At 71.4% G+C, this 226,009-nt stretch carries 208 protein-coding genes, 12 tRNA genes and 5 pseudogenes (1 of these 225 cut by a window edge); 102 read left to right on the top strand and 123 right to left on the bottom strand.

Translation table 11 applies throughout. The features are described 5' to 3' along the window. Together ACZ3II_RS17165 and ACZ3II_RS17160 are read left to right on the top strand one after the other, a co-directional pair. Positions 1 to 492, top strand: partial view of a GNAT family N-acetyltransferase gene (locus tag ACZ3II_RS17165; protein ID WP_465518614.1) — the 3' end only. 528 nt of this gene lie to the left of the window's left edge; 492 of the gene's 1,020 nt are visible here — the last part of the coding sequence; the start codon falls outside the window, past its left edge; its stop codon occupies positions 490 to 492. A gap of 21 nt (positions 493 to 513) precedes the next feature. After that, entirely contained in the window at positions 514 to 2,442 is a 1,929-nt protein-coding gene (locus ACZ3II_RS17160; protein WP_465518613.1) for a metallophosphoesterase, read from the top strand. Positions 2,443 to 2,456: 14 nt separating this feature from the next. Here ACZ3II_RS17160 and ACZ3II_RS17155 read toward each other — a convergent pair whose 3' ends face one another. Beyond that, positions 2,457 to 2,801 (bottom strand): MerR family transcriptional regulator, encoded by a 345-nt coding sequence (locus ACZ3II_RS17155; protein ID WP_465518612.1) that lies wholly within the window; start codon positions 2,799 to 2,801, stop codon positions 2,457 to 2,459. A 58-nt stretch (positions 2,802 to 2,859) separates the two neighbouring features. On the opposite strand from ACZ3II_RS17155, the gene ACZ3II_RS17150 reads away from it, so the two are divergent. Both ACZ3II_RS17150 and ACZ3II_RS17145 read left to right on the top strand, forming a co-directional pair. Continuing rightward, a complete protein-coding gene (locus ACZ3II_RS17150; RefSeq protein WP_465518611.1) occupies positions 2,860 to 3,879 on the top strand; it encodes an oxidoreductase in 1,020 nt (339 codons plus the stop codon). Between the two features lie 594 nt (positions 3,880 to 4,473). Beyond that, positions 4,474 to 5,271 (top strand): intradiol ring-cleavage dioxygenase, encoded by a 798-nt coding sequence (locus ACZ3II_RS17145; protein WP_465518610.1) that lies wholly within the window; start codon positions 4,474 to 4,476, stop codon positions 5,269 to 5,271. A gap of 39 nt (positions 5,272 to 5,310) precedes the next feature. On the opposite strand, the gene fdhA is transcribed toward ACZ3II_RS17145, so the two are convergent. After that, entirely contained in the window at positions 5,311 to 6,546 is a 1,236-nt protein-coding gene (fdhA, locus tag ACZ3II_RS17140) for a formaldehyde dehydrogenase, glutathione-independent (RefSeq protein ID WP_465518609.1), read from the bottom strand. Between the two features lie 137 nt (positions 6,547 to 6,683). Between fdhA and ACZ3II_RS17135 the strand changes: the two genes are divergently transcribed. Both ACZ3II_RS17135 and ACZ3II_RS17130 read left to right on the top strand, forming a co-directional pair. Continuing rightward, positions 6,684 to 7,787, top strand: a complete 1,104-nt coding sequence (locus tag ACZ3II_RS17135; RefSeq protein ID WP_465518608.1) for a sensor histidine kinase — start codon at positions 6,684 to 6,686, stop codon at positions 7,785 to 7,787. Then, positions 7,784 to 8,437, top strand: coding sequence for a response regulator transcription factor (locus tag ACZ3II_RS17130; RefSeq protein ID WP_465518924.1), 654 nt, complete (start codon positions 7,784 to 7,786; stop codon positions 8,435 to 8,437). The genes ACZ3II_RS17135 and ACZ3II_RS17130 overlap by 4 nt, the downstream gene beginning before the upstream one ends. 3 nt (positions 8,438 to 8,440) lie before the next feature. Here ACZ3II_RS17130 and ACZ3II_RS17125 read toward each other — a convergent pair whose 3' ends face one another. From ACZ3II_RS17125 to ACZ3II_RS17095, 7 genes are all read right to left on the bottom strand, one after another. Then, positions 8,441 to 8,923, bottom strand: a complete 483-nt coding sequence (locus tag ACZ3II_RS17125; RefSeq protein ID WP_465518607.1) for a DoxX family protein — start codon at positions 8,921 to 8,923, stop codon at positions 8,441 to 8,443. A gap of 801 nt (positions 8,924 to 9,724) precedes the next feature. Next, a complete protein-coding gene (locus tag ACZ3II_RS17120) occupies positions 9,725 to 10,144 on the bottom strand; it encodes a hypothetical protein (protein WP_465518606.1) in 420 nt (139 codons plus the stop codon). A gap of 294 nt (positions 10,145 to 10,438) precedes the next feature. Next, positions 10,439 to 11,656: a hypothetical protein gene (locus tag ACZ3II_RS17115; RefSeq protein ID WP_465518605.1), complete on the bottom strand. Its 1,218-nt coding sequence runs from the start codon at positions 11,654 to 11,656 to the stop codon at positions 10,439 to 10,441. Between the two features lie 55 nt (positions 11,657 to 11,711). Further along, positions 11,712 to 12,794, bottom strand: coding sequence for a hypothetical protein (locus ACZ3II_RS17110; RefSeq protein ID WP_465518604.1), 1,083 nt, complete (start codon positions 12,792 to 12,794; stop codon positions 11,712 to 11,714). Next, positions 12,784 to 13,437: a sugar transferase gene (locus ACZ3II_RS17105; RefSeq protein ID WP_465518603.1), complete on the bottom strand. Its 654-nt coding sequence runs from the start codon at positions 13,435 to 13,437 to the stop codon at positions 12,784 to 12,786. Before ACZ3II_RS17105 ends, ACZ3II_RS17110 begins: the two co-directional genes overlap by 11 nt. 14 nt (positions 13,438 to 13,451) lie before the next feature. Next, positions 13,452 to 14,708 (bottom strand): nucleotide sugar dehydrogenase, encoded by a 1,257-nt coding sequence (locus ACZ3II_RS17100; protein ID WP_465518602.1) that lies wholly within the window; start codon positions 14,706 to 14,708, stop codon positions 13,452 to 13,454. 53 nt (positions 14,709 to 14,761) lie between these two features. Continuing rightward, positions 14,762 to 16,714 carry a polysaccharide biosynthesis protein gene (locus tag ACZ3II_RS17095; RefSeq protein WP_465518601.1) on the bottom strand — a complete coding sequence of 651 codons (1,953 nt, stop codon included), beginning with the start codon at positions 16,712 to 16,714 and terminating at the stop codon, positions 14,762 to 14,764. 396 nt (positions 16,715 to 17,110) lie between these two features. Here ACZ3II_RS17095 and ACZ3II_RS17090 point away from each other — a divergent pair, with 396 nt between their 5' ends. Next, on the top strand, positions 17,111 to 18,289 hold the full coding sequence (locus ACZ3II_RS17090; RefSeq protein ID WP_465518600.1) for a glycosyltransferase: 1,179 nt from the start codon (positions 17,111 to 17,113) through the stop codon (positions 18,287 to 18,289). On the opposite strand, the gene ACZ3II_RS17085 is transcribed toward ACZ3II_RS17090, so the two are convergent. Further along, entirely contained in the window at positions 18,204 to 18,785 is a 582-nt protein-coding gene (locus ACZ3II_RS17085; protein ID WP_465518599.1) for a VanZ family protein, read from the bottom strand. The genes ACZ3II_RS17090 and ACZ3II_RS17085 overlap by 86 nt on opposite strands. Positions 18,786 to 18,841: 56 nt before the next feature. After that, positions 18,842 to 19,447 carry a response regulator transcription factor gene (locus tag ACZ3II_RS17080; protein ID WP_465518598.1) on the bottom strand — a complete coding sequence of 202 codons (606 nt, stop codon included), beginning with the start codon at positions 19,445 to 19,447 and terminating at the stop codon, positions 18,842 to 18,844. A gap of 644 nt (positions 19,448 to 20,091) precedes the next feature. Here ACZ3II_RS17080 and ACZ3II_RS17075 point away from each other — a divergent pair. From ACZ3II_RS17075 to ACZ3II_RS17060, 4 genes are all read left to right on the top strand, one after another. Next, positions 20,092 to 21,528, top strand: coding sequence for a hypothetical protein (locus tag ACZ3II_RS17075; RefSeq protein ID WP_465518597.1), 1,437 nt, complete (start codon positions 20,092 to 20,094; stop codon positions 21,526 to 21,528). 437 nt (positions 21,529 to 21,965) lie between these two features. Next, positions 21,966 to 23,135 (top strand): AAA family ATPase, encoded by a 1,170-nt coding sequence (locus tag ACZ3II_RS17070; protein WP_465518596.1) that lies wholly within the window; start codon positions 21,966 to 21,968, stop codon positions 23,133 to 23,135. After that, complete coding sequence (locus ACZ3II_RS17065; RefSeq protein ID WP_465518595.1) at positions 23,132 to 24,370, top strand: vWA domain-containing protein; 1,239 nt, start codon at positions 23,132 to 23,134, stop codon at positions 24,368 to 24,370. The genes ACZ3II_RS17070 and ACZ3II_RS17065 overlap by 4 nt, the downstream gene beginning before the upstream one ends. A gap of 248 nt (positions 24,371 to 24,618) precedes the next feature. Further along, the gene (locus ACZ3II_RS17060) at positions 24,619 to 25,434 is read left to right on the top strand and encodes an alpha/beta fold hydrolase (protein ID WP_465518594.1); all 816 of its coding nucleotides are present in this window, start codon (positions 24,619 to 24,621) and stop codon (positions 25,432 to 25,434) included. Between the two features lie 87 nt (positions 25,435 to 25,521). Here the strand turns inward: ACZ3II_RS17060 and ACZ3II_RS17055 are convergent, their stop codons facing one another. Both ACZ3II_RS17055 and ACZ3II_RS17050 read right to left on the bottom strand, forming a co-directional pair. After that, on the bottom strand, positions 25,522 to 27,096 hold the full coding sequence (locus ACZ3II_RS17055; RefSeq protein ID WP_465518593.1) for a DHA2 family efflux MFS transporter permease subunit: 1,575 nt from the start codon (positions 27,094 to 27,096) through the stop codon (positions 25,522 to 25,524). 58 nt (positions 27,097 to 27,154) lie between these two features. Continuing rightward, positions 27,155 to 27,754, bottom strand: coding sequence for a lysostaphin resistance A-like protein (locus tag ACZ3II_RS17050; protein ID WP_465518592.1), 600 nt, complete (start codon positions 27,752 to 27,754; stop codon positions 27,155 to 27,157). Between the two features lie 236 nt (positions 27,755 to 27,990). On the opposite strand from ACZ3II_RS17050, the gene fusA reads away from it, so the two are divergent. Next, positions 27,991 to 29,895: an elongation factor G gene (gene fusA, locus ACZ3II_RS17045; protein WP_465518591.1), complete on the top strand. Its 1,905-nt coding sequence runs from the start codon at positions 27,991 to 27,993 to the stop codon at positions 29,893 to 29,895. Here the strand turns inward: fusA and ACZ3II_RS17040 are convergent. Next, on the bottom strand, positions 29,877 to 31,319 hold the full coding sequence (locus ACZ3II_RS17040; protein WP_465518590.1) for a nucleotidyl transferase AbiEii/AbiGii toxin family protein: 1,443 nt from the start codon (positions 31,317 to 31,319) through the stop codon (positions 29,877 to 29,879). The genes fusA and ACZ3II_RS17040 overlap by 19 nt on opposite strands. A gap of 59 nt (positions 31,320 to 31,378) precedes the next feature. On the opposite strand from ACZ3II_RS17040, the gene ACZ3II_RS17035 reads away from it, so the two are divergent. Both ACZ3II_RS17035 and ACZ3II_RS17030 read left to right on the top strand, forming a co-directional pair. Then, positions 31,379 to 31,519 carry a hypothetical protein gene (locus ACZ3II_RS17035; RefSeq protein ID WP_465518589.1) on the top strand — a complete coding sequence of 47 codons (141 nt, stop codon included), beginning with the start codon at positions 31,379 to 31,381 and terminating at the stop codon, positions 31,517 to 31,519. 31 nt (positions 31,520 to 31,550) lie between these two features. Continuing rightward, on the top strand, positions 31,551 to 33,110 hold the full coding sequence (locus ACZ3II_RS17030) for an MFS transporter (protein WP_465518588.1): 1,560 nt from the start codon (positions 31,551 to 31,553) through the stop codon (positions 33,108 to 33,110). Here ACZ3II_RS17030 and ACZ3II_RS17025 read toward each other — a convergent pair. The 12 genes from ACZ3II_RS17025 to ACZ3II_RS16970 form a co-directional block, all read right to left on the bottom strand. Further along, on the bottom strand, positions 33,107 to 33,694 hold the full coding sequence (locus ACZ3II_RS17025; protein ID WP_465518587.1) for a dihydrofolate reductase family protein: 588 nt from the start codon (positions 33,692 to 33,694) through the stop codon (positions 33,107 to 33,109). The genes ACZ3II_RS17030 and ACZ3II_RS17025 overlap by 4 nt on opposite strands. Positions 33,695 to 33,855: 161 nt before the next feature. Continuing rightward, positions 33,856 to 33,942, bottom strand: a tRNA-OTHER gene (locus tag ACZ3II_RS17020). Positions 33,943 to 33,955: 13 nt separating this feature from the next. Further along, a tRNA-Lys gene (locus ACZ3II_RS17015) sits at positions 33,956 to 34,028 on the bottom strand. Positions 34,029 to 34,040: 12 nt separating this feature from the next. Continuing rightward, positions 34,041 to 34,129 (bottom strand) — tRNA-Ser (locus ACZ3II_RS17010). Between the two features lie 13 nt (positions 34,130 to 34,142). After that, a tRNA-Pro gene (locus ACZ3II_RS17005) sits at positions 34,143 to 34,217 on the bottom strand. 19 nt (positions 34,218 to 34,236) lie between these two features. Further along, positions 34,237 to 34,310, bottom strand: a tRNA-Met gene (locus ACZ3II_RS17000). Between the two features lie 5 nt (positions 34,311 to 34,315). After that, positions 34,316 to 34,405 (bottom strand) — tRNA-Ser (locus tag ACZ3II_RS16995). Between the two features lie 4 nt (positions 34,406 to 34,409). Beyond that, positions 34,410 to 34,482 (bottom strand) — tRNA-Ala (locus ACZ3II_RS16990). Between the two features lie 4 nt (positions 34,483 to 34,486). Further along, positions 34,487 to 34,560, bottom strand: a tRNA-Leu gene (locus tag ACZ3II_RS16985). Between the two features lie 11 nt (positions 34,561 to 34,571). Next, positions 34,572 to 34,646 (bottom strand) — tRNA-Leu (locus ACZ3II_RS16980). A 7-nt stretch (positions 34,647 to 34,653) separates the two neighbouring features. Continuing rightward, positions 34,654 to 34,726: transfer RNA gene (locus ACZ3II_RS16975), tRNA-Arg, on the bottom strand. A 41-nt stretch (positions 34,727 to 34,767) separates the two neighbouring features. Next, positions 34,768 to 34,840: transfer RNA gene (locus ACZ3II_RS16970), tRNA-Trp, on the bottom strand. Between the two features lie 256 nt (positions 34,841 to 35,096). Between ACZ3II_RS16970 and ACZ3II_RS16965 the strand changes: the two genes are divergently transcribed. Next, positions 35,097 to 35,462 carry a DUF2784 domain-containing protein gene (locus ACZ3II_RS16965; RefSeq protein WP_465518586.1) on the top strand — a complete coding sequence of 122 codons (366 nt, stop codon included), beginning with the start codon at positions 35,097 to 35,099 and terminating at the stop codon, positions 35,460 to 35,462. A 31-nt stretch (positions 35,463 to 35,493) separates the two neighbouring features. Here the strand turns inward: ACZ3II_RS16965 and ACZ3II_RS16960 are convergent, their stop codons facing one another. Genes ACZ3II_RS16960 through ACZ3II_RS16950 form a run of 3 tightly spaced genes read right to left on the bottom strand, consistent with a single transcriptional unit; the run spans position 35,494 to position 39,139 of the window. Continuing rightward, positions 35,494 to 36,903, bottom strand: a complete 1,410-nt coding sequence (locus ACZ3II_RS16960) for a glucose-6-phosphate dehydrogenase (RefSeq protein WP_465518585.1) — start codon at positions 36,901 to 36,903, stop codon at positions 35,494 to 35,496. Further along, complete coding sequence (locus ACZ3II_RS16955; RefSeq protein WP_465518584.1) at positions 36,900 to 37,595, bottom strand: response regulator; 696 nt, start codon at positions 37,593 to 37,595, stop codon at positions 36,900 to 36,902. Before ACZ3II_RS16955 ends, ACZ3II_RS16960 begins: the two co-directional genes overlap by 4 nt. Next, the gene (locus tag ACZ3II_RS16950) at positions 37,592 to 39,139 is read right to left on the bottom strand and encodes a sensor histidine kinase (RefSeq protein WP_465518583.1); all 1,548 of its coding nucleotides are present in this window, start codon (positions 39,137 to 39,139) and stop codon (positions 37,592 to 37,594) included. Before ACZ3II_RS16950 ends, ACZ3II_RS16955 begins: the two co-directional genes overlap by 4 nt. An 83-nt stretch (positions 39,140 to 39,222) precedes the next feature. On the opposite strand from ACZ3II_RS16950, the gene ACZ3II_RS16945 reads away from it, so the two are divergent. The 3 genes from ACZ3II_RS16945 to ACZ3II_RS16935 all read left to right on the top strand — a co-directional run bounded on the left by ACZ3II_RS16945 (position 39,223) and on the right by ACZ3II_RS16935 (position 42,632). Next, positions 39,223 to 40,593: a cation:dicarboxylate symporter family transporter gene (locus ACZ3II_RS16945; protein WP_465518582.1), complete on the top strand. Its 1,371-nt coding sequence runs from the start codon at positions 39,223 to 39,225 to the stop codon at positions 40,591 to 40,593. 297 nt (positions 40,594 to 40,890) lie between these two features. Next, positions 40,891 to 41,865 (top strand): ATP-binding cassette domain-containing protein, encoded by a 975-nt coding sequence (locus ACZ3II_RS16940; protein WP_465518581.1) that lies wholly within the window; start codon positions 40,891 to 40,893, stop codon positions 41,863 to 41,865. After that, positions 41,862 to 42,632, top strand: a complete 771-nt coding sequence (locus ACZ3II_RS16935; protein ID WP_465518580.1) for an ABC transporter permease — start codon at positions 41,862 to 41,864, stop codon at positions 42,630 to 42,632. The genes ACZ3II_RS16940 and ACZ3II_RS16935 overlap by 4 nt, the downstream gene beginning before the upstream one ends. On the opposite strand, the gene ACZ3II_RS16930 is transcribed toward ACZ3II_RS16935, so the two are convergent. The 4 genes from ACZ3II_RS16930 to ACZ3II_RS16915 form a co-directional block, all read right to left on the bottom strand. Continuing rightward, positions 42,614 to 45,928, bottom strand: a complete 3,315-nt coding sequence (locus ACZ3II_RS16930) for an AfsR/SARP family transcriptional regulator (RefSeq protein WP_465518579.1) — start codon at positions 45,926 to 45,928, stop codon at positions 42,614 to 42,616. The genes ACZ3II_RS16935 and ACZ3II_RS16930 overlap by 19 nt on opposite strands. Before the next feature lie 161 nt (positions 45,929 to 46,089). After that, the gene (locus ACZ3II_RS16925; protein ID WP_465518578.1) at positions 46,090 to 46,761 is read right to left on the bottom strand and encodes a potassium channel family protein; all 672 of its coding nucleotides are present in this window, start codon (positions 46,759 to 46,761) and stop codon (positions 46,090 to 46,092) included. Beyond that, positions 46,754 to 48,088 carry a TrkH family potassium uptake protein gene (locus tag ACZ3II_RS16920; protein WP_465518577.1) on the bottom strand — a complete coding sequence of 445 codons (1,335 nt, stop codon included), beginning with the start codon at positions 48,086 to 48,088 and terminating at the stop codon, positions 46,754 to 46,756. Before ACZ3II_RS16920 ends, ACZ3II_RS16925 begins: the two co-directional genes overlap by 8 nt. Before the next feature lie 12 nt (positions 48,089 to 48,100). Further along, on the bottom strand, positions 48,101 to 48,586 hold the full coding sequence (locus ACZ3II_RS16915; RefSeq protein ID WP_465518576.1) for an anthrone oxygenase family protein: 486 nt from the start codon (positions 48,584 to 48,586) through the stop codon (positions 48,101 to 48,103). 186 nt (positions 48,587 to 48,772) lie between these two features. On the opposite strand from ACZ3II_RS16915, the gene ACZ3II_RS16910 reads away from it, so the two are divergent. Then, a complete protein-coding gene (locus tag ACZ3II_RS16910) occupies positions 48,773 to 50,260 on the top strand; it encodes a hypothetical protein (protein ID WP_465518575.1) in 1,488 nt (495 codons plus the stop codon). Here ACZ3II_RS16910 and ACZ3II_RS16905 read toward each other — a convergent pair. From ACZ3II_RS16905 to ACZ3II_RS16870, 8 genes are all read right to left on the bottom strand, one after another. Continuing rightward, positions 50,247 to 52,616 (bottom strand): NACHT domain-containing protein, encoded by a 2,370-nt coding sequence (locus tag ACZ3II_RS16905; RefSeq protein ID WP_465518923.1) that lies wholly within the window; start codon positions 52,614 to 52,616, stop codon positions 50,247 to 50,249. The genes ACZ3II_RS16910 and ACZ3II_RS16905 overlap by 14 nt on opposite strands. A 175-nt stretch (positions 52,617 to 52,791) precedes the next feature. Further along, positions 52,792 to 53,610 carry an NACHT N-terminal helical domain 7-containing protein gene (locus ACZ3II_RS16900; protein WP_465518574.1) on the bottom strand — a complete coding sequence of 273 codons (819 nt, stop codon included), beginning with the start codon at positions 53,608 to 53,610 and terminating at the stop codon, positions 52,792 to 52,794. Between the two features lie 125 nt (positions 53,611 to 53,735). Next, complete coding sequence (locus ACZ3II_RS16895; RefSeq protein WP_465518573.1) at positions 53,736 to 54,176, bottom strand: carbohydrate-binding module family 20 domain-containing protein; 441 nt, start codon at positions 54,174 to 54,176, stop codon at positions 53,736 to 53,738. A 232-nt stretch (positions 54,177 to 54,408) separates the two neighbouring features. After that, positions 54,409 to 54,810 (bottom strand): hypothetical protein, encoded by a 402-nt coding sequence (locus tag ACZ3II_RS16890; RefSeq protein ID WP_465518572.1) that lies wholly within the window; start codon positions 54,808 to 54,810, stop codon positions 54,409 to 54,411. 127 nt (positions 54,811 to 54,937) lie between these two features. Then, on the bottom strand, positions 54,938 to 56,557 hold the full coding sequence (locus ACZ3II_RS16885; protein WP_465518571.1) for an alpha/beta hydrolase: 1,620 nt from the start codon (positions 56,555 to 56,557) through the stop codon (positions 54,938 to 54,940). Next, on the bottom strand, positions 56,557 to 57,051 hold the full coding sequence (locus ACZ3II_RS16880) for a hypothetical protein (RefSeq protein ID WP_465518570.1): 495 nt from the start codon (positions 57,049 to 57,051) through the stop codon (positions 56,557 to 56,559). The genes ACZ3II_RS16885 and ACZ3II_RS16880 overlap by 1 nt, the downstream gene beginning before the upstream one ends. A 52-nt stretch (positions 57,052 to 57,103) precedes the next feature. After that, the gene (locus tag ACZ3II_RS16875; RefSeq protein WP_465518569.1) at positions 57,104 to 58,135 is read right to left on the bottom strand and encodes an LLM class F420-dependent oxidoreductase; all 1,032 of its coding nucleotides are present in this window, start codon (positions 58,133 to 58,135) and stop codon (positions 57,104 to 57,106) included. Continuing rightward, entirely contained in the window at positions 58,135 to 59,214 is a 1,080-nt protein-coding gene (locus ACZ3II_RS16870) for an alcohol dehydrogenase catalytic domain-containing protein (RefSeq protein ID WP_465518568.1), read from the bottom strand. Before ACZ3II_RS16870 ends, ACZ3II_RS16875 begins: the two co-directional genes overlap by 1 nt. Before the next feature lie 76 nt (positions 59,215 to 59,290). On the opposite strand from ACZ3II_RS16870, the gene ACZ3II_RS16865 reads away from it, so the two are divergent. The 6 genes from ACZ3II_RS16865 (at position 59,291) to ACZ3II_RS16840 (ending at position 63,555) form a co-directional block, all read left to right on the top strand. Beyond that, positions 59,291 to 59,881 (top strand): TetR/AcrR family transcriptional regulator, encoded by a 591-nt coding sequence (locus ACZ3II_RS16865; RefSeq protein ID WP_465518567.1) that lies wholly within the window; start codon positions 59,291 to 59,293, stop codon positions 59,879 to 59,881. A 203-nt stretch (positions 59,882 to 60,084) separates the two neighbouring features. After that, the gene (locus ACZ3II_RS16860) at positions 60,085 to 60,846 is read left to right on the top strand and encodes a glucose 1-dehydrogenase (RefSeq protein ID WP_465518566.1); all 762 of its coding nucleotides are present in this window, start codon (positions 60,085 to 60,087) and stop codon (positions 60,844 to 60,846) included. A gap of 2 nt (positions 60,847 to 60,848) precedes the next feature. Then, positions 60,849 to 61,757 (top strand): SDR family NAD(P)-dependent oxidoreductase, encoded by a 909-nt coding sequence (locus tag ACZ3II_RS16855; RefSeq protein ID WP_465518565.1) that lies wholly within the window; start codon positions 60,849 to 60,851, stop codon positions 61,755 to 61,757. Next, positions 61,754 to 62,206 (top strand): pyridoxamine 5'-phosphate oxidase family protein, encoded by a 453-nt coding sequence (locus ACZ3II_RS16850; protein WP_465518564.1) that lies wholly within the window; start codon positions 61,754 to 61,756, stop codon positions 62,204 to 62,206. Before ACZ3II_RS16855 ends, ACZ3II_RS16850 begins: the two co-directional genes overlap by 4 nt. 44 nt (positions 62,207 to 62,250) lie before the next feature. Then, positions 62,251 to 62,910 carry a lipoprotein gene (locus tag ACZ3II_RS16845; RefSeq protein ID WP_465518563.1) on the top strand — a complete coding sequence of 220 codons (660 nt, stop codon included), beginning with the start codon at positions 62,251 to 62,253 and terminating at the stop codon, positions 62,908 to 62,910. A gap of 33 nt (positions 62,911 to 62,943) precedes the next feature. Then, positions 62,944 to 63,555 (top strand): TetR/AcrR family transcriptional regulator, encoded by a 612-nt coding sequence (locus tag ACZ3II_RS16840; RefSeq protein WP_465518562.1) that lies wholly within the window; start codon positions 62,944 to 62,946, stop codon positions 63,553 to 63,555. A gap of 155 nt (positions 63,556 to 63,710) precedes the next feature. On the opposite strand, the gene ACZ3II_RS16835 is transcribed toward ACZ3II_RS16840, so the two are convergent. Next, positions 63,711 to 64,748 carry an MBL fold metallo-hydrolase gene (locus ACZ3II_RS16835; RefSeq protein ID WP_465518561.1) on the bottom strand — a complete coding sequence of 346 codons (1,038 nt, stop codon included), beginning with the start codon at positions 64,746 to 64,748 and terminating at the stop codon, positions 63,711 to 63,713. A 245-nt stretch (positions 64,749 to 64,993) separates the two neighbouring features. Between ACZ3II_RS16835 and ACZ3II_RS16830 the strand changes: the two genes are divergently transcribed. After that, positions 64,994 to 65,671 (top strand): hypothetical protein, encoded by a 678-nt coding sequence (locus ACZ3II_RS16830; protein WP_465518560.1) that lies wholly within the window; start codon positions 64,994 to 64,996, stop codon positions 65,669 to 65,671. Positions 65,672 to 65,870: 199 nt separating this feature from the next. Here ACZ3II_RS16830 and ACZ3II_RS16825 read toward each other — a convergent pair whose 3' ends face one another. Next, the gene (locus ACZ3II_RS16825) at positions 65,871 to 67,379 is read right to left on the bottom strand and encodes an aldehyde dehydrogenase family protein (protein WP_465518559.1); all 1,509 of its coding nucleotides are present in this window, start codon (positions 67,377 to 67,379) and stop codon (positions 65,871 to 65,873) included. A 98-nt stretch (positions 67,380 to 67,477) separates the two neighbouring features. Continuing rightward, positions 67,478 to 68,212: an SDR family oxidoreductase gene (locus tag ACZ3II_RS16820; protein ID WP_465518558.1), complete on the bottom strand. Its 735-nt coding sequence runs from the start codon at positions 68,210 to 68,212 to the stop codon at positions 67,478 to 67,480. A 48-nt stretch (positions 68,213 to 68,260) separates the two neighbouring features. On the opposite strand from ACZ3II_RS16820, the gene ACZ3II_RS16815 reads away from it, so the two are divergent. Genes ACZ3II_RS16815 through ACZ3II_RS16800 form a run of 4 tightly spaced genes read left to right on the top strand, consistent with a single transcriptional unit; the run spans position 68,261 to position 71,558 of the window. Continuing rightward, positions 68,261 to 68,998 (top strand): enoyl-CoA hydratase family protein, encoded by a 738-nt coding sequence (locus tag ACZ3II_RS16815; RefSeq protein WP_465518557.1) that lies wholly within the window; start codon positions 68,261 to 68,263, stop codon positions 68,996 to 68,998. A gap of 3 nt (positions 68,999 to 69,001) precedes the next feature. Then, positions 69,002 to 69,823, top strand: a complete 822-nt coding sequence (locus ACZ3II_RS16810) for a CoA transferase subunit A (RefSeq protein ID WP_465518556.1) — start codon at positions 69,002 to 69,004, stop codon at positions 69,821 to 69,823. Further along, entirely contained in the window at positions 69,820 to 70,512 is a 693-nt protein-coding gene (locus ACZ3II_RS16805) for a CoA-transferase subunit beta (protein ID WP_465518555.1), read from the top strand. Before ACZ3II_RS16810 ends, ACZ3II_RS16805 begins: the two co-directional genes overlap by 4 nt. Next, positions 70,509 to 71,558, top strand: coding sequence for an NAD(P)H-dependent flavin oxidoreductase (locus ACZ3II_RS16800; protein WP_465518554.1), 1,050 nt, complete (start codon positions 70,509 to 70,511; stop codon positions 71,556 to 71,558). The genes ACZ3II_RS16805 and ACZ3II_RS16800 overlap by 4 nt, the downstream gene beginning before the upstream one ends. Here the strand turns inward: ACZ3II_RS16800 and ACZ3II_RS16795 are convergent. Then, the gene (locus tag ACZ3II_RS16795) at positions 71,542 to 72,663 is read right to left on the bottom strand and encodes an acetyl-CoA C-acetyltransferase (protein WP_465518553.1); all 1,122 of its coding nucleotides are present in this window, start codon (positions 72,661 to 72,663) and stop codon (positions 71,542 to 71,544) included. The genes ACZ3II_RS16800 and ACZ3II_RS16795 overlap by 17 nt on opposite strands. Positions 72,664 to 72,727: 64 nt before the next feature. On the opposite strand from ACZ3II_RS16795, the gene ACZ3II_RS16790 reads away from it, so the two are divergent. From ACZ3II_RS16790 to ACZ3II_RS16775, 4 genes are all read left to right on the top strand, one after another. Next, the gene (locus ACZ3II_RS16790) at positions 72,728 to 73,861 is read left to right on the top strand and encodes an acyl-CoA dehydrogenase family protein (RefSeq protein ID WP_465518552.1); all 1,134 of its coding nucleotides are present in this window, start codon (positions 72,728 to 72,730) and stop codon (positions 73,859 to 73,861) included. A gap of 9 nt (positions 73,862 to 73,870) precedes the next feature. Further along, positions 73,871 to 74,773 carry an acyl-CoA dehydrogenase family protein gene (locus tag ACZ3II_RS16785; protein WP_465518551.1) on the top strand — a complete coding sequence of 301 codons (903 nt, stop codon included), beginning with the start codon at positions 73,871 to 73,873 and terminating at the stop codon, positions 74,771 to 74,773. Next, positions 74,774 to 75,634: a TIGR03619 family F420-dependent LLM class oxidoreductase gene (locus ACZ3II_RS16780; RefSeq protein WP_465518550.1), complete on the top strand. Its 861-nt coding sequence runs from the start codon at positions 74,774 to 74,776 to the stop codon at positions 75,632 to 75,634. An 84-nt stretch (positions 75,635 to 75,718) separates the two neighbouring features. Continuing rightward, on the top strand, positions 75,719 to 76,180 hold the full coding sequence (locus ACZ3II_RS16775; RefSeq protein WP_465518549.1) for a hypothetical protein: 462 nt from the start codon (positions 75,719 to 75,721) through the stop codon (positions 76,178 to 76,180). 57 nt (positions 76,181 to 76,237) lie between these two features. Here the strand turns inward: ACZ3II_RS16775 and ACZ3II_RS16770 are convergent, their stop codons facing one another. Next, the gene (locus ACZ3II_RS16770) at positions 76,238 to 76,732 is read right to left on the bottom strand and encodes a hypothetical protein (protein ID WP_465518548.1); all 495 of its coding nucleotides are present in this window, start codon (positions 76,730 to 76,732) and stop codon (positions 76,238 to 76,240) included. Between the two features lie 117 nt (positions 76,733 to 76,849). Further along, positions 76,850 to 77,827, bottom strand: coding sequence for an alcohol dehydrogenase catalytic domain-containing protein (locus ACZ3II_RS16765; RefSeq protein ID WP_465518547.1), 978 nt, complete (start codon positions 77,825 to 77,827; stop codon positions 76,850 to 76,852). Between the two features lie 80 nt (positions 77,828 to 77,907). Between ACZ3II_RS16765 and ACZ3II_RS16760 the strand changes: the two genes are divergently transcribed. The 8 genes from ACZ3II_RS16760 (at position 77,908) to ACZ3II_RS16725 (ending at position 85,519) form a co-directional block, all read left to right on the top strand. Next, on the top strand, positions 77,908 to 79,038 hold the full coding sequence (locus ACZ3II_RS16760; RefSeq protein WP_465518546.1) for a hypothetical protein: 1,131 nt from the start codon (positions 77,908 to 77,910) through the stop codon (positions 79,036 to 79,038). Between the two features lie 4 nt (positions 79,039 to 79,042). Continuing rightward, positions 79,043 to 79,810, top strand: coding sequence for an SDR family oxidoreductase (locus ACZ3II_RS16755; RefSeq protein WP_465518545.1), 768 nt, complete (start codon positions 79,043 to 79,045; stop codon positions 79,808 to 79,810). Next, on the top strand, positions 79,807 to 80,928 hold the full coding sequence (locus ACZ3II_RS16750; RefSeq protein WP_465518544.1) for a sulfotransferase family protein: 1,122 nt from the start codon (positions 79,807 to 79,809) through the stop codon (positions 80,926 to 80,928). The genes ACZ3II_RS16755 and ACZ3II_RS16750 overlap by 4 nt, the downstream gene beginning before the upstream one ends. 23 nt (positions 80,929 to 80,951) lie before the next feature. Then, positions 80,952 to 81,752, top strand: coding sequence for a hypothetical protein (locus tag ACZ3II_RS16745; protein WP_465518543.1), 801 nt, complete (start codon positions 80,952 to 80,954; stop codon positions 81,750 to 81,752). Positions 81,753 to 81,970: 218 nt separating this feature from the next. Continuing rightward, positions 81,971 to 82,951, top strand: coding sequence for a polysaccharide deacetylase family protein (locus tag ACZ3II_RS16740; protein ID WP_465518542.1), 981 nt, complete (start codon positions 81,971 to 81,973; stop codon positions 82,949 to 82,951). A 116-nt stretch (positions 82,952 to 83,067) separates the two neighbouring features. Next, the gene (locus ACZ3II_RS16735) at positions 83,068 to 83,319 is read left to right on the top strand and encodes a hypothetical protein (RefSeq protein ID WP_465518541.1); all 252 of its coding nucleotides are present in this window, start codon (positions 83,068 to 83,070) and stop codon (positions 83,317 to 83,319) included. A 35-nt stretch (positions 83,320 to 83,354) separates the two neighbouring features. Next, entirely contained in the window at positions 83,355 to 83,576 is a 222-nt protein-coding gene (locus tag ACZ3II_RS16730; RefSeq protein WP_465518540.1) for a hypothetical protein, read from the top strand. Between the two features lie 56 nt (positions 83,577 to 83,632). Continuing rightward, the gene (locus tag ACZ3II_RS16725; RefSeq protein WP_465518539.1) at positions 83,633 to 85,519 is read left to right on the top strand and encodes an ABC transporter ATP-binding protein; all 1,887 of its coding nucleotides are present in this window, start codon (positions 83,633 to 83,635) and stop codon (positions 85,517 to 85,519) included. On the opposite strand, the gene ACZ3II_RS16720 is transcribed toward ACZ3II_RS16725, so the two are convergent. Then, positions 85,482 to 86,069 (bottom strand): hypothetical protein, encoded by a 588-nt coding sequence (locus ACZ3II_RS16720; RefSeq protein WP_465518538.1) that lies wholly within the window; start codon positions 86,067 to 86,069, stop codon positions 85,482 to 85,484. The genes ACZ3II_RS16725 and ACZ3II_RS16720 overlap by 38 nt on opposite strands. A gap of 259 nt (positions 86,070 to 86,328) precedes the next feature. Here ACZ3II_RS16720 and ACZ3II_RS16715 point away from each other — a divergent pair, with 259 nt between their 5' ends. From ACZ3II_RS16715 to ACZ3II_RS16700, 4 genes are all read left to right on the top strand, one after another. Continuing rightward, complete coding sequence (locus ACZ3II_RS16715; protein WP_043525583.1) at positions 86,329 to 86,532, top strand: cold-shock protein; 204 nt, start codon at positions 86,329 to 86,331, stop codon at positions 86,530 to 86,532. Positions 86,533 to 86,668: 136 nt separating this feature from the next. After that, on the top strand, positions 86,669 to 87,244 hold the full coding sequence (locus ACZ3II_RS16710; RefSeq protein ID WP_465518537.1) for a TIGR03086 family metal-binding protein: 576 nt from the start codon (positions 86,669 to 86,671) through the stop codon (positions 87,242 to 87,244). A gap of 22 nt (positions 87,245 to 87,266) precedes the next feature. Further along, positions 87,267 to 87,848, top strand: coding sequence for a cadmium resistance transporter (locus ACZ3II_RS16705; protein WP_465518536.1), 582 nt, complete (start codon positions 87,267 to 87,269; stop codon positions 87,846 to 87,848). Positions 87,849 to 87,923: 75 nt separating this feature from the next. Beyond that, positions 87,924 to 88,436, top strand: coding sequence for a hypothetical protein (locus ACZ3II_RS16700; protein WP_465518535.1), 513 nt, complete (start codon positions 87,924 to 87,926; stop codon positions 88,434 to 88,436). A gap of 22 nt (positions 88,437 to 88,458) precedes the next feature. On the opposite strand, the gene ACZ3II_RS16695 is transcribed toward ACZ3II_RS16700, so the two are convergent. Together ACZ3II_RS16695 and ACZ3II_RS16690 are read right to left on the bottom strand one after the other, a co-directional pair. After that, positions 88,459 to 89,541: an NAD(P)H-dependent flavin oxidoreductase gene (locus tag ACZ3II_RS16695; RefSeq protein ID WP_465518534.1), complete on the bottom strand. Its 1,083-nt coding sequence runs from the start codon at positions 89,539 to 89,541 to the stop codon at positions 88,459 to 88,461. After that, positions 89,531 to 91,114 (bottom strand): acyl-CoA synthetase, encoded by a 1,584-nt coding sequence (locus ACZ3II_RS16690; protein WP_465518533.1) that lies wholly within the window; start codon positions 91,112 to 91,114, stop codon positions 89,531 to 89,533. Before ACZ3II_RS16690 ends, ACZ3II_RS16695 begins: the two co-directional genes overlap by 11 nt. A 63-nt stretch (positions 91,115 to 91,177) precedes the next feature. Between ACZ3II_RS16690 and ACZ3II_RS16685 the strand changes: the two genes are divergently transcribed. Next, positions 91,178 to 91,957 (top strand): crotonase/enoyl-CoA hydratase family protein, encoded by a 780-nt coding sequence (locus ACZ3II_RS16685; RefSeq protein ID WP_465518532.1) that lies wholly within the window; start codon positions 91,178 to 91,180, stop codon positions 91,955 to 91,957. A gap of 273 nt (positions 91,958 to 92,230) precedes the next feature. Here the strand turns inward: ACZ3II_RS16685 and ACZ3II_RS16680 are convergent, their stop codons facing one another. Further along, the gene (locus tag ACZ3II_RS16680; RefSeq protein ID WP_465518531.1) at positions 92,231 to 93,778 is read right to left on the bottom strand and encodes an acyl-CoA synthetase; all 1,548 of its coding nucleotides are present in this window, start codon (positions 93,776 to 93,778) and stop codon (positions 92,231 to 92,233) included. A gap of 90 nt (positions 93,779 to 93,868) precedes the next feature. On the opposite strand from ACZ3II_RS16680, the gene ACZ3II_RS16675 reads away from it, so the two are divergent. From ACZ3II_RS16675 to ACZ3II_RS16645, 7 genes are all read left to right on the top strand, one after another. Next, positions 93,869 to 94,885: a Zn-ribbon domain-containing OB-fold protein gene (locus ACZ3II_RS16675; RefSeq protein WP_465518530.1), complete on the top strand. Its 1,017-nt coding sequence runs from the start codon at positions 93,869 to 93,871 to the stop codon at positions 94,883 to 94,885. After that, positions 94,882 to 95,820, top strand: a complete 939-nt coding sequence (locus tag ACZ3II_RS16670) for a lipid-transfer protein (RefSeq protein WP_465518529.1) — start codon at positions 94,882 to 94,884, stop codon at positions 95,818 to 95,820. The genes ACZ3II_RS16675 and ACZ3II_RS16670 overlap by 4 nt, the downstream gene beginning before the upstream one ends. After that, complete coding sequence (locus ACZ3II_RS16665; RefSeq protein ID WP_465518528.1) at positions 95,817 to 96,968, top strand: thiolase domain-containing protein; 1,152 nt, start codon at positions 95,817 to 95,819, stop codon at positions 96,966 to 96,968. Before ACZ3II_RS16670 ends, ACZ3II_RS16665 begins: the two co-directional genes overlap by 4 nt. After that, positions 96,965 to 98,554 carry a GMC family oxidoreductase N-terminal domain-containing protein gene (locus ACZ3II_RS16660; protein ID WP_465518527.1) on the top strand — a complete coding sequence of 530 codons (1,590 nt, stop codon included), beginning with the start codon at positions 96,965 to 96,967 and terminating at the stop codon, positions 98,552 to 98,554. Before ACZ3II_RS16665 ends, ACZ3II_RS16660 begins: the two co-directional genes overlap by 4 nt. Positions 98,555 to 98,701: 147 nt before the next feature. After that, positions 98,702 to 100,483, top strand: coding sequence for a cellulose-binding protein (locus tag ACZ3II_RS16655; protein ID WP_465518526.1), 1,782 nt, complete (start codon positions 98,702 to 98,704; stop codon positions 100,481 to 100,483). A 154-nt stretch (positions 100,484 to 100,637) separates the two neighbouring features. Continuing rightward, on the top strand, positions 100,638 to 101,066 hold the full coding sequence (locus ACZ3II_RS16650) for a helix-turn-helix domain-containing protein (protein ID WP_465518525.1): 429 nt from the start codon (positions 100,638 to 100,640) through the stop codon (positions 101,064 to 101,066). A 163-nt stretch (positions 101,067 to 101,229) separates the two neighbouring features. Next, positions 101,230 to 101,499: a zinc ribbon domain-containing protein gene (locus ACZ3II_RS16645; RefSeq protein ID WP_465518524.1), complete on the top strand. Its 270-nt coding sequence runs from the start codon at positions 101,230 to 101,232 to the stop codon at positions 101,497 to 101,499. A 13-nt stretch (positions 101,500 to 101,512) separates the two neighbouring features. Here ACZ3II_RS16645 and ACZ3II_RS16640 read toward each other — a convergent pair whose 3' ends face one another. Beyond that, complete coding sequence (locus ACZ3II_RS16640; RefSeq protein ID WP_465518523.1) at positions 101,513 to 102,070, bottom strand: hypothetical protein; 558 nt, start codon at positions 102,068 to 102,070, stop codon at positions 101,513 to 101,515. A gap of 122 nt (positions 102,071 to 102,192) precedes the next feature. Here ACZ3II_RS16640 and ACZ3II_RS16635 point away from each other — a divergent pair, with 122 nt between their 5' ends. After that, a complete protein-coding gene (locus tag ACZ3II_RS16635; protein WP_465518522.1) occupies positions 102,193 to 102,708 on the top strand; it encodes a hypothetical protein in 516 nt (171 codons plus the stop codon). A gap of 3 nt (positions 102,709 to 102,711) precedes the next feature. On the opposite strand, the gene ACZ3II_RS16630 is transcribed toward ACZ3II_RS16635, so the two are convergent. Next, the gene (locus tag ACZ3II_RS16630; protein WP_465518521.1) at positions 102,712 to 103,233 is read right to left on the bottom strand and encodes a hypothetical protein; all 522 of its coding nucleotides are present in this window, start codon (positions 103,231 to 103,233) and stop codon (positions 102,712 to 102,714) included. Between the two features lie 53 nt (positions 103,234 to 103,286). Between ACZ3II_RS16630 and ACZ3II_RS16625 the strand changes: the two genes are divergently transcribed. The 3 genes from ACZ3II_RS16625 to ACZ3II_RS16615 are packed head-to-tail and all read left to right on the top strand — an operon-like array spanning position 103,287 to position 105,584. Further along, positions 103,287 to 103,787, top strand: a complete 501-nt coding sequence (locus tag ACZ3II_RS16625) for a MarR family winged helix-turn-helix transcriptional regulator (protein ID WP_465518520.1) — start codon at positions 103,287 to 103,289, stop codon at positions 103,785 to 103,787. Beyond that, positions 103,778 to 104,989 (top strand): MFS transporter, encoded by a 1,212-nt coding sequence (locus ACZ3II_RS16620; RefSeq protein WP_465518519.1) that lies wholly within the window; start codon positions 103,778 to 103,780, stop codon positions 104,987 to 104,989. Before ACZ3II_RS16625 ends, ACZ3II_RS16620 begins: the two co-directional genes overlap by 10 nt. A 25-nt stretch (positions 104,990 to 105,014) precedes the next feature. Then, positions 105,015 to 105,584, top strand: a complete 570-nt coding sequence (locus ACZ3II_RS16615) for an HD domain-containing protein (protein ID WP_465518518.1) — start codon at positions 105,015 to 105,017, stop codon at positions 105,582 to 105,584. 121 nt (positions 105,585 to 105,705) lie between these two features. On the opposite strand, the gene ACZ3II_RS16610 is transcribed toward ACZ3II_RS16615, so the two are convergent. Then, positions 105,706 to 106,929, bottom strand: coding sequence for a cytochrome P450 (locus tag ACZ3II_RS16610; RefSeq protein ID WP_465518517.1), 1,224 nt, complete (start codon positions 106,927 to 106,929; stop codon positions 105,706 to 105,708). A gap of 95 nt (positions 106,930 to 107,024) precedes the next feature. Here ACZ3II_RS16610 and ACZ3II_RS16605 point away from each other — a divergent pair, with 95 nt between their 5' ends. Then, positions 107,025 to 108,128: a steroid 3-ketoacyl-CoA thiolase gene (locus tag ACZ3II_RS16605; RefSeq protein WP_465518516.1), complete on the top strand. Its 1,104-nt coding sequence runs from the start codon at positions 107,025 to 107,027 to the stop codon at positions 108,126 to 108,128. An 18-nt stretch (positions 108,129 to 108,146) separates the two neighbouring features. Beyond that, positions 108,147 to 108,314 (top strand): hypothetical protein, encoded by a 168-nt coding sequence (locus ACZ3II_RS16600; protein ID WP_465518515.1) that lies wholly within the window; start codon positions 108,147 to 108,149, stop codon positions 108,312 to 108,314. Positions 108,315 to 108,328: 14 nt separating this feature from the next. Here the strand turns inward: ACZ3II_RS16600 and pgfA are convergent, their stop codons facing one another. The 3 genes from pgfA to ACZ3II_RS16585 all read right to left on the bottom strand — a co-directional run bounded on the left by pgfA (position 108,329) and on the right by ACZ3II_RS16585 (position 111,363). After that, on the bottom strand, positions 108,329 to 109,345 hold the full coding sequence (gene pgfA, locus ACZ3II_RS16595; RefSeq protein WP_465518514.1) for a cell envelope lipid trafficking protein PgfA: 1,017 nt from the start codon (positions 109,343 to 109,345) through the stop codon (positions 108,329 to 108,331). 69 nt (positions 109,346 to 109,414) lie between these two features. Beyond that, the gene (locus tag ACZ3II_RS16590) at positions 109,415 to 110,185 is read right to left on the bottom strand and encodes an SDR family oxidoreductase (RefSeq protein ID WP_465518513.1); all 771 of its coding nucleotides are present in this window, start codon (positions 110,183 to 110,185) and stop codon (positions 109,415 to 109,417) included. Further along, positions 110,182 to 111,363, bottom strand: a complete 1,182-nt coding sequence (locus ACZ3II_RS16585) for an acyl-CoA dehydrogenase family protein (protein WP_465518512.1) — start codon at positions 111,361 to 111,363, stop codon at positions 110,182 to 110,184. The genes ACZ3II_RS16590 and ACZ3II_RS16585 overlap by 4 nt, the downstream gene beginning before the upstream one ends. Before the next feature lie 60 nt (positions 111,364 to 111,423). Between ACZ3II_RS16585 and ACZ3II_RS16580 the strand changes: the two genes are divergently transcribed. From ACZ3II_RS16580 to ACZ3II_RS16550, 7 genes and pseudogenes are all read left to right on the top strand, one after another. Further along, complete coding sequence (locus ACZ3II_RS16580; RefSeq protein ID WP_465518511.1) at positions 111,424 to 112,893, top strand: FadD3 family acyl-CoA ligase; 1,470 nt, start codon at positions 111,424 to 111,426, stop codon at positions 112,891 to 112,893. Beyond that, a complete protein-coding gene (locus ACZ3II_RS16575; RefSeq protein WP_465518510.1) occupies positions 112,890 to 113,729 on the top strand; it encodes an enoyl-CoA hydratase in 840 nt (279 codons plus the stop codon). The genes ACZ3II_RS16580 and ACZ3II_RS16575 overlap by 4 nt, the downstream gene beginning before the upstream one ends. Further along, a pseudogene (locus ACZ3II_RS16570) lies at positions 113,726 to 114,781 on the top strand (acyl-CoA dehydrogenase family protein); the annotation flags it as partial. The gene ACZ3II_RS16575 and the pseudogene ACZ3II_RS16570, both read left to right, overlap by 4 nt. A 42-nt stretch (positions 114,782 to 114,823) precedes the next feature. Beyond that, entirely contained in the window at positions 114,824 to 115,663 is an 840-nt protein-coding gene (locus tag ACZ3II_RS16565) for an acyl-CoA dehydrogenase family protein (RefSeq protein ID WP_465518922.1), read from the top strand. Beyond that, positions 115,647 to 116,552 carry an acyl-CoA dehydrogenase family protein gene (locus tag ACZ3II_RS16560; protein ID WP_465518509.1) on the top strand — a complete coding sequence of 302 codons (906 nt, stop codon included), beginning with the start codon at positions 115,647 to 115,649 and terminating at the stop codon, positions 116,550 to 116,552. The genes ACZ3II_RS16565 and ACZ3II_RS16560 overlap by 17 nt, the downstream gene beginning before the upstream one ends. 9 nt (positions 116,553 to 116,561) lie before the next feature. Continuing rightward, on the top strand, positions 116,562 to 118,619 hold the full coding sequence (locus tag ACZ3II_RS16555) for a serine/threonine-protein kinase (RefSeq protein WP_465518508.1): 2,058 nt from the start codon (positions 116,562 to 116,564) through the stop codon (positions 118,617 to 118,619). A 652-nt stretch (positions 118,620 to 119,271) separates the two neighbouring features. Next, a complete protein-coding gene (locus ACZ3II_RS16550; protein WP_465518507.1) occupies positions 119,272 to 119,772 on the top strand; it encodes a hypothetical protein in 501 nt (166 codons plus the stop codon). 63 nt (positions 119,773 to 119,835) lie between these two features. On the opposite strand, the gene ACZ3II_RS16545 is transcribed toward ACZ3II_RS16550, so the two are convergent. Further along, a complete protein-coding gene (locus ACZ3II_RS16545) occupies positions 119,836 to 120,258 on the bottom strand; it encodes a hypothetical protein (RefSeq protein ID WP_465518506.1) in 423 nt (140 codons plus the stop codon). 209 nt (positions 120,259 to 120,467) lie between these two features. Here ACZ3II_RS16545 and ACZ3II_RS16540 point away from each other — a divergent pair, with 209 nt between their 5' ends. Continuing rightward, positions 120,468 to 120,791, top strand: a complete 324-nt coding sequence (locus ACZ3II_RS16540) for a hypothetical protein (protein ID WP_465518505.1) — start codon at positions 120,468 to 120,470, stop codon at positions 120,789 to 120,791. Positions 120,792 to 120,805: 14 nt separating this feature from the next. Here the strand turns inward: ACZ3II_RS16540 and ACZ3II_RS16535 are convergent, their stop codons facing one another. The 7 genes and pseudogenes from ACZ3II_RS16535 to hsaA form a co-directional block, all read right to left on the bottom strand. Further along, positions 120,806 to 121,651, bottom strand: coding sequence for a helix-turn-helix domain-containing protein (locus tag ACZ3II_RS16535; RefSeq protein ID WP_465518504.1), 846 nt, complete (start codon positions 121,649 to 121,651; stop codon positions 120,806 to 120,808). 264 nt (positions 121,652 to 121,915) lie between these two features. Further along, positions 121,916 to 122,206, bottom strand: a complete 291-nt coding sequence (locus tag ACZ3II_RS16530; RefSeq protein WP_465518934.1) for a hypothetical protein — start codon at positions 122,204 to 122,206, stop codon at positions 121,916 to 121,918. 25 nt (positions 122,207 to 122,231) lie between these two features. Further along, positions 122,232 to 122,510: pseudogene (locus ACZ3II_RS16525) on the bottom strand (Uma2 family endonuclease); the annotation flags it as partial. Positions 122,511 to 122,614: 104 nt separating this feature from the next. After that, positions 122,615 to 123,184 (bottom strand): 3-hydroxy-9,10-secoandrosta-1,3,5(10)-triene-9,17-dione monooxygenase reductase subunit, encoded by a 570-nt coding sequence (gene hsaB / locus ACZ3II_RS16520; RefSeq protein WP_465518503.1) that lies wholly within the window; start codon positions 123,182 to 123,184, stop codon positions 122,615 to 122,617. Beyond that, entirely contained in the window at positions 123,181 to 124,089 is a 909-nt protein-coding gene (hsaC, locus tag ACZ3II_RS16515) for an iron-dependent extradiol dioxygenase HsaC (RefSeq protein WP_465518502.1), read from the bottom strand. Before hsaC ends, hsaB begins: the two co-directional genes overlap by 4 nt. 83 nt (positions 124,090 to 124,172) lie before the next feature. Then, complete coding sequence (gene hsaD / locus ACZ3II_RS16510) at positions 124,173 to 124,976, bottom strand: 4,5:9,10-diseco-3-hydroxy-5,9,17-trioxoandrosta-1(10),2-diene-4-oate hydrolase (RefSeq protein ID WP_465518501.1); 804 nt, start codon at positions 124,974 to 124,976, stop codon at positions 124,173 to 124,175. Between the two features lies 1 nt (position 124,977). Further along, on the bottom strand, positions 124,978 to 126,144 hold the full coding sequence (gene hsaA / locus ACZ3II_RS16505; protein ID WP_465518500.1) for a 3-hydroxy-9,10-secoandrosta-1,3,5(10)-triene-9,17-dione monooxygenase oxygenase subunit: 1,167 nt from the start codon (positions 126,142 to 126,144) through the stop codon (positions 124,978 to 124,980). Between the two features lie 87 nt (positions 126,145 to 126,231). On the opposite strand from hsaA, the gene ACZ3II_RS16500 reads away from it, so the two are divergent. Genes ACZ3II_RS16500 through ACZ3II_RS16485 form a run of 4 tightly spaced genes read left to right on the top strand, consistent with a single transcriptional unit; the run spans position 126,232 to position 129,734 of the window. After that, a complete protein-coding gene (locus tag ACZ3II_RS16500; RefSeq protein WP_465518499.1) occupies positions 126,232 to 127,359 on the top strand; it encodes a Rieske 2Fe-2S domain-containing protein in 1,128 nt (375 codons plus the stop codon). After that, positions 127,356 to 127,613 (top strand): hypothetical protein, encoded by a 258-nt coding sequence (locus ACZ3II_RS16495; protein WP_465518498.1) that lies wholly within the window; start codon positions 127,356 to 127,358, stop codon positions 127,611 to 127,613. Before ACZ3II_RS16500 ends, ACZ3II_RS16495 begins: the two co-directional genes overlap by 4 nt. After that, the gene (locus tag ACZ3II_RS16490) at positions 127,613 to 128,536 is read left to right on the top strand and encodes a 2Fe-2S iron-sulfur cluster-binding protein (protein ID WP_465518497.1); all 924 of its coding nucleotides are present in this window, start codon (positions 127,613 to 127,615) and stop codon (positions 128,534 to 128,536) included. Before ACZ3II_RS16495 ends, ACZ3II_RS16490 begins: the two co-directional genes overlap by 1 nt. Before the next feature lie 22 nt (positions 128,537 to 128,558). Then, on the top strand, positions 128,559 to 129,734 hold the full coding sequence (locus tag ACZ3II_RS16485) for a TolB-like translocation protein (protein ID WP_465518496.1): 1,176 nt from the start codon (positions 128,559 to 128,561) through the stop codon (positions 129,732 to 129,734). Here the strand turns inward: ACZ3II_RS16485 and dmpG are convergent. The 4 genes and pseudogenes from dmpG to ACZ3II_RS16465 all read right to left on the bottom strand — a co-directional run. Then, entirely contained in the window at positions 129,721 to 130,764 is a 1,044-nt protein-coding gene (gene dmpG, locus ACZ3II_RS16480) for a 4-hydroxy-2-oxovalerate aldolase (protein WP_465518921.1), read from the bottom strand. The genes ACZ3II_RS16485 and dmpG overlap by 14 nt on opposite strands. Before the next feature lie 19 nt (positions 130,765 to 130,783). After that, a complete protein-coding gene (locus ACZ3II_RS16475) occupies positions 130,784 to 131,650 on the bottom strand; it encodes an acetaldehyde dehydrogenase (acetylating) (RefSeq protein WP_465518495.1) in 867 nt (288 codons plus the stop codon). Further along, positions 131,647 to 132,432 carry a 2-keto-4-pentenoate hydratase gene (locus ACZ3II_RS16470; RefSeq protein WP_465518494.1) on the bottom strand — a complete coding sequence of 262 codons (786 nt, stop codon included), beginning with the start codon at positions 132,430 to 132,432 and terminating at the stop codon, positions 131,647 to 131,649. The genes ACZ3II_RS16475 and ACZ3II_RS16470 overlap by 4 nt, the downstream gene beginning before the upstream one ends. Before the next feature lie 100 nt (positions 132,433 to 132,532). Continuing rightward, positions 132,533 to 134,245: pseudogene (locus tag ACZ3II_RS16465) on the bottom strand (FAD-dependent oxidoreductase); the annotation flags it as partial. 120 nt (positions 134,246 to 134,365) lie between these two features. Here ACZ3II_RS16465 and ACZ3II_RS16460 point away from each other — a divergent pair. From ACZ3II_RS16460 to ACZ3II_RS16440, 5 genes are all read left to right on the top strand, one after another. Further along, positions 134,366 to 135,880, top strand: a complete 1,515-nt coding sequence (locus ACZ3II_RS16460) for an FAD-binding protein (RefSeq protein ID WP_465518920.1) — start codon at positions 134,366 to 134,368, stop codon at positions 135,878 to 135,880. Between the two features lie 111 nt (positions 135,881 to 135,991). Then, complete coding sequence (locus tag ACZ3II_RS16455) at positions 135,992 to 137,314, top strand: hypothetical protein (protein ID WP_465518493.1); 1,323 nt, start codon at positions 135,992 to 135,994, stop codon at positions 137,312 to 137,314. After that, entirely contained in the window at positions 137,311 to 138,306 is a 996-nt protein-coding gene (locus ACZ3II_RS16450) for a glutamate ABC transporter substrate-binding protein (protein ID WP_465518492.1), read from the top strand. Before ACZ3II_RS16455 ends, ACZ3II_RS16450 begins: the two co-directional genes overlap by 4 nt. Positions 138,307 to 138,379: 73 nt before the next feature. Beyond that, the gene (locus ACZ3II_RS16445) at positions 138,380 to 138,898 is read left to right on the top strand and encodes an NfeD family protein (protein ID WP_465518491.1); all 519 of its coding nucleotides are present in this window, start codon (positions 138,380 to 138,382) and stop codon (positions 138,896 to 138,898) included. A gap of 13 nt (positions 138,899 to 138,911) precedes the next feature. Next, positions 138,912 to 140,423 carry a flotillin family protein gene (locus ACZ3II_RS16440; RefSeq protein WP_465518490.1) on the top strand — a complete coding sequence of 504 codons (1,512 nt, stop codon included), beginning with the start codon at positions 138,912 to 138,914 and terminating at the stop codon, positions 140,421 to 140,423. Positions 140,424 to 140,430: 7 nt separating this feature from the next. Here the strand turns inward: ACZ3II_RS16440 and ACZ3II_RS16435 are convergent, their stop codons facing one another. The 7 genes and pseudogenes from ACZ3II_RS16435 to ACZ3II_RS16405 form a co-directional block, all read right to left on the bottom strand. Then, positions 140,431 to 141,222, bottom strand: coding sequence for a hypothetical protein (locus ACZ3II_RS16435; protein ID WP_465518489.1), 792 nt, complete (start codon positions 141,220 to 141,222; stop codon positions 140,431 to 140,433). A gap of 5 nt (positions 141,223 to 141,227) precedes the next feature. After that, on the bottom strand, positions 141,228 to 141,776 hold the full coding sequence (locus ACZ3II_RS16430; RefSeq protein WP_465518488.1) for a hypothetical protein: 549 nt from the start codon (positions 141,774 to 141,776) through the stop codon (positions 141,228 to 141,230). Positions 141,777 to 141,839: 63 nt separating this feature from the next. Continuing rightward, positions 141,840 to 142,997: a lipid-transfer protein gene (locus tag ACZ3II_RS16425; RefSeq protein WP_465518487.1), complete on the bottom strand. Its 1,158-nt coding sequence runs from the start codon at positions 142,995 to 142,997 to the stop codon at positions 141,840 to 141,842. Continuing rightward, entirely contained in the window at positions 142,994 to 143,347 is a 354-nt protein-coding gene (locus ACZ3II_RS16420; RefSeq protein WP_465518919.1) for a hotdog family protein, read from the bottom strand. The genes ACZ3II_RS16425 and ACZ3II_RS16420 overlap by 4 nt, the downstream gene beginning before the upstream one ends. Before the next feature lie 6 nt (positions 143,348 to 143,353). Further along, positions 143,354 to 144,193 (bottom strand): annotated as a pseudogene (locus tag ACZ3II_RS16415) (bifunctional MaoC family dehydratase N-terminal/OB-fold nucleic acid binding domain-containing protein); the annotation flags it as partial. 5 nt (positions 144,194 to 144,198) lie between these two features. Then, positions 144,199 to 145,341, bottom strand: coding sequence for an acyl-CoA dehydrogenase family protein (locus tag ACZ3II_RS16410; RefSeq protein WP_465518486.1), 1,143 nt, complete (start codon positions 145,339 to 145,341; stop codon positions 144,199 to 144,201). After that, on the bottom strand, positions 145,322 to 146,299 hold the full coding sequence (locus ACZ3II_RS16405; protein ID WP_465518485.1) for an acyl-CoA dehydrogenase family protein: 978 nt from the start codon (positions 146,297 to 146,299) through the stop codon (positions 145,322 to 145,324). Before ACZ3II_RS16405 ends, ACZ3II_RS16410 begins: the two co-directional genes overlap by 20 nt. Positions 146,300 to 146,401: 102 nt before the next feature. Between ACZ3II_RS16405 and kstR the strand changes: the two genes are divergently transcribed. Further along, entirely contained in the window at positions 146,402 to 147,031 is a 630-nt protein-coding gene (gene kstR / locus ACZ3II_RS16400) for a cholesterol catabolism transcriptional regulator KstR (protein WP_465518484.1), read from the top strand. A 56-nt stretch (positions 147,032 to 147,087) separates the two neighbouring features. On the opposite strand, the gene ACZ3II_RS16395 is transcribed toward kstR, so the two are convergent. Together ACZ3II_RS16395 and kstD are read right to left on the bottom strand one after the other, a co-directional pair. Continuing rightward, a complete protein-coding gene (locus ACZ3II_RS16395; RefSeq protein ID WP_465518483.1) occupies positions 147,088 to 147,519 on the bottom strand; it encodes a type II toxin-antitoxin system Rv0910 family toxin in 432 nt (143 codons plus the stop codon). A gap of 14 nt (positions 147,520 to 147,533) precedes the next feature. Next, a complete protein-coding gene (gene kstD / locus ACZ3II_RS16390) occupies positions 147,534 to 149,177 on the bottom strand; it encodes a 3-oxosteroid 1-dehydrogenase (RefSeq protein WP_465518482.1) in 1,644 nt (547 codons plus the stop codon). A 110-nt stretch (positions 149,178 to 149,287) separates the two neighbouring features. Here kstD and ACZ3II_RS16385 point away from each other — a divergent pair, with 110 nt between their 5' ends. Then, positions 149,288 to 149,983: a PaaI family thioesterase gene (locus ACZ3II_RS16385; RefSeq protein ID WP_465518481.1), complete on the top strand. Its 696-nt coding sequence runs from the start codon at positions 149,288 to 149,290 to the stop codon at positions 149,981 to 149,983. Here the strand turns inward: ACZ3II_RS16385 and ACZ3II_RS16380 are convergent. The 3 genes from ACZ3II_RS16380 to ACZ3II_RS16370 all read right to left on the bottom strand — a co-directional run bounded on the left by ACZ3II_RS16380 (position 149,949) and on the right by ACZ3II_RS16370 (position 152,583). Continuing rightward, positions 149,949 to 150,704: a hypothetical protein gene (locus tag ACZ3II_RS16380; protein WP_465518480.1), complete on the bottom strand. Its 756-nt coding sequence runs from the start codon at positions 150,702 to 150,704 to the stop codon at positions 149,949 to 149,951. The two genes, ACZ3II_RS16385 and ACZ3II_RS16380, sit on opposite strands and share 35 nt — an antisense overlap. A gap of 58 nt (positions 150,705 to 150,762) precedes the next feature. Further along, positions 150,763 to 151,821 (bottom strand): pectinesterase family protein, encoded by a 1,059-nt coding sequence (locus ACZ3II_RS16375; RefSeq protein ID WP_465518479.1) that lies wholly within the window; start codon positions 151,819 to 151,821, stop codon positions 150,763 to 150,765. 87 nt (positions 151,822 to 151,908) lie between these two features. After that, positions 151,909 to 152,583, bottom strand: coding sequence for an enhanced serine sensitivity protein SseB C-terminal domain-containing protein (locus ACZ3II_RS16370; RefSeq protein WP_465518478.1), 675 nt, complete (start codon positions 152,581 to 152,583; stop codon positions 151,909 to 151,911). A 108-nt stretch (positions 152,584 to 152,691) separates the two neighbouring features. Between ACZ3II_RS16370 and ACZ3II_RS16365 the strand changes: the two genes are divergently transcribed. Further along, positions 152,692 to 154,221 (top strand): serine hydrolase domain-containing protein, encoded by a 1,530-nt coding sequence (locus ACZ3II_RS16365; RefSeq protein WP_465518477.1) that lies wholly within the window; start codon positions 152,692 to 152,694, stop codon positions 154,219 to 154,221. Between the two features lie 151 nt (positions 154,222 to 154,372). Here the strand turns inward: ACZ3II_RS16365 and ACZ3II_RS16360 are convergent, their stop codons facing one another. Continuing rightward, entirely contained in the window at positions 154,373 to 154,699 is a 327-nt protein-coding gene (locus tag ACZ3II_RS16360; protein ID WP_465518476.1) for a hypothetical protein, read from the bottom strand. Between the two features lie 342 nt (positions 154,700 to 155,041). Here ACZ3II_RS16360 and ACZ3II_RS16355 point away from each other — a divergent pair, with 342 nt between their 5' ends. Beyond that, positions 155,042 to 156,406 carry a cellulase family glycosylhydrolase gene (locus ACZ3II_RS16355; RefSeq protein ID WP_465518475.1) on the top strand — a complete coding sequence of 455 codons (1,365 nt, stop codon included), beginning with the start codon at positions 155,042 to 155,044 and terminating at the stop codon, positions 156,404 to 156,406. Positions 156,407 to 156,488: 82 nt separating this feature from the next. After that, positions 156,489 to 157,985 (top strand): diguanylate cyclase domain-containing protein, encoded by a 1,497-nt coding sequence (locus ACZ3II_RS16350; protein ID WP_465518474.1) that lies wholly within the window; start codon positions 156,489 to 156,491, stop codon positions 157,983 to 157,985. An 84-nt stretch (positions 157,986 to 158,069) separates the two neighbouring features. Here ACZ3II_RS16350 and lexA read toward each other — a convergent pair whose 3' ends face one another. Continuing rightward, on the bottom strand, positions 158,070 to 158,735 hold the full coding sequence (gene lexA / locus ACZ3II_RS16345; protein ID WP_465518473.1) for a transcriptional repressor LexA: 666 nt from the start codon (positions 158,733 to 158,735) through the stop codon (positions 158,070 to 158,072). Between the two features lie 126 nt (positions 158,736 to 158,861). On the opposite strand from lexA, the gene ACZ3II_RS16340 reads away from it, so the two are divergent. Next, a complete protein-coding gene (locus ACZ3II_RS16340; protein WP_465518472.1) occupies positions 158,862 to 159,368 on the top strand; it encodes a hypothetical protein in 507 nt (168 codons plus the stop codon). Positions 159,369 to 160,049: 681 nt separating this feature from the next. Here the strand turns inward: ACZ3II_RS16340 and ACZ3II_RS16335 are convergent. From ACZ3II_RS16335 to ACZ3II_RS16325, 3 genes are read right to left on the bottom strand one after another with little or no spacing between them, the layout of a single operon-like run. Further along, a complete protein-coding gene (locus tag ACZ3II_RS16335) occupies positions 160,050 to 161,285 on the bottom strand; it encodes a hypothetical protein (RefSeq protein ID WP_465518471.1) in 1,236 nt (411 codons plus the stop codon). After that, complete coding sequence (locus tag ACZ3II_RS16330; RefSeq protein ID WP_465518470.1) at positions 161,282 to 162,178, bottom strand: hypothetical protein; 897 nt, start codon at positions 162,176 to 162,178, stop codon at positions 161,282 to 161,284. The genes ACZ3II_RS16335 and ACZ3II_RS16330 overlap by 4 nt, the downstream gene beginning before the upstream one ends. Next, positions 162,175 to 163,236: a hypothetical protein gene (locus ACZ3II_RS16325; RefSeq protein ID WP_465518469.1), complete on the bottom strand. Its 1,062-nt coding sequence runs from the start codon at positions 163,234 to 163,236 to the stop codon at positions 162,175 to 162,177. Before ACZ3II_RS16325 ends, ACZ3II_RS16330 begins: the two co-directional genes overlap by 4 nt. Before the next feature lie 144 nt (positions 163,237 to 163,380). Here ACZ3II_RS16325 and ACZ3II_RS16320 point away from each other — a divergent pair, with 144 nt between their 5' ends. Continuing rightward, positions 163,381 to 164,214, top strand: a complete 834-nt coding sequence (locus ACZ3II_RS16320; RefSeq protein ID WP_465518468.1) for a rhamnogalacturonan acetylesterase — start codon at positions 163,381 to 163,383, stop codon at positions 164,212 to 164,214. Between the two features lie 20 nt (positions 164,215 to 164,234). After that, positions 164,235 to 165,092 (top strand): alpha/beta fold hydrolase, encoded by an 858-nt coding sequence (locus ACZ3II_RS16315; RefSeq protein ID WP_465518467.1) that lies wholly within the window; start codon positions 164,235 to 164,237, stop codon positions 165,090 to 165,092. Positions 165,093 to 165,389: 297 nt separating this feature from the next. Here the strand turns inward: ACZ3II_RS16315 and ACZ3II_RS16310 are convergent, their stop codons facing one another. The 5 genes from ACZ3II_RS16310 to ACZ3II_RS16290 form a co-directional block, all read right to left on the bottom strand. Further along, positions 165,390 to 166,412: a branched-chain amino acid ABC transporter permease gene (locus ACZ3II_RS16310; protein ID WP_465518466.1), complete on the bottom strand. Its 1,023-nt coding sequence runs from the start codon at positions 166,410 to 166,412 to the stop codon at positions 165,390 to 165,392. Next, complete coding sequence (locus ACZ3II_RS16305; RefSeq protein WP_465518465.1) at positions 166,409 to 167,269, bottom strand: branched-chain amino acid ABC transporter permease; 861 nt, start codon at positions 167,267 to 167,269, stop codon at positions 166,409 to 166,411. The genes ACZ3II_RS16310 and ACZ3II_RS16305 overlap by 4 nt, the downstream gene beginning before the upstream one ends. A 151-nt stretch (positions 167,270 to 167,420) precedes the next feature. Beyond that, a complete protein-coding gene (locus ACZ3II_RS16300; RefSeq protein WP_465518464.1) occupies positions 167,421 to 168,104 on the bottom strand; it encodes an ABC transporter ATP-binding protein in 684 nt (227 codons plus the stop codon). Beyond that, complete coding sequence (locus tag ACZ3II_RS16295; protein WP_465518463.1) at positions 168,101 to 168,883, bottom strand: ABC transporter ATP-binding protein; 783 nt, start codon at positions 168,881 to 168,883, stop codon at positions 168,101 to 168,103. The genes ACZ3II_RS16300 and ACZ3II_RS16295 overlap by 4 nt, the downstream gene beginning before the upstream one ends. Next, positions 168,880 to 170,040 (bottom strand): ABC transporter substrate-binding protein, encoded by a 1,161-nt coding sequence (locus ACZ3II_RS16290; protein ID WP_465518462.1) that lies wholly within the window; start codon positions 170,038 to 170,040, stop codon positions 168,880 to 168,882. Before ACZ3II_RS16290 ends, ACZ3II_RS16295 begins: the two co-directional genes overlap by 4 nt. 78 nt (positions 170,041 to 170,118) lie before the next feature. Here ACZ3II_RS16290 and ACZ3II_RS16285 point away from each other — a divergent pair, with 78 nt between their 5' ends. Continuing rightward, positions 170,119 to 170,922 carry a PaaX family transcriptional regulator gene (locus ACZ3II_RS16285; RefSeq protein WP_465518461.1) on the top strand — a complete coding sequence of 268 codons (804 nt, stop codon included), beginning with the start codon at positions 170,119 to 170,121 and terminating at the stop codon, positions 170,920 to 170,922. Here ACZ3II_RS16285 and ACZ3II_RS16280 read toward each other — a convergent pair. The 10 genes from ACZ3II_RS16280 to ACZ3II_RS16235 form a co-directional block, all read right to left on the bottom strand. Beyond that, on the bottom strand, positions 170,882 to 171,406 hold the full coding sequence (locus ACZ3II_RS16280) for an SUKH-4 family immunity protein (protein WP_465518460.1): 525 nt from the start codon (positions 171,404 to 171,406) through the stop codon (positions 170,882 to 170,884). The genes ACZ3II_RS16285 and ACZ3II_RS16280 overlap by 41 nt on opposite strands. 317 nt (positions 171,407 to 171,723) lie before the next feature. After that, the gene (locus ACZ3II_RS16275; RefSeq protein ID WP_465518459.1) at positions 171,724 to 172,407 is read right to left on the bottom strand and encodes an HAD family hydrolase; all 684 of its coding nucleotides are present in this window, start codon (positions 172,405 to 172,407) and stop codon (positions 171,724 to 171,726) included. Positions 172,408 to 172,586: 179 nt separating this feature from the next. Continuing rightward, a complete protein-coding gene (gene wecB, locus ACZ3II_RS16270; protein WP_465518458.1) occupies positions 172,587 to 173,732 on the bottom strand; it encodes a non-hydrolyzing UDP-N-acetylglucosamine 2-epimerase in 1,146 nt (381 codons plus the stop codon). Continuing rightward, the gene (locus ACZ3II_RS16265) at positions 173,729 to 175,849 is read right to left on the bottom strand and encodes an ATP-grasp domain-containing protein (RefSeq protein ID WP_465518457.1); all 2,121 of its coding nucleotides are present in this window, start codon (positions 175,847 to 175,849) and stop codon (positions 173,729 to 173,731) included. The genes wecB and ACZ3II_RS16265 overlap by 4 nt, the downstream gene beginning before the upstream one ends. Further along, the gene (locus ACZ3II_RS16260) at positions 175,846 to 177,207 is read right to left on the bottom strand and encodes a glycosyltransferase family 2 protein (RefSeq protein WP_465518456.1); all 1,362 of its coding nucleotides are present in this window, start codon (positions 177,205 to 177,207) and stop codon (positions 175,846 to 175,848) included. The genes ACZ3II_RS16265 and ACZ3II_RS16260 overlap by 4 nt, the downstream gene beginning before the upstream one ends. Next, positions 177,204 to 177,875: a PIG-L deacetylase family protein gene (locus tag ACZ3II_RS16255; protein WP_465518455.1), complete on the bottom strand. Its 672-nt coding sequence runs from the start codon at positions 177,873 to 177,875 to the stop codon at positions 177,204 to 177,206. The genes ACZ3II_RS16260 and ACZ3II_RS16255 overlap by 4 nt, the downstream gene beginning before the upstream one ends. Continuing rightward, entirely contained in the window at positions 177,875 to 178,420 is a 546-nt protein-coding gene (locus ACZ3II_RS16250) for a hypothetical protein (protein WP_465518454.1), read from the bottom strand. The genes ACZ3II_RS16255 and ACZ3II_RS16250 overlap by 1 nt, the downstream gene beginning before the upstream one ends. A gap of 90 nt (positions 178,421 to 178,510) precedes the next feature. After that, positions 178,511 to 179,311 (bottom strand): slipin family protein, encoded by an 801-nt coding sequence (locus ACZ3II_RS16245; RefSeq protein ID WP_465518453.1) that lies wholly within the window; start codon positions 179,309 to 179,311, stop codon positions 178,511 to 178,513. A 191-nt stretch (positions 179,312 to 179,502) separates the two neighbouring features. After that, complete coding sequence (locus ACZ3II_RS16240; protein ID WP_465518452.1) at positions 179,503 to 179,934, bottom strand: PPOX class F420-dependent oxidoreductase; 432 nt, start codon at positions 179,932 to 179,934, stop codon at positions 179,503 to 179,505. Between the two features lie 36 nt (positions 179,935 to 179,970). Then, entirely contained in the window at positions 179,971 to 183,696 is a 3,726-nt protein-coding gene (locus ACZ3II_RS16235) for a HEAT repeat domain-containing protein (RefSeq protein ID WP_465518451.1), read from the bottom strand. 104 nt (positions 183,697 to 183,800) lie between these two features. Here ACZ3II_RS16235 and ACZ3II_RS16230 point away from each other — a divergent pair, with 104 nt between their 5' ends. From ACZ3II_RS16230 to ACZ3II_RS16220, 3 genes are all read left to right on the top strand, one after another. Next, positions 183,801 to 183,968: a hypothetical protein gene (locus ACZ3II_RS16230; RefSeq protein WP_465518450.1), complete on the top strand. Its 168-nt coding sequence runs from the start codon at positions 183,801 to 183,803 to the stop codon at positions 183,966 to 183,968. Positions 183,969 to 184,219: 251 nt separating this feature from the next. Next, positions 184,220 to 185,803: an FAD-dependent oxidoreductase gene (locus ACZ3II_RS16225; RefSeq protein WP_465518449.1), complete on the top strand. Its 1,584-nt coding sequence runs from the start codon at positions 184,220 to 184,222 to the stop codon at positions 185,801 to 185,803. Next, positions 185,803 to 186,162 (top strand): 4Fe-4S dicluster domain-containing protein, encoded by a 360-nt coding sequence (locus tag ACZ3II_RS16220; RefSeq protein ID WP_465518448.1) that lies wholly within the window; start codon positions 185,803 to 185,805, stop codon positions 186,160 to 186,162. The genes ACZ3II_RS16225 and ACZ3II_RS16220 overlap by 1 nt, the downstream gene beginning before the upstream one ends. Before the next feature lie 392 nt (positions 186,163 to 186,554). Here ACZ3II_RS16220 and ACZ3II_RS16215 read toward each other — a convergent pair whose 3' ends face one another. From ACZ3II_RS16215 to ACZ3II_RS16185, 7 genes and pseudogenes are all read right to left on the bottom strand, one after another. Beyond that, positions 186,555 to 186,917, bottom strand: a complete 363-nt coding sequence (locus tag ACZ3II_RS16215) for a hypothetical protein (RefSeq protein WP_465518447.1) — start codon at positions 186,915 to 186,917, stop codon at positions 186,555 to 186,557. After that, a complete protein-coding gene (locus tag ACZ3II_RS16210; RefSeq protein WP_465518446.1) occupies positions 186,914 to 189,268 on the bottom strand; it encodes a transglutaminase TgpA family protein in 2,355 nt (784 codons plus the stop codon). The genes ACZ3II_RS16215 and ACZ3II_RS16210 overlap by 4 nt, the downstream gene beginning before the upstream one ends. After that, positions 189,262 to 190,389: a DUF58 domain-containing protein gene (locus ACZ3II_RS16205; RefSeq protein ID WP_465518445.1), complete on the bottom strand. Its 1,128-nt coding sequence runs from the start codon at positions 190,387 to 190,389 to the stop codon at positions 189,262 to 189,264. The genes ACZ3II_RS16210 and ACZ3II_RS16205 overlap by 7 nt, the downstream gene beginning before the upstream one ends. A 4-nt stretch (positions 190,390 to 190,393) precedes the next feature. Then, on the bottom strand, positions 190,394 to 191,365 hold the full coding sequence (locus ACZ3II_RS16200; RefSeq protein WP_465518444.1) for an AAA family ATPase: 972 nt from the start codon (positions 191,363 to 191,365) through the stop codon (positions 190,394 to 190,396). Then, on the bottom strand, positions 191,359 to 193,893 hold the full coding sequence (locus ACZ3II_RS16195) for a fibronectin type III domain-containing protein (protein ID WP_465518918.1): 2,535 nt from the start codon (positions 193,891 to 193,893) through the stop codon (positions 191,359 to 191,361). Before ACZ3II_RS16195 ends, ACZ3II_RS16200 begins: the two co-directional genes overlap by 7 nt. Before the next feature lie 169 nt (positions 193,894 to 194,062). Continuing rightward, the gene (locus ACZ3II_RS16190) at positions 194,063 to 194,410 is read right to left on the bottom strand and encodes a fibronectin type III domain-containing protein (RefSeq protein ID WP_465518933.1); all 348 of its coding nucleotides are present in this window, start codon (positions 194,408 to 194,410) and stop codon (positions 194,063 to 194,065) included. Between the two features lie 1,164 nt (positions 194,411 to 195,574). After that, positions 195,575 to 195,754 (bottom strand): annotated as a pseudogene (locus ACZ3II_RS16185) (hypothetical protein); the annotation flags it as partial. A gap of 175 nt (positions 195,755 to 195,929) precedes the next feature. Between ACZ3II_RS16185 and ACZ3II_RS16180 the strand changes: the two are divergent. After that, positions 195,930 to 196,017: transfer RNA gene (locus ACZ3II_RS16180), tRNA-Leu, on the top strand. On the opposite strand, the gene ACZ3II_RS16175 is transcribed toward ACZ3II_RS16180, so the two are convergent. The 4 genes from ACZ3II_RS16175 to ACZ3II_RS16160 all read right to left on the bottom strand — a co-directional run bounded on the left by ACZ3II_RS16175 (position 195,979) and on the right by ACZ3II_RS16160 (position 200,290). Further along, on the bottom strand, positions 195,979 to 197,673 hold the full coding sequence (locus tag ACZ3II_RS16175) for a recombinase family protein (RefSeq protein WP_465518443.1): 1,695 nt from the start codon (positions 197,671 to 197,673) through the stop codon (positions 195,979 to 195,981). The two genes, ACZ3II_RS16180 and ACZ3II_RS16175, sit on opposite strands and share 39 nt — an antisense overlap. Before the next feature lie 289 nt (positions 197,674 to 197,962). Continuing rightward, positions 197,963 to 199,705, bottom strand: coding sequence for an FtsK/SpoIIIE domain-containing protein (locus ACZ3II_RS16170; protein WP_465518442.1), 1,743 nt, complete (start codon positions 199,703 to 199,705; stop codon positions 197,963 to 197,965). Continuing rightward, entirely contained in the window at positions 199,702 to 200,055 is a 354-nt protein-coding gene (locus ACZ3II_RS16165; protein WP_465518441.1) for a hypothetical protein, read from the bottom strand. Before ACZ3II_RS16165 ends, ACZ3II_RS16170 begins: the two co-directional genes overlap by 4 nt. Positions 200,056 to 200,095: 40 nt before the next feature. After that, positions 200,096 to 200,290, bottom strand: a complete 195-nt coding sequence (locus ACZ3II_RS16160) for a hypothetical protein (protein ID WP_465518440.1) — start codon at positions 200,288 to 200,290, stop codon at positions 200,096 to 200,098. Between the two features lie 418 nt (positions 200,291 to 200,708). Here ACZ3II_RS16160 and ACZ3II_RS16155 point away from each other — a divergent pair, with 418 nt between their 5' ends. The 3 genes from ACZ3II_RS16155 to ACZ3II_RS16145 are packed head-to-tail and all read left to right on the top strand — an operon-like array spanning position 200,709 to position 202,313. Next, complete coding sequence (locus ACZ3II_RS16155; RefSeq protein ID WP_465518439.1) at positions 200,709 to 201,377, top strand: XRE family transcriptional regulator; 669 nt, start codon at positions 200,709 to 200,711, stop codon at positions 201,375 to 201,377. A gap of 8 nt (positions 201,378 to 201,385) precedes the next feature. Continuing rightward, entirely contained in the window at positions 201,386 to 201,862 is a 477-nt protein-coding gene (locus ACZ3II_RS16150) for an NUDIX hydrolase (protein WP_465518438.1), read from the top strand. Next, complete coding sequence (locus tag ACZ3II_RS16145; protein WP_465518437.1) at positions 201,855 to 202,313, top strand: hypothetical protein; 459 nt, start codon at positions 201,855 to 201,857, stop codon at positions 202,311 to 202,313. Before ACZ3II_RS16150 ends, ACZ3II_RS16145 begins: the two co-directional genes overlap by 8 nt. Here ACZ3II_RS16145 and ACZ3II_RS16140 read toward each other — a convergent pair. Further along, positions 202,310 to 202,858 carry an HD domain-containing protein gene (locus ACZ3II_RS16140; RefSeq protein WP_465518436.1) on the bottom strand — a complete coding sequence of 183 codons (549 nt, stop codon included), beginning with the start codon at positions 202,856 to 202,858 and terminating at the stop codon, positions 202,310 to 202,312. The two genes, ACZ3II_RS16145 and ACZ3II_RS16140, sit on opposite strands and share 4 nt — an antisense overlap. A 420-nt stretch (positions 202,859 to 203,278) precedes the next feature. Between ACZ3II_RS16140 and ACZ3II_RS16135 the strand changes: the two genes are divergently transcribed. Continuing rightward, positions 203,279 to 204,010 carry an XRE family transcriptional regulator gene (locus ACZ3II_RS16135; protein WP_465518435.1) on the top strand — a complete coding sequence of 244 codons (732 nt, stop codon included), beginning with the start codon at positions 203,279 to 203,281 and terminating at the stop codon, positions 204,008 to 204,010. 884 nt (positions 204,011 to 204,894) lie between these two features. Here the strand turns inward: ACZ3II_RS16135 and ACZ3II_RS16130 are convergent. The 3 genes from ACZ3II_RS16130 to ACZ3II_RS16120 all read right to left on the bottom strand — a co-directional run bounded on the left by ACZ3II_RS16130 (position 204,895) and on the right by ACZ3II_RS16120 (position 210,854). Further along, positions 204,895 to 208,167 carry an NACHT domain-containing protein gene (locus ACZ3II_RS16130; RefSeq protein ID WP_465518434.1) on the bottom strand — a complete coding sequence of 1,091 codons (3,273 nt, stop codon included), beginning with the start codon at positions 208,165 to 208,167 and terminating at the stop codon, positions 204,895 to 204,897. A gap of 461 nt (positions 208,168 to 208,628) precedes the next feature. After that, the gene (locus ACZ3II_RS16125; protein ID WP_465518433.1) at positions 208,629 to 209,000 is read right to left on the bottom strand and encodes a hypothetical protein; all 372 of its coding nucleotides are present in this window, start codon (positions 208,998 to 209,000) and stop codon (positions 208,629 to 208,631) included. 483 nt (positions 209,001 to 209,483) lie between these two features. Further along, positions 209,484 to 210,854 carry an MFS transporter gene (locus tag ACZ3II_RS16120; RefSeq protein WP_465518432.1) on the bottom strand — a complete coding sequence of 457 codons (1,371 nt, stop codon included), beginning with the start codon at positions 210,852 to 210,854 and terminating at the stop codon, positions 209,484 to 209,486. Positions 210,855 to 210,911: 57 nt separating this feature from the next. Between ACZ3II_RS16120 and ACZ3II_RS16115 the strand changes: the two genes are divergently transcribed. The 7 genes from ACZ3II_RS16115 (at position 210,912) to ACZ3II_RS16085 (ending at position 216,839) form a co-directional block, all read left to right on the top strand. Then, entirely contained in the window at positions 210,912 to 211,610 is a 699-nt protein-coding gene (locus tag ACZ3II_RS16115; protein ID WP_465518431.1) for a TetR/AcrR family transcriptional regulator, read from the top strand. A gap of 275 nt (positions 211,611 to 211,885) precedes the next feature. Beyond that, a complete protein-coding gene (locus ACZ3II_RS16110) occupies positions 211,886 to 212,998 on the top strand; it encodes a MinD/ParA family ATP-binding protein (protein WP_465518430.1) in 1,113 nt (370 codons plus the stop codon). 66 nt (positions 212,999 to 213,064) lie between these two features. Continuing rightward, complete coding sequence (locus ACZ3II_RS16105; protein WP_465518429.1) at positions 213,065 to 213,583, top strand: carboxymuconolactone decarboxylase family protein; 519 nt, start codon at positions 213,065 to 213,067, stop codon at positions 213,581 to 213,583. Next, on the top strand, positions 213,580 to 214,449 hold the full coding sequence (locus ACZ3II_RS16100; protein ID WP_465518428.1) for an aminoglycoside phosphotransferase family protein: 870 nt from the start codon (positions 213,580 to 213,582) through the stop codon (positions 214,447 to 214,449). Before ACZ3II_RS16105 ends, ACZ3II_RS16100 begins: the two co-directional genes overlap by 4 nt. A gap of 196 nt (positions 214,450 to 214,645) precedes the next feature. Then, on the top strand, positions 214,646 to 216,064 hold the full coding sequence (locus ACZ3II_RS16095; RefSeq protein WP_465518427.1) for a DUF1996 domain-containing protein: 1,419 nt from the start codon (positions 214,646 to 214,648) through the stop codon (positions 216,062 to 216,064). Between the two features lie 37 nt (positions 216,065 to 216,101). Continuing rightward, complete coding sequence (locus ACZ3II_RS16090) at positions 216,102 to 216,608, top strand: DUF305 domain-containing protein (RefSeq protein ID WP_465518426.1); 507 nt, start codon at positions 216,102 to 216,104, stop codon at positions 216,606 to 216,608. A 72-nt stretch (positions 216,609 to 216,680) separates the two neighbouring features. Further along, entirely contained in the window at positions 216,681 to 216,839 is a 159-nt protein-coding gene (locus ACZ3II_RS16085; RefSeq protein ID WP_465518425.1) for a hypothetical protein, read from the top strand. Between the two features lie 272 nt (positions 216,840 to 217,111). Here ACZ3II_RS16085 and ACZ3II_RS16080 read toward each other — a convergent pair whose 3' ends face one another. Continuing rightward, the gene (locus ACZ3II_RS16080) at positions 217,112 to 217,294 is read right to left on the bottom strand and encodes a hypothetical protein (protein ID WP_465518424.1); all 183 of its coding nucleotides are present in this window, start codon (positions 217,292 to 217,294) and stop codon (positions 217,112 to 217,114) included. Positions 217,295 to 217,375: 81 nt separating this feature from the next. Further along, entirely contained in the window at positions 217,376 to 218,566 is a 1,191-nt protein-coding gene (gene metK / locus ACZ3II_RS16075; protein ID WP_465518423.1) for a methionine adenosyltransferase, read from the bottom strand. A 143-nt stretch (positions 218,567 to 218,709) separates the two neighbouring features. On the opposite strand from metK, the gene ACZ3II_RS16070 reads away from it, so the two are divergent. Continuing rightward, positions 218,710 to 219,480 carry a response regulator transcription factor gene (locus tag ACZ3II_RS16070; RefSeq protein ID WP_465518422.1) on the top strand — a complete coding sequence of 257 codons (771 nt, stop codon included), beginning with the start codon at positions 218,710 to 218,712 and terminating at the stop codon, positions 219,478 to 219,480. Here the strand turns inward: ACZ3II_RS16070 and ACZ3II_RS16065 are convergent. The 5 genes from ACZ3II_RS16065 to ACZ3II_RS16045 form a co-directional block, all read right to left on the bottom strand. Continuing rightward, the gene (locus ACZ3II_RS16065; protein WP_465518421.1) at positions 219,458 to 220,753 is read right to left on the bottom strand and encodes an aminotransferase-like domain-containing protein; all 1,296 of its coding nucleotides are present in this window, start codon (positions 220,751 to 220,753) and stop codon (positions 219,458 to 219,460) included. The two genes, ACZ3II_RS16070 and ACZ3II_RS16065, sit on opposite strands and share 23 nt — an antisense overlap. Beyond that, positions 220,750 to 221,796, bottom strand: a complete 1,047-nt coding sequence (hppD, locus tag ACZ3II_RS16060; protein ID WP_465518420.1) for a 4-hydroxyphenylpyruvate dioxygenase — start codon at positions 221,794 to 221,796, stop codon at positions 220,750 to 220,752. Before hppD ends, ACZ3II_RS16065 begins: the two co-directional genes overlap by 4 nt. 15 nt (positions 221,797 to 221,811) lie before the next feature. Next, positions 221,812 to 222,804, bottom strand: coding sequence for a methyltransferase (locus tag ACZ3II_RS16055; protein WP_465518419.1), 993 nt, complete (start codon positions 222,802 to 222,804; stop codon positions 221,812 to 221,814). Beyond that, entirely contained in the window at positions 222,797 to 223,024 is a 228-nt protein-coding gene (locus ACZ3II_RS16050) for an MbtH family protein (RefSeq protein WP_465518418.1), read from the bottom strand. Before ACZ3II_RS16050 ends, ACZ3II_RS16055 begins: the two co-directional genes overlap by 8 nt. Positions 223,025 to 223,060: 36 nt before the next feature. Continuing rightward, on the bottom strand, positions 223,061 to 226,009 hold a 2,949-nt coding region (locus tag ACZ3II_RS16045), incomplete at its 5' end, for a non-ribosomal peptide synthetase (protein ID WP_465518417.1).

The following is a 226,009-nucleotide window of genomic DNA, read 5'->3' as shown; positions in this document are numbered from 1 at the left end:
GTCGACGACTGGGACCTGCTCGAGGAGTGGGTGGGCACGTATCACGCGACGATGCGGCGGGTCGGGGCGACCGGTTTCTACTTCTTCGGCCTGGACTACTTCCGGGAGCTGCGGGCCGCGGTCGGCGAGAGCGTGCACCTGGCGGCGGCGGTCCGGGACGGCGAGGTGCTGGGCGGGAACCTGTTCTTCGCCTACCACGGGATCATGCAGACGCATCTGCAGTCCACCCGGGACGGGCAGATCTGGTGGGCGGACAAGCTGCTCTACCACGAGGTACGGCTGTGGGGGCGCGAGCGCGGGCACCTGGTCCACCACATCGGCGGCGGGGTGGGCGGGGCGGACGACTCGCTGTTCCGCTACAAGGCCGGGTTCGCCACGGGCCGGCAGGACTTCCACACCTGGCGGGTGGTGAGCGACCCGATCGCGTTCGAGAAGCTCGCGGGTACGCCCACCGCCGAAATGATGTCGGGACGATTCCCTCCGTACCGGTGAAATTGCCGTATTTTCCTCTTCATGGGACCGAACACCGTTGACGAGTACGCCGAGCGGAACACCCGGCTGCTGGACCGGCACCGGATCAGCCGCCGCTCGGCGTTGCGGGCGGTCACCGCGGGCGCCGGCGGCCTGGCCTTCGCGCAGTTCCGGCGCGCCGACGCCGCGTTCGCCGCCGCCGGGGGCCGGCAGGGCAGGGCCGGCGTGGTCGTCTCCGGGCGGCACCTGTCGTTCGTGCCGGGCCGTGACGGCGGGCTGCGTGCCGCGATGGCCGTCACCGCGCAGCTGGTCAGCCGCACCGGCAGCCTCCCGAAGAAGCTGCGCGCGGTCGTCGAGGTGGGCCGGGCGCCCGGCGAGTACGGCACCCGGCACGACGCCGAGATCCGGCACCTGAGCGGCTCGGACGCCATCGCGGGCGGGCCGGTGTGCAGCCAGTTCTACGTCAAGGCGGTGCTCGGCGACCTGACACCGGGAGCCGTGCACCACTACCGGATCCGGCTGTCCGACGGCACCGTCACCGGCGACGCCCACTTCACCGCCGCGCCGGCCGCCGCCGTCGCCGGGCCGTTCACCTTCACCGCGTTCGCCGACGTCGGCACACACACCGCGCCCACCGACCCGAAGCACTCCTGGCACCAGCAGCCGGCCGCGGTGCTGCGCGACGGCGGGAAGTGGCCGGCCGGAGTCTTCGACAACAACTCCTACCTCGGCAGCGACCCGGTGGCCGGGACGCTCGGCACCGACCCGTGGCCGGCCGCCACCCAGGTCACCCTGATAGGCGCCCAGAAGCCGGTGTTCACACTGCTCGCCGGGGACATCTGCTACGCCAACCCGTCCGGCTCCGGCCTGCCCGCCGACGACACCCTCGCCATGACCCGGACCGCGCCGGCCGGACGGAACCTGTTCAACCCGTACGTCTGGGACGTCTTCCTGAACCAGATCGAACCGCAGGCCGCCTACACGCCGTGGATGTTCGCCACCGGCAACCACGACATGGAGCCCATTCACGGGTCGCACGGCTACGGAGGCCATGTGACCAGGCTCGACATGCCCGGCAACGGGCCGTCCGGCTGCCCGTCGGTCTACCGGTTCACCTACGCCAACGTCGGGTTCGTCTCGATCGACGCCAACGAGCTGTCGGCCGAGCTGCAGACCAACACCGGGTACTCGGGCGGGTCACAGGTGCGATGGGTGGAGGCGGCGCTCAAGGAGTGGCGGTCCGGGACGGCTGTCGACTTCATCGTCGCGTTCTTCCACCACTGCGCGTACGCGACGTCGCACAACCACGCCTCCGACGGCGGGGTACGGGACACGCTCGACCCGCTGTTCTCCCGGTACCGGGTCGACCTGGCCGTGCAGGGGCACAACCACCAGTTCGAGCGGACCGACCCGATCCGGTTCGGGAAGAAGACCAGGTCGGCGCCGGACGGGGCGACGATCCGGCCGGCCGAGGACGGGGTCACCTACATCTGCGCCGGATCGGGCGGGCGGCCGCGCTACCCGTTCCGGCCGGCGCCCGGCCCCGAGGCGCCCGCCCCGCGCGGGGTGAAACCGACCGGGATGCAGGCCCTCCCCGAGGGGGAACGGTATCGCGGCCACCGGCCCGCGGCGCCGGAGAACACCAGCGACACCGTCGCCAACAGTTACGTCTGGGCGGCGTCACCGGCGAAAACCGGCAAAGGCGGGCAGGTCAACGGGACGCGGGTGCCGGAGTCGGTGGACTGGTCGCAGGTCCGCTACGACGCGTACGCGTTCCTCGCCGTCGACGTGACACCCGCCGCGCCGGGTTCGACGACGACGATGACGATCCGCACGCTGGCCGATGCGCTGCCCGGGACGAAGCAGCCGTACACCGAGATCGACCGGATCACCCTGACCCGCACCGTCGGCCGCGGCCGCCTCACCGACGGCCAGACCAGTGTGTTGAGTTCGGCCGTCAGGGACGCCTGAACTCGACACACCGATCAGTCGACGGCGTAACTCTCGACCAGGTCCGCCAGGATGTCGTGGGTGCGGCGCAGCTCGGCCAGCTGCGCCTCCACCCGCTGCAGCTCCGCGGTGAGCCGTTCGGCCAGCCACGGCGTCCGGATCGCCTCGTCCGACACGCACGGCAGCACGTCCCGGATCGTCGCCGTCGACAGTCCCGCGGTGAGCAGCGTGCGGATCAGCGCGACCCGGCCGATCGCCGCGTCCGGGTAGTGCCGCTGGCCGCTCGTACCCCGCACGCTTTCCAAAAGCCCCTGCTGTTCGTAGTAGCGCAGCGACCGCGCGCTGGCGCCCGTCGCCGCACTGAGATCCCCGATCCGCATGTCTCCCCGATCACAACCCTTGCCCCTGACATCAGTGTCAAGTCTTAGCGTCTGGCGCATGACGACGACAACCACCGTCCTCGATCTCTCCACCCCGTTCACTCTCCGCGGGCTGGAGCTCGCGAACCGGTTCGTGATGGCCCCCATGACCCGGTTCCACTCCCCCGGCGGCGTGCCCACGCCCGAGGTCGCCGCCTACTACCAGCGGCGCGCTGCCGGTGGCATCGGTCTGATCATCACCGAGGGCGCCCTCGTCGGCCATCCGAGCGCGAGCCACGAGACCACCGTCCCGACCATGACGGCCGGCGCCGCGGAAACCGGCTGGCGCGCCGTCACCGACGCCGTGCACGCCGCCGGCGGCAGGATCGCCGCCCAGCTCTGGCACCTCGGCAGCGAACGCCGGCCGGTCGACGGCATCCCCTCCTGGACCCCGTCCACCATGACCCACGCCGACATCGACACGATCGTCGCCGCGTTCGCCGAGTCCGCCCGGGTCGCGGCCCGCGCCGGTTTCGACGCCGTCGAGATCCACGCCGCGCACGGCTACCTGCTCGACGAATTCCTGTGGCCCGCCACGAACCGCCGCACCGACGCCTTCGGCGGCACCCCCACCCGCCGCGCCGCCTTCCCGGCCGAGGTCATCCGCGCGGTCCGGGGCGAACTTCCCGTGATCGTACGGTTCTCCCAGTTCAAAGAACGCTCCTACGACGCCCGCATCGCCGAGTCACCCACCGAACTGGACGCCATCCTGTCCGTGCTCGCCGCCGCCGGCGCCGACGCCCTCCACGCCTCCCAGCGCCGCTTCTGGGAACCCGCTTTCCCCGGCTCCGGCCTCAACCTGGCCGGCTGGTCCAAGAAGCTGACCGGCCTCCCGTCGATCACCGTCGGCTCCGTAGCCCTGACCCGCGACCTCCCGCACCTCCCCCGCCTGCTGTCCGGCCTCACCATCGGCGAATACGACCTGGTCGCCCTGGGCCGCATCCTGCTCGCCAACCCCTCCTGGGCGAACCTGGTCACCACCGGCCGCTCCACCGAGATCCACGACTACGCCAAGCCCCACGAACACACCTACTTCTGAGCCCGGCCACCCCCACCACGTAACCAGCCGTCGCCCCTTTCACCGGCCCCCCACCGGCCTGCACGACGGCCAACCTCGCCAGCCGTCGCCCACACCCCCTTCCGCAACCCCATAACCGGCCCGAACGACGGCCGACGCAGCCAGCCGTCGCCCACACCCCCTTCCGTACCCGCATAACCGGCCCGAACGACGGCCGACGCAGCCAGCCGTCGCCCACACCCCCTTCCGCAACCCCATAACCGGCCTGCACGACGGCCGACGCAGCCAGCCGTCGCCCACACCGCCTTCGGCGACCGGAGAGCCGGTCTGAGCGACGGCCGGTGTGGGGGTGCCCGGCCTGCTGTGGGCTGGTTCCCGTCCGGACGGACCGGCTGAGCGCGGGCGGCCTGAACCGGGAGGGGCCGCTTCGCCCGTGAGGCGCGGGTCGGCCGGGAGGGGAGGCCTGCGTCGCGATGACAGACACGGGACCCTTTGCCAGGTCGTACCAGAAATTTCGGGATGACCCAACCGGTATGTGCCCGGGGAGATCAACCACAGCCTATTCATAGACTTCGATGTTTCGATGCGGTTTCCCCCAAGGCAGAAGGAGGAGACATGCAGGACAACGACGCGTTCGTGCGGGAAGTGCACGACAAGGGGCTCGCCTATGACCTGCCCGTCATGACGCGGCGGCGGATGCTGACCGCGATCGGTGGGGCCGGGGCCCTCGCCGTCGCCGGTGGCGCGCTGCTCGGCGGGAACGCGCGGGCAGCGGACGCGGCCTGTGCGGCGGAGGTGGACTCGGAGACGGCGGGACCGTACCCGGCGGACGGCTCGAACGGGCCGAACGTGCGCGTGCTGTCCGGGATCGTGCGCGGTGACATCCGGTCGTCGTTCGGCACGTCGACGACGACGGCGCCGGGTGTGCCGCTGCGGTTCTCGCTGACCGTGCTGAACGCCGCGTGCACGCCGACCGCCGGCGCGGCCGTCTACGCCTGGCACTGCGACCGGGCCGGCCGGTACTCGCTCTACTCCGCGGGGGTGACGAACCAGAACTACCTGCGCGGCATCCAGGTCACCAACTCCTCCGGGACCGTGACGTTCACCAGCATCTATCCGGGCTGCTATGCCGGGCGCTGGCCGCACATCCATTTCGAGGTGTACTCGTCGCTCGCGGCGGCGACCAGCGCGACCGGGCTGATCAGGAAGACGTCGCAGATCGCGTTGCCGGAGAGCGTCTCGCGGACGGTCTACGCGAGCGCGACCGGCTATGCACAGAGCGTCACGAACCTGAGCCGGATCACCCTGGCCCGGGACATGGTGTTCGGTGACGACCTGGCCGCGACCCAGATGGCCACGGTGACCGGCTCGGTGCCGGCGGGTTACGTGGCGAACCTGACGATCACGGTGTGAACGAGGGCCGGGGGCCTTCGGAAGGCCCCCGGCCGTTCTTCACCGCCGCACGTAGCCGTGCGGGTCGAGCACGTACTTGCGGGCCGTGCCCTGGTCGAACTCCTGGTAGCCGCGCGGGGCCTCGTCCAGCGGGATCGCCGTGGCGTTGACGTTGCGGGCGATGTGCACCCGGTCGTGCAGGATCGCCATCATCAGCTGGTGGTTGTACTTCATCACCGGGCACTGGCCGGTGACGAACGAGTGCGACTTCGCCCAGCCGAGGCCGAGCCGCAGCGACAGCGCGCCGACCTTCGCCGCCTCGTCGACGCCGCCCGGGTCGCCGGTGACGTACAGGCCGGGGATGCCGATCGCGCCGCCCGCCCGGGTCACGTCCATCAGCGAGTTCAGCACGGTCGCCGGCATCTCGGTGCCGGAGTCCCGGCCGTGCCCGCGGGCCTCGAACCCGACCGCGTCGACTGCCGCGTCGACCAGCGGCTGCCCGATCGCGGGAGCCGACCGGCCGAGGATCTGCTGCACCTGCTCGGCGGGGTCGCCCTGGGACACGTTGATCGTCTCGCAGCCGAAGCTGCGGGCCTGGGCGAGCCGTTCGTCGTTGAGGTCGCCGACGATCACGACGGCGGCGCCGAGCAGGAACGCCGAGGTGGCGGCGGCCAGTCCGACCGGTCCGGCGCCGGCGATGTAGACGGTGGAGCCGGTGGTCACGCCCGCGCTGACACAGCCGTGGTAGCCGGTCGGGAAGATGTCGCTCAGCATGGCGAGGTCGAGGATCTTCTCGAGGGCCTGGTCCCGGTCGGGGAAGCGGAGCAGGTTCCAGTCGGCGTACGGGACCATCACGTACTCGGCCTGCCCGCCGACCCAGCCGCCCATGTCGACGTAGCCGTACGCCGACCCGGGCCGGTCCGGGTTCACGTTGAGGCAGACGCCGGTCTTGCGTTCCTTGCAGTTGCGGCACCTGCCGCAGGAGATGTTGAACGGCACCGACACGATGTCGCCGGTCCGCACGTACTCGACGTCCGGCCCGACGTCGATCACCTCGCCGGTGATCTCGTGGCCGAGCACCAGGCCCGCCGGGGCGGTGGTGCGCCCGCGGACCATGTGCTGGTCGCTGCCGCAGATGTTGCTGACGACGGTCTTCAGGATCGCGCCGTGCGGGGTGCGGCGGCCGACGTTCATCTTGTTGACGCCGGGCCCGTCCTTCATCTCGTAGCCGGGGTAGTCGATGTCACGGACCTCGACGCGTCCAGGCCCCTGATAGACAACCGCTCTGTTGCCCATGAGTGCCTCCTTCCGGTCCCGGCCAGTCTTCACCGCAGGGTGACAGGCTGAGAACCGTCAGTAGTGTCGAATAATGCATATCCCAACTACGTCCCCGGGAGTATGAAGCGGGCCCCCGGATGGGACAGAGTGGAACGATGCCCCGCCTCCGCGACGTGTCGAGCGCGCTGCTGCTCTGCGTGCTCCTGCTCGCCTGGACCCGGTGGGTCGCCCCGCACCTGGTCGCGGCCCGCGCCATCGACACGCTCGCCTACATGCTGGTCGCCGTCAACGCGCTCGCGCTGACCTGGCGCCGGGCCGCCCCGCGCCGGGTGCTCGCGGTGACCGCGGTGGTGAGCCTGGCGTACATGTGGCGCGGATACCCGTACGGCCCGGCGCTCCTGCCGTTCGCCGTCGCCGTCTACACCGTCGCCCGTCACCTGCCGTGGCGGCCCGCCGCGATCGCCGCCGCCGCCGCCCTGCCGGCGCTGTCCGCGCACGCCCTCAGCGACGGCCCCGACGCCGGTGACCTGCTCGCCGTGTTCCCGGCGACCGGGTGGGTGGCGGTGCCGTTCGCGATCGGCAGCGTGCTCGCCGTACACCGCGAGTCGGTCGGCCGGGAACGCCGCGAGGCCATCGAACGCGGCGTCCAGGAGGAGCGGCTGCGGATGGCGCAGGAGGTGCACGACATCGTCGGCCACGGCCTCGCCGCGATCAAGATGCAGGCCGACATCGCCCTGCACGTGCTGGTCAAGAAGCCGGAGGTGGCACGGCCGACGCTGGAGGCGATCAGCGGCACCAGCGCGCACGCCCTGGACGAGCTGCGGACCACGCTGCGGATGCTGCGCTCGGCCGCCGAGTCGCAGGCCTCCACCCCCGGCATCGGCGATCTCGACGCCCTCTATCAGCGGATGACTTCGGCCGGGCTGCGGATCCGGCTGCGCAGCTACGGGTCACCCGAGCCGGTGCCGCCGGAGTTCGCGCTGGTCGCCTACCGGACGGTCCAGGAGTCGCTCACCAACGTGCTGAAACACGCGAACCCGAAAGAGGCCGACATCGTGCTGGAGAACGAGCCCGGCGCTCTGCGGATCAGGGTGACCAGCGCCTTCGTCGAGATGAGCCCGCGGGACGGCGGCATGGGCCTGGCCGGCATGCGCGAGCGGGTCACCGCCCTCGGCGGCCGGGTCACCGCCGGTCCGGCGCCCGGCGCCACATTCATCGTGGACGCGTGGCTTCCGCTCTCCGGCCGGGTCGCGGCATGATCTCGGTGCTGCTTGCGGACGACCAGGATCTGGTACGGCTGGGCCTGCGCACCCTGCTGACCAGCGAGGACGACTTCCGGATCGCCGGCGAGGCGGCGGACGGGCTGGCCGCTGTCGAGATCACCGAGCGGGTACGCCCCGACGTCGTGCTGATGGACGTCCGGATGCCCGGCATCGACGGCCTGGAGGCGACCCGGCGGATCATGAACCGGCCGTACCTGAACGCGACCCGCGTCATCGTGCTCACCACGTTCGAACGCGACGAGTACGTCTTCGAGGCCCTGCGCCTGGGCGCCAGCGGGTTCCTGCTCAAGGACACCCCGCCGGTGGCGCTGCTCGACGCGATCCGCACGGTCGCCGACGGCGGGGCGCTGCTGTCGCCGTCGGTGACCCGTACCCTCATCCGCGAATTCGTCACGAAAGGCCCCCGCCGGCTGGTCCCGCACCCGAACCTGGACCAGCTCACCGACCGGGAACGCGAAGTCGTCGCCCTGGCCGCCGAAGGCCTGACCAACCACGAGATCGCCGCCCGCCTGGTGGTGAGCCCGGCGACCGCCCGCACCCACGTGAGCCGGGCGATGGTGAAGCTGGGCGCTCGAGACCGCGCCCAGCTCGTCGTCTTCGCCTTCCAGTCCGGCCTCGCCACCTGAGTCTCAGCGCCTGCCCGCCGGGCCGGTCAGACGGCCACCATGAGCGCAGACGATGAGAACACCCGCGACCGCGACGAAGACGATGTCCTTGAGGATGTACTGGGCCTCCAGCGTCGGCGCGGCGCCCCGGAACAGGTCAGCGGGGAACAGCATCAGCGGCGACATCATCCCGGCCAGCACGGGCAGCAGCAGAACCAGCCCGGCCCGCAGCCACACCCCGGTGATCAGCACGAGCCCCAGCGCCACCTCAACCACCGCCGTGCCCACCACCGCGAGCCGGCCGTCGATCAGCCCGAACGTCAGCAGGTCCACGGTCCGCATGACCAGCGCCTCCGCCGGAGACGCCCCCGGGACGAACTTCAGCGCGCCGAACCCGGCCAGCACCAGCCCCAGACTCACCCGCAGCGCGGCGGCACCATGCCCGGCGAGCCAGGCGACGAGGCGGTCCCTTCGTTGATCGATTCGTACCATCTCACCGACGGACATGATGTCCTCCCCCGATTCCGGGCACGCCAGCCGCGCCCTGCCCCGAACTCTCCGCCGATCCGCCCGCGCTCGAATCCGCCCGGGAACGGCCTCCGCACTGCGCTCCCCACCGCCTACCGCGCCGCCGCTCCTACGCCCCCCGCCGTACCCCCTGTCCCCACCGCCCCGCCGTACCCCCGCTCCTACGCCACCCGCCATCCCCGCCACAGATCTTGGGTGGCTGGTTCTGGTGGCTGTCTCCTCGCCGCCGAGACAGCCACCAGAACCAGCCGAGGGTTTCCGGCTGGCCTTCAGTGCCGTCTCGGCGGCTCGGAGACAGCACTGAGGGCCAGCCGGACCGGGCAGTGCTGAACGGCACGCCCGGAGCGGGCCGCACGGTCAGATCGCCAGCCGTCACTCACGCCGGTTATCCGCAGCCGATGACCGGCGTCAGCGACGGCCGACCGCCCCAGCCGTCGCACACACCCGCCACCCGAAGCCGATCACCAGCCCCAACGACGGCCGACCGCCCCAGCCGTCGCACACACTCCCCACCCAAAGCCGATGACCGGCGTCAGCGACGGCCGACCTCGTCAGCCGTCGCACACACCCGCCACCCAGGGCCGATGACCGGCGTCAGCGACGGCCGGCCCCGCCAGCCGTCGCACACACCCGCCACCCAGGGCCGATGACCGGCCTCAGCGACGGCTGACGAATGAGGCCCGGCCAGGAGCCGAACGCCGGGGACGGGACCTGGCGGAAAAGACGTCCCCGGCCGCTGAGGGCCGGGGACGTAGGGCGGGGCGAGGGTTCTGGCTGCGGCTAGGTGGTGACACCACCCGCTGTGGGCACGGGCTCGGCCACCGCCAGGGTGGCGTGGGCCCGGACCGGTTCGCGGGGGATCTCGGCGGCGCCCGCTCCGGCGACGGGCCGGGGCCGGCGTGGCACGAGGCGGCCCGCACTGCCGCCCCGGCCGGGATAGATCAGCAGGCCGTTGACCGGATCGGGCACGGCGTCCAGTGCGGCGCGAACGGCTGGCAGCTCACGGAAGGAGACCCATTCCGACTCGTCGGCAAACGCTATCTCGAACAGGACTCCCCAGGAGAACAGCCGCCAGTCCCAGTCGCGGGCGCCGAACGCGATGGCCGCGGAGACCAGCATCTCCTGGTGAGACTCCCGCCAGCGGGCCGCAGAGGAGCGTGTCCCGTCGAGAACCTCGATCGACCACCACCGCAGATCCATATCGACCACCATCGCCGCTTCCAGGTGCCCCGATGATACTGCTAGATCGTGATCAATCGGCCAGATTCGGCACATCCCGCCGCACGTTGGCATCAACGATCGATGATTGCCGATAGGTGGGGGCCGCCGGGGACGGCGGCGAAATGAAAGGCCGGCGCGCGGACGGCAGAGAAAGCGGCCCAGGCGGCAAACGTGCGACGGGCGGGGGCATCGAGCGGGGGCAACGGGTGGCGAGCGGAAGGCAGCAGGTGGCGAGCGGGAGGCAGCGAGCGGCAGGAGAAGAGGAAACAGGGCTCAGGCGGCGGACGAACGGCGGGCGGCGGGCAGAGCGGCCGGGGACGCCGCAGGCAGGGCCGCGTGCCGGCGGGCGGGGAGGCGGCGCGAACGGCGCAGGCCGGTGCGGGAGGCGCCCGCCGTCCGGGCTTCGGGCAGCTGTGGGCCGGCCCACGCCGGGATGGCGCCGGGCGGGCTGAGGGTACGGTCGGGCGGGATCCACAGGGGCTGCGGGGTGATCGGCGAGCCCCACCACATGATCGTCCCGTACCCCCGGACCAGTGGTGGCTGCAGTGCCGGCCAGTGCGCCTCCGCCGGGATGTCCAGCCGCCACGTCTCGGCGGGCACGAGCGCGACCCCGGCCCGCGGCGGCGGCACCATGACGACACCGCCGGTGGTGGCCGGTTCGGCGCCGGCGGGGGTGACGGCCGCGGGGGCGGATGCGAGGACGACGGCGGAGCCGACGGTGACGGCGCCGGCGGCGAGGGCGGCCCATTCCCAGCCGGGTTTGACGGTGTCGCCGATCAGGGTGAGCGCGATGATCGACGGCAGGACCACTTCGCCGGTCCAGTGGACGGCGGTGACCCGGCCGACCTCGCCGCCCTGGAGGGCGCTCGCGTACAGCAGCATGCCGGTCAGCGCGAACGCGATCATGGTCCAGGTGACCGGTTCGGTGACGACGGCGACGACGGCGGTGGCCGTCTGCCGCATCTCCTCCTCGGGGAACTGCAGGGCCCGCCCGGAGATGGCGGCGCCGCCGAGTGAGAACCCGCCGATGAGCGCGATCAGCCCGGGCCGCCCGGTCTTCGTCGCGCCCCAGCCGAGCACCCAGAGTGTGAGCAGCGCGGAGACGAGGCCGAGCCGGACGGTCATGGACGGCAGCATCTCGTGCTGCTGGCCGGCGGAGAGGGCGAGCACCCCGAGCGCGCAGGTGGTGCAGACGATCGCGGCGACGTCGCGGCGGCGCAGCCGGGAGCCGAGGAACAGCCAGGCGGCGACGGCGGTGACGGCGAGCGATCCGGCGAGCACCGATTCGACGACGTAGACGGCGAGGTGCTGCAGGGCGACGACGGCGCCGACCCAGGCGACGATGTCGAAGCCGATGCCGATCAGGTAGAGCGGATGGCCGAGGGTGCTGGCCGTGCTGTGGCTGCGCTTGGCGCCGATGGCCTGCAGGATCGAGCCGGTCGCGTAGCTGAACGCGCCGAACACCGCCATCCCGAGCGCGAACCAGCTCATGGAGGTCATCACACGCCTCCTACATGATCACGCTCGGTGGATCGATCGATCACGCTCAGATCATATGACCTGAAAGAGATCCTTTCGACCCCGCGCTGACCACCTCAGCGATACGCCGCAGATCTCCCGGCCCGCATCGATGATCGACAGGCAGCGTCAGCATCCGGTCGCCGAGGTCGGCGGCGGCCTCGTCGCCGCTCCAGAACCCGGCCCGGTCCTGCCGCCAGTGCACCGGCGCGAAGATCCGGTTCTCCGCGAGGAACGCCAGCAGCCGGTCGCGCGCCGCCTGCGACGGGCACAGCAGCTGCACCCGGAAACCTCCACCCCCCAAGATCTCAAACCCTTGCGGTGTACGCCCACCGAGCGCTGCCGCCACCTCCGCGGCGTTCCGGGCGCTCGTTCCCCGTACCGCAGCGAGGTCCAGAAGCGGCAGCAACGCCGCGGTGACCGCACTCGCCGGCCCCGCACTCCCCAGCAGTTGACTCTCGCCCCGCTGCTGCAGCTCCCGGAAGTGCTCCTTGGGCACCGGGCGGCCGTCCAGCCAGGCGGCCTTGAGCAGCATCGCCGCGAGTTTCAGGTCGGCGCCGCCGGCGGCGGGACCGGACGGGACCGGCAGGTCGAGGCCGCGCGGTGACCACAGCAGACCGCCGTCCGGCAGCGGCAGCGTCTTGCGCAGCGACGCGACGGCGTAGTGGGCGGTGCTGGCGCAGGCCCACGCGCTGAACGGGTCGTGCGAGTGGTCCTCGATCACGGTGATCCCGGGGTGTGCCCGCATCCAGGTGTCCCAGCCGCCGGGGTCGTCGCGGCCGAAGAGGTTCTGGGCGAGCACGACGTCGCCGGGTGCGGGCCGCAGCGTCGCCCAGTACGGTCCGTGGCCGTCCGGCAGGTGCCGGTACCAGCCGATCGGCGCCTGTGGAGCGAGGAATGCGGCGACGCCCATGCAGAAGTACGTGGGGACGTGCAGCCGCCCGGCCGGCGCGAGCAGGCGCAGCAGTGAACCGAGCGCCCCGGCCCCGGTGGCGAACAGCGCCCGCCGGAACGGCAGCCATCCGGGCAGACCGCCCTGCTCCTCGTCGAGCAGGGCGGCCGCGTCCCAGTGGAACTCCGACCCGATCTCGCGGGGCGGTTCAGGCGGCACGGCTGACTTCCGCATCGGCCGGCCCGGTCTTCTGCCGGGCGATGTTGAGCTGGTCGACGTGGACCGGCGGCTCGCCACGGTTCAGGCTGATCGCCGTACGCCAGAGGATCCTGAGGTCGAGGGTGGGCGACCAGTTGTCGACGTACCAGCGGTCCAGGATGAACCGCTGCGGCCAGTCGATGTCGTCGCGCCCGTTGATCTGCGCCCAGCCGGTGATGCCCGGTTTGACCTCGAGGCGGCGGGCGTCCTCCGGGGAGTAGTTGGCGACCTGCGGCAGCACGTCGGGGCGCGGGCCGACCAGGTTCATCCGGCCGGTCACCACGTTGAGCAGCTGGGGCAGCTCGTCCAGGCTGGTCCGCCGCAGGAACCGGCCGCACCGGGTGATCCGCGGATCGTTCTCGACCAGCCCGAACGGGTCGTCGATGCCGAGCTTCGCGCTGAGGGCCACCGAGTCGTGCACCATGGACCGGAACTTCAGCATCCGGAACGGGACGCCGTCCTTTCCGGCCCGGTCCTGGACGAAGAGGACGCCCTTGCCGTCGGCGATCCGGATCCAGGCGGCGATCGCCAGGATCAGCGGGGCGAGCAGCAGGACCATGAGGAGGGCGGTCAGCCGGTTGACGCCGTTCCAGAGGACTCGCACGGTTACCTCTTCCCTTACAGGCTCTCGACGGCTCCGCCGGTGAGGCGGTGCCGGGTGTCCAGGACGTAGGGCGCGTGCTGCACGACCAGGTCGAGGTCGAACGCCTCGTGGTCGGCGAGCAGCACCACGGCGTCGGCGGAGGCGGCCTGCTCGGCGGTGAGCTGGACGCGTTCCACCCGGCTGTCGACGTGGGCGTCCTCGACGACGTGCGGGTCGGCGGCCCGGACGGTCGCGCCCATCTCCAGCAGCAGCGCCGCGACCCGGCGGGCCGGCGACTCCCGGGCGTCGCCGCTGTTCCGCTTGTAGGCGAGGCCGAGCAGCAGGATCGTCGACCCGTTGACCGATTTACGGCGCTGGTTCAGGGCGGCGACCAGACGGCGTACCACGTAGTCGGGCATGTGGTTGTTGATGTCGTTGGCCAGCTCGACGAACCGGAAACTCTGGCCGAGGGTCCGCTGCACCCGCCAGGACAGGTAGGACGGGTCGATCGGCAGGCAGTGCCCACCGACGCCGGGGCCCGGCACGAACCGCATGTAGCCGAACGGTTTGCTGCTGGCGGCGTCGATCGCCTCCCAGACGTCGATGCCGAGTTCGTGGGCGTACACCGCCAGCTCGTTGACGAGGGCGATGTTGACGTGCCGGAACGTGTTCTCGAGGAGCTTCGCCAGCTCGGCGACCTTCGGGTCGGATACCGGCACGGTGTGCTCGACCACCGACGCGTAGAACGCCCGGACCGACGCGAGGGAGGCCGGGTCGATCCCGGACACCACCTTCGGCGTGGTGACCAGGTTGAACTGGCGGTTGCCCGGGTCGATGCGCTCCGGGCTGTACCCGAGGTGGAAGTCGACCCCGGCGATCAGGCCGGACCCCTCCTCCAGGATCGGCGCGACCAGTTCGGAGGTGGTGCCGGGATAGGTGGTCGACTCCAGCGCGACGGTCGCGCCCGGCCGCAGGTAGCGGGCCAGGGTGCGGGCCGAGTCCTCGATGTAGGTGAGGTCCGGGCTGCCCTCCCGCAGCGGGGTCGGCACCGCGATCACCGCGACGTCGAACCCGGCGCAGGACCGTGGGTCCGACGACGGGTGGAACGATCCGGCGGCGAGGACCTTCTGCAGGTCGGCGGAGGAGACGTCGTCGACGTACGACTCACCGGCGGCGAGCCGTTTGATCCGGTCGTCGTCGACGTCGAAGCCGACGACGGTGTGCCCGACCTCGGCGGCGCGGACCGCGAGCGGCAGCCCCACGTAGCCCTGACCGGCGATGACGACCCGCATGGGGGTTCTCTCCTCAATCTTCGGGATGATCCGGGGTTTGGGCCGGCGGCGGTTCACGAGCGCCGGGCCGGTGGGACGGCGGCCGACTCGGGACGGCGCTGCTTGGTGGTGACGACCGGGTGCGGCGTCTTGGACAGGGCCGGGCTCTCGGCGAGCCAGCGCAGCACGGCGATCAGGTCCTCCCGGGGCGCCGACGCGTCGAGCAGCGACAGCACCGCGCCGTCCAGCGGCGGCACCGGCGCCTGCGAGATCAGCGGATGGTTCGGCCGGTGGTCCGGTTCGTCCGGCCCGAGCAGCACCTCGGCGAGCTTCTCGGCCGGCCGCAGCCCGGTGTAGACGATCTGGATGTGCTGTTCGGCCGCGTCGGCGATCCGCTTGGCGACGTCGGCGATCCGGACCGGCTCGCCCATGTCGAGGACCAGCACCTCGCCCTCGCTCTCGAGCGCCCCGGCCTGGATGACCAGCCGGACCGCCTCCTGCACGGTCATGAAGTAGCGGGTCACGTCCGGGTGGGTGACGGTGATCGGGCCGCCGGCCTCGACCTGCGCGGCGAACGCGGTCAGCACCGAGCCGCGGGAGCCGAGCACGTTGCCGAACCGGACGCTGCAGTAGGTGCCGGTCGCGGTGGCGTCGGCGGCGGCGGTGAGCCGTTCGGTGATCCGCTTGGAGTACCCGAGGACGCTGCACGGGTCGGCGGCCTTGTCGGTGGAGATGTTGACGAGCCGGTCGACGTTGTGCCGGATCGCGGTCTGCAGGATCTGGTACGTGCCGATGATGTTGGTCTTGAGCGCCTCGGACGGGTGCATCTCCAGCAGCGGCAGGTGCTTGAGGGCCGCGGCGTGGAACACCACGTGCGGCTTGTGCTCGGCGAACACCTCGTCGAGGCGCTGCTGGTCCCGGATGTCGGCGACGACCAGGTTGCGGTCGTCGAGCTGGCCGCGGCCGTCGATGGACAGCTGCACCGCGTGCAGGCCGGACTCGTCGCGGTCCAGCATCACCAGGGTGGCCGGGTGGAACCGGGCGAGCTGCCGGCACAGCTCCGAGCCGATCGAGCCACCGGCGCCGGTGACCAGCACCCGGCGGCCCTCGAGATAGCCGGCGACGGCGGCCAGGTCGATGCCGACCTCGCGGCGCCCGAGCAGGTCCTCGTGGCTGACCGGCCGGATGTCCTCGACCCGGACGGTCCGCCCGAACAACTCCACCACCGGCGGGACGACCTTCAGGTCGACGTTGAGCGGCTGGGCCAAAGCGGTCAGCGCCCGGATCAGGTCGGCGCTGGCGCTCGGGATCGCGATGACCACCGCCTCGGCGTTGAAGCGGCGGACCACGTCGGCCATGTCGGCGCGGGTGCCGCGGACCGGGACGCCCATCACCCGGAAGGTGCGTTTGGCCGGGTCGTCGTCGAGCAGGGCGACCGGGACGTACGGGCTGCGCGGGCTGCGCAGCATCGCCCGGATCACCTGGGTGGCGCCCTCCCCCGCGCCCATCACGACGACCCGGGTTCCGTGTTCCGGCGACGGCCGCAGCCGGCTGTCCTGCAGCAGGCGCACGGCGTAGCGGACGCCGGCGGTGAACACCAGCGCGATCAGCCCGGCGCCGATGACCGCCGAACGGGGTGTCAGGTACGACAGGCTGTCCAGGACGAACACCGCGCCGGTGGTGACCGCGGCGGTCTTCACCAGCGCGGCGATCTCGTCGAAACAGCCGTACGACCAGCGGCCGGTGTAGAGGCCGAAATGGATGCCGGCCACGGTGTGCACGATCGCGGCGATCGCGGCGAGTGTCACCAGGCCGGGGAAGTCGATGTGACCGACGTGGCCGTCGTGCCGCAGCAACGTCGCTATCAGCAGCGCGGCGCCCAGGGCCAGCGCGTCGGTGGCAGCGCGTGCGGCGCGGCCGGGCAGGGCTCGGCGGTGCCACGGAACCGGGTGCCGACCCGGGCCGCGCCAGTCGCCGGGCGTCGCGTCGGCGCTGATTCCGCCGGGCGCTCGTCGCCGTACCTGCATGGATTCCCCCTCGTACGATGCCGGCGCGGCCGGCCGCGGATCCTCCCCGGACAAGGAAGAACGAGCACGGGACAAACGCATTTCCGGACAGGAGAAATGCGAGCCTCAGCTCGTCTGCGCCCTTTCGCAAAATCAGAGTTGCAGCCTGGCAGGGCGGTTCACAGTAGCAATTGTCATGGGCTACGTGAGAAGCTTTCACATTCACTGATCGGCATTTCCGCCGGATACTTTCAGCCCTGGCCGGATGGCCATTCGGCGGAGGATGTCATATCCACAGTGAGAACGTCTCGTCTTAGGCGTGACATCTGCGACTTCCGTTGCCGCCATAATTCCGGCAGCGTCTTTACGGCGGGTGAGGCAAGCGTTCTGTCGAGAATGCGACCGGGGGACACACAGATGCGGGTGCTGCATGTGATCGGCACGCTGGAGCCGGGGGCGGCCGGTCACCAATTGCGATTGCTGGTGCGCCGGCTGCCGTACGAGAACGAGATCGTCTCGCTCTCCGGCGGCGACCTGCCCGGCACCCGGGTCCACCACGTCGCCAGCGCCGGCGACCGGGACCCGGCCGCGATCCGGCGCCTGCGGCAGCTCATCCGCTCCGGCCGCTACGACCTGGTGCACACCCACCAGTACCGGGCCTGCGTGCAGGGCCGGATCGCCGCCCGCCTGGCCGGGGTGCCGACCATCGTCGCCACCGAGCACCAGCTCGGCACCGAGGTCGTCGAGGGCCGCCGGGTGTCCCGCGGGGTCCGGGCCCTCTACCTGGCCGCGGAACGCCTCGGCCAGGTCACCATCGCCCCGTCCCCGGCGGTCGCCGGCCGGCTCCGCGCGTGGGGCGTGCCGGACCGGCGGATCACCGTGATCCCCAAGGCGATCGACCCGCGCGAGTTCCGGTTCGACGCGGGCCTGCGGGCCGCCGCCCGCGGCCGGCTCGGCGTCGAACCGGGCGTGCCCCTGATCGGTGCCGTCGGCCGGCTGGACCCGGGCAAACGGTTCGACCTGCTGATCCGGGCCGTCACCGAGGTGCCGGACGCGGTGCTGCTGCTGGTCGGCGACGGACCGGCCCGCCGCGCCCTGGAACGCCTGGCGATCATCGAGGGCGTCGCCGACCGGGTGCTGTTCGCCGGAACGGTCGCCCACCCGCGCGAGATGCTCTGCGCGATGGACGTCTTCGCCTCACCGGACACGACCAGTTTCGGACTCGCCACCCTGGAGGCCCTCGCCGCCGGCCTGCCCGCCGTCTACGGCTCCTGCCCGCCGCTGGAGGAACGCTCGGCAGCCCGCGCCCCGGTCCGCGGCACGTTCCGGCTGTCGGCCGACCGCGAGTCACTGCCCCGGGCGTTGCGCGCGGAGCTGCTGTGCCTCGACGAGCGGCGCGGCGCGCGGTTGCCGTCCCGGACCGCGGGCGTACGGTACGACGCGGACCACCTGGCCGCCTCGGTCGGTGACCTCTACCAGCGGATCTCGGCGCGGCCCGGGCGGCGCCGGGTCATCGCGCCACTGCTGGCGTACCGCGGGCGGTTCGGGCGAAAGAGCAGCTTTCCACTACCCGGCTCCAGCGTGCGGAACGCATGAGCCAGCGGAACGCCAGATAGCCCAGCCAGGTGCCGAGCGTGTTCGACAGCACGTCGTGCACGTCCGCCCAGCGCTGGCCGTGCAGGGTGAGCAGCAGGGTCAGCTGGCTCATCTCGATGGCGAAACTGATCAGGAAACCGATGCCCACCACGCGCCGCACCCCGCGCACCCCGAAGATCATGTGGAGCAGGGCGCCGAGCGGCACGGTCATCATCGCGTTCAGCACGAAGTCACGGCGGCGCATGTCGACGATCGGCACCCAGAGGATCCGGTAGAGGTCCGGGTCGCCGACGCCCGGCCCCCAGGACAGCCGCATCGGCAGCATCGTCGCGCCGATCACGGCCACCGCATACCACCCGGCGAACCAGGCGACCGCGAGACGGCCCGGCGTCAGCATCCCGCGGCGGTGCAGAAACCACGCCGAGAAGATCATCAGGGCGACGCCCAGAGGCACCAGTACGGGCAGGGCCGGGATGTCGATGTGATGGGTTGGCATCCGTTCCTACGCTACCCGGTCGCCGCTCCCCGCCTTCCACCTTCCCACCGCTCCTCTCAGCGCAGCCAGCCCTCTTTGCGGGCGATCCTGATCGCGTCGAGGCGGTTGCGGGCGCCGGTCTTGGAGATGATCGCGGAGAGGTAGTTCCGGACCGTGCCACCGGACAGATAGAGCCGCCCGGCGATCTCCTTCACCGAGTCACCCTCCGCGGCCAGCCCCAGAACCTCCAGCTCACGGGTGCTCAACCCGCGGTCGGTGTTCAGCGAGGCGGCCTGCAGCATCGGCGAGACCACCCGCTCGCCACGGGCCAGGCGCCGCACGGTGTCCGCCAGCATCGCCGGCGACGAGTCCTTGACCAGGAAGTTGAGCCCGCCGTTCCATCGGCGGGGCGGGAGCATGCCGCGTTTCGACGGGTCGCAGAGCAGCAGCATCGAGCAGGACGGGATGGCGGTGTGCAGCTCGTCGGCGATCGGCAGGACCTGACTCACCATGTACTCCGTGTCGATCACGACGACGGCGGGCCACAGCTGGGCCGCGCGTGGGGCCAGATCGCCGCTGATCGGCAGGGTGTCGACGTAGTGCATGTCCGGTTCGGTTTCGAGGAAGGTCCGCACCGGGACACCGAAATATCCCTCGTCTCTCACCACAACGACCCGGATCATCACACCACCCTCGTCGATGGACGCCCGGCCCAGCCGGTTCGCCGCCCCCGTCAGGAACGCTGATGCACATACCTTTCTATCGCCCCGTGTCCATTCGGAGGACCCCGGGTCGACAGATCTTCCATTGATCCGGGAAATCGGTCCTATCCCCAGCTCAATGCTGATGCGTGCCAATGGCGATCACCACCTGACACGTACTTAACGTAACGGCCCGGAGCACTCTGCGCACCTAGCCGTAGCCGATCGAACGAGTCAGGTATGCCGGATCAACGAAACGGGCGGCCGAAATGACCAGGACATGGATCATTTACCCACCGGAAACCTAGGCGATGTCCTGCTTTTTCTGGACCAAAGGTACAGCAAACTGATCGATTATCGCCATTCCGATCACTCGAAGGTGATAATGAATCCCTCTCCACGACCGCACCGTTATACCGCAATGCAAGATCAGTCTCGAAAGCGAAACCCCTTCAAAGGTCCGAAAAGGATTACCCCTCCCTCGTACGGGTGAAGCCCTCCCCGCCGCCCCTCGGCCGCTCCCGCGAGGTTCCCGGCTGACAGATGGGCGATGGGGTTGTAGGCTCCGCGGCGATGATTACCTTCGTGCATGGATCGGGGGTCTCGTTCGCGCCAGGTGAGTGCTGATGCGCTCCTTGAACGCGGACGGGCAGACCCGTCTTCTCCACTGGCGGCGCGTGCGGGAGTTCGCCGTGCCGCCCTCGATGATCGAGATCGCCACCACCCGACGACTCGCCGGCGACTGGGCCGGAGCGTGCGCCGCCGCGCACGTCGACGTGGACCTCGACCTCCGTACCGTCACACGGACCCGCGGCCACGACCTCGCCGCGCTCGTCCGTGCCGACCTCCGACGTCTCGCCCCCGACCTGCTGCGCTGGCACCTGCCCCGCACCATCGCGGACGGCCTGCTGCGGCCGGGCCTGACCATGTCCCTGACCCGCTACCGGCAACCCACCGGCGACGTGCACCTGGTAGCCCGAACCCCACCCGGCTGGGCCGCCGCCGGCCAGCGGATCAGCCTCGCCCTGTGGGACCCGGCCACCACCGGCACGTGCCCGCATCCCCACCCCCGCCCCGACAACCGGTACCGCCTCGACCTCCACCCACATCTGTGGGCCGCCGACCGCTCCCCCGACCTGCTCACCCGCTCCGGCGCCACCGAATGGCCGTCCCTGCCGCAAGAGCACAGCGGTCACGCCGTACATCGATGGATCGCCGAGGCGGCGATCCTCCGGGAGGCCGACGGGTATGCGGGCCCGGTCACCGTCCGCCTCGGAAACGGGCGGCGGCTCCGGCTCGGCGAGAACCGTCCCGGCACTCCCTTCCGCAGAGGCCGTGGGGGTACGGGTGACCCCGTCCTCCCCTACGCCGCCACCTGGATACCGCCCGACGTGGAACTACTCCACTCCGGGATGATCAGCCCGGACCGGTTGCACCCGCTGGTGGCCCGAGCGCTGACACCACATCCACCGTCCCCGGCCACCCCAGAACGTGCGGCACCGAACTATTCAACGCCGAACTATGCAACGCCGAACTATTGGACCCCGCACTATTCGGCGCCACACTGCTCGGTACCGAACTATTCGGCGTCGAACCATCAGGCCCCGGACGATCGGCTGGTCGAGTGCTGTGGCGAGATGCATCGCGTGGGCCTGGTCGGTGGAGTTCTGGTGCCGCTCGATCATGACGACGCCGAACTCGCCCGGGAGTCGATGCTGACGGCTCTCGGCGGGCCGCCTCTGCCGTGTCTTCGGACGATCGATACCGCCCTCCGGAACCCGGCCAACCTCGACGAGATCCGTACCCGGCTGGACCACGGCGATCATGAGGGTGCGACAGCTCTGGTCACCGCATTGCTCGGCCCCGACGCCGAACCCGAGGGTGAACTCGGTGAAGCGCTCGCAGAGGCTACCCAGGCCCGGATCGAGCACGGCCTCTACCGCGCCGGCCTGGCCGCCCACGCTCCAGGCCGGATGACTGTCCCGGCCGGACCTCGCAAGGACCGGGCCGGCCGCCGGGGCCGCCACCACCGTCTCCCGAAGCGGATCACCACTCCCCGTTGACGCCCTTCCCGCCCCGACCATTCGCCTCGCTCGACCCTTCGATGAAGGTAAGCGCATGCGTAACGATCTCGAACAGTCGACCAGCAATCTTGTGCAACTCGCTCCGGCACCACCTGCCCAAGATCGGCAAGGCTCGCGATCTTGGGCAGGCAGAACCGGATTTCCGCAGCTCAGCGCACAAGAAGGGGCAGGAATTCGATCTTGTGCGCCCGGCTCCGGCACCGGGTCCACAAGATCGGGAACCGGTCCGGGAGCCCCGGCCGTAGCCGTGACGGCATCGCCCGGACAGGAATCGGCTGCTCGCCCCGCAGCGGCCCAGAGGAAGGCGCAGCACACGGCGAAACCGCGAGCTGCGACACGAGAACCGGTTCGCGTACGGCGTACCGCAGAAATCGGCCGCGCAGCGGCCCCGACGACCCCCAAGGTGATCGAATCTGATGCTTGACGTCTCTGCCGACCTTCTCGCCCTGCTCACCGCGACCGGCACCGAACCCCGGCCGGACAGCCAACTGGAAGCCCTCGCCCTCGCCGTCGCCGCGGACCTGCCGGTGCTGCTGTGGGGTGAGCCGGGAATCGGGAAGACCGCCACGCTCACCCAGCTCGCCGACGGGCTCGGCCTGCCGCTGACCACGGTGATCGCGAGTGTGCACGAGCCGTCCGACTTCGCCGGGCTGCCGGTGGTCGGCGACGATCCGGCGGTGCAGGGGGTGCCGATGGCGCCGCCGGACTGGGCGGTACGGCTGGTCCGCGCCGGGAAGGGCCTGCTGTTCCTGGACGAGTTGTCGACGGCGCCGCCGGCGGTGCAGGCGGCGCTGCTGCGGGTGGTGCTGGAACGCCGGGTGGGCGCGTTGCGGCTGCCGCCGGGCGTACGGATCGTGGCCGCCGCGAACCCCCGCTCGTCGGCCGCCGACGGGTGGGAGCTGAGCCCGCCGCTGGCGAACCGGTTCGTGCATGTGCAGTGGTCGTACGAGCACGAGGTGGTGGTCCGGGGCCTCGGCGGGGTGTGGCCGCGGGCGACGATGCCGCGGCTCGAGGAGGATCTGCTGCCGGCGTCGGTGGCGCGAGCCCGCCGGGCGGTGTGCGGTTTCCTGGAGGCGCGGCCGGCGCTGGTGCACCGGTTGCCGGACAGCGAGGCGCGCCGGGGCGGTCCGTGGCCGTCGCCGCGCAGCTGGGAAATGACGTTGCGGCTGGTGGCTTTCGCGGCGGCGGCGGGCGCGTCGCGGGAGGTGCTGTCGATGCTGGTACGGGGCACGGTCGGTGACGGCCCGGGCCTGGAGCTGCTGGCGTTCGTGGACCGTCTCGACCTGCCGGATCCGGAGGCGCTCCTGGCCGATCCGTCGTCGGCGGTGCTCCCGGAACGCGGTGACCTGCGCCAGGCGACGCTCGACGGGGTGGTCGAGGCGGTCCGGAAGCGCCCGGACCGGTCCCGCTGGGAGGCGGCGTGGGCGGTGCTCGCCCGGGCGCTCGACACGGGCGCGCCGGACGTGGTGGTGGTGCCGGCCTCGACGCTGGCCTCGCTGCGCCGCGACGACTGGCCGGTCCCGGCGGGCATCGAGCGCATCGCCCCGGTGATCGAGCTGCGGCGCCGGGTGGCCGCGACCCGATGACCACGGTACGGGCGGAGTTCACCGCCGAGGAGACCGCGAAGCTGTACGCGGCCCGCCTGCTCGCCGTCGAGGCCCGCCCTTATCTGGCGACGGCGTTGTACGCGCTGAAGCCGGTCCTGTCGTGGCGGGTGCCGACGATGGCCGTCGACCGGTACTGGCGCTGCTACGTCTCGCCCGCCTTCGTGGCCGCCACCCCGGTCGGCGAACTGGCCGGCGTCTGGGTGCACGAGGTCTCCCACCTGCTGCGCGACCATCACGGCCGCGGCGAGAGGCTGGCGACGGCGAGGGATCTGGGCGGGCCGGGCGACCGGTTGCGGATGAACATCGCCGCCGATTTCGAGATCAACGACGATGTGTACGGGCACGGCCTGCCCCGGCCGCGCAACGCGATCCTGCCGCGGATGCTGGGCCTGAGGACCGGCGAGCTGATGGAGGAGTACCTCGATCAGATCTCGCTGGGCCCGTACTGCCGGGACCTGACCTGGCTGGACTGCGGCGGTGGCGCGGACGGCCTGGACCGCCCGTGGGAGCTCGGCCCGGACGGCGCGGACGGCCTGTCCGAGCAGGAACGGGCGCTCGTCCGGTACCGGGTGGCGCAGGGCATCACCGGCGCCCCCGGCAGTTCCCCGGCGGGTTGGCAGCGCTGGGCGGAGAAGGTCGTGCACCCGCCGCAGCCGTGGCGTGAGCTGCTCGGCAACGCGGTCCGGTCGGCCGCGTCGGCGCCGGGGGTCGGCGCGGACTACGTCTACAGCCGGCCGTCTCGCCGGTCGTCGAGCGTGCCCGGCGTGGTGCTGCCGAGTCTGCGCCGCCGCCCGCCGCGGGTCACCGTGGTCATCGACACCTCCGGGTCGGTGAGCGACACCGAACTGGGCAGCGCTCTCCTGGAGGTCGCCGCGATGGCCCGGGCGGTCGGTGGCCGCCGGGATCTGGTGCGGGTGCTGTCGTGTGACGCCGCCGCGCACGTCAGCGGCCCGATCTGCGAGTCGGAAGGCCTCGCGCTGCTCGGTGGCGGCGGCACGGACCTGCGGGAGGGTTTCGCGACGGCGCTGGCCGGCCGCCCGTCCCCGGACGTCATCGTGGTCCTGACCGACGGCCAGACCCCGTGGCCGGATCGCCGCCCACCCTGCCGCACGGTGATCGGCCTGTTCCCTCGCCCCTCCGCCGTGCACGAGGGCGATCCCGACTACGAGCCGGACCTGCCGCCGGCCTGGGCCCGGGTGGTGACCATCGGCTGACTCCCGGCCTGCCGGTAGCGACGCGGCACCGGGCCCGCGCCGCCCGCATCAGCGTCGCGTTCACTTCCTGCTCATTGCAACGTGGATGGGTAACGTTGCATTACCTTCAGGGCCAATGCAGCACTTAAGAGCCTCTGAGCAGGAAAACCTCTGTCCGAAAGCAACGGGCGCGTTGCCATATCCGTGAAGGCAACGTAGCTTTTCTCTTGTCGGAAACAAGAGGACCCGGACAGGAACAGGTGGAAGCGATGTCGAAGAACAGCAACCCGCTGACGGAGCCGGCGTGGTCCGGGATGGTGCCGGTCGAGGACACGGCGCTGGCCGTCACCGACACCGGTGGCGCCGGCGTTCCCGTGGTCTATCTCAACGGGCAGTTCGCCACCCAGGGGTACTGGCGGCGGGTCATCGCCGAGCTGGGGACCGGGTGGCGGCACATCACCTACGACGAGCGGGCCCGCGGCCGGTCGGACCGCTCGGCGGACTACTCCTTCGAAGCCGCGGTCCGGGACGTCGACGCGGTCCTGGCGGCCCGGGGCGTGGACCGGGCCCTGCTGGTGGGCTGGTCCTACGGAGCGGTGGTCGCCGCACACTGGGCCCACCGGCACCCGGACCGCGCCATCGGGGCGATCATGGTCGACGGCGCCTTCCCGTCGGACTGGCTCGACGAGGCCATGGAGGAGCGGATCCGGAAGCTGTTCCGGCGCATGAGCTGGTTCCTCCCGCTCCTGCGCCCGACCGGTCTCGCCCCCCGGATGACCGCCGCGCAACAGGCCGACAGCAACATCGAACTGGGCAGGCTCTCCCGGGAAAGCGAACTGGGGCCCGTGCTCGAGGGCGTCACGGTCCCCACCCGGTACGTGGTGGCGTCGGGGAAATCCTTCGGGAGCCGCGGTGACGAGCAGGAACGGATCCGGGGCGCCCTGGACACGCTGACCGTCCGCAACCCGAACATCCGGATCCATGCGAAGGTCGCCAGCAACCACGGCGCGCTGCTGAAGAAGGACTTCCCGGTCATCGCCGAGGCCGTCCGCGAGGTCGCCGCCCTCGACCTCAGCCGGCGCTGACGACGCCGGTGCGGCCGGGAGCCCGCGTGTGGACTTCGGGCGCGCTGCGCGCTCGAAGTCCACACGCCAGGCGGTGGAACGACGGGCTCAGTGCAGGACGACGGGGGCGGCGGCCTTCTCGTCGTCGGCCAGGTGGGACACCTCGCGCTTGCGGGGCAGGAACAGCGCCGGGATCAGGGTCAGCGCCGTCAGCACGAACGCGACGGTGAACGTCGTGGCGAAGGCGTCGGCGGCGAAGTCCAGACCGCGTGCGAGCAGGCCGGGGTCGGGGAAGTTGGCGACCGCCTCGGGTTTCATCTGGCCGAGGGTGGCCAGGTCGGCCTCGGTCAGCGGCTCCTGGGTCTGCGGGTTGACCGCGCCGGGCACCACCGGCGACTTGTTGAGCTGCGCGGTCAGGATCACCGAGAAGATCGCGCCGCCGATCGAGCCGGCGATCTGCTGCAGGATGTTGAGCAGCGTGGAGCCGCGAGCCACCTCGTGGTTGGTGAGGGTGCGCAGCGCCGACGTCATGATCGGCATCATCGTGCCGCCCATGCCGAGACCCATCACGAACAGCGAGCCGCACAGCAGAACGTACGACGTGTCGGTGCCGACCTGGGTGAACGCGAAGAACCCGGCCGCGATCAGGAGCAGCGCGAACGGCACGGTGCGGCCGACCGGCACCTTGTCGGCGAGCATGCCGGCGATCGGCATGGTGACCATCGCACCGATGCCCTGCGGCGCCATCAGCAGGCCCGCGTGGAGCGTGGACTCGCCGTGGATCTGCAGGAAGTAGCTCGGGAAGAGCAGGCCGGCGCCCATGAACGCGACGGTGAACACGGCCAGCGTGATCGACGCGACGGTCAGGTTGCGGTTGCGCAGCAGGCGCAGGTCGAGCAGCGGGTGCTGGGGCTTGAACGAGTAGAACACGAACCCGATCACCAGCAGCGCGCCGATCAGCATGGGGATCCACACCTTGTCGGCGGTGACGGTCTCCTCCTCGGGCAGCGAGGAGACGCCGAAGAGGAACAGCGCGAGACCGGGCGACAGCATCAGCATGCCGATGAAGTCGAACGACTCGGACGGCTCGGGCCGGTCCTTCGGCAGGACGATCTGGGCGTAGATCAGGGCGATCGCGCCGATCGGCAGGTTGATCAGGAAGATCCAGTGCCAGCTGTACGAGTCGATCAGCCAGCCGCCGATGATCGGGCCACCGATCGGGCCGAGCAGCATCGGGATGCCGAGGACGGCCATCAGCCGGCCGATCCGCTCCGGGCCGGCCGCCCGCGTCATGATCGTCATGCCGAGCGGCATGAGCATGCCGCCGCCGAGGCCCTGCAGCACCCGGAAGGCGACGAGCTGGTTGATGCCGTCAGCGGTCGCGCACAGGCCGGAGCCGAGGGTGAACAGCAGCAGGGCCGTCATGTAGAGCCGTTTGGTGCCGAACCGGTCGGCGGCCCATCCGGTCAGCGGGATGACGGTGGCGAGGGCCAGCGTGTAGCCGGTCATCGTCCAGGCGACCTCGGCGTACGTGGCGCCGAAGTCTTCCATGAAGGTAGGGATCGCGACGCTGACCACTGTCACGTCGAGAATTGACATGATGGCGCCGAGGACGACGACCCCGGCGATCTTGAGAACGGCGCCGTCCAGCTTCGCCGGCGCCGCCACAGGTTGAGAACTCACAACATCTCCACAGGTTGGGCGGCATTCCGGAGCGTAGTGAACAGGTACGACAGGTTTCTCAGGATTTCCCGGTGCCGCCGTCGTCGCCCGGACCGGATCTTCGCACCCATGCCGAAGCGAGAATGCCCAGGCCATTAGCGGTCCAGTGCAGGACGAACGGGGCGAGGACCCCGCCGCCGAGCACCCGTAGAACGCTGAGAAGTACCCCCGCGAGGGTGGTGAACGCCACTTCTCCACGGTCGGGAAGATGCCAGAGACCGAACAGCACCGCGGTGATCACGGTGGCCCAGCCCGGCCCGTGGCCGGCGGCGATCAGTCCCCACAGCACACCGCGGAAGGCCACCTCCTCGAAGATCACGGTGGAGAGCGGGACGCCGAGGAGCGCCTTGCGGACCGGGTTCGGGTAGTGCCGGGCGGCCAGGGCCCGCCGGCCGGCCGGGACGAGCAGGAGCACCCCGTACCCCGCCGCGACGGCCAGGGCCGCGCTCACGGCGTACCCCCAGCCGGAAAGGGTGAGGCCCGCCTCGGCGGGAGGGAGACCGGAGACCGCGACCAGGGCGAACGCCGCGAGAGGCCCGGTGAGGGGCTGCGCGCGGGCCGGGCCGCGGCGGTTCCAGACGCGGACCGCCGCCATGAACAGGAGAACGACGATCAGCATCGATCCAGGTTATTCGGTCGACGCCGGTTGCGGATCTCTCCTACTGTGGCGGCACCACTGCGACAGCGAGAGGAGCACGGCCATGCGTTACCGCACCGCCGTCGTCATCCCCGTGTCGCGTTTCGAGCTGATTCTCGTGTCTGGTGTGGCCGGCTCCGGCTGCGCCACCGGAGCTGGTCGCTGCCTGTGACAGGCGCAGTCCGTCCACCCGATCAGACTCGAAAGAATCAACCATCATGCATGTCCGGAACATCGGCATCCTTGCGCACGTCGACGCCGGTAAGACCACCCTCACCGAGCGGATCCTGTACGCCACCGGCGCCACCTACAAGACCGGCGAGGTGCACGACGGCACCACCGTCACCGACTTCGATCCTCAGGAGCGGGATCGTGGCATCACCATCTTCGCCGCGGCGGTCAGCTGCGACTGGGCCGGTCACCGGCTCAACCTGATCGACACGCCCGGCCACGTCGACTTCTCCGACGAGGTCGAGCGGTCGCTGCGGGTGCTCGACGGCGCCGTGGCCGTGTTCGACGGTGTCGCGGGTGTCGAGCCGCAGAGCGAGACGGTGTGGCGGACCGCCGACCGGTACGCCGTGCCGCGCATCGCCTTCGTCAACAAGCTCGACCGTCCCGGCGCCGACCTGGACGCGGCGGTCGCCTCGATCCGCGACAAGCTCGAGGTGACGCCGCTGGTCGTCCAGGTGCCGATCGGCCGCGAGGGCGATTTCGAGGGCGTCGTCGACCTGGTCGGGATGCGCACGCTGACCTGGCCGGGCGGGGTTCTGCACGTGACGCCGGCGACGGACGCGAACGCGCGCGATCATCGACGGCGGCTGGAGGAGGCCGTCGCCGAGCTGCACGCCGGAGCCCTGGACGAATTAGGCGACATGTCGGATATAACGCTCAAGTCGGCGCTCCGGGATCTCACTCGCACGCAAGAGGCCGTCGTCGTCCTGTGCGGCTCAGCCTACCGGGACAAAGGTGTCGAGCCGCTGCTCGACGCCGTCGTCGACTACCTGCCCGCCCCGAACGGCGACGCGGCCACGGACCCGGTCGCGCTCGTCTTCAAACGGCGGGACCGGCTCGCCTACCTGCGCGTCTACCAAGGAACGATCACGAAGGGAGACACCGTGTGGGACGCGGGCGCAGGCCGTACCGAAAGAATCGCCCGGATCCTGCGGGTCCACGCCGACAAGCACACCGACATCGACCGGGCGGTGGCCGGCGACATCGTCGCCGTCGCCGGACTGAAGGCCGTCCGCACCGGCGCGACCCTCTCCACCAGGCAGCATCCGGTGGTGCTGGAGGCCGCGCGGGTCGCCGAGCCGCTGGTGTCGGTGGCGGTGGAGGCGCGCACCCGGGCCGACGCCCAGCGCCTGCCGAGCGCGCTCGCCGCGCTCGCTTCCGAAGACCCGTCCCTGAGCGTACGCACGGACACGGAAACCGGTCAGGTCCTGCTGTCCGGGCTGGGCGAACTGCATCTGGAGGTGACAGTGGAGAAACTGCGGCAGACCACCGGCCTGCAGCTGACCACCGGCCGTCCGCAGGTCGCCTTCCGTGAGGCGGTGACCGGCGGCGTCACCGGCTTCGTGTACCGGCATGTCAAACAGGACGGTGGCGCGGGCCAGTTCGCGCACGTCGTCCTGGACGTCGAGCCGGCCGACGGCACGGGTTTCGCCTTCGCGTCGGCGGTGACCGGCGGGCGGGTGCCGGCCGAGTTCGTCCGGGCGGTCGAGGCCGGCTGCCGGGAGGCCCTCGCCGACGGCCCGCTCGGCGGCAACCCGGTCGTCGGGCTGCGGGTCACGCTCACCGACGGTCAGACACACGTCAAGGACTCGTCGGAGATGGCGTTCCGGGCGGCCGGCCGGTTCGGGCTCCGCGAGGCGCTGCGCGCCTGCACTCTCGCGCTGCTCGAGCCGGTCGCCGAGGTCACGGTCAGCGCGCCGTCCGACACGCTGGGCGCGGTGCTCGGCGACCTCGCGGCACGTCGTGCCCAGGTCACCGATTCTTCGGTACGCACGGTGACCGCCACGGTGCCGCTGGCTGAGCTGTTCGGGTACGCGACCCGGCTGCGCAGCCGCACCCACGGCCGGGGCACGTTCACCAGCCGGCCCGCCGGTTACCGTCCGGCGGCGTGAGTGACGGGCCGGCCCTCGCTCCTCTCCAGAGCGAGGGCCAGCCTGCGCAGCCACTGTTGCAGCGTTCCCCGTACCTCCGGGAATTCGTCCTGGAAGTTGGCCCAGTCCACGTCCTGCCAGCTCAGCACGGTCGCGGCGGTGAACGAGCCGGCCTCGGCGCCGAGTTCCGGCAGCATCAGCTCACGGACCAGCGCGAGGTCCACCGAGGTGTACTCGGCGAGCAGCACCGCGTCGTACAGATCCTTGCCCTGCGGGTAGCAGTCGGTGCTCAGCCACAGCAGCTTCCACGCCAGCGACAGCTCGGCGGTCGCCGCGAGCACCGGCGCCCCGATCCCCGGCAGGGCCATCCGCTCCGGGCCGAGCGGCAGCTGCTCACCGAACACCACGTCGATCTGCACGCTGTCGTCCGGCGCCCCGGCCACCTCGAACGGGATGACGAGCCGGCGGCCGTCGGCACGCTCATAAGTCCAGATCCCGGACTCCGCGACGCCACCGGGCTGCAGACCCGCGCCGTCCGCCGCCGCGATGATCCCGTCGAGCAGCTCACGGGCCTCCCGGCTGACACTGGTGACGTCGGCGGGAACCACCACGAAGTCCAGGTCACCCGGCGGCCGGGCGGCGTCGCCCACCCAGGCCCGCATCACCGCGCTGCCACGCAGCATCAGATGCTCCGCCCAGCGGCTCCGGCCGATCGCCGTGATCAGGTGGTTCATCGCGGCCTCCCGGGCCGCCTGCCACCGATGCGCGGCCACCGGGTCGGCGAACGTGGGCTCCCCCGGCCGGTACGCGTTCCCGTACTGCTTCAGCGCCGGGTCGAACACGTACCGCTGCTTGATGCCCTTGCCCGGCGGCACCGGCCGGAACGTCGCCGGAAAATCCCTCGTCCCCTGGTGAATCAGATTCCCCCGACCTGCCGGCCGCTTCGTGAACAGCCAACCCTCGTCCTGGTCCGGATCGCTGTCGTGCTTGATGTGCCAGCTCTCCACCGCGAGCACCTCGTGACCGGCCGCCCGCAGCCCGGCCAGCAGCAGCTCCCGCCGCTCGACCGCCCCCGCCCGGGCCGCCCCGGGGCAGCGCTGCACCACCAGCCGCCGCGGATCCCGGCACAGACCGGCCCCGTGCGACTCGGCCAGCTCGGCGAGCGCCACCATCGCCGAGGCACCCATCGGCACGTCCCGCAGCTCGATGTGGTGCTCGAAGTCCCGCCTGCCCTCCTCCGCCGGCACCAGGAACCGGGACCGGGCCACGTAGCCCCGCCGCTCCCACTCGCGGATGACCGACCGCTCGCCCCGCAGCACGATCGTCGGCACCGGATTCATGGCACCCTGGTCCAGGCGAACCAGGCGGAGTTCGCCACCGTGTTCGGCCACCATCCCGGCCAGATGCTCGGCGCTGTAACCGCGCATGGTCAGCTGAATCAGCATGATGTGATCATGCGGGGCGATCGGGCGTACCGAAAGCGAGTAAATGGCATCATGCCCGCATGCGCGCAACGGTGGAGGCAGTGCACGACGTCGTGACCAGGCTCGAACCCGGCGACGACCTGGAGGCCGAACACCGGTCGCACGTTCGGCCTCAGCACCGCGCCGAACCGGAGAAGCTGCTCATCCCCGACGGAGGATGACGACCGGCCGAACCGTGAGCACGCTGCATCCATGGCACAACAGAGACGACTCGCCGTCCTCCTGTCGGCGGCCATGTTCGTCCTGGTCGTCGACACCTCGCTGATGAACGTCTCGATCTCCGCGGTGGTGCGCGACCTGGACACCACCGCCAGCAGCGTCCAATCGGCGATCGCCCTGGAAGCGCTGGTCTCGGCCGCGTTCATCCTGATCGGCGGCAAGGTCGGCGACCTGATCGGGCGCAAGCGGGCGTACGTGCTCGGCCTGCTCGGCTACGCCGTCGGCGCCCTGGCCATGACGATCGCCGACACCCTGCTCCCGATCGTCATCTGCTGGGCGCTGATCGGCGGCATCGGCGCGTCCCTGCTGCTCCCGGCGATGCAGTCGCTGATCCACGGCAACTTCGAAGGCGCCGGACAACGCCGGGTCTACGCCATGGTCGGCGCGGCCGCCGCCATCGCCGCCGCGGTCGGCCCCCTGCTCGGCGGGTTCATCACCACGTTCCTGTCCTGGCGGGTCGGCTTCGCCCTGGAGGTCGTCATCATCGCCGTCGTCCTCTCCGGCATCGGCCTGGTCCGCAACGTCGAATACCACGGGCCCCGGCACATCGACCTGGTCGGCGCCGCCCTCTCGGTCGTCGGCATGGGCGGGGTGGTCCTCGGCATCCTGGTCTGGGAGGAGGACGGCAGCGCCGTCCTCGCCCTGATCGCCCTCGGCATCGCCGGGCTGGCCGGCCTCGCGTACTGGCTGGTCCACCGCAAACGGACCGGCCGTCCCGCCCTGCTCGACCCGGAACTGTTCCGATCCGGGCTGTTCCGGGCCGGCATCACCGGGCAGATGCTCCAGCAGATCGCGCTCGGCGGCCTGATGATCGCCCTGCCGATCTACCTGCAGATGGTCCTCGGCTACAACGCCCTGCAGGCCGGGCTCTCCCTCGCCCCGCTGTCGCTGAGCATGTTCGCCGTCGCCCTGCTCGCCGGGCGCCGCGCCGGCCGCCGCCGTCCCGCTTTCGTCATCCGGGCCGGTTTCCTGCTGCTCACCCTCGGCACCCTGGTCCTCGTCCCGCTGGTGCCGGACGCCGGTTTCGGCTGGCAACTGCTGATCCCGCTCGCCATCGCCGGCTCCGGGCTGGGACTGCTGGTGTCACAGCTCAACAACTACACCCTCTCCCCGATCGAGGAGGAACGCGTCAGCGAAGCCGCCGCCGTCAACTCCGCCGGCGGATCCTTCGGCCTCTCGTTCGGCCTCGCCACCGCCGGGGCGATCATGCTGGCCACTCTCACCCTCTCGTTCACCAGCCACGCCGACGACAGCACCGTCCTCGACCCGGCCGAGAAACAGGAGGTCGCCGTCGCCCTGGACCGCAACGCCGAGGTGATGACCAACGAGCACCTCGACAGTCTTCTGACCGGCAGACCTCCTGAGGTACGGGAGGAGATCCTGCGCATCAACACCGAGGCCCGCCCGATCGCCCTGCAGGCCGCCCTGCTCCTGCCGCTGCTCGCCGGTCTCCTCGGGCTGCTCAACTCGTTCCGGATGACCCGGCTCCCCGACCCGGAACCGTCCACCAGCGACGACAACCTGCTCGGTTAACGCACCACCCGATACGTCAGATGGGTGACGTCGCGTCCCTCGATCACCTCCGGGTCACCGAGCCGCACCGGCGTCACCACCAGCGTCTCGAACAGCCGGGTCCCCGCACCGAGCAGAATCGGCACCAGCGACACGGTGATCTCGTCGAGCAGCCCCGCGTCCAGGTACTGCCGGGTCAGCGTCGGCGTCGACACCCCCACCACCCGGTCCCCCGCCACCTTCTGCGCCGCCTCCAGCGCCGAGATCGCATCCGACCAGAACGTCGTCTCCGGATCGTCCCGCGGCCACCACCCCGGCACCCCGTGACTCACCACGAACACCGGGCACCCCGCCGGATGCCTGCCACCCCACCCATCGGTACGGTCGAACAGCCGCCGCCCGCACACCAGCGCCCCGGCGTTGCCCAGCAACGGTTTAAGGAACCGTGCGCTCGCCTCGGTCACATGGAACGTCCGCCGTGGATCAGCGGTCGGCACCTCGACGTCCCCGTTCTGGTACCACCCGAACAACTCGCCCACACTGTCGTTCTCATCAGCGACGAACCCGTCCACCGACATGGACAGGGCAGCGACGACCTTGCCCATGGCAGGCCTCCTCACGCGCATCCCTTTCCCGCAGGTTTCCCCTTCCGAGGGATTCACGCAAGTTGTTCATTCCGGCGTTCTCGCAGCTCAGGCCTCCACGCGCAGGCCTCCGAGGCGAGTCCCCAGCGGATGACAGGCTCGACCTCGTCACTGCTTCACCGCGGAGGAGGTGGGATTCGAACCCACGGGGCCCCTCACGGGGCCCACGCCGTTTCCAGCGGCGTTCCCGAAGCCAGGCCGGCTCCTCCCATACCCTGCGAGTGCGCCGCCGGGGACTCGAACCCCGAACCCACCGGTTAAGAGCCGGTTGCTCTACCCATTGAGCTAGCAGCGCGTGATGTGAAAGCGGTGACGAAGGGAGTCGAACCCCTACGAGGCGGTCAAGCCTCCCACCGCTTTCGAAGCGGCGGCCGGCGCCGATCGGCTGGCGTCACCCTTGTGGAACCCGTCGGGTCGGCGGGATTCGAACCCGCGACATCTCGCTCCCAAAGCGAGCGCGCTGACCAAGCTGCGCCACGACCCGTGGTTGGTGCTGTACTGCGTATCGCCGGGTGGTTTCGAACCACCGCCCTCCGCGTCATGAGCGCGGCGCTCTGGGCCTCTGAGCTACGGCGACGTGCGCGGAGGACGAGAGATTCGAACTCTCGACAGGAGTACTACCCCTGCTGCGGATTAGCAATCCGCCGCCTTGGACCGCTCGGCCAGTCCTCCATCGTGGACCCGGCCGGACTCGAACCGGCCACCTTCTGTGTGCAAGACAGACGCTCTCCCTGATGAGCTACGAGCCCCACGTACCCGGGAGGGGATTCGAACCCCTAACCTCTGCGACCTGAACGCAGCGCCTCTGCCAGTTGGGCCACCCGGGCTTGATCGAACGTGCTTCCGGCGCGAGTCGAACGCGCACATGACCGCCCCCTCAAGACGGCGCCTCTGCCAGTTGGGCTACGGAAGCGAGACAGCGTCCCCGGAGAGATTCGAACTCCCGACACCCGGATCCGTAATCCGGTGCTCTATCCGCTGAGCTACGGGGACAATGATCAAACTGTCATCCGCTGTGGAATTGTCAAGGAAAGCACGGGCAGCAGGAGTCGAACCCGCATCTGCCGGATTTGGAATCCAGTGCTCTACCGGTTGAGCTACACCCGTATACGAAGAAGCCGCCCGGTTCCGTCTGCGGAAGGGCGGCGCTGGGATCGCTAGCGGTTCGCTAGCTGCGCCACCGGGCCAGGAGTCGGCTCAGACTCCGGGCGGGGGAACTCGGCATGGCCGGCCACAGGCGCTTGGCGGACATCGTCTCCTCCTCTCCGGATCTGCCGGGCTGTTCGGCCCGGTCGGTGTTGAAGACCAACTTAGGCGCGGCCGCGGCGCCCGTCCAACGAATTAATCGAGGAGAATCGGCGGCATGGGTTTCCGGGTCCTGGCCGAGGTCACGATGGTCGTGCACTTCCTGTTCATCGCATTCGTGGTGCTCGGTGGTTTCGTCGCCTGGCGCTGGCCGAAAGCGATCTGGCTGCACCTGGCGGCGGCCGGCTGGGGCCTGTGCATCGTGCTGTTCGACCTGAACTGCCCACTGACGTACGTGGAGGACCGGGCGCGGGAGCGGGCCGGGCAGTCGGGGCTGGCACGCGGTTTCATCGACACGTACCTGACCGGCGTGATGTACCCGGAGCGCCATCTGAACGAGGTGCGCCTGTTGATCGCCGTGGCGGTCGTCGTCTCGTACGCCGGTTTGATCCATCGCCGGAGGCGCGCTCTCGACAAGGGATGATGGGCGGCGCCGGCGTACGAGACGGTGGAGGTCACCGCAACCAGAGGCTGGGACCGGCGCTGCCGGCGGGGTACTCGCGCAGCGGCACCTTCCCGGCCCGCCACGCCTCGGTGACCGGCTCGACGATGCGCCAGCACTGCTCGGCGGTGTCGGCCCGGACGCTCAGGGTCGGGTCGTCGTCGAACACACCGCGCAGCACCTCCCCGTACGGCGGAAGGTCTCCGGCACCGAAGTCGGCCTCCAGGCTGACCGGATCGAGTTCGAACGGATCACCCGGGCCGTTGATGTTGAAGTCGATGGCCAGGTGGTCCGGGCCGAACCCGATCCGCAGCCGGTCCGGCTGGTCGACGCCGGTCAGCCCGTCCGGCACCCGGGGCGGCCGCTTGAAGGTGATCACGGCCTCCTTGCGGCTGTCGCCGACGGCCTTGCCGGACCGCAGCCGGAACGGCACCCCGGCCCACCGCCAGGTGTCCACGGTGAGGACGAGCTCGGCGAGGGTCTCGGTGCCGCGGGCCGGGTCGACGCCGGGCTCGTCGGCGTACGACGGCAGGTCGCGCCCGTCGAGGGACCCGGCGGTGTACCGGGCCCGCAGGCTGCACTGCTCCGGGTCCTCGGAGAACAACCGGGTGGCCCGCAGCACGTCGGCCTTGCGGTCCCGGAACTCCCCCGCGGCCATGCTGAACGGCGCCTCCATGGCGAGCAGGGCGAGGATCTGCAGCAGGTGGCTCTGGATCATGTCGGCGAGCGCGCCGGCGTGGTCGTAGTAGCCGGCCCGGCCTTCGAGGGCGAGGTTCTCGTCGAAGACGATGTCGACGCTCGCCACGTGCCCGGCGTTCAGGATCGGTTCGAAGATCCGGTTGGCGAACCGCAGGCCGAGGATGTTGAGCACCGTCGACTTGCCGAGGAAGTGGTCGACCCGGTGCACGCGTTCCTCCGGGACGAGCCGCCGGATCAGCGCGTTCAGTTCGGCGGCGGCGGCGCTGCCGGTGCCGAACGGCTTCTCCAGCACCAGGCGGGTGCCGTCCGGCAGGTCGACGTCGAGCAGCGCCTCGCAGGCCTTGGCGGCGACGGCGGGCGGCAGGGCGAAGAAGATCGCCACCGAGTCGCCGGCCTCGGCGAGCAGCCGCCGCAGGTCGCCGCTGTCGGTGACGTCGGTGCGCAGGTAGCGGGCCCGGTCGGCGACCTGCGAGGCGGCCGTGGAGCTGTCGGTCTCCGGCGTCGCCTCCCCCGAGGACGCGGAGGCGGCGGCCGCGCCGTGGGCGCCGAACGACTCGTGGACGCGGGCCCGCCACTTGTCGTCGTCCCAGTCGTCGGTGGCGGCGCCGATCAGGGTGAGGCCGGGCACGTGGCCGGCGGTGAGCAGCGCGCCGAGGCCGGGCAGCAGCAGGCGGGCGGTGAGATCGCCGGTGGCGCCCAGGATGATCAGGGTCTGGTCGGTCATGGACTGCTGGTACCCGTCGATGCGGGGCGGTACTCGACCTCGGGGCGGCCCGGTCCGCCGTACCGGGGACTGCGCACCACCTGCCCGTTGTCGGCGAAGTGTTCCAGGTAGCGGCGGGCGGTGACCCGGGAGGTGCCGGTGCGGGCGGCGACCTCGGCGGCGGACAGGCCGGCCGGCGCGACGGCGCGCAGGGCGGCCGAGATCAGGTCGAAGGTGGCCCTGTCGAGTCCCTTGGGGAGGGTGTCCGGCGGGGCGCCGCGCAGGGTGGCGAACACCCGGTCCACCTCGTGCTGGGCGGCCACCTCGGCGGATTCGGCGAGCTGCCGGCGGTACCGGGCGTACCGTTCGAGCTTGTCCCGGAACGCCGCGAAGGTGAACGGTTTCAGCAGGTAGTGGGTCACCCCGAGGGCGACGGCCTGGCGGATCATGGCGATGTCGCGGTTGGAGGTGACGGCCAGGACGTCGGTGCCGCTGCCGGACGCCCGCAACGCCCGGGCGATCTCCAGGCCGTGCCTGTCCGGCAGGTTCAGGTCCAGCAGCACGAGGTCGACGGGGTGGGCGCGGAGACGGCTCATCGCCTCCCGCGCGGTCAGCGCGACACCGGCGACCTGAAAACCCCCGACCCTTGCGGTGTACGCGGCGTGCGCCTCGGCGATCAGCGGCTCGTCGTCGACCACCAGCACGGAGATCATGCGGGCACCGGCAGGCGTACGGTCAGCTCGGCCCCGCCGCCCGGAGCGTCCCGGATGCCGTACGTTCCCCCGTACCGCTGAGCAACCTGCCGCACCAGGGACAACCCGATGCCGTGCCCGTCTCCCTTGGTGGACCATCCGCGCCGGAAGGCGTCGGCGGCCTGGTCCGGGCGCAGACCCGGGCCGTTGTCGGTGACCCGGACCAGCACCTCGCCGTCCTCCTCGCGGACCAGCACGCCGACCCGGCGCGGTGACGGGGTGCCGGCGACCGCTTCGAGGGCGTTGTCGATCAGGTTGCCGACCACGGTGATCAGGTCGCGGCCGGGCAGCGGCGACGCGCTGAGCCGGGACCCGGCGTCGACGGTGAGCTCCACCCCGCGTTCCCCGGCCTGCGCGGACTTGCCGAGCAGCAGCGCCGCCAGGGCGGGTTCCTCGACGGCGCCGACGACCTGGTCGGTGAGTTGCTGGGCCAGTTCCAGTTCGGCGGTGGCGAGCTGGATCGCCTCGCCGGTCCGCCCCAGCTCGACCATGGTGAGCACGGTGTGCAGCCGGTTCGCGGCCTCGTGGGCCTGCGCGCGCAACGCTTCGGTGAGCCCGCGGACCGAGTCCAGCTCCCCGGTCAGCTCCCGCAGCTCGGTGTGGTCGCGCAAGGTCAGCACGGTGCCGAGGACCCGCCCGTCGAAGCGGGTCTCCCGGCGGCTGGCGACCAGCACCCGGTCGCCGATCAGCACCGGCTCGTCCACGGTGGGCCGCTGCTCGGCGATCAGCGCGGCCACCTCGGGCGGCAGGTCCGCCGGCCCGTCGCCGGCGCCGAGCAGCCGCCGCGCCTCGTCGTTGATCAGCTCGATCCGGCCGTCCCGGCCGACGACCACGAGACCCTCCCGGACGGCGTGCAGGACCGCGTCGTAGTACTCGTACATCCGGGTCATCTCGGCCGGCCCGAGCCCGTGGGTCTGCCGGCGCAGGCGGCGGCTGAGCAGCCACGACCCGCCCGCGGCCAGCAGCAGGGCGACGCCGGTCGCGGCGCCGACCACGGGCAGCCGGCCGAGCAGCTCCCGGTTGATCGCGTCGGTGGTGATGCCGACCGAGACCAGCCCGACGATCGCGCCGCCCGGGGCGCGGACCGGGACGACGGTGCGTACCGAGTCGCCGAGGCTGCCCCGGTACTCCTCGATGACCCGGCCGCCGCGCAGCGCCTCGTCGACCGATCCGGCGAACGGCTGCCCGATCAGCGCCGCGGTGCGATGGCTGTAGCGGGTGCGGTCGGGCGCCATCACCACGATGAAATCGGTGCCGGTGGCGATCCGGACGGCTTCGGCGTACGGCTGGAGGACGTCCGCCGGATCCGCGCTCCCCAGCGCGGCGGCGACGGTGGGCTCCCGCGCGATGGTCTCCGCCACCGCGATCACCTCGTCGGTCGCGGCGTCCCGGGCGTCCTGATGGGCCAGCAGCACCGCTCCGGTGGTGCCGACCGCCACGAGCAGCGTCACCACCAGCACCTGCAGCGCGAAGAGCTGCCGGGCGATACTCCAGCGCCGTGCCAAACCTGGGCCTCTGTTTCTTTCGTACGGGTGAACAGAATGACCGTAACGGTGTTTCGAGCTGAGACCCAGGCCACATTCACCGCATGACTTCCGCTACCCCGCCGGTCAGACGTGACCGCACCCACTACCTGTACCTGGCGGTCATCGCGGCCGTCCTGCTCGGCATCGCCGTGGGCCTGATCTGGCCGGATGCCGCGGTGGAGCTGAAACCCATCGGCACCGGCTTCGTCGACCTGATCAAGATGATGATCGCCCCGGTCATCTTCTGCACCATCGTCCTCGGGGTCGGCTCGATCCGGCAGGCCGCCCAGGTCGGCAAGGTCGGCGGCCTGGCCCTGGGCTACTTCCTGTCGATGTCGACGGTGGCGCTCGGCATCGGCCTGGTCGTCGGCAACCTCATCCACCCGGGCTCCGGGATGAGCCTGGACGCCTCGACCGCCGCGGCCGGGCAGAAGGCGGTCGGCAGCGAACCGGCCAAGAGCACCGCCGACTTCCTGCTCGGCGTCATCCCGGACAGCCTGCTCGCCCCGCTGGCCAACGGCAACGTGCTGCAGACCCTCCTCGTGGCGCTGCTGACCGGGTTCGCGCTGCAGACCCTCGGCGAGCGGTCCGAGCCGGTGCTACGGGCGATCGGGGTGTTCCAGCGGCTGGTGTTCCGGATCCTGGCGATGCTGATGTGGCTGGCCCCGCTCGGCGCGTTCGGCGCGATCGCGGCGGTGGTCGGCGAGACCGGCACCGATGCGCTGATCAGCCTGGTCCAGATCATGGCCGGCTTCTACGCCACCTGTGTGCTGTTCGTGTTCGTGGTGCTCGGGGCGCTCCTGTGGCTGGTCGCCCGGATCAACATCTTCAGCCTGCTCACGTACCTGGGCCGGGAGTTCCTGCTGATCCTGTCCACGTCGTCGTCGGAGTCGGCGCTGCCCCGCCTGATCGCGAAGATGGAACACGTCGGCGTCGCCCGGCCGGTCGTCGGGATCACGGTCCCCACCGGGTACTCGTTCAACCTGGACGGCACGGCCATCTACCTGACCATGGCGTCGCTGTTCGTGGCCCAGGCGATGGGCGACCCGCTGTCGGTGAGCGAGCAGGTCTCGCTGCTCCTGTTCATGATCATCGCGTCGAAGGGCGCGGCCGGGGTCACCGGGGCGGGCCTGGCCACCCTCGCCGGCGGCCTGCAGAGCCACCGCCCGGACCTGGTCGACGGGGTCGGCCTGATCGTCGGCATCGACCGGTTCATGTCGGAGGCGCGGGCGCTGACCAACTTCGCCGGGAACGCGGTCGCCACCGTGCTGGTCGGGGTGTGGGTCCGCGGGTTCGACCGGGACCGCGCGAAGCTGGTGCTGTCCGGCGGCGACCCGTTCGACGAGCGCACCATGGTCGACGACGACCACGCCCCCGCGCCCACCGACCCGCCCGCCCCGGTTCGCGAGCCGTCGCCCACGCCGGCTACGTGACAGGTGTCAGCGACGGCCGGCTTCGCCGGCCGTCGCTGACACCGCCCACCGCCACCCGTTAACCGGCCTGCACGACGGCCCACGAAACCCAGCCGTCGCTGACACCGCTCACGCCCACCCGAAAACCGGCCTGCACGACGGCCGGCGAACACCGGCCGTCGCCCAGCCCGGCCACGGCCACCCGATGACCGGCCTGGGCGACGGCTCGCGCGCTTCGGCCCGCATGACAGGGCCGTGTGCGGGGCGTGCCAGGCGCGTGTGCGGCCGGTGCCAGCACGGCCCGGCAGTCTCGGCGGCATGACGGACGATCTGGTGGTGCGCGCCGAAGGGCTGCGCAAACGATTCGGGAAGACGCAGGCCCTCGACGGCGTGGACCTGTCGATGCGCCGCGGAACGGTGCTCGGGGTGCTCGGGCCCAACGGGGCGGGCAAGACCACCGCCGTACGGGTCCTCGCCACCCTCCTGAAACCGGACGCCGGCCGGGCCTTCGTGGCCGGGATCGACGTCCTCAAGGACCCCGCGAAGGTACGCCGCAGGATCGGGCTCACCGGCCAGTACGCCTCCGTGGACGAGGACCTGACGGGCGTACAGAACCTGGTGTTGATCGGCCGCCTCCTGGACATGACCGGACGCGACGCCCGGCGCCGGGCCGGGGAGCTGCTGAACTGGTTCGACCTGACGGAAGCCGCGCAACGGCCCGCGAAGACCTACTCCGGCGGCATGCGCCGCCGCCTCGACCTGGCCGCCAGCCTCGTCGGCCGCCCCGAGGTGATCTTCCTGGACGAGCCGACCACCGGCCTCGACCCGGCCAAGCGCGAGGACATGTGGGGTGTGGTCCGCACCCAGGTGGCCAGCGGCGCGAGCGTGCTGCTGACCACCCAGTACCTGGAGGAGGCGGACGCCCTCGCCGACGAGATCGTGGTGGTGGACCACGGCCGGGTCATCGCCCAGGACACCCCGGACGGGCTCAAGCGCACCACCGGCGGGCAGACGCTGCGGGTCCGCCCGGCCGACCCGGGCCGCCTGCCGGACGTGCTGCGGCTGCTCGACCTGATCGCCGCGCCCGGCACGTCGGCGAGCCTGGACGAGGCCGCCGGCGCCCGCCCGGGAGCCGCCTCGGCGCCGGTCAGCGGCGACGAGGTGCTGGACAAGCTGATCCCGGCGCTGCGCGCGGAGCGGATCGAGGTCACCGAGCTGGCGCTGCACCTGCCCAGCCTCGACGAGGTGTTCCACGCCCTGACCGGGCGGGTCAAGAAGGAGGAACTGGTATGAGCACGATGGCCATCGCCCGGCACAGCACGTCCCTGGCCCAGCGCAGCCTGATCAAGACGCTGCGTACGCCGGAGGCCCTGATCGACGTCACCATTCAGCCGATCATCTTCCTGGTGCTGTTCACCTACCTGTTCGGCGGCGCCATCGCGGACGGGGACCGGCACGCGTACCTGCAGTTCGTGCTGCCCGGCATGCTCGCGCAGTCCCTCGCCATGGGCGGCATGGCGCTCGGCCAGAACCTGAACGCCGACATCGAGAAGGGCGTCTTCGACCGGTTCCGGTCGCTGCCGATCTCCCGCGCCGCGCCACTGGTCGGGGCGGTCCTCGCCGACGTCGTCCGCTACCTGTCGGTGTGCGTGGCGATCCTCGGCTTCGGCACCGTCGTGATGGGCTTCCGGGTGGAGACCGGCGTGGTCCCGGCGCTGGCCGCGGTCGGCCTGTCGATCGCGTTCGGGCTGTGCTTCTGCTGGATCTCGGTGTGGGTCGGCATGCTCGCCCGGACCCCCGGCGCCGTGCAGGGCATCATGTTCCTGCTGATCCTGCCGCTCACCTTCGGCAGCAACGTGTACGTGCCGACCGGCACGCTGCCCGGGTTCGTGCAGGCGTTCGTGTCGGTCAACCCGATCACCCCGCTGGTCGCGACGATCCGCGGGCTGCTGATCGGCGGGCCGGTGGCCGGGCCGCTGACCACCACCCTGCTGTGGATGGCCGGCCTGCTGGTGGTCTTCGTGCCCCTCGCCCTGCGCGGTTACGCCAGACGGGCCTGAGGCAGCTCGCGCCGCGCGGGGTCGATCAGGCTCCGCGCGGCCTGTCTTTCCAGGGACCACCCCGCGGCGTACGCCTCCCCGAACCCCTCCTCCCCCAGCACCCGCCGCGCCTGCGCGGACACCGCCACCACGTTGAGGTCGGTGTGGTCGTGGGCGCCGCGCAGCCGTGCCGCCGCGCCGAGCAGAGCCGCCGCGTCCCGGGCGTGCCCGCGGGCGAGGGCCACCCCACCGGCGGCGACCGCGACCATGGCCAGGATCGGCGAATCCTTGGTCTGCACCGCCGCCGGATAGGCCATGGCGATCGCCTTCTCCGCGGTGTCCGGTTCACCCCGCCGGACGGCGACGGCGGCCCGGATCGCTCCGACGATGGCGCACCCGTGGTCGCCGCCCATCATCGGCATCTCGTGGCTTTCCACACCCAGCCCGGCGGCGGCCCGATCGATGAGCGCGGCGGCCCGGTCCAGTTCGCCGGTCCACAGCACGATGCCCGCCTCCAGGGCGTCCACCAGCAGTCTCAGCTCCCGTGACGAGGAGCGGTCGGCGCGGGCCCGGGCGGCAGCGAGCGCTGTCATCGCCTCGTCCGGTTCGCCGCGGCGCATGTGCAGGTCGGCCCAGCGCAGGTCGATGAAGATCTCGTCGCCGATGTCGAGCGACCCGAACTCGGCGGCGAACGCCCGGGCGGCCCGCAGGTCGGCGAGCGCGCCGTCGAGGTCGCCCTCGTACTGGCGGCACAGGGCCCGGAGCGGCAGCACCGTCGCCTGCCCCCACCGGTCGCCGATGGCCCGGAAACCTTCGATGGCCGCGGACACACTCGCCCGGAGCCGTTCCACGTCACCGTCGTTCTCGGCGATCTGCGCCCGGAACAGGTAGGACAGTGCGGCGAGCCACGGATCAGGCCCGTCGATGTACCGGTCGATCCGGGCGTCGGCGAGCTCCCGTTCCCCGGCGAAGTACAGGGTGACGGCGGCGACCGCCCCCGCCGGGCCGGGCAGGTCCGGGTACCCGGCGAGGCGCAGCGACAGGCGCCGCACCCGGTCGTCGCCGACGGCGGGCGGCCGGGTGTCGTTGCGGTTGAGCAGCAGGACGACCTCGGCGCAGTCGGCCGCCACCGGATCCCGCTCGCCGGGCACCGCGAGCGCCTCCGTCAGCCAGAACCCGGCGTCGGCGTTGCGGCCGAACATCTGCCAGTACCAGCAGAGGTCCAGGGCGAGCGTGACCGCGGCCCGGGCGTCGCCGGAGTCGCAGAAGTGGCGCAGGGCGGCGAGCGCGTTGTCGTACTCGGCGCGCAGCATGCCCAGCGCGGTCAACTGCCCGGCGGTGCGCAGCAGCGGATCCTGCACGGCGACGAACCGGGCCAGGTGCCGGGCGGCACGATCCCGGACGGCCTCGAGGACGCCCTGTTCGGCGAGGCGCTCGATGCCGTACTCGCGCAAGGTCTCCAGCATCCGGTACCGCCCGCCCGGCGCCAACTGCAGCAGCGACCTGTCGACCAGGGCGGCGAGCAGGGCGGCGATGTCCGCGGAGCCGTCGCTGACCGCTGCCGCCGCCGCCACGTCGACGCCGCCCGGGTAGACGGCGACCCGTTCGGCGAGGGACCGTTCCGCCCCGGACAGCAGGTCCCAGCTCCAGGCGATGACCGCGCGCAGCGTCCGGTGCCGGGGCTGGGCGGTCCGGCTGCCGCTGGTCAGCAGCCGGAACCGGTCGGACAGCCCGGCCGCCAGCTCCGGCAGCCCGAGCGTGCGCAGCCGGGCGGCGGCCAGTTCCAGCGCGAGCGGCAGCCCGTCCAGCCCGCGCACCACCTGGACGACGTCGCCGCACGTCCGGTCGTCGACCCGGAACCCGGGGCGCACCGCGGCGGCCCGCTCCGCGAACAGCCGCACCGCCGGGGAACGTTCCACATCGGCCGGCGCCGCGCCCGGCTCGGGCAGGCCCAGCGGCCCCAGCGGCACCAGCGCCTCACCGTCGATGGCCAGCGGCTCCCGGCTGGTCGCCACGATCCGCAGTTGCGGGCAGCGCGCCAGCAGCGCGTCCACCAGGTGCGCGACCGCGTCGACGAGATGTTCGCAGTTGTCGACGACGAGCAGCATCTCCCGCCCGTTCAGCCGGCCGGCGAGCACGTCCACGTCGGTGCGCCCGTCCGCCGCCGGCCGGGTCACGGTCTCGAACAGCGCCGACCCGCGCAGCCCCGCCGCGGCCACCACCGCCGCCCCGACCTTCGCCGGCTCGGTCACCGACGTGAGGTCCACCAGCCAGGTCCCGTCCCGGTACTCCCCGGCCCGCCGCCACGCCGCCTCCAGCGCCAGCCGCGTCTTCCCCGCTCCCCCCGGCCCGAGCACCGTCACCAGCCGGCCACCGCGCAGCAGCGCGTCGATCCGCGCGAGATCGTCCTCCCGCCCGACGAAACTGGTCACCGCCGCCGGCAGGTTCGTCGGCGGCTGCGCCGGCCTCTCCGGCGTTTCGCTCACGGTCGGCGGTGCCTGCGCTTCCCGCTTCGGGGGTACGGCGTCCCGCCCGTCCCCGTCGTCCAACGCCCGCGGACCGCCCCTCGCATGGGGCCCGCGGAGCAGGCGCAGATGCCGTTCCCGCAGTGCCGCGCCGGGGTCCGCGCCGAACCGGTCGGCCAGGTCCTCCCGGATCCGCTCGTAGACGGCGAGGGCGTCGGCCTGCCTCCCCTGCCCGGCGAGCGCGTCGATCAGCAGTGTCGCGAGCCGTTCGCTGACCGGATGCTGGGCGAGCAGCGCCGTCAGCCGCCCGGCCGCGAGCGCTGTCTCGCCGAGCGCCAGTTCCGCCTCGGCCAGATCCGCGCCGGTCTCGACGACCGCCTGGGTGAGCCGGGTCGCATGGGCCGGCGCCACGTCCGCGACCTCCACCGCTACCGAGCCCCGGACCAGCGCCACCGCCTCGGTGAGCAGTTTCGCCGCGCCCGCCGGATCGCCGGCCCGCAGCCGCTCCCGCCCCTGCGCGGCCAGCCGCTCGAACCGCACGGCGTCCACATCGTCCGGCCGTACCGCCAGCCGGTATCCGCCTTCGCCCTGGGTGACCGTGTCGCCGCCGCCGAGCAGCCGCCGCAGCCGCGACACCAGCGAGTGCAGGGCGTTCACCGGATCCGACGGCCCGTCGTCGGGCCACAGCGCCGCGCTGAGCGCCGTTGCCGTCACCTGACGTCCGCCGGCACAGGCCAGCCGCACCAGCAGCCCGCGCAGCCGCGCCCCGGGAACCGGCACGTCGGCGTCTCCCCGGCGAACCGACAGCTCCCCGAGCACCCGGACGCTCAGGCGGCCCCCGTCCTCACTCACGCCCCGATCCTCCCCCGCCCGCGCCACCCTCCCCAACCTAACCCCACGGCTCGCCTCCACCGCCGCCTCAAACCCCCCGGAACCAGCCACCCAAGATCAACCCCGAGCTGGCTCTCATGGCTGTCTCGCGGGACGTGGGACAGCCATGAGGACCAGCCGGGTCAGTTCTCGGCGGCGTAGGCCTCGACCTTGGCGGTGTCGCCGGCGACGATCAGGACCGCGTTCTCCGGGACGGCGGTCTCCGGGCGGGCGTACACGAAATCCTCACCCGGCCGTTTGGTGCCGACCACCGTCACCCCCCACTTCGTCCGCAGCCCCAGCTCGCTCAGCGTGCGGCCGGCGGAGCCGTGCGGCGCCCGGACCTTCGCGATGGCGAAGCCGTCGTCGAACTCGATGTAGTCGAGCATCCGGCCGGTGATCAGGTGGGCGACCCGTTCCCCCATCTCGGTCTCGGGGAAGACGACGTGCTGGGCGCCGACCGACGACAAGATCTTGCCGTGTTTGACGCTGGTGGCCTTGGCCCAGATCTCCGGCACGCCGATCTCGCTGAGGGTGAGCACGGTGAGGACGCTGGTCTCCAGGTTGGTGCCGATGCCGCAGACGGCCCGGTCGAACTCGTGCACGCCGAGCTGGCGAAGCGCGTCCTCGTCGGTGGAGTCGGCTTCGGCGACGTGGGTGAGCCGGTCGGCCCAGTCCTGGACGATGCGCGGGTCGGAGTCGATGCCGAGGACGTCGTAGCCGAGGTCGAGCAGGGACTCGGCGACCGAGCCGCCGAACCGGCCGAGGCCGATCACCGCGACGTGGCCGCTCTGGGACGGTTTCCGGTCAGCCAACGAGGGGTCTCTCCTCCGGGTAGCGGTACTGGCGGCGCCGGGTGTTCAGCGCGATCGCGGTGCCGACGGCGATGGTGCCGACGCGGCCCACGTACATCAGGATGACCAGCACGATCTGGGCGGACGGCGGCAGGGTCGGGGTGACGCCGGTGCTCAGGCCGACGGTGGCGAAGGCCGAGGTGACCTCGAACAGCGCCCGGTCGAACGGGATGTCGTCGGTGAGGGCGTCGAGCGCGATGGTACCGGCTGCGACCAGGGCGACGCCGAGCAGGGCCACGGTGACGGCCTGCCGCTGGGTCTCCTCGGCGATCCGGCGGCGGCGGATGACCACGTCCGGCTCACCGCGGAGTTCGGCCCAGATCACGTACGCCAGCAGCATGAACGTGGTCAGTTTGATGCCGCCGGCGGTGCTGGCGCTGCCCCCGCCGATGAACATCAGCCCGTTGGTCACGGCGATCGTCTCGCTGTTCATCTTGCCCAGGTCGACGCTGTTGAAGCCGCCGGAGCGGGTCATCACGTCCTGGGTGAAGGCGGCGAGGATCTTGCCGGGCGTGTTCAGCGGGCCGAGCGTGCCGGGGTTGCTCCATTCGAAGGTCAGGAAGACCAGGAACCCGAAGACCGAGAACAGCAGCGTTCCGGTCACCGTCAGCCAGGTGTGGGTGCTCCAGCAGCCGGGGGTACGCCACTCGCGCGCGAGCTCGAACCACACCGGGAAGCCGATCGCCCCGGCCATCACGCCGAACGCCAGCGGCAGGCAGATCCACGGGTCGGTGACGAACCCGACGAGGCTGTCGGAGTAGAGCGCGAACCCGGCGTTGTTGAACGCCTGCACCGCGTGGAACACGGCTTCCCACAGGGCGCGACCGAACGAGTAGTCGTACCCCAGCCAGAACCGGAACGTCAGCACCACCGCGATCAGGCTCTCCGCCACCAGCATCACGGTCGCGACCCGGAACAGGATGCCGCGCAGGTTGTCGCCGAACAGCCCGGCGCTCTCGGCCTGGGCCAGCAGCCGCCCGCGCAGCCCGAGCCGCCGCGACACGAGCAGGCTGAGCAGGGTGGCCAGGGTCATGATGCCGAGGCCGCCGATCTGCGACAGCACGGTGAGCAGGACGTGGCCGAACGTGGACCAGTACGTCGGCGTGTCCACCACCGCGAGCCCGGTGACGCAGACCGCCGACGCCGCCGTGAACAGCGCGGTCACGAACGGCGCGTGTCCCGGCTCGGCGCGGGCGGCCGGCAGCATCATCAGACCGGTCCCGAGCACGATCAGGCCGAAGAACGCGAGCGGCACGACACGTGCCGGGGTCCGCCATGGTGATCGCACCGATGAGTCATATCACCCGATGTGCGCCCCGTGCTCGGTGAGGGCCCACGCCGCGGCCGCGAAAGCGCCGGTGCTGGTGACGGTGCGGACGTTGTTCCACCGCGTCCACGGGGTGAAGAACGCGGCCCGCTGCGCGCCCGGATCGGCGAGATCGGCGGGATCCCCCAGAGCGTTCAGACGGTTGTTGAGCGGGATGTTCCCGGCGAACGTGACGAGCAGGGCGGCCCCGTACAGCAGGAGGGCGATCAGCAGCGGACCGGCCACGGCGGGACGATCGGTGTTCTGGTACGCGGCGACGGCGGTGGAGATCAGCGCGCCGACGAAGATCAGGCCGAAGACCGGGTTCTGGATGGCGACGTTGATGCGCTGCATGGCGTCGACGGCGGCCCGGTCACCGGCCCGGCGCAGGCCCGGCATCACCGAGACGGAGAACGCGGCGAAGAGCCCGGCCATCAGCCCGAGGGTCACGACGGCGACGAGCAGGGCGGCAGTACGCACTTCGATCTCCCCGGGAGTCCCGATCGACTGGTTTCGGTTCGCCCGGCTCCGGCGACCCTTGCGGCGACGGTACGATCCAGGGGCAAGCCTCGGCCCGGAGCCGGCGGTGATGCGACGGCCGACACGTCGCGTTCGGTGACCGGATTTCACAGGATCCGGCTATCCTCCTCCGCCGGGGAGGACAACATGAAGATCGTACGGGGATTGATGACGGGCGCCCTGATCGCCGGGCTCGCCGTCGCGCTGGGAGCCTGCGGGCCGATCGGTGTGCACGATTCCCGGCTCGTCCTGGGTGGCGAGCCATCAGTGTCCGCATTGGACGGCTACATCCGCTTCGTCGCGCCGCAGGGCGGCACCGAGGGCGAGCCGCGGGTGCGGTTCCGGCTCGATCCGCTGCCCGCGGACCGCCCGGCGTCACCCGGCATCGTCACCGTCGGTGACATGGTGACCATGGAAGTCGAGGGGGGTTCGATCAGCCGCGGGCGGATCACCATCGACTACGGGGAACTGCCGGCCGGCGTCCGCCCCGAGATGCTGAACGTGTTCGCCTGGTCGGCGGATCTGGGCGGCTGGGTGCCGCTGCCGAACACGCTCACCGACGCCGCCGACCGGTCGATCAGCGGCGACACGATCCTGTTCGACAGTTTCGTGCTGGGCACCTGGCAGCTCTCCCCCGGCGCGATCGAGGGCGACACCGTGACGACCGGCGCGGGCGCCCGGCTGACCGTCGGCCCGGAGACGTACCCGACCTTCTGGGCGTACGCCCGTTTCGCCGCCGTCGCCGCCGTGAACGAGACCGTCGCCGGCCTGACCCGGGCCGTCCCGGACGACCTGGTGTGCACGCCGCGCGCGGCGAACGTGTCGGTCGCGATCACCACCACCCCGGCCGGCCGGGTCGACGCGTGCGTGGTCTCCGGGACCGGTTCGCAGCAGGTGCGGATCCGCAACCGTTACCCGTTCCCCCTGGTCCTGAAGCTCCCCGCGGGCGGTCAGGTGTGGCCCGCGCCGGCGCCCGAGTCCACCGGCGGCGCGGCCGATTCGCTGGCCGCGGTCCGCAACGCCGTCCTGGCGTACCTGGACGGCACGATCGCCGTCGGCGGCGGCGAGACGATCACCCTGCAGCTGCCGCCGGGCCGCAGCGCGCCGGTGTGGCTCAGCGGGCGGCTGGACTGGTCGGTGGTGGCCCTCGACACCGGGCTGCGCCAGCTCGACCTGCTGCTGCCGAACAGCCGGGCGCTCCAGCCGGGCGCCGCCGACCTGCTGCTGCAGGCGCACGCCGAGCACGGCGCGACGGCCCGGGCCGGGCTGGCCCGCGGTGACGCGGCGGATCCGGCGGTGCGGGCGCTGCTGGGGACCGCCGGGCTCAGCGAGGCGGGCCGCAGTGTCGCCGACCTGTTCGAGTTCAGCGGCTGCGTGCTGCAGCGGACCCCGGAGATCTACGGCACGGCAAAGAACGTTCTGTCCAACCTGCCGAAGACCGGCCCGTCGGTCACGCTGATCACCAGCGACTGCCTGGCGACGATCTACGACAAATACCTTCCCGCGGGTACGCGTTCGACAGGCAACGTCCTCGACGCGCTGAAGTCGACGACCGCGACCGTCCGCAAGGCGATCCCGGTCCAGGCGCGCAAACCCGGCTTCGGCACGGTCAGCATCACCATCACTCCCCGCTGACCTCCGCGGCGCCCCGGATCACACCGGTCCGGGGCGCCGGAAGGATGTCCGGGAGACCGTCGAACCGGGCCCGGGCCGCCGTCAGCCGGAACGCGAAATCCTTGTCGAGACGGCGGCGATCCTGCACGTCCTCGCTTCGCAACCGGTGGTCGATCTTGGCGAGCAGCAGGTTCAGCCACCACGAGGGCGCCGGCGGCAACACCGTCAGCAGGCGGAGGCACTGTTCCACAGTGAACAGGTGATCGACCCCCTGCATCCGCGCCACCAGCCCCGCGACGAGACCGTCGAACCCCTCCTGCCCCGCCCAGGCAGCCGCCAGGCACTCCACCAGGATCGGGTACGTCTCGGGACGGCAACGGTCACTGGACCGAACGTTCTCCACCAGACGCGCCACATCCCGGGCCGGCATCCGTTTCGCGTCGTCCGCCAGTGACCGGAGGATGAGGTCGAGCCAGCCGTCGGCCTCGGACGTGGCGCGGTCCTCCGGATCGGACTGGATCACGGCACTGATCGCCCGGTCGTAGACACGCACCAGGCCGTCGCCGGTGAAGCCCGCGCGGGATGCGAGCACCAGGCGCACCACACTGTTGGCGACCGACTCGACATGCCCGGCGGCGTGCTCGACGAAGGTGGTCAGCGACCAGATCGACAGGAACTCGGCGATCGGCTCGGCGCCGTGCCGCAGCGCGTCGTCGCTGAACGTGCCGGTCAGGTCCATCGAGGTGAGCGCCTCGAAGACCGGGAAGTGGCCGGTGATCCCGGCGTCGAAGGAGGCTGCCCGGCCGCGCGACCGCGGGAACGCCCCGAGCGACCACAGTGGATCGAGCGCCCCGGTCTTCTTCCGTACACCCGCGGTGAGGACCAGATCCCGCCTGCCGTCGTCGGCCCAGGTCCGGGTGACGGTGACGGACTCGAGGGCCTCCAGCCACATCCCGCTCGGCACCGCCGTCCGCCACTGCAGAGCCGCGTCCCGCAGCCAGGCGGCCGGGTCCTTGGCGTACCGGAACAGCTCGGAGGCCCGCACCGGCACGCCCGCCGCCAGCGCCAGCACGGCCAGGTTGAAGGAGTAGGTCGCCATCCAGTGGTCCTCGCGCTTGTCCGGGACCGGCCGGTACGCGGGCGCGGTGAACCGCGGCCGGGTGACGGCGGCGCGCAGCCGGTCCACGATCCAGTCGCGCAGATCGGGGGTGCGGGAGTGGGCCAGCAGCGTCTCCAGGAACGGCAGCACGGTGGCCCGGGCGCACAACGGCGTGTAGCCGAGCAGGGACCGCAGCAGGTCGTCGTCCTCGGCGCCGCCGGCGGGCACGGTCCGCGCGCCGGTCGCGGCCACCCCGTCCCGGACGGCCCGGACCACGAGCCGGGCGACCAGGTATTCGCCGAAGGTGGCGTGCAGGAACTCGTACGTCCAGCGGGTCTGATCGTCGTGGAACGCCTGCGCCCGCTGGATGAAGAAGAACCGCCCGATCAGCTCCTCGCCGGCGGTGACCGGGCTGCGGGCGCCGCGGTCCGGCGTGTCCCCGGCCGGGTGCAGGCGGAGACCGGCCAGGTCGGCGTCCAGCTCCTCGGTGGTCACCCACAAGCGGGACCGGTGGAACATCGCGAACGCGGCGACCGACAGCCGCAGCAGCTCGGTCTCCACCAGGTCGCCGAGCACCCGTTCCGGATGGTTGGCGCCGTGCACCCGGCGGACCTCCCGTTCGGCGAACTCGCGCAGCAGCCGCTCGTAGAGCTGACCGGTGTCGAAGCTCTCGGCCTCCTGCAGCGCGTTCGCCGAGGCGTCGTAGAGGGCCAGCATCAGGAGCAGCAGCGGCTGGGTGGCCAGGTCGTGGAACCGCAGCACCACCTCGCGGGTCAGCGGCCGCCGCCCGGTCCGCGCCCGGTGCCCGGCATGCGCCTCGTTCCAGGTGGTCAGCCAGCGGTCCACCTGGGCGGCGTCGAACGGCTCCAGGCGGGCCACGACACCGCCGGACGGGATGCGGGCCCGGTCGGCCACCGCGGTCCGGCTGGTCACCATCACCGCGGCGGGCCGCCCGAGCCGGGCCTCGCGCTGCTGGAAGGCGGCGACCCGTTCCAGATAGTCGGACTGGTGCACGCCGGTGACCTGCAGCAACTCGTCCAGGCCGTCGAGCAGGATCACCGGCATCGCGGCGTCGGCGTCGCGGGCCAGGGCGGCCCAGGAGACCGTCTCGCCGATCGTGCCGCGGAGCGCCTGCTCGATCTGGTCCTGGATCGGGTCGTCCGCCCGGACCTCCCGCAACGGGACCCGGACCACCAGGTAGTCGGCGGCCGGCAGGCGGGCGGCCAGGATCCGGGTGAGCGACGACTTGCCCGCGCCCGGCTGGCCGAGCAGCAGCATCGGGGCGACGGCGGCCTGCGGGGTGGTGAGATAGGTGGCGAGGAAGGCGCTGAAATCGTCCCGGACGTCGGCCTCCTGCCACCAGTTCTCGTCGGCGGGGCGGGTGCCGGCGCCGGTGGCCCGAGCCCGGAACCGCGGGTCCAGATAGGCCGCGCCCAGGCTCGGCACGGTCAGGTCACCGGCGTCGCCGCGCAGGATCGGCTCGTCCAGTTCGGCCCGGTGGATCACGGCCAGGTCGGCCCGGTGCCGGACCGGGGCGCGGCCGGAGGTGAGCCGGCTCAGGTCCTGTTCGAGCGTCTCCAGGCTGCGGGAGACGGCGGCGGACTCGTGCTGCGACATCCAGATCGCGAACTCCGGGACGTCGGCGGCGAGCTTGCGGACCGTCTCCTGGTAGTGGGCGTGGGCCATCGCCGGCAGCGACTCGGTCAGCAGGGCGGCCGACGGCGCGGCGGGCCCGGTCGTCGGTGGCGTCCCAGACGGCCAGGCCGGGCAGGTGCCGGGACAGGGTCGTGGACAGCGACGTGAACCAGGTCAGCAGGGCGGCGGCGAGACGGTCGGCGGTCAGGTCGGGCGCGGGTCCCGGGATCGGGGCGTCGAGCAGGCGGGACTGCCAGGAGCCGGGGGTACGGGCGGCGGTGGCGAGCAGCAGTTGGTCGTCGGTGGTGAAGCCGGGGGACGCGAGACCGGCGGTCCGGAGGCAGTCGTCCAGCGATGAGAAGAATGCCGAGACGGCCAGGACGCCGTGGGCGGCCTGGAGGCGCTCGCTGCGGTGGTAGCGCCCCTGGCCGCGTACGACATCAGTGATCTTCTCCGCCACCAGATGCCCGAGCCGGATCGCCTCGCTCTTGGCGTCGAAGAGGCTGAGGGCAGCGTCGCTGCCGCCCGCGGTGGCGACCGTGAGCGCGCCGCCCAGCAGATTGTCGGTGATCGTCATCAGCGGGCCGGAGCCGCCGAGCAGTTTGACGGCGTCGGAGTACGTCAGACCCTGGGGCACGAACCCACTATATGGACGGTGAGCCCGTGCCCGGATCGGTTGCGGCCGGGTACGGTCGGTGCCGTCGGGCCGAGAGGTATCTGACCCATACCTCTCGGCGCGACCCGGCTACGTCACCTGGTGGTTCAGTACCCCCCGAACGTGTCGTGGGTGATGTAGGTGCCGGTCGGCGGGGTGATCGTGGTGCGGTTCTTGAGGACCTTCTCCCAGCGGGCCACCGTGCCGTCGGCGTTCTTCACGATGTACTGGAACTCGACGGCGGTGTTCGGCGGCAGGTAGACGTCACCGGTCCAGTTCGGGAACGTCGCGCTGGTCGTCTTCAGCGGCACGGCGTAGGCGGTGTTCCACCCGCCGAGCGCCGGGACGTTGCCGACGACGTAGACGTTCTGGCCGTAGCTGGTGAAGTCGGCGACCACGTTGAACGTCGCGGCGATGGGCGCGACGCGCTGGGTGCTGACGTCGGTGCCGGCGGCGGCCGGGGTGGCGGCGAGGGCCGGGGCGGACACGCCGAGGACTCCGGCGATCAGAGCGGTGGCGACGGCGCCGGTACGGACTGCGTTACGCATGACTCTCCTTCTCGAAAAGGACTGCACGGCCCTGCAAGTTCTTGCGGGCACGCGGTCCACAGTGGCCGGGGAGTCAACGGAACTCAAGGAAATTTGTCGGTATTCACGAAACAGGAAGTGTTCGTTGCCGACAGCAACAAATCCGTGAGCTGCGTCAATGTTTCACCACTACGCCACATTCTCCTGCTACGACGCGATCCCCTCCCTTGAAATATCTTGCAAAGACTGCACGTCACTGCGGGTCCGGAGTCCCGTCCGCCCAGATGCAGGGCGAACTGCTGCTCAGCGTGTAGTCGTAGTGATCGCCGCGGTTCCAGCCCTTGACGATCACCGCGTAGCCGTCGGGAGACTCCACGACGTATTTCGGGTCACGGCGGTCCCGTCCGTCGTCGTGGAGCCGGTAACCCTGCCGCTGCCAGAACGCCACCAGGGCCGGAATCGTCTGGTCGGCGGGCCACCCACCGCCCGGCGGCGCCACGACGTCGTACCGCTTCTCGACGAAGATGCGCCCCTGCGGGCCGTAGCCGGTGGGGTCGTCACAGGGCATCCGGTCGCTGCCGTCGCTGTACTTCAGGGTGGCCCCCGCCGGGATCCGCGCGAACGCCTCCTCGACGAGCGCTTCCACACGCTGCACCGCCTGATCCTTCGTCTCGGTCGGCCGCATCGTCCCACTCCCCTTCCCACAGGCAACCAGCAGCAGCAGGGCCGCCGTCGCTCCCCCGAAACTTCGCATGTGCCGTGTTCTCGAAGTCGGCATCTCGTCACAAGCCTCTTCCGGTGATGATGTCCGCGAATCCGTCGCGGGCGACGTTGCCCTCGTCCCAGTAGTCGGAGTGGGTGCCGACCTGGCTGAACCGCTCACCCCGGTCGCTGGGGAACACCTTCGCGCCGAAGCCCGGCTCGACCGGGTCGTCCCCGTGCACGACATCCAGGCCCGGGACCCACTTGATGACGTCGTGCTGGGCCCGGGTGGCGTAGACCTTGTCCGGCGGCAGGCCGGGCAGTTCGGAGACGTGGTTGGCGTCGACGCCGGGCGAGCCGACGAAGATGGCCGCGTCGACGGCGAACCCGGCGCTCCTCCCGGCGTGCCCGATCACCGTGCTGCCGTAGCTGTGTCCCAGCACGGTGTTACGGGACGGCTGGTCACCCTCGTGGGTCGCCCGGAGGCCACCCTGGAAACGGCTGAGGTCCGGTGCGCCATCCTCGGCGTAACCGCTCGAGCCGGCGTTCCAGGGCTTATCCGGCGCGTCGTAACCGAGCCAGTAGACCGCGGAGGTGGTGGCGTTCGGGTCGGCCTTGGCCGCGTCGGCCGCCATCCGGTCCGCTCGTTCCATGTCGCCGGCCGCGCCGCCCAGATCGGCGGTCGTGCCGGGCACATAGGTGACGACGTTGTTCGCCTGGTCCGGGTTGTTGACGGCGACGATCGCCTTCCCGTCCGCCTCGGTCGAGATCCCCAGGAGGAAGGCGGGCGGCCGGCCGGGCTCGTCCAGGCGATTGCTGATCGCGTTCAGGCCGCCGAGCTTCTCGTTGACCTCGTCGAGCTGCTTCCGCGCCGCGAGGGCCTTCTCGCCCGAGGGGTCGGATTCGCCCCATCCCGACCGCAGATCCTCGAGCTGCTTCTCGAGATTGCGTTTCTGCTCGTTCAGGTCGTTGGTCAAGCGCTCCAGCATGATCCGGTTGGCGGCGTCGCGGTCGGTGGCGGGCACGCCGTCGAGCCAGCCCACCAGCTCCGGGAACTGCGCGATGGCCTGGTCCCGCTGTTCCGGGGTGAGCGTCTCCCACCAGTCGTTGACCTCCTGCGGGGTCCGGTTCGACTGGGCGCGGATGTCCTCGGCGGTGACGCCGGGCATCCTCGTCAGGCCGAAACCGGTGGCGGCCGCCGGCACGTTGACGTTGAGGACGTTGGCGGTCTCGTCGTCGAGGGCGCGGGCCCGGTCCACCACGTAGTGCAGGTCGTTGGTGTACATGCCGATGGCGCGGCCCGTCTGGTCCAGTTGGCCGCCGGTGTAGGCGCTGGCCGGGGCGGTGATGTTCAGGGTGGCGGTGTCGACGGTGAGGCCGAAGTTCTCCGCGGCGGCGATGACCTGCTCAGCGTACGAGCGGAGATCCGTCATGCCGTACGCGTGCCGGTCCATCGCATCGAAGACACGCTTCGCGGGGTTGTAGAAGTTGCTGATCTCGGTGCGCAGCGCGGCGGCCCGGGCGTGGGCGGCTGCCGAACCGGCGCCGGACGGCCAGGCGGCCTCCAGGTCACGGGCGCCGCGGATCATCCGATCGGTGGCGCCGTCCAGGCGCTGCGCCAGTCGCTGCCAGGCGTCGGCGGAGGTGTGCCAGGCCGTGACGTCACAGGCGAGCAACTGCTCCAGGGTCAGGCCGCTCATCAGGACGCCCTGCCGGAGACGCCGGAGGACAGCGGTGTGGCGCCGTCCAGACCGGGACCGCCCGTGCTGGGCGGGAGCGGTGCGATGCCGTCCACGCCGGAACCGCCCGTGCTCGGCGGGAGCGGCGCGGTGCCGTCCCCGCCGCCGCCGAAGCCGGGCGGGAGGGGCATGGCGCCGAAGCCGGGCGGCAGCGCACCCCGGCCGGCCTCGCGCAGGGAGTCCGCGCCGGACTGATCGGCCGAGGTGATCTGCTGGACGGCCAGGTCCAGGTTGCCCGCGAAGGCGTCCAGGTCGTCGGCGAGCCGGCGCAACCCGGCCTGCCAGGTCTCGGCGACGACGCGGGCGGTGGCGGCGGCGGCCGAACCGGGCTGACCCGGCGGCGCGAACCCGGCCGCGTTCTCGGTGACGGCGGCACGGATGTCCGCGCCGGTCGCGCGAACCTCCGTCCCGGCGCGCCGCAGTCCTGAGACGTCGACATCCAACAGTGCTTCCATCGGTGATTCCCCCTCTCACTACAGGGGTCTACGCCGATGGTCTCGACCTGGTTCAGGGCAGCAGGCGGCGGAGTTCGGCGACGTCCTTGACACGTTCGGCGCGGGTGGCGGCGAGCGGGGCGGCCAGCAGGGTGGTGACACCGACCGCGGCCAGCTCGTCGAGGCGGCGGCGGAGATCGTCCGCCCGGCCCACCAGGGAGGTGGCGGTGACCAGGTCATCGGGAACCGCGGCGGCCGCTTCGGCGCGCTGTCCGCTGAGGAAGAGGTCCTGGACGCGGACGGCCTCGTCGGCGTAGCCGTAACGACGGATCAGGTCGTTGGAGAAGTTGCGGCCACGGGCGCCCATGCCGCCGAGGTAGAGCGCGAGCTGGGCGCGGTGCCGGGCGAGCAGGGCGGGCGACGGATCACCGAAGGCGAAGGGTACGGGGACGCTCACGTCCAGGGGCCCCAGGGCGGGGTCGCGCCGGGACCGCCCGTCGGCGAGCGCGTCGCCGAACACCCTGGTGAACGCGCGCGGGTCGAGCCACAGCGCCTGCCAGCCCTCGGCGATCTCGGCGGCCAGCGCCACGTTGCGCGGGCCCATCGCGGCGAGCAGGATCGGCACGCGTGGCCGTACCGGAGAGTTGATGATCTTCAAGGGTTTGGCGTAGTGGCCGGGCAGCGGGATCCGGTAGTGGTCGCCGTCGAAGGTGAGGACCTCCCGGCGCCAGACGCGGCGGCAGATCTCGACGATCTCGCGGGTCCGGGCCACCGGCGCGTCGTAGCGGACCCCGTGGAAACCCTCCACGACCTGCGGCCCGGAGGCGCCCAGCCCGAGGTTGAACCGGCCGCCGGAGACGTGGTCGAGCCCGGCGGCGGTCATCGCGGTGAGCGTGGGGGTGCGGGTGAACAGCTGCATCACCCCGGAGGCGAGCTGCATCCGGCGGGTCCGGGCGGCGAGGTAGCCGAGCGCGCTGACGGCGTCGAAACTGTACGCCTCGGGCACGACGACGAGGTCCGCTCCGGCCTCCTCGAACTCGGCCACCTCGGCGGCGGCTTCGGCGAACCCGTTCCCGCTGTAACCGAGCTGGATGCCGAGCCGCATCAGTCGTTGACGATCACTTGGCGGATCACGTCGCCGCTGCCCAGGGCGGCCAGCGCGTCACCGGCCTGGTCCAGGCGCAACCGGCGGCTGATCATGCCCTCGATGTCGAGACGGCCGGCCCGCCAGAGCGACAGCAGGCGCGGGAAGTCGCGGTGCGGCTCGGCCGAGCCGTACAGCGACGGGATGATCCGCTTGCCCTCGAAGAGCAGCTCGAACGGGCTGAACCCGACCTGGTCCTCGGCCCGGCCGGCGCCGACCACGACGACCTGCCCGCCCCTGCGGCAGGCGGTCCAGGCGGTCCGCAGGGTGGCCGGCACGGCGACCACGTCGAAGGCGTGGTCGAAGCCCTCCGGGACGATCTCCATCTGCAGGTCGCTGAGATCGTCGGGGGTGACGCTGTGGGTGGCGCCGAACCGGCGGGCCGTCTCGTGCCGGGCCGGCACGGTGTCCACGGCGACGATCACGGCGGCGCCGGAGAGCCGGGCGCCCTGCACGGCGGCGATCCCGACCCCGCCGCAGCCGATCACCACGACGCTGTCGCCGGGCCGCACCATCGCCGTGTTGATCACCGCGCCGACGCCGGTGGTGACGCCGCAGCCGACCAGGGCGGCCACCTCGTACGGCACGTCGTCGTCGATCTTCACGGCGCCGGGCCGGGGCACCACCATCTCCTCGGCGAACGAGCCGCACCCGGCCATCCCGAAGATCGGCAGGTCGGCGGCGGTGAACCGGGGCATCACGTAACCGGCCATCACGTGGGTCATGCACAGGTACGGCTCGCCGTGCCGGCAGTGCGAGCAGACGCCGCAGGCGGGCAGCCAGTTGACCGCGACCCGGTCGCCGGGCGCCAGGTCCTCGACGCCCTCGCCGACCTCCAGGACGTCACCGGCGGCCTCGTGGCCGAGCACCGCGGGCACCGGCTGGGGCAGCGTGCCGTGCAGGGCGGACAGGTCGGAGTGGCAGACGCCGGCGGCCCGCACCCGCAGGCGCACCTCGCCCGGGGCCGGCCCGAGGACGCTGACGTCGTCCCGGATGTCGAGTTTCTCGTCCCCGATCGTGTGCAGCACCGCCGCGCGCATCCGGACCCCCTCAAAATTAGAACGTGTTCCAAGGGTCGTCTCAAGCAAGCATTAGGTCAAGGGACATAATCGGCCGGTGACCCCATCCAAGAGCCCGTCCGAGCGGCGCACGCATCTGGTCCGGCTGGCCGGTGACCTCTTCGCGGAGAAGGGGTTCCGGGCCACCACCGTGCGGGAGATCGCGGACGCCGCCGGGATCCTCTCCGGCAGCCTGTACCACCACTTCGACTCCAAGGAGGCGATCGGCGACGAGATCCTCAGCGCGTTCCTCGACGACGTGCTCGCCGGTTACCGGGCGGCGGTGCTCGAGGCGGGCGATCCGCGGGCGGTGATCGAGCAGATCGTCCGGTCCAGCAGCGCCACCCTGAGCCGGCACCGGGCCGCGCTCACCATGCTCCAGCGAGACTGGAACTACTTCAGTGGGCAGCCCCGGTTCGCCTACCTGCGCACCGCCATGAAGGAGATCGAACAGACCTGGATCGAGCAGCTGGAGCGGGGCCGGGAGTCCGGGCAGTTCCGGGCCGACCTGGACGCGCGCCTGGCGTACCGGCTGCTCCGCGACATCCTGTGGATGCCGACCTCCTGGCGCCCGTCGACCTCCTGGAGCACCGGCGAGATCGTCGACGGCCTGCTCCGGCTCCTCTTCGACGGCATCACCGCCCGTTGACGCCCGCTCCGGCCCGCCGTTAGCCTCCCAAGCAAGCGTTTGGTTGCGGCTACCCCCGGCTGGTTCTCAGGGCTGTCTCGGGGCACTCGAGACAGCCCTGACGACCAGCCGGGAAAGACACGGTCCGGCTGGCGCTCAGGGCTGTCTCAGCGCGGTCGGGACAGCCCTGAGAACCAGCCGGATCTGAACCGGGAGGCGCGCGGATGGGGCGGCTGGACGGCAAGGTTGCGCTGATCACCGGCGGGGCGCGGGGCATGGGCAAGGCGCACGCCCGGCACTTCGCCGCCGAGGGGGCACGCGTCGTGATCGGCGACGTGCTCGACGACAAGGGCCAAGCCGTCGCGGACGGGATCGGCGGCGACCGGTGCCGGTACGTGCACCACGACGTGACCAGCGAGGACGACTGGGCGGCAGCGGTCACCGCGACCGTCACGGCGTTCGGCCGGATCGACGTGCTGGTCAACAACGCCGGCATCCTGCGGCACGGGGCCGTCGCCGAGATGGACCCGGCCGAGTTCCGGCGGGTCATCGAGGTCAACCTGATCGGCACGTGGCTCGGCATCCGGCAGGTCGTGCCGCCGATGACCACGTCCGGCGGCGGGTCCATCGTGAACATCTCGTCGATCGAGGGGTTCGCCGGGGCAGCCGGGCTGTCGGCGTACAGCGCCAGCAAGTTCGGTGTCCGCGGCCTCACCCGGTCGGCGGCGCAGGAGCTCGGGCCGGCCGGCATCCGGGTCAACTCGGTGCACCCGGGCGGTGTGATGACGTCGATGGCGCTGTCCGCCGCGCAGACGATGACCGGCGTGGACCCGGGCGGGTTCCTGAAGTCGCTGCCGATCGCCCGGTTCGCCGAGCCGGTGGAGATCTCCCGGCTGGTCGCGTTCCTCGCCTCCGACGAGTCGTCCTACACCACCGGCGCCGAGTTCCTCGCCGACGGCGGCCTGCTCAGCGGCCCGGGGTACTGACCATGCTGGACGGACGGGTGGCCATCGTGACGGGCGCCGGGCAGGGGCTGGGCGCGGCCGAGGCGTGCGCTCTGGCGGCGTCCGGCGCCCGGGTGGTGCTCAACGACCTGCCGGGACCCGCGCTCGACGCGACCGTGGAACGGATCCGGGCGGCAGGCGGCGAGGCGGTCGCCTGCCCCGGCGACGTGGCCGACTGGACGGTCGGCGAGACCCTGGTGAAGACCGCGGTCGCCACGTTCGGCGGCCTGGACGTGCTGGTCAACAACGCGGGCGTGCTGCGCGACCGGATGGTCTTCGCGATGAGCGAGCAGGAATGGGACACGGTCGTCCGGGTGCATCTGCGCGGGCACTTCGTGACCACCCGGTTCGCCACGGCCTGGTGGCGCGAGCGCAGCAAGGCCGAGGCGGCTCCGGTGTACGCCCGGATCGTCAACACGGCCTCCGAGGCCTTCCTGCTCGGCTCCGCCGGACAGGCCAACTACGCGGCGGCGAAAGGGGGGATCGTTTCCCTCACGCTTGCCACGGCCCGGGGTTGCGCCAGGCATGGGGTACGGGTCAACGCCATCTGCCCCCGCGCCCGCACCGCGATGACCGGCGAGCTGATGGGACCCGCCCCGGACGGCCCCGACCCGCTCTCCCCGGACCGGGTGGCGCCGCTGGTCACGCACCTGGCCGGGCCGTCCGGTGACCGGATCACCGGCGAGGTGTTCGTGGTGCACGGCGACGTGGTCGCGCTGCTCGGGCCGCCGACCGTCCGGGCGGTGTTCCACGCGGCGACCGGGCACTGGACGGCAGCCGAACTCGACGCCGCCCTGAGCACCGTCTTCACCGAGGATCCGCCGCGGCCCGGGTACGTCTGCGAGGAGACGCTGCCGCTGGCGGCGACCACGTTCGGGGAGAGCCCGCCGTGAAGCAGCGGGAGACGGTCGGCATGACCGGGGACGAGGTGGCGGGGCTTCTCGCGTACGCCAGAAAGGTCCAGATCGCCACCATCAACCCGGACGGCACGCCCCACCTGGTCACCATGTTCTTCGGGATGGCCGGAGGCCGTCTCGCGTTCTGGACCTACCGGGCCTCGCAGAAGGCCCGCAACCTGGCCCGTGACCCGCGGCTGACCTGCCTGGTCGAGGACGGCGAGGACTACTTCGAGCTGCGCGGGGTGCAGATCAACGGCACCGCCACCCGGATCGACGACCTGGCCGGGGTGACCGGGGTGGGACGGCTGATCGCGGCCCGGATGCCGGACGTGCCGGCCGGGGCCCTCGACGCCTACGTCACGCAGGCCGCCCGCAAACGTTCCGCCTACCTGGTCGAACCCGTCCGGGTGTCCAGCTGGGACCATCGCAAGCTGCTCACCTGATATCGATGGCGGCCGTGGCGCGGGCCCCCTAGGCTGCGGAACCTGTGAAGATCAGTTGGACCGTCCCCACCGCCCTCGCGTTGTTCGCGGTGACCGCTTGTGACAGCACCGCGCCGGCAACGCCGGAGGCGGCCGGCACACCGTCCCCGGCCGCCGCGTCCCCCGCCGCCGCGTCCCCCGTGCCCACCGGCCGCCAGGGCGCCGCGGGCAGCGCCTGCGAGCTGCCGGTCTCCTTCGACCTGCTGCCCGGCTGGGAGGCCGACGCCATCGACGTCAGCCGGATGACCCGCCTGCAGCGCAGCTTCATGAGCAGCGGCGTGTTCGACGCGGTCTGCTCGGTGAGCGGCAAACCGGCCGGCAAACCCGGCTTCGTCCGGGTCTACGCGTCCGACGTGAGTACCGGCGACCGCCGGGACGACCTGAAGGCGTTCGCCCTCATGTTCACCATCCGGAACGGCGAAGCGAGAGATCGGGAGGTCCGGGACGCGAAGTACACCGATGTCACCATCGCCGGGCAGCCCGCCGCCGAGGTGAGCTGGACCAGCTTCGACACCGCCAAGAACAAGGGAAGCAAGCACACCGCGTTCACCGTGGACACGCCGAAGGGGCCGGTCGTGGTGCTCGAGGTGCCCTGGACGGAAGCGGAGAAGGGGAACGTCCGGCCCGCGTACGAGCTGGCCAAGCAGACCCTCACGGTCGCTTAGACTGGGCGCCGCTTTCCGTCGAGGAGGACCGTCGTGACCGCTGCCCCCGCCGGCCGGCCCCGCGACCCCTCCGTCGACGCACGGATCACCCGTGCGGCGGCTGAGGTCTACGGCAGCGAGGGCTGGGCGCGGTTCTCCGTCGACGCGGTGGCCCGCCGCGCCGGCGTCGGCAAGGCCTCCATCTACCTGCGGTGGCCCAACAAGGAGGCGCTGCTCGCGGCGGTCTTCGCCTCACGGCTGGCGGGGGTTCAGGACATCGACACCGGCTCGGTACGCGATGACCTCGTCGCGATGGCCCGCCAGGTGCTGCACGCGTTCCTGGACGAGGCCGGGGGCGCGATGCTGCGGCTGATGCTGGAAGCCGACGGGATTCCGGCCGGGCGCGAGCACCTGGACCGGTTCCTGCAGTCGCAGGCCACGGCGGCGCGGGCGATCGTGCACCGGGGCATCGACCGTGGGCAGCTGAGCCGGGACACCAGCGTGACCCTGCTGCTCGACACGATCAGTGGCGGGGCGCTGAACCACGCGCTGGTCGCCCCGGCCCGGCTGCGCGGCAAGGTGGCGGCCGGTGCCGACCGTTACGCCGAGGACCTCGTCGACTTCGTCCTCGCCTCCCTTTCGCGTGTTGATTTCGGGCGCGCATAGCGCCCGAAATCAACACCCGACCCGGCGTGTTGGGTTCGGGCGCGCATGATGGCCGAAGTCAACACCCAACCCGGCGTGTTGGGTTCGGGCGCGCATGACGGCCGAAGTCAACACCCAACCCGGCGTGTTGGGTTCGGGCGCGCATGGCGGCCGAACTACACACGGGTGGTGGGGACCAGGAGCGGGGTGCCGTCGGCGTCGGTCTTGTGGGTGAGGTCGCCGGAGCGGACCAGCAGCTCCACGTGGGCGGCGGTCTCAGCGACCGCGCCGACCAGCATCGGGCCGATCTCCGCCCACGGCCGGGACCAGGTCAGCTCCCCCGCGACCTGCCACACGGTGGCGGCGCCGAGCCGGTCCACGGCGGCCAGGATCTCCCGGCACCGCTCCCGGTGGTGCTCGCTCAGTTCGGCGGCGCGGGCGGCGATGCCGTGGAACCGGTACTCGTGGCCGGGCAGGGCCTCGCACTCGTCGTACCCGGCGACCTTGTCGAGGGACTCCAGGTACTGCCCGAGCGGGTCGTCACCGCCGCTGATCTGCAGGCCGATGTTCGGGCTGATCCGCGGCAGCACGTGGTCGCCGGTGAGCAGCATCCCCGCGTCGCCGTCGAGCAGGCACAGGTGGCCGGGGGTGTGCCCGGGTGTCCAGATCGCCCGCAGGCGGCGGCCGGCCAGCGGCACGAGGTCGCCGTCGTTCAGCATCACGTCGGCTTCGGCGAGCGGGGCGAACAGTGTGCCGACGGCCGCGCCGAACGCGCTGAGCAGCCCGCCGATCCGCTCCTCCGGCACCTGGAACTGCCGCAGGTAGCCGCCCAGGGCCACCTCCGGCTCGGCCGCCCGGTCCTGCAGCATCGCCCGGTGTTCGGCGGGGTGCATGGCCACCCAGGCGCCGGAGGCGTCGCGCAGCCGTGCGGTGAGCCCGTGATGGTCCGGGTGCACGTGGGTGAGCACCACGCCGGTCACGTCGGCGGCGGTCGCCCCGGCCGCGGCCAGCCCGGCGGTGAGCGCGTCCCAGCCGGCGTCGCTGTCCCAGCCGGGGTCGACCACGACCAGGCCGTCGTCGCCGGGAATGAGGTAGCTGAGGGTGTAGCGCAGCGGATTGTTCGGGATCGGCACCGGGACGGACACCATGCCGGCGGCGAGCTTCTCCACCGGCGGCAGCGTCTTCGCCCGCCAGGCGGCCTGCTGAACGTTCACCCGAACCCCTTTCCTAGACGGTCACCGTCTAGGAAAGCGACCATATCGTGAACGGCCATCGTTCAGCAATCATCCGGGCGGGCGACAGGGTTGCGCTCGACAAGGAGTCACCCGTAAACTAGTGAACCGTCAAGTGCAAGACGAGCAAAACCCCGGCGGCATGCCCACGAGGGGCAGAGGCGGACCGGGGTCTTCACCGAAGAAATTAGCACATCCGCGGACCAGGAAATCCCAGGTGACAGGCGATGCTGCCGGACCAGCTGATCGATCTCGAGCGGGGGCTGTCCCCCGAGCGGCTCACGCCGTACCGGCAGGCGTGTCACGGTGATCTCGCGGCCGCCATCGTGCTGTACCGGTGGAACGCCGACCTCTCCGCCGCTCTCAGCGCCACCCTCGGGCACGTGGAGGTCCGCCTGCGCAACGCCATGCACCAGGAGCTCACCTCCTGGTCGGCGTTGCGGCACGGTGAGCCGAGGTGGTTCCTCTCCCCGGGGAGAACGTTCTTTCCACCCGAGCTCCAGGACATCGCCAAGGCCCGCCGGCGCGCCACCCGCGACGGGCGCGCCGAGACGCCCGGGCAGGTGATCGCCGAGCTGAGCCTGGGGTTCTGGAAATACCTGCTGGCCCGCCGCTACGACCGCGGCCTCTGGCACCCCTGCCTGCACCGGGCCTTCTCCCGGCAGCCCCGGCCGCTGGTGTTCACCGCCGTCGACCGGATGCACGCCGCCCGCAACCGGATCGCCCACCACGAGCCGATGTTCAACCGCCCGGTGCTCGCCCTGCGCGACACCGCCCTCCGGGTCGTGGAGTGGATCTGCCCGGTGACCCGGGAGTGGATCGAGGCCGACTGCCGGGTGCCCGAGATCCTCGCCGCCCGCCCCCGGCTGGTTGTCAGGGTTGTCTCAGCGCTGAGACAACCCTGACAACCAGCCGGGGGGTGACCGTGACGTGCATGCATGGCCCGCACCCGTGGGACGGCAGTGAGGGAGCGCCTGCCGGGGCCGCCGCGAGGCACGGGGCTTTGCGTGGCCCGTACCAAAGCATGGTTTGAGAGAAGCCCCGCAGACCTCGCGTGTGTATTTCGGCCGTCATGTGCGCCCGAAGTACACACGCGGGGTGGGGTTACATCATCTCGTCGGTGGTGGGGATGAGGACGGTCTTCAGCTCGGTGTAGGCGTCGATGGAGGTGCGGCCGCCCTCGCGGCCCAGCCCGGACTGGCCGAAACCACCGAAGGCCACGTGCGGCTCCAGCTGGTAGCCGTTGACGCCCACGGTGCCCGCCCGCACCGCCTTCGTCAGGCGGAACGCGCGCTTCACGTCGCTGGTCCAGACCGTGGCGGCCAGGCCGTAACTGGTGTCGTTGGCCAGGCGCACCGCCTCGTCCTCGTCGGTGAACGGCACCACCGCCAGCACCGGGCCGAAGATCTCCTCACGGGCGATCGTCGCGTCGTTCGACACGTCGGCGAAGACGGTGGGCTGCACGAAGTTGCCGGCCGCCAGCTCACCGTCGGGACGGCCGCCGCCGCAGACCAGGCGGGCGCCCTCGGCCCGGCCGCTCTCGATGTACCCGAGGACGCGGGCCAGCTGCCGTTCGTTGATCAGCGGCGAGGCGGTGGTCTCCGGGTGGAACGGGTCACCGTAGTTGACCAGGGCGGCCATTCCCTCGCAGACGGCCAGGAAGTCGTCGTAGACGTCCCGGTGCACCAGCGCCCGGGTGTGCGCGACACACGCCTGGCCGGACAGCCCGAGGGTGACGGTGCCCATCGTGGTGGCGGCGGCCGCGTACACGTCGGCGTCCGGGAAGACCAGCGACGGGCTCTTGCCGCCCAGTTCCAGGCTGGTGCGCTTGACACCGTTCGCGGCGGCGGCCAGGACCTTGCGGCCCACGCCACGGCTGCCGGTGAAAGTGATCTTGTCGACCAGCGGGTGGTTGATCAGGGCGTCGCCGGTGGGCTCGCCGGGGCCGGTGACCACGTTCAGCACGCCCGGCGGCAGGCCCGCCTCCTCGACGATCCGGGCCAGCCGCAGCGCCGAGAACGTGGCGAACTCGCTCGGCTTCAGCACCACGGTGCAACCGGCGGCGAGGGCTGGTGCGAGTTTCTGGGCGGCCAGCAGCAGCGGGCCGTTCCACGGGATGATCGCGGCGACCACGCCGACCGGCTCGCGCAGGGTGAACACCAGGTGGTCGCCGCCCTGGTAACCGGGCAGGGTCTCGCCGGCCAGCTTGTCGACCCACCCCGCGTGGTGGTCGAAGACGTCGGCGACGCACTCGACCGACATCGCGTACGTCTCGCCGAACGTGACCGGCACGCCGTTGTCCAGCGCGACCAGGGCCTGCAGCTCCACGGCGTGCTCGCGGATCGCGTCGGCGATCCGGCGCAGGACCCGGATGCGTTCCTTGGCCCGGGCACGCGGCCACGGCCCCTCGTCGAACGCGGCCCGGGCGGCCCGGACGGCGGCGTCCACATCGGCGGGAGCGGCGACGGCGAACGTGCCGACCTCCTCGGCGGTGGCCGGGTGGTGGTGGGCCCAGGTGCGGCAGTCAGCGGCGGGACGCCAGCCGCCGTCGATCAGCAGCTCACCGCCCGCCAGGCCGACCTCGTCGCGTTTCGCCTTGATCGAGAGCACCACGCCGAACCTCCCGCCTCGGGTCCGGCCGGCCCGGACGGCTGTCTCAGCGGCGCTGAGACAGCCGTGACGACCAGCCGGGGTCAGATTTGAAACACGTTCTATTCCTGCGCACGGTACGCCGTGTCCCGGAGGTCCGCCAGATACGCGGGCCACTCGCCGCCGCCGTGCACGGCCAGAGAGGCGCCGCTGATGTAGCCGGCCAGCGGCGAGGCGAGCAGCAGGCAGGCGCCGGCCACCTCCTCGGCGGTGGCGCCGCGGCCCATCGGGACGGTCCGCGCGACGGCCGGAGCGGAGTCCCCGTCCCCCGAGACCGGGCCGACGACCAGGCTGTTCACCCGGACCTTCGGGGCCCACTCGGCGGCCAGGCTGGTGGCCAGGTGGTGCAGGCCGGCCTTGGCGGCGCCGTAGGCGGCGGTGCCGGGCGACGGGCGGGTGCCGCTGACACTGCCGATCATCAGGATGACGCCGCCGGTGGACTGCTCCCGCATCACCAGGTTGGCCGCCTGCGAGACGTGCAGCGGGGCGATCAGGTTCAGCTCGATCACCTTCGCGTGCAGCCGTGGCGACGCGGTGTCGGCGGGCACCTCGGGGCTGCCGCCGGCGTTGTTGATCAGCACGTCGAGACGCCCGAACCGGTCGACCGCCGCCGCGACGAGCGCGCCGGCCTGCGCAGGGTCCCGGACGTCGGCTTGAAAGGCATCAGGTGCCGGGGTACGGGCACAGACCAGCACCGAAGCGCCCGCCCGGCGGAACGAGCGAGCGATGGCCGCGCCGATGCCGCGGGTGCCGCCGGTGACGACCACGGCCCGGCCGGTGAAGTCGAGGGGGTCCATGACGGTCGATGCTAGCCACCCAAGCAAGCGCTAGGTTAGCCTGCCGACGTGGGGATCGATCTGCACCGGGGCGCGATCGCTGAGGTGGTCGTCGACTTTCCGCCGGTCAACGCGCTGCCGGCGGCGGGCTGGCACGCGCTCGCCGACGCCGTGGACGAGGCCGGCGCCGACCCGCGGACCCGGGCGGTGGTGCTCGCCGCCGAGGGCCGGGGCTTCTGTGCGGGCGTCGACATCAAGGAGATGCAGCGCACCGCGGGACACGAGGCGCTGCTCGCGGCGAACCGGGGCTGCGCGGCGGCGTTCGCTGCCGTCTACGACTGCCCGGTGCCGGTGATCGCCGCGGTGCACGGCTACTGCCTGGGCGGCGGGGTCGGGCTGGCCGGCACCGCCGACCTGGTGGTGGCCTCGGACGACGCCACGTTCGCGCTGCCCGAGGTGGATCGCGGCGCGCTCGGGGCGGCCACCCACCTGGCCCGCCTCGTGCCGCACCAGCTGATGCGGACCATGGTCTACACCTGCCGGCCGGTCACGGCGTGGGAGCTGCACCGGTTCGGGACGGTCCTCGAGGTGGTGCCGGCGGCTGGGCTGCGGCGGGCGGCGCGGCGGGTCGCGGAGCAGATCGCCGCCAAGGATCCGCTGGTCATCCGGCGGGCCAAGGAGTCGCTGAACGGGATCGACCCGGTCGACGTGAAGCGGTCCTACCGGTTCGAGCAGGGGTTCACCTTCGAACTCGATCTGAACGGGGCCGGCGACCGGGCCCGGCAGCGGTTCCTGGAGGAGCGGTGAGTCGTGGACAAGGTCGTGAGCATCGAGGACGCCGTCGCTGAGGTCCGCGACGGGATGACCGTCGGGATCGGCGGCTGGGGTTCGCGGCGCAAGCCGATGGCGCTGGTCCGGGCGCTGGTCCGGGCCGGGCGGCGGGATCTGACCCTGGTGAGTTACGGCGGGCCGGACGTGGGGATCCTGGTGGCGGCCGGGTGCGTGCGCCGGGTGGTCACCGGTTTCGTGTCCCTGGACAGCATTCCGCTCGAACCGCATTTCCGCCGGGCCCGCAGCGACGGCACGATCCGATTGACCGAGTACGACGAGGGCATGCTCCACTGGGGACTCCTCGCGGCCGCCCACCGGCTGCCGTTCCTGCCGATCCGGGCCGGGCTCGGCTCCGACGTGATGCGGGTGAATCCGGGGCTGCGGACGATCCGCTCCCCCTATCCCGACGACACCGAACTCGTCGCGATGCCGGCGATCAGGCTTGATGTCGCGTTCGTTCACCTGAACCGGGCCGACACCCACGGCAACGGCCGCTATCTCGGGCCGGACCCGTATTTCGACGACCTGTTCTGCCTGGCCGCGAAACGCCGCTTCCTCACCTGCGAACGCCTCGAGACGGACCTGTTCGGCAGTGGCCCGCCGCAGACGCTGCTGCTCAACAGATCGATGGTGGACGGTGTCACGGAAACCCCGAACGGCGCCCATTTCACTAGTTGCGTCCCCGATTACGGGCGCGACGAGGCGTTCCAGCGGGAGTACGCGAACACCGAGTGGGAGACGTTCCGGGCCCGCTATCTCGACGGCGACGAAGCCGGCTATCAGCAGGCGGTGGGGCGGTGACCCGGGCCGAGGTCTGTGTGGTCGCGTGCGCCGAGGCGTGGCGCGGCGACGGCGCGATCCTGGCGAGCTTCGCCGGGCTCGTCCCGCGGCTCGGCGCCCGGCTGGCCCAGCTCACGTTCGCCCCGGAGCTGCTGGTCACCGACGGGGAGGCGACCCTGCTGCGCGACGACGAGCCGGAGGGGTGGCTGCCGTTCCGGGCGGTGTTCACGATGGTCGCGGCCGGCGCCCGGCACGTGATGATGGGGGCGAGTCAGCTCGACCGGTTCGGCAATTCCAACATCTCCTGCGTCGGGCCCTGGGAACGCCCGAGATCGCAGCTGCTGTGTGTGCGCGGGGCGCCCGGGAACACCGTGAACCATCCGGTCAGCTACTGGATCCCGCGCCATTCCCCGCGCGTCTTCGTCGAGCACGTCGACATGGTCTCCGGGGTCGGGCACGACCGGAACGCCCACGAGATCCGCCGGGTCGTCACCGATCTGGCGGTGCTCGATTTCGCGACCCCGGACCGTTCGATGCGGCTGCGATCGGTTCATCCCGGCGTGACCGTCGACGAGGTCGTGGCCGCCACCGGATTTCCGCTGACCGTTCCGGCGGACGTGCCGTCGACCCGTGAACCGGCCGACGCCGAACGGAAACTGATCCGGGAGCATCTCGACCCGGCCGGGCAACGGGAACGGGAGATCGGATGAGAACGGCGCTCACCGCGATGCTCGGCTGCCGGCACCCGATCGTGCAGACCGGAATGGGTTACGTCGCCGGCGCGCGGCTCGTCACCGCCGTCACCGAGGCCGGCGGATTCGGCATCGTCGCCGCCGCCACCATGTCCCTCGACCGGTTGCGCGACACCATTCGGGAGATAAGGACGAGAACCGATGGACCGTTCGGGGTGAACGTACGGGCGGACGCCCCCGACGCGGGCGAACGCATCGACCTGCTGATCCGGGAACAGGTCCGGCTCGCCTCGTTCGCCCTCGCCCCGAACCGCGACCTGATCCGCCGCTGCGCCGACGGCGGGCTGCTGACCATGCCGTCGGTGGGCGCCCGCCGGCACGCCGAGAAGGTCGCCGCCTGGGGCGTGGACGCGGTGCTCGTGCAGGGCGGCGAGGGCGGCGGGCACACCGGGCCGGTCCCGACGTCGCTGCTGGTCCCGCAGGTGGTGGACGCGGTCGGGATCCCGGTGGTGGCGGCCGGCGGCTACTTCGACGGGCGCGGGCTCCTGGCGGCGCTGGCGTACGGGGCGGCCGGGATCGCGATGGGCACCCGGTTCCTGCTGACCTCCGACAGCCCGGTCGGTGAGCGGGTGAAACGGCTCTACCTCGACGCGCCCGTCACCGGGACGGTGGTGACCACCCGGGTGGACGGTGTGCCGCACCGGGTGCTGCGTACCCCGTACATCGCGGGGTTGGAGAAATCGGGAAGCGTGCGCGCGCTGATCGGAGCAGCCCGGCACGCCGTCGCGTTCCGGCGTCTCGCCGGCCTCTCCTGGCCGCAGCTCGTGCGGGCCGGACGCGCGGCGCGGCACGGGCGGGAGCTGAGCTGGGCGCAGACGCTGATGGCCGCCGGCACGCCGGTGCTGCTGCGCACGGCGATGGTGGAGGGGCGGCCGGAGTACGGGGTGATGTCGGCCGGGCAGGTCGCCGGGCTGATCGACGACCTGCCGTCCTGCGCCGAGCTGATCGACCGGATCATGAAGGAGGCCTCGGACGGGCTGGATCGGCTCACAGCCGTTCGATGATCGTGACGTTGGCCTGGCCGCCGCCCTCGCACATGGTCTGCAGGCCGTACCGTCCGCCGGATCGCTCCAGCTCGTGCAGCAACGACACCATCAGGCGGGCGCCGGTCGCGCCGAGCGGGTGGCCGAGGGCGATCGCGCCGCCGTTGACGTTGACCCGGGCGGGATCGGCGCCGGTCTCCCGCAGCCAGGCCAGGACGACGCTGGCGAAGGCCTCGTTGACCTCGAAACGGTCGATGTCGCCGACGGTCAGGCCGGTACGGCGGAGGGCGTGGGCGGTGGCGGGGATCGGGGCGGTGAGCATGAGGATCGGATCGTCGCCGCGGGCGGAGAGGTGATGGATCCTCGCGCGGGGCCGGAGGCCGTGGTCGCGGACGGCCTGTTCCCCGGCGATCAGCAGGGCGGCGGCTCCGTCGGCGATCTGGCTGGCCATGGCGGCCGTGGTTCTCCCACCGTCGCGCAGCGTGCGCAGTTGGGACATTTTCCCGGCGCTCGTGTCACGCCTAGGGCACTCGTCGTCCCCGCCATCACAGATCTCAAGCCCAAATGCTCGATTCATCACGGCTTTCAAGGCTTTTTCGTGACTTGAGAGAGCGAAAATCTCCATCTCCTCACGCGACAACGCCCACCTGACCGCAATCTCGTCCGCACTGGCAAACTGACTGACTTCCGCTGATCTATACCGACTCATCCATCCTTGGGAGCCCCGGTACGGGCCGGCCGGCGCCATCGCGCTACTGATCGGAACCTGGCTCATACTCTGCACTCCCCCGGCCACGACCAGATCAGCGGTCCCACTCATCACCGCCTGCGCCGCGAAGTGCACCGCCTGCTGCGACGACCCACACTGCCGGTCCACCGTCACGCCGGGAACATGTTCCGGCAGACCGGCCGCCAGCCAGGCCGTCCGCGCGATGTCCCCCGACTGCGGCCCGACCGTGTCGACACACCCGAGGATCACATCGTCGACCGCGGCCGGATCCACCCCCGTGCGTTCGATCAGGGCGTTCAGCACCCCACCGGCCAGATCCGCCGGATGGGTCGCCGCGTGCATCCCGTCCCGGCGGCCCACAGCGGTACGCACCGCGCCCACCAGATAAGCCTCCACCGTTGACGCCTCCCCGCCCCATCGTGATAGAACGTGTTCTAACTTACCGGGATCGAGGTGCGCTGTGCACGTCGGATACTCACCCGAGCAGGAGAAGCTCCGCGCCTCGCTGCGGGACTACTTCGCCACCCTGATGACGCCCGCCCTGCGCGCCGGCATCGAGGACGGCGCCGGCGAGTACGGCGACGGCGCCGCCTACAAGCAGGTGGTCCGGCAGCTCGGGCGGGACGGCTGGCTGGCCCTCGACGGCAGGTCCCGGCTCGACCAGCTGATCTTCGCCGACGAGGCGGCCCTGGCCGGGGTGCCGGTGCCGTTCCTGACCCTCTACACGGTCGGCCCGACCATCGCCCGGCACGGCTCCGAGGAGATGAAGGCCGCCCTGTTGCCGAGGATCGAGGCGGGCGAGGCGCACTTCGCGATCGGTTACTCGGAACCGTCCGCCGGCACCGACCTGGCCGCGCTGCGGACCCGGGCGGTCCGCGACGGCGACGAGTACGTGATCAACGGCCAGAAGATGTGGACCAGCCTGATCCAGTACGCCGACTACGTGTGGCTGGCCTGCCGCACCGATCCGGACGCGCCCCGCCACCACGGCCTGTCGATCCTGATCGTGCCGACCGACGCGCCCGGCTTCTCCTGGACCCCGGTCCGCACCGTGGCCGGCCCGTCCACCAGCGCCACCTACTACGACGACGTCCGGGTCCCGGCGTCCGCCCTGGTCGGTGCGGAGAACCAGGGCTGGCGGCTGATCACCGACCAGCTCAACCACGAGCGGGTCGCGCTCACCTCGGCCGCGCCGCTGCAACGCGCGCTGCGGGAGGTCCGGGCCTGGGCCGCCGCCAGCGGCCGGATCGAACACGAGTGGGTGCGCCTGCACCTGGCCCGGGTGCACGCGAAGACCGAGGCGCTGAAGCTGTTCAACTGGCGGGCCTGCGTCGCCGACGACTCCCCGGTGGCGCCGCGGGCGTCGGCCGGGAAGGTGTACGGCACGGAGCTGGCGATCGAGGCGTACCGGCTGCTCATGGAGATCATCGGCCCGGCCGCCACGATCCGGGCCGGCTCGCCGGGCGCGGTCCTCGCCGGCCGGATCGAGCGGATGTACCGGTCGTCGCTGATCCTCACCTTCGGCGGCGGGACCAACGAGGTGCAGCGCGACATCATCGCGGCCGGGGCGCTCGGCCTGCCGGTCAAGCGTTAGGGGCGGACAGTGGATTTCACGCTCAGTGGTGAGGCACGGGAGCTGGCCCGCCTGACCCGGGATCTCGCCGCGTCCGGCCGCCCGCTGTGGCCGGCGCTGGCCGAGGCCGGGGTCCTCGCCGCGGCCCTGCCGAAACGCGCCGGCGGGGAGGGCTACGGCCTGCCGGAGCAGTGCGCGGTCCTGATCGAGCTGGGCCGGCACGCCGCCACCGTGCCCTACCTGCCGTCGATCGTCGGGGCGGCCTCGGCGATCGCCCGGTTCGGCGCCGACGAGCAGGTCACCGAGTGGGCCGTCCCGGCCGGCCGGGGCGAGCTGACACTGACCGTGGCCGGCGCCGCCTCCACCCCGGCCGCCACCGGGGCGGCGCTGGTCCTGGAGCCGGTGGACGACGAGATCGCCCTGCTCCGGCCGCGGGTGCAGCCGCAGGAGGTGTCCGGCAGCCCCGGCGCCGGGCGGGTGCTGGGGCTGCCCGGCGGGGCGCCGCGGATCCCCGGGGCCGCGTGGCTGCGCGCCCGGATGACCGTCGGCGCCTGCGCCACCCAGCTCGGCATCGTCGAACGGGCGCTGGAGATGACCGCCGCCTACGCCCGGGAGCGGGTCCAGTTCGGCCGCCCGATCGGCTCGTTCCAGGCGGTGTCGCAGCGGCTCGCCGACGCGTGGATCGACGTGGAGGCGTTGCGGCTGGCCCTGTGGCAGGCGGTGTGCACGCCGGAACCGGCGGAGATCGCCACCGCCGGGTTCTGGGCCGCCGAGGCCGGGCACCGGGTCCTGCACGCCGCGGTCCACGTGCACGGCGGCGTCGGGATCGACATGGACCATCCGCTGCACCCCTACGTCCTGGCCGCCGAGTACCACGAGTTCCTGCTCGGCGGCGCCACCACCCAACTGCTCGACCTGGCCGAGGTGTTGTGAGTGAAGTTCACAGTGGGAATCGCGCTGAGCCCGCTCGATCAGCTGACCGAGCTGGCCCGGACCGCTGAGGAGTGCGGGTTCGCGTCGATCGCGCTGCCGGACTCGCTGTTCTATTCCGAGCACGTGTCGGCGGATTACCCGTACACGCCGGACGGCAGCCGTTTCTGGAACGCCGACACGCCCTGGCCGGACCCGATGGTCGCGGCCGGCGCGATGGGCGCGGTCACCTCGCGGATCCGGTTCTACACGCAGGTCCTCAAACTCGATCCGCGGAATCCGCTGCTGCTGGCCCGGCAGGTCGGGTCGGTGGCGGTGCTGACCGGCAACCGGTTCGGTCTCGGGGTCGGGCTCGGCTGGTCGCCGGAGGAGTCGCACTGGTGCGGTGCGCCGTTCCGGGACCGCGGGGCCCGCGCCGACGAGGCGATCGAGGTGCTGCGGCGGGTGCTGGCCGGCGGCATGACCGAGTTCCACGGCAGGCATTTCTCGTTCGAGAAGCTGCAGATGAGCCCGGCCCCGTCCGCGCCGGTGCCGTTCTACGTGGGCGGGCACTCCGAGCCGGCGCTGCGCCGGGCGGCCCGGATCGGTGACGGCTGGTCGTCGGCGATGATGACGCTCGACGAGCTTCGATCGGCGATCGGCAGGCTGGCGGAGCTGCGGGCCTCGTACGGTCGCTCGGACGTGCCGTTCGAGATCCAGGCCGTCTGCATCGATCAGCGGGGCCTCGACGGTTTCCGGCGGCAGGCCGACATCGGTGTCACGGACGCGATCGTCATGCCGTGGCGCGACCCCGGCGCCCCGCTCCAGGAGAAGCGCGACGCCCTGAAACGGTTCGCGGAGAGGTTCATCGTCCCACTGAGCTGACGTTCGCCAGCCGTCGCTCAGGCGGGTTTCCCGCCGCCGAAAACCGGTCCCGGCGACGGCCGGCGATCGGCTACCGTCGGCCGGGTGAGCGGAATCCCCTTCTTCGCCGACGGGCCCGCGCCGGGCGCCGACCTCAGCCTGTTCGGCCGGTTCACCGGTTCCTGGGCGCTCGACTGCACCGAGTACGAGCCGGACGGGAGCACCACGGTCCGGCGCGGCGAGTGGCACTTCGGGTATGCCCTCGGCGGCCACGCCACCACCGACGTCTGGATCCTGCCCGGCGTCGAGCACGGCGTCAGCGTCCGCTTCCCCGACCCGTCCGCCGGGCCCGGCGTGTGGCGCTCCACCTGGGTCGGCCCGGGCCGCCGCCGCGTGCACACGTTCCTGGCCGAACCCACCGCCGACGGCATCGTCCTGGACGGCGGCGACCTCCGCTGGACCTTCTCCGACCTGCGGCCGGACACGTTCCGGTGGCGCAACGAGGCGCGCGTCCCCGACGGATCCTGGCGTCTCCAGCAGGCTTTCACCGTCTGGCGAAACCCCTGATTCGGTACGGTCCACGGCCCCACAACCGCTCCCGGGAGTTCACGGGAGACAACCCGGTCACCGGACGGCAGCGCTCAGGAACCGGTCCGCTGACGTGCGTACCCGCTGCTCGTACCGCGCCGACAGCCACCCGGCGACCGGGAAGAACACCAGCCCGATCCAGGCCCACCACACGAGGGTGACCGCCAGCCAGACCGACAGCACGGTGAACGCCCCGAACAGGATCACATGCGTGACCGTGCCCGCCCGGCGCCGCTGCCACCGCCGGGCCAGGCGGATCGCCGCCTCCCGCAGTCGCGGGTCCTCCGGCGGTTCCGCCCGGGAGACGGCCCGCACCACCGTCTCCTGTTCCGCGTCGGTGAGGTCGCCGAACACGCGCCGCTCCGACGCTCGCATCAGCGGCCACAGCACCAGCCCGATCAGCACGCCGCCGGCCACATGGACGACGGCCTGGGTGACGGTGCGCGGCCCGTCCGCCACGAAGACGTACGAGAACCCGGCCCACATCAGCCCGATGATCAGGCAACGGCTCCACTGTGGCCGGCGTTTCATCCGCGCTCCCCGTCGTTCGTGAAACCCCCGGCTGGTTCTCAGGACTGTCTCGCGCGCCCGGAGACAGCCCTGAGAACCAGCCGGGGGTTTACCCGCGAACCGGGTGCACTCAATCGTTCAGCCGAAGACGACGACGGCGCGGCCGGTGAGGGAGCCGGCAGCGAGTTTCGCGTACGCCTGCTCGATCTCACCGAAGGCGAACTCCTCGACCTGATTGCGGATCAGACCGGCGCGGGCCAGCCCGATCACGTCCTGCGCGTCGGCGATCGACGAGCCCTGGAAGGTGAACACCTCGCCGTCGCGGGGCAGCGCCGAGAACCACGGCCGGGTGAGCCGGCCGCCGGCCGAGCCGATCAGCCCGTACGCGCCGCCGGTGCCGACCGCCGCGATCCCGGCCGCGATCGTCTCGTCGGTTCCGACGAAGTCGAGCACCACGTCCGCCTCGATCGCGTCGGCGGCGGAGGCGGCGACGTGCGCGCCGATCGACTGTGCGTAGTCACGGCGGGCCGGTGACGGGTCGATCGCGACGACGGTGGCGGCGGTGAGGATCCGCAGGAACTGGACGGCGAACGCGCCGAGCCCGCCCGCGCCGATCACCGCCGCGGTGCCGCCGGGACCGATCCGGGGCAGGGCCCGCCGGACCGCGTGGTAGGCGGTCGCGCCCGCGTCGGTGAGCGGCCCGGCGTGCCGTGGGTCCAGGTCGCCGAGGGGCAGCAGGGCCCGTGGATCGTCGACCAGCACGTAGGGCGCCAGGCCGCCGTCGCGTCCGTACCCCCGCCCGGCGAGCCCGGCGGGGCATCCGCTGTCCCGGCCGCGTACGCAGTACCGGCACGTCCCGCAGGAGGCCGGGGAGACCAGCGCGACGGGTTCGCCGGTGTCCACCCGCCAGCCCGCCGTCTCGTGACCGAGCGTGAACGGCATCCGCCAGCCGAGCGCCTCGCCGGCGGCGGCCGGGATGTGCGGCATGGTCAGGTCGGACCGGCACAGCCCGCACCCGGCGACCCGCACCAGCACCTGGCCGGGTCCCGGCGACGGCTGTTCCACGTCGACAGTGCGCGGCGGTGTCGCCCAGTCCGTCATCCGATATGCCAGCACGCTCCCCAGAGTGGAACTTGTTATCACGGCTCGTCAAGGCGACATTGACCCGAAACTAGAACGAGTTCTATCGTCGAGGGGTGCTGACGAAGCCGTTCGCGGACGCGATCCAAGAGGCCGAGAAGATCATCACCACGGCCCCGCACGTGCGGGACGACCAGGACCTCGCCGAGGGCTACGACTACCTGGCCGGCAGCATCCGCGCGTCGGTGCAGATGGCGTGGGCGTACCAGAAGGAATTCCCCTATTTCGTACGCTCCACCGGCCCCTACACCAAGATGGGCCTGGACAACCCGGACACCCTGTACTTCCACGCGTGGCTGCGCGACGACGCCGAGTACCTGGTCACCGGCGTGCGTGGCAGCACCGTGGACCTGAGCTTCCAGATCCTCGACGGCGACTACTCGCCGATCGCGGTGCCGGGCAGCCTGGCCGCCTTCGACGACCGGGAGATCGTGCCCGAGCCCGACGGGTCGTTCCGGATCTGGTTCGGGCCGGGCCTCAAGGGCGCCGGGATGCTGGTGGTCCGCGAGGTCTTCAGCGACTGGGCGAACGAGCGGCCCGGGATGCTGCGCATCCAGCGTGCGGACCGGATCGGTGCGGCCCCACCGCCGCCCACGCTGGATGCGCTGACCAGGCGGTACGGGGTCGCCGGCAAGATCCTGATCAGCCGGCTGCGGACGTTCCTCGCCTTCGCCGAGCGGTTCTACCTGCACCTGCCGGTCAACACGCTGACCCCGCCACGGTCCACCCCGGGCGGGCTGACCACCCAGTTCTCCTCGGTGGGCCACTACGACCTGGACGACGACCAGGCCATGATCGTCACCGTCCCGGCCAGTGACGCGCCGTACCAGGGAATCCAGCTGGGCAGCATGTGGTACGTGTCGCTGGACTACGTCAACCACCAGACCAGCCTCACCCGTGATCAGGCGAAAATCGACCCCGACGGCATGATCCGGTACGTGATCAGCGAACGGAACCCGGGCGCCGCGAACTGGCTGGAACGCACCGGCCACCGCCGGGGTTACGTGCAGTTGCGCTGGCAGCGGCTGTCCCGGGAGCTGACCGAGGCGGACGGGCCGGCGGTCGACATCGTGGCCGTCGGCGACCTGCCGAAACACCTGCCGTTCCACACCCCGGTCGGCCCGGCCGCGTGGCGGGAACGGATCGCCGCCCGGCAGGCCGCCTGCGCGGCCCGGATGCTGGGCTGAGCCGGTGCTTCTCGACGGCGACGTGGTGCTGGTGGCGGGGGTCGGGCCGGGGCTCGGCGCGGCGGTCGCGCAGCGGGCCGCCGGTCAGGGCGCGTCACTGGTGCTGGCCGCCCGCACCGCGGCCACGCTGGACGAGGTGGTGAAGTCGGTCGAGGGCCGGGCCATCGCCGTGCCCACCGACCTGAGCGACGACGGCGCGCTGCGCCGGCTGATCGACGTGGCGCTCGCCGAGTTCGGGCGGATCGACGTGCTGGTGCACAACGCGTTCACGATGCCGCCGATGCGCAGTCTCGGCCGGGTCGACCTGGACGAGCTCCGGACCGGGCTGGACGACAACGTCGTCACGGCGCTGCGGGTGGTCCGGGCGGCCACCCCGGCGCTGATCGAGTCGCGGGGCGCGATCGTGATGGTCAACTCGGCGGTGCTGCGGCACTCGCGGCGGCCGTTCGGGCCGTACCGGCTGGCGAAGGCGGCCCTGCTCGCCGCCGCCCAGAACCTCGCGAGCGAACTCGGCCCGCAAGGGGTCCGGGTCAACTCGGTGGCGCCCGGCTGGATCTGGGCGGATCAGTTGCGGGGCTGGTTCGAGTTCCAGGCGGCGCGGCGGGGCGTGCCGGCCCGGCAGATCTACGACGAGGTGGCGGCGACCATCGACCTGCGGCGGCTGCCGGAGCCGGACGAGGTGGCCGACGCGATCGTGTTCCTGGCCTCGGACCTGGCGCGCGGCATCACCGGGGCGTGCCTGGACGTGAACTGCGGGGAGTTCCACCATTGACGACCAGTGCGCGCACCGATGTCGGGACCGTGGACGACCTGCACGCGTCGGCGAGCAGGCTGACCGGGCTGGACGACTTCGGGGGCGGTGACGATCACGCCGAAGGGCTGCGGGTGCTGCTCCGGGCGTACGCCGAAGAAGCGGCCCTGACCCCCGCCGGCAGCAAGCAGACCCGCGGCCTGTTGCGCGGCGCCCTGGTCTCGCGCCTGCTCGCGGAGGCGGCGTGGCGGCAGTACCCGGAGCATGCCCGCGTCACGATCGAACGGCCGGTGTTCGTCACCGGCCTGCCGCGCACCGGCACCACCGCCCTGCACCGGCTGCTCACCGCCGACCCGGCGCATCAGGGGCCGGAGCTGTGGCTCACCGAGGTGCCGCAGCCACGGCCGCCGCGCGCGGAGTGGGAGAGCCATCCGGTGTTCGTGGCGCTGCGGGAGGCGTACCGCGCGGCCGGGCTGGACGGGGTGCACCCCATGCGGCCGGACCGGGTCGAGGAGTGCTGGCGGCTGCTGTGCCAGTCGATGACGTCGGTGTCGTTCGAGTGCACGGCGTACATTCCGGGCTATTCGGCGTGGCTGGACGCGCGGGACTGGACGCCCGCGTACGCCCGGCACCGCCGCAACCTGCGCCTGATCGGCCTGCACGACCAGGGCCGCCGCTGGGTTCTGAAGAACCCGAGCCACCTGTTCGCCCTGGACGCGCTGTTCGCGACGTACCCGGACGCGACCGTGATCCAGACGCACCGGGACCCGCGGACCGTGATCGCCTCGGTGTGCAGCCTGAACGAGCGCGCGTCGGCCGGCTGGTCCACGGTGTTCACCGGGCCGACACTGGGCCGGGCGCAGCTGTCGCTGTGGTCGCGGGGGCTGCGCCGCTTCCGAGCCGCGCGGGCCCGGCACGATCCGGACCGGTTCATCGACGTGCGGCACGCGGACCTCGTCGCGGATCCGCTGGGCACGATCGAGATGATCTACGACCGGCTGGGCGCGCGGTGGTCCCCCGGCGCACGGTCCGCTGTCGCCGAGGCGATCCTGCGGGGTACGCCCACGCCCGGCCACACCTACGACCCGGCGGCGTACGGCCTGACGCCCGCCCTGGTGAGCGACGCCTTCGGCGAGTGACAACCGTGGCTACGGTGGGTCCCATGTGGATCAGATCAATCGCTGCCCGGCCGGCCGCCTCGGCCGGCCTCGCGGTGGCCCTTGCCGCCGCCTTCGTGCTCGCACCGGCCCCGATCGCCGGCGCCCGGCCGCAGGGCGGGTTCGCCGGCGAGGCCGGCATCGCCGCGGCGCTGCGGACCGCGTTCGGCGAGTACTGGCGCTCCGGCTCGTCCCCGCGGATGCAGAGCCTTGTCGACTACTGGCTGCGGTACCACCTGGTCAAGGCGGTGACGGCCGCGCTGCTGCTGGTCGTGCTCGTCCCGCTCACCGTCCGGTTGTGGACGGCGTTCGCGCGCGGCCGGGTCTCGCCCGGCCGTGCCGCCGGTTACGCGGCCGGCGGTGTCGTGGCGACGTTGCTGGCCGTGTTCTCCCTGGCCCTGGTGATGGCGAACGTGCAGGGCGCGGTGACACCGTTCTCCTCGCTGCTGCCCTTCCTGATGGGCGGGCCGGACAGCGCGGTGATGGAACAGGTCCGGCAAGGGCTGGCGAGCGGCTCGTCCTCGCCGGTGCTGGCCGGCATGGTCGGCGACTTCGCGCGTTACCACCTGGCGCTGGCAGTGCTGGCCGGTCTCGCGGCCCTCGGGCTCGCCGCGGTGAGCATGACGCTGTGGCGCCGGTTCGCCGGGACCGCGCCGGCGGACCGGCGGGTCCGGCGGGTGCTGGCATCGGCCGGGGTCTTCACCGTGTCGCTGACGGTGTTCGTGGCCGTGATCGCGGCGGCGAACACGACGACCGCGATGAACCCGGAGCCCGCTCTGCTGGCCTTCTTCCAGGGTGGTTGGTAGCTCTCGTAAGTTTCGGAAGCAACCCCCGTAAACTCTCGGGCTATTCCTTGGCGATTCCCCCTTGACCTGCGGCAGTCGTAGGTTTCAATTCCGGAATGTTTCCGGAAGTTGTTGACACTGAGGCGTGGCGCATCCAATACTCGCTGGCAGCAAGGATCGCTCCCCATCGATCCCAAGCCCGGATTCCCCGCCGGGCTCCCCCAGGAGGTCGCAGCGCCATGCCACAGCACCCCACCCGCATCGGATCCGTCGTTCTCACCGCCGCCACCCTGGTCACCGCCGGCCTGGCCGCCGTCGCGGTCGGCAGCGCACCCGCGCAAGCCGCCGTCTGCAACGGCTACGTCGGGCTCACCTTCGACGACGGCCCGCAAGCCGGCAGCACGCCGAACCTGCTGGCCGCCCTGCGCAACAACGGGCTGCGGGCCACCATGTTCAACCAGGGGCAGTACGCCGCCGCCAACCCCGCCCTGGTCCGCGCCCAGGTCGACGCCGGGATGTGGGTGGCCAACCACAGCTACACCCACCCGCACCTGACCCAGCTCAGCCAGAGCGCCATGGACTCCGAGGTCGCCCGGACCCAGACCGCCATCGCGAACGCCGGCGGCGGCACCCCGAAACTGTTCCGCCCGCCGTACGGGGAGACCAACGCGACACTGCGCGCGGTCGAGCAGAAGTACGGCCTGACCGAGATCCTCTGGGACGTCGACAGCCAGGACTGGAACAACGCCTCCACCGACGCCATCGTGGCCGCCGCCGGCCGGCTCACCAACGGCCAGGTCATCCTGATGCACGACTGGCCGGCCAACACGATCGCCGCGATCCCGCGGATCGCCCAGGGCCTCGCCGCCCGCGGCCTGTGCTCCGGCATGATCTCGCCGTCCACCGGCCGGGCCGTGGCGCCCGGCGGCGGCACCACCACCCCGCCGCCCACCGGGACCTGCACGGCGACCCTGTCCGCCGGGCAGTCGTGGGGCGACCGCTACAACCTCAACGTCGCCGTCACCGGCTCGAACAACTGGACCGTGACGCTGAACCTGCCGTCCCCCGCACGGGTCATCAACACCTGGAACACCACGGCGTCCTGGCCGAGCGCCCAGCAGATGGTCGCCAGGCCCAACGGCAGCGGCAACACGTTCGGCCTGACCGTCCAGGCCAACGGCAACTGGAACTGGCCCTCGGCCTCCTGCGCCGCAGCCTGACGCCGCCATCCGACCCTGAACCCCGTTCCCCACCAGGCGCGGCGGCCGTCCCCACGGCCGCCGCGCCGCCTCGCGCGGGCCCCGGCGACGTGCGCAGACATGGCAAGCTCATCGATATGACACCCGATCAGCACCAGGTCCGCGCCCAGGAGCTCACCGCCGAGGCCGAGCAGGCCTACGCCGACATCCGCCTGCAGGTGGAGGCCGGCGACGAGATCGACGAGCCGGTGTGGCGCTACCTCGACACCACGATCCAGCTCGGCCAGCTGCACGCCACGCTGGCGCTGCGCCCCACCGCGGCCGGGTACGGCGACAGCACGGCCGCCGTCGACTACGGCGACGGGGACCCCACCTTCGACCGCCGCTGACAGCCGCCCGGCCGGGGCGTGCCATGGTGATCACCATGACGCCTGACGAACACGCGGACCGTGCCGCTGAACTGGTCGCCGAAGCCGAACGGCTCTACCAGATCTGCCTCGTCGACTATCAGACGAACATCAACGAGGACGATCATTCGGAGGAGCCGTACGTGCCCGGCGCCGACCTGGCGATGCTCACCGCCACCACCCAGCTCGCCCAGGTCCACGCCACCCTGGCCCTGCGCGAGGCCCCGGCCGAGGCGTAGATCCGACCGTGTCATCGGCTTGACCTGCACCCGGCTTCAAGTGGTGAGGTCGGGACATGAGCATGGAATACGCCGCATGGAACTCGATGCACCACATCGTCAACCAGCAGCAGGACCGACGGCCGTTCTCGAAGGCGACGCTGCGGCGAATACTCGCGCTGGCCCGGCCACACCGGCGGCTGCTCGCCGGGTTCCTGGTGCTCAGCGTGGTGACGGCGGTCCTCGCGGTGGCCACGCCGGTGATCGCCGGGCTGGTCGTCGACGCCATCGTGGAGGGCCGCGAGGAACGGCTCGTGATCATGCTGGCGGTGGGGATCGCGGTGATCTCGCTGACCGAGGCCGGCCTGGGGCTGGTGCAGCGGTCGCTGTCCGCCCGGATCGGTGAGGGACTGATCCTCGACCTGCGGACCCGGGTGTTCGACCACGTGCAGCGGATGCCCGTCGCGTTCTTCACCCGGACCCGGACCGGCGCCCTGGTCAGCCGGCTCAACAACGACGTGATCGGGGCGCAGCGGGCGTTCAGCGACACCCTGTCCGGGGTGGTCGGCAACCTGGTCGGGCTGGCGCTGACGCTGGTCGTGATGATCGGGATCTCCTGGCAGATCACCGTTCTCGCGTTGCTGCTGCTGCCGGTGTTCGTGCTGCCGGCGCGGCGGATGGGCGGCCGGCTGGCCGGGATGGAACGGGAGGCGGCCGAGCACAACGCGGCGATGAACACGCAGATGACCGAGCGGTTCTCGGCGCCCGGCGCGACGCTGGTCAAGCTGTACGGCGATCCGGCGTCCGAGTCGGCCGAGTTCGCGGCACGGGCCCGGCGGGTACGCGACATCGGGGTCCGTACGGCGATGGCCCAGTGGACCTTCCTGACCGCGCTGACCTCGGTGTCGGCGGTCGCGATCGCGCTGGTGTACGGGCTGGGCGGCTTCTACGCGCTGCGCGGGCAGCTCGAGCCGGGCGCGGTGGTGGCCCTGGCGATCCTGCTGACCCGGCTGTACGCGCCGCTCACCAGCCTGGCCAGCGCCCGGGTCGAGGTGATGACCGCGCTGGTCAGCTTCGAGCGGGTGTTCGAGGTCCTCGACCTGAAACCGCTGATCGAGGAGAAGCCGGAGGCCGCGCCGGTGCCGGACGGGCCGGTGTCGGTGGAGTTCCGGGACGTCCGCTTCGCGTACCCGTCGGCCGACAAGGTGTCCCTCGCCTCCCTGGAGGAGGTGGCCACCCTGGACACCCGTGGCGGCGAGGAGGTGCTGCACGGCATCTCGTTCCGGGCCGAGCCGGGCGAGATGGTCGCGCTGGTCGGCTCGTCCGGCGCCGGCAAGTCCACGATGGCGAGTCTGCTGCCCCGGCTCTACGACACCGGATCGGGATCGGTACGCCTGGCCGGGGTGGACGTCCGGGACCTGAGCGCCGCCTCGCTGCGGCAGTCGCTCGGCATGGTCACCCAGGACGGGCACCTCTTCCACGACACGGTCCGGGCCAACCTGCTGCTGGCCCGCCCGGACGCCACCGAGGCCGAACTGTGGGACGTGCTGCGCCGGGCCCACGTCGCCGACCTGATCCGGTCACTGCCGGACAGGCTGGACACGGTGGTCGGGGAACGCGGGTACCGGCTCTCCGGCGGGGAACGGCAGCGGCTCACCATCGCCCGGCTGCTGCTGGCCCGGCCACGGGTGGTCGTGCTGGACGAGGCGACCGCGCACCTGGACTCCACCTCCGAGCAGGCGGTGCAGGCCGCGCTCGGCGAGGCGCTGAACGGCAGGACCGCGGTGGTGATCGCACACCGGCTGTCCACGGTCCGGGCCGCCGACCAGATCCTGGTGATCGAGGACGGCCGGGTGGCCGAGCGGGGCACCCACACCGAGCTGCTGGCAGCCGGCGGGCGTTACGAGGAGCTGTACCGGACGCAGTTCAACGAAGGACGGCCGCCCGCGGTAGCGCTCGGCTGAGCACCGTCTCGGCGCGGCCCCGGTCGCCGCCGCCGGTCTCCCAGCCGGCGTCGGCGACCAGCACGATCGCCGGGCCGGTCCGGGCGACGGCCACGAACGTGTGGTGGACGATCTGCTCGCCGACGTGCTCCCACGTCCGGGTCCAGCGCAGCACGATCCGGTCGGGACCGGCGGCCAGCAGACGCCACGTGCCGTCGTCGCAGGCCCGCAGCGCCCGGCGCAGCCCGCGCAGGTAGTCGCGGGCGCCGCCGGGGCGGTGCAGCGCGACGTACTCCAGAACCACCTCGGGGCCCTGGTCGACGTCGATCACCGCGGACACGGCCCGGTCGGCGACCGGCGCCGGGACGGTGAGGCCGCACGGCCGGGGCGGCCGCAGCGCGGGGAAGCTCTCGGCGTCGGCCGGGAAGGGCTGCGCCCCGCCCAGGTCGTCCGGCTGGATCATCGCCGCGTCCGGGATCCCGGCGGCGGCCGGCCCGGCGGCGGCGTAGGCGGCCGTCACCCCGGTGAACAGTGCCAGCACAGCGGCCAGGAACACGCGGAAGACGAGCATGTCACCTCCAACGACCGAGCCTCTGATTTCGACCCTACGCCCGGGTACGCCGGTTTCGGCGCACACTTCGCCGAATCGTGTGTTACGTTGGGCGCGTTGCAGTTTTGATTTCCAGAAAACTCAGAATTCACCGACGCGACGCCTGATGGGCATCCGAGCCCTCGGGCGTTTTTCGTCGGTTCCCGTTCTCGAGGGTGATCAACGCGGCAACGCGGAGTTCCGCGCGGTGCGGCGCTCCACAGCTGTCAAGGAGAAAATCATGGCCACCGGTACCGTGAAGTGGTTCAACAGCGACAAGGGCTTCGGCTTCATCACCCAGGACAGCGGCGGCCCCGACGTGTTCGCGCACTTCTCGGCCATCGCGACGTCCGGTTTCCGCACCCTCGAGGAGAACCAGCGCGTGGAGTTCGAGGTCTCCCAGGGCCAGAAGGGCCCGCAGGCGGAGAACATCCGCACGATCTGACGCCCTCCCCGGGCCTGCGGTAAAACGGAAAGTGTGTGCGATTCATGAATCGCGCACACTTTTTCTTTTCCCGGCGCGGCCATATAGTTTAAACTTCCGGGTTGAAACTGGTCCGATACCGGAAAGGATGCCATCGATGCCGCTGGTCGACCTGCCTCCCGCGCAGCGCCACCATCAGATCGCCGCCGACTTCACCGCCCGTGTGGAGGGCGCGAAGGACTGGGACGCCCCCTCGCCCGTGCCCGGCTGGACCGCCCGTGACGTGGTGCGGCACCTGGTCGAGTGGCTGCCGGGTTTCCTCTCCGCCGGCGCCGCCGTCACGCTGCCGGCCGGTCCCGGCGCCGGCGCGGATCCCGTCCAGGCCTGGCACGTCCAGCGCGCCGCCGTCCAGGAGCTGCTGGACGACCCGGCGACCGCCGGCCGGACGTTCACCAACCCGCACATCGGCGATCTGCCGCTGGACCAGGCGATCGACCGCTTCTACACCACCGACGTGTTCATGCACACGTGGGACCTGGCCCGCGCCACCGGCCAGGACGCCACCCTCGACGCCGGACTGTGCGCGTCGATCATGGAGGGGATGGCGCCGATGGACGAGATGATGCGCGCCTCCGGGCAGTTCGGCCCGGCCGTCCCGGTGGACGCCGCAGCGGACCCGCAGACCCGGATGATCGGCTTCATCGGCCGCGACCCACACTGGACGCCGCACTGACAACGGCGGCACGGCGGGGGTCATGGGTCCAGCAGTCATCGGCCAGGCGATCGGCCTGTTCGCCGTCACCAACGTCGACGACCTCCTGATCCTCGCGCTGTTCTTCGCCCAGGGCGCCGGCCGGCGGCACACCACCCGCGACATCGCCGCCGGCCAGTACCTCGGCTTCTCCGGCATCCTGGCCGTCGCCGTGGCCGCCGCGTTCGGCGCCACGTTCCTGCCCGCCGCGGTCCTGCCCTGGCTGGGCCTGCTGCCGCTGGCCCTGGGCGTCAAGGCCGGCGTCCGGTCCTGGCGGCGCCGCCACGACGACGATGACGACGACACGCCCACCGGCGGCCCGACGATCCCCGGCGTCGCCGCCGTCACCTTCGCCAACGGCGGCGACAACATCGGCGTCTACGTCCCGGTCTTCGCCACCGCGGGCACCGCCGCCACCCTCACCTACGCCACCGTCTTCCTGCTCCTGGTCGGCGTGTGGGTCGCGGCCGGCCGGTTCCTCGCCACCCGCCCGCTGATCGCCCGGGCGCTGAGCCGCTGGGGCCACATCCTGCTCCCCGCCGTCCTGATCACCCTCGGCCTGCTCATCCTCGCGGAGGGCTTCTGACGGCCGCTTGTTGAGGGGAGCGAGGGCGGATGGACTTCGATATGCTCGCCGGGTTCGGCGAATCGGGGGATTCGAGTGCCTGACGAAGCGGTGCGCGAGAAGCCGGCCGGACGCCGGCGGCGGGGCCTGGCCGGTGGGGTGGCGCTGGCCGCCGCTGCCGTGACCGGGTTCGTCGTGGTGGACGCCGACGATCCGCCGGATGCCCGGGCCGAGGCGTCGCTGGACACCCCGGAGCGGCGGCAGCGGCTGGTCGACGAGCTGCTGGACCGGCGGGCCGCGGCGTTCAGCGCCGGCGACGAGACGGCCTGGCTGGCCGACGTCGACCCGGGGCACCCGGAGATCGTGGCGTACGAGCGGTCCCGCTTCCGCAATCTCCAGGGTCTGCGGCCCGGTTTCTTCCGGCTGTTCCCGGGCGGCGGCTATCTCGGCGACGGCCAGATGGAGCCGGCTCGCGGGCACGTCTACGTGCGGCAGATGATGCGCCTGCCCGGTGACTCCGACGGCGTCGTCAACATCCACACCTGGAGCATCACCTTCCGCGACGGCGAGGTCGTGGTCACCGGCATCCGGGCGTTCCAGCGCCCCTGACGGCGTACCACGAAGGGGTCTGTCACAGCAGCTTGGGCAGCCTGCCGAGAGTCTCGTCGGCTTCGGTGACCAGGGCGGACATCACCTCCGCGACCGGGCGGACCGCGTTCATGCGGCCGACGATCTGACCCACCGGCATCGGTACGACACTCGGGTCCCCGGACGCCATCAGCCGCTCGTGCGCCTCCGCCACCAGCAGGTTCTGCAGTGGCATCGGCAGCGGCCGGGGCGCCTCGTCGTCCGTCCACGCCTCGGTCCAGCGGTTGCGCAGCAGCCGCGCCGGTTTGCCGGAGTAGATGCGGCTGCGGACCGTGTCGCTCGACGACGCCCGCAACAGCGCCTCCCGCAACGCCGGGCCGCTCTGGTACTCGCTGGTGCCGAGCCACACCGAACCCATCCACACGCCACGGGCGCCGAGGGCGAGCGCCGCCGCGATCTGCCGGCCGCTGCCGATGCCGCCGGCTGCCAGAACCGGCACCTCGACCGCGTCGACCACCTCGGGGATCAGCACCATCCCGGCGATCTCCCCGGTGTGCCCGCCCGCCTCGTAGCCCTGCGCGACCACGATGTCGACACCGGCCGCGGCATGGCTGCGGGCGTGGTCGGCCCGTCCGGCCAGCGCCGCTACCAGCAGGTTCCGGTCATGGGCCCGGGCGATCACGTCGGGCGGCGGCGGGCCGAGGGCGTTGGCGATCAACCGGATCGGGTGGTGGAGCGCCACCTCGACGTGGCTGCGGGCGACCGAGTGCAGCCAGCCGAGCACGCCGGGCCGCGGGTCGCCGGACAGCGGCGGCACGCCGAGGCGGAGCAGGGTCCGGTCGACGAACTCGCGGTGGCCGTCCGGGATCAGCTCGCCGAGGTCCGCCGGGACGCCTTCGGCGGGGCGGGTGCTGGGCATGACCACGTCGACGCCGTACGGGCGCCCCCCGGTGGCCTTGTCCAGCCAGGTCAGGACCGCGTCGAGTTCGCCGGCGTCGTTGAACCGCACGCAGCCGAGCACGCCGAGCCCGCCGGCCCGGCTGATCGCGGCGACGACGTGCTCGGACGGGCTGAACCCGACGATCGGCACGTCGATGCCGAGCAGGTCGCAGAGGTCAGTTCGCATCGTGCTCCCTCGTCCACGCGTGGGCCCAGCGGTAGTCGGCCTTGCCGCTGATGGTGCGCTGGATGCTGTCGACCAGCCAGATCGCGCGGGGCGCCTTGTACCCGGCGATCCGCTGCCGGACCAGCGTGTCGAGCCCGTCCAGGTCGGGTTTCGCACCGTCGCGGAGTTGCACGAGCGCGACCACCTTCTGGCCGAGCAGGTCGTCCGGAACGCCGATGACCAGGGCGTCGAACACGTCCGGATGCGACTTGAGCGCGCCTTCGACCTCTTCCGGGAAGACCTTCTCGCCGCCGGTGTTGACGCACGTGTTGCCCCGGCCGAGCAGGGTGATCGTGCCGTCGTCCTCGATCCGGGCCAGATCACCGGGTACGGCGTAGCGGACCCCGTCGACCTCGGTGAGCAGCTGGGCCGTCTTGACCGGATCCTTGTAGTAGCCGAGCGGCACGTGACCGCCCCGGGCCAGCCTGCCGATCACCCCCGGCGGGGCCTTCCTGCCGTACTCGTCGATGACGATGGTGCCCGGGCCTGGCATGACCCGGGGGCCGTCGACGGCGCCGCCCGCCACGTCGGCGACCACGCCGAGGCCGGTGAACCCGGTCTCGGACGCCCCGATGGCGTCGGTGACCATGACGTCCGGGAGTGCCTGCAGGTACTGCCGCTTCACCGACGGGGAGAACAGCGCGGCGCTCGACGAGATCGCGACGAGGGACGATCCGTCGTGGCTGCCGGCCAGGTACGCCTCGATGATCGGCCGGGCCATCGCGTCACCGATCAGCACGATCACGTTGACCTTGCGGCGTTCGACGGTGCGCCACACCTCCTCGGCGTCGAAGTGCGGCAGGAACACCACGGTGTCGCCGGTGAACAGGGCGGCGAGGGCGGCCCACTGCGCGTTGCCGTGGATCAGCGGGGCCAGGCAGAGCCGGGTCATCGGGGGCATCTCGGCGCCGCGCCGGCTCTGCGCCCACTCGTCGTCCAGGGGGATGCCGGTCATGAAGTCGATGCCGCCGCCGAGGACCCGCCAGACGTCCTCGTGCCGCCAGATCACGCCTTTGGGGTAGCCGGTGGTGCCGCCGGTGTAGAGCAGATAGAGGTCTTCCCCCGACCGTTCCCCGAAGTCTCGTTTCTCGTCTCCCGCGGCAAGGGCGTCCGCATAGCTGATGTCTGGTATGGCGGACATATCGCCGTCCGGAAGCGCGATGATCGCTCGCATCTCCTGCGCCACGGCCTTGACGCGCGGGGCGAACCCACGGTCGTGGATCAGCGCCTCCAGGGAGGCGTCCTGGAACAGATACTGCAACTCGTTCTCGACGTATCGATAGTTGACGTTGACGACCACGGCACGGAGCTTGTACACGGCGACCATGGCGACCAGCGCCTCGATCGAATTGCCCGCGTAGAGCCCGACGTGGGCGCCCTTGCCCACTCCTCGACTTCGCAGGAAATGGGCCAAACGGTTGGCGGTCTCCTCCAGCTCGGCGTAGGTGATCTCACGCTCGCCGCAGGCCACCGCGACGCGATCGGAGAAGGCGTCGACCGCGTGCTCGAACAGGTCCGCAATATTGGCCGCCATCAACGCAAAGTAGAACCTGTTATCGTTCCGGCACAAGCCTTGTGCACGGAGAGGGGAAACCGGGTGGACGCTCTCGTCGAGCAGCGCGGACCGATCCTGATCGTCACGATGAACCGGCCGCACGTCCGCAACGCGCTCTCCCCCGAGATGCTCGCGGTGATGCGCGACGCCTGGGACCGGGCCGACACCGACCCCGAGATCCGCGTCGCGATCCTCACCGGCGCGGGCGGCGCGTTCTGCGCCGGCGCCGACCTGCGCGCGATGACCGGCGACCACCCCGGCGACGGCTTCCGCAACGGCGGCGCCGACCTGTCCCGCATCGACGCGCTGCTCAAGGGCCGCCGCCTGACGAAACCGCTGATCGCCGCCGTCGAGGGCCCGGCCGTCGCCGGCGGCACCGAGATCCTGCAGGCCACCGACGTGCGGGTCGCCGGGGAGAGCGCCCGGTTCGGCGTGTCCGAGGCGCGCTGGGGCCTGTTCCCGCTCGGTGGCTCCGCGGTCCGGCTCCCCCGCCAGCTCCCCTACACCGTCGCCGCGGATCTGCTGCTCACCGGCCGGCACCTGACCGCCGGCGAGGCCCGTGACATCGGCCTGATCGGCCACGTCGTCCCGGACGGCCAGGCCCTTCCCCGAGCCCTCGAGATCGCGTCGACGATCGCCGCCAACGGGCCCCTCGCCGTTCAGGCCATCCTGCGTACCATCCGCGAGACCGAGGGCCTCCCCGAGAACGACGCCTTCGCCATCGAGTCCCGCATCGGCATGCGGGTCTTCACGTCCGACGACGCGAAAGAGGGTCCCCGGGCCTTCATCGAAAAGCGGAAACCCGAGTTCAAGGGCATCTGACTTCGGTACGCCGTACGCCGCCCCGCCCGGCGTCCCCCGTCCCTGCTCCCCCGGCGGGAGGTAGCAGCAACACCGGACCGCAGCCCGGCCCCGGGCCGAATGCGACGGTCACCGCTACCCCCACTTTGCCAGCCGTCGCCCACACCGGCCACCCGACCCCCACAACCCGCCTCAGCGACGGCTCGCGCCCTCCCCCACCCGCCAGCCGTCGCCCACACCGGTCACCCGGCACCCGAAAGCCGCCTGAGCGACGGCTCGCGCTCTGTCGGCTTTTCAGATGGCGCGGTCGCGGCCGGACCAGTAAGGGGTGCGGAGGTGGCGTTTGTAGAGCTTGCCGTTCGGGTCGCGGGGCAGTTCGGTGACGTAGTCGACGGTGCGGGGCAGCTTGAACCGGGCGAGCCTGCCGCCCAGGAACGCCAGGAGCTCGGTGGTCAGGGCGGGGCCGGGAGTCACGCCGGGCACGGGCTGGACGACGGCCTTGATCTCCTCGCCCCACTCGTCGTGCGGGATGCCGAAGACGGCAGCGTCCGCGACGGCGGGATGGACGGCGAGCTCGTTCTCGATCTCGGCGGGGTAGACGTTCACGCCACCGGTGATGATCACGTCGCTGGCCCGGTCGCACAGGTAGAGGTACCCGTCGTCGTCGAGGTAGCCGATGTCGCCGACGGTGAACATCCGGTCCCGCCAGGAGGCGCGGGTCTTCTCGGCGTCACCGTGGTACTCGAAGGTGGCCTCGCCCATCTGCAGGTACACCGTTCCGGGCTCGCCGGGCGGACGGTCCTTGCCGTCGTCGTCGAGCACCCGCACCCGCGACCCGGGCCACGCCTTGCCGACGGAGCCGGGGCGGGCCCGCCATTCGGTCGCGGTGATCAGGGTGCCGCCGCCCTCGGAGGCGGCGTAGTACTCGATGACGACCGGCCCGAACCAGTCGAGCATCTTCTGCTTCACCGGCTGCGGGCACGGCGCCGCGCCGTGGATCATCGCGCGCATCGAGGACACGTCGACCTGGGTGCGGAACGACGACGGCAGCGCGAGCAGCCGGCGGAACTGGGTGGGGACCATGTGGCTGTGGGTGACCCGGTGCCGTTCGACCAGGCGCAGGAACTCCTCGGCGTCCCAGTGCTCCATCACCACGACCGGGTGGCCGAACTGGAGCGAGATGACCGCGAAGTTCATCACCGCCGTGTGGTAGAGCGGCGAGCAGCACAGATGCACGTGGTCGTCGAACGGCTGGAGCCCGAACATGCCGAAGAACCAGAGCGAGACGGGCGGCACGTCGTCGGGGTCGAGGCCGAGCAGCGGGCGGCGTACCCCTTTGGGGCGGCCGGAGGTGCCGGACGTGTAGACCATGAGCGCGCCGAGCGTACGCGGGAAGGGTCGTCCTGATCCGGGCAGACCGAGCGCGGCCAGCGACCGGAAGCCGGGGATGTCGCCCGCCGCGTAGCGGCTCTCGGCCGGAAGGCCGGCGTCGTCGGCGGCGGCGCGGGCCGTGTCGCCGAACCGGGCGTGCGCGACGAACGCGCGGGCGCCGCTGTCGCGCAGGATGTAGCCGAGTTCGGCGGCGGTGAGGTGCCAGTTCAGGGGTACGACGTGCAGCCCGATCTGGGCGGCGGCGAAATAGGCGGTGAGGATGTCGGCGCCGTTCGGCAGCAGCAGCGCGATCGTGTCGCCGGCGCTGAGCCCGGCAGCCCGCAGGCCGCGCCCGATCCGGTCGGCCTCGGCGGCCAGGTCGCCGTAGGTGAGGGTGCGGCCGCCGGGCTCGACGACCGCCGTGAGCTGCGGCCGATGTGCCGCGATGCTCCACATCCCGATCCCGGTCATGTCGCGACTCTATAACTCGTTCCATCAATGTAAAAGCCGTCGCTGCCGCGTTCTTGCCCGGCAAAGTTGGAACATGTTTCACTCATCGTCGTGGATACCCTCGCGGCGCCGCTCACCATCGCGTTCGACTACACGCGCTCGCTCGGGCCGGTGCTCGGCCGGTTCATGGCGGGGCTGCGCGACCGCCGGGTGCTGGGCGGGCGGACCTCGGACGGGCGGGTGCACGTGCCGCCGCTGGAGTACGACCCGGTCACCCACGAGCCGGTCACCGACCTGGTCGAGGTCTCCCCCTCCGGAACCGTGATCAGCTGGACCTGGACCGACCGGCCCCTCGAGGGACAGCCGCTGGACCGGCCGTTCGGGTGGGCGCTGATCCGGCTCGACGGGGCGGACACCCCGCTGCTGCACGCGGTGGACGCGGGTTCGCCCGATGAGATGTCGACCGGGATGCGGGTACGGGTCCGGTGGGCCGCCGACCGGACCGGGCACATCCGCGACATCGCGTGCTTCGCGCCCGACCCCGAGCAGCGTGTTGAGTTGGGGCGCGATGGACGGCCGAACTCAACACGCGGGGAGGGTGTGGATTTGGGGCGTCATGGACGGCCGAACTCAACACGCGGGGCGGGCGAGCCGGTGACGGTGATGACGACGCCGATCAGGTTGCACTACCGGCATACGACGTCGGCCGAGGAGGACCGGTACCTGCGGGCGCTCGCCGACGGGCGGATCGTCGGGCAGCGGTGCCCGGCCTGCCGGAAGGTGTACGTGCCGCCGCGCGTCTGCCCCGCCGACGGGGTCGCGCCGGACGAAGTGGTCGAGGTCGCCGATCGGGGGACGGTCACGACGTTCTGCGTGGTCAACGTGCCGTTCGCGGGACAGCGGCTGACCCCGCCGTACGTGGTCGCGCAGGTGCTCCTGGACGGCGCGGACATCCCGGTGCCGCATCTGATCCTCGGGGTTCCGGCGGACGAGGTACGGATGGGCCTGCGGGTCGCGGCCGTGTGGCGGGACCGGGCCGGCTGGGGGACGACACCGGAGAACATCGACCACTTCGAGCCGAGCGGGGAGCCGGACGCCGCCTACGAGATCTTCGCGGAGCACCTGTGAACGGGGACGGGGTCGCGGTCATCGGGTTCGCGCAGGCCGGCGGGGTGGTCACGACCAGCGCGGTGGAGACGTTGGTGCCGGTCTTCGAGGAGGCGCTGGGGCGGGCCGGGCTCGGCCGGCGCGACATCGACTTCTGGTGCTCGGGGTCGTCGGACTATCTGGCCGGGCGGGCGTTCTCGTTCGTCAGCGCGGTGGACGCGATCGGGGCGGTGCCGCCGATCGCCGAGTCGCATGTGGAGATGGACGCGGCGTGGGCGCTGTACGAGGCGTACCTCAAGATCGTTTCGGGAGAGGCGAGGACCGCGCTGGTGTACGGGTTCGGCAAGGGCACCGCCGGCGACCTGAACCGGGTGCTGTCCCTGCAGATGGACCCGTACACGGTCGCGCCGCTGTGGCCGGATGCGATCAGTGTCGCCGCGCTGCAGGCCCGGCTCGGACTGGACGCCGGGCTGTTCACCGAGCCGGAGATGGCGGCGGTGGCGGCGGAGCGGGGCGCGTCGGAGGACCCGTACCTCTCCATGCCCTTGCGCAAGCGGGACGTCGCGCACGTCGCGGACGGGGCCGCGGCAGTCGTCCTCGCCGCGGGTGACCGGATCGCCGGGCGGCGCGCCGCCTTCATCGACCGCATCGACCATCGCGTCGAGGCGCAGGGCTTCGGCGAGCTGCCCGACATGCCGGTCGAGGCGGTGGACGTGGCCGCGCTGCACGCCCCGTTCACCCACCAGGAGCTGCTGTTACGCCGGGCTTTCGGGCTCGGGGACGGGGTCCGGTACGTGCCGTTCACCGAGAACCCGATGTTCGCGGCGGGACTGTCCCGGATCGGCGTCGCGGCGGAAGAGGTGATGGCGGGACGGGCGACGAGGGCGCTCGGGCACGCGACGAGCGGGCCGTTGCTGCAGCAGAACCTGATCTGCGTGCTGGGAGGGGCTCGATGAGACGGGCGGCGGTGCTCGGGACCGGGCAGACGGATCACCGGACGCGGCGTACGGACGTGTCGATGGCCGGGTTGTGCCGGGAGGCGATCGATCGGGCGCTCGCCGACGCGGGCACCGGCTGGGAGCAGATCGACGCGGTGGTGCTCGGGAAGGCGCCGGACCTGTTCGAGGGTGTGATGATGCCGGAGCTGTTCCTGGCACAGTCCCTCGGGGCGGCCGGGAAACCGCTGCTCAGGGTGCACACCGCCGGTTCGGTGGGCGGGGCCACGGCGATCGTGGCGACCAGCCTGATCCGGGCCGGCGTGCATCGGCGGGTGCTCGCGGTGGCGTTCGAGAAGCAGTCGGAGTCGAACGCGATGTGGGCGCTGTCGATCCAGCCACCGTTCAGCGCGCCGATCACGGCGGGGGCGGGCGGGTACTTCGCGCCGCACATCCGGTCGTACATCCGGCGGTCGGGGGCGCCGCCGCACGTCGGGGCGCTGGTGGCCGTCAAGGATCGGCGGAACGGGGCGCTGAATCCGCACGCTCACCTGCGGCAGCCGGACATCACCGTGGAGTCGGTGCAGGCGTCGGCGATGTTGTGGGATCCGATCCGGTACGACGAGACGTGCCCCTCGTCGGACGGGGCCTGTGCCGTGGTGATCGGCGACTCCGACACGGCCGAGTCCGCCTCCCGGGAAGTCGCGTGGATCAAGGCGACGGCGATGCGGACAGAACCAACGTTCTACTCCGGCAAGGATCACGTCAATCCGCGCGCGGGGGCCGCCGCGGCGGCTGCCCTGTGGGATCTGGCCGGCATCAAGAACCCGCTCGACGAGATCGACGTCGCGGAACTCTACGTGCCGTTCTCCTGGTTCGAGCCGATGTGGCTGGAGAACGTCGGATTCGTCGGGCAGGGCCAGGGCTGGAAGCTCGTGGAGGCCGGGGAGACCCGGATCGGCGGGATGCTGCCGGTGAACCCGTCGGGTGGCGTGCTCTGCTCGAACCCGATCGGCGCCTCCGGGCTGCTGCGGTTCGCCGAATCCGCCATGCAGGTCATGGGCCGTGCCGGAGAACACCAGGTGGCGGGCGCTGCCACGGCGCTCGGTCACGCGTACGGGGGCGGATCCCAGTTCTTCTCCATGTGGGTGGTCGGGAGGACCCCGTGAAACGTCGTACCCTGCTGGCTTCAGCTCTTCTTCCGGCGCTGCCTCTGCCACGGTTGCAGGCCCGCTCGGCCATCGTCATCGGCAGTGGGTTCGGTGGGGCCGTCGCGGCCTGCCGCCTCGCCCAGGCCGGGATGTCGGTGACCGTTGTCGAACGCGGTCGCCGCTGGGATCTCGACGGCTCCGGGAACACCTTCTGCACGATCAGCGATCCGGACTGGCGGTGCGCCTGGTTCGCCGATCATCCGCCGCTCGGACTCGACGTCAGCAGGACCATCACCCGGGGCGCGGGCCTGATCCAGAAGCACGCCGGTGACGGCATCCAGGTGATGTGCGGGGCCGGTGTCGGTGGCGGTTCCCTGGTCATCGGCATGTTCATGCCGCAGCCGCGGCGGGCCGACTGGGAGCGGGTCTACCAGCTCCCGTACTCCGATTTCGAGGACGTCTACTGGCCGCGCGCCCGCAAGAATCTGGGCGCCGCGACGATTCCGGCGGACATTCAGAACCACGCGTCGTACGTGGGGGCCCGCGCCTGGCTGGCCTACCTCGCGGAGTTCGGCCGTACGCCCGTACCCGTGGAGTTCGGGGTGGACTGGAACGTCATCCGCGACGAGCTGGCCGGTCGCGCGCCGGCCTGCCACACCATCGGCGAGGGGCCGTTCGGCAGCAACTCCGGCGCGAAGAACAGCGTCGACCGCAACTACCTGAAGTGGGCGCAGTCCGCCGGCGCCCGGGTGCTGCCGCTGCACGAGGTGACCGAACTCCGGGAGGTGTCCGGGTCGTCGACGTTCGAGGTGGCGTGCCGGCAGATCGACGAGCGCGGCGCGGTGCTGTCCACCCCGGTCCTCACCGCCGACTACGTGTTCCTGGCGGCCGGATCGTTGGGCAGCACGTCGCTGCTGCTCACCTCACGCGCCCGGGGCCGGCTGCCCCGGCTGGTCAGCACCGAGGTCGGCAAGGGCTGGGGCAACAACGGGGACTTCCTGATCGCGCGGCTCAACCTGCGCCGGACGGTCGGGCACGCGCAGGGCGGGCCGGGGAACGTGCGGTTCCACGACGACTCGAACCCGTACGCGAAGGCGTCGATGGCGTGGGAGTCCGCGCCGATCCCGTCGTGGCTGCCGCAGTCCAGCGCGCACCTGATCACGAGCCTGGCGCCGGAGCGGGGCGAGATCCGGTACGACGCGGCGACCGGGACCGGAAAGGTTCACTGGCCGTACGCGGAGATGGAGACGTCGTCGGACAAGGCCGGGCGGGACCTGGCGTCGCGGCTGTGGTGGGCGACCGAGGGGTCGAAGGGGTCGCTGCTGACCGGGCTGCCGACGTACGACCGGAACACCGGGATGGGTCTGGGCTCGCGGAACACGTACCACCCGCTCGGGGGTCTGGTGATGGGCCGGGCCACCGACTTCGGCGGGAGGGTCGCGGGGTACGACAACCTGTTCTGTGTGGACGGCGCGCTGCTCCCGGGGTCGGCGGCGCTGGCCAATCCGGCGCTGACGATCACCGCGAACGCCGAGCGCTGCATGGACCTGTTCCTCGCCTCTGCAACAAACCTGCAAATGGATTCCGTTGACTCGAACAGATGAACGGTGGCAGATTCCAAACCGGAATAAGTTCCCCGTGGCAGTCCGCCGGACCATCCCCAACGCTGCATTGCACCGCGTTTCGCAAATGCGAACCGTGGTCGGTGCATCGTGTCCGGCGGATCCATTCCGACAAGGAGTCATCCCCCGATGTCATCCCCCTCCCGTGGCCGCACGCTGCGCCGATCATTCGCCGCCGCCGGCCTCTCCGGCCTGGTGGCGGCCGGTCTCTTCGTCTCGATCGGCACCGCCGAAGCGGCCACCCTGTTCTCGTCCGACTTCGAATCCGGCAGCACCAGCGGGTGGTCGAAATCGGGCGGCACCTGGTCGGTCGTGAGTGACGGCTCGCAGGTTCTGCAGCAGTCCGACAGTTCGAACTCGCGGGCCCGGCAGTTCGCCGGAACGACGTCGTGGACGAACTACTCGGTGCAGGCGAAAGTCAAGGCGACAGCGTTCAGCTCCACCTCCGGCGTGGTGTCGCTGACGGCCCGCGCGGCCGGCGCCACCAAGATGTACCGGCTGTCGCTGACCGGCTCCAACAAGGTTCAGCTGGAGACGATGAACGGCAGCGCCGTCACCGTGCTGGGCAGTCTCAGCCAGGCCATCTCGGCGAGCACGTTCTACACGCTGCGGCTCACCGTCAGCGGGACGACGATCAGCGGCTCGGTCAACGGGACCAGCGTCGGGTCGGCCAGCGACAGCACGATCGCCGCGGGCCGGATCGGGCTGCTCACCGAGTACGCGGCCGGGCGCTTCGACGACATCGTGGTGGACGACGGAGTAACGACACCCCCGAGTAGTTCCTCCCCCACCCCTTCGACGTCGACCAGTGTTCCACCTCCCACCGCGAACGCCCTCTATGTCGCTCCTGGCGGCACCGACAGCGCGGCCGGAACCATCACTGCGCCCACGACGCTGACCTCGGCGATCAGCCGGATCGCGGCAGGCGGGACGATCTACCTGCGCGGCGGCACGTACGCCTACTCCTCCACGGTGACCGTCCCGGCCGGGAACAACGGCGCCTCCGGATCGCTGAAGACCATCTCGGCGTACCCCGGTGAGAAGCCCGTCCTGAACTTCTCGGCGCAGGCCGAGGACCCGGCCGCCCGCGGCCTGGCGGTCAACGGCAACTTCTGGAAGGTGTACGGGATCGTCGTCGAACGGGCCGGCGACAACGGCATCTTCGTCGGCGGCAGCAACAACGTCATCGAACGGACCGTCACCCGGTTCAACCGCGACACCGGCCTGCAGCTGTCCCGGATCCTGTCGACCACCCCGCAGTCGCAGTGGCCGGCCAACAACCTGATCCTCAGCGCCGAATCGCACGACAACGCCGACTCCGACGGTGAGGACGCCGACGGGTTCGCCGCCAAACTGACCGTCGGGGCCGGGAACGTGTTCCGGTACGCGGTGTCGCACCACAACATCGACGACGGCTGGGACCTGTACACCAAGACCGACACCGGCCCGATCGGCGTGGTCACCATCGAGGACTCGCTCGCTTACAACAACGGCACGCTCAGCGACGGCTCGCAGGCCGGCAACGGCGACCGCAACGGCTTCAAGCTGGGCGGCGAGGACATCCCGGTGAACCACATCGTCAAGCGGACGATCGCGTTCCGCAACGGCAAGCACGGGTTCACGTACAACAGCAACCCGGGCAGCCTGACGATCTCCAACAACCTGAGCGTCGACAACGCGGAGCGCAACTACAACTTCGACGCCGGCACCTCGGTGTTCCGCAACAACACCTCCTGCCGTACGTCCAGCGGCACCAACGACCGCATCATCGGCAACTCCGACACCAGCAACCAGTTCTGGTCGGGCACGAACGGCTCCCGCTGCTCGGCCTACACCGGGGCGCTGGCCTGGTCGTACTCCGCCGACGGCCGTCTCGTCACCACCATCGGCGGGGTGACGGTCTCCCTCTGACCGGTTCTGCACAAGCCGCCCGTCTGCCGATCATGGCAGGCGGGCGGCCGCTATCGTCCCGGGAAAGCCGGTCAGGGATAGCCAGTTCGCCGTCAAGGCGAACGTCTGCCACAGACCGTCCGCAAGATTCGTTCCAAACAGGTGTGCTAAACATGTGAGCCGCTTCCGCCCCACTCCGCAGCAGGCCGGCCTGCTGAACCGGACGTTCGGGTGTGTGCGCAAGGTCTACAACCCGGCCCTGGAGGCCCGCACCACCGCCTGGTACCAGCGGCAGCAACGGGTCAACTACAACGCCACCAGCGCCCTGCTGACCGGGTGGAAGAAGTCCGAGGAGCTGGCGTTCCTCAACGAGGTCTCCGCGGTGCCGCTGCAGCAGCGCCGGCGGCATCTGCAGGGCGCGTTCGCGGCGTTCTGGGAGAAGCGGGCCAGGTACCCGCGGTTCAAGTCCAAGCACAAGTCCCGCGCCCAACGCGCGCTGGCCCGCAAGGACAAGGGTTCGGCGAACCGGGCCAAGGCCCGGCTCAAGGTCGCCCGCGTCCACGCCCGGATCACCGACCGCCGCCGGGTCACCTGCACAAGCTGACCACTCGACTCGTTCGTGAGAACCAAACGATCGTGATCGAGGACCTGACCGTGCGCAACATGGTCAAGAACCACACCCTGGCCCGCGCCGTCTCCGACGCGGCCTGGACCACCTTCGCGAGTTCCTGACCTACAAGGCCGGCTGGTACGGCCGGGACCTGATCGTGATCGACCGCTGGTACCCGTCGTCGAAGGTCTGCTCGGCCTGCGGGCACCTCACCGAGAAGATGCCGCTGAACGTCCGCAAGTGGGCCTGCCCCTGCGGGGCTGTCCACGACCGCGACGTCAACGCGGCGCGCAACATCTTGGCCGCCGGGCCGGCGGTTGCTGCCTGTGGAGCCGGTGTCAGACCTCAACGGGGCAATCTCCGTTCGGGGCAGCAGGCTGTGAAGCAGGAAACCCGACGGGCGACCGCCGGAATCCCCGTCCCTTGAGGGCAGGGAGAAGTCAACTGAGCCAGCGCTCGAACTCGTCGTTCTGATGGGGGTCGGCGGCCCCGAGCGCGTAGTTGTGCAGGTGGTGCAGGCTCCGGAAGGTGATCGGATCGTCGATGGCCTCGGGATCGTCCTCGGCCCACGGCTGGACCAGGTCGAAGACGTCGTCGGTGCTGAGCCGGCCGGCGCGCAGGCCACGCCACCACTGCGCCACGTCCGAACGCGACGGCGGTCTCACCGGGATGTACGCCGTGCCGCTCTGGGGGTCCCAGATGGTCAGGCCGTACTCGGCGGCCAGCCCGCGGATCATCTCCAGCGCCGGGTCGCTCCGGGCGCCGAAGGCCAGCAGCATGGACACGTGGTCGATGCCGACGTCCAACGGCGTACTCATCCAGGGGTTGTCGTCGGCGAAGGCCTCCGGGCCGTGATCCGGGAACCGCGCCCGCAACCGCTCGTAGAAGCCGGCGATCCGCGGGTCGATCTCGCCCTCGACATGGTTCGCCGCCTGACAGCGCTCGACCATCGCGGCGGCGTCGCCCTCGGCCGCCAGCACCCACAGCCCGTAACTCACCGGGTGATCCTCCCGTATCCGTTCCCTCGCCCGAGGGAGAACGTTCCCTCCGCGCGGGGAGGTTCGCCGCGCCGCCGCCGGACAGGCTGGTCCTGTCCACGAACGACCATGGAGGAACGGCGATGCGAACAGCGATCATGGCAGTGCTGACGGCCGGCGCGGTGCTGGCGGGAACCGCGGCCCCGGCGAGCGCCGAACAGTCGAAGCCGCGCCCGACGGAGCCGAGTCTGGTCGGTTCGGGCAAGACGTACCGGCCCGAGGGCGACGACGTCCGGTTCACGTTCGACGCGCACGGGCTGGGTCCGGACGCCCGCGGCACGTTCCGGGTCAGCCACTACCTCGGCGCGGAGGGCGGCTGGTTCGCCGGCGACATCGACTGCCTGATCGTCGGCGGCAGGACCGCGGTGGTCACCGGGGTCATCACGGCGAGCAGCTTCCCCGAATTCGTCGGCGTACGCCGTGGCATGACCGTTCTCGACGACGGCCGCAAGGACCGTGTCGGCTACAGCTGGGTTCTTGACCCGGGCAGCACCGAGTCGGTGCCGAAATGCCTGAGCGCCGCCCCCTTCGAGTGGGTCGAGTCCGGCGACTTCAAGGCCGTCGAGTGGCTGCCGATCCCGGGCCCGCGCAAGCGCTGACAGTCAGAACGGGTTCCAGTTCCGGGACCAGCGCCCGTTGTCGTCAAGGGCGTAGTAGGTATCGCCTTCCGCTGGGCCCTCCAACTCGGCCCAGCGGAGGGGCGCCTCAGGGGAGCCGATGCTCAAGACCGTGGTCTCGGCGTTCTGAGCCGTGGTCAGCATCAGGTGGCCGCTGTAGACATGACCGGGCTTCGAGATCGCGGCGAACGTGATGACCGCTTCCTTCCGATCGCCGAGGGAGACGGTGCCCGGCGGCATGGGCCGCTCGTCGGTGAACCCCATCATCTCGTCCACGTCAGAAAGGGTGGCCTTGAGCTTCTGCGTGTCGAGATCGATATGGAAGTTCTGGGTCAGGCCGCCTCCACCCCACTGGCACTTGATCCAGGTGCCCTTGTCAGGGGTGACCGGATCCCTGCCGGTGACGACCGTCGCCGCGCGTCGAAGCGAGACGAGATCGGGGTCGCCGGACGTGAGTACGACTGCTTTGTGGATGTCGGTGAAATAGATCCCGGCGGTGGACCGCAATCCCGGACGAGCAGAAGTGACAGTGCTTATATAAGTGCTGTTACAGTCAGACCGTGACGGACGACTGGCTGGCGGATCCGACTGAGGAGAGTGTGTGGCGGCCCTGGCGGCTGCTGCAGGCGGCGATGGATGCCGAGATCGCGCGGGTGTACGCCGACGCGCGGATCGAAGGGCTCAAGACCAACTGGGTGATGGAGCTGATCCGGCTCGACCGGCGTGGGCCGATGACGATCACCGAGCTGGCCGAGTCGGTGCAGGTGACGCATTCGGCGATGAGTCAGAAGGTGGCGGCGCTGCGGGAGGGCGGCTGGGTGCGTACCGTTGCCGGGCCTGACGCCCGCAGCAAGCGGGTCGAGCTCACCGGCAAGGCGCGGGCCGTGGTGGCACGGCTCGTCGCCGAGTGGCGGGCGACCGAGGCGGCGATCGCCGAGATCGAGGCCGAGATCCCCTATCCGCTGAGCCGGGTCGTCACCGACATCGAGGCGGCGCTGCGGCGCAAGAGCCTGCACGCCCGGATCACCGAGCGTCTCGCCGAGGATCCGGCGTGGCCCTGACCCGGGTGCTGCTCGACGTCACTCCGCTGCGGGAGTCGCCGCAGTTCCGCCGGATCTGGATCGCCGGGCTGTTCTCCGGGCTGGGCAGTCAGATGGCCGTCGTCGCGGTGCTCTACCAGGTGTGGGAGAGCACCGGGAGCCCGGCGTGGACCGGTGCGGCCGGTCTGGCGCAGGCGCTGCCGATCATCGTGTTCGGGCTGTTCGCCGGGTCGCTCGTCGATCGTGGGGATCGCCGCCGGTTCTATCTGGTCACCAAGGTGGGGCAGGCGGTCTGCGCGGCGCTGCTGGCCGTGCAGGCGTTCGCGGGCGGCCCGGCCTGGCTGGTGCTCGTGCTCGTCGCGGCGCAGTCGTGTTTCGTCGCCGGCGGTGGCCCGGCGTCCCAGGCGATCCTGCAGCGCCTGTTGCCGCCGGAACGGCGGGCGGCCGGGCTGGCCCTGAAACGGGTGTCGTTCCAGGCCGCGATGCTGATCGGCCCGGCGATCGGTGGCCTGATCGTCGGCTGGGCGGGCGCCGGCGCCTGTTTCGTCGCCGACGCGGTGAGTTTCCTGATCGCGTTGTGGGCGGCGCTCGGTCTGCCGCCGATGCGCCCGGACGGTGCGCCGTCGCAGCCGGGCCTGCAGGGGGTGGTTGCGGGGGTACGGTTCGTGACCGGTAACCGGGCGGTCCGCGGCGCCCTGCTCACCGACCTCGCCGCGACGGTCCTCGCGATGCCGATCAGCCTGTTCCCGGTGATCAACGCGGAGCGGTTCGGGAACGATCCGCGCATGCTCGGCCTGTTCCTGTCCGCGATCGCGGCCGGCGGGGTGCTCGCGTCGGCGCTGTCCGGCTCGTTCACCCGTACCCGGCCCGGTCCGGTGATGTTCGCCGGCTCGCTGACCTGGGGTGTGTCGCTGGCCCTGTTCGGTCTCGCGCCGGACGTGCGGGTGGGCCTGGCGCTGCTCGCGGTGGCCGGCGCCGCCGACACCGTCGCCGTGGTGTCGCGGGGCACTGTCATCCAGACGCACACGCCGGACGCCCTGATGGGCCGGGCCGCGGCCGCCGAGCAGATCGTCGGCCAGGCCGGCCCGGACTTGGGCAACCTGCGGGGCGGCCTGGTCGCGGCCGGCGCCTCGGCGCCGGTGGCCCTGGTCAGCGGCGGCCTGCTCTGCGTGGCGGCGGTGGCGGTGATCGCGTCACGGACACCGGAGCTGCGCAGGCCGTGAACGAAGATCCGATATCGTCGGCCGGATGCGGATTCCCAGTGATGGCGAGATCAGGGCGTTGCACGAACGGTTCGCGCCGACCGCCGAGGCCTTCGAGTCGGTGTGGACCCATTCACGGATCGTCTGCCGGATCGCCGAGCAGGTCGGCCGTGACGACCTCGACATGGATCTGGTCCGCGCCGGATGCCTGCTGCACGACATCGGCGTCTACCGTCTGAAGCCCGCGGATCCGTACGTCCGGCACGGCCTGCTCGGTTACGAGATGCTGGGCGAGGCGGGTCTGCCGGAGACGCTGCGCCGCTTCTGCGCCCACCACACCGGCGTCGGGATCACCCGCGACGACGTGGTACGGCAGCAGCTGCCTCTCCCGCTCGGCGATTATCTCGCCGAATCCGGCGAGGAGGATCTGGTGATGTACGCGGACAAGTTCCACAGCAAGAGCACTCCGCCCCGCTTCCTGTCCGCACAGACCTTCGCGGTACGGGTGTCCCGCTTCGGCGACGGCAAGGTCGAGCGTTTCCAGTCCCTGGTCGGCCGTTTCGGCGAGCCGGACCTGACGGCTCTCGCCGCCGAGTACGGCCACGCGCTCACCTAGAGGGGGCCTTGAGTTCCGCCGTGCGGGAGGGGTCGGACAGGCCGGCATCACACGCCGCATCCGTCACCCCCATCGATCAAGGTCGACTCTACCCAGCCGGTGGAGGGTGGCCCGTACCCGATCAGTGGTAGTTGACCGGCAGGTGTTTTATGCCGTTGATCCAGCCGGAACGGAGGCGCTGCGCCGGGCCGGCCAGGGTGATGTCCGGCATGTGGTCGGCGATGGCGTTGAAGATCAGGTCGATCTCGAGGCGGGCCAGGTTGGCGCCGAGGCAGAAATGGGCGCCGCTGCCGCCGAAACCGAGGTGCGGGTTGGGGCTGCGGGTGATGTCGAAGGTGTGCGGGTCGGTGAAGACGTCCTCGTCGTAATTGGCGGAGCCGTAGAACATGGCGACCCGCTGCCCTTTGCGGATCGGTACGCCAGAGAGCACCGTGTCGTGCAGGGCGGTGCGCTGGAAGACGTTGATCGGGCTGCCCCAGCGGACGAATTCGTCGACGGCGGTACGCGGCCGGGTGGCTTTGTAGAGTTCCCACTGATCGGGGTTGCCGAGCAGGCCGAGCATGCCGTGCGAGATGGCGTTGCGGGTGGTCTCGTTCCCGGCGACGGCGAGCATCAGCACGAAGAAACCGAATTCGTCGACCGACAGTTGCTCGCCGTCGATCTCGGCTTCGATCAGGGTGGTGACGATGTCGTCGCGGGGGCAGGTCCGGCGTTCGTCGGCCATCTGCATGGCGTACCCGAGCAGTCCCATCGCGGATTCCATCGGGTCGGCGCCGCGGAACTCCGGATCGTCGTACCCGATCATCGAGTTGGACCATTCGAAGACGTTGCGGCGGTCCTCCTGGGGGACGCCGAGAAGTTCGGCGATGGCCTGCAACGGCAGTTCGCAGGCGATGTCGGTGACGAAATCGCCGGATTCCGCGCCTTTCACCGACGAGACGATCTGCGCGGCGCGGGCCTGGAGGGCGGCACGCAGATTGTTGACCGCGCGCGGGGTGAAACCGCGGGATACGATGGCCCGCTGTTTGGTGTGCTGCGGCGGGTCCATGTTGAGCAGAACCGCCTGCTGCATCTCGATCCGGTCGCGGGTCATGTCCGGCTGGAAACGGGCGATCGCCGTGTTCTCCCGGCTGGAGTACGTGTCGCTGTCGCGGGACACCGCCATCACGTCGGCGTGCCGGGTGACCGCCCAGTAGCCCTCGTCGTCGAATCCGGCGCTGCCGCGCGCCTGCGGGATCCAGCGGACCGGCTCGTCGCGGCGCATCTCGGCGAACTCGGCGTGCGGGATGCCGTGCAGGTAGATGTCCGGATCGGTGGGGTCGATGCGGGTGCGCGGCTCGGCCACGGCTCCTCCTACAGCAACAAGTTCTACCGATTCAAACACGGCCCTGGAGAGATTTGGTAGCTTCTATCGAGAACAGGTTCTAGCTGGAGGTCGCGGTGCGCACACCGGTGATCGTCGATGCGGTGCGGACGCCGATCGGCAAGCGCGGCGGGTGGCTGTCGGGGCTGCACGCGGCCGAGTTGCTGGGCGCGGCGCTGCGCGGGCTGGGCGATCCGGTGGAGCTGGCGGAGCAGGCGATCGGCGGCTGCGTCACGCAGGGCGGCGAGCAGTCGAACAACATCACCCGGACGGCGTGGCTGCACGCGGGGCTGCCGCACGGCACCGGCTGCGCGACCGTCGACGCGCAGTGCGGGTCCGCGCAGCAGGCCGCGCACCTGATCGCCGGGCTGATCGCGGCGGACGCCGTCACGGTCGGCGTGGCCTGCGGGGTGGAGTCGATGAGCCGGGTGCCGTTGCGTGCCAACATCGGCGACGCCGGGCGGCCCCGGCCGGACAGCTGGGACATCGACCTGCCGAACCAGTACGTCGCCGCCGAACGGATCGCCGACCGGCGCGGGCTGAGCCGGGCCGACCTGGACCTCTTCGGGGTACGGTCGCAGGCGTTCGCGGCGCGGGCCTGGTCGCAGGGCCGGTTCGCGCGCGAGGTCGTGCCGGTGGCCGGGGTGACCCGGGATCAGGGGCTGCGCGACACCACGGCCGAGGGGCTGGCCGCGCTGAAGCCGGTGCTGCCGGACGGCAGGCACACCGCCGGCACCTCGTCGCAGATCTCCGACGGCGCGGCCGCGCTGCTGCTGATGGACGCGGACCGGGCACGGGAACTGGGCCTGCGGCCGCGGGCCCGGATCGTCGCGCAGTGCCTGGTCGGCGCCGAGCCCTACTACCACCTGGACGGCCCGATCGCGGCCACCGACCGGGTGCTGGCCCGGGCCGGGATGAAGATCGACGACCTGGACCGATGCGAGGTCAACGAGGCGTTCGCGAGCGTGGTGCTGTCCTGGATGGCGGTGCACCGCCCGGACCCGGACCGGGTCAACGTCAACGGGGGCGCGATCGCCCTGGGACATCCGGTGGGCAGCAGCGGAGCGCGCCTGCTCACCACCGCATTGCACGAACTGGAGCGGTCCGACGGCACCACGGCGCTGGTCACCATGTGCGCCGGCGGGGCGATGTCGACCGCGACGATCATCGAGCGGCTATAGGTCATGGAGGTGGAACCGATGGTTCCGTTCAGATTCCTGCTGCTGAGCGCCGTCATCGCGGCGGTACTCGCCGCGATCGGCGTCACCGCGGTGATGGCGGCGCTGAACCCGAGCGCCAGCGAGGTGGCGTCGAACATCGCCGAGAACGACCCCCTGGTGCCGCCGAACTTCTACGGTTCGCGGTAGGACGCAGCCGCCGTTCAGGGCACCGGGGTCGGCTGAGGCCGGGTCGTCTCGGGCGTCCGGTGCCCGCCGCGCGGGCCGGGGACGCCGGACAGCCACACCCCGAGGGCGATCAGGACTCCGCCGAGCACGGCGAGCCCGATCGGCACGTACATGCCGAGCATCCGCAGCTGGTTGCGCCCGCTCGCGGCCTGGTCGCCGACGGCCTCCAGGGTGCGCTGGTCGTACTGAAGGTCGGCGTCGAAGATGACCACCCGCTCGCCGACGACCGGCACCAGCTCCCGGTGCTGCTGCTCGCGGTAGCCGACGATGGCGCCGGTCATCGGCTCGACCCACAGGGTCCGGGTGGCCCGGTACGACACCGAGCCACTGGACGCGCCGGGGGCGAGGAACGCGAGGAGCCCGGCGAGGGCCTGCTCGTCCATCTCGGCCTGCTGTTCGGGGACCTGCTGCTGGAACCGGTACGTGGGCAGGCCGTTGAACTCCTCCTCGCCCTGGTACTGGATCGGCAGCGAGCGGCGCAGCGCGGTGTCCCAGTACTGGTAGGTGCGTTTCTCGGTGCCGAACGGGAAGAGGTAGAGCTGGCCGGAGAAGGCGATGTTGCCGGGGGCGCACGGCTCGGTCGTCTCGGTGTGGCACTGCCCGGCCCACGGGACGGCCTCGCCGCTGACCCGGTCGAGCGCGACCCGGCTCTCCGCACTGTTGATCATTTCGCCGGTGTCGGTCCGGTTGGTCGAGTGGTACACGTTCCAGATCAGGGTGTCGCCGTCGAGTTCGGCGGCGGCGTCGAAGTCAGGCTTGATGCCGGTGGTCGAGCTGATCCCGGCGGTCTCCACGACCGCCTGCGGCGCGCCCTGATCGTTCGTCTGGATCTGCACGAACGAGGCGCCGGCCGCCTCCACCACCACGTCCGGCGGCACCAGGTCGAGCGGCACCTTCCGCTGGGAGGGCACGATGATCCAGGTCAGGGCCATCGCGAAGAGCAGGCAGAGTATGCCGAGACCGAACAGTACCGCGCCGGTGATCCGCCTCATCGCGTCCTCCAGTGGACTAGAACGCGTTTCAATCTACTGCGCCGTAACATCGATGAGAACCCCCTGCGTTCAGGGATGCTGGCTGCTCACCGAGATGACCTCGCCGGTCAGATAGGCGGCGTAGTCGCTGGCGAGGAACGCCACCACGGTCGCCACCTCCCACGGCTGCGCGGCCCGGCCGAACGCCTCCCGCGCGGCGAGCACCTCCAGTTCCGCTGCGCTGATCACCTTGGCCAGGTGCGGGTGGGCGGCCAGGCTGGGCGCGACCGCATTGACCCGGATGCCGTGCGCGGCCACGTCCAGGGCGGTGCACCGGGTGAACGCCATCACCCCGGCCTTCGCCGCCGCGTAGTGCGCCTGCCCGGCCTGGGCCCGCCAGCCGAGCACCGAGGCGTTGTTGACGATCGCCCCGCCGCCGCCCTGCGCGATCATCTGCCGCAGTGCGGCGCGGGTGCACCGGAACGTGCCGGTCAGGGTGACGTCCAGGACCAGGTCCCACTCCTCGTCGGACATCTCGGTGACCGGCCGGTTGCCGCCCAGGCCGGCGTTGTTGACCAGGACGTCGAGACGCCCGTACCGGGAGACCGCCCCGCTGATCAGCCGCTGCACCGCCGTCTCGTCGGTGACGTCGGACGGGATCGCCCAGACCCGTCCGGGATACGCGCCGGAGAGCAGGTCGCGGGTCTCGCCGAGGCGGCGTTCGTGGCTGTCGCCGAGCACCACCCGGGCGCCCTCGTCGAGGCAGCGCCGGGCCACCGCCGAGCCGATCCCGGCGCCCGCGGCGGCCGTCACCACGACGACCTTGCCGGTGAGCAGCCCGCGGCCCGGCGGCCCGGTCATCCGCGGGCCTGCCGGGGCAGCCCGAGGACCCGTTCGGCGATGATGCCGCGCTGGATCTCGTTGGAGCCGCCGTAGATGGTGTCGGCCCGGCTGAACAGGAAGTACCGCTGCCAGCGCTCGGTCGCCTCCGGCCCGGCGTCCCCGGCGGCCAGGACGTCCATGGCGAGTTCGCCGAGGCCCTGCCGCCAGCGGGTCCAGAGCAGCTTGATCACCGAGGCGGACATCGGCGGCGGCGGGTCGGCCCGCAGCACCCGCAGCGTGTGCGCGCGCAGCACGGACAGGTCCACGAACGCGCGGGTCAGCCGGTCACGCAGCGCCGGGTCGGCTCCCGCCCCGGTCCGCCCGGCCACCGCGACCAGGTCGTCCAGGTCGCGCTGGAACCCGATCTGCTGGCCGACGGTGGCGGCGCCCCGCTCGTACGCCAGGGTCGCCATCGCCACCGTCCACCCCTGGCCCGGCTCGCCGACGACCAGGCCGGCCTCGGTGACCGCGTCGTCGAGGAACACCTCGTTGAACTCGCTGTCGCCGGTGAGCTGCCGGATCGGGCGGACCGTGACGCCCGGCTGGCGCATCGGCACGAGCAGGTACGACAGGCCGGCCGCGCGGGGGCCGCCGGGCGGGGCGGGCGCGGTCCGGGCCAGCACGAAACACCAGTCGGCGACGTGCGCGAGGGACGTCCACACCTTCTGCCCGGTGATCACCCAGCGGTCGCCGTCGAGGCGCGCCCGGGTCGTGACGCCGGCCAGGTCGGAGCCGGCGCCGGGCTCGGAGTAGCCCTGGCACCACAGCTCGTCCACGGCGGCGAGGGCGGGCAGGAACCGGCGGCGCTGCTCCGGGCTGCCGTGGTCGATCAGGGTGGGACCGACCATGGTGGTGCCGATGTGGTCGACCCGGCTGGGGGCGCCGGACCGGGCGTACTCCTCATGGAAGATCACCTGCTGCGACAGCGACGCGCCCCGCCCACCGTGCGCCACCGGCCAGGCCAGCGTGGTCCACCCGCCGGCGGCGAGCCGCCGGGCGAAGGCGAGCCGCTGCTCGAAGGCCTCGTTCTCCCGGCCGGGACCACCGGCGCCCCGCACGTCGTCGGTCACATGCCGTTCGAGCCAGTCCCGGATCTCGATGCGAAACGCCTCGTCGGAGTCCACTGGCGCCACCTCCCGGCTCACGCGTACGCTCACCCTACCGACCAAGCACTTGCTTGGTAAGACGCCCGGCTGGTTCTGACCTCGGAGGCCTGGATGGAGACCATCCCGGCGGCGCTGGCGCACGCGGCGCGCGCGTTCGGCACCGAACCCGCGCTCGTCGACCCGGGTGTGCGCCGCTTCGATTTCACCGAGTTGCACGACGAGGCGCGCACGGTCGCGCGGGCGCTGCTCGCCGCGGGCATCGAGCCCGGCGACCGGGTCGCGCTGTGGGCGCCGAACACGGCCCGCTGGGTCCTCGCCGCCCTCGGCGTGTTCTGCGCCGGCGCCACGCTGGTGCCGATCAACATGCGGTTCACCGGCGCGGAGGCGGACGAGATCATCCGGCGCAGCGGCGCGAAGGGCCTGATCGTGACCGGCCCGTTCCTCGGCGCCGACCGGCTGGCCACCCTGCCATCCCGGCCCCCGCTGGTGGTGCCGCTGCCGCACTGGGACGCGTTCCTGGAGCGGGCGCCGACCACACCGACCCTTCCCGAGGTACGGGCGGACGACCTCAGTGACATCCTCTACACCTCCGGCACCACCGGGCGCAGCAAAGGCGTGATGAGCGCCCATCGCCAGTCACTGGGCGTGGCCCGGGCCTGGGCCGAGATCGGCGGCCTGAGCACCCGCGACCGCTATCTCGTGGTCAATCCGTTCTTCCACAGCTTCGGTCTCAAGGCCGGCATCCTGGCGTGCCTGGTCAGCGGGGCGACGATCGTGCCGCAGGCGGTGTTCGACGTGCCGCGGACCCTCGATCTGATCGACCACGAGGCGATCTCCGTGCTGCCCGGCCCGCCGACGCTCTACATCGGCCTGCTGGACCATCCGGGACGCTCCGGGCGGTCGCTGTCGTCGCTGCGACTGGCGGTGACCGGGGCGGCGACGGTGCCGCCGTCGCTGGTCGACCGGATCCGGGAGGAGCTGGGGTTCGCGACGGTGCTGACGGCGTACGGGCTGACCGAGGCCGTGGTCGCGACCATGTGCCGGCCGGGTGACGACACCGCGACGATCGCGCACACCTGCGGGCGGGCGGCTGCCGGGTTCGAGGTGCGGATCAGCGAGAAGGACGGCGAGGTGCTGCTGCGCGGACCGCACGTGATGCTCGGCTACCTCGACGATCCGGCGGCCACGGCCGAGGCGATCGACGCGGACGGGTGGCTGCACACCGGGGACGTCGGCCGGCTCGACGAGACGGGGAACCTGACGATCACCGACCGGCTCAAGGACATGTACATCTGCGGCGGGTTCAACGTCTACCCGGCCGAGGTGGAACGGGTTCTCGCGGGCCTGCCCGGGGTGGCCGAGGTGGCGGTGGTGGGGGTGCCGGACGAGCGGCTCGGCGAGGTCGGCCGGGCGTACGTGGTCCCCCGCCCCGGCGAGACACCGGCCGCCGACGCGGTGATCGCCTGGTGCCGGGAGCGCCTGGCCGGCTACAAGGCGCCGCGTTCGGTGGAGTTCCGGGCCGAACTGCCGCACAACGCGAGCGGCAAGGTCCTCAAACACCTGCTCCGGGAGAACGCATGAACGACGACGTCGTGCTCTACGAACGGCGCGGGCCGGTCGCGCTGGTCACCATGAACCGGCCCCGCTACCGCAACGCGCAGAACTCGGCGATGACGTACGCGCTCGACGACGCGTTCACCCGGGCCGTCGACGATCCGGAGGCCGCGGTGATCGTGCTGGCCGGGGCCGGGGAGCACTTCTCCGCCGGGCACGACATCGGCACTCCCGAACGCGACGCCGACACGTCCTTCCCCCGGCGCGCCGTCACCTGGTGGGACCACACCGGCCGGGACGGCGCGGACCGGCGGATGGCCCGGGAGATCGAGGTCTACCTGGGCATGTGCCGGCGGTGGCGGGAGATCCCGAAACCGGCGATCGCCATGGTGCAGGGCGCGTGCGTGGCGGGCGGGCTGATGCTGGCCTGGGTGTGCGACCTGATCGTGGCGGCCGAGGACGCGTTCTTCGCCGATCCGGTGCTGCGGATGGGCATTCCCGGGGTGGAGTACTTCGCCCACCCGTGGATGCTGGGGCCGCGGTTCGCGCGGGAGGTGCTGTTCACCGGGGACCGGTTCGGCGCGCGGAGGGCGTACGAGATCGGCATGGTCAACCGGGTCGTGCCGCGCGCCGCGCTGGAGACCGAGACCCTCGCCCTGGCCGCGCGGATCGCCGCGATGCCGCCGTTCGGGCTGGCGCTGGCCAAGCGGGCGGTGAACCTGTGCGAGGACCAGATGGGCATGCGCGCCGGCATGGACACGGTGTTCGGGCTGCACCACGTCGCGCATGCGCACAACGCCGAGGTCACCGCCGACCCGCTGGCCGGGCTGGACGCGGCGGCGATGAAGAAGGCCGCCGGGTGAGCCCGTTCCGCGCCGAGGTGCGGGCCTGGCTCACCGCGAACGTGCCGGCCGCTCCCCTGCCCCGGGTCGACACGCCCGAGGGCAGCGCCGCGCACCGATCGTGGGAGCGGCGGCTCGCCGAGGCCGGGCTGGCGGCCGTGTGCTGGCCGGTCGAGTACGGCGGCCGGGCCGCGCCGCCGGTGCACGCGATCGAGTTCGACGAGGAGTACCACGCGGCCGGCGCCCCCGTGCGGATCGGCCAGAACGGGCTGTTCCTGCTGGCCCCGACCCTGCTCACGCACGGCACCCCGGAACAGTGCGCGCGGATCCTGCCGCCGATGGCCCGCGCCGACCAGGTGTGGGCGCAGGCCTGGTCGGAGCCGCAGGCCGGCAGCGACCTCGCCGCGATCCGCTGCCGGGCACGGCGCGCCGACGGCGGATGGCTGCTGTCCGGGCAGAAGACGTGGAGTTCCCGGGCGGTGGTCGCGGACCGGGCGTTCGGGCTGTTCCGCAGCGCCACCGGGGACCGCCCGCACCAGGGGCTCACCTACCTGATGTTCGGCCTGCGGGCGCCCGGCGTGACGGTCCGGCCGATCGAGCAGCTCGACGGGACGTACGGGTTCGCGGAGATCTTCCTGGACGACGTGTTCGTACCGGACGCGGACGTGATCGGCGAGCCCGGCGACGGCTGGCGGATCGCGATGAGCACGGCGGGCCACGAGCGTGGGCTGTCGCTGCGCGGGCCCGGCCGGTTCCTGGCCGCGGCGAACCGGCTGATCCGGCTGTCCGGAGAAGAACACCGCGACCGGGTCGCGGACGCGTGGATCGGGGCGCGGGCCTATCAGGCGCAGGCGTACGCGGCCACGCCCGTCCCGCCCAGCGCGACGAAGCTGTTCTGGTCCGCGCTCGACGTGGCTCTGCACGAGACGGCGCTCGACGTGCTCGGGCCGCTCGCCGAGGTCACCCCGGAGTGGGTCAGCGGGTATCTGTTCGCGCTGGCCGGGCCGATCTACGCGGGCACCGACGAGATCCAGCGGGACATCCTCGCCAAGCGGGTGCTGGGACTGCCCCGGGCGACCGGACAGCCGCCACCGCCGCAGGCCGCGTTCCCGGCGATGCTGCACAAGCTGCTGACGGACCGGGAGGTCACGTGGGCCGAACTGGCCGAGGTCGGCGTCACCGGGCTGATCGAGGCGGGCGCGACACCGGCCGATCTCGTCCTGGCGTTCGAGGAGCTGGGACATCACGCGGTGCCGGGGCCGCTCGCGGAGTCGATCGCCTGCGCGCCGGCGCTGGATCTCCCCGGGGAATGGCTGTCCGAACTGGCGGCGGGGCGGATGGTGGCGACCCTGGCCGCGCCGCCACGGCTGCCGCTGGCCGCGTACGGCGACACGGCCGATCTGGTCCTGCTGGTCACCGGCGACGAGATCCGGGTGGGCCGGGCCGGGGCGGTGCACGAGTCGATGCATCCGGGGCGGCGGCTCGCGGAGGTCGTACCCGGGAAGGTCTTGAGATCCTCTTCGGCTTCGAGGGCTCTCGAGCTGGGGACCCTCGCCTGTGCCGCGCAGCTCCTCGGTGCGGGGCGGGCGATGGTGGAGATGGCGGTCGCGTACGCGCGGGTCCGCACCCAGTTCGGGCAGCCGATCGGATCGTTCCAGGCCGTACAGCACCGGCTCGCGGATGTGGCGGTAGCGCTGTCGTTCGCCGAGCCGCTCCTTCAGGCTGCCGCCTCCGGGATGGACAACTCCGATCTCTCCGCAGCGAAGGTGGCCTGCGGGGAGGCGGCTTCGCGGGCGGCGCGGGCGGCGCTGCAGGTGCACGGGGCGATCGGTTACACCCGCGAGCACGGCCTGGGGCGATGGCTGACTCTGATCACCGTGCTGAACCGGTCCTGGGGCACACCGTCCTGGCATCGGCGACGGATTCTGGAGAGAGCTGATGATCGAGGAACATGACGCGTTGCGGGCGGCGGTTCGTGGCCTGGTCACCGCCCATGCCGGCGACCACGGGCTGTGGGCGCGGCTGTGCAAGGAGATCGGGGTCGCCGGCCTGACCGTCCCCGACCGGTACGGCGGCTCCGGCGCCGGCCTGACCGAGGCGATGATCGTGCTCGAGGAACTGGGCCGGGCCCTGATCGCCGGTCCGATGCTCGGGACCGTCCTGGCCACCGAGGCGCTCCTGCACGCCGGCGACGAGAGCCTGCTGCCCGCCGTCTGCGCCGGGGACCGGATCGTCGCGCTGGCCTGGGACGGCCCCGCGCCCGGCGTCTTCCACGACGTGCTGGACCTGGCCGAGGCGGACACCGTGCTGGCCGTGACCGGCGGGCGCCTGTACGCCGCGACCCCGGCCACGGTCACCCCGCAGCCCACCTTGGACCCGACCCGGCAACCGGCGACCGTGACCCTGGAACTGGGCGATCCGATCGGGCCCGGGATCCCGGTCGAGCGGCTGCGGGACGTGGCGTGCCTCGCGCTCGCGGCCGAGCAGCTGGGCGCCGCCGCACGCGCCCTGGAACTGACCGTCGACCACGTGAAGAACCGGCATCAGTTCGGCCGTCCGATCGGCTCGTTCCAGGTGCTCCAGCACCGGCTCGCCGAACTGTACGTCCGGGTCGAGGCCGCCCGGTCGTCGCTCGCCACGCAGCCCGCTGTCGCCAAGATCACTTGCTCGGAGACGCTGCGGGCGGTAGCCGCCGAAATGGTGCAGATGCACGGCGGCCTGGGCATCACCTGGGAACACGACGCCCACCGCTACCTGCGCCGCGCCTGGGCGTCGTCGGAACTGTACGGTTCGCCGGCACACCACCTCGCCCGGCTCGCGCCGCCCATGGATCGCCGCCAGTAGCATGGCCCGGTGCTTTCACCGGGAGTCGTGCTCAACGGTCGATACCAGCTCACCCAGCGCATCGCCGCGGGCGGCATGGGCGAGGTGTGGCGCGGTGACGACCTGCTGCTGCACCGCGAGATCGCCGTCAAGGTGCTGCTCCCGGCGCTGATGGCCGATTCCGACTTCATCACCCGGTTCCGGTCCGAGGCGCGGATGATGGCGGCGCTGCGGCACCCCGGCGTCGTGCAGGTCTACGACTACGGCGAGAACGCGCAGGTCGGCAACGTCCGCCTGGACTTCATGGTGATGGAGTTCATCGAGGGCACCCCGCTGTCCGCGAAGATCCAGAAGGCCGGGCGGCTGTCCCCCGCCGAGACCATGACCGTCGTCGCCCAGGTCGCCGAGGCGCTGCAGGCCGCCCACGAGGCCGGCATCGTGCACCGCGACGTCAAACCCAGCAACCTTCTGGTACGGGCGGCAGGCGCCATCGTCCTCGTCGACTTCGGGGTCGCCCGCTCCGCCGGGATCACCAGCATGACCGGCACGAACGTGGTCCTCGGCAGCGCCCACTACATGGCCCCGGAGCAGGCCGAGGGTCACCCGGTGACGGCCGCGACCGACATCTACGCGCTCGGGGCGGTCGCGTTCAGCTGCCTCACCGGCCGGCCGCCGTACGTCGGCGACAATCCCCTCGCCGTCCTTGCCCAGCTCGTGCACGGGAAGCCGCCGGTCCTGCCGCCCGATGTGCCGCCGGCGGTGGCGTCGGTGGTGATGCGCGCGCTGGCGCGCGATCCGGGTCAGCGTTTCCCCAGCGCCGCGGCGTTCGCTGCGGCTTCGCGGGAGTCGCTTTCGTACGGGGCGCCGCCGTCCTCTCCGCGCGCGGTTCCCGGCGCCCGCCCGGCCCCGTCCGGTCCCTACGGCGCGGCGCCGTCGGGGTCGGCGCCGTCCGGCGCCTACCGCACGTCGGCCTCCGGGCCGGGCCCTCATGGTGCGGCGCCCGCCGGGCCGGGTCCTCGTGGCGCGGCACCTGGCGGGCCGGGTCCTCGTGGCGCGGCGCCTGGCGGGCCGGGTCCTCGTGGCGCGGCGCCTGGCGGGCCGGGCTCTTCTCCTTCCGGACGGTTCGGGGCGGTGCCGGGCGGCTCGGGGCCGCAGGGCTTCGCGACCGGATCAGCGTCCGCCGGGCCGGGCTCGTTCGGCGCGCCTTCTGCCGGGGCGGCTCCTTTCGGCGCGCCCTCTGCCCGCGCGGCCTCTGCCGGGGCGGCTCCCCTTGGCGCGGCGGGGTCCGTGGCACGACCGGGATCGGGCGGCTTCGCGGCCGGCTCGGCGTCCGTCGGCGCCGCAGCGACCGGTGGTCATACGGCTGACCCGATCAGTGCCTCGTACGGCACCGGCTCCGGCTCGCTGACCGGATCGAACCCGGCCAAACGCCGCAACATGCCGGTAGCTCTGGCCGCTGCCGCTGTCGTGGCCGTCCTGGCGGGCATCGGCATCATCATCGGCAGCGGCTTCGGCGATGACCCGGGCAACGACCAGGGCACCGATGCCGTCGGCAACCCGGGGCCGGGTGTCGACTCGGCCGTCGACCCGGACGCCAAGAAGACCGAACGTTCTGACCAGAAGAAGCCGACGCCCGGCAAGAAGACCACCCGCCCCACCGATCCGGCGGCCGAGGACCCGGACGCCACGAAACCCGCCGCCCCCGCGCCCACCGACACCGGCGAACCCGAGGAAACCGAACCTGCGAAGAACCCCGAGGACCCGGCGGCCCTGTGCGGCTCCGGCTTCACGGTCCTCGAGTCGAAGGATCTGACCACCTCGGCCGGGGTCCAGCGCGGCACGATCTACCTGCTCTACCGTGCCGACGGTGGCATGAACTGCGTCGTCACCCTCAAGGACGGCACCCTCGACAAGAAGACCGCGATGTCCGCGACCCTGGAGGTCAAGGACGACAAGGTCTACACCGACAAGGGGACGTTCACGTCGTACGCCGGCCCGGTCACCGCCGCCGCCCCGTCCACCTGCGTCAAGTGGGGCGGTTCGATCGGCGGCGTGACGTTCACCAGCGACTGGTCCCGCTGCGACTGACCACCGGTCTCAGCGCTCCGCGCCGTGAGGCGTCTCACGAACGGCAACCGGTTGATTCCGGTGAGGTCGATGTCGAATGGCGCCGTCCGCACCAGCCGGTCAGGAAAGGATCCGAACAGGTCGTAGACGGGCCGGAAGATCGGGGACCCGATCCAGATCATCGGCGGTGCATCCCTCCGCCGGCGGACGATGCCTTTCGGGCCCTGAGTCGATGCCCATGGACCGGCCCCCTCTGCGGACGAACTCCCGTTCTCGCAGCTCACTCATGCCGACACCTCCCGCGCCTGGCACTCATGACTATAGTCTCTAGAACAGTAGTCACCAAGTCGGTCGAATGAAGGCCGATCCGGCGGCCTGCCGGTCCGCAGCGAGGCATCACACTCGGCGGCTTACACACGCCGACGCCTTGATCTGCCGATGACTCCGAGTGGACGCGTCGCCGGCCGGGAGTCCCGAGGGCGGTTCTCGCTTCGCCGAAATCGCCGAAAGTGTCCGATCAGCCCTTTTGATCAAGCCGAATGGATTCTCGACCAGGCGATCATGACTGCGGATTCCCCGATCGGTCGGTTTTGTCCGGCAGGTACTGCCGGTTGAGTCGAGGCAGACAGGTTTACCAGACGGCCGATCGTCCGGCCAGAAAAGGAATGGCGCAATGGGCCTTTTCAGCAAGTCCACACCGGCGGCACAGCCGACATCGTCGCGCCCCGATGTGAGCAGAGCTATCAGTGCCGTCCCGCACCGGGAGCTCGAACGATTGTCATGGGCGCAGCCGGAGCTCGATTATTTGAGTCTGTCACTGCCGCAGCAGGAGGAAGTTCTGTCTGTGGCTTCGGTCCAAGGCACGGGAGCAGGTATCGCCTTCGGCGTCATAGCGCTCACCCCGCGGCGGCTGGTCACGGTCGTCGGCCAACGCGACAAGGGCGGCGCTCGCGGACGTCCCGTTGGCGCGCCCGCAGTGACGTCGACGGAGCTGCGACAGGTCCAGCACCTCTCCTACGGCTCGAAGCATGTCAGGGGTGTGCGGGGCTACTTCGCGAGGTTCGTTGTCGACGGTACGGGCGAGTTCGTCATGGACATCGGGCAGGACGACAGTTGGGCGGACGCCTTCCTCAGCCAAGTTCAGCGGCAGCTGTCTCAGGTGAGAATGCAATAGCACTCGACGCGCATTGATGAATTCACCGGTCGCCGCAGCCGACCGGCCCTGCTGGCGCTTGGCCTAATCCCACCAGAGGGTCATGAGCCGTTGTCCTTCCGGCACGGGGATCTCGATGGCCGGCGGCTGGCCCGTCCACCAGTGCGATCCCACTTCCGGCTCCGGCTGGAGCGTGGCGGTGGAGCGCAGCACCTCGGCCACCGAGGCGCTGCCGACGACGTAGACATGATCGCTGAACGGCCATTCGTCGCCGCCCATGACCTCGCTGATGCCCACCACCACATCGCTGACGTCGGGCCGCTCCCGGAGCGCGAGCAGGGTGGCATGAAACTTCTGGATCCCTGGATGGTCGGCCAGGTTGCAGCCGATCGATTCGGGGGCGCTGTTGCCTTCGAAGAACAGCTCCAGACTGACCACCGGCTCCGGCCCCGCACCGGACTCGGAGCCACCTTGCCGTTCGATCTCCGCCAGCAGGTCCACCAGCACGAACAACTCCCCTCCGACGTCTGAGTCGGATGATGTCATCCCCATGACCGGCCGAAGGCCGACATGGAGGAAACGGGCGTACCGTGGCTCGGAGATCACGCCGAACCAGGTCCCGTGTGCTGGAGAGCGGATGCCGGAGCAGATGATCACAATCGCGGTGGCGGGGGCCGGCCTGCGGGGGAACACCTACGCCCGGCCGCTGCCGGATCGTGGCGGTCGCCGAACCTGACCCGGACCGGCTGTCCCGGTTCGCCGAGGAGCACGCGGTGTCACCGGGGCAGCGGTTCGCCGACTGGCGTGAGCTGCTCACCGATCTCCCGGTCGCCGACACGGTGTTCGTCGCCGCCCAGGATCACCCGCACGAGGAGGCGGCGTCCCGCATCGCCGCGGCGGCAGCGGCGAGCGACCGGATCGGAGGCCGGCTCCGGGCCGATGCTGCTGACCAAGTCGTGTCACGGCATCGACTGGGACCTGGAGTTCGCCGGCACCCAGCGCCAGATCCCGAGGCCCCACCGGTGCCGGCACCAGCCTGAGCGCTCGGACCTTCTCAGTCGAGCGCCGCCAGCACTTCCTGGAGGTTGGTCACGGCATCGCGTGGATCGCATGCTTCGATGGCGAGAACCTCCATCGCCTTCCGATAGGAATCGGATCTTCCCTTGTCGTCAAGGAAGATCGCTTCGTCGATATGCTCGAGATATACGACGTCGGTCAGACCGGCGACCGGCAGGCGCAGAATGGAGAAGGAGTTGCCGATACCGACGTATCCCCCCGCGCCGGTGGGGAGGAGCTGAATGGTCACATTCGGTTTCTGAGCCACTTCGATGAGAAAGTGAATCTGTTCGCGCATGGACACGGCGCCGGCGAAGTTCTCGTCCAGAGCAGCCCTGTCGATCAGGGCCCACAGGCGCACTTTGCCCTCGAGAACCGCCTTCTGGCGTCTTACCCTGACCTCGACACGCCGTCGTATCTCCACCTCGTCGGTGAAGCGTCGCCGAATGACGGCCTCGGCATATGCCTGCGTTTGCAGTAGCCCTGGGATGAATCGGACCTCATACGTCCGGATGGATTCCGAGATGGCTTCGAGGCTGAGATAGGAACAGAACCATCCTCCCAGCACCGCTCGGTCGTCATCCCACCACTGCCTGCTGCTGAGCACCCGGGTGAACCGCAGGAGACCCTCCCGCTCCTTCGGGTCGAGAACACCGTAGAGGTTCATGAGTTCATGAAGGTCCTCCTCCTTCAGCTTGACCCGACCCCCCTCGATGCGGCTGATCTTGGATTTGGAACCGCCGATACGCTGCCCCGCCTTCAAGGGGGATATCCGCTTCGCTTCCCGCAACCTCCGCAGCCGGCGCCCCAACATCTCATGCGCTTCGTTCGGCCGGCCCTCCATCTCGGATCCGCGTGCCCCGCTAGCCATCAAGACTCCCGCGGGACGGTGAGCGCGTCACTGAAGGAGCACGGTGCTGAACACGCTGACTGTTACCGGCCCGCCCGGCAGGCGATGTCTGCTGCATCGTCACGTTGGGCAGCGTGCCGGACACGCGATGCAGGCGCAAGAACTATGCACGGTTGCATGCACGTGCATCATCGTGTGCTCTACGGCGGGAACTCCGCCGCAGCGACGCGGCCCACGAACAGGGCCGCCAAGCCAAGATCAGTCAAACGGTGGCCGGTTGGACATGGCGAGGTCGATGTCGATGTGGAAGGGCACTGGGAGGATCAGGCGGTCGCGCAAGACGCCGAGCAGGTCGTAGACGCCGGTGGCGGGATTGAGTTCGCAGGCGCGGACGAGAGGCTTGTCGTTGTAAAGCTCGACCAGCCAGAAATAGCGGATCCCCGCCCGCGCGTACAGCTGTGGTTTTCGCTCGCGGTCGCGGATCTCGGACTCCTCCGAGATCCGCGACCGCCAGGACGACAGCCTCGGCGGGATACCACGTCGCGTCATCGTCGATCTCGGCGTCGGCGTCGGCGTCGGCGTGCACCACGAGCACATCCGGCTCCGGTCGCTGACGACGGCCGAGCACGACGGACATCTGCCGGCGCACCCGGAACGAGTCCCGGGGCGCGAGCCGCCTCAACTCGGAGCCGAGAAAACTCAGCATGGTCGAGCGAAAGGCGGTCTGTGGGCTCGCGACGACGAGGGTCCCGTCGATCAGCTGACTGCGGGATGGGAGATCGGGGATCCGATCGAGATCCTCAGCGGTGCATCCGCCCACCGGCGGACGGAAGCACTCGGGCGCGAGATCCATGCTCAGCCAGCCGATCTCCACCTCGGACGGATCCACTTGTCGCGATTCAGCCACACCCATGACTATAGGCGCTGGAACAGTAGTCGCCAAGCCGGGAACGGGAGTCAGATCCAGTCGGTGTGGCGGGGCCAGGAGAGGAGAGTGTCGACGACCTCGGGGGGTTCGTACGGGGAAGCCGGTGTGATCGTGGTGTAGCGGCTGCGATGGAAGAGCAGCGGCGTGACGTCGCGACAGGGCCCGAGCGTGGTCACCCGGCCGGTGACGATGGCGTGGTCGCCGCCCGGATGGACGTCCTCCAGGCGGCAATCGGCCCAGGTCAGGGCCCCGGCCAGGACGGGGGCGCCGGAGGGGGCCGGGAACCACTCGAGCGCGGCGAAACGGTCGGCGCCGCGGGTGCCGAACAGGCGGGAGACGTCACGCTGGTCGGAGGCGAGGACGTTGACGCAGAAGAAGCCGGCGCGGGCGATGCGGCGCCAGGTGTCCGAGCCGTTCCGCGGGCAGAACAGGACCAGCGGCGGGTCCAGCGACAGCGGCGCGAAGGCCTGGCAGGCGAATCCGGCCGGGCCGTCCGCGCCGGCTGTCGTGATCACCGTGATGCCGGTGGCGAAGTGGCCGAACACGCGCCGGAAGTCCCGGGCCGGGTCGCCCACCAGCGGGGAAGGGCCGGTGCTCAATGGCCGCCGCCGGCGGAGAAGCGGTGGCCCCAGAGGCTGTGCGCGGTGGTGTGACGGGCGACCCACGTGTCGTCGTCGACGGTGCGGCCGCCGTAGCCGTACTCGATGTCGAAGCCGCTGGGTGTCCGTACATAGAAAGAGATCATGTGGTCGTTGGCGTGCCGGCCCAGAGTGGAGATCATCGGGGCCCGGTGGCGGCCGCAGCGGTCGATGGCCCGGCCCACGTCGTCGAGGGTCTCGGTCTCGATCATGAGGTGGATCAGGCCGGACGGGGCGGGCATCGGGGCGAGGGCGACGCTGTGGTGGCGGGGGCCGCAGCCGAGGAACCGCATCCACAGTGGCACGTCGCTCGGCGGCAGGCCGATGTGTTCGGGGACCAGGCGCATCGTGTCGCGCAGGCGGAACCCGAGGACGTCGGTGTAGAAGCGCAGCGACGCGGCGTCGTCGCGGGCGGGCAGCACGGCATGGCCCATGCCCTGGATGCCGGTGACGAAGCGGGTGCCGTACGGGGCCGCGAACGGGCGCGCGTCCAGGTCCGCGCCGCAGAAGAACTCGAGGCGGTTGCCTGCCGGGTCGTCGGCGCTGATCAGGTGGGAGACGCGGCGGTCGGCCAGCTCGTCGGCGCCGGCCGGTTTCACCGCGGTCCCGGACTCCTCCAGCGCCGCGGCGAGCCGGGCCATCGCGGACGGGTCGGCGACCTCCCAGCCGGAGGCGGCCAGCCGGTCCCGCTCCCCCGGGGTCACCACGATACGGGCGGGCAGTTCGTCCATGCGCAGGTAGACGGCTTGCGGGTCGGGTCCGCGGCCTTCGGCCATGCCGAGCACCTTGACGCCGAACTCGCGCCAGGCGGCCGGGTCGGTCGCCTCGACGCGCAGGTAGCCGAGGGATCGGATGAGGCTGCTCACGAGCGGGTCCCCTCTCGCGGAAAGAATCTTGGCACGAACAGAACCGAACAGGTGTGCGAACGCGCTAGGCAAGGTAGGAGCAGTCAGGAGGGCGGGGTGAGGAAGTCGATGGCCAGGCGGTTGAACTCGTCGAACTTCTCCAGGTGGGCCCAGTGGCCACAGCCGCCGAAGACGTGCAGGCGGGCGTTGCGCAGCAGTTTCAGGGCGATCAGGGCGCCGTCGAGCGGGTTGACCCGGTCCTCGCGGCCCCACACGAGGAGGGTCTCGTGGGTGAGGCGGTGCGCTTCGCGCCAGAGCATCCCCTCTTCGTACGTGTCAGGGTTGCTGAAAGAGGCGCCCATCTCGCGCATGGCCCGCATCGCGGCCGGGTCGCGCGCGGCCTCGAGACGTTCCTCGATCAGTTCGTCGGTGATCAGCGACGGGTCGAAGACGAGGGTCTTGAGGAACGCGGCGATCCGTTCCCGGCTGGGGTCCCGGCCGAAGGCGCCGAGCCGTTTGACTCCCTCGGTCGGGTCGGCGGAGAAGACGTTGAGCGACAGGCCGCCGGGTCCCATCAGCAGCAGCCGCCGGGCCCGGGCGGGAAAGAGCAGGGCGAATCGTACGGCGGTGCCGCCGCCCAGGGAGTTCCCGATGAGGTCGGCGCGTTCGATGCCGAGTTTGTCGAGCAGAGCGGCCAGTTCGGTGGCGGCGTGGGTGAAGTATTGCCCGGTGATCGGGTCGCCCAGGCTCCCGCCGTACCCCGGCTGGTCGACCGCGAGGACGTCGAAGTGGGGCGCGAGCGCGGGGATCGTCCGCCCGAAGTTGCTCCTGGCGGACGCGCCCGGTCCCCCACCGTGCAGCAGGACGACCGGCGACCCCGCACCCTCTCGATGGAAGTGCAGCGTCATCTCACACCATCGCGTCGTTGAGCGGCAGGCCGAACTCGCCGCGGCCGAACATGGACAGGGCCCGCTCCGGGTCGTTGATCGCGTGCACCCGGCCGGAGTGGGCGTCGCGCCAGAAACGCTGGATCGGGGTGCCGACGGCGAGGGCACGGCCGCCGGAGTTCTCGAAGAGGCGGTCGACGGCGCGGATGGCGAGTTCGGTCCCGCGGACCTGGTCGCGCCGGATCCGCAGCCGCAACGCCATCGGCAGTTTCGTGCCGGCCGTGGCCAGGTCCATGAGTTCGCGCATGTTCGCCTGCAGGGCGAACCAGGCGGAGTCGATGTCGCCGGCCGCCTCGGCGACCCGCACCTGGGAGTGCGGGTCCTCGGCGGCCTTCACTCCGACGTAGGAGGCACGGACCCGCTCCCGGGTGTATGCGACGTGCGCGCGGTAGGCGCCGGTGGCCATACCGATGATCGGGGTGGTGATCGCATAGGAGAAGATCGACGCGTACGGGATGCGGTAGAGCGCCCCCGGGTTCTGCTCCTGGCCGGGGCAGGCACAGCGCGCGGTGTCGTTGAAGCTGAGCGACCGGTGCGCGGGCACGAACGCGTCGGTGACCACGATGTCGTTGCTGCCGGTGCCGCGCAGGCCGACGGTGTGCCAGACGTCCTCGATCGTGTAATCGGCGGCGGGCAGCAGGAAGGTGCGGAAGTCCGCGGGCGTGCCGTCGTCGCCGGGTGGGACGATGCCGCCGAGCAGCACCCAGGTGGCATGGTCGCAGCCGGAGGAGAAGCTCCAGCGGCCGTTCACCAGATAGCCGCCGTCGACCCTCTCGATCGTGCCGGTGGGGGCGTAGGACGAGGACATCCGGGTGCTCGTGTCGCCGCCCCAGACGTCCTGCTGGGCGCGGTCGGGGAAGAGCGCGAGCTGCCAGTTGTGCACGCCGATGACCGAGGCGACCCAGCCGGTGGACCCGCAGGCGGCGGCGATCTCGCGGACGCCGGTGAGGAAGGCGAGCGGGTGGGCCTCGTGACCGCCGAACCGGGCCGGCTGCAGCAACCGGAAGAAGCCGGTCTCGGCCAGCGCTTTCACGGTCTCCGGGGCCAGCGCGCGGCGGTCCTCGGTCTCCTGTGCGTGCTCCCGCAGAACAGGTAACAGTTCTCGAACTCCGGCGAGGACCGCTTCCATGAGATCCCTCCAGGCTGGTTGGCCGCGTGTCGGGCGACCCCTATACTAGAACACGTTCTACCTAGCGACCAGGGCCAGGAGTGGGACATGAGCATCAGCCAGCAACCGCGCACCATCGACGCCGGCCGGCCGCCGGCCAGGTTCGCCCGGGGGTGGCACTGTCTGGGGCTGGCCGACACGTTCCGCGACGGGCAGCCGCACGCGATCGAGGCGTTCGGGACGAAACTCGTGGTGTTCGCGGACTCCGGCGGGACGATCAGCGTGCTCGACGGTTACTGCCGGCACATGGGCGGCGATCTCACCCAGGGCACGATCAAGGGCGACACCATCGCCTGCCCGTTCCACGACTGGCGGTGGAACGGGGACGGCCGTTGTGTCGAGGTGCCGTACGCGCACCGGATCCCGATGCGCGCCCGGACCCGCTCGTGGATCACCTGCGAGCAGAACCGGCAACTGTTCGTCTGGAACGATCCGCAGGGCAACCCGCCGCCGCCCGAGGTGGCGATCCCCCGGATCGAGGGCGCCTTCTCCGACGAGTGGAGCGACTGGACCTGGGACTCGGTGCGCATCGACGGCGCCAACTGCCGCGAGATCATCGACAACGTCGTGGACATGGCGCACTTCTTCTACATCCACTTCGCCTTCCCGACGTTCTTCAAGAACGTGATGGAGGGGCACGTGGCGGCACAGTTCCTGAACACCCGGCCGCGGCCCGACGTGCCGAGCGCGGCCAGCCAGTCCGGCGAGTCGACGTTGCGGTCGGAGGCGGCCTACTACGGGCCGTCCTACATGATCGACTACCTGCACAACGACTGGAACGGTCTGCGGATCGAGTCGGTGCTGATCAACTGCCACTATCCGGTGTCGCCCGACTCGTTCGTGCTGCAGTGGGGCCTGATCATGAAACGGCTGCCCGGCCTCAGCACCGAGCAGGCGGCCAAGGCGGCGGCCAAGTTCGCCAGAAGCATCGGCGTCGGGTTCCTGCAGGACGTGGAGATCTGGAAGAACAAGACCCGGATCGACAACCCGCTGCTCTGCGCCGAGGACGGGCCGGTCTACCAGCTCCGCCGGTGGTACGAGCAGTTCTACGTCGACGTCGACGACATCACCGACGACATGGTGGCGCGTTACGAGTTCGAGGTCGACACCACCCGGGCGGTCGAGACGTGGGAGGCCGAGGTCGCCGCCAACCAGGCCCGGACCGCGGCCTCATGACCGTGCACGATCTCGCCGAGCTGCAGGAGTACCTCGGGGGCGGCCTCACCGAGGTGGACTGCGGCGGGTGCGGCCGGATCGTGCGGGCCGGCAAGCGCAGCGCGATGCAGACCAGCGTCCAATGGTCCGGGCCGTCCTGCGAGCGGCTCGCCGCAGCCGCCGCCGGCCGCCCGGCCGCGCTCGTCCCGGCCTGCCCCGAGCTGCGGGACAGCATCGACCGGGCGATCCGTGCGGGCCGTCTGGAGGTGCCCTGATGCCGGAGTTCCGGACGGTCCGGATCAGCGAGGTCGTTCCCGAGACCGCCGACGCGATCTCGCTGATCCTCGCGGCCGATCTCGACTATCGGCCCGGGCAGTACCTGACGGTCCGCACCCCGGCCGGGGCCCGCTGCTACTCCCTCGCCAGCGCGCCCGGCGCCGGCGAGCCGCCGAAGATCACCGTCAAGCGGATGGCCGGCGGGCAGGTCTCCAACTGGATCTGCGACCACGTGCGGGCCGGGGCCTCGCTCGACATGGCCGGGCCGGCGGGGACGTTCACGCCCGCGTCACTCGACGACGACCTGCTGCTGCTGGCCGGCGGGTCCGGCATCACCCCGATCATGGGGATCATCAAGGCGGTCCGGGGCGACCGGGCCCTGATCTACGCCAACCGGGACGCCGAGTCGATCATCTTCGCGGACGAGCTGGCGGGACTGCTCCCGGTGACGTACTGGCTGGACAGCGAACGGGGCGTGCCCACGGCCGACGGGCTGCGGGAGCTGCTCCTGCCGTACGCGAACCGGGAAGCCTTCGTCTGCGGGCCGGAAGCGTTCGTCGAGGTCGCCGGGAAGGCGCTGCAACTGGCCGGCGTGCCTGATGCCCGGATCCGGGTGGAACGCTTCGAAATGGAGGTTAGCGGCGGCCGGGACGCCGTCGCCGAGGTCGCGATCGACGGGCAGGCCCACGTGCTGCCGTGGGCGGCGGGCAAACGGCTCCTCGACGTGATCATCGAAGCCGGGCTGAACCCGCCCTACTCGTGCCGGCAGGGGCAGTGCGGAGCGTGTGCGGTGCGACTGGTCAGCGGCGAGGTCACGCTGGTCAACAACGAGATTCTCGAGGAGGAGGACTTCGCGGACGGTTACACCCTGGCCTGCCAGGCGCTTCCGGTGAGCGAGACGGTCTCGGTGACCTACTACTGAGGGCACCGCTACGGTGGGCCTCGTGGAGATCCTGGCGCGTGTCCGATCCGGATCGGTTGTCGAGCGGCTCGCCGGTCATCCGCGGCTGCCACTGATCGCGGGGCGGGAGGCGGGGCGGCCCGCAATCCGGATCTGGGAGCACGGGGACGGGCGGCTGCGGGAGATCGCGGTGCTCGGCGGCGGCGCGGCGCCCTACGGTGATCAGCCGCACCTGGACCGGATGGCACCGGAGGTCGCCTGGCATCCCCACGAGTCGCTGCTCGCGGTGTCGGACGCGGACGGCATCGCCCTCTGGACAGCCGGCGGCACGCAACCGGTCGCGGACATCCCGCAGGATCCGCACGGATGCCGGGCGCTCGCGTTCAGCCCGGACGGCAGGACCCTGTGGGCGGACGGCTGGGAGACCTCGTACGCGCTCGATCTCGCCTCGGGCGCCGTCGCCGCCGCGCCCGGCTGGGACACCGGGGTCACGGCGCATCCCGGTGGCGGGCTGGTGAGCACCCTGGTCAGCGAGCAGGCCGAGACGCTCGTGGTCTTCGCGACCACCGGCACCGGCCGGCCGTCAGTGATGCGGCCCCTGCGCCGGGCGCTGCACCTGGACGTCGACGGCTACCGGCCGCCGGACTTCAGCGCCGACGGCGGGCATTTCGCGATCAGCGGTAACGCGTACGACAACACGCTCGAGGTCTTCGCCTTTCCGTCCCTGCAGCGGATCGCCGCTCTGGCTCTCGGGGAACCGCATCCGGGCGTCCACCACGGCCCGGTCCATCAGGCCTGGGCCGAGCAGATGCGGACGTGGTCGCGCCAGCCCGCCGCGTTCGGTTCCACGCCCGGAGTGCTGTGGATCGGCACGCCCGCCGGCGTCCTGGCCGAGTACCACGTGGACAGCGGCCGTCTGGTCGAGCATCCGATCGCCACGTCGCCGGTGAGCGCTCTGACCGCCACGGCGACCGGTCACCTGGTCGTCGCTTTCGAGAACGGCGACGTTCTGGTGCTGCCGGACCCACCGGCCCTCCCGGCCGGCGCGGGAGCGGCGGCCGAGGCGTTCCTCGGCGCGACCGTGCACGCACCGGACGAGCCCGAGGACGTGGACGACGAGGACGATGACGAGGACGCGTACGGCGGGCGCTTCGACTACGACGAGGACGGCTACGTGCCGTGGGTCCACATCCCCGCGAGCGGGTTCAACGGCGGCTGAGGTCGCGGGCGATGGTGATCAGCTGGTCCTCCTGACCGCCGACGAGACGGCGTTCGCCGGCCCTGACCAGGATCTCCGCGCCGGAGACGCCGTAGCGTTCGGCCAGCGACCAGGCGTGCGTGAGGAAGCTGGAGTAGACGCCGGCGTACCCCATGATCAGGGCCATCCGATCCAGTCTGCACTCGTCCGGCATCACCGGGCGGACCACGTCCTCGGCCGCGTCGACGATCCTGAAGAAGTCGACGCCCGTACGGATGCCGAGCTTGTCGCAGACCCCCACGAACGCCTCGACCGGGGTGTTGCCCGCGCCCGCGCCGAACCGCCGGGTGCTGCCGTCGATCTGCCGCGCGCCGGCCCGATAGGCGAGGACCGAGTTGGCGACGCCGAGACCCAGGTTCTCGTGGCCGTGGAAACCCACCTGCGCGTCGTCGCCCAGCTCGGCGACCAGGGCGGACACCCGGTCGCTGACCTGGTCGAGGACGAGCGCGCCCGCCGAGTCGACGACGTACACGCACTGGCAGCCGGCGTCGGCCATGATCCGGGCCTGCTCCGCCAGCCGGTCCGGCGGGATCGAGTGGGCCATCATCAGGAAGCCGACCGTCTCCAGGCCCAGGTCGCGGGCGATCCCGAAGTGCTGGACGGCGATGTCGGCCTCGGTGCAGTGGGTGGCGATCCGGCAGACCGTGGCGCCGTTGGCGGCGGCCGCCCGGATGTCGTCGAACACGCCGACCCCCGGCAGCATCAGGAAGGCGATCTTCGCGCGGGTGGCGGTACGGACGGCGGCGCTGATCAGATCCTGCTCGGGCGTACGGCTCAGACCGTACGTGAACGACGACCCGCCCAGCCCGTCCCCGTGGGCCACCTCGATGACCGGCACACCCGCGTGGTCGAGCGCCCGCACCACCGCGGTCACCTCGTCGACGGTGAACTGGTGCCGCTTGGCGTGCGACCCGTCCCGCAACGTCGAGTCGGTGATCCGGAGATCAACCCCCGGCTGGTGCTCAAGGCTGTCTCCCGGGCTCCGAGACAGCCCTGAGAGCCAGCCGGATTCAGCGTCCTTGCGCAAGGTACTCACCCACCCTGGTCGCCGCCGCCGTCATGATGTCCAGGTTCCCTGCATATTTCGGCATGTAGTCCCCAGCGCCTTCGATCTCCACGAAGATCCCCACCCGGACCAGGTCGCCCAGCGTGTCGAACTGCGGTTCGTCGAGCAGCCGATACCCCGGCACGTATATCGAGATTTCGGACATGCGGTGGAGGATCGACTTCGTGATCGCGGCCTGGTCCGCCGACGGCGCCACCGCGCAGAAGATCGTGTCCCGCATGATCAGCGGCGGGTCGGCCGGGTTCAGCACGATGATCGCCTTGCCGCGGGCCGCTCCCCCGACGGTCTCCAGCCCGCGGCTCGTCGCCCGGGTGAACTCGTCGATGTTCGCCCTGGTCCCGGGACCCGCCGACACCGATGCCACGGTCGCGACGATCTCCGCGTACCCCACCGGTGTCACCCGCGACACCGCCTGCACCATCGGGATCGTCGCCTGCCCACCGCAGGTGATCAGGTTGAGGTTGGGCGCGTCCCGGTGTTCGGCGAGGTTGACCTCCGGCACCACCGCGGGACCGACCGCCGCCGGAGTCAGGTCGATCGCCCGGATCCCGGCCTCGGCGTAGCGCGGCGCGTTCGCCCGGTGCACCGCCGCCGACGTCGCCTCGAACACGACGTCCGGCAGCGGATCCCGCGCGAGCAGCCAGTCCACCCCGCCGGCCCCGGTCTCCAGGCCCGCCTCCGCCGCCCGCCGCAGCCCCGGGCTCGCCGGGTCGACGCCGGCCATCCACCGTGGCTCGATCACCGGCGAGCGCAGCAGCTTGTACATGAGATCGGTCCCGATGTTCCCCGACCCGACGATCGCCGCCCTCATCGTCCCTCCCCGAACGCCAGCCGCACCTCGCCGAGCCCGTCGAACTCGGCCCGGAACTCGTCACCCGGGCGTACGTCCACCGCCCGCGCACACGCCCCCGGCATGATCAGATGCCCGGCCCGCAGCCGCACCCCGAATCCCGCCACGGTCCGCGCCAGCCACGCCACCGCGGTCACCGGGTTCCCCAGCACGGCATCCGAGCGCCCCGCCGCCACCACATCGTTCCCCCGTCGCAGCACCGCGGCGATGCCGCGAGGATCAACTGCTTGCGGGGGTACGCGGGAAGCACCCACCACGAACCCCGCCGACGACGCGTTGTCGGCGATCGTGTCCGCCAGGCTGATCCTCCAATCCGCGATCCGGCTGTCGATGAGTTCGATCGACGGGGCGAACGCCTCGGTGGCCGCGAGCACGTCGTCCTCGGTGCAGCCCTCCCCCGGCAGGTCGCCGCCGAGCAGGAACGCCACCTCGATCTCCACCCGCGGGAAGCAGTAGCGGGAGTAGTCGGCCGGCTCGTCCTCGGCCAGGCGCATGTCGGCGAGCAGGTGCCCGTAGTCCGGCTCGCCGACACCCATCATCTCCTGCATCGCCTTCGACGACAGGCCGACCTTGTGCCCGACGACCGGCACGCCGCGCCGCCGGATGTTGTGCAGCTGGATCGCGTACGCCTCCGCCGCCCCGAGCCCCGGATGGTCATGCACGAGGGGCGCGATCGGCGCCCGCTCGCGTTCCGCCACCCACAGCCGGTCCGCCAGCTCCCGCAGCTCAGTCTCGGTGATCACGCCCGCTCCCCTGGTCGTCGAGCCCTCCGGGCTGTTGCCCGCCCGCCGCCGGGACGGCGGCGTGTGCGGCGGTCGCATCCCCGACGGCGGCGTGCTGAGCAGCGGCGTGCCGGCCGGCGCGGCGGCCGGAGAAGACGCAGTCGGCGAGGGAGAGGCCGCTGACGTAGGAGCCGGAACAGATTCCGGCTGCGGTGCGGCCCGCGGCGTACAGGCCCGGGATCGTGCTGCCGTCCGGCCGGAGCGCCTCGCCGGTCTCCTCGTCGACGGTGAGCCCGCCGAGTGTCAGCATCGGGGCGGGTAGCGAGCGCAGCGAGACGTCCAGGGCGGAGAACGGGGCGGTGACCAGCGGTCGGGAGAGGGCGGCGGGCTTACCGGCCGGGTCGGAACGCGCCGCGTTGTAGGCGGCGGCCGACGCCTCCAGACCGGCCGGATCCACGCCGGCGCGGCGGGCGAGCCGGGCCAACGTCGGCGCGGTGGTCCGGCGGGCGGTGAACAGCCACCACGTCTGCAGACGCTGGAACCACAGCGCCTGCGAACCGATCTGGCGGCGCGCCTCGGCCAGGATCGCCGCGTCCACGAGCAGCCAGGCCCGGCCGCCGGGGCAGCGGCGGACGGCCTCGCCGATCGCGGCGCCGTAGCGGGACTCGTCGCCTATCCGCCTGCCGTCCCGGTCGACGAGGATGCCACCGAGCAGCGCCGGCGGCGGGGTGAGGAACCGCCAGATGGTGACCCGGTCCAGATGCCGGGTGCCCGCGCCGGCCGCCGTTCCGAGGCGGATCCCGGAACCGTCGTCACCCGGCGTGCCGAGCCGCAGCCCACGGTAGCCGGGCGCGTGCTCGCGCATCATCTCCCGGTTGAACACGAACCCGCCGGCGGCCAGCACGACCGCATCGGCGGCGATGTGCAGCGGGCTGCCGTAGCGGTCCTCGATCCGGGTCACCTGCCGGTGCAGCAGCCGCCCGAATCGGGGCAGGTAGACGCCCGGTTTGACCGACAGGCGGTGCAGCGTCCGGTGTGCGAGGCGCGCCCATCCCGGCGCATCCCGCAGCGTCCGGCAGATGACGCCCGAGATCCGCTGATCCGGAACACCGGCGCCGACGGCAGGGGTAGGCGGAGGGGTGGCAGGCGCGGCTACCGCAGGCGGGGCGGAGGCAGGCGAAGCACCGGCAGCGGGTGTCGGCGGAACGGCGGCGGAAGGAGCGGCGGCGGGCGGGGCAGGGGCAGGACCAACAGCGGCGGCGTCAGCGGCAGGGGCAGGGGCAGGAATGGTTCGGAGGAGGGATTCGGCTCGGGTCTGGGGGAGGAAGCGGACGCCCCGGGAGAGGGCCGCTTCGGCGAGGCGGGCGTGCAGCACGCGGCCCGAGGTGCCGCGGGCGAACGTGCGGTGGCCCCGCGGGGCGGGGTCGGGGTAGGCGTGTTCGCTGCCGGATTGGTACAGGTAGTGGCGGTTGGAGGGGTAGGAGGTCTTGTACGGGCACAGGCTCGCGTCGAACGGGACGCCGTGGCGCTCCAGCCAGGCCGGCATGGCGGCGGACTCGTCGCAGAAGCGCCGCAGGGTGGCGGGCGACACGGCGTCGCGGACTTCGTGGCGCAGGTAGGCGTACATCGCAGCGGGGTCGTCGGTGACGCCCGCATCGCGCTGCTGGCGTGTGCCACCGCCCGCATAGACCACGCCGCCGGATATCGCGGTGGCGCCGCCGCCGTGGAAGCGGTCGATGACCAGCACGTTCGCGCCGGATGCGGCGGCCTCGATGGCGGCGCACGCCCCGGCCGCGCCGAAACCCACCACGACGACGGTGGCCGGATCCCGCATGGGGGCCTCCTGTGCTCGGGGCGATGACGGCTAGGCGCGGAAGCGGAACAACTATAACCTGTTCTAGTGCTGACCGAGGAAGAATACGACGTCGTTGTGGTGGGCAGCGGCGGAGCCGGGATGACCGCCGCGCTCACTGCCGCCCACCATGGGCTCGAGGTTGTGGTCATCGAGGGTACGGCGGCGTACGGGGGATCGACCGCACGCTCCGGCGGAGGACTGTGGCTGCCCGGGCCGGAGGCGTCCACGTATCTGAAACACGTTACAGGCGACGAGGTGCCGGCGAGCCGCCGTGACGCGCTGCTGGAGCACGGGCCCGAGGTGCTGGCGTTCGTCCGGGAGCACACCCCGCTGGAGTTCGCGCGGGTGCCCGGTTACCCCGACTACCACCCGGAGGCGCCGGGCGGGCTCGCCGAGGGCCGGACCGTCGAGCCACGGCCGCTGCCCGCCGGCCGGGTGGGCGCGGATCTGGAGACGCTCGCCGCGCCGTACCGGGCCGCGCCGACCGGGATGGCGGTGACCGCGATCGACTACCGGTGGCTGTCGCTGGGGCTGCGGCATCCCCGGTCGGTGCTGACCGCCGTCAAGCTGGCCGCCGGACGGCTCCGGGGGCGCCGGCTGACCATGGGGCAGGCGCTCGCGGCGGGGCTGCGGGCGGGGCTGCGTGAGGCGGGCGTGCCGGTGCTGCTCAGCACACCGATGAGCAGCCTGATCGTTGATCGGGGCCGGGTCACCGGAGTGGTGGCCGGCACGAGGCGGCTGCGGGCCCGGCGCGGGGTGATTCTGGCCAGTGGCGGGTTCGACCACAACGAGCCGATGCGGCGGCGGCATCAGGGGCTCGGGACGGAGTGGACGGTGGGCGCGGCCGGGAACACCGGCGACGGCATCGAGGCGGGCCGGCGGCTCGGCGCGGCGCTCGACCTGATGGACGAGGCGTGGTGGGGGCCGTCGCTGCCGCTGACCGGCGGGCCGTACTTCTGCCTGGCCGAACGCAACCTCCCGGGCAGCCTGGTGGTCGACGGGTCGGGGCGGCGGTTCGTGAACGAGGCCGCGCCGTACGTGGACTTCGTCCACGTGATGCGGGCCGGGGCGCATCTGCCGGCCTGGCTGGTCACCGACCGCACCTACCGGGACCGGTATCTGTTCGCCGGGCACCCGCCGCGGGCGCCGCTGCCGCGCCGCTGGTTCGACGCGGGTGTCGCCCACCGGGCCGGGACGCTGGACGAACTGGCGCAGCGGACCGGCGTTCCGGCGGGGGCGCTGCGGGAGACGGTGCGGCGGTTCAACGGGTTCGCGGAGAGGGGGCGGGACGACGATTTCGGGAGGGGCGATTCGGCGTACGACAGGTACTACGGCGACCCCCGGCAGCGCCCGAACCCGTGTCTCGGGGCGCTGCGCAAGCCACCGTTCTTCGCGTTCGCCCTGGTGCCGGGCGATCTCGGCACCAAGGGCGGGTTGCGTACCGACGAACGGGCCCGGGTCCTGCAGCCCGACGGGACACCGATCCCGGGCCTGTACGCGGCCGGCAACGCCGCCGCCTCGGTGATGGGCCGTGGCTACGCCGGCGCGGGCGCCACCCTGGGCCCGGCGATGACCTTCGGCTACCTGGCCGCCCTCGACCTGGCCGCCGGTTGACCCCGGGGCGCCAGGGGGTGGACGGGGTTCCCTACCGTGACGGTGTCAATCGTCGATATTCGTCCGGGGGTGTGCGTGCCGACCCAACTCGCGCCTGCCAGTGTCAGACCCGTGGAAGCGGGCCACGCCGGTCTCGCGCCGGCACCGCAGCCCGGTGGCGTGCTCGGGCGGATCTGGGAGCGGACCACCACGCCCCGGCTGTATTGGCTGGTCGCGACCGGTCTGGTGCTGCTCGGGCTGGCCACCGGCTCGGCCGCTGTCGCCGAGGTGCAGAACAGGTCGGCGCTGATCACCGACGTGGCCGAGGTGAGCGGGCCGATCAGTGTGGACGCCCAGACGCTCTACCGGTCGCTGGCCGACGCCGACACCACGGCGGCGACGGCGTTCCTGTCCAGTGGCGGCGAGTCGGCCGGCCTGCGGATGAAGTACCTGAACCACATCGCCCGCGCGACGGCGTCGCTGAGTGTGGCGCTGCGCGACGCCGACGACGAGAACGCGGCCCGGCTGCGGATCGTCGCCGATCAGCTGCCGGTCTACACCGGCCTGGTGGAGACGGCCCGGTCGAATCACCGGCTCGGTGTGCCGCTGGGCGGCGCCTACCTGCGGGAGGCCTCCGAGCTGATGCAGCAGCGGATCCTGCCGGAGGCGGCGGGGGTCTTCAACAGCACGACGAAGCATCTGGTCGCCGAGCAGGTGGAGGCGGCCGGGTTCCCGTGGCTCCTGCTGCTGCTCGTGGTGCTGACGGTGGCGGCGCTGGTGGCCGCGCAGGTGCTGCTGGCCCGCCGCAGCCGGCGGATCTTCAATCTGGGGCTGATCGCGGCGACCTTGGCGGTGGTGCTGGCGATGGGCTGGTCGATGATCGCGCTCGTGTCGTCGGCGAAACGTCTGGAGACCGGCCTGCGGGACGGTTCGGTGCTGGTGGCGCTGGTCGCCGACACCGGGCGGGCGGCGCTGCAGGCCCGGACGAACGAGGCGCTGACCCTGGTGGCCCGGGGTGGCGGCGCCGGGTTCGAGGAGAAGTTCACCGGCTACATGACGGAGCTGGTCGGCGAGGACGGGACCGGCGGCCTGTTCAAGAAGGCGATCGCGCAGGCGCCGGCGGCGGACCGGGCGACCCTGGAGGCGGCGCAGCGGGAGGCCCAGCTGTGGAAGAAGCTGCATCAGGAGATCCGGCAGACCGACGACGGCGGCGACTGGGACGCGGCGGTCGAGATGGCGACGGCCACCGGTGACGACGCGGTCCCTGCCGTGTTCGAGCGGCTGGACGCGGGGCTCAGCAAGGTTCTGGACGCCGGCAACCAGCGGGTGGACGCGCAGGCGGAGCAGGCGGCGAAGTCCCAGCGCGGCCTGACCGCCGGATGGGTGCTGCTCACCGCCGGCCTGGTGGCCGCGGTGGTCCTGGGTTTCCGGCCGCGGATCGGGGAGTACCGATGAGGGATACGACGACGAGGACGACTGCCGTGGTGGCGGGCCTGCTGGCGGTCGCCGTGCTGGCGGCCGGCTGCGGCGGCGCCGGCGAGACGCCCCGCCCGGTGACGGCGGACGCCACCGCGGTGGTGCCCCGGCCGGTGAACGTGCAGGATCCGGCCGAGATCCCGGCGGCCGCGGCCGCGCCGACCTGTGATCCGCGGGCCAGCCTGCGCCCACCGGCGTCGATGCCGCGGCCCGGAGCGATGCCGGCCGGCAGCACGATGGCGAGGATCGCGGCGAACGGCAGGCTGGTCGTCGGGATCGATCAGAACGCGTACCTGTTCGGGTTCCGTGATCCGTCGACCGGTGAGCTGGCCGGGTTCGAGATCGACATGGCGCGGGAGATCGCCCGGGGCCTGTTCGGCGACCCGGACAAGGTGCAGTTCCGGGCGATCACCACCGCCGACCGCATCCCGGTGCTGGAGAACAAGGAGGTCGACCTGGTCATCCGGACCATGTCGATGACCTGCGAGCGGTGGCAGAAGGTGTCGTTCTCCTCGGAGTACATCGCGTCCCGGCAGCGGCTGCTGGTGCGCAAGGCCGACAAGATCAAGGACTACCCCGACCTCCGGGGCAAGAAGGTGTGCGCCACCAAGGGCAGCACCAGCATCGTCACCATCGACCGGCAGCCCACCGACATGATCCCGGTCAGCACCGACAGCACCCTGGACTGCCTCGTCCTGCTGCAACAGCACCAGGTGGACGCGGTGTCGACCATCGACGTGCTGCTCGCCGGGCTGGCCGCACAGGACCCGACGACCGAGGTGGTGGGCTCGGCGATCTCCGACGAGCCGGCCGGCATCGGCATCCCCAAGGAGCACGCCGACATGGTGCGGTTCGTGAACGGGGTCCTGGAGAAGATGCGGACGGACGGCACGTGGACCCGGATCTACAACCGGTGGCTCAAGGAGCGGCTCGGCACGGCGAAGGTGCCACAGGCCGTGTACCGGGATTGACCGGTCAGCCGACAGCGCCGGGCGCCGGTGCTGTCCTAGGGTGCGGTGATTCGAGAAGACGGGGAGGGCGGCGGTGCTGACCGCGACCGTGGTGTTCCTGGTGATCGGTGGCGTGGCCGTGGCGGTCCTGGCGCTGGCGCTGGTCGGTGGTGAGCTGCTGCACTTCGGTCATCCCGACGCGGGCGGGCCGGTGTCGCTCGAGGTGGTGGCCGGTTTCGCCGGCGCGTTCGGGTTCGCCGGAGCGGCCGCGGCGGAGCTGCTCGGCGCCCGTACCCCCGCAATGATCGTCCTGGCCGTCGCCGTGGGCGCGCTGGCCGCCGTGCCCGCCGCCTGGCTCGCGTGGCGCCTGTCCCGCGCGGCACGGAACATGCGCACCGACGCCACCCCGCAGCGGCAGCATCTGATCGGCTCGCTCGGCGTGGTCGTCACGCCGGTGCCGGCCGGAACCGGGTACGGCGAGGTACGCGTCCGGCTCGGTGGCCAGCCGGTGAAGGTGTACGCGCGCGCCGACCGCGCCATCCCCGCGGGCGCCCAGGTCTTCGTGATCGAGGCGCCCAGCGACACCAGCGTCGTAGTGGAAGAAACCCCGTAGAAGAGGGCTCAAAATGAATCCGTTGTTGTACGCGATCGGCGGCGCCGTGCTGCTGGTCGTGCTGCTGGTGATCTTCGTCCTCTCCCGGATCAAGGTGGCCGGGCCGAACGAGGCGTTCATCATCACCGGCCGCAAGGGCAAGGTGACGCAGGGCCTGGACGGCACCAGCAGCACCGACATGTCCGGGCAGAAGGTCGTGATGGGCGCGTCGGTGTTCGTGGTGCCGATCGTGCAGAAGCTGCAGTCACTGGACCTGTCCAGCCGCCGCATCGACGTCAGTATCAAGGGCGCCGTCTCCAAGCAGGGCATCCGCGCCGACCTGCACGGTGTCGCGATCGTCAAGGTCGGCGGCAACGAGGGCGCGATCCGCGCGGCCGCCCAGCGGTTCCTGCACCAGCAGGCCGAGATCGAGGACTTCACCCGGGAGGTGCTCGCGGGCGCGCTGCGGTCGATCGTCGGCCGGCTCACCGTCGAGGAGATCATCCGGGACCGGGCGGCGTTCGCCAGCGCGGTCGCCGAGGAGGCCGAGCACTCGATGACCAACCAGGGTCTGGTGCTCGACACGTTCCAGCTGCAGGACATCCTGGCCGAGGGCTCGTACCTGCAGGATCTCGGCCGTCCGGAGGCGGCCCGGGTGCTCAAGGACGCGGCGATCGCCGAGGCCCGCGCCCGGCAGGCCGCCGAGCAGGAGCGCCTGCTCGCCGAGGAGGCGATCGCCGAGGCGAACCGGAACCTGTCGCTGAAGCAGGCCGCCATCCAGGCCGAGATCGACGCGGCGAAGGCGCAGTCGGCGGCGGCCGGCCCGCTCGCCCAGGCGGAACGCGACCAGAAGATCCTCGCCGAGCAGCAGAAGGTCGCCGAGCAGAACGCCGAGCTCAAGCAGCGTCAGCTGGACACCGAGGTGCGCAAGCCGGCCGACGCCGCCCGCTACCGGGTGGAGCAGGAGGCCGAGGCGAACCGCAGCGCCGCGGTGCTCAACGCCGACGCGCAGCGGCAGGCCACCATCGCGTCCGCGCAGGCGCAGGCCGAGCAGGCCCGCCTGACCGGTGAGGGTGAGCGGGCCCGCCGTGCCGCGCTGGCCGAGGCGCACGCGATCGAGGGCGCCAAGGAGGGTGAGGCGGAGCAGCGGCGGCGTACCGCGATCGCCGAGGCGGTCGAGCGGGAGGGCGCGGCCGAGGCCGCGGCGATCCTCGCCCGCGGTCAGGCCGAGGCGGAGTCGATGGCCCGCAAGGCCGAGGCGTTCGCGGCATACGGCGACGCAGCCGTCCTGGACCTGCTGGTGAAGGTGCTGCCGCAGGTCGTCGAGGCGGCCAGCGCCCCGCTCGGCAACGTCGACAAGCTGACCGTCATCTCCACCGACGGCGCCACGTCGCTGACCAAGTCGGTCGCCGGGAACGTGGCCCAGGGCCTGCAGATCGGCTCGGACCTGACCGGCATCGACCTGACCGGCCTGCTGTCGAAGCTGGGCAGCGCCGCGAAGGCGAACGGCGACCAGCCGTCCGTGGAGTCCCGCGTCCAGGACTGACCGCCCGTCACCGGCCTGCCAGCGTCACCACCAGGTGATGCAGCAGGCCGGTGTCGTAGTCCCGGTCACCGGTCCGCAGGCCGGTGATCTCCCAGTCCAGCAGGTAGGCGACCTCCTCGCCGCCGGCGGTCACCCCGATCGGCAGCAGCTGATATCGCCCGATCGGCAGGAGCTGATCTCGGGTGTCCGAGTACACCGGTTTGCCGAGGGCGTCCGGCTCGTAGAGCGCCACCCGGCCGCCGAGCGGCTCGGTGCCGTAGTTCTCCAGGATCCACCGGTAGTCCTCCGGCATCTCGACACCGGTCCGGTCGGTCACCTCCGCCCAGTCCACGGGGAACGAGCCGAGCGGCGGCCCGGCCAGGTCGGCGAGGCGTACCGGCAGGTCCGCGCCGTAGAAGAAGGACACCTCGACGAACACCGGCAGGTCGTCACCCTCGGCGAGCACCGCGACCACCACCGCCCAGTGCCCGGCCCGCAGCCGCACCCGGATCGGGTGGTACTCGCGTTCGTCCCGGTCGAACGGCCCGGCCGCCGGCAGATCCAGCAGTGCGGCCAGTTCCGTCATGTCCGCCTCGACGGCGTCGAAGTCCGCCTCGCCCGGCAGCCCGTACTGCGGCAGGTCGATGCGGATCCCGTCGTCGTCGGCCCAGGCCGACAGGTCACCGGCGGTGAACCCCTCCCCGGCGGGTGTCCAGCCGGCTTCGGCGAGCACCGCCCGCAGCCCGTCCCAGCCGATCGGGTCGGCCAGCGGGGTGAGACGCCGGGCCAGGTCGGCGACGAGTTCGGCGCGCTGCCTCATGCCTGTCACTCCTGTATCGGTAGGCAGGTGGTGGAGGTGCCGGCGGCCCGGTCGAGCCGCTGGAACGCGGTGCCGTCGAGCTGGTACCGATAGGTGAGCCGCAGCTTGGGGCAGGCGGTCTCGCCACCATGGGCCTCGATCATGATCACCCCGGACTGTACGGACAGCGCGGTCACCCACGGCCGGTCGGGGGCGGCGTCGGTGAGCAGGGCCGTGCCGATCCGCCAGGGCCGCGCCGCCGGGGACCTGCCGTCGAAGACCTCGACCGTCGACGGGACGTACGGGGTGGCGGCGGCGCAGGTGCGGGCGACCACGGCGTCGGCCACGTGGTCACCGGTCACGTCGCCGGTGGCGACCGTCTGGATCACCGGCTCCTGGTCGGCGTCGGCGCAGTCCAGGACGAAGTTGTCCCAGTCGGCCTCGGCGCCGAGCCCGGACAGGGTGCCGCCGGGCTCCTCCACCTCCGGCAGCTCGCTCGCCGGCGCGCTGGGCGGAGGGTTCGGCGCCGGCTCGTCCGCCGTGCACCCGGTGAGCAGCACGAATGCCAGTGTCACCGCCGTGCGCAGGACAGCTTTCTCCGACAACTCGATCGCCCCCAGGTGTGATGTGATCACAAACTAGGGACGCGCACCCGCCGGTTCCAGGATCAGGCCGCTGGTCGGCACCCCGGTTCCGGCGGTCACCAGGACCGGCCCGTCGCCGGGCACCTGGTTGGCGGCGGTGCCGCGGACCTGCCGGACCGCTTCGGCGATGCCGTTCATGCCGTGGATGTACGCCTCCCCCAGCTGCCCGCCGTGCGGGTTCACCGGGAGCCGGCCGCCGAGCTCGATCCCGCCGTCCGCGATCAGGTGCCGGGCCTCTCCCCTGCCGCAGAAACCGAGTTCTTCGAGCTGCAGGAGGACGTACGGGGTGAAATGGTCGTACAGCATCGCGGTCCGCACCTGCTCCGGCCGGTATCCGGACCGCCCCCAGAGCTGCCGCCCGACCACCCCCATCTCCGGCAGCGCCGCCACCGCCGGGCGGTAGTAGCTGGTCATCACGAACTGTCCCGGCCCGCTACCCTGCGCCGCCGCCGCGATCACCGCCGCCGGACGGGCCAGATCCCGCGCCCGGTCCGCCGACGTCACCACCACGGCGACCGCGCCGTCGCTCTCCTGGCAGCAGTCGAGCAGCCGCAGCGGCTCGGCGATCCACCGGGACGCCCGGTGCTCGTCGAGGGTGATCGGCCGGCCGTGGAACCAGGCGTGCGGGTTGGTCGCCGCGTGCCGGCGGGCCGCGACCGAGACCCGGCCGAAGTCGTCGGTGCTCGCCCCGTACTCGTGCAGGTATCGCCGGGCCACCATGGCGACCTGCGCGGCCGGGGTGGCGAGACCCATCGGCACGTGCCAGCCGGCGTCGGCGTCCGGGGACGCGTACGCCTGCCCGAACCGGCGGCCGGACCGCTCGTTGAGCGCCCGGTAGCAGACCACCACCTCGGCGAGCCCAGCCGCGACCGCGAGGACGGCCTGCTGCACGACGGCGCAGGCCGCGCCACCGCCGTACCCGATCCGGCTCAGGAACGTCAGCTCGCCCACGCCGAGCTCCCGGGCGACCGCGATCTCGCTGTTGTTGTCCATCGTGAACGTGACCAGGCCGTCCACGTCGCCGGACCGCAGGCCCGCGTCGTCCAGGGCGGCCCGGATCGCCTCGACGGCCAGCCGCAGCTCGCTGCGCCCGGAGTCCTTGGAGAACTCGGTCGCGCCGATCCCGGCGATCGCCGCGGTCCGGCTGATCACGGCGCCACCCGGACCAGGCCGGTGACGTGCGTGCCGGTGGCGGTCCGGCCCACGACCTCGATGCCGTGCGGCAGGACCTGGCCGGTGAAGGTGAGCGTGTCGTACGCGTGACACGGCGTCCCGAGCCGGACGTCGATCCCGGCGATCCGGGCGCCCGGGCCGAGCGCGTCGGTGACATAGCGCTGCACCAGGCCGGTCGTGCTGAGGATGTTGAGGAAGATGTCCCGGCTGCCGAGGCGGACGGCGGCGTCCCGGTCGTGGTGCACGTTCTGGAAGTCGCGGGTGGCCAGGGCGGTGCTGACGATCAGGGTCGGGGTGACCTCGATCGTCCACGGGTCCAGCACCGGCACGTCGGGACGCCAGACCGGCAGGCCGTCGTCGAAGAACACCCGGACCGGGTCGCCGATCTCCGGGCGGGGGCCGCGGTACTCGCCGACCATCCGCACGCCCTCCGGCAGGTCGACGAGGGCGACGGTGAACGGGGCGCGGCGGCCGGGGACGGGCGGATGGTGATGGACGACGTGACTGTGGATGGCGCCGGCGCCGGTGGCTATGTCGTACCCCTGCTTGAGGGAACCGCAAGCGGGGCAGGCCGGGCCGGGCGGGTGACGCGGGACGCCGCATTCGCCGCAGCGCTGAAAGCGCAGCTCACCGGCGGTGATGCCGGCCCAGAAGAACGCGTTGTCGGGGGTGATCGTGGGCCGCAGCCTGTCGCCGTCCGCGACGCGGCGCTCGGCAGGCTTATACCGCAATATCCGGAATGTCATCTCGGCGACCGGCTCGTCCCCGACCAGCCACGTGCTGACCGTGGTGATGAACCAGCCATCGCCCAGTGAGGTGCGCTTGGGCCCGGCCACCGACTCCAGACGGCTGCGCACCGAGATCTCCTCGCCGACGCGAAGATAGCGGTGGTAGGTCTGCCGCGAATCCGTCGCCACCACCGCCGTGAAGCCCTCCTCCTCCGAGATCTCGGACATGGCCTGGAGGGGATCGGGGGTGGACGGACCGGACAGGCCACGCATCGTCCACACCTGGATCATCGCCGGCGGGGCGAGAAGCTCCTGCTCGTAGACCGGGTTCGCGTCGCCCATCGCCTCCAGCCACGTCCTGATCATCGGCAGGTTGACCGGGTCCCGGCCGCTCCGCGCCGCCGTCTCCCCCGACGAGCGGATCCGCTGTGCCGTCTCCAGGATCATGGCCGTCACCTCGGCACTCTCGGCAGGCCGAGGCCCGCGCTCGCGATGATCTCCCGCTGGATCTCGTTGACCCCGCCGCCGAACGTCAGCACGAGATCGCGCCGCGCGTGCACGTCCAGCCATTCCAGCAGCTCCGCCGTCTCCGGATCACCGGGATCGCCGTGCCGGGCGACCAGTTCCTCCAGCTCCTGCCCGAGACCGAGCAGGCGCTCGGAGGCGAACACCTTGGTCGCGCTGGCGTCCGCCGGTCCGGGCTCGCCTCCGGCGATCTGCCAGTTGAGCAGCTCGTTGACGCGATGTGCGGCGTGGGCCCGGGCCAGCGCGCGGCGGACGTCCGCCTCGCCGAGAAACCCTTGGTGGTACGCCCACGCATGCACCCGGTCATGAAGGGCCCCGATCCGCCCGGCCGGCCCCAGCATGACCCGCTCGTGGTTCAACTGGGTGGTGATCAGCCGCCAGCCGTCCCCTTCGCGGCCGACGCGGCGGTGCGCGGGAACCCGTACCCCGCTCAGATAGACGCTGTTGACGTGATGTGTCCCGTCGCAGGTGATGATCGGGGTCCACGCGTAGCCGGGATCGCCCGTGTCCACGATCAGGATCGACAGGCCACGGTGCCGGGCCGCCGCCGGATCGGTCCGGCACGCCAGCCACAGGAAGTCCGCGTCGTGCGCGCCGGTGGTGAACGTCTTCTGGCCGTCGACCACGTACCCGTCGCCGTCGCGCACCGCCCGGGTCCGCAGCGCCGCCAGGTCGGTCCCGGCGTCCGGCTCGGTGTACCCGATCGCGAAGTGCAGCTTCCCCGCCAGGATCCGCGGCAGGAAGTACCGCCGCTGCTCCTCGGTCCCGTGGGCGAGCAGCGTCGGCGCCACCGTCTGCAACGTCACGGCGGGCAGGGGCACGTCGGCGCGGGCCGTCTCGTTGACGAGGATCTGCTGTTCGGCGGGGCCGAGGCCACGGCCGCCGTACTCGGCCGGGAAGCCCAGCCCCAGCCACCCGTCCCGCCCGAGCGTCGCGACCAGGTCCCGGAACGCCGTCCCGTGCCGTTCCCGCAGCAACACCTTCCGCTGCGCGGGGCTCACGACCGTGCGGAGATACGCCCGGAGCTCGTCCCGCAGCTCCCGCTGGTCCTCACTCGGTGGGATGCGCACAGCGCTCTCCCATCCGGGCCAGCCGGTGCTCGCCGCCGCCGAGGAGGCGGACCATCGCCCGGACGAGCGCGGTGTGCCGGTGCAGCGGGTAGTCGATCGACAGGCCGAGCCCGCCGTGCAGGTGGTGGCAGGTCCGCAGGGCCGGTGGGGCCTCGGTGGCCAGCCACAGCGCCGCCACGTCCAGGTCGTCGTCGGCGGGCTGTCCGGCGCCGAGCCGCCAGGCCGCGGTGAGCGCGGCGAGGTGCAGGGTGCGGGCGGCCACGTACACGTCGGCGATCTGCTGGGCGACCGCCTGGAAGGTGGCGAGGGGCCGGCCGAACTGCTCCCGGGCCCGGACGTGCTCCGCGGTCAGCGCGAGGGCCCCGGCCAGGGCGCCGTCGCCGATCGCGCAGGCGCTCGCGATGACGTTGCGGTGCAGGTCGGCGTGGCAATCGGCGCCACCGAGCCGGTCCGCCCGCGCCCTGTCGAACCGCAGGATCCCGCCGTCGGCGGTGACGCCCGGCGCCCTGGCATCGACGATCACGACGGCCGGGCCGTCGACGGTGACCAGGATCCGGTCCGCCGGTGGGATGCCGGTCTTCACCCCGACGACCGTCCCGTCGGCGGTGAAGGCGGTGCGCGGCGCGTCAGGCAGCGGCTCGCCGGGCTCCGCGATCGCCGCCCCGAGCAGTTCCTCCGACGGTGTCCCCTCGCCCCACCGGGCGACGGTCAGCGCCGCCGCCGTGCGCATCGGCAGTGCGGGGATGTCGACGGCGCGCCGCCCGATCTCGGTGAGGACGAGGGCCGTCTCCAGCACGCCGAGGCCGGCGCCGCCACGGCGTTCCGGAACGGCGAGGTCGAGCAGCCCGGCCTGCTTGAGCGCGGCCCACGCCTTGTCCGGGTCGCCGGCGCCACCGTCGAGCACCTCACCGGCGAGCCGGCTGATCGCCGCCTGGTCCTCGTCCGGGTGAAAGTCCATGACCGTGATTAGAACACGTTTCAGTTTGACGGCACCACCGGTGGGTGACACAACGATGCAACGCGCCGTTGCTAGGCTTGATTCACAGGCGAAAGGGCGACCATGGCGACAGCGAGAACGAGTACCACAAACCGCAGTGCTCTCGCGGGCGGCGAGGCGGAGCAGGGTTCGGCCGCGCAGCGCGACCGGCGGCGGCGCATCCTCGAGGCCACCCTCGCCCTGGCGTCCAAGGGCGGCTATGACGCGGTGCAGATGCGCACGGTCGCGGAGAAGGCCGGCGTCGCCCTGGGCACCCTTTACCGCTACTTCCCGTCGAAGATCCACCTGCTGGTGTCGGCGCTCGCCTCCGAGTTCGAGTCCATCCAGGAGAAACTCGGCCGCAAACCGATCCCGGGCGATACGCCGTACGACCGGATGCTCTACGTCCTGGGCCGGATGACCCGGGCGATGCAGCGGGAGCCGCTGCTCGCCGAGGCCATGACGCGGGCTTTCATGTTCGCCGACCCGTCGGCGTCGGCCGAGGTCAACGCGGTGGCCCGGCTGATGGAGGAGATGTTCACCCGCGCCATGCACGAGGGCGACGGCAGCGAGCCGACCGCCGACGACCGGGCCAAGGCGCGGGTGATCGGGGACGTGTGGCTGTCCAACCTGGTGGCCTGGGTGACCCGCCGCGCCTCGGCGAACGACGTGGTCAACCACCTGGAGCTGGCCACCCGGCTGCTGCTGCACTGATTCCAGCGTGTTGATTTCGGCCGCTATGCGCGCCCGTACTCCACACGCTCTCGGGGTCACGCGACCAGTGACGTCAGCTTCTCCACCGCCTGCCGGGCCGCGGGCCCGGCCTGTTTCTCCAGCATGGCGGCCATCGGCCCGTTGAGCGCCGGCCCGGCGAACTCCATCTCGTAAGTGATCTTCGAGCCGGAGCCCTCCGGTTCGATGAGGAACCGGTTCTTCGCCTTGACGCCCATCGGGCCGTCGCCCGCCATCTCCAGGCGGTTCGGGGCGTCCGCGGCGACGACCTTCCAGGCCATCTCCGCGGGCATGCCCATCAACTTCACCTTCTGCTTGTACGTGGTCCCCTCCGTCACCGTCGCCGGCACGTCACCGGTGAAGCCCTGGTGCATGCTGTTCCACTCGGGGGTCCGGGGCAGATCGGTGACGACCTGCCACACCTTGCCGGGTTCGGCCGTCGCCGTGGCCGTGACGCTCACCTTGGGCATGTCGCTGTCTCCTCTCATCCTGTGGCGGCGATGTCGAGGCCCGCCACGTGACCGAACGTCATTGCTGGTCCGAGGGTTGATCCCGCGCCCGCATAGCTGTGGCCCATCACCGCGGCGCTCGCGTTCCCGGCGGCGTAGAGCCCGGGGATCACCGAGCCGTCCGGGCGCACCACTCGCGCGCGGGCGTCGGTGAGCAGGCCGCCTTTGGTGCCCAGGTCGCCGGGCACGATGGTGAAGGCGTAGTACGGCGGCAGCCAGATCGGCGCCAGGCAGGGACTCGGGGTGTTCGTCGGGTCGGCGAAGTAGGCGTCGTACGCGCTGTCGCCCCGATGGAAGTCCGGATCGCGCCCGGCCCGCGCCTGCGCGTTGAACCGGTCGATCGTGCCGCGCAGCGCCGCCGCCGGCACGCCGATCCTGGCGGCCAGCCCGGCGATCGTCCAGTCCTTGACCAGCGCGCCCGAGGAGTACCAGTCGTCCGGGTAGGGCAGCAGCGGGGCCAGGTCCTTGAACAGGTAGCGGTTGCGGTAGTCCTGGTCGGTGATCATCCAGCAGGGGATGTGCCGTTTCTCGTACATCACGTGCACGACGTCGCTGTACGGCGCGGCCTCGTTGACGAACCGCTTCCCGGCCCGGTTGACGAAGATCGTGCCGGGCAGGGTCCGTTCGGACAGGCAGAACCAGGGCTCGCCGGGCAGCGGGATCATCGGCCCCCACCAGGCGTCGTCCATCAGGGCCAGCGCCGCACCGGCCCGCTCCCCCGCCTCGATGCCGTCGCCGGTGTTGGCGTCGGCGCCGATGGTCCACTCCGTGCCGATCGGCTCGGCCTGGAACTGCTTGCGCATCCGCTCGTTGTGCTCGAATCCGCCGCTGCCGACCACCACCGCCCGCCGGGCCCGGATCAGCGTCTCCGTACCGTCCCGCCGCGCCACCACCCCGGCGACCCGGCCGTTCTCGACGTGCAGGTCGAGCAGCGGGGTGTTCAGCCAGACCGGCACCCCGGCCGCGATCAGCCCGGCCCGTAGGCCGCCGGCGAGGGCCTGGCCCATCGTCACCGGTTTCCGGCCCTTGGCGGCGAGCTGGAGATATCGCCAGACGATCTCGGTGGCGGTGGCGACGCCGCGCGGGTGCCGGGCGACCAGCGACAGCCACTTGTAGTCGACGGTGTAGACGACGGTCCCGGCCGGGCTCGCCTGGTACGGCCCGTTGAGGTGGGCGAGCTCGTCGCCGAGCACGTTGGCGTCGAGCGCCTGCGGCTCGATCGACCTGCCGTTCGGCATCCCGCCGGGCAGCTCCGGATAGTAGTCGGGATAGCCCTGCATCCACGCGAACCGCAGCGGCGTCCACCGTTGCAGGAAGGCGATGGCGCGCGGCCCGTTGGTGAGGAACGCGCGGCGGCGCTCGGCGGGGACCTCGGGCCCGGCCACCGCGGCGAGGTAGGTGTCGGCCTTGTCGAAGCTGTCCGGCACCCCGGCGGCGAGCACCACGTCGTTGTTCGGCACCCAGATGCCCGCACCCGAGCGGGCGGCCGATCCACCGTAGACGGAAGCCTTCTCGATGAGAACCGTGTTCAGTCCGCTGCGCGCCGTCGTCAGCGCCGCTGTCATCCCGGCAGCACCGGCGCCCACCACGACCACGTCGTATTCCACGGTGACCGCCATGGCCTCCCCATCCGCCGGGTCGTTCACGCGTCCGCAATAACTAGAACAGGTTATAGCAGTGTGATGAGATTCACTAGGTGCGATGGCGTGCGGTATAGCAGCCTGATCCTGTGAGCGATGGCGACAACGGGCGGCGGCTGCACGCCGTCGACGACGGGCTGCTGCGGCGGCGCGAGGCGATCGGCGAGCTGGGCGACGCGCTGCGCCTGCTCGTCGAGAACGCGACGGCCACCGAGGCGCCGACCGAGGAGCTGCTGCGGGCCGCCGAGCGGATCCGGCAGGCCGCCGCGCCGCTGGGCGAGCGGGTCCGCGGGCGGTTCGACAGCGCCGCCGCCGACGACCTGGCCGCCGGGGTCCGGCTCTACAACCCGGTCACCGGCCTGGGCAGCGCCTTCGCCCCGCCCGTGGAGATCCACGAGGAGGGCGGCGTCGCGATCGGGTCGTGCACGCTCGGGCTCGCTTTCGAGGGCCCGCCCAGCTATGCGCACGGCGGGGTCAGCGCGATGCTGCTCGACCAGATGCTCGGTTACGCGGTCTCGCACTCCGGCAACCCCGGGATGACGGTACGCCTGGACACCACGTACCGGCGGCCGGTCCCGCTGCACACACCGCTCCGGCTGACCGGCGAGGTGCTCGGGGTGGAGGACCGCCGGGTCACCGCGACCGGCACGATCACCTGCGCCGACGATCCCGGCACGATCCTGGTCGAGGCGACCGGCGTGTTCATCGCGCTCCGCGCCGAGCAGGCGCAGCGCCTGTTCGGGCCGGTCCTCAGCCGCCGTTACCAGGAGCCGCGCGCCGGCTGAGCAGCACCTCGGCCAGCTTGCGGGACCGCAGGAACTCGGTCTTCTCGCCGGGGTCCCCCTCGTCCGGCAGCAGTTCCGCCGCCAGCGGCCAGTCGTCGATCTCGTGCCAGGCCACACCACCGGCCTCCGCCGGGCCGATGGCGAGCCGCCACGCGGCCAGGGCCTCCTCGGGCGAGGCGTAGTAGCCGGTGGCGCCGGGGCCCCACAGGTACCAGCGGACCGGGCCGTCGACCGGGCGGAACGGCGCGACGACCGCGACCCGTGCGCCGGAGCGGTCCCGGGTCCACAGTGCCGGCTCCTCGGCCAGCGGATCCGGCGTCTGCAGGCCGGCCCGTGACCGCAGCCGCGACGGCAGCACGCCGGCGACCACCGCCCGTACCCGCCGGGTGTTCGCGTCGTCCTCGGGCAGCACCCCGGCGGCGTCCGCCAGCGCCTCACCGAGATGTCGCGGCCCCACGTCGTCCGGTGTCTCGGCGAGCCGGGCGCACAGCTCGTCCTCCAGCGCGGCCCCGGTCCGCGGCGACGCCAGCAGGGCCTCGATCACCCGCCACGCGTGCGGGCGGGCCTCCTCGGTCCGCCGGGCGTCGCCCGCGGTCCAGCCGGCGAGCATCGCCCGTACCTCGTTGGCCGCTGTCACTCTCCTGATGTGCTCGCGGCGGCGGTCCGCCTTCACCGCCGCCGCCGACTTCTGGTCCTTCTTCCGCTTCCGTGATACCGGCACGGGCCGAGAATATGCAGCGATCTCGCTCCGGGCCCGCCGCCGTCACCCGCACGAGCGATCAACAGCGGTCGGGTTTCCAGCCGTCGGCGCCGCGCAGGAACGCTCCGATGGTGTACCCGGCGGCCTGCTCGCGGGTCAGCTGCGGGCGGTTCTCCGTGCGGAGCGCGCCGGGGCCGGTGTTGCGGTACTCGAAGAACCGCGCGTCCTCCCACGGCCAGGTGCCGAAGTCGCTCCAGGCCACGTCCGGGATGTGCGCGCCGATCCACGACTCCCGGATGATCGTCTGGCCGATCGCGTTCGGGTCGTTGCTCGGGTGCCACGGACGGCCCAGGAAGACGGTCCCGGCCGGGGCGTCCGAGGTGAACCGGCAGTGCGCGAAGAGCAACCCGTACGGGTTGGTGATGTCGGTGCTCGGAGCGGTGACGTACCCGTTCGGGGTGCTGCCCCGGTTCAGCGAATGGATCCGGCACCTGTCGAACACCGCGGTGGCCCGGCCGAAGATGAAGTCGACGTCGCCTTCCACGTAGCAGTCACGCAGGTAGACGCGGTTGACCACGCCGGCGGCGGTGCTGTTCACGTACAGCGTGTCCTGGTTGCCGAGGAACCGCACCCGGTCGAAGACCAGGCGGTCGGCGCGGGTCAGCACGGCCACCGCCTGCCGGTTGGTGATCTCCGGGTGGGCGGCCTCGTCGAACAGGTTCGCCAGGGTGAGGTTGACGGCCCGGAAGTCGGCGCCGCTCACGGTGACCGAGGCGCTGCCGGAGGTGCCCCACGGCGTGCCGTCCGGCTTGAGGGTGCCGTTGGCCCGGTCGTCGGCGATCACCACCTGGTCCGGCCGGTGGCCGAGCCCGCGCAGCTCCAGGAACGGCTTGGTGGCGGGGACGACGACCTGGCCGGAGTACGTGCCGGGCCTGACCCCGATCACGTACGGGGTGGTGCTCGCGGCCGGCGCGGCGTCGATCGCCGCCTGGATCCCGGTGTGGTCGCCGCTGCCGTCGGCCGCCACGATCAGGTCCGGCTTTCTCGGGCGGGCCGCGGCCGACGCGGGGCCCGGCAGCACACCGGTCGCCACGATCCCGAGTCCGGAGGACATGCCGAGGAAGGTACGCCGACGCATACCACACTCCTTGATAGGGGATTACGCTCGGGGAAAGCGCTTTCCTCGGAACGTTAGGCGTCTCATCGCGTAACGTCAATGCAATCTTCAGCGGCGGTAGAACGGCTCGGTGTTGCCGGTGAACCAGCCGGTGATCGCGTCCCCCTCCTCGAGGAACACGGTGTCCACCGCGATCGGCGGCTGCTTCGTCCGCAGCGCCTCGTCGACCGCCGCCAGCACATCCGCCTGCCAGGTCGCCACGCCCTCGTCCGCGAACACCCCGATCAGCAGCGTCGGCTGCTGCTCACCGACCTGTGCCAGCGCCCGCCGCGCCTCGACCACCGCCGGCACCCCGGCGAAGACCCGGCGCAACTCGTCCAGCAGCTCCACCGGCTCCTCCGCGGGAGTGCCGAGGCGGATGCCGGTGCCCGGGCGCACGATCGTCTTGTTCTCGCGCATCGCCAGCACCCCGGCCGGCAGGATCGGCACCCCGAGGTCACCGCCCGGATTGATGGCGAGCCCGACATGGCCGGGCAGCGCCTCCGCCAGCTGCCGCCCCGAAACCTGCATGTGGGGACGCCCTGCGGCGGACCGCTCGAACTGCTCCGCCGAGGTGTAGGCGGCCACGTACACCTGATCGCCGTCCATCATCACCGGCAACTGGGTCACCGGATCCGCCGCCAGCGGCACCCACAGCGTGCCGTCGGCGAGCGCGTGCAGCAGGTCCGACGGATCCGCCGTCCCCTGTCGCAGCCTGGCCAGCACGATCTCCACATCGTTCACCGTCGTCCTCCCCATCGATCGCCCGGGCACCCTCCACAGTGACTCATGCGGCTACAGTGCGGCGGGAGTGCGCCGGCGAGGGGCGCAGCGAACGACAGGGAGCAAGCGATGCCCGAGCCGATTTCTCGCCGTACGCTTCTGCGCACCGTGGCCGGTGGCGCCGCCGCGGTCGCCACGGGCACGGCCGCCGCGTCCCCCGCTCACGCCGCCGGTTCCCGGGTGCCGGGCGCGGTCCGGGAGCTGGAGGACAAGATCAGGAGCGCGATGGCGGCGTACGGGATTCCCGGCGTCTCCTACGGCCTCCGTTACCAGGGCCGGGAGTACCTCGGCGGGTTCGGCGTCACCGACCTGTCCGCGCCGCAGGCCGTCACCCCGGAGACCGCCTTCAAGATCGCCTCCACCACCAAGACCTTCACCGGTACGGCGATGATGCGCCTGGTCGAGCGCGGCCGGGTCGACCTCGACCACCCGGTGCGCCGCTACCTGCCGGACTTCCGCACCACCGACGAGGCCGCCTCCCGGCGGGTCACCGTGCGGCAGCTGCTCAACCACAGCGCCGGCTGGCTCGGCGACGTCCTCACCGACACCGGCAACGACGACGGCGCGCTCGCTCGTTACGTCTCGGCCCTCGCCACCGTCCCGCAGCTCACCGCCCCCGGCACGACGTTCGCGTACAACAACGCGGCCCTCAGCGTCGCCGGGCGGGTGATCGAGGTCGTCACCGGCCGGACGTACGAGCAGGCGCTCCGCGGCCTGGTGCTCGACCCGCTGCGGCTGCGCCAGACGGCGTTCGCACCGTCCGAACTCTCCGGCGTGCGTATCGCCTCCGGCCACGGCCCGGCCGGCGAGGTCGGCGACGTCCCGGTGCCGCGCAGCTGCAACCCGCTCGGCGGCCTCTACTCGAGCGCCCGCGACCAGCTCCGCTGGGCCCGCTACCACCTCGGCGACGGCGGCCCCCTGCTCACCCGGCGCTCGCTGCGGGCGATGCGCTGGCGGCCCGGCCCCGGCGGCACCCTGTTCGTCGAACTCGACGGCGCCGGCGTCAGCTGGATGCTGCGCCCCACCGCCGAGGGCCCGCGGGTCGTCCAGCACGGCGGCGACTGGCCCGGGCACCACTCCGGCTTCCTGTTCGTACCGGAACGCGACTTCGCACTCACCGTGCTCACCAACTCCGAGAACGGGCCCGCCCTCACCGCCGAACTGTTCTCCGACGACTGGGCCCTGACCCGGTTCGCCGGCCTGCACAACCTGCCGGCCCGCCCGCGGGCACTGTCGCCGGAGCAGCTCGCGCCGTACGAGGGCCGCTACAGCGCCGACGCGATCGGCTTCACCGGCGAACGCGCCACCGAATCGTTCGACGTGGCCGCTTCCGACGGACGCCTGGTGATCCGGTTCGACGGGCAGGACGTGCTGGCGCTGCCGTTCTACCGGAAGGACTATGTGCTGGTCTGGGCGCCGGACGGCACCGACTCGCACAGCCGCGCCAACTTCGTCCGCGCGGCGGACGGCTCGGTCGCGTGGCTCCGTTTCGGTGGACGCCTCTACCGGCGTACTCCCGCGGGCACTGCCTCCCTCCGCACCACCACCCACCGCCCGACCCTCGTCCCGGCAACCCTCCCCCACCCCGCCTTCGCCTGATCCCACCCGCCGCCCCACAGTCCCGCGGCCCCACCGCCGAAACCCCGGCTGGTTCTCATGGCTGTCTCGAGCGCCCGGAGACAGCCATGAGAACCAGCCGGACAAGGTCCAACGGCAACTGGACGGGCCCGGCGAACAGGGCGGGTTCGGGTCAGGAGTCGTGGGGTTCGGGGGCGGGGGGTGGAGTGGTGGGTGGGGCGGAGGGGTAGCGGCGGAGGCGGCGGCGTTCCTCGAGTTGGCGCCAGCGGTTGTAGACCAGGACGGCGGCCTCCACCGGCTCGGGGGCGCGGCCTGCGTGCCATTGGCGGGGGAGGTAGGACTCGGCGCCGAGCCAGAGGAGTTCGCTCATCGGGACGGTGCCGCCGTGCATACGCATCAGTTCCTCGGCGACCTGGACGGCGTGATCACTGCGACGCCACATTTCGAGAGCGGAGCTGCCGTTCAGCAACTCTTCGTGGTCGTCGGGATGCAGTTCCATGTGCGGGCGACCCTTCGCGGTGACGGCATAGCAGCAGGTGAGGACACACTGTCGCGGTTTGCCGGGGAGACTGTCAAGCGTGATCAAACAGCCCTGACAACACGTAGGGTGATGACGACCGTTTCGGCTAGCGTGATCGGACGGTGGGGCGGGACGCGGGGTGACCACCGCATTCGGCCCGGTGGCCGCGGGGATGCCGGGAGTGGGCAGCGTCTCGCGGGCAGCGATGGGGCGGGGGTGTTCCGGCGGGGGCGAGGTGGCCCGTACCCAAATGTTGACAATGATGAATTCCGCGAGGCAGATTGGGAGCGCTCCCACCCCCTCATCCCCAGGAGACCCACAATGACCATCCCCAGAAAACGGCGAACGTGGCTGGCCGGCCTCGTGGCAGCGGTCTGCGCCGGAGTCGCGGCGCTGTTCGTGGCGGGGCCGGCGCAGGCGGCGACCGGGTTCACCGTGTCCGGCACGCAGATCCTCGAGGGCAACGGCTCGCCGTTCGTGATGCGCGGGGTGAATCACGCGCACACCTGGTACGCGAGTCAGCTCGGGTCGCTCGCGCACATCAAGGCGCTCGGCGCGAACACCGTCCGTGTGGTGCTGGCCAGCGGCAACCGGTGGACCAAGAACGACGCGGCGGACGTGGCGAACGTGATCGCGCAGTGCAAGGCGAACCGGCTGATCTGTGTGCTGGAGGTGCACGACACCACGGGGTACGGGGAGGAGGGCGCCGCCGCCACGCTGAGCCAGGCCGTCGACTACTGGATCTCGATCAAGAGCGCGCTGGCCGGCCAGGAGAACTACGTCATCCTGAACATCGGCAACGAGCCGTACGGGAACGCCAACACGTCCGGCTGGGTGACCGACACGAAGAACGCGATCACGCGGCTGCGGGCGGCCGGGTTCGCGCACCAGATCATGGTGGACGCGCCGAACTGGGGCCAGGACTGGTCGTTCACCATGCGGGACAACGCGGCCTCGGTGTTCGCCACCGACCCGAACCGCAACGTCGTCTTCTCGGTGCACATGTACGGGGTGTTCGACACCGCCGCGGAGATCACCGACTACCTGAACCGGTTCCGGACGGCGGGGCTGCCGCTGGTGATCGGCGAGTTCGGGCACAACCACTCCGACGGCAACCCGGACGAGGACACCATCCTGGCGACCGCGCAGCAGCTCGGCGTCGGGTACCTGGGCTGGTCCTGGAGCGGCAACGGCGGTGGCGTCGAGTACCTGGACATGGTCACGGCGTTCGACCCGGCGCAGTTGACCTCCTGGGGTCAGCGGCTGTTCAACGGCGCGAACGGCATCAAGGCGACGGCGAAAGAGGCGACGATCTTCGGGGGTACGCAGCCCTCGTCGCCGACCTCACCGTCGGCCTCCGCTTCGCCGTCCGAGCCCACCGGCGGCGGTTGCACGGCCGCCTACACGGTTTCCCACTCCTGGGGTGGCGGTTTCCAGGGCAATGTCACGGTGAAGGCGGGCAATGCGCCCATCAACGCCTGGACCGTGAGCTGGACCTGGCCGAACGGGCAGCGCTTCACCAACTCCTGGAACGCCATGGTCACCAGCTCCGGGGACGCCGTCACCGCGCGTAACGCCGCCTACAACGGCAAGCTGGCGGCCGGCGCCTCGACCAGCTGGGGCTTCACCGCCTCGTGGACCGGCGCCAACACCGCACCGGCGACGGTGAGCTGCACCGCCTCGTGATGACACGCCGGGCCGCCGGACATCCCTCCGGCGGCCCGGCCGGTTTCCTCAACCAGCGCCGACGGAAGCCGATGAAGTCAGAGTGATCGGGAACGGATCGATACGGCAGGACCCGGTGCTGGCGGTCGCCACGGCGTGGACCCTGCTCGGCACCGTCCTGCTGTTCCTGGTCGATTCGGCGGACGCCAGGGTGAACGTGTTCTGGGCGTTCCAGCCGGCCCTCGACGTCCTGCTCGCCTACTCGGCGTGGCGGGTCTCGCGGGTCGCGACCGGGGCGATCCGCCGGTTCTGGCGGTTCCTGGCCATCGCGGGCAGCCTGTTCACCGTCGGTGACATCGTCCAGACGGTGCTCTCGCTGTGGCAGGGCGATCAGGCGTCGACCGTGGGCGGCACGGTCCAGTCGACGTGCTTCGCGATCGGGCTCGGCCTGATCGTGATCGGCATGCTGATCCATCCGCACTCCGGGCGTTCCCGCCGGGAACGGGTCGCCTTCTGGCTGGACTCGGCGACGGTGCTGGTCGGCGGGGCCGTGGTGGCCTGGTGTTTCGTCATCGACCCGAAGGACAATCCGGCGGGCGCGCTGGCCGGCGCGGCGGTGGTGCTGACCTCGGCGTTCGCGGCGGTCAAGATGATCCTCAGCGGCAACGCGCCGATGCACCGGACGGCAGCCGTCCCGATGATCATGGCGGCGGTGGTCAACGCCATCGGCCTGTTCGCCGCGCCGGGCGACGCTGAAGATCTTCCGGCGTACGTCTACGCGATCCGCCTCGCGCCATCCCTGCTCATCGCCATGGGACCCCGCATCCAGGAGATCATCGCCCGCTTCGACGAGAAGGCCTTCGGGGCGCGGCGGCGAAAACCTTACAGCCTGCTGCCGTACGGGTCGATCGCGCTGGTCTTCTTCACCATGACGTACATACTGCCGAAACACGACGACGCCGGGCGCCTCTGGGGCTCGGTCGGCGGGCTCGGCGTGATCGTCGTGCTCGTGGTGGCCCGGCAGCTGCTCGCCTTCCACGACAACCAGCGGCTCATCGCCCAACTGCGGGAACACGAGGTCCGGCTGCGGCGGCAGGCCCTGTTCGACGACCTGACGGGGCTGGCGAACCGTACCCACTTCCGGGAGGAGCTCGGCACCGCCCTGGACACCGCCCAGCCCGGGACCGTGTCCCTGCTGCTCGTCGACCTCGACGGGTTCAAGGCCGTCAACGACACCCTGGGCCACGCCGCCGGTGACCTGTTGCTCGCCGGGGTGGCGGAGAAACTGCGCACGTCGGTACGCGCCGGGGACATGCCGGCCCGGCTCGGCGGCGACGAGTTCGCGGTGCTGCTGCACGACTGCGACGCCCGGGACGCCGAACGTACCGCGCAGCGGATCCTGCAGTCGATGACCGTACCCATCCTGATCGACGACGCCCCGATCCTCGCGAACGCCAGCATCGGCGTGGCCTGCTCGGAGCCGGGCGACGACATCCGGTCCCTTCTGCACGCTGCGGACACGGCGATGTACGCGGCCAAGCACCGCGGCAAGGGCACGTACATGTGTTACGACCCGACGATGCTCCCCGCCGCCTCCTGACGGAACGTTCGTTCTCCCCGCGACCTACCAACGAACCGCCCGCTCCCCTGCGGCCCCCTGACGGAACGTTCGTTCTCCCGGCGGTCAGAGGCGGCGCAGCACGCAGACGACCTTGCCCAGAATGACCGCGTCGTCGGCGGGGATGGGCTGGTAGGCGGGGTTGCGCGGGATCAGCTCGGCATGACCGTCACGATGCCGGAACACCTTCACGGTGGCCTCGTTGTCGATCATGGCAGCGACGATCTCCCCGTTCTCCGCGACCGGCTGCTGCCGAACCACCACCACGTCGCCGTCACAGATCGCGGCCTCGATCATCGAGTCGCCCTTGACGTTGAGCGCGAACAGCGTGCCCCCGCCGACCATCGCCGCCGACACGCTCACATGGTCTTCGACGTGCTCCTCGGCAAGGATCGGCGCACCCGCCGCGATCGCGCCGAGCAGGGGGACCGTGACGATACGGCCCAGCCCCGGATCGTTCGCCGCCTCGGCTCCGTCCGGGCGTTCGACGGGCGGCTTGCACAGCTCGACCGCCCGCGAGTTGCCCGGCTGGCGGCGGATCAGCCCATGCTTCTCCAGCACGCCGAGCTGATAGGAAACGGACGACGGCGAGACCAGACCGACGGCCGCGCCGATCTCCCGAACCGTCGGCGGGAACCCCCGCTCCCGGACCCACTGCTCGATCACCGCGAGAATGCGCAGTTGACGTGCGGTGAGAGGCGGGCGCGAATCTGCACCGCTGTCGATGCTCATGGCCCGCACCCTACCGCAGAATTAGATCAGATGTACGAATCGTGACCGGAAACAGCACTTTCGGGTGACGCAAGGCCCGGCCCCTCGCCCGATCCCCACCGGGCCACGACTGGCCAGGATCATCCGATGCCGACCATCTGGGAGTACGCGGACCAGGTCGCGGCGGGTGACACCGGCTTCTTGCGGGCCGCCACCCGGCGCGCCGCCGTCCTGCTCGCACCGACCCATCCGGTGATCAGCCTGCCCCGGCGCGTACCCGTCCATCAGGTTCTGGTGCAGACGACCGCCTTGGTGATCTACTGCCGTACCGCGAGCCTGCCGATCCCCGGCCACGTCGTCTCCGGCCCCGAACTCGCCGCCTGGGTCGCCGACCACGCGCTCCCCGGCCCCGGTTCGGCTCCCGGCGACATCGCCGCCGCCGTACGTCATCTTCTCGACAACGTCGCCGGGATGCTCCGCACCGCCGGCCACCAGGTTCCCGAGCCGGGATTACGAGCGCTCGGCCGGCACTCCCTCGACCCGGTGGTCCAGCAGTGGCACGACCTGGCCGACGTCGACGACAGTTTCCCGGGCCCGCTGCTGTGCCTCGGCGTAGCGGCCATGTCCGACACTTTCGGCCCCACCATCATCTGACAGCCACCCCAACCCGTTCCGCCGCCACCCGAGCCCTCCCGCTCCAACCGACCGTGGCACCGCCCGTCCCGCGAGGTCAAACCACGAGCCGTCGCCCAGTCCGCCCTCGATCACCGGATAGCCGGCACCGACGACGGCTGGCGGTCCGCCCGCCCCGCCAGCCGTCGCCCCGGCAGGCCTCGGACACCGGAAAACCGGCGTAGACGACGGCTGGCGTCCGACCGCCCGCCGAGCCGGCGGCCCTGGAACCCGCCTGCCGGCTGACGTCCGTCCGCCCGTCGCGCAGGCGGCCGCCCCGGAACCAGCCGCCGCCCGCGATCTTGTGCGGTGCGCACCGGCGCCCCAGCCCAAGATCGGCAAGGCGGCCACCTGCGCCCGGTCAGCGGCCTCACACCAGAACACCCGGCGACCCCGCCCGGCGCCGACAGTCAACCAGGTCAGCGGCCTCGCCGAGCGCACCGGGCGACCCCGCCCGGCGCGGACAGCCGAGCACCTACGCCCGATCGGCGACCTAACCCCAGCACACGGGGCGACCCGTCCGGTGCGGTCAGCCAACCACCAGCGCCCAGTCAGCGGGCCCGTTCCGCGAACCGCAGGCCCCGAGCAGGCCGGCCCATCGCCTGGGCCAAGGGATGACGGGCCGGCTGCGGATTCGCGGGGGGTTCGGGCGGCTGGAAGGGATCAGCGGAGGAAGAGAAGGAACAGGCCGGCCCACGTACAGCCGATCATGAAGAGGACCAGGGGGAGTTCGTCGGCCAGGACGGCCAGGGGTGGGCGGGCCGGGTCGCGGGACAGGGACGTCGCCAGGGCGTCGTCGTGGGCGACGATCACGCCCACGACGTGGCCGATCAGGATCAGGGCGATCTGGGCGGCGGCGAGGAGCTGCGGGTTCGGGGTGACGGTCCAGAGGTCGGGGGAAGCGCCGACCAGCAGCAGGAGACCGCGGGGCGCTTCGACGATCAGCACGGACAGGTAGTGGGCGAGGGTGTAGCCGGCGGCGATCGGGATCAGCGACATGGTCACGTCGAGGCGGCCGGCGGTCCAGCGGACGGCCAGGAAGACCAGGGTGCAGAGGAGGGCTAGTCCGGCCGTACCCCAGAGGAGGGGTTGACCGGCACGGTCGACGAAGCCGGACGCGCTGTCGAAGACTGTCGAACCCCACCAGACCGCGATGAAACCGGCGAGTCCGGCGGCGGCCATCGGCGGGCGCTCGGGAGCCGGCGGCGAAGAGTGCGGTACGGGGACCAGGACCGGGGCACGGGTGGCGACCAGGCCGGACAGGGGCTGGCGCCAGCGGAGCGGGCTGAGGCGGCCGGCCAGGTCGGAGTAGGCCTCGAAGCAGTCGCCGCGGGAGAACCACTCCTCGCCGCGGAGGGTGGCCAGGGTCAGTTGGGTGACGGCGTACGCGAGAAGGAAGAGGCCGACCGTGACCGGATCGCCGTGGTGCGGGGCCACCAGTTCGAACCAGACGAAGGCGAGCAGGAAGGCGGCTGCGGGCCAGAAGGTACGGGGCCGGCCGGGCGGGAGTGGGCGCAGCCCGTGGCGGGGCAGGCCGAGCACGGTGAAGATCGTGCGCAGCGGGTTGACAGTGCGCCAGACCGGGCCGGCGATGACGCTGACCAGGACCAGGCCGACCCAGAGCCAGACGAACAGGGCGTGCGCGGCGGGGTTCTCGGCGGTGCGCGGGCCGACGATGGCGTAGCCGGTGATGTAGAGGGTGAGCGCCAGCACGGGGTACCGGAACCAGCGCGTGACGCCGAAGGAGCGCGGGGCGGAGGGGGTGAGGCGCGGGGTACGCCACCAGAACGCGGAGATCAGGAACGACAGGACGACGGTGGCGGCGCCGGCCTGGAGCACCAGGTCGAGGGGCAGGGGAAGGTTCTCGGCGCTGCCGACACCATGGGCCAGAGGGGTCACCGGTCCGCCACGGCGGCTTTCTGGGCCAGGTCACGGAGGACGCCGGCGCCGGCGATCGCGACGCCCGCGCCGAGGCCGAGGGCCAGGACGACCAGGACGCGTTCCAGGGTGGCGGGGCCGGCGAACGGCAGGACCGCGCGGTGGAAGGACGTCACGTCGGGCAGGACGAAGACGGCGGTGAGGGCGGCGCCGCCGCAGACCGCGAGCACGCCGGCGGGACGGCCGCGCAGGGTGGTGACGGCGCCGCCGATGAGCAGGGGCCAGGCGAGGAGGTTGATGCCGGCGGCGCTGAGGAAGGTGCCGGCGAGCGGGGCGGACTCGACGGCCAGTGTGGAGCCGGCGACGTGGGTGATCGACGCGGCGGCGGCGAGGACTCCGGCGGCGGTGAGGAGGAGGTCGGCGCGGGGTACCCGGCGGGCCGGCAGAAGGACCGCGGCGAGGAGCAGGGCGGCGGCGATCCACCAGGCGGCGGCGATGGGGCGGGGCTCGCCGGTCAGGACGCCGGTGACGGTGACGGGGGTTCCGGCGGCGTCCAGGGGGACGGTCCAGGGGACGGCCTGGCCGGCGGCGACGGTACGGCCGTCGGGGGTGGCGCGTTCGTCGATCCACGTCAGTTCGGTGCCGGGGGCGACCACGGCGGGAGTGGCCGTACCGCCGCCGGGGTTGATCGTGATCGGGCCGCTCGTGCCGTTGCGGAGCCGCAGGCGGGCGCCGTCCTCGATGGCCTCGACCGTCAGGCCGGGGATCGTGGGGCTGATCGAGACGACCCGGCCGCGGGAGTCGGTGGCGGTGAGGCCGCCGGCGTGGGCGGAGGCCGGGGCGCCCGTCATGGCGAGCACCCCGGCGGCCACCGCCACCACGACGGCGAGGCGGCGGAGGAACGAGGAGGTCACTCGGGCTTGGGGAGGTGCTGGACGCTGCGGGCGACCAGTACGGTGCCCACGCCGGTCAGGGCGGTCAGGGTCAGCAGGCCGGTGACGATGTGGATGTTGAAGCCGGTCGTACCCGTCTGGATCTTGCCGACGAGCAGGACCGCGCCCCATGCCGCGGGCGGGGTGAGCAGGCCGAAGAGGATCCAGCGGGCATTGGCGGAGAGCTTGACGAACGGGATCGCGGCGCGCAGGACGACTTCCAGGGCCACGGCGGTGGCGGCCAGGGTGAGGGCCGGCCACCAGGGCTGCTGCGAGGCGAACATCAGGTGCATGAAGACGGCGATCAGCGCGACCAGGATCGACGGCAGGCCCAGCGGCAGCGGCCAGCGGCGGCCGATGACGAGGAACGGCAGCAGCAGGAGGATGGTGCTGAAGATGTAGCCGTGGATGAGCTGCGAATCGGGTGAGTAGACCGGCATCGGGTCGAGGCCGGCGCCGAGGTGACGGAAGCCGATGGCGGTCGCGTGCAGCGAGTAGATGTGCACCGGCAGCACGGTGAACAGGGTGGAGATGCCGACCAGCAGGGCGCCGCCGGCGCCGAGGGTGCGCTCCGGGCCGGTGGCGAGCATCAGCGCCGGGCCCATCGCGACCAGGACCATGCCGAGGATGATGAACTCGTGGCTGGGGCTGACGAAGATCTCCATGCCCTGCTCGATGCCCCAGATGTTGTGCCAGAGCGTGTCGACACCGCCGCCGATCAGCAGGAACGCCATGCCGGCGAGGGGCAGGCGGAGCGCGTTGGGCAGGGCCAGCACGGACCGGTAGGTGGGGATGCCGGGCAGCCGGGACCGCATGATCCAGAGCAGGGTGAACCCGGACGCGGCGATGCCGGAGTAGAGGACGCCGTGCCACGGGGTCCAGAAGGTCTCCAGCTCGGGTGTGGTGGCGTGCGCGTACGCGTCCAGCTGCAACCCGATGACCAGCCAGGCGCTCGCGATCACCAGCACCCAGCGCTCGCGGGCGCTGAACGATGCCGTGCCGGACCGCGCCGGTTCCGTCTGATTCACCACTGTCGTCACGATTACCGTCCCCCTGATCGGCCGTCTGGCGCAGAGTAACCTACATCGCTTTTGTTACATAGTTCGATACGGCACCAGGAACAGCCCTCCGACCAGCGGGAAAGCGCTTGCCTGCATCGATGGTTCCTGATTGAATCTGTCGGCATGCAGATCAATCGGAGAACGTTGCTCCGCGCCGGCGTCGGCGGAACGATCGCCGGGATCATCCCCACTGCGGCACCCGCCCTCGCCGGTCCCCGCCGGCGCCGGCCCACCGTCTTCGTGGCCGGTGACTCGACAGCCGCCACCTACGCCGTGGCGGACCACCCCCGGGCCGGCTGGGGCCAGGCCCTGCACGTGTTCCTGCGCGACGACGTCCGCGTGGTGAACGAGGCCCTGTCCGGGGCCAGTTCCAAGAGCTTCTACGACCTGGGCCGGCTGGACCGGATCCTCGGCGCGATCAGGCCGGGTGACGTGCTGCTCATCTCGTTCGGGCACAACGACGAGAAGGTCACCGATCCGGCGCGCGGCACCGAGCCGTGGACCACCTTCCCGGACTACCTGCGGCGCTACCTCGCCGGGGCACGGGCGGCCCGGGCCACCCCGATCCTGGTGACGCCGGTCGAGCGGAGGAGATTCAATGCGGACGGTACGCCGTACCTGTCACATGGCGAATATCCGGACGCGATGCGGGCCCTCGCCGCGTCGACGAGAACGCCACTGATCGACCTGACCGCGCTGTCGTTCGACCTGTGGGGCCGCCTGGGCCCGGAGGGCACGAAGGACTACTTCCTGCACCTGGACGCGGGCGAGTCCCCGAACTACCCGGACGGGGTCGTCGACAACACGCACTTCCAGGCGCACGGGGCGATCGAGCTGGCCCGGATCGTGGTGGCGGCCGGGCGGGCGATACCGGGGCGGGACGGGCGTGCTCTCCGGCGTACGTCAATCCCTGATTCCGCCTTGACCTGGCCCGCCACCCGCCCCGCCGAGAGCTGAAGCGGGGTTATGGTCGGACGGTGACTCACACCATCGAGGTTCCCGGCGCCGTCCTCGCCTACGACGTGCGGGATCCGGCGTCCCCGTCCGGCGAGCCCGCGCTGATGCTGGTCGGCTCGCCGATGGACGCGAGCGGGTTCGTCACCCTGGCCGGTCACTTCCCCGACCGGCGGGTGATCACCTACGACCCGCGCGGCACCGGTCGCAGCAAGCGCACCGGCACCGCGCCGGAGACCACGCCAGAGCAGCACGCCGACGACATCCGCCGGGTCGTCGAGGTGGCCGCCGGGGGCCCGGTGGACCTGTTCGGCAGCAGCGGCGGCGCGGTCAACTCCCTGGCGCTGGTGGCGGCTGACCCCGATCTGGTACGGGTCCTGGTCGCCCACGAGCCACCCACGGTCCGCCTGCTGCCCGACCATGCGGACGCGGAGGCCGCCGTCCTCGGGATGCGCGCGCTCTACCAGCGTTCCGGCCTGGGTCCCGCGATGGCCAAGTTCATCCAGATCGTCTCGCTGAAAGGGCCGGTGCCGCCCGGTTTCGCCGAGGGCCCCGGCCCGGACCCGGCCACGTTCGGCCTGCCCGTGGAGGACGACGGCTCGCGTGACGACGTGCTGCTCAGTCAGACGCTGGTGCCCTGCTGCCTCTACCGGCCGGACTTCGCCGCGCTGAAGGCCGCCACCACCCGGATCGTCGTCGGTGTCGGCGTGAAGTCCGAGGACGAGCTGGCGCACCGGGCCGGCCGGGCCGTCGCCGAGCACCTCGGCGTGCCACCGACTGTCTTCCCGGGGGATCACGGCGGGTTCCTGGGCGGCGAGTACGGCCAGCACGGCGACCCGGACGCCTTCGCGGCCACCCTCCGCGAGGTGCTCGCCGCCTGAACCGGCCCGGTCGCCGCCTGACCGGGACCGATCGCCGGCCGTCGCACCGATCGCCGGCCGTCGGCCACGCCGGTTACGGCAAGCCGTTGACCGGCCTGAGCGACGGCCGGCGAACTCGGCCGTCGCTCAGGCCGGCCATCCGGCACCCGAAACCTGCCTCAGCGACGGCTCACCGGCTGGCCGCCGCCGGCTCACGAGCGGCCACCGCCGGCCCACGGGCGGCCACCGCTGGCCCACGGGCGGCCACCGCCCGGCTCACGCGGGCCGTCGCCGGGCCCACGCGGGCCGTCGCCGCGCTCACGGACTGGGGACCGCCGGGCGGCCGCTGTCGTGGGGCGCCGGCTGTTCGGGGTGGCGACCGGCGGACGGTGTCGTGCGGGCGCGTTCGCGGAGCGCGGGGACCAGGCCCTTCGGCAGGTAGAGGACGCAGACGATCAGGACGACGGCGTAGACGGCGTAGGAGAGGACGGCGGGCGCGTAGTCCGGCATCCCCGGCCGGGTGCCGAGCGTGTTCAGCAGCTGGACCAGCACCACGACGACGGCGGCGCCCACGACCGGGCCGGTGATCGTGCCGAGGCCTCCGACCACGGCCATCACGACGAACTCGATGGAGAGCAGCACCGGGAACGAGCCCGGCGACAGATATCCCAGGTAGAACGCGTACACGCCACCGGCCAGCCCGGCCATGGCGGCGGACAGGGCGAAGACGGCGAGCCGGTACCGGCCGATCGGGACACCACTGGCGGCCGCGGCGGTCTCGCTGGTGGCGGCGGCACGCATGCCGCGGCCGGTGCGGGACACGATGACGTTGCGCGCGATCAGCAGGGCGGCGACAAGGACGAGGCTTGCGGCGTACGCGTAACCGATGTCCTCTCTGAACTCGAACCCGAGGACCGTGAGCCGGGGGATGCCCTGCAGGCCGATCGCGCCGCCCGCCCAGTCGGCCTGCGCCAGCAGCGACAGCAGGATCAGCTGCACGGCCAGTGTCGCGAACGCCAGGTGGTGCCCGCGCAACCGGAGCAGCGGGGCGCCGAGCAGCACCGCCGCGACGGCCGCGATCACCGGGGCGAGCAGCAGGCCGAGCAGCGACGGGACGCCGTGCACGGCGAGCAGGCCGGCGGCGTACGCCCCGATCGCGTAGAAGGACGCCTGCCCGAGCGAGACCTGCCCGGCGTACCCCATCAGCAGCGAGACACCCACCGTGACCGTCGCGGTCAGCGCGAACAGCACGTACGTCGCGAGATGCCGTTCCGGCAGGAGCGGCGGCAGCGCCAGGACGACGGCCGCGAACCCGGCGGCCCACCAGCGCGCGGCCGTCATCGGGCCGGCTCCGGGACACCGCCGGTCCGCGCCGCCTGGATGATCATGACGGTGAGCATCAGCACGAGGGCCACCTCCACCTGGTAGGCGCCGCCGCCGTAACCGGCGGCCAGGGTCTGCGCGACACCGAGCAGCAGGCCGCCGGCCAGGGCGACCACCGGGCGGGTCAGGCCGCCCAGCACGGCGGCGGCGAAACCGTTGACGATCAGGATCACGTCGCTGTCGAACGTGACCTGCTGCACCGGGGTCGTCAGCACCCCGGCGAGACCGCCGAGCGCGCCGCCGATCACGAACGCGAGCAGGCCCATCCGGCGTACGTCGATGCCGACGACCCGGGCGGCGTACCGGTTCAACGCGCACGCGGACAGCGCCCGGCCCAGGTCGGTGCGGGTGAAGAACCACGCCAGGACCCCGAACACCGGGGCGGTCACGGCGATGATCAGCAGGTAGTGGGCGGGGATCCGGGCGCCGGCGATCTCGGCGGCCCCGGTCAGGCCCGGGAAGGACCGGGGCTGGTCACCCCAGATCAAGACCTCTACGGCGTACGCGAGGACGCCCAGCCCGAGAGTCACGATGAGCGACGTTCCGGGGGTGGTGCCGGGGCGGCCGATCGCGATCACGCCGACGATCAGCCCGGCGACCGCGCCGAGCGCCACTCCCCCGGCCTCGGCGACCCCGTGCGGCAGTCCCGCCCCGAGCAGCGTCGAGGTGAGCAGCGCCGCGAGGACGGCAAAGGAGCCCTGCGCGAAGTTGACCACCCCCGTCACCCGGTAGATGGCCACCAGCCCACTGCCGACCAGCGCGAACCCGGCCCCGATCCCGATCCCCGTCAACAGGTACCCGACCAGGTCACTCATCGCCGCTCCTCCGGTCCACCCCGGCTGGCCGTGGTGGCTGTCTCGGGTCGCCTGAGACAGCCATGAGAGCCAGCCGGAAGTTGCGGTTCGAACCGGCTGGCTCTGAGGGCTGTCTCGGGGCGTGTGAGACAGCCCTGACGACCAGCCGGGGTCATGAGGGGGCTGCCACGTGGCCGCCCAGGTAGGCGGCGGTGACGCGGGGGTCGCGGGCCAGGGTGGCGGCGGGGCCGTGGAGGGCGATGCGGCCGGCCTCCAGGACGTAGGCGCGGTGGCAGAGATCGAGGGCGAGGCGGGCGTTCTGTTCGATCAGCAGGACGGCCAGGCCCCGGTCGGCGTGCAGGGCGCGGAGGTGCTCGACCAGGGTGGTGACGATCAGTGGGGCGAGGCCGAGGCTGAGTTCGTCGACGACCAGGATGTCGGGGCGGGCCATCAGGGCGCGGCCGATCGCGACCATCTGCTGCTGTCCGCCGGAGAGAGTGCCGGCTCTCCGGGCCCGGATCGGGCCGAGTTCGGGAAGCAGGTCGTAGATGTGGGCGGTCTCGCGGCCCTTGCGGCCGTTGCGCCAGCCGCCGAGTCGCAGGTTGTCGTCGACGGTCAGGTCGCCGAACATCTCCCGGCCCTCCGGGACCTGGGCCAGCCTGCCGTTGACGGTGATCGTGCCGGCGGCCGGGCGGACCAGGCCGGAAAGAGCCTTGACCAGGGTGGACTTTCCGGCCCCGTTGGCGCCGATCAGGGCGACCAGCTCACCGGAGTGGACGGTCAGGTCGACGCCGTCGAGGGCGGTGGCGCCGGAGTACCGGACGGTCAGGTCCCGCACGTCGATGACATCGGTCATGGAACGGCGCCCTTCTCCGGTCGTACCCCTAGATAGGCTTCGATGACCTCGGGGTTCTCGCGGATCTCGGCGGGCGGACCCTCGGCGATCACCCGCCCCAGGTCGAGGACGGTGATCCGGTCGGCGAGGCGCATGACGAACGCGACGTCGTGTTCGACCAGCAGGATCGTCAGCCCTTCGGCGCGCAGCGCGGTGATCAGGCCGGCGAGGTGCTCACGTTCGGCGGCACGCAGGCCGGAGGCGGGCTCGTCGAGCAACAGCAGCCGGGGCCGGCCGCAGAGGGCGCGGGCGAGTTGGAGGGCGCGTTGCTGGCCGAGCGGCAGTTCCTCGGCGGGGCGGTGGGCCCAGGCGGCGAGCCCGGTCCGGTCGAGGCAGGCGAGGGCGCGGTCGTGGATGGCGCGTTCCTCCCGGTGGTGGGCGGGTAGGCGGAGCGCTGCGGACAGGAAGCCGGCGCGGGTGGTGGCGTGCGCGCCGACCATGACGTTCTCGAGGGCGGTCAGGCCGTGGAAGATCCGGGCCGCCTGGAAGACGACGCCGACACCGAGCCGGGCGCGGCGGTGGGCGGGGAGGCGCTCGACGCGGGCGCCGTCGAGCGCCACGCTGCCGGAACCGGTGGCGAGCTGGCCGCCGATCAGGGCGAACAGGGTGGACTTGCCGGCGCCGTTGGGGCCGATGATCGCGCGGAGTTCGCCCGGGGCGACCGTGAGATCGACGTCGCGGACGGCGTAGACGCCGCCGAACGCCCGGGACACCCCGTCGACGGTCAGGTGGACGGTCACGGGAACCGTTCCTTGGAGAAGGCGGTCGGCACGAACTTCCCGCCCTCGATCGTGTTGATCGAGATGAACTCGGTGGTCAGGCCCGCGTGATTCGTGGGCGAGTAGGTGTAGGTGCCGTTCGGGGTGGTGAGCGTGAGCGATTCCAGGGCGTCGCGGACCTTCGTACGGCCGGGGCCGCCGGCCTTCTCGATGGCGGCGGCGAGGAGTTTGACGCCGCTGTAGCCGTCCTGGGCGAACTGCGGTGGCGCGTACCCGTACTTCGCGGTGAACGCGCTGGTCAGCTCATCGACGGCGGTCTTCAGGTCACCGGGTGGCAGGTGTTCGCCGACGACGCCGACGCTGCTCGCGATGGTGGCGCCCTCGGCGGCGGCCCCGGCCGGTTCCAGGAACAGGCGGCTGGCCTGGGCGCCGGTGAGCACCAGCGGGACGGTCAGGCCGGAGGCGGCGTACTGCTTGGTCAGGGCGACGGCGGGGGCGCCGGTGGCCCACACCATCAGCGCCTGGGCGTCGGAGGAGCGGACGTGGGTGAACACGGCGCCGAACTCGGTGGCGCCGGTCTGGAACTCCTCGACGGGGGCGACCGTCACCCCGTACGCCGCAGCTTTGGCCTGCAGGCCCTTCGCACCGGCCACCGCGTAACTGCTCTTGGTGTCGTAGGCGAGGGCGATCCTGGTGAGTTTCGTGCTCTGGAAGTACTGCAGGGCGGCTTCGGCGTAGGTGCCGGAGGTGGCGGGGACGACGAAGACGTACGGGTGGACGGGGTCGGCCTGCTCATCGGCGGGGGTGAGCGAGACGTACGGGATCTCCTCCCGGTCCACGAGCGGGATGGTGGCCAGCGCCGAGTTGCTGAACGGCGACCCGATGATCGCGTCCGAGTCGTCCTTCAGCTCGTTGAAGGCGAGAACGGCCTGGTCGGGCAGGCTCTTGTCGTCGCGGACGGACAGTTCGATCTTCCGGCCGCCGATGCCGCCGGCCGCGTTGATCTTCTCGACGGCGAGCGCGACGGATTTCTGGTTCTCGGTGCCGAGCGGTGAGTAGTTGCCGGTCAGCGACACGATCTGCCCGACCCGGATGACGTCGTCGCCTCCGGACCCGGTGCTGCCGCAAGCGGACATGCCGAGGATGAGGGCCAGCAGGATCGGCCCGGATCTGCGCACGAGTGACCTCCTGTTTCGAGGTACCGAAGTTAGGCGCTGCTATCCACGGCGGTCAATAAATTGCCTAACATCTAGCGCATGCCGTCGAATCCACAGACGTTGCTGCTGATGTTGCTCGGCGACTTCGTGCTGGACCGGGACGTGTGCGTCAACTCCCGCAGCGCGATCGACGCCCTCGGCCGGGTCGGCGTCTCGGAACACGCCACCCGCTCCACCCTGTCCCGGATGGTCAACCGCGGCCTGCTGCGCCGGCAGCGCGACGGCCGCCGGATGTACTTCGGGCTCACCGCCCGGGCCGCCGAGATCCTGCACGACGGCCGGTCCCGGATCTGGGAGACCGGCGCGGTCAACGCCAGTTGGGACGGCACGTGGACGCTGCTCAGCTTCTCCCTGCCGGAATCGTGGCAGCGGCAACGCCACGACCTGCGGTCCCAGCTGGCGTGGGCCGGCTTCGGGCCGTTGCAGGGCGGGCTGTGGATCGCGCCCGGCCGGGTCGCGGCCCAGGACATCGTCACCGGGCTCGGCCTGTCCGCGCACGCCCGGGTCTTCCACGCCCGAGCCGCCGACCTCACCGACATCGCCGGGATGGTCGGCGACGCGTACGACCTGGCCGGGCTGGCCGCCCGCTACCAGGAGTTCCTGGACCGATGGGAAGGCGCTCCCCCGTTCACCGACCCGCTGGCGGCCCGGCTCAGCCTGATCGCGGAATGGCTCGGCGCGATCCGCCGCGACCCCCGGCTGCCGGTCGAGCACCTGCCGCCGGACTGGCCGGCGGTCCGCGCCCAGAAACTCTTCCGCGACCTGGAGGCGTCCTACCTGGAACCGGCGCGCGCCATCGCCGCTACCCTGCTGGATCTGCGCCCGTCAACTCCTGGTCGATGAGGAACCGATACCAGTCCGCCTCGGCCCAGCCGATCTCGGCGTAGCCGGCGCCGAAGACGTAGTAGGCGACGAACTCGTCAAAGTCGAGGGCGATCTCGTGGAACCGGTCGTTCATGTACCAGACCACCCCATCGTCGGGGATGTACCAGACCGCGCCGGTGTCACGGCGCATCAGCAGCGGCTCGTCGTTCACGGTGCCGAACACGAACCAGGCGCCCGGGTCGTCGCGGACACCGGTGAACTCCGGCATGTGCTCCAGGAAGTACTGGATTTCGGGCAGGTCGCCGACACCGCGCAGGCCGATGCTGACACCGGCCCAGATGCCGTCCGCCACCTCCAGCAGCTCCCGGATCGGCTGCGGCACATCGGCGGGAATCGTGGCCGGCGCCGCCCCGTCCCGGATGGCCCCGATCACGGGCCCGTCCGCACGGTCCCGCAGATCGGCGCGCAGCTCCTCGATGAGGTCCTGGAGATCGTCGTTCACCCGACCATCATCCACAGTGATGGTCGCGGCGCCTCCGTGTGCCGGAGGCCGGCGGCCGACCAGGCGCAGGCGGCCGCCTGCCCGATCTCGGGGATTCGGCGCCGGATCGAGGCGCACAAGATCGATACCGTGCCCGGACTTGTGCGCCTCGATCCGGAAAGCCGGTGCTCCGAATCCAAGATCGCCGGCCTTGCCGATCTTGGGCCGGGGACGCCGGTGCGCACCGCACAAGATCGCGGGCGGCGACCCGTTCCGGTGCCCTGCTGCACAGGATCGCGGGTGGCGGTGGGGTCCAGGACGCAGTCGGTGGCAGAGGTTCAGACGCCGAGAAGGGACGCGGCGGCGGTGAGATCGGGGACGCACGCGGTCGGGGCGGGGTCGTTCGGGGCGTCGCCGTACTCGCCGGTGCGGACGCGGATCGAGCGGGCGCCCAGGGCCGCCGCGACCGCCATGTCCTTGCCGGGGCGGTCGCCGATCATGACCAGGTCCTTCGGGGGCACGCCGAGCGTCTCCGCGGCCTGGCGCAGGCCCTCGGGGTGGGGTTTGCGCAGGGTACGGCCACCCAGCTCGTCGGTGATGACGATCGTGGTGAACGAGTCGGCCAGACCGGTGGCGGCGAGTTTGGCGCGCTGGATCGCCGGGTTGCCGTCGGTCAGGCAGGCCACCGGGTAGCGGGCGCTGATCGCGGTGAGGGCCCGCAGCGCGCCGGGATAGCGGGGCAGCCGGCGCGGGCGGTACGTGGTGAACGCCGTGACCAGCGTGGGGATCAGCTCGGCGGCCAGGTCGGGGCCTATCCCGTAGGCGGCCAGCGCCCGGTCGATGGTGCCGCCCTTGTCGGATCCGGCGAGGAGCTGGCGGCGTACGGCACGGCTGAGCCGGATCGGGTCGAGCCCGGCGGCGGCACCGGCGCGGCCGACGGCGCGGGCGGCGCCGTACAGGTAGCTGCACTGCGGGAACAGGGTGTCATCGAGGTCGATGACGACGGCGAGCGGTGGTTTCATGCGGATCACGTTTCTCGAGGCTCAACCAGTGTGTGAAGTTTGGGCGCGAATAACGGCCGAACTCCACACGCTGAGCGGGAGGCACTGCAGCGTGGGGAGTTGAGGCGCGGATAACGGCCGAACTCCACACGCTGAGCGGGAGGCACTGCAGCGTGGGGAGTTGGGGTTGGGATAGCGGCCTAAATACACACGCTGAAGGGCAACGTTCCGTCGGTGTGGTCGGGTTCGTCCAGTGCCAGCAGGCGTTCCAGGGCCGGGTCGGCGAGAACAGCGGCGACCCGGCGGCCGGTGTGGCCGTCGCCGTACGGGCAGGGCAGCGCCGCGATCCGGGCCAGCTCGCCCGGGCCGCTCAGCCGGTGCGCGGCGGCGACCGCCCGGTCCGCCTCGTCGTCGCTGGTGATGCCGGTGAGGACGGTCGCGCCGGTCTCGACCCCTTCCCAGCGCGGGGTCGAACGGCGCAGCACCACGACCGGGACGCCCAGGTAGGCCGCCTCCTCCTGCAGCCCGCCGGAGTCGGTGACCACCACCCGGGCGTGCGCGAGGGCGGTGAGCAGGTCGTCGTAGGGCAACGGGTCCTCGCAGGTCACTCCGGGCAGTCCGGCGAGCCTGTCGTACAGGCCGTGTTCGTGCAGGCGGGCGCGGGTGCGCGGGTGCACCGGGAACCGGACCGGCCCGATCGCGGCGAGCCGGCCGACCACGCCGACGAGACGGGCCAGGCGGTCCGGGTCGTCGACGTTGGAGGCGCGGTGCGCGGTGACCAGGACGCCGGCGCGGTCCGCGGGCGGCACCGGGGTGACGTCCTTGTCCCGCAGCGTGTCGATGACCGGGTTGCCGACCACGAAGATCCGTTCGGCGGGCACGCCCTCGGACTGCAGGAACCCGGCGGACCGGGCGGTCGGTGCGAAGTGGAGCTGGGCGGTGGCGGCGGCGACCCGGCGGTTGACCTCTTCCGCGCTGCGCGCGTTGAAACTGCGCAGGCCGGCTTCCAGGTGCGCGAACGGGATTCCGGCGTTGCGGGCGGCGAGAGCATAGGCGGGTACGGTGTGCGTGTCCCCGAGGGCCATCACCAGGTCGGCGGGCGTTGCGGCGAGGACGCCGAGGGCGGCGGTGACCAGCCCGCCGAGCCCGTTCGGTTTCGGCAGGCGCAGGTCCGGCACGAGTCCGAGGGTCCGCTGGACGTCACCGCTCATCGCGGCGTCCTGGTGCTGGCCGGTGTCGACGGCGGTGACCCGGTGCCCGGCGGCGCACAGAGCGTGCACGACGGGGGCGAGTTTGATGACCTCCGGCCGGGTGCCGAACGGGACGAGTACGTGCCGCCGCGTCATCGGGCCACCCCCACAAAACCGGCGGCGGCCTCTGTGTGTCCGAAATGTCCCGCAGGCGAGGAGGGCGTGGACGGCGAGGTGCGCGAAGTGGGCGAGGAGACCGACGGGAAGTTCGGGACCGAGGAGGAGACGGGGTCGAGCGGGTCCGGGATCGGCGTTCCGTCGGCGGCGTAGTACACCTCGGAGAAGTGCCGCGCCATCCGCACGCCCGGCTGGAAACCGAGCGACGGCAGCGCCGCCCCCGGCTCCAGGATCCCGGCCAGGTAGGTTCCGACCACGTCGGCGCCCGCCGCCAGGGTCAGCGGCAGCCCACCGGAGAACCGCGGGTTGACCTCGACCACCGTCACCTCGCCGGTGTCGGTGACGAAACCTTGGACGTTGGCGGGGCCGGTGTGGCGTACCGCCCGCAGGGTCGCCGCCACCACCTCGGTGACCGCGACGGACTCGAAGGTGGTGCCGCGGGTGGAGATGCCGCCGCGGGTCTCGTCGCGCCAGCGTGGCACGCAGGCCAGCAGCGTGCCGTCCCGGCCGATCAGGGCGTCGGCGGTGAACTCGCGGCCGGGCAGCCGGGTCTGCACGATCGCGCCGGGCACCGCGGCGAACGCGTGGGCCAGGTCGGCCGGGTCGTCCACCATGATCACGTCGCGGCTGCCGCGGCCACGGGCGGGCTTGACCACCCACGGGCCGGGGACCTGGCCGGCGGTGGCGGCGGTCCAGGCGGTGGCCGGGTGCGGCACGCCGGCGGCGTGCATGGTGGTGGCGAAGGCGACCTTGTCGAGGCAGATCTCGGCGGCGGCCGGGTCGGGCAGCCAGGTGCGCACGCCCATGTGGTCGAGGACCGGCACGAGCGGGGCGATCGCGGCGTACTCCTCGGCGACGGTGCAGATCAGCGCGGCCGGCTGGTGCTCGTCGAAGGCGGCGAGCAGCGCGGCGGCGTACCCCTCGTGGTCTGCCCGGGGAAGGACCGCGGAGCGGCCCGCAAGCCGCAGGCCGACCGCGTCCGGGTTGGCGTCGAGCGCGAGCACGTGATCGCCGGCGGCCTGCAGGGCGCGGATCACCGCGACCCCGGCGGGACCTCCGGCGCCGGTGACGGCGATGAGGCGGCCGGTCTCGGCGACGGTACGCTCCCGCGGCGCCCGCATCAGCCAGGCGCGGGCCCACAGCCGCAGCGCGATCACGTCGCCCCCGGCCACCGGCTCCCACTGGCGTTCCGCGACCGCGCCGGCGAGCGCGTCCAGCACCAGCGGGTCGGTCTCGTAGGAGGCGACCGCGAGCAGCGTGGCGGTGTGCACGCCGAGGCCCTTGGCGGCGAGCTCCCGGACGATCGCGGCGCGCCGGGCCGGGGTCTCGTGGCCCACCCGGTAGTCGATGCGGCGCTGCTCACGGCGCTTGGCGAGCCGGCGGGAGATCGCCTTCGGCAGGATCCGCCGGTGTACGACGGCGGCGATCTGCAGACCCTCCTCGCGGGGCTCGCCGTCGACGGGGACCCGGTGGCCGAGGCCGGGACGCGCCCAGGCGGCGGGGCGGTCGGCGGTGTGGCGGCCGGCACGGTCCTGCTCGGCGCGCTGCGCGTCGTACATCGTCAGTCCGATCATGATGAGGAGTCCGATGAGGGTGTAGGCGAAGTTCAGGACCGCGCCGATCCAGTCGTGGAAGAAGACCAGCGCGTCGACGGCGAAGTAGCGGCCGGCCAGCAGGGAGCCGAGCAGCCGGATCTGGTTGGCGACCAGGACGAAACCGGCGGCGGCGAGGAACCCGGTGAGCGCCTGCGGCCGCTGCCGGAGCGCGACGACGGCGAGCGCGGCCAGGGCCAGCACACTGCTCCACACCGAGCAGGAGCCGGTCATCTCGGCGACGACGGGTTCCAGGCCGGGGCCGAACACGACGAACGAGTCGCCGAGGGCGCCGGAGATCCGGTCGATCCCCATCGACTCGATGATCCGCGAGGTCAGGTCGACCTCGAAACGGCGTACCGGGTCGATGAACAGGACGTAACCGCCGACACAAGCGATCACGGCGCCGATCATCTCGGCCAGGACGAGCTGCCTGCGGCGTACCGTCGCAGGGGTCTTCCGTTTCTGGTGAAGCTTTTCCAGGCGGCGATCGAAAGCGGTCATGCGGCCGTCTCCAACTGCGGGACCGGCGTCGAGGTGGCGCCGGAACGAGCCGTCTTCGACCAGGTGTAGCTGGTGCCCCACATGCCGTCGAAGTAGGCCTTGGTCGCCGTCAGGATCGACATGCCGAACGCCGGGATGAACCCGATCAGCATCCAGACCGCGCGGCGTTCCACCCGGCCCAGGACGAGGCCGACGGCGAGTTCGGTGAACGGGCCGGCGAACAGCAACGCCGACAGCGCCACCATCGAGATCGCCGACTGGTCACCGATCCCGCACGCCCGCAGGAAGATCAGAATCAGACCTAAACCGCAGAGTACGGGTACGTGGTACACCCAGAGGAAGAGCATCGTCTCGAGCTTCTCCATCACCGACAGGTGCGGGGTACGCAGAATCGGCCGCCAGTAGTCGCGCAGGCACTTCTGATGCCCCCGCGCCCACCGGTACCGCTGCTTCCAGAAGCGCTGCGACGACAGCACCGCCTCCTCGAAGTCGACGGCGGACGGGTCGTAGCGCACCCGCCACCCGTCGAGCAGCAGCCGCAGCGTGAGGTCGGTGTCCTCGGTGACGGTGTGCGCGTTCCAGCCACCCAGGGACCGGATCAGGTCGGTACGGACGGCACAGTTCGCTCCCCCGTACGCCGGAAGCTCGAAAAGCGCCTGCCGCCCGTACTCGTTGACCAGATAGCCGGACAGGTAGTCGATGAAGATCGTCGAGGCGAGCCCCGACTCGACGCCGTTCCGGACCACGCAGCGGCCCATCACGGCGCCGACCCTGGGGTCGCGGAAGTGGCGCACCAGCCGCCGCAGCACGTCCGGCTCCGGCTGGTGGTCGGCGTCGAAGATCACCGCGATCTGGGCGTCGACCAGCGCGAGCGCGTCGTTGAGCGCCCCCGACTTGCCGCCGCCCGCGCCCGGCTGCCGGTGCAGCACCCGCAGCCGCGGGTCGGCCGCCGCCCACGCGTCCAGCCGGTCCCCGGTGCCGTCGGTGGAGGCGTCGTTCACGACCACCACGGTCAGCGCCGCGTGCGGGTAGTCGAGGGACAGCAGCGCCGCCACCATCCCGTCGACCACCAGTTCCTCGTCCTTGCAGGCGACCAGCACGGCCACCGGCGGGGTGAAGTTCTCCGCGCCGACCAGCGGGGCGTCCAGGTCCCGTTCGGCCCAGCGGGCCGCCGACACCGCGAACCCGAGGTGCCGGAAGAAGAACAGCAGGAACACCACGTTGAGTACGGTCGCGATCCCGCCGAGGGTGGCGTCCAGCCCGAACGCCGCCGCCGTGATCCCGAAGACGACCAGATGCATGAGAAGGCCGCGGCGGTGGTGCGGGGACACCGCCCGGCGGCGCCCCCGCCGGGTCACGCCGCCGCTCTTATCTTCATCGCGGAGAAATCGGGCATATCGGCTAGCGCAAGGGGGGCGGCCAGATCCCACACGAACCGGCCCGGGACGAACGCCTCCGCGTACCGCACCCGCGCCTGCGCCCCGAAGTGCCGGGCGCTCGCCGCCACCACCTCCGGGTCGACCATCGCCGAGTTCTCCACCTGGCTGCTGTGACACGACAGCGCCGCGATCTTGCGGTCCAGGTGGGCGGAGATGTCGACGAACACCGTCGGCTCGAACCGGGTGGTGGACGGGCTGCGGTAGTGCAGGACGCGCCGGGAGTGCCGGGCCGCGGAGATGGTCGCCGCGGCCACGGCCCGGTGGTCCTGGTGCGAGTCGTCGGGGGCGTGGACGTACACGACGTCGGCCTCCGACTCGGCGATCGCCCGTTCGATCAGGGCGATCGTGGCGGCGTCGGCGGTCACCGCGCAGTCCTGGAGGCTGCCCCAGAGCAGCAGGCAGTCCAGGCTGCGGGCGGCCGCCTCGGCCTCGCGGCGGCGGCCGGCGATGGCGCCCGGTCCGTTCTGGCCACCGGTGACCACCAGCATGGTCACCGCGTCCCCGGCGGCCCGGTGGGCGGCGAGCGCGCCGCCGCAACCGAGCTCGATGTCGTCGGGGTGCGCCCCGACCGCCAGCACGCTGCGCATCATGACAGGCGGGCCGCCCGGCGCTTGCGGACCACCGTGGCGAGCGCGAAGACCAGACCGGCCGCGAACAGCGCGATGATCGGGCCGAAGCCGTTGCCGCCGGCCGGCAGCGCGACGTCGTTGCCGCAGGTGGGGCGGTTCCAGTGGGCGGCCACGGTCTTGCCGCCGACCTTCCAGGTGACCTGGGTGTTCTTGCTGACCCAGCCGGTCGCGAAGCTGGCCTTGTGGGTGCCCGGCGCGAAGGTGGTGGTCACCTTGCCGTCGGTGGAGGTCGACCCGCCGGTCAGTTCGAGCTTGTTGTTGTCGCCGGCCGCGATCTTGCCGGTGGTGCCGGTGTTGTTGACGTACCCGAAGACCGCCCGGTACTTGCCGGTGCTGCTGTCCTTGACCACGCAGTCACAGGTCGGGGCGCCGTTCAGGCTGGTCAGAGTGGCCGCGGCGGGGCCGGTGTTGAGGAACAGCGCCGCTGTGACAGCGGCGACCAGGGCGACAGCGCCGGCCGCGAAGGCGGTACGGCGCCGGCGCAGCAGCGGGACGAGACGCATGAAATGAGACCTCCGCAGTCCGGACATGAGTGATGGCGCGACCTGACAGATCGGTCGCGCCATCGCCGGGTTGAGGTCTTGTCCGGGCCGTCAGTCGGCGACGTGCTTGTCGAAGCCGATGTACAGCCGGGCCGACGCGTTGGCGCCGAGCGCGCCCAGGGTCTCCAGCTCGCGCAGTCGCAGCAGGGCCGGGTGCGCGGCGTACGCCTCGGCGGCCTCGGCCAGCCGGCGGAGCGCGTCCACCTCGGCGTCCGCCCGGATCCGCTTCGCCGCGGCGTCCGCCTCGGCCGCCAGCCGGGCCGCGTCCGCGCGGGACGCCGCCTCCAGGCTCTCCCGGTCGGCCTTGGTCCGTGCCTCGACCATCTGCGCCTCCGCCAACCGCTGGGCGGTCAGCACCCGGTTCATCACGTCCTGCAGGTTGCCCGGGAACACCAGGTCCTTCACGTCCGCCCGGATGATCTCCACGCCGTACCCCGCGGAAACGCCCTCGACGTCGCGCAGGATGTCCTCGGAGAGCTGGTTGCGGTTGGTGAGGATGGCCTCCAGGGTCATCGAGGCGAGCGACCGGCGGGCCGCGAGCTGCACGTCGCTGTAGACCCGGTCGGCGTAGTCGGCGACCCGCTCCACCGCGGCGACCGGGTCGGTCACCCGGAAATGCGTGATGATGTTGACCCGTACCGCGACCTTGTCGGCCGTCAGGATCTCCTGGCCCTTGATGTTCAGCTCACGCTCGCGCAGATCGACCTGCACGATCTCGACCGTGGCCACCCGCTGCCACGGGAGCCGGCGGCGCGGGATCGTATACCGGCCGGGCTCCAGGACCTGGTCGTACCGGCCGTCGACGTATCGCAGGCCACGGAATCCGCTGCGAATGATCACCTCGTTGGACATGCCACACCTCTGTTGCGAGAAAAGAAAGGGTGGCCCCGTAGCGGTTCCGATGTGAAGGATCGGTCGCGGATGATGGCAGCGAACCAGCTCGGTTTGATCGCCAGTGCGCCCGCTGCGTAAACGCCTGCTTCTGAAGCCGCCGGGGCCGGACCGAGCATGGCAAACGGCCCGGCCCGGCCACAACGCAATATCTAGCGCAGCTTCGACCCGTACACGTGCGTGACCTTCAGCTTCAGCAGCACCCGCCGGTCGGCGACCATCACCTGCCGGTACTCCTGCCAGTCCGGGTGCTCGCCGGCCGCCCGCCGGTAGTAGTCGACGAGCGCCTCCACCTCCGGCCCGTCCGGGTCGGCGCCCGGCCCGATCAGCGTCACATCGCCCTCGGCGGTCGCCCAGGCCCACCCGTCGGCGCTGGTCACCTCGAGCGCGGCGCGCGGATCCCGGCGCAGGTTGGCGGTCTTGGCCCGGCCCTCCGTCACGGACACCAGGATCTCTTCGGCGTCGCGGTCGTAATAGGGCGTCACCGGCGACAACTGCGGCAGCCCGTTGGCCTTGATGGTGGCGAGAACCCCGATGCGGCTCGCGGCCAGCAATTCACGAGGATCGAACTCAGCGTCGGTCATAACCCTGCCAATCCCCTCCCCCACGACCCTATTCCCTCACCACTCCTCGTCCGCCGCGATGCGGCCGGCGAGGCCGGCGATCTCCTCGTCGTACGGCCACCGCTCCGCAAGCGCACGGACCGCCGCTCTCCAGCGCTCCGGATCGGTCTCCTCCCCCTGCGCCACGAACCCCTGCAGCAGCTCCCGGGTCGCCGGGTCGCCCCGCCAGCCACCGGCCAGCGCCTGCACCGCCGCTGCCCGGTCGTCGCCGGTCTCGCCGTGCACCGCCTGCCGTCGTACCAGCGCAAGCGTCGCCGGGTCGTCGTGCCAGCCGAGGGTCAGGTGTTCGAGAGCGAACCGCCGCATCCGCGGATCGATGTCGGCGGCCGCCATCCGGTGCAGCAACTCCAGCGTCGCCCGGTCCGGGCGGCGGGCGAGCAACAGGGTTCGAAGTGCGGCGTAGCGGACGACGTCGTCGCCGTCGGTCTCCGCGAAGGAGCGGACCAGCGCGACGATCTCCGGGTCGCGGGGCCATCCGGTCCCCAGCAGTTCGACGGCCCGGGACCGCACGTGGCCGTCCTCGGCTCCGGTGAGCTTCCGCAGCAGCTCGGGGACGGCCGGATCATCGCGGCCACCGGCGGCGAGCAGCATCATCGCGGTGTCCCGGACCTCGGCGGGGAAGTCGCCGGCCAGCACATCGCGCATCAGCTCCGCCTGCTCCGGCCGGCCCGGCCAGGTCGTCGCGACGGTCCAGAGGATCGTCGCGGTGAGCCGATCGTCGGTGGTCGTCCGGGCAAGGTCGCAGAGCCACGGCAGCAGGGCCGGGTCGCCGGCCCAGCCGACGGCCAGCGCACGGACGATCGCGATCCGGTCCTCCGGCGTCGCGGTCACGGCGCGCTCCCGCGACAGGTCCGCTCCCGCGGCGGCCCCGACGACCGCGTCCAGCCTGATCCGCCGGGGATCGGCGGGACGTTCCGGGAGCTCGCGGGCCACCGGAGCGGCGGTCGTCACACCGGCGAGCTCCTGCCTCAGTCTGCTCCGGAAACCGCGCGGCAACGCTCGATCCTTCACCACCTGACGCAACACGGACACCGTCTCCGGTTCGGCGGACCAGGGGCCGATCAGCCGGTCCGCGGCGTCGATGCGCACACTCGGCTCGGGGTCGGACCGGGCGATCTCACGAAGTGCCGTCCCGGCCCGCGGATCGCCCGGCCAGCTGTGCGACAGGACGCGGATCGCCGCTGATCTGACCGACGAGTCCCGGTCGGTGGCCGCCACCCGGCACACGATCGGCAGCGCATCCGGATGGGCCCGCCATCGGTACCCGAACGCGGCCACGGCGCCGCCGCGGAGAAAGGGGTCGTCGTCGGCAAGGCGCGCTTGCACCCAGTCCCAGGCGGCGCCCGCCGGCCTCGCCGCCGTCGCGACGCCCTGCACCATGCCGCGGCGGGCAGGCCCGAGCGGATCATGCTCGGCGATGTCACAGAACGATGCGAGGACCGCCGGGTCGCCCGGACGTCCCCGCGCGAGCGCCTCCAGCACGTCGTCACGGAGCGCCGGCAGATCGCCGAACCGGACGAGCCCGTCCAGAACGGCGGTGAACTCCTCGTCGTGGCGCAGCAGCTCGGCGCCGGTCTGCGCGGCCGGCGGCACGTCGACGTCGATGAAGTCCTCACCCTGCAGGGGTATCCGCAGGAACCGGCCGCGCATCAGGTACCAGTCGCGGTAGCGCGAGCGGATCTGTGGATGGTGGCTTCCGATCCGGGCCAGGATCGGCGCGGCGGTCTCCGCCAGCCGTCGCGGAAACGGCGCGCCGGCAAGCACCCGCTGTTCCGCGATGTGCTCCAGCATGTTGATCACCACGTTCACCGCTGCCGAGCACTGCTGCGGAAGCGCCGCCAGGTCACGGACCTCGTTGAGGCTGCGGAGCGCGGTCAGGATGTTCCGGGCATCGGAGGCGCCGAACAGGTCGGTCCCGGGCCGGCGCGGGCCCAGGAACCAGAGGGGATCCGCCGTCAGCAGGTGGTCGACGATCCGGCCGGACCGGGCGGTATCAACCATCCCGGCGAGCAGGACGAGGGTCTCTTCCCAGGCGGGATCGGGCCAGCGCCGGGCGTACACCTGGAGAAGATCGTCGGCGCCGGCCGCGACGCGGTCCACGATGGCGGCCGCGGTCAGGTATTCGAGGAACGCCCGGTGGACGAAGCCGTGTACGCCGGCGCCGTAGTGGCTGAGGATGAAATTGCGGGTGCGGAACTCGTCGGTGATCGCCCTGGCCACCGCCTTGGCCCGGCCCGGCGGCAGGCCGTGCTCGCTGCGCAGGAAACCGGCCACCTCATCGATCAGGTCGTGATCCAGCAGGTGGTTGCCGGCCAGACCGGCCGGCGCCTCCTGCATTCGCCAGGCGATCCGGCGCAGCAGCGCGAGGCGGTCGTGCACGTCCAGGTCGGCGTGTTCCCGGGTGTGCCGTTCGTCGCGGAGGTGGCGGCTGGGGTCCCACTGGGCGGCCAGCACCCCGACCGCGTGCTCGTAGACGTCACGCCGGTCACGCGGCAGGTCCCGCTTGCGCCCGAGCAGCGCCATGATCGTCAGCAGCAGCGGGTTGCCGGCGAGTTCCCGGACGGCTGCCACCCCGTCCATCGCCACCAGCAGCCGATCCCGCAGACGGTCCGCCTCACCCGGACGGTCCCCGGCGGCCAGACGGTACCAGCCGGTGAGGAACCGCTCGATACGCGGACGGTCCAGATCCTGGAGAAGATAGGTGCGGAACCCCTCGCGGTCGAAGACGGAGCGCTGGTAGCCGATCACCCGCGAGGTGACGACGACGCGGGCGCTGGGAAAGCGTGCCGCGAGGCCGGCGATCTCGTCGGCGACCTCCTCGCGCAGCCGGGGATCGAAGATCTCGTCCAGACCGTCGAAGATCACGACGGCCCGGCCGCCGGCTCGGAGATAGCCTTCCAGGACGGTCCGGGGCAGGCCGTGACCGCCCGCCTCGCCGAGCCGCTCGATCAGGTCGAGCAGGGTGCCGGTCCGCCAGTGGGCATCGGTGTAGGCGCGCAGCTCCACGAGAACCGGGAGCTCGCCCTCGTCACCCGTCTCCGCGAGGGTGAGAGTCAGATAGCGCGCGACGGTGGACTTGCCGGCGCCGGGGTCGCCCAGCAGCACCAGGCCGTGCCGGGTGTCGTCGGCGATCACGTCGAGGACGGGACGGGCCGGTTTCCCGTGATGGGACCGGCGGATGTGGTCGAGGGTCTCGGCGTCGATACCGGGTGGCAGGTCTCCATGGCGGATCTCGCCCCGGTCGACGAGACGTCTGACGAGCTCCCGCGGAAGCTCGACCGGTGGCGGGTCGGCGCGGACCTCCGGGGGCACGAAGATCTCCCGCAGCGGAATCAGACCGGGCCTGGCCGGATCGCCACCGGGTGTGAGCGCGCCCAGCTCGGCGTAACCGTACCGGCGCCGGATCCGCTCCAGGTAGGCCTCCCGCACCCGCGGGAAATCCCGGTCCGGCGCCGCCGCCGCGATGCCCTTGGCCTGGCGCAGAGCCTCGCGCCACCGGGTGAGGTGGAGACTCTCCTCGGTGCTGCCCGCCGTGTGGCCGCAGGCCCTGACGAACGCCTCGACGAACTCCCACGAGGGTAGCGACCTGCCGCTCAGGTTGTCGCTGATGGTCGACCGGGCGAATGGCATGTGGCGTTCCAGCTCACGCACCGACGGGTTGCCCGAACGCGCCCGGAGTTCGGTCAGCTTCGCGGCGAACCGGTGCGCGGCTGTCACGTTCATCCATGAATGCTAAGGAAAGATCGGGACCGGGACTGTCCGGATCTTGTCCGGAGTGCGTCCGGGGCCGTCGCCGGACACCCGGGCGGGACCGGATCGTGGTCGTCATGACGATGCTTCAGCTGCTTCCCGAACCCTTGATCCTGTTCGCCGCCGTGCTGACCGCTCTTCTGTTCGGAGGGGTGGTGCTGCCGGCCGTCTGGTCCCGCCGGTCGTCCCGGCGGGCCGCGGCGCTGGCCGTCCTGAGAGCGCTGTTCCGGAGGCGGATTCCTTAAGGGAGGCTTAAGTCTGGGCCCGCGGGGCAACCGCCGGCTTCCAAGATCCGTGCCTAGGGAAGAAATCGCTCTCGCACTCACCAGGCGCGTGACCGATCCTCAGCTCCCGCCGGGGCGGCCGGCCCCCCAGTCGCTTCCCGGCCGCCCCGGCGGGCTCGTCCCATCACCTGATCACCTAGTTGACAGATAGGATTTGAGGAATAACGCTCGGGTCATTCCTCCTGCATCTGCAGGATCGTGAAGGAGCCAGCATGTCGTCATCCACTCTCGATCTCACCGCGGACGTCGTCGTCGCCGGTGGCGGGCCGGCCGGCACCTGGGCCGCGCTGACCGCCGCCGAAGCCGGCGCCGACGTGATCCTGCTGGACAAGGGGTACTGCGGCACCAGCGGGCCGACCGCCTCCGGCGGCACCGGCGTCTGGTACACCCAGCCCGATCCGGCCGAACGCGAGAAGGCCATGGCCAGCCGCGAGGCCCTCGGCGGGTTCCTGCAGGACCGGCGCTGGATGGCCCGGGTGCTGGACCAGACGTACCAGAACATGAACCGCCTCGGAACCGAGGCCCGGTACCCGTTCCCGATCGTCGACGGCGTCCCCTACCAGCGGGGCGTCCAAGGCCCGGAGTACATGCGCCGGATGCGCTCGTGGATCAAGCGCAAGGGGGTCCGGATCCTCGACCACAGCCCGGTCACCGAACTCCTGGTCGACGGCGTCGGCGCGGTCGCCGGCGTGCGCGGGCACCGGCGGCAGCACGACAGCGACTACCGGGTCCGGGCCGGCGCCGTGATCCTGGCGACCGGCGGCTGCGCGTTCCTCAGCAAGGCGCTCGGCTGCGACGTCGCCACCGGGGACGGGGCGCTGTTCGCGGCGGAGGCCGGGGCGGAGATGTCCGGGATGGAGTTCTCCAACGCGTACGGGATCGCGCCCGCCTTCACCTCGGTCACCAAGACGGCGTACTACAGCTTCGCCACGTTCTTCCGCGCCGACGGCAGCCCGCTCGAAGGCGCCGGCAGCCAGGGTGGACGGTCGGTGATCGCCGCCGAGCTGCTGCGGTCCGGGACCGTGCTGTGCCGCCTCGACCAGGCCGACGCGGACCAGCAGCGGCAGATGCGGCTCGGGCAGCCGAACTTCTTCCTGCCGTTCGACCGGCTCGGCATCGACCCGTTCACCGACCGGTTCCCGGTGACGCTGCTGCTGGAGGGCACGGTCCGCGGCACCGGCGGCATCCGGATCGTCGCCGACGACTGCGCCACCACGGTCCCCGGCCTGTACGCCGCCGGCGACGCCGCCACCCGTGAGCTGGTGTGCGGCGCCTTCACCGGCGGCGGCAGCCACAACTCGGCGTGGGCGATGTCCTCCGGCACGTTCGCCGGCCGGGGCGCCGCCGCGTTCGCCGCCGGTCTCGGGACCGCCGCCTCTCGCCGCCGTCTCACCTCCGCTTCCGTTTCCGCTGATGCGCGGCCGGGCATCGGCCGTGCGGAAGCCCTCGAAGTGATCAAGCGGGAGGTGCATCCGTACGACAAGAACTATCTGCGGAACGGCTCCCGGCTCCGGCCCGCGCTGGCCGAACTCGACACCGTCTGGGACGCGCTGCGCGGCGGGGCCCGGGCGACCGGCGGTGACCTGCCCGGTCTGCGGCAGGCCGCGGCGATGGTGGCGCATGCCCGGTGGATGTACACGAGCGCGCTGGCCCGTACCGAAAGCCGTGGCATGGCCCGTCGCGAGGAGTTCCCGGACCTCGACCCGAACCAGTACCACCGCCTCACCGTCGGCGGACTCGACACCCTGTGGACCCGCCCCGAGGCGGTCACCGGCCGTGACCTGGCGGTGGCCTGATGATCGAACTGGTCTCCGCGTCCCGCTGTGTGAGCTGCGACGTCTGCATCGCGGTATGCCCGACGAACGTCTTCGACGCCGGCCCCGGCGGCATCCCGGTGATCGCCCGTCAGACCGACTGCCAGACGTGCTTCATGTGCGAGGCGCACTGCCCCGCCGACGCCCTGTTCGTGGCCCCGCAGACCCATCCGGTCCCCGACGGCTCACCCCTGCGCGACGAGTCCCACCTGGCCGCTTCCGGACTGCTGGGCAGCTACCGCCGGGAGATCGGCTGGGGCCACGGCCGCAAACCCGGCGCCCGCCTCGCGGTCGGGCCGGAACTCGGACGGGCCCGCATCACCCCCGCCGCCCTTTCCTGACCCCTTCTCCGGTACGGGCCACCGAAGATCCCGTGACTCGCGGCGTCCCCTCCGGACCGTCCCGCGGGCGCGGCTCATGCATGCCCGTCCCGGTCACCCCCGGCTGGTTGTCATGGCTGTCTCGCCCGCCCGGAGACAGCCATGACAACCAGCCGGACAAACCGCCAGCCGTACACCAGCCCGCCCACCCGCAACCGGTAACCGGCCTGAGCGGCGGCCGACAACCCGCCCCGACCGCAACCCGGGCGCCAGCCGTACGCCAGACACCCCAACCACCCGCCATAGCCGGCCTGAGCGACGGCCCACGACCCGCCCCGACCGCAAACCGGACACCAGCCGTACGCCAGACATCCGATCCGCCTGCTGTAACCGGTGTGGGCGACGGCTGGGGGTCAGAGGGTGGGGAGGACGACGTCGACGCGGTCGGCGGAGGGGCCGGGGTCGGTGGCGGTGACGTGCAGGCGGACCGGGAGGTCGCCGGGTGGGACGGCGATCCACAGGGCGGAGTCGTCGAGGACGCCGCCGACGCGGAGCAGGCCGCTGGTGACGTGGATCGTGCCGTCGAAGACGGCGGGGCCGGCGGGATCGTCGATGTCGGTGGCGGCGACCCGGATGACGGTGGGGTTCCGGGTCTTGAGGATGATCAGGGCGGGGCCGGGGTCCAGCCGGTCTCCCGATTCGTCGATCGCCTCGTCGTCGCCGACGCACAGCACGCCGATCCGGAACCTCGTCTCGAGCTGTCCGAGAACGGTCATCGGGGTCGGTTCCAGCGCAGCGGCCCCGGCCGTACGTTCCACCAGATCCGCCGCCACCAGGACCGCCGGGCCCGTACCGCGGTCGCGTAAGCCACCACCTGCTCCCCCGCCCGGTCCGCCTGTCCCGCGTCGGCGGCCTCCGGAGCGAACCCAACCGTGTTGACCGCGTCCACCAGCGCATTCAGCGGCGGGAGCGGTTCACCGCCCGTTTCGGCTACCCCCGAGCCGGCCTCGGTGCCGGTAGCACCACCCCCCGAGCCACTACCAGCAGCGTCGCTCCCGGCACCGGGAAACCGGTCGGCGGCGGCGTTGTTCGGGGAGGTGGCGGGTGAGGGGACGGCTCGGCGGAGGAGAACGGTCCGTCTCGGGGGTGGCGGGAGGACGGCGGCGTGGCCGGCCGCCTCGGTCGCCGACAGGTGAGGCGGGACCGGGCGGCCGGCCAGGCGCATCGTGTCGGTGAACTCCAGCCACGCGCCGGTGATCCGCTGGGCCGGATCGCCGGTGGTGAGGCGGCGCCGCCGCTGGGCGCCGCGCAGCCCGGCGACGCCGGCGGCCGCGGCTGCCAGGAGCAGCAGGACGGTTCCCGACGTTCCGGAGGCGATCAGGACGGTGGACGGGCCCGCGGCGGCGGAAGGGGCGGCGACGTCCGCGGGCGGCGCGGACGATCCGGCCGGCGCGGCGGCCGGCGGGTTCGACGGGGAGGGGGTAGGCGTCGGTGGCGGAGGGGTGAAGTCCTGCTCGACCGGCCGTACCTGATCGCTCTTGGGCAGTGGGTTGAACGCGACCCAGCCCAGATCGTTGAAGTAGACCTCGGGCCAGGCGAGGGCGTCCCCGGCGGTGACCGCGCCACCGGCGGCCGGGGCGACGAACCCGACGACGACCCGGCTGGGCAGGCTGTTGAGCCGGGCGAGCACCGCGAACGCCGCCGCGAACTGTTCCGACGTGCCCTTCTGCCCGCCCAGGTCGCGGCGGCCGAACAGGAAGTGGCCGAGGTTCGGGTAGGCGTGGCCGCTGGGCGCGTCGGCGACCTGCCGGTAGTGCTCGGCGAGGAAGTCCTGGATCGCGACGGCCCGGTCGTACGGCGCCCCGGTGTCCTCGGCGAGATGGTCGGCGAGCTTCTTGATCTGTTCGGGCGGGTCGGCGCCGGGGCTCAGATAGCGGGCGACCAGATCACCGGAGGGGACGTCGGCGACCGGCAGCAGGTTCAGGTCAGGTGCCTGGACCTGGGAGATCGCGGTGTAGCGCAGCCCGTTCTGGAGGCTTTCCGGGCGGATCAGGGTGCCGGAGACGGCGTCGTAGGCGACGCGCACGCCGGTGATCCGGGTCGGTGTGGGTACGGCGGGAAGCAGCCGCCCGGTCAGCCCGGTGATGGTGATCCGGTGCTCGGTCTCGGAGACGGTGGCCCCGGACGGCACGTCGGCGGGCGGCAGCACCCGGCCGGCGTTGCGGTAGGTCCCGCCGACCCGCCAGGTGACCCCGTCGTAGTCGGAGAGGACGGCGAGGCGCAGCCGTACGGTACGGGAACCCGATTTCGGCGAAGGGGCAGCGCCGGGGCGGTACTCGAGGAGCCGTTCCTTCGGGTCGAGGGCCCATCCGGAGATCCGGTTCAGGGGACTCTCGTCGAGGCTGTCCACGCGCGGTGGTTGCACGTACCGCCGGGGGTCGACCGGGGTGACCGTGACGTGACCGCCCACCCAGGGCCCGGCCGCCGCGATCAGCCCGAGCAGCACCACCAGGCTCGCCGCCGCGCCGCCGAGCGCCCGCACCCGCACCGCCGCGTGGGTGCTGACGGCGGTTCCGGACGACACGGTGAGCGCGGCCACGGCCAGGCCCGCGAAGGCGAGGGTGTACCCGGCGGCGGCCGAGGCGTTCGGCCCGACCACGTACAGCGCGCCCCCGTAGACCAGCACCGGCGGCAGGAACCCGAACAGCACCCGCCCGCCGCGCACCGCGATCTCGGTCGCGGCGAGCCCGGCGACCCAGGTGGCGGCGACGGCGATCACGATGGTGTCCGGCGTCGCCTCGACCGGGATCATGGCGGTGAGCAGGCGTGGGATGCCGTTGGCGAGGGCGTCCCGGGCGACGTCCGCGGTGAGCCCGGCGTCACCGGCGGCGAGGTGCAGGGCCAGTGCGGTGTATCCGCCGAGCAGCACGGTGGAGATCGGCGCGACCGCCCACGACGGCAGCCGCCGGGCCGCCACGCCGACGCCGACCGAGCCGATCGCCGCGCCCGCGACCAGCCGGAACAGCAGATCGTCGGCGAAGATCCGGCCGAGCACGGCGCCGGCCAGCAGCAGCATCCCGGTCAGCGCCACGGGCACCACCGCACCGCGCAGCACCCGCGTCACCATCCGCGGACCCCGTCCCAGGCGGCGGCGAACTCGGCGCCGTCGGCGGCCTCGATGACCAGCAGGCGGTCGGTGGGTGCGGCGGGCGACGAGTCGCGGTCGCCGAGGATGCCGGCGAGAGCTACGGGGTACGCCGTACGCAGCCCCGTGACGGCCCCGAGGTCGGCCCGTCCGCCCGGCCCGGTCAGGAAGATCAGCGTGTCCCCCAGCTTCTGCGCCCGCAACCGCCGCAACGTCGCCGCCAGATCCCCCTCGCCGAGCACCGCCTCGGTGAGCACGTCCAGATGCGGCCCGCCGATGGTCGCGCCGACCAGGTGCAGGCTGACCGGCAGGTCCTCGCGGACGGCGGCGACCACGATGGACGCCGCCGCCTCGCACGCGTCCTCGAAACTGTCCCCGTGGTGGGCGGACCTCCGGTCGTCGAGGAGCACCACGATCGTCGGTTCGGCGGTGTCGAGCTGTTCGCGGACCATCAGCTCGCCGACCTTCGCGCTGCTGCGCCAGTGCACCCGCCGCAGCTCGTCGCCGGGAACGTACTCGCGCAGCGTGTCGAAGGTGATGCTGCCCTGCGGGACCTTGTCGGCATGGCCGTCGAGACTGCGGGTGAGCCCGGCCGGAACCGCCCGCAGCGGGTGGATCTTCGGGTGGACGCGGACCACCGTCGTTCCGCCGTACCCCCGGGCGAGGGTGATCAGCCCGAGCGGGTCACGGCGGGTGACGTGCAGTGGGCCGATCGGCACGAGCCCGCGCCGGTGGGTCGGCACCGGGTAGGTCGTGACCGTGTCCGTACCCGGGCGCAGCCGCAGCAACGGCACCTCGACGGAGGTGGCGCCGCACCGGTCGGTGGCGATCAGGGTGGCCGCCCGCACCCGGCTGGTGTTGCTGACGGTGAGGGTGACGTTGGCGGGCTCGCCACGGGCGACCCGGTCGGGGTCGGCGACCCGGGTCACGCCGAGACGCGGGCGCCAGAACGCGAACCCGACGGCGGCCAGCAGCGCCAGGCCGGCGGCGGCGCCGAGCAGGGCCAGGTCGGGGTAGCCGTACCGGAAACCGAGGGTGAGCAGGACCACGGCGGCGGCGAGCAGTCCGATGCCGCGTGCGGTGACGCGGGAGGTGCCGGGCAACGGATCAGGCCGGGACGTGCTGGTCGGGCAGCGGCACCGGGATGGCACGCAGGGCGTCGGCCAGCACGTCGGCCGGGGTGACCCCGCGCAGCTGGGCGTCGGCGGACAGCAGGACGCGGTGCGCGAAGACCGGTTCAATCAGGTCCTTGAAGTCCTCCGGGAGCACGTAGCCACGGCCGTTGATCAGCGCGTACGCCGACGCGGCGCGGGTCAGGGCGATCACGCCGCGGGGGCTGACGCCGACCCGGACCTGCGGGTGGTTGCGGGTGGCGGCGGCCAGGCGTACGGCGTACGCGTAAAGGGGGTCCGCGATGTGCACCGCCGCGACCATCCGCGTCATCTCGCCGATCATGTTCGTGTCGGTGACCGGGTCGAGGGTGTCCGGTGACCGGACCGCCGCGCCGCGCAGCACCTCGATCTCGACGTCCTCGGACGGGTAGCCGACGGACAGTTTGACCAGGAACCGGTCGAGCTGCGCCTCGGGCAGCCGGTAGGTGCCGTCCATCTCGACCGGGTTCTGGGTGGCGACCACCAAAAACGGCTGCGGCACCGGATGCGGCACACCGTCCACGGTGACCCGCCGCTCCTCCATCACCTCGAGCAGCGCCGACTGGGTCTTCGGCGACGCCCGGTTGATCTCGTCGGCGATCACCAGGTTCGCGAAGACCGGCCCGGGGTGGAACTCGAATCCACGGGTGCCCTGGTTGAACACGGTCACGCCGGACACGTCGGAGGGCAGCAGGTCGGGCGTGAACTGGATGCGCCGCCACTGCCCGTGGATCGACGCGGCGAGCGCCCGGGCCAGGGTGGTCTTGCCGACGCCGGGCACGTCCTCCAGGAGCACGTGCCCCTGCGCGAACATCGCCGTCAGGGTGAGCCGGACCACCTCGGGCTTGCCGAGCACGACCGTCCCGATCCGTGCCGCGAGCTGCGCGGCGACGTCGGCGAACCCCTGGACGTGGGCCGGGGTCAGCACTTCGGCAGATCCGCGAGGTCGTCCCCACCGTCGAGGTTCAGCCACGCCCACGGGATGTAGGTCTTGCCCTTGTAGTCCACCTGGATCCACCACGTGCTTCTCTTGTTCTTGTTGTAGACGAAGGCGAACACCTCTTCGCCCGACTTCTTGCAGTACGTCTTGAGCCGCGTGCCGTTCGCCACCCAGCCGGCCTGGTTGTCGTCGTCCTGCTTGACGCCCTTGAAGATCTCGTTGCCGTTACGCCCGTCGACGTCCTTGTCGCAGTACGTCCTCTGGTCCCCCGTGTCACCGTTGATGCAGGTGGCGGTGCCGTACAGGGCCTCGGTCGTCTTGTTCGCCGCCTTCTCGCCGCTGCCCGCCGCGTTCTTGGCCGTGACCGTGAACGTGTACGCCGTGCTCGGGCTCAGCCCGCTCGCGCTCAGCGACGTGCAGTCGCCACTGGAGCCCTTGCCGCCGTCCGACACGGTCAGCGTGCAGGTCGCGGCGCCGCCGCCGTCGTTGACGGTGAAGTTCACCTTGGCCGAGTTGAACGTCGGGTCCACGCCGGTCACGGTGACCGTCGGCGCCGCCACGGTCCGGGCCGAGGCGGTCGCGGGAGCGCCGGGGCCGGCCTCGTTCACCGCCGTCACCTCGACCTGCACCGTCGCGCCGGCGCCGAACCCGGTCAGCGTCACCCCGGTCTCGGTGACCTCGGTCTCCTTGCCGTCGGCCTTCACCACGTACTTCGTGATGGCCCGCCCGTTGTCGACCGGCGCAGTCCAGGTCACCTTCACCGCGCCGGCCTGGTCACCGACGGTGGCGGCCTCCAGGTTCTCCGGCTTGGCGGGCGGGCTGAACGGCACCACGGTGTTGCTGACCGCCGACGCCTTCGAGCCGGCGCCCCGGTCGTTGACCGCGACGACGGTGAACGCGTACTGCTTGCCGAGTTCGAGCTGCCCCGCCGGGACGGTCAGCGTCGGGGTGGCGGCCTCACCGACCGGCGCGGTGCCACCCTCGGTGACCGCTGTCACGGCGTACCGCGTGATCGTCCGCCCTTGGCCGTTCGCGGCCGGCCAGGTGACAGTGACCGTGCCGTCGTTCTTCGCCTCGGCCACCGGCGTGCCCGGCGGATCCGGCACCTCGGCGGTCGGGACCACCGCGTTGCTCATCCGGCCCGGGCCGTCGCCCTTCCGGTTCACCGCGTGCACCTGGAAGCTGTACGACTGCCCGTTGACCAAGCCCGTCACCAGCAGCGACCGCTGGTCCGCGCCGACCTGGAAGATCTTGCCCGCGCCGGCGACCACGTACCGGGTGATGTCGGCGCCGTTCGCCGCGGCGGCCTGCCAGCTGACCCGCACCTCGGCGTTGCCCGCGGCGGCCCGCACGTTCCGGGGCGCGCCCGGTTTGCCGGCCACCGGCTTCTTCGGCTTCTCCTCCTGCTTCGGCTGGTCCTGCTGCGGCTTCACCGGCGGCGGGTCGCCACCGAGGACGTCGTTGTCGTACTTGTCGACCACCCGGACGGTGTGCTTGTCGTCGACCACGCGGGCCGTCGAGGTGCCGGGCGCGTTGATGAACAGGTGGTTCTCCCGGACGTCCAGCTCCAGGTCGCCGCCCGGGCGCGGGATGTCGATCGGCTTCTTCCGCTGCCCGTTCTGGTCGAAGACGTGCACCGTGCCGTCGTTCTCCGGCACGTAGACGTACCCCTGATAGGCCACCGCGGGCCGCAGGTCACCGCCGGCCGGGACGGTCACGTCCCGCACCCCGGCCGCGTTGATCGTGAACACCTTCCGGTCGGCGGGCACCGTGACGACGATCGTCTCCCCGTCGGTGCGCGGCGGCAGCTCGCCCAGCCCCTCCAGCGGCAGCGTCGTCGGCTGGCCGGCGCCCTTCTCGTCGACCTTGACCAGCGCGTTCGTCGTCCGGTCGAGGACCGCGACACCCTTGTCCATCGCGCTGACCGCCAGGTCGTGGCTCGGCCCCGCGACCGCGTCGCTGCGCACCACCACCGGCCCCGCGGAATCCTCGCTCGGCCGGATCGCGGTGACCGTGCCCTCCGACGGCGCGGCGATCCACAGCAGGCCGGACCCGTCGAACAGGCCGCCGCTGATCCCCGGCGGGAACTGCAGCGCCTCCCCCACCGGCTGCAGACCGGCCGGCTCCACCTGCTGCACCTTGCCCTGCACCGCGTCCACCACGAAGGCGACGTCCTCGTGCAGGGCCACACTCACCCCGCGCCCGGCCTGCGACGTCCCGTTCCAGAACGCCTGCAGGTCGGTGAGGTCCATCGAGCCGATCGCACCGGTGTTGACGTCACGCAGCAGCACGTAACGGTCGCTCTGGATGACCTGCAGCGAATGACCGCGCAACGCCTGGCCGATGTTGACCCGGGTGTCGACCTTCGCGTTCGGCCCGTTGATCCGGGCGATCTCCGCCTTGCCCCGGCTCCACACCCACGACGAGGCATCGAAGCTGGCCAGCGCCTCGTCGGCGGCCCCCAGGCCACGGACGGTGAGCCCCAAACCGGCCACCAGGACGAGGACCGTCGCCATCGTGACCAGTTGCCCACGGCTGGGCACCCGTCGCCCACGGCCCGCCACCTTGGTGGCATCTGCGCTGGTCACAGTGGTCGTCCTCCTTGCGGCTCGCCTGGCGGGACGCAGGCCATCATAGGGAACCCGCGTCGATCGCGCGTACCCGCTCCGCACCGCTGTGGATAAGTTATTTACGCTCCGTACACACCTGTGTCGAAGTGCCGAAATCGTCCGTCGAGTAGACGGCCACCACCACGAAGCAGTACTGCAACGACGGCTGCAGGCCGATCACGTCCGTCTGGGTCTTCCCCGGCCCGACCTGCGCCACCGGTTTCAGCTGCTGGCCGGCGCGCCCCATCGACACCATGAACCCGTACTTGCCGCCGGTCGGGTCCTTCCAGCCGATCCGCACCGACGTCCCCCGGTCCACGATCGTCACCCCGGTCGGCGCGGCGCCGGAGTTCTGCGGCCCGGTCGCCTCGGTCGTCGTCGGCGCCGCTTCCGGCTCACTCTTCTGCGAACGGTCGGCGAGCACGACGACGAGCGCGCCGACGGCGAGCGCGGAAACCAGGGTGGCGACGGCGGTCAGGGTGATCGCGACGGCGCGGCTTCCCTTGCTCCCGGTCCTTTCCTGGGGGTACGGGACAACCGAATGCGGCTGTGGCGCCCACGGCTGTGGTTGCGGCTGAGGGGTCGCGTAGTAGGGGTTCGGGGCGGGGTACGGCTGCGGTCCCGGGTTCGGCTGCGGTCCCGGTTGCGGGCCGGGGTAGGGCGCGGGTCCCGGACGCGGCGGAACGGGAACCGGTGTGGGGGCCGGATACGACGGGAGCGGGGCCGGGCCGGGTGCGGGCCGTGGCGGGTATGGACCCGGCACGGGGCCGGGCGCGGGCCGAGGCGGGTAGGGCCCGGGGACCGGGTCGGGTTCAGGCTGAGGCGGATGCGGCCCGGGCACCGGCGCCGGGTCGGGTGCGGGCCTGGGGGCGGGCGCAGGCGCAGGGCTCGGTGCGGGCGACGGTGCCGGGCTTGGGGCGGGCGCGGGCGCCGGGCTTGGAGCAGGCGCAGGTGTCGGGCTTGGGGCGGGCGCAGGTGTCGGGCTCGGGGCAGGCGCAGGTGTCGGGCTCGGGGCAGGCGCAGGTGTCGGGCTCGGGGCAGGCGTCGGGCTCGGGGCGGGCGCAGGTGTCGGGCTCGGCGCGGGGACCGGCCCCGGCGCAGGGGTCGGCTCAGGTGCTGGTGTCGGTGCCGGTGCTGGGCCAGGCGGAGGGGCCGGGCTGGGACCGGGGCCAGGCGTGGGCGCTGGAGCCGGAGCAGGCGCAGGGCTCGGCGCCGGCGCAGGCCCCGGGGCGGGAGCGGGTTCAGGGCCCGGTTCTGGGGCCGGACCCGGCTCGGGGCTGGGTGCGGGGGCCGGAGTGGGCACGATTTGCAGTAGCGCCGTCGCCCCCGAAGGATCCTCACCGAGATAGGTCCGCGCCCGCGCGATGAACGCGTGCCCATCCCCGAGAACCGCGGGCCCATGCGCCAGAACCCTGCCGAACGACTTCCGCGCCTCATGCTTGTTGCCGAGTTCCTCCGCAACGACCCCCAGGTCGTGCGAAATGTGCAGCATGAGCGGATCACTGTCGCCGAGTTTCCAGATCCCCGCCGCGTACGCGTCCTCCAATTCCCGCCGCGCCGCCATCGGATCATCGAGACGCAGATAGACGCCCGCCAGCTCCCGCTGCGCGGTCAGCACATCCGGATCGTCCTCCCCGAGCTTGTCCCGCCCGATCTCCACCGCCCGCTTGAGCAGCACTTCCGCTGCATCAAGAGAGCCGGCCGCGATCAGGCCACGCGCACGGTCAAGGACTGGAACGAGAGGGGACGGCTGCGACACGTCCGCCATGCTCCCCCGTTCGCCCGCCCAACGCCACACTCGATCTCCGTGAGCACGGCCTCCCACCCCCGCTGAGACCCCACCCGGCGGCCGTATATAGTTCTGTCCGTGCGGCCGACCGGGCAGCCGAAACCCAGGTGAAAGCCTGGCAGACGCTCCCGCTAAGCTGTACGAGCAAACACCGGTCCGGGTGGCGGAATGGCAGACGCGCTAGCTTGAGGTGCTAGTGTCCTTTATCGGACGTGGGGGTTCAAGTCCCCCCTCGGACACCAATCAAAGACACGAGAACTCGCCGGGGTGGAAACCTCGGCGATCAGTGTTTCCGGGCCTGGTTGGTAGGTCATCCGTAGGCCGATCCGGCTGTACAGCTCGGCCTTGTCGCGCGGGTCCGCGCCGCGGAGCAGCCGGAGCAGGTCGTTGAAGGCGCCGGCGATGGCGTCGAGTTGGTCGCTGGTCATTCGCTGCGGCGGCGCTTCGGTGAGCCCGAGTTTCGCCTGGGCGGCCTTCTTGATCATGGTGGTCTCGCTGATCCATCCGGCGATGAGAGCCGGGTCACCACCGGCGTCGAGCGTCGCCCGGTAGCGGTCAATCTTGGCGTCCGCGTCGGCGATCGTCTGCCGGAGCTTGTCGATCTCGCCGGCCGAGTCGTGGGCGGCGAGCGCGGCGCGGTACTGCGCGTCGGCCACACGCTGGATGTTGTCGGCCAGTCGTGGTCCGGTGAGTTCCTCGCGGAGGAACGTTTCGATCGGGCGGATGATCGCGTCCTCGCGCAAGTACAGCGCGGGCGGGTGGCTGATCTCCCGTTGGCGCACGAAGTCGCGGCTCGCCGTGCAGCGGTAGTAGAGGCGGCCGTGATTCGGGTTGCCCACCATTCTGCGGTCGCAGATGCCGCAGGTGATCAGTCCCTGGAACAGGTAGGGATGCCCGGTGTGGCGCGGAGCCTTGCCGGTGTCGCTGCGGGTGCCGCGCTTCTTGATCGTTTGTTGGGCGCGTTCGTAGAGGTCGGTGCTGACAAGCGGCGTGTGTGACTCGGTGCGGGACCAGACCCACTGGCTGGGGTCGTTCCAGCGGTGCCGGTTCTCGTGGCCGAGCGCGACGTCGTCGACATCGAGCAGGACTTCATCGGTGCGTGCCCGGTTCCAGACCTGGCGGCCGGTGTAGCGCGGGTTCTGCAGGATCGCGCGGACGGCGGTGGTCTCCCACACCTGCGTCGTGCGGTGCGGGTTGCGGGCGCGGTCATAGGCGGACGGGCAGGCGATGCCGTCCTGAGTGAGGCCACGCGCGATGGAGGTCATGCCGCGCCCGGCGGTGTACTCGGTGAAGATCCGCTCCACTACCGGCGCGGTGACCGGATCGGGGTCGAGTCGGCGCAGCCGCTTGCCCTCGGCGGCCTTGCCGGGGTTCGGGTGCGGGCCGGCGTCGGCGAGGCGATAGCCGTAGGGCGGACGTCCGCCCAGGTAGCGGCCTTCCAGTTCAGTCTGTGCCTTCATCGCCGAGCGGACGCGGATCTTGATGCGGTTGCGTTCGCCTTTGCTCATGCCGCCGTATAGCGCCATGACGAGATCGTGGGCGTCGGAGCCGGGATCGATGGCGCCACCGACTTCGGGCACCCACAGGCCGACGCCGTAGTGCACGAAGACAGGGAAGGTCATGCCGAACTGACTGCCGTAGAACGCGCGCTGCGGTTCGCCGATGACCACGGCCTCGAAGTTACGGCCTGCGCTCTTGATCGCGTCGAGCAGTCGGGTCGCTTCCGGCCGGCGTTTCCACGGCAAGGAGCGTGAGAGCCCGATGTCGAAGAACTCGGCGACGACCTCGCCGCCGGCCGGTTCGATCAGGCTGCGGGCGCGGGAAAGCTGCCACGCTTTGGATGCCTGCGGGTCCTGCTGGTCCTCGGTCGACACTCGTCCGTAGAAGGCGAACCTCATGACTGGTGAGTCTTGCGGGCGCGGTCGATGATGCGCCACAGCACATCGGCGGCGGCTTCAGACAGTGGGACGTCTAGGGACGTCTTGAGCTGCGCGTTCGTGATTTTCAGTGTCTTGCACGTTCGTATGCTGCGATTTCTCCCCTCTGTGGTCTGGTCGTTCGTGGTGATCGTGGGCCTCCTTTCTGGTCGACGGTGGGGTGTCCGCGCGGTCGTCCGTCCGTTGTCCGTCCGCGCGCTGATCTGCGCAGACGCGCGCGAGCGGACGGACGTCCGCGCGGACGATCGGGTCAGGCTCGCCAGCGCCCGCGGGCGACTTGCCGGGCACGCCCGGCAGCGGCGTGGGCTTGGAGCCGGTCGTAGACCCAGGTGCGGCTCATGCCGGTGATGGTGATGAGTTCGCGCACGGTCAGCCCGCTTTCAGGCGTTTGATCAAGTGCCATGAGGAGGGACTGTTCGGGGTCGCCGGTCGAGGGACGCGGCGGCTCGATGGACTTCGGTTGGTGGTCGATGGCCGCGCGGGACAGCGGGTCGAGGTCCGGTCGCTGGTCGGCGTATCGGGCCGCGGTCTGTCGTACGAGATCATCGGTGACCAGGTAGGCGCGGGCGCGGCGCGGCTGGTCGTGGCCGTCGGCGAGGACGTAGAACTTGCCGGGGGCGTCGAGGGTGTGGGCGTGCCAGCCAGCAGCGAGCATGCCCTTGTCGAGGATGAGGTCGACATCGCGGCGTTCCCGGACACGTAGGCAGACGCGGACGCTCATCTGCGAGCGCAGCGCTCCCCCGCCCATGGCTTTCTGTGTGGGGCGTTGGGTCGCGGCGAGCAGGTCGACGGCGAGGGCGCGCCCGCGCCGGGCGATCGATTCGGCGTGCCCGATGGCGTCGGGTGCGGTGTCGGCGAGTTCGGCGTACTCGTCGATGACGATGACCAGGGCCGGTGCGGTCGGTGTGGGTTTCCAGACGCGGGTGTTGTCGCGGCCAGCGGCGTCTGCGCGGGCGTCGAGCACGGCGACCGCGTCGGCGAGCAGGTCGGTGGCCTCCTCCGGGGTGGTGGCGAGCCTGGCCAGGCACGGTGCCCAGGGCCGGAGTTCCATGCCGCCTTTGAGGTCGATGCCCCAGAGGACGACGTCGGTGCAGGCGGCGAGGTTGCCGAGGACCACGTTCAGAACGCCGCTCTTACCCGAATCCGTCGTGCCGCCGATGAGTGCGTGCCGGCGGAGCAGCGCGACGCGTACAGGTGCCGCGTCCTCGAAGACACCCAGCTCGATCGGGTCCGCCAGGGTGCGGGCCGTGGGGCCGGGCCACGGGATGGCGCCAGCGTGCGGGTCTACGGCGAGGACGCGCATGGTGCAGCGGCCGGCGTGCGCCGGGTCCTGCTCGACGCGTACCGCGCCGGGTCGGGTGCCGAGGGCCGATTCGATGGCCGGAACCTGGGCGATGACATCGGCAACGCTCTGCCCTGGTCGCAGTTTGAGCCTGGCGCGCCATCCCCAGGTGTCCACGACCGCCGACATGATCCGTGATCCGGCCAGGCCGATCATTTCGGCGAGGTTCGGCCACGCGTTGATGACGCGGTCCACGCGTACTCGGGCTCGGCGTCGCCGGTGTCCCCACCACGGGATGCCGAGCGCGATCACGGCCACGACCAGGACTGTCAGCAACGGCGACCGCCCCGGTCCCAGAGCTGTTGCGGCGCTGAGCCAACCTCCTGCAACCGCGGTCGTTGTCGCGGCGTAGGCGCGTTCGGCGGTGCGGGTGAGTCCCCAGGGCAGCCCCTGTAGTGCGGCGGCGAGTACCGCGACGACAGTGACCGCCACGATCACCGGCCATGCCCCAGGGTGGGTGTGGTGCAGCACCAGCCCGGCGAGCGTGAAGGTCATCCCGGCGGTGATCGGGGCGAGTTCGGAGCGGTAGCGGAACAGTGCACGGCCGAGGGCGGCCAGGGCCGCGAGGGTCAACGGCTCATCGGGTACGAACAGCAGGGGTTGTGGATTGCGGCGGTTCCAGCGGCGGTGCCGGCGTCCGTAGGCCCTCATTCGGCGAGTTCGCCGTCGTCAGGCGGTTCCCAGGCCTGGTACTCGGCGACCGCGTCGCGCAGGTAGCTCAGCGGGTCGGCCTCGCCGTCGTGGTGGGCTGCGAGGGTGGCGCGGGCGGCGGCGAGCAGGTCGGCGAAGTCCCAGCGGGTGCGGGTGAGCAGTCGGGCGAGACGGTCGATCTCGGCGAGCATGACGGGGATGTCGCCGACGGCGGTCCAGATGGTGGTGGGGATGTCGCCGACGGCGGTCCAGATGGTGGTGGGGGTGGCCCGGAGGCGGGCGGCGTGCAGATGGGCGCGGATGGCCTCCTGGTCGAGGGTGGGGCGCGGGATGTTCGGGTCGTGAGTCATGTGCGGGTTCGGGTCTCCTTCCGGTGGGTGTGGGCTCATGTCAGAGGGTGAGTCCGGCGACGAAGCGGGCCAGGGCGCGCAGCCCGTTGCCGATCTCGGGGCCGACCGATGACGAGGCGAGGAAGTAGCCGAAGGCCGCGCAGACGGCGGCCTGCCAGAGCGGCAGCCGGGCGTATCGCCAGAGCAGGTAGACGAAGACGCCGAGCAGGATGACGGCGGAGACGACGATCGTCATGCGTCACCACCACGGCGGTAGCGGCGGGTACGGCGGGTGCGGATGCCTCGGTCGGTACCGCTGTGGCTACCGCGCGGCTGGTGCCGGCGGGTCCAGCGGCTGCGGGCCACGCACTTGCGGCACAGGGCCGGATGTCCGGCGCCGAGCTGTGCGCCGCACGGGCAGGCCGGGGCCTCGGGGGTGAAGCGGTGGGTGTCCATTGCTGATCTCCTCTCGGTGTGGCGATGCGTGGTTCGCATCGACGCCATTGAGAGTGCGATCAGGCGACGGGACGTGATCAGGTCGTGGCTGGACGTGTCCGAGACGTCTGGTTAGGGTGGTCAGGCTGCCGGGACGTCCTGACGGGAAGACGATGCCGAACGAGCGACTACGTACCGCGATGTTGGAACGCGGTCTCACTCCGGCCACGCTGGCGGAAGTGCTGAACGTCGATCCGAAGAGCGTGGAACGGTGGATCACCGGGCGTACGCCGTATCGGCGTCATCGGTATGCGGTGGCCGCGCAGCTCGGCGTCGACGAGGTGTACCTGTGGCCGGACGCGCTCAGTTCCGACCAGGTCGCCAGCGCCAGCGAGAGCGAGATCGTCAACATCTACCCGCACCGGTGGACCGTCCCGTCGGAACTGTGGCGGCACCTGTTCGACAGCGCCGAGCACGAGATCGGGGTCCTGGTCTACAGCGGCCTGTTCGTCTCCGAGGACGCCGGCATACAGCGCATCTTCCGGCAAAAGGCAGATGCGGGCGTACGCGTACGCATCCTGCTCGGTGACCCGGACAGTGAGGCTGTCGCCCAGCGCGGCGCGGATGAGGGCGTGGACGAGGTCCAGGCCGCGAAGATCAAGAACGCGCTCGTGATGTACCGGCCGTTGCTCGACATCGACGGCATCGAGTTCCGGCTGCACCGCACGGTGCTCTACAACTCGATCTACCGCGCCGACGATCAACTCCTGGTCAACACCCACATCTACAGCTTCACCGCAGCTCAAGCGCCGGTGCTGCACCTACGGCGGGTCGCCGGCGGTGGCATGGTGACCACGTACCTGGACAGCTTCGAGCGCGTCTGGGCCGACGCGACACCGGTGGAGTGAGACGAATCGTGGGACGACGCATCGACTACTACGACGATCCTGAAGCACCGGCGGCGAACAATGTCGTGCCCGCGGCGAACGTCGTCGTGGTCAACGAGGTCGGCGAGATCCTGATGATCCGCCGCTCGGACAACGACAACTGGGCTCTCCCCGGCGGCGGCATGGACCTGGGCGAGTCGCTACCGCAGACCGCGATTCGGGAGACCGCCGAAGAGACCGGGATCGACGTCGAGATCACCGGCCTCGTGGGCATCTACACCGACCCGCGCCACATCATCCTGTACACCAGCAATAACGAGGCCAGACAGGAGTTCTCGATCGTCTTCACCGCCCGCCCGATCGGCGGCACACCGACGCCGAGCGCGGAATCGACCGAGGTCCGCTGGGTGCCCCCGGCAGAAGTCGCCGCACTGCCGATGGACCGATCGATGCGGATGCGGATCGAGCAGTACCTCACCGCGCCCGACAGCGTTCACCTTGGATAGCGACTGGGTCGGCGCCGGCGCCGACAGCTTCGCGGCGATCGGCACGGTAGGCGCGTTCATCGTCGGGTTCACGTTGCTGCGCCGCGAGCACCGGCGCGAGGCCGACCGTGCCGAGGACGACCGCCGTGCCCAGGCCGAACGCATCAGTGCGTGGGTCGAACTCACCCGCAAGACCGATGGCGGCCGGGAACTGGCCTTCCACATCCACAACGCCAGTGACATGCCGATCTACGAGGTGGAACTCCCGCTGCCCGCCCGTGGCGACGAAGAGTCCCACTCCGAGTTCGTCGGCCTCGTCCCACCCGGCCGAACCATTCAACGCCCCGCCCCGGCGGAGTGGCTACGCACGTACGTCGAGCCCGAACCCGTACAGATCGAGTTTCTCGACAGCGCCGGCCGCCGCTGGAGCCGCGACGAACAGGGCTCACTCACTCGTGCCGACGCGCCCTAACCTGCCGCCAACAACGCGGACACCCTCCGAACCGACCCGATGATCAGAGGACTCGCCTCTCGGATGGACTCGGCGACCAGGTCGCCGTCACCGTAGCGGGACAGAATCTCGGCAAGGCGTTGCTCGACCTCGACAGGCTCGCCGTCCGGGGTAGTCGTCATGTCCGCATAGGTGATCGCATCCGACAGCAGCTTCCCCACCGGCGGAAACTCGCTCGCAAGCTGCTCGGCCAATCCGCGGTTCCGGGCCTCGATGTGCGCACACGAGTGATGCGCGACCAACCGGCAGACCAGGTTGTCCGCCTTGGCGACGTCTCGTAAGTAGCGGGCGCCGTCGAGCTGATGCATGCCGGTAACGACGAGGTCGGGTGCGTAGCCGACATCGTGGAGCCAGGCCGACGCCACCAACGCCGACGCCTGAGCGCCGACCAGGTGAGCGACCGATTCGGCCTTACGCCCCACACCCTGACTATGTGCCCACCGGCGCGGGATCGACTCCGCCAGCAACCGATGCGCAAGGTTACGGGCACGCTCCACCTGATCCACATAGGCAGACTATGCGACCGCCCTCGTAGCAACCGCAGGTCATGTACCGAGGTCGCCGGACTCCCTCGTTGGAGCCGATCCGGCGAGCACCTCAGCAAGCCGGTCCGCGACTGACGGCGAGATATCGCCGACCCGCACCACCGCTGTTCCTCGTCGGCCCACGGCGTGATGAAGTGCGGGAAACTCTTGGCCGACGTCGAAGCCAGCCTCTTCAAGTGCCAGCGCCAAGCGGTCAGCCGACGTCTGCGCGGCCTCATCACCTGGTTGATCGCTCATCGATACCGCCGTCCGCCATCCGTCCCGACTCTCGCCGCTGGAGCCGATTCTTCGCGGTCGGTGACGGAAGGTGAACCGCAGCGCTAGGACGTCTAGGGACTTCTTGGCTACGATGACGCTCTCGCCAGCGATGGGAGTCGTTGCGTGAACCACCCACTCGCCCGAGCGCTCCACAGCGCCGGGCTCACCGTCATCGACGTCGCAGCACGCCTCAACGTCGACCCGAAAACCGTCCAACGGTGGACCAGCGGCCGCATGCCCTACCCCCGCCACCGCGACGCCCTGGTGCAACTCACCGGGTGGACGGCCTACGACCTGTGGCCCAACCTGCCCCGTCCCCAGACAGCCGCTCCAATGGCTGTCGAGGTGCGCATCGTCTATCCGCACCGTTCCTCCGTGCCTTCGGACGCCTGGGCTCGCCTTCTCAGCCGCGCCGAGCGCGAGATCGACATCCTCGCGTACAGCGCGCTATTCCTCGCCGAGGACGCCTCGGTGCCCTCCCTGCTGCACGAGAAGGCACGGAACGGCGTCCGCGTACGCATCGCCCTCGGCGCGCCGGACGGCCGACACATCGCCAACCGCGGAACCGAGGAACGAATCGGAGCCGGCATGAGCGCTCGCATCCGCACCGCCCTCGTCAACCTCCAACCGTTCACGGGCGTTCCCGGCATCGCCCTACGCCTGCACGACACGGTGCTCTACAACTCCCTCTGCCGCGCCGACGACGAAATGCTCGTCAACCCCCACGTTTACGGCAGCCCCGCCGCACACGCACCAGTTCTCCACCTGGCCGGCAGTACAAGCGACGGCATGGCATCGACTCACATCGCAGCCTTCGAGCGAGTCTGGGACGCAGCAAAGCCGTTGAAAGTCTGAGCGGCGGACGCGGTGACGCCAGCCGCACCGGGCCGCCGCCTCGGTAGAACGCCGTACCGATTGAGAAACCGAAAGGCGTCGTACCGGGCTCGGCACGGCTCCGGCTCCCTGCACGCGGCGCATAGGCCATCGGCGGTGACCGATAGATGTTCATAGAGGTCCCGCTCGGCCTGCCCGATTCTCTCAAGCACCACACGACCGAGGTAGACACCCTCGCTCCGAACTCCGGGGTCCATCACAACCCCTCGGCCTGGCGCTGCGTGATCCGCGCGTAGGCCTCCGGACGATGCAACCTCATCCAGGCGACGACATCATCCCTAAGCCAGATCCTGCCCGATGCAAGCTCTGCGACGGGCTTAGGAAACCCGTCCCGGCAGGAAACCATGAACGCACGCTGACGGCTGACACCAAGCAGATGCCTGATTTCGTAAGTTCCGACAAGATCCGGCATCGGATCCGACACGGGGGTTGCGTCGCCGCCGGCGAAGATTCGGAGGACAGCCTCAGGAACGCTTCCTTCCAAGACAACCACTCCGATCTACGGACACGGCACGCTCCGCCATCCGTGACATCCAGCAAGGGTCGGCCGAGGCACCACCGTCGTAGGACAGCCCGACCGCCCGGAACCTGCACACGGACGGCCGGGGTCCTCAGCCACCGGTGTCCCAATTCATCCCTCAACCTGAATACCGGCTGGTCCTAACAATGCACTCTGAAGCAAGGCAGGACGACCGGTTCCACCAGGACGTCCTGCCGCATCTTCGCGTCCTCGGACGTCGCAGGAACCACCCAAAGGCGATTCGCCGGACGTCCGGTACTAAGTGAGTGTTTGAAAGGGCGGTTAGCCGGGCGTAGTGAACGCCCGGCGGGTGGCGGGTCGGCCGCTACCAACCTTTCGCCGAAATACCCTCTGCAGAATACAACGGAATCTCTTCGAAGTCTGCATAGATGCCCGCATGCAGATTAGCCAATGAACCAATGTTTAAATGCTTTGCCAACCCAGGAATTATGAGCTGACGCAATCCAGGGATTTTATGCACAAAAGATAGGTCCGTAATCTGTGGCAAATCCCAGAGCAACAACTGTTGCAGGTTCTGTAGCCGCGCAACGAATGAGAGATCGTCGATATTAGCGTTACTGAGCGTTAGCGAGGAGAGGTTCTGCAACTGCGCAACCGCCTGTATTCCGTTTTCAACCAGCATCCCCGCAACTGCCAAAGCCGTAACGGAACCGCATGCCATAACCAGTGCCTCAAAGCCGCCGGTTAGCTGCTTAACCCTAATACTAAGGTAGATGACCGGCGTCGAGGCAATGACACTCGGATCGAACCTATTGCAATCATAAATACTTAGGTATTTTAGTTTCTTCAAGCCGGAGATAGCGTTTCGCGCGGCGATATTTTCAACATTTCGCAACGTCAATTGTTCGAGATCAGGCCAGACCTCGATGAATCCAAGGTCTTTGAGAAGCTTTCTTTGGTCCAACCGCAGGATCCTCAGTTTTTCGAGCTTGGACAGAGGGTTAAGGTTATGAAGCTTCGCATCGGTATACAACTCCGCGCTAGTTAGATCCGTATGCTCCATCAAGGCTTGCAAATTAGAGAAGGATCCCTCCGCCTTCAAGGAATGCAAGTGCGGAAGTCCGCGAAGAGCGTCTAGCGTGCGACAGTGCTTCAGCTCAACTCGCAGAGATTGCAAGCGAGCCAGATTTGCAACATATGGCAACAATTTCTCGTCCGTTACGAGAAGGGTTCCATCTTGTAGAGGTGCATTGCCGAGGACCTCTAACGAATATCGATTTGGGTCGAAGTAACGCCACGCAGAAACAATCTCCCTCTGCACACGGCGGCGTGTGTCTTGGGCATGTCTAGCTAAGGCGGCTAGCGCTTCAGGCCCGTTGATCAGTGCAATCGTTCGAATGGTGGCTGCGGCTTGAGACTCGGACAGGGAAGTCAGCTCACCCGGCAATCGCTGAATCAGGGGAGTGCCGATGGTTGCGAGGGTACGAGCTTCAATAAGACTCTTCGGTGGGACTAGATCGCCTAAGGCTCGATCGCGTATATTTAGCAAATTTTGTTCCGGCACAAATAGATTTTCGAAGCACGATGCAAGGACGAGTTTCAGTGTCCGTGCGTGACGGCTTTCATCAGCAGCCCGTCGCTCAATGATCGCCAATAGCGCAGATCGAAACGGGCTATTTCCTAGCGCAACGGCCATTACTATGATGTCGCGCCATTGATCAAGATGGGCGCGCTCAGCCAAGAATTCGACGTCGCCTTGGTCCGCGCATTCCACCGCAGCTAGGTACTCTTGGAAGGTGCGGTGGATAAAATCGATCTTACCTTCCGCTGGAGTCCTGACTATTCCGCTACGCTGGACTAACTGATCGAGAATGCTCGGCGCTTCTTCCGCGCGAGACGATAAAGTTCCGAGCTTCTCGGCGATTAGTTTCTCTGCGCGATCTTTGGATTCCTCCGCGCGTCCATTTATCGACATCCGCCATGCGATGTGACGAAGAAGATATAGCTTTTCGGCTGTTTCCAGGCGGAGTTCTTCATAACTTGGAATCTCGCGCATCGTCTCTCGTCGCTCAAGGAGCAGGTCCATGGCAGCACGGTAAACCCCGATGCGGTCTTTAGGCAGCTGTGCGGCCCTGTCCAAATTGAGCGCGCAGAGCATTGCACATAATAGCGGGTTAGCCGCCAGCGCGGCCAAGTGCGGATTAGCGTCGAGTCGGCCGATAAGGGATCGTTCAAGAAGAGGGAGCTGTCGCTCGTCGCAAGGGTAGCCACCTGCGTGCCGAACCGCATCATGCCAATGAGCAACGAATCGTCGTACATCTGGTGCTGTCATTTTATTGAGCGTTGCGGGCCGAAATCCTTCATCGTTGAGCCAATCACTTGAAGCCGCAGCCGGCCGCGTTGTAACAACGATACGAAGCTGAGGGTAAGTATTCACGATCTGCCTCAACCAATTTCTCACCTTCGGGCGGTCTTTCGCGACTAACTCGTCAACGCCATCAAGAAGCAACAGTCCATTTGGGCTGCTAAGTTGTCTGTGCACCCACCCATCTGGCATTATGTCGGTGAGCACGTCGGCGACATCGGTAAGAAATTGACTAGGTTTTGGAAGCGCCGCCCCCGCGTAGCTACGAAGCTTAATCAAGAACGGAACAGTAGAACGCCATTTCTCCATTGCCGTCGGCCATGAATCTCTAGCCGCATTTACAGCGAGCCAGCGCAGAAGCGTGGTCTTGCCGCAACCAGCCTCGCCCCTGATCATGATTCGCCTATTCCGCGCTAAAACGGCCTCAACGCTATTCTGGGGACGCTCCGTAGACTCTCCCAAATCACGACTGAATGCACCCGGTGCGAAATTTGCTGCACTGCTTGCATCGCGCCGCAGGCCGGGAGGACTAGGCAAAGACTTGGTTGAAACCGACAGGCTGACATATGCGATGCTGACCGATGTCCGCGCCTTGAAATTAGGAGTATCGATCCCGAATAGCTCGATCGACTCCAACGACTCCTGTACCAGCGCAAGGTACCGGCCCTTAAAGTCGTCATCGAAGTCGGATCCAAATTGGGAATCTAGCGACCGAACTGGCACACGGACAAGTACTTCGTTTAACCGGGCGGCCATTCCGGATACTCGGGATAACAACTCGCTGATAGCTCGTGGCTGAAAAGGCGCCAACTGCTGCACAAAGCGCACATAGCAGGTGCAACACTCTGATAGCATCACTTCATATAGACGTGTTCCAGACTCGCTGAGTGACTCTTTACGAGCCGAGGAAGAAATGCTTTCCGCCAGTTGTCGACTAAGCACTTCAGGCTTCATGTCGACAAGGAATAGCGCCTCATCATTCAAGTTCGCCTTTGCGAAGGTGTCGGCAACTGCCATGATGGCCGCACGTTGCTCATTCCTCGGAAGGTCACTAAATTCGTTGCGCAGTAGCGGCGCCAAGCGCTCCTCGACAACATCGGCCAGAGCGTCAATTTCTCGTCGAATCTCACGACGGCGATAATTGTCAGTTATCTTAATATCGATCAGGTTTGACAGTTGCATCGACCTTTCGGCTGCCTTCTTGCGATCGGATAGCCACCATCGGACCGCAGGCGCTACAACGCTTCCAGCGAGCTTAGCGAGAGGCTCCATGCATCGATATGGTACGGGACGTGAGAGCCGAAGTCAGGAGGAAGAACGATGGATCTTGGAGTCGCCATACGGCACCCCTCGGCCTGCCCGAGGTCCGAGAACGCCGGGCAAAACACCGTGATATATGGAGATAAAATAATTTACCATAGTGTATTGAATTTATCGTGATTAGCGGATCCGGGGTCATGACCTGTCTCGTTCGTCCGGCGTGGGCAAGACATGGAAGGTCGATGATGCCTTGTGAGGGCTAAGCTAACCAGTTCCACCCTGACTAGACCGAATCGGCTTGAGAAGAGCGCTCCTGGGGTACGTCTCTGCAGCTTAGGGCCGCCCTGGGTACGCAGTCGGGCGGATGATTCGATCGCCTTCAGGTCGGGACGGAATTGCTGCTTGTTAATTCAACGTCAGTTTCCTTACGGCGACCGCCGTGTGCGCGTCACGAGTGTTGGGCCTCGGACACGTTAAACCCCATATCGATCTTCGCGCTCGTCGCAAGATCGGATGGGGTTTTGTGCTACCTGGGCTTTCTCGAACTCCAGGCCATTCCGCAATGGCGATCGTCTGCTGGCCCGTCCTCGGCTGACACCGTCGGCGCGGTGCCGGATGTGTTCACCCACCGGTGACTCGGTTGGCACCGCATTCTCGGCCGGGAAGCCGTCCACCTGCACCGCATCGACAGTGGAAGGATTCGGCGGATCACCGGCGGCATCCCCGATCACCACAGTGCCGTGGCCGCGGACGACCACCATGTCCCGCGCGTTCATACACGCCGCGACATCGCCAGCATTCGCCGAACCGGCCAGCTCCGGATTCTTCGCGATCAACTCCTCCACGAGCCGGGTCTCCGATCGGTACACCCAACGCGGCGCGTCCGCGGAGGCCGGCCGGAATGCGCGGTAAAGAGGTTTGCCTCCTCCACGAACACGTTGAAGGCGCCCGGGTGAAGCCGGTTGGAGGGCGCGGGCGGACGCCGGCGTGCTGGGGTTTTCGCCGAATTGCCAGGTCTGGTCGGCGAAGCGGTTCGAGTGGCATGGCGCGCCGACCGGCTGCGCACGCGGCGGCGACACCGAACGAGACAGCCCGGATCGGTGCGTTGCCGAGCAGGCGCCTGAGGCCGAGCACGACCGCGCACAGCAGGCGGTGCTGGCCGCGAGCATGTTGATCGGGGACAAGGCCACCCTCAGTAGCGTGCGCTGGTCGTGCCGGTCGTCAGGGGTTTTCGGACATGTGGTGGTGGCCGGGCGTCCCTCGACAGCCTTGGGATGCCCGACCGGGCAATCGGTCCGGGATGGACGGGACCGAAGGCGTGCCGTTTCTCAGGTGGTGCGGCCCAGCCGGGCCGGGGTTCGCAGGGCCGTCGCGGCGGCCACCGTGAACAGGACGACAGCGCCGAGCAGTCCGGCCCGATGGCCGGTGCCGTCGCCGGCGGGCCAGCTCGCGACGACGCCGAGGACGGCGATCCCGAGGGCGGCGCCGGCCTCCTGGGATGTGTTGATCAGCCCGGAAGCGGCGCCGTGTTCCTCGGCGGCCACTCCGCTGGAAGCGGCGATGAACGTGGGGGCGTAGGCGAGGCTGCTGCCGAGCGCGAGCAGCAGCATGCCCGGCAGGACATCGATCAGGTACGTGCCGTCGGCCGGCATCTGGGCCAGCAGTGCGGCTCCGGCGGCGAGCAGGACGAGCCCGGCGGTGAGCAGGGTGCGCACACCGGCTCGCGGGACGAGGGCCGCCACCCGCGGTGACAGCAGCAGGATGAGCAGGGTGATCGGGGCGAACGCGATGCCGACGGCCAGCGGTGACCAGCCGAGGCCCTGCTGCAGGTAGAGCGTCACGAACAGCATGGTGGCGCCGAGCGCTCCGGCGTTGAGCAGCAGTGTGGCGTTGGCGATTCGCACACCGGGTTTGCGGAGCAGGTCGAGTCGCAGCAGCGGCGCCGGGTGCCGCCGGTCGATCGTGACGAAGGTGATGAGCAGGACCGCGGCCAGGAGCCCGGCGGTGATGGCGGCGGTGCGCATGCCGGGTTCGGCGAGCCAGGTCAGTGCCAGAATGCCGCTGACCAGGCCGCCGACGAGCAGGGCGGACGGTGTGGCGGCGAGCCGGGTGGCACCGCTGCGGTGGCCGGCGGGCAGCAGCAGCGCGAGGGCGATGACGACGACCACCCCGACGGGCACGTTGATCAGGAAGATCCATCGCCAGCCGAGCAGGTGGGTGACGGTGCCGCCGATGAGTTGCCCGGCGATCGCGCCGGCTGATCCGACGCCGGCCCAGAGGCCGAGGGCCCGGTTGCGGAGCGGGCCCTCGGGCAGGCCGGCGGTGATCGCGGCGAGGGCGTTCGCCGACACCATGGCGGCGCCGACGCCTTGCAGGCCGCGGGCGGCGAACAGGTGCCAGTCGGCTTGGGCGAGGCCGGCCGCCAGGGAGGCGGCGACGAAGACCCCGAAGCCGCCGAGCAGGACGGCGCGTTGTCCGAATCGGTCGCCGGCGCGGCCGCTGACGATCAGCAGTCCGCCGAAGGTGACCGTGTAGGCGGTGGCGGCCAGGGTGATCCGGCTGTCGGGCAGGCCGAGGTCGTCGCGGATCGACGGGATCGCCACGTTGATGATGACCACGTCCAGGATCAGCATGAACTGGGCCGCGCACAGGGCGATCACCGACCACCAGGCCGTCCGGGAGGCCGTTGTCGTACTCAAAGCATGCTCCTTAATTCTACGGCGTAGGTTTTTAACCCTACGGCGTAGGATGACGCGGTGGCAAACGAGAATCCACCGGCCCGCCGACCCGGGCGGCCACGCTCCGAACGACCGGTCCTGACCCGGCCGGCGATCCTCGAGGCCGCTCTCGCGCTGGTCGACGAGGACGGCATCGAAGCGCTGAGCATGCGGCGGCTGGCCGCCCGGCTCCGGGTCGACGCCATGTCGATCTACCACCACCTGCCGAACAAGGCGGCGATCGTGGCCGGGCTGGTCGAAACCGTTTTCGCCACCATGCCGCCCACCCCCGCCGACGGGCCGTGGGCGGACCGAGTTCGCGTCTGGGCCCGCGACTACCGCGACCTGGCGCTGGCCCATCCCCATCTGGTGCTGCAGATCGTCACCGACAGCGCCGCGGCCTCGGACGCCACGATTCTGATCAGCGAGCCGCTGTACGCCGCCTTCGAGTCCGCCGGCCTGAGCTCGGCACAGATCGTGGTGGCCGCTGGGACCCTGGTCGACTTCGTCAACGGGTACGCGCTGGCACTGTCCCCGAGCAGCGCGGATCCGGCCGCCGGCACCGTGCCGGCCGACACCGATCCGATGGGCCGGCGGCTGGCCGCCCTCGGCCCGGACCAGGTGCCGACCATTCGCCGCGTGCTCACCGACCTGCACGGACGGCAGCCGTCCGGCGCGGACTATTTCGACGCCTGCCTCGACATCATCCTTCGCGGCGTCGCCGCACCCACGCGGTGACGGCCGCGCGCCACAGACCCGCGAGCAAGTGGCGCAGTGCGAAGAACCCACCGAGGGCGAGGTGACCGCGGCGACGGAGCACCGCCACGATGAAGTCGGACGGGGAGCAGGTGGAGTTCGCTCGCGCCGCCGGGACCAGGCTTACAGAAAATGATCCTCACGCTACCCTCTGCAGTAGAACGTAGATCATCGATGCATGGGGAGGGTCGACGCTGACACACGAGACCGCACAGCCCCGCAGGTGCGACGCCGTCGCTTGTTGATACGGAGGAAGCATGTCCGAATCCGCAGACTCGACCTGGCCACCGGCCGGCAACTCGCGATCCACCGACCACGCCGGCGCAGCGACCAGCAGGCCGCTCTCGCCGTGGACGACCGGCCCCTCACCATCGACCGCCGAGCGGGTACCGCCGGTCCCCCCGTCGGCGCCGGCCCGCCCGCACGACGCCGCGCCGCTGCCCACGCTCGACGACCTGATGGCCGACCGGCCGGCGCCACCGACCGGACCGGCCAAGACCGGATGGCGGGCGGCGGTCGGACGCGTCACCGGCGGCCTCGTCGCCCCCGGCCCCGGCCCGGCGGAACTGAGCCACCGTCTTGCCGTCCAGTCCGTACAGCGCAGCCTGCGCGGCCCCAAGACGGTGGTCGTCGTCAACCCCAAGGGCGGCGCCCACAAGACGACCGCCACCCTGCTGCTGTCCGCCACGTTCGGCGTGCACCGTGGCGGGTACGTCCTCGCCTGGGACAACAACGAGACCAGAGGCACCCTCGGCTGGCGCGCCACCCCGGCACGGCACACCAACACCGCCGTCGACCTGCTCCGCGACCTGCACCGATTCGATGAGATCCGCAGCGCCCGGGTCGGGGACCTCGACAACTATGTGCGCAGCCAGGGAGACGCGCAGTTCGATGTGCTGGCCTCCGACGAGGACGCCGCCGGCGCGGCCAGCATCGACGCCGACGCCTTCAACCGCATGCACCACACCCTCAGCCGGTTCTATCGCATCCTGTGCATCGACACCGGCAACAACATGCGCGCCTCCAACTGGCGCGCGGCCGTCGACGCCGCCGACCAGCTCGTCATCGTCTCCACCATCCGTGAGGACACCTCGCAGAGCGCGGCATGGCTGGCCGACGCCCTGCGCGCCACCGGCCACGAGGCTCTGGTCGAGAACGCCGTCACCGTCCTGGCCGCCCCGGCCCGCACCCCCGACACGGCGCTGCGGGACCGGCTCCGCCGGCACTTCGGCAAGCTGACCCGGGCCGTGCTCGAAGTGCCCCACGATCCCGTACTCGTCGCCGGCGGACCGATCGCCTACGACGCCCTCACCCCCGCCAGCCGCACCGCCTGGCTCCAGGTGACCGCCGCCGTCGCCGACGGACTCTGACCCCGGAAAGGCGGCACGGGCGGGACAGCATGGACATCGGCGGCCGGACGTGATCGGCTTGGCGTCGTGCCTCACATCCCGCTGCCGCCGCTCCCCGGGATCGCCGGACTGCTCGCCGCCCATCCGGACACCGCCGGCGCCCTCGGCTCGCTCGCCGAGGCGCTGCTGCGCGGGCCGTCCCCGCTCACGCCCGCCGAACGCGAGACGATCGCGGCGTGGGTGTCGCGCCGCAACGACTGCGTCTATTGCGCCCAGGCCCACGGCGCGGTGGCGCGCCGGCTCAGCGGCGACTTCGACGAGGTGCTGGCCGGCGACCCGGAAGCGGCCGGGCCGAAGATGCGGGCGCTGCTCGCCATCGCCGACCGGGTGCGGATCGACGGTCACGCGGTCACCCCGCACGACATCGCCGAGGCTCGGGCGGCCGGTGCGGACGACCGGACCATCCACGACACGGTTCTGATCGCGGCCGCGTTCTGCATGTTCAACCGCTACGTCGACGGGCTGGCCACGGTCTCTCCGGAAGACCCTGCGGCGTACGAGGAACGGGCCCGTCACCTGGCGGAACACGGCTATCTAGGGCGGTGACGACCGTACGGTTCGAGGCGGACGAGCGGCTGGCGCGCCGCCTGGTCGACAGCCAGTTCCCGCAGTGGGCCGGCCTGGACCTGCGCCGGGTCACGCCGGGCGGGTCCGACCATGTCATCTACCGGCTCGGGCCCGGCCTGTCGGTGCGCCTGCCCCGCCACAAGGGCGCCGTCCATCAGGCCGCCAAGGAGCTGCGCCTGCTCCCCCGGCTGGCGCCACAACTGCCGCTGGCCATCCCGGAGCCGGTCGCCGTCGGAGCGCCGGACCTCGGCTTTCCGTGGCCCTGGGGCGTCTCCCGGTGGCTCGGCGGTGCGACGGCCCGCTTCGAGGAGCTGGGCGACTCCGTCGAGACGGCGCTGCGGCTCGCCGGCTTCCTGACGGCGCTGTGGGCCGCTGACCTGGACGACCCGGGCGCCGTCGAGCCCGACGAGCCGCTCGCCGACCGGGACGCCGAGGTGCGCGCCGCGATCGCCGGCCTGGCCGGCGAGTTCGATGTGGGCGCTCTGCTCGCGGCGTGGCACGAGGCGGTCACCGCGCCGGCCTGGGACCGGCCGGCGTGCTGGTACCACGGCGACTTCCACACCGGGAACCTGCTCACCACCGGCGGCCGGGTCGGCGCCGTGATCGATTTCGGCGGCCTGGGCCGCGGCGACCCGGCCCGCGACCTGATGATGGCGTTCACCCTCCTCGAGGGCGAGGCCCGCGACGCTTTCCGGGAGGCGCTGGACATCGACGACGCCACCTGGGCCCGCGGGCGGGGGCGGTCGCTGATCGGCGGGGTGTTCGCGCACCGGGCCTACGCCGCCACCAACCCGTGGGTGCGGGCCCAGACCACCCGCCAGCTCACCGCGGTCCTGACCGCATGACCCCACCTCGTCGACTTAATGGAAACTTAAGAAGACGCTGGGGAAAAACTGTTATCGAAAGGCCGAATCGCGGCCACCAGCAACGCCCTGAGCTGGGCTTATGAATTCTTCCTTGGCACATTGAAACGCCGTCGGGGCGTCTGCATAATTCGTGCCGAACCCTTTCCCCGCCATTTTGTTGAGGATCGATATGGGTATGGAATCCCGGCATGTCGCCCCGGCGGATCCGCGTCGGCGCCGCCGCACCACACGGGTCGTCCTCGGCGCCGCGGTCGTCGCGGCGCTCGGGGTGAGCGGCGTCTACGTCGCCACCGCCGGCGCCGACGAGGTCGCGGCCCCGGGCACCATCCAGGCCGAGGCCTACGCGGCGCAGTCCGGCGCCCGGACGGAGAGCACCCCGGACACCGGCGGCGGCGAGAACGTCGGCTGGCTAACCGACGGGGACTGGCTCGAGTACCGCGGCGTCACGATCGCGAGCGGCACGCTGACCGCCCGGATCGCCGGGCAGAACTCCGCCGGCGGCTCGATCGAGGCGCGCCTGGGCAGCCGGACCGGCACGCTGCTGGCCACCTTCCCGGTGGCGTCGACCGGCGGCTGGCAGAAGTGGCAGACCGTCAGCGCGAAGGCCGCGACGGCGCCGGCCGGGCCGCAGACGCTGGTCCTGGTCATGAAGAGCACGTCCCGCTCCGACTTCGTCAACCTCAACTGGCTCAACGTCGGTGCCGCCGCGACGGCGCCGGCCGCCACGCCGTCGAACCCGCCGGCGTCGCCGGGCGGCTGGGTGCCGGTCGACCAGGAGGCCTGGAACGAGACGCTCGCCGTGCACAGGGCGGCGCAGCCCAAGGCGGTGCCGGCCGGGATCGTACGAGTGCCGGAGTTCCACACCAACTGCACCGTCGCCAACGAGGCCACCGACGACCCGATCGTCCTGCCGAGGCTGCCCGGCGCGTCGCACCTGCACACCTTCTTCGGCCCGAAGGTGGACGCGAACACCACGACGGAGCAGCTGCGCACCCGGCCGACCACGTGCGACGCCGCCGGTGACAACAGTGCCTACTGGGCGCCGACGCTGCTGCTGAACGGCAAGCCGGTGAAGATGAAGAACTTCCGGGCCTACTACGGCGCGAAGATCAAGGACCCGGCCACGGTCAAGCCGTTCCCGCCCGGCCTGGTGATGGTGCAGGGGGACGCCAAGAGGCAGGTGGCCACGCCGAAGGGCGCCAGCGGGCAGTTCTGGTGCGCGGGCAGCGCCGAGATCGGGCGTAGCGCGGACGGCAACTGGCCGAGATGCGCGGCCGGCGGCAACCTGATCTACCAGCTGACCTATCAGGACTGCTGGGACGGCAAGCACATCGACTCGCCGGACCACAAGTCGCACATGGGCCCGGCGGTCGACGGGGTGTGCACCGGCAAGTACCCGGTCGCGATCCCGAACATCTCGATGATGCTCGGCTACGACTCGCTCGGCGGGGACGGTCTGACGCTGTCGTCCGGCATGGCGTCGTCGATCCACGGCGACTTCATGAACGCCTGGGACCCGGCCAGGCTCGCCGCGCTCGTCAAGGTCTGCATCAACGCCAACGCCAAGTGCGGCACCACGCCGTCCTTCGGCTGACCCGCGTCCCCCGCGGCAAGGTGAAGGAGGGACCACCGTGCGACTGGTAGCCGTTCTCACCACGATGCTCCTGCTCACCGGCTGCGGCGGCCCGGCGGCATTCCCGGCCAGGTCGGTGCCGGCGACGACGTTCGGCGGCACCGACCTGGCCTGGATCGAGGTCACCCTGGCCATGAACGAGCAGGTCCTTCCGCTGCTCGACGCGGTTCCGGAGCGCGCGGACGGCACGGCGGCACGGGACCTCGCCGCGCGCGTCCGCGTCTGGACCGAGGCCGAACTGCCGGAGCTGCGGGCCCTGCACGCCCTGGCCGGGCTGCCCGCGGAGAACCCGCACGTGGGCATGCCGATGCCGGGCATGGTGACGGCGGCCGACCTGGAGACCCTGACGAAGCTCTCCGGTCCGGCCTTCGACGCCGCCGCCACCGGTCACCTCGACGAGGTGATCGCACAGTCGATCGCCCTGGCCCGCAGTGAGCAGGAGAACGGCACCGACCCGCGGGCCCGTGCCCTGGCCGCGGAGATCCTCGCCGCACGCTCCGCCTGAATCCCGGCCGGCCCTCACCGTCGCTGCGAAGGCGGAGGGGGCCGGCCGGCCGCGGTGCGGACGAACCCGAAGGTGAGCGAGCGTCACCGGCCGGTCTCGACGTCGCCGCCGATCTGGTCGATCTGCCGGACCGGCCCCGCCACCCGTGACTCGCTCACCGACTGCGCTCCGCCGGCCTCGCCGCGCGGCGAGGCCGGTGAGGGCCGGTCCTCCGGCGGCGGTGGGACCTGATCGGGCGCGAGGCAGTTGCCGCGGCCAGCCGCCGATAGATCGTCACGGCCTCCTCGGCCGGTCCGGGAGCCTGGGTACGCAGCCCGGCCTCCCACATCTGGAGGCCGAGCCGGTCCAGCGAGCGGGCGAGGCCGTTGCGGTAGAGGTCAGCTCCGGCAGGCAGGTTTCCGGGGCGTCCTCCGCCAGTCGCCCCCGGATGGCGACGGCCTCCTCGACCAGGGGTACGGCCTGCCGGCGGCGGCCGAGACCGGACAGGATCACGCTGGGATCGGTCAGGACCGCGGCGAGGGCGGGCAGGTGGGCGCCCGCGCCGCGGTCACCGGCACCGGGGTGTGCTCGGCCGGCACGACCCGGTACGGCGGCCGGTCCCGGCTGACCGTCACCGGCCCGTCCACCCCGCTGATCATGACGACGTCGCCGAACACGACGCTGCCCGTCACCGATTGCGGTTCCATCCCACCATGATGGACCGCCGCGGCCACGAGTTCGACGCCGCGATCCGGCTGATGGGGCCGGGGCTCATCCGGAACGGATGGTCAGCAGGCCAGGTCCCGCAGAGCCTCGGCGCGGTCGGTGCGCTCCCACGTGAGGTCCGGGAGTTCCCGGCCGAAGTGGCCGTACGCCGCGGTCTGCTGGTAGATCGGGCGCAGCAGGTCCAGGTCCCGGATGATCGCGGCCGGGCGCAGGTCGAACACCTCGTTGATGGCCTTCTCGATCCGCTCGACCGGCACGTTCTCGGTGCCGAACGTCTCCACGAACAGGCTCACCGGGTGCGCCTTGCCGATCGCATAGGCCACCTGGATCTCACACCGCTCGGCCAGACCGGCGGCGACCACGTTCTTGGCGACCCACCGCGTGGCGTACGCCGCGGAGCGGTCCACCTTCGACGGGTCCTTGCCGGAGAACGCCCCGCCACCGTGCCGGGCGTAACCGCCGTACGTGTCGACGATGATCTTGCGGCCGGTCAGGCCGGCGTCACCCATCGGGCCGCCGATCTCGAACCGGCCCGTCGGGTTCACCAGCAGCCGGTAACCCCCGGTGTCGATGTCGAGGCGTTCCAGCTCGGGCGCGATGACATGGTCCCGGATGTCCGGCGTGAGCAGCGACTCCAGCGAGATGCCACTCGCGTGCTGGGAGGAGACCACGATCGTGTCCAGCCGGGCGGGACGCAGGCCGTCGTACTCGATGGTGACCTGGGTCTTGCCGTCCGGGCGCAGATACGGAACCGTGCAGTCCTTGCGCGCGGTCGACAGCCGCCGGGCCAGCCGGTGCGCGAGCGCGATCGGCAGCGGCATCAGCTCCGGCGTCTCCGAGCAGGCGAAACCGAACATCATGCCCTGGTCGCCGGCGCCCTGGCTGTCCAGCTTGTCGCCGGCCTCCCCCTCGCGCTCCTCGATGGCGGTGTCGACACCCTGCGCGATGTCGGGCGACTGCGAGCCGATGGACACGCTCACGCCGCAGGACGCGCCGTCGAAACCCTTCTTCGACGAGTCGTAGCCGATGCGCAGGATGGTGTCGCGGACGATGCTGGGGATGTCGGCGTACGCCTGCGTGGTGACCTCGCCGGCGACGTGCACCTGTCCGGTGGTGATCAGGGTCTCCACCGCGACGCGGCTGCTCGGGTCCTGTGCGAGCAGGGCGTCGAGGATCCCGTCGCTGATCTGGTCAGCGATCTTGTCCGGGTGGCCTTCCGTGACCGACTCGGAGGTGAACAGGCGGCGTGCCATGACATGTCCTTTCGACAGGGGTACGGAGGAGACAGAGGTACCGGGAAGGTGGGCATCGGCCATCTCTCAAGCCCAACTCAACGGCGCCGGGACCGGGGCTCCGGCCCGGTTACCGTGTGGACACCGACAACCGGGAGGTTGAGATGGACCACGGGATGCGGCTGGCCGAACGCCGGGAGCTCGTCACGGTGGGCCGGCCCGGACTGCGCGTCCTGCCGGCATACCCCGACGAGGACCGCGCGGCGGATCCGGACCTGCTGCGGGTGCTGGTCGCCGGATCCGCGCCGCTGATCCGGGGTGGTCTGCGGGCGGCCCTCGAGCCGTACGAGGACCTGCTGATCGCCGGGGAATGCGCCACCGCCGAGGTCGGGACCGCGGTCGCCGGCCGCTGCCCCGACGTACTGCTGCTGAACCTCGGCGGGGAGGACGCGACGGCCTGCGCCGAGGCGATCCGGGCGGCGCACGCCGCCTGGGCCGGGGTCCGGGTGGTGGCGCTCGGGGCGGCCGGGACGGCGGCGCCCGCCGGCGCGGACTGCACCCTCCCGCCGTCGGTCACGCCGTCGCAGCTGGCGTCGGCGGTCCGGATGGTGTCCGCCGGGTACCGGGTGCTCGGCCCGGGCTGCGCGGAGCCGGCCGCGACGGCGCCGGCCCCGGAGCTGGACGGGCTGAGCCGCCGTGAGCGCGACGTCCTGACGCTGATCGCCCGGGGCCTGTCCAACGCGGAGATCGCACGGAAGCTGACGCTCTCCGAGCACACGGTCAAGTCGCATGTGCAGAACCTCCTCGGGAAGCTGGACGTGCCGAACCGTCTGCACGCGGTCATCTACGCGTACGAGTCGGGACTGTGCGGGCGGAGCGGCGGAACGGCGGACGGCCGCCCCGCCCGCGAGGTCACCGGGTCCGCTCACGGATGAGCGCGGCCAGCCGGTCCAGGCCGGTGTCGATCTGCGCCGGGGTCACCGCGCTGCAGGACAGCCGCAGCTGGTTCTCCCCACCGGCGCCGGCGTAGAAGTGGGTCATCGGGGTGAACAGCACCCCGTGGCGCTGCGCGGCGTGCTCCAGCAGGCCGTCGTCCACCGGGAAGCCCACCGTCACCACGGTGAAGAACCCGCCGGACGGGCTGTTCCACCGCACCCCGGGCACCCCGGTCAGGCGAGCCGCCAGCCCCTCCCTGAGCCGCCGCATCCCGGTCCGGTAGCGCTCGGTCACCCGCCGGGTCGCCGCGACGAGGCTGCATCCGTTCTCCAGCAGCTTCCCGCCGACCACCGCCTGCGCGATCGGCGACGTGTTGACCGTCAGCATGCTCTTGAGCTTGGCCAGCTCGTCGGCGAGGATTCCGCCGCCGAGCACCGGCTGGTCGGCGACCGCGTACCCGATGCGGGCGCCGGGCATCACCGTCTTGGCGAACGAACCGATGTGCACCACGACGCCGTGCCGGTCCAGGCTCTTCAGCGTCGCCGGCCGGTCCACCGCCGGTTGCAGGATCCCGTACGGGTTGTCCTCGATCAGCAGCAGGTCGTGCTCGGCGGCGATGTCCAGCAGCCGGCGCCGTACCGCCACGCCGAGAGTGGCGCCGGTCGGATTGGCGAAGTCCGGAACCAGGTAGAGCGCCCGCGGACGGCGGCCGGCCCGGCGGGCCTCGATCAGTGTCCGGACCAGGTCGTCCGGGTCGATCCCGTCGCCGCCGTCGGGCACACCGAGCACCGGCACGCCCAGCAACCGTGCGGCGCCGGTGAACCCGACATAGGTCGGGTCCGCGGCGAGCACCACGTCGTGCTCGCCGCCGGTCAGCGCCCGCAGGATCAGCACCATCGCCTCCTGCGCCCCCGCGGTGATCACGATCGACTCGGGGTCGACCGTGACGTCCTCGTCCCGGGCCAGGTAGCGGGCCACCAGCTCGTGGATGATGCCCTTGGTGCGCCCGTACTGCAGCAGCTCGGTGGCCACCCGGTCCGGCGCCCAGCCGCGGTCACGCTCGAGGTGGGCGCAGTAGACGTCGATGAGACGGTGCACGTCGGCGACCCCGGCGCCGTCGTCGGCGGGCCGGCCGGCGGCCAGCGAGATCGCACCCGGATACCGGGCGGCCACCTCGTTGAGCAGGTTCATCGACGTCATGGCCGGGTCGGCGAGGCTGGGGTGCAGGTCGCCGGCGCCGACCCGCACCCCGCTCAGCAGCTGGACGGTCATGCTTCGCTGAGGGCGGCGTTGCGTTCGAGCTCCACCGCCTCGTACAACGCACGGACATTGCCGCTGCCGAACGTCTGCGCCCGCAGCCGCTCGATGACCTCGAAGAACAGGGTGCGGCGGGGATGGGTGGACGCGGTGAAGATCTGGTACAGCTGCCCGTCGTGGTCCTCGTCCGCCAGGATGCCGAGTTCCCGCAGCTCCGGGACGCTGTGCGCGATCGGCTCCAGGCGGGAGGTGAGCAGCTGGTAGTAGGCGGCGGGCGGGTCCAGGAAGGTCACGCCCCGGCTGGTCAGCGCGCCGACCGCCGCGACGATGTCGCGGGCGGCGAACGCGACGTGCTGGACGCCCGGGCCGCCGTGGTTGCGCAGGAACTCGTCGATCTGACCCGGCTCGACGGTCACGTCCGGCTCGATCAGGGTGAACGTGACCCCGCCGGAGGTGCTCTGCACCGCTGTCGAGTTCATCGCCTGGGCGCCGACCGCGATCCGCTCCTCGAAGATCGCCGCGAAGCCCAGGGACTCGTACAGCCGGACCGTGTCACCCAGCGTGCCGGGCTCCAGGCAGACGGCGAAGTGGTCGATGGTGGTCAGCAGCTCGGCGGAGTCGCCCGGCTCGCGCAGCGGCCCGAAGCCCGGCAGCAACCGGCCGCCGGGCCGGGCGGGCGGCTGCACGTAGGTGTGCACGACGTCGCCGAACGCGCCGACCCGCGCCGTCACCCATCCGTCACGGACGGCAGGCGGCGTGATCGGCCTGGCCCCGGCGGCGACCGCCTGGTCGTACGCGGTCACGGCGTCGCCGGTGCGCAGCGCGATGTCGGCGACCCCGGCGCCGTGCCGTTCGACGAACCCGGCGGCCGGGTGCCGCCGGTCGCGGGCCTCGGTGACGACCACGAGGATGTCGCCCTGCCGCAGCGCGATCGAGCGGTGCCCGGGCTCCTCACGAACACCCACGAAGGCGAAGCCGTACGTGCTGGTCAGTTCGGACGCCTGCGCCGTCGCGTCCGGCGCGTAGATCTCGATGTGGTTCACGCTGAGTTGGCTCATGGCTGTCTCTCCTGTTCAGCGGGCGGTGATGACACTGAAGTGGGATTCGGGAAGAGGCCGGACCGACTCGAGGGTCCAGCCGGCGCCGGTGAGCAACCGCTCGAACTCGGCCCGGGTGCGCTCCCGCCCGCCGGTGAGCACCATCATGCCGAGATCGCTCCACTTGCTCGGGTGCCAGTCGTTGCCCGGCGGGATCACCATCTCGACGATGTGCAGGCGGCCACCGGCGGTGAGCGCGGCCCGGCTGTTGCGCAGGATGGTGTGCGACTGCTCGTCGGTCCAGTCGTGCAGCACGCTGCACAGCAGGTGGGTGTCGGCGCCGGCCGGCAGCTCCCGGAAGAAGTCGCCGGCGGCCAGGCGCATCCGCTCGGGCGGGCGTACCTCGCCGATCACCGCGGCCCGGTCGAACAGCACCCCCTCGAGGTGCGGCGCGGTCTCCAGGACGGTGCCGAGCACGTACCCGTCGCCTCCGCCGATGTCCATGACCACCCGGCTGTCGCGCCAGTTGACCGTGGCCGCGAAGCGGGAGTAGGTGCGGCGCACCCGCTCCCGCATGCGGCGCAGGAAGAGCCGGTTGGCCTGGGGGTCCTGGTCCTTGTGAGCGAAGAACTCGCCGCCGTGGTCCTCGTCGAAGACCGACCGGTTGTCGCGGACCGTGTCGCCGGCCCGCAGCCACGCGCGTTGCGAATCGGCGTTGACCACGCAGGCCCAGGCACTGGCCGGGTGGTCCGAGCGCAGGCGCTGGCCGGTGGCGGTGAGGTGAAAGGTGCCGTCGGTGCTCTCCCACACCAGCCGCACGCTGGCCAGCGCCCGCATCAGCCGGTACAGCGCGTCCGGGTTCGCGTTGACGCGCCGGGCCAGTTCCTCGTTGCCGAGCGGGCCTTCGGCCAGGGCGTCACCGATGCCGAACTCGGCGGCCAGCCGCATCGCGTGCGGCAGCACCGCGACACAGCTGTCGTCGACGAGCGTCAGATAGTCGGTGAGGACCGCGGCGGGGATGTCAGTCACGGCCGTCACCGTGACCGCTCATCGCCGCGACCAGACTGCGCGGGCGCAGGTCGGTCCAGGTGGCGTCGATGTGGTCGAGGCAGGACTGTCGCGCGTCGGGGCCGAAGCTCACCGACCAGCCGGCGGGCACGTCGGCGAAGACCGGCCACAGCGAGTGCTGGCCCTCGTCGTTGACGAGCACGTAGAACTCGGCCTCGTCGTCGTCGAACGGGTTGGTCATGACAGGTTCCTTTCGTGCGAGGGCCCGGCCGGTCGGTCAGGCCTGCGGGTCGGTGTTCAGGACGCGGGCCACCTCGGTCAGCGCCTCGGTCCGCGTCATGCCGCCGTGGTCGGTGTCCACGGCGTGGTCGGTGATGGTCCCGGTGATGAAGGGGCGCCACGCCCCGGCGTCCGGCGCGTCCGGGCGGCGGCCCCGGGCGGCGGTGAAGAACGTGAGGTCGCCGTCGTACCGGGCGATGCGGTGGTCGCGCATCAGGCGGCTGTTGTTGCGGAAGACGGCCAGCATGGCGTCGATGTCGGCGCCGGACAGGTGGGACAGGGCGCTGCCCTCGGCGCGCAGCACCTCGCGAACCGTCTCGCGGGTCAGCGGACGGTCGCCGAGCGTCTCCGGCGACTGGCCGACCGCGTTGAGCAGCAGGTGCAGGATCTGCGTCTCGGTGAGTTCGACACCCTCCTCCCAGGTGTCCGGGAACGCGTCGAGCACGGTGAGACGCTCGACCCGGGCGCCGCCGGCGCGCAGCCGGACCGCCACCGCCTGCGCCACCAGGCCGCCGAACGACCAGCCGAGCAGGTGGTACGGACCGTCCGGGTGGACCCGCCGGATCTGCTCGGCGTAGTCCGCCGCCATCTCGTCGATCGACGCCGGCAGCGTGCCGTGGCCGTTCAGGCCGCGCGCCTGCAGGGCCACCACCGGCTGATCCGTCAGATGCTGCAGCAGCCCGGAGTAGACCCAGCCGATCCCGCCGGCCGGGTGCACGCAGAACAGCGGCGGGCGGCTGCCTGCCGTGCGCAACGGCAGGACCACGTCGAGGGGATCGGTGGTCACGCCGGCCGCCAGCCGCTCGGCGAGCGCGGCGACCGTCGGCGCCTCGAACAGGTCCCGGATGCCGACCTTGACGCCCAGCTCGGCGGTGATCCGCCCGGCCAGCCGGGCCATCAGCAGGGAGTGCCCACCGAGGTCGAAGAAGTCGTCGGTGCGGCCCACCCGCTCCACGCCGAGCGTCCGGGCGAAGAGCCGGCACAGCAGCTCCTCGCGCGGGTCGGCCGGCGCGTCCGAAGTGGCGGACGTCCGGCTCTGCGGCGCGGGCAGCGCGGCCCGGTCCAGCTTGCCGTTGCCGGTCAGCGGGAGGCGGTCCAGGCTGACGAACGCCGACGGGATCAGGAACTCGGGAAGCGACGCCGCCAGGTGGGCACGCAGCCCGGCCGGGTCCGGGGCGGTGGCCGCCGGGACGATGTACGCCACCAGCCGCGGATCGGTGACCCGGTCACGACGGACCACCACGGCGGCCCGGGTCACGTCCGGGTGGCCGGCCAGCGCGGCCTCCACCTCGCCCGGCTCCACCCGGAACCCGCGCAGTTTCACCTGGTCGTCGGCGCGGCCGGCGAAGTGCAGCACCCCGGCGGTGTCCCGGCGCACCAGGTCGCCGGTGCGGTACATGCGCTCGCCGGGCGCGCCGAACGGGTCGGCGGTGAACCGTTCGGCGGTGAACGCCGCCCGGCCCAGGTAGCCCCGGGCCAGACCGGTTCCGGCCAGGTAGAGCTCACCGATCACACCGGCGGGCACCGGCTGCAGGCGCCGGTCGAGCACGTAGGCCCGGACCCCGGCCAGCGGACGGCCGATCGGCAGGGTGGCGGGGACCCCGGCGGCGTCGCGGAACGTCGCCGCGGTGACGCCGAGGGTGGTCTCGGTGGGTCCGTAGAGGTGCTGGACGACGGTGTCCGGGCAGTGTTCGAGGACCCGGCGCACCGCGCTGGCGGACACCACGTCACCGCCGGTCCACACCTCGCGCACGCCGGCGAAGCAGTCCGGGTACTCGTCGGCGAGCAGGCCGAACAGCCCGGCGGTGAGCATCACGCAGGTCACCCCGCCGTCCCGGATCGCCGCGCCGAGGTCGGCGCCGTCCAGGTCGCCGGCCGGCGCCACCACGATCTCCGCGCCGGTCAGCAGCGGCACCCACAGCTCGTAGGTGGAGATGTCGAAGGCGTGCGGGGAGTGCAGCAGGACCCGCTCCCCCGGGCCGGAACGCCAGCACGGGTCGGCGGCCAGCGCGAGCACGTCGGCCTGCGTCACCCCGATCCCCTTGGGAACGCCGGTGGACCCGGACGTGTACATCACGTAGGCGAGGGCGTCCGGATGCTGCGGCGGCGGCAGGGGCGCCGTCGCCTCCGGGCCGCCGGCCGGGGCGACCCGCACGCAGGACTCCGCTCCGGGCACCGGCTCGTCCGCGACGAGGACGCGGGCGCCGGTCTCGCCGATCACGGTACGGACCCGCTCGGCCGGGAACCCGGAGTGCAGCGGGACGTAGGCCGCGCCGGCCCGCACGATCGCCAGGGTGGCGACGACCAGGTCGGGCGACCGGCGGACCCGTACGGCCACCCGGTCGCCGGGGCGGACCCCGTGCCCGGCCAGGTCGCCGGCCAGCCGATCGGCCCGCTCCCGGAGTTCGCGGAAGGTCAGCGTGGCGTCGTCGCCGCGCACCGCGATCGCGTCCGGGGTGCGGTCCACCTGGGCGGCGAACGCCTCGATCAGGCTCGACGCGGTCCGCGGGGCGGGGGACGCGACGGTGACCGCGGCGCGCTCCTCGGCGGTGCGCACGTCGATGTCGCCGATCCGGGTGCCGGGTGCGGCCACCACGGTGGTGAGCACCCGCCGGAAACGGTCGGCGAGAGCCTGTGCGGTCGGCGCCTCGAAGAGGTCGGTCCGGTACTCGATGACGCCGTCGATGCCCTGCGCGGCGCCGTCGTCGCGGCGCTCGGTGAGATTCCAGGTGAGGTCGAACTTGGCGACGTCCAGGTCGACCGGCTGCACACCGGTCTCCAGGCCGGGCAGAGCCGGGTTCTGCCCGGGCGTGTTCTGCAGAGCCAGCATCACCTGGAACAGCGGGTTGCGTGACAGCGAACGCTCCGGCGCCAGCCGCTCCACCAACCGCTCGAACGGCAGATCCTGGTTCGCGTACGCCGCCAGATCCGTCTCCCGCACCCGCCG

It is taken from the genome of Actinoplanes sp. NPDC019969 (assembly GCF_055562375.1).
This window is presented reverse-complemented; position numbering and strand designations above follow the sequence as displayed.

Excerpts from the sequence above, each read along its gene's own strand:
- ACZ3II_RS17160 (WP_465518613.1), top strand. The coding sequence starts at position 514 with ATGGGACCGAACACCGTTGACGAGTACGCCGAGCGGAACACCCGGCTG.
- ACZ3II_RS17155 (WP_465518612.1), bottom strand. The coding sequence starts at position 2,801 with ATGCGGATCGGGGATCTCAGTGCGGCGACGGGCGCCAGCGCGCGGTCG.
- ACZ3II_RS17150 (WP_465518611.1), top strand. The coding sequence starts at position 2,860 with ATGACGACGACAACCACCGTCCTCGATCTCTCCACCCCGTTCACTCTC.
- ACZ3II_RS17145 (WP_465518610.1), top strand. The coding sequence starts at position 4,474 with ATGCAGGACAACGACGCGTTCGTGCGGGAAGTGCACGACAAGGGGCTC.
- fdhA (WP_465518609.1), bottom strand. The coding sequence starts at position 6,546 with ATGGGCAACAGAGCGGTTGTCTATCAGGGGCCTGGACGCGTCGAGGTC.
- ACZ3II_RS17135 (WP_465518608.1), top strand. The coding sequence starts at position 6,684 with ATGCCCCGCCTCCGCGACGTGTCGAGCGCGCTGCTGCTCTGCGTGCTC.
- ACZ3II_RS17130 (WP_465518924.1), top strand. The coding sequence starts at position 7,784 with ATGATCTCGGTGCTGCTTGCGGACGACCAGGATCTGGTACGGCTGGGC.
- ACZ3II_RS17125 (WP_465518607.1), bottom strand. The coding sequence starts at position 8,923 with ATGTCCGTCGGTGAGATGGTACGAATCGATCAACGAAGGGACCGCCTC.
- ACZ3II_RS17120 (WP_465518606.1), bottom strand. The coding sequence starts at position 10,144 with ATGGATCTGCGGTGGTGGTCGATCGAGGTTCTCGACGGGACACGCTCC.
- ACZ3II_RS17115 (WP_465518605.1), bottom strand. The coding sequence starts at position 11,656 with ATGAGCTGGTTCGCGCTCGGGATGGCGGTGTTCGGCGCGTTCAGCTAC.
- ACZ3II_RS17100 (WP_465518602.1), bottom strand. The coding sequence starts at position 14,708 with ATGCGGGTCGTCATCGCCGGTCAGGGCTACGTGGGGCTGCCGCTCGCG.
- ACZ3II_RS17095 (WP_465518601.1), bottom strand. The coding sequence starts at position 16,714 with ATGCAGGTACGGCGACGAGCGCCCGGCGGAATCAGCGCCGACGCGACG.
- ACZ3II_RS17090 (WP_465518600.1), top strand. The coding sequence starts at position 17,111 with ATGCGGGTGCTGCATGTGATCGGCACGCTGGAGCCGGGGGCGGCCGGT.
- ACZ3II_RS17085 (WP_465518599.1), bottom strand. The coding sequence starts at position 18,785 with ATGCCAACCCATCACATCGACATCCCGGCCCTGCCCGTACTGGTGCCT.
- ACZ3II_RS17080 (WP_465518598.1), bottom strand. The coding sequence starts at position 19,447 with ATGATCCGGGTCGTTGTGGTGAGAGACGAGGGATATTTCGGTGTCCCG.
- ACZ3II_RS17075 (WP_465518597.1), top strand. The coding sequence starts at position 20,092 with ATGCGCTCCTTGAACGCGGACGGGCAGACCCGTCTTCTCCACTGGCGG.
- ACZ3II_RS17070 (WP_465518596.1), top strand. The coding sequence starts at position 21,966 with ATGCTTGACGTCTCTGCCGACCTTCTCGCCCTGCTCACCGCGACCGGC.
- ACZ3II_RS17065 (WP_465518595.1), top strand. The coding sequence starts at position 23,132 with ATGACCACGGTACGGGCGGAGTTCACCGCCGAGGAGACCGCGAAGCTG.
- ACZ3II_RS17060 (WP_465518594.1), top strand. The coding sequence starts at position 24,619 with ATGTCGAAGAACAGCAACCCGCTGACGGAGCCGGCGTGGTCCGGGATG.
- ACZ3II_RS17050 (WP_465518592.1), bottom strand. The coding sequence starts at position 27,754 with ATGCTGATCGTCGTTCTCCTGTTCATGGCGGCGGTCCGCGTCTGGAAC.
- fusA (WP_465518591.1), top strand. The coding sequence starts at position 27,991 with ATGCATGTCCGGAACATCGGCATCCTTGCGCACGTCGACGCCGGTAAG.
- ACZ3II_RS17040 (WP_465518590.1), bottom strand. The coding sequence starts at position 31,319 with ATGCTGATTCAGCTGACCATGCGCGGTTACAGCGCCGAGCATCTGGCC.
- ACZ3II_RS17035 (WP_465518589.1), top strand. The coding sequence starts at position 31,379 with ATGCGCGCAACGGTGGAGGCAGTGCACGACGTCGTGACCAGGCTCGAA.
- ACZ3II_RS17030 (WP_465518588.1), top strand. The coding sequence starts at position 31,551 with ATGGCACAACAGAGACGACTCGCCGTCCTCCTGTCGGCGGCCATGTTC.
- ACZ3II_RS17025 (WP_465518587.1), bottom strand. The coding sequence starts at position 33,694 with ATGGGCAAGGTCGTCGCTGCCCTGTCCATGTCGGTGGACGGGTTCGTC.
- ACZ3II_RS16965 (WP_465518586.1), top strand. The coding sequence starts at position 35,097 with ATGGGTTTCCGGGTCCTGGCCGAGGTCACGATGGTCGTGCACTTCCTG.
- ACZ3II_RS16960 (WP_465518585.1), bottom strand. The coding sequence starts at position 36,903 with ATGACCGACCAGACCCTGATCATCCTGGGCGCCACCGGCGATCTCACC.
- ACZ3II_RS16955 (WP_465518584.1), bottom strand. The coding sequence starts at position 37,595 with ATGATCTCCGTGCTGGTGGTCGACGACGAGCCGCTGATCGCCGAGGCG.
- ACZ3II_RS16945 (WP_465518582.1), top strand. The coding sequence starts at position 39,223 with ATGACTTCCGCTACCCCGCCGGTCAGACGTGACCGCACCCACTACCTG.
- ACZ3II_RS16940 (WP_465518581.1), top strand. The coding sequence starts at position 40,891 with ATGACGGACGATCTGGTGGTGCGCGCCGAAGGGCTGCGCAAACGATTC.
- ACZ3II_RS16935 (WP_465518580.1), top strand. The coding sequence starts at position 41,862 with ATGAGCACGATGGCCATCGCCCGGCACAGCACGTCCCTGGCCCAGCGC.
- ACZ3II_RS16910 (WP_465518575.1), top strand. The coding sequence starts at position 48,773 with ATGAAGATCGTACGGGGATTGATGACGGGCGCCCTGATCGCCGGGCTC.
- ACZ3II_RS16905 (WP_465518923.1), bottom strand. The coding sequence starts at position 52,616 with ATGCTGCTGCTCGGCCAGCCGGGCGCGGGCAAGTCGTCGCTCACCCGG.
- ACZ3II_RS16895 (WP_465518573.1), bottom strand. The coding sequence starts at position 54,176 with ATGCGTAACGCAGTCCGTACCGGCGCCGTCGCCACCGCTCTGATCGCC.
- ACZ3II_RS16885 (WP_465518571.1), bottom strand. The coding sequence starts at position 56,557 with ATGAGCGGCCTGACCCTGGAGCAGTTGCTCGCCTGTGACGTCACGGCC.
- ACZ3II_RS16880 (WP_465518570.1), bottom strand. The coding sequence starts at position 57,051 with ATGGAAGCACTGTTGGATGTCGACGTCTCAGGACTGCGGCGCGCCGGG.
- ACZ3II_RS16875 (WP_465518569.1), bottom strand. The coding sequence starts at position 58,135 with ATGCGGCTCGGCATCCAGCTCGGTTACAGCGGGAACGGGTTCGCCGAA.
- ACZ3II_RS16870 (WP_465518568.1), bottom strand. The coding sequence starts at position 59,214 with ATGCGCGCGGCGGTGCTGCACACGATCGGGGACGAGAAACTCGACATC.
- ACZ3II_RS16860 (WP_465518566.1), top strand. The coding sequence starts at position 60,085 with ATGGGGCGGCTGGACGGCAAGGTTGCGCTGATCACCGGCGGGGCGCGG.
- ACZ3II_RS16855 (WP_465518565.1), top strand. The coding sequence starts at position 60,849 with ATGCTGGACGGACGGGTGGCCATCGTGACGGGCGCCGGGCAGGGGCTG.
- ACZ3II_RS16830 (WP_465518560.1), top strand. The coding sequence starts at position 64,994 with ATGCTGCCGGACCAGCTGATCGATCTCGAGCGGGGGCTGTCCCCCGAG.
- ACZ3II_RS16820 (WP_465518558.1), bottom strand. The coding sequence starts at position 68,212 with ATGGACCCCCTCGACTTCACCGGCCGGGCCGTGGTCGTCACCGGCGGC.
- ACZ3II_RS16800 (WP_465518554.1), top strand. The coding sequence starts at position 70,509 with ATGAGAACGGCGCTCACCGCGATGCTCGGCTGCCGGCACCCGATCGTG.
- ACZ3II_RS16770 (WP_465518548.1), bottom strand. The coding sequence starts at position 76,732 with ATGAAACGCCGGCCACAGTGGAGCCGTTGCCTGATCATCGGGCTGATG.
- ACZ3II_RS16745 (WP_465518543.1), top strand. The coding sequence starts at position 80,952 with ATGTGGATCAGATCAATCGCTGCCCGGCCGGCCGCCTCGGCCGGCCTC.
- ACZ3II_RS16740 (WP_465518542.1), top strand. The coding sequence starts at position 81,971 with ATGCCACAGCACCCCACCCGCATCGGATCCGTCGTTCTCACCGCCGCC.
- ACZ3II_RS16735 (WP_465518541.1), top strand. The coding sequence starts at position 83,068 with ATGACACCCGATCAGCACCAGGTCCGCGCCCAGGAGCTCACCGCCGAG.
- ACZ3II_RS16730 (WP_465518540.1), top strand. The coding sequence starts at position 83,355 with ATGACGCCTGACGAACACGCGGACCGTGCCGCTGAACTGGTCGCCGAA.
- ACZ3II_RS16725 (WP_465518539.1), top strand. The coding sequence starts at position 83,633 with ATGAGCATGGAATACGCCGCATGGAACTCGATGCACCACATCGTCAAC.
- ACZ3II_RS16720 (WP_465518538.1), bottom strand. The coding sequence starts at position 86,069 with ATGCTCGTCTTCCGCGTGTTCCTGGCCGCTGTGCTGGCACTGTTCACC.
- ACZ3II_RS16715 (WP_043525583.1), top strand. The coding sequence starts at position 86,329 with ATGGCCACCGGTACCGTGAAGTGGTTCAACAGCGACAAGGGCTTCGGC.
- ACZ3II_RS16710 (WP_465518537.1), top strand. The coding sequence starts at position 86,669 with ATGCCGCTGGTCGACCTGCCTCCCGCGCAGCGCCACCATCAGATCGCC.
- ACZ3II_RS16705 (WP_465518536.1), top strand. The coding sequence starts at position 87,267 with ATGGGTCCAGCAGTCATCGGCCAGGCGATCGGCCTGTTCGCCGTCACC.
- ACZ3II_RS16695 (WP_465518534.1), bottom strand. The coding sequence starts at position 89,541 with ATGCGAACTGACCTCTGCGACCTGCTCGGCATCGACGTGCCGATCGTC.
- ACZ3II_RS16690 (WP_465518533.1), bottom strand. The coding sequence starts at position 91,114 with ATGGCGGCCAATATTGCGGACCTGTTCGAGCACGCGGTCGACGCCTTC.
- ACZ3II_RS16680 (WP_465518531.1), bottom strand. The coding sequence starts at position 93,778 with ATGACCGGGATCGGGATGTGGAGCATCGCGGCACATCGGCCGCAGCTC.
- ACZ3II_RS16665 (WP_465518528.1), top strand. The coding sequence starts at position 95,817 with ATGAGACGGGCGGCGGTGCTCGGGACCGGGCAGACGGATCACCGGACG.
- ACZ3II_RS16655 (WP_465518526.1), top strand. The coding sequence starts at position 98,702 with ATGTCATCCCCCTCCCGTGGCCGCACGCTGCGCCGATCATTCGCCGCC.
- ACZ3II_RS16635 (WP_465518522.1), top strand. The coding sequence starts at position 102,193 with ATGCGAACAGCGATCATGGCAGTGCTGACGGCCGGCGCGGTGCTGGCG.
- ACZ3II_RS16615 (WP_465518518.1), top strand. The coding sequence starts at position 105,015 with ATGCGGATTCCCAGTGATGGCGAGATCAGGGCGTTGCACGAACGGTTC.
- ACZ3II_RS16600 (WP_465518515.1), top strand. The coding sequence starts at position 108,147 with ATGGTTCCGTTCAGATTCCTGCTGCTGAGCGCCGTCATCGCGGCGGTA.
- pgfA (WP_465518514.1), bottom strand. The coding sequence starts at position 109,345 with ATGAGGCGGATCACCGGCGCGGTACTGTTCGGTCTCGGCATACTCTGC.
- ACZ3II_RS16590 (WP_465518513.1), bottom strand. The coding sequence starts at position 110,185 with ATGACCGGGCCGCCGGGCCGCGGGCTGCTCACCGGCAAGGTCGTCGTG.
- ACZ3II_RS16580 (WP_465518511.1), top strand. The coding sequence starts at position 111,424 with ATGGAGACCATCCCGGCGGCGCTGGCGCACGCGGCGCGCGCGTTCGGC.
- ACZ3II_RS16575 (WP_465518510.1), top strand. The coding sequence starts at position 112,890 with ATGAACGACGACGTCGTGCTCTACGAACGGCGCGGGCCGGTCGCGCTG.
- ACZ3II_RS16565 (WP_465518922.1), top strand. The coding sequence starts at position 114,824 with ATGCTGCACAAGCTGCTGACGGACCGGGAGGTCACGTGGGCCGAACTG.
- ACZ3II_RS16560 (WP_465518509.1), top strand. The coding sequence starts at position 115,647 with ATGATCGAGGAACATGACGCGTTGCGGGCGGCGGTTCGTGGCCTGGTC.
- ACZ3II_RS16550 (WP_465518507.1), top strand. The coding sequence starts at position 119,272 with ATGGGCCTTTTCAGCAAGTCCACACCGGCGGCACAGCCGACATCGTCG.
- ACZ3II_RS16535 (WP_465518504.1), bottom strand. The coding sequence starts at position 121,651 with ATGGAGGGCCGGCCGAACGAAGCGCATGAGATGTTGGGGCGCCGGCTG.
- ACZ3II_RS16530 (WP_465518934.1), bottom strand. The coding sequence starts at position 122,206 with ATGACGCGACGTGGTATCCCGCCGAGGCTGTCGTCCTGGCGGTCGCGG.
- hsaD (WP_465518501.1), bottom strand. The coding sequence starts at position 124,976 with ATGACGCTGCACTTCCATCGAGAGGGTGCGGGGTCGCCGGTCGTCCTG.
- hsaA (WP_465518500.1), bottom strand. The coding sequence starts at position 126,144 with ATGGAAGCGGTCCTCGCCGGAGTTCGAGAACTGTTACCTGTTCTGCGG.
- ACZ3II_RS16500 (WP_465518499.1), top strand. The coding sequence starts at position 126,232 with ATGAGCATCAGCCAGCAACCGCGCACCATCGACGCCGGCCGGCCGCCG.
- ACZ3II_RS16495 (WP_465518498.1), top strand. The coding sequence starts at position 127,356 with ATGACCGTGCACGATCTCGCCGAGCTGCAGGAGTACCTCGGGGGCGGC.
- ACZ3II_RS16490 (WP_465518497.1), top strand. The coding sequence starts at position 127,613 with ATGCCGGAGTTCCGGACGGTCCGGATCAGCGAGGTCGTTCCCGAGACC.
- ACZ3II_RS16475 (WP_465518495.1), bottom strand. The coding sequence starts at position 131,650 with ATGAGGGCGGCGATCGTCGGGTCGGGGAACATCGGGACCGATCTCATG.
- ACZ3II_RS16460 (WP_465518920.1), top strand. The coding sequence starts at position 134,366 with ATGACCGCCGCGCTCACTGCCGCCCACCATGGGCTCGAGGTTGTGGTC.
- ACZ3II_RS16450 (WP_465518492.1), top strand. The coding sequence starts at position 137,311 with ATGAGGGATACGACGACGAGGACGACTGCCGTGGTGGCGGGCCTGCTG.
- ACZ3II_RS16440 (WP_465518490.1), top strand. The coding sequence starts at position 138,912 with ATGAATCCGTTGTTGTACGCGATCGGCGGCGCCGTGCTGCTGGTCGTG.
- ACZ3II_RS16435 (WP_465518489.1), bottom strand. The coding sequence starts at position 141,222 with ATGAGGCAGCGCGCCGAACTCGTCGCCGACCTGGCCCGGCGTCTCACC.
- ACZ3II_RS16405 (WP_465518485.1), bottom strand. The coding sequence starts at position 146,299 with ATGGACTTTCACCCGGACGAGGACCAGGCGGCGATCAGCCGGCTCGCC.
- kstR (WP_465518484.1), top strand. The coding sequence starts at position 146,402 with ATGGCGACAGCGAGAACGAGTACCACAAACCGCAGTGCTCTCGCGGGC.
- ACZ3II_RS16395 (WP_465518483.1), bottom strand. The coding sequence starts at position 147,519 with ATGCCCAAGGTGAGCGTCACGGCCACGGCGACGGCCGAACCCGGCAAG.
- kstD (WP_465518482.1), bottom strand. The coding sequence starts at position 149,177 with ATGGCGGTCACCGTGGAATACGACGTGGTCGTGGTGGGCGCCGGTGCT.
- ACZ3II_RS16375 (WP_465518479.1), bottom strand. The coding sequence starts at position 151,821 with ATGCGTCGGCGTACCTTCCTCGGCATGTCCTCCGGACTCGGGATCGTG.
- ACZ3II_RS16365 (WP_465518477.1), top strand. The coding sequence starts at position 152,692 with ATGCCCGAGCCGATTTCTCGCCGTACGCTTCTGCGCACCGTGGCCGGT.
- ACZ3II_RS16360 (WP_465518476.1), bottom strand. The coding sequence starts at position 154,699 with ATGGAACTGCATCCCGACGACCACGAAGAGTTGCTGAACGGCAGCTCC.
- ACZ3II_RS16355 (WP_465518475.1), top strand. The coding sequence starts at position 155,042 with ATGACCATCCCCAGAAAACGGCGAACGTGGCTGGCCGGCCTCGTGGCA.
- lexA (WP_465518473.1), bottom strand. The coding sequence starts at position 158,735 with ATGAGCATCGACAGCGGTGCAGATTCGCGCCCGCCTCTCACCGCACGT.
- ACZ3II_RS16340 (WP_465518472.1), top strand. The coding sequence starts at position 158,862 with ATGCCGACCATCTGGGAGTACGCGGACCAGGTCGCGGCGGGTGACACC.
- ACZ3II_RS16320 (WP_465518468.1), top strand. The coding sequence starts at position 163,381 with ATGCAGATCAATCGGAGAACGTTGCTCCGCGCCGGCGTCGGCGGAACG.
- ACZ3II_RS16310 (WP_465518466.1), bottom strand. The coding sequence starts at position 166,412 with ATGACGGCCGCGCGCTGGTGGGCCGCCGGGTTCGCGGCCGTCGTCCTG.
- ACZ3II_RS16305 (WP_465518465.1), bottom strand. The coding sequence starts at position 167,269 with ATGAGTGACCTGGTCGGGTACCTGTTGACGGGGATCGGGATCGGGGCC.
- ACZ3II_RS16300 (WP_465518464.1), bottom strand. The coding sequence starts at position 168,104 with ATGACCGATGTCATCGACGTGCGGGACCTGACCGTCCGGTACTCCGGC.
- ACZ3II_RS16285 (WP_465518461.1), top strand. The coding sequence starts at position 170,119 with ATGCCGTCGAATCCACAGACGTTGCTGCTGATGTTGCTCGGCGACTTC.
- ACZ3II_RS16275 (WP_465518459.1), bottom strand. The coding sequence starts at position 172,407 with ATGAAACCACCGCTCGCCGTCGTCATCGACCTCGATGACACCCTGTTC.
- wecB (WP_465518458.1), bottom strand. The coding sequence starts at position 173,732 with ATGACGCGGCGGCACGTACTCGTCCCGTTCGGCACCCGGCCGGAGGTC.
- ACZ3II_RS16265 (WP_465518457.1), bottom strand. The coding sequence starts at position 175,849 with ATGACCGCTTTCGATCGCCGCCTGGAAAAGCTTCACCAGAAACGGAAG.
- ACZ3II_RS16255 (WP_465518455.1), bottom strand. The coding sequence starts at position 177,875 with ATGCGCAGCGTGCTGGCGGTCGGGGCGCACCCCGACGACATCGAGCTC.
- ACZ3II_RS16250 (WP_465518454.1), bottom strand. The coding sequence starts at position 178,420 with ATGCGTCTCGTCCCGCTGCTGCGCCGGCGCCGTACCGCCTTCGCGGCC.
- ACZ3II_RS16245 (WP_465518453.1), bottom strand. The coding sequence starts at position 179,311 with ATGTCCAACGAGGTGATCATTCGCAGCGGATTCCGTGGCCTGCGATAC.
- ACZ3II_RS16240 (WP_465518452.1), bottom strand. The coding sequence starts at position 179,934 with ATGACCGACGCTGAGTTCGATCCTCGTGAATTGCTGGCCGCGAGCCGC.
- ACZ3II_RS16235 (WP_465518451.1), bottom strand. The coding sequence starts at position 183,696 with ATGAACGTGACAGCCGCGCACCGGTTCGCCGCGAAGCTGACCGAACTC.
- ACZ3II_RS16230 (WP_465518450.1), top strand. The coding sequence starts at position 183,801 with ATGACGATGCTTCAGCTGCTTCCCGAACCCTTGATCCTGTTCGCCGCC.
- ACZ3II_RS16225 (WP_465518449.1), top strand. The coding sequence starts at position 184,220 with ATGTCGTCATCCACTCTCGATCTCACCGCGGACGTCGTCGTCGCCGGT.
- ACZ3II_RS16220 (WP_465518448.1), top strand. The coding sequence starts at position 185,803 with ATGATCGAACTGGTCTCCGCGTCCCGCTGTGTGAGCTGCGACGTCTGC.
- ACZ3II_RS16215 (WP_465518447.1), bottom strand. The coding sequence starts at position 186,917 with ATGACCGTTCTCGGACAGCTCGAGACGAGGTTCCGGATCGGCGTGCTG.
- ACZ3II_RS16210 (WP_465518446.1), bottom strand. The coding sequence starts at position 189,268 with ATGGTGACGCGGGTGCTGCGCGGTGCGGTGGTGCCCGTGGCGCTGACC.
- ACZ3II_RS16195 (WP_465518918.1), bottom strand. The coding sequence starts at position 193,893 with ATGGCGACGGTCCTCGTCCTGGTGGCCGGTTTGGGGCTCACCGTCCGT.
- ACZ3II_RS16175 (WP_465518443.1), bottom strand. The coding sequence starts at position 197,673 with ATGAGGTTCGCCTTCTACGGACGAGTGTCGACCGAGGACCAGCAGGAC.
- ACZ3II_RS16170 (WP_465518442.1), bottom strand. The coding sequence starts at position 199,705 with ATGAGGGCCTACGGACGCCGGCACCGCCGCTGGAACCGCCGCAATCCA.
- ACZ3II_RS16165 (WP_465518441.1), bottom strand. The coding sequence starts at position 200,055 with ATGACTCACGACCCGAACATCCCGCGCCCCACCCTCGACCAGGAGGCC.
- ACZ3II_RS16160 (WP_465518440.1), bottom strand. The coding sequence starts at position 200,290 with ATGACGATCGTCGTCTCCGCCGTCATCCTGCTCGGCGTCTTCGTCTAC.
- ACZ3II_RS16130 (WP_465518434.1), bottom strand. The coding sequence starts at position 208,167 with ATGGAGCCTCTCGCTAAGCTCGCTGGAAGCGTTGTAGCGCCTGCGGTC.
- ACZ3II_RS16110 (WP_465518430.1), top strand. The coding sequence starts at position 211,886 with ATGTCCGAATCCGCAGACTCGACCTGGCCACCGGCCGGCAACTCGCGA.
- ACZ3II_RS16095 (WP_465518427.1), top strand. The coding sequence starts at position 214,646 with ATGGAATCCCGGCATGTCGCCCCGGCGGATCCGCGTCGGCGCCGCCGC.
- ACZ3II_RS16080 (WP_465518424.1), bottom strand. The coding sequence starts at position 217,294 with ATGGAACCGCAATCGGTGACGGGCAGCGTCGTGTTCGGCGACGTCGTC.
- metK (WP_465518423.1), bottom strand. The coding sequence starts at position 218,566 with ATGGCACGCCGCCTGTTCACCTCCGAGTCGGTCACGGAAGGCCACCCG.
- ACZ3II_RS16070 (WP_465518422.1), top strand. The coding sequence starts at position 218,710 with ATGGACCACGGGATGCGGCTGGCCGAACGCCGGGAGCTCGTCACGGTG.
- ACZ3II_RS16065 (WP_465518421.1), bottom strand. The coding sequence starts at position 220,753 with ATGACCGTCCAGCTGCTGAGCGGGGTGCGGGTCGGCGCCGGCGACCTG.
- hppD (WP_465518420.1), bottom strand. The coding sequence starts at position 221,796 with ATGAGCCAACTCAGCGTGAACCACATCGAGATCTACGCGCCGGACGCG.
- ACZ3II_RS16050 (WP_465518418.1), bottom strand. The coding sequence starts at position 223,024 with ATGACCAACCCGTTCGACGACGACGAGGCCGAGTTCTACGTGCTCGTC.